The sequence below is a fragment of the Rhizobium sp. 18065 genome (assembly GCF_902706095.1).
Taxonomy (GTDB): domain Bacteria; phylum Pseudomonadota; class Alphaproteobacteria; order Rhizobiales; family Rhizobiaceae; genus Allorhizobium.
The window spans coordinates 226982-391178 of record NZ_CACSJP010000005.1 but is presented as its reverse complement, the minus strand read 5'-3'; the positions used below and the strand labels follow the sequence as shown (position 1 = coordinate 391178).

155 protein-coding genes, 1 tRNA gene, 1 other RNA gene and 2 pseudogenes (1 of these 159 only partly in view) are annotated in these 164197 nt (G+C 60.8%); 69 read left to right on the top strand and 90 right to left on the bottom strand.

The annotated features are described in order from the left end of the window. The 17 genes and pseudogenes from GVK95_RS14985 to GVK95_RS14905 all read right to left on the bottom strand — a co-directional run. Nucleotides 1-968, bottom strand: a 968-nt coding sequence (locus GVK95_RS14985; protein ID WP_159950978.1) for an SPFH domain-containing protein, incomplete at its 3' end; no start/stop codon positions are given. A 190-nt stretch (nt 969-1158) separates the two neighbouring features. Further along, the gene (locus tag GVK95_RS14980; protein WP_159950976.1) at nt 1159-3114 is read right to left on the bottom strand and encodes a methyl-accepting chemotaxis protein; all 1956 of its coding nucleotides are present in this window, start codon (nt 3112-3114) and stop codon (nt 1159-1161) included. 80 nt (nt 3115-3194) lie between these two features. Continuing rightward, the gene (locus tag GVK95_RS14975; RefSeq protein WP_159950974.1) at nt 3195-3803 is read right to left on the bottom strand and encodes a hypothetical protein; all 609 of its coding nucleotides are present in this window, start codon (nt 3801-3803) and stop codon (nt 3195-3197) included. Between the two features lie 431 nt (nt 3804-4234). After that, nucleotides 4235-4768 carry an SRPBCC family protein gene (locus tag GVK95_RS14970; protein WP_159950972.1) on the bottom strand — a complete coding sequence of 178 codons (534 nt, stop codon included), beginning with the start codon at nt 4766-4768 and terminating at the stop codon, nt 4235-4237. 126 nt (nt 4769-4894) lie between these two features. Then, nucleotides 4895-5044: pseudogene (locus tag GVK95_RS14965) on the bottom strand (ATPase); the annotation flags it as partial. Next, on the bottom strand, nt 5041-5415 hold the full coding sequence (locus tag GVK95_RS14960) for a metalloregulator ArsR/SmtB family transcription factor (RefSeq protein ID WP_159950970.1): 375 nt from the start codon (nt 5413-5415) through the stop codon (nt 5041-5043). The pseudogene GVK95_RS14965 and the gene GVK95_RS14960, both read right to left, overlap by 4 nt. A 122-nt stretch (nt 5416-5537) precedes the next feature. After that, complete coding sequence (gene hemH / locus GVK95_RS14955; protein ID WP_159950968.1) at nt 5538-6572, bottom strand: ferrochelatase; 1035 nt, start codon at nt 6570-6572, stop codon at nt 5538-5540. Nucleotides 6573-6695: 123 nt separating this feature from the next. After that, nucleotides 6696-8576, bottom strand: a complete 1881-nt coding sequence (locus GVK95_RS14950) for a 5'-nucleotidase C-terminal domain-containing protein (protein ID WP_159950966.1) — start codon at nt 8574-8576, stop codon at nt 6696-6698. A gap of 258 nt (nt 8577-8834) precedes the next feature. Continuing rightward, complete coding sequence (gene omp10, locus GVK95_RS14945) at nt 8835-9197, bottom strand: outer membrane lipoprotein Omp10 (RefSeq protein WP_007607143.1); 363 nt, start codon at nt 9195-9197, stop codon at nt 8835-8837. A 217-nt stretch (nt 9198-9414) separates the two neighbouring features. Further along, nucleotides 9415-10857 carry a homospermidine synthase gene (locus GVK95_RS14940; protein ID WP_159950964.1) on the bottom strand — a complete coding sequence of 481 codons (1443 nt, stop codon included), beginning with the start codon at nt 10855-10857 and terminating at the stop codon, nt 9415-9417. Nucleotides 10858-10999: 142 nt separating this feature from the next. Further along, nucleotides 11000-11890, bottom strand: coding sequence for a DUF3445 domain-containing protein (locus GVK95_RS14935; protein WP_159950962.1), 891 nt, complete (start codon nt 11888-11890; stop codon nt 11000-11002). A gap of 10 nt (nt 11891-11900) precedes the next feature. Then, nucleotides 11901-12299, bottom strand: coding sequence for a type II toxin-antitoxin system HicB family antitoxin (locus tag GVK95_RS14930; protein WP_159950960.1), 399 nt, complete (start codon nt 12297-12299; stop codon nt 11901-11903). 18 nt (nt 12300-12317) lie between these two features. Beyond that, a complete protein-coding gene (locus GVK95_RS14925) occupies nt 12318-12500 on the bottom strand; it encodes a type II toxin-antitoxin system HicA family toxin (RefSeq protein WP_159950958.1) in 183 nt (60 codons plus the stop codon). Between the two features lie 57 nt (nt 12501-12557). Continuing rightward, entirely contained in the window at nt 12558-12842 is a 285-nt protein-coding gene (locus GVK95_RS14920; RefSeq protein WP_159950956.1) for a YciI family protein, read from the bottom strand. A gap of 8 nt (nt 12843-12850) precedes the next feature. Continuing rightward, nucleotides 12851-13474 carry an aminotransferase class IV family protein gene (locus tag GVK95_RS14915; protein WP_159950954.1) on the bottom strand — a complete coding sequence of 208 codons (624 nt, stop codon included), beginning with the start codon at nt 13472-13474 and terminating at the stop codon, nt 12851-12853. After that, entirely contained in the window at nt 13459-14619 is a 1161-nt protein-coding gene (locus GVK95_RS14910; protein WP_159950952.1) for an aminodeoxychorismate synthase component I, read from the bottom strand. The genes GVK95_RS14915 and GVK95_RS14910 overlap by 16 nt, the downstream gene beginning before the upstream one ends. 20 nt (nt 14620-14639) lie before the next feature. After that, nucleotides 14640-16478 (bottom strand): M3 family oligoendopeptidase, encoded by a 1839-nt coding sequence (locus tag GVK95_RS14905; RefSeq protein ID WP_159951018.1) that lies wholly within the window; start codon nt 16476-16478, stop codon nt 14640-14642. A 295-nt stretch (nt 16479-16773) separates the two neighbouring features. Between GVK95_RS14905 and GVK95_RS14900 the strand changes: the two genes are divergently transcribed. Both GVK95_RS14900 and GVK95_RS14895 read left to right on the top strand, forming a co-directional pair. After that, a complete protein-coding gene (locus tag GVK95_RS14900) occupies nt 16774-18315 on the top strand; it encodes a sigma-54 dependent transcriptional regulator (RefSeq protein WP_159950950.1) in 1542 nt (513 codons plus the stop codon). A gap of 271 nt (nt 18316-18586) precedes the next feature. After that, nucleotides 18587-20395 (top strand): DUF882 domain-containing protein, encoded by a 1809-nt coding sequence (locus tag GVK95_RS14895; RefSeq protein WP_244618777.1) that lies wholly within the window; start codon nt 18587-18589, stop codon nt 20393-20395. Nucleotides 20396-20585: 190 nt separating this feature from the next. Here the strand turns inward: GVK95_RS14895 and GVK95_RS14890 are convergent, their stop codons facing one another. The 3 genes from GVK95_RS14890 to GVK95_RS14880 all read right to left on the bottom strand — a co-directional run bounded on the left by GVK95_RS14890 (nt 20586) and on the right by GVK95_RS14880 (nt 22090). Further along, a complete protein-coding gene (locus GVK95_RS14890) occupies nt 20586-20855 on the bottom strand; it encodes a DUF2312 domain-containing protein (protein ID WP_007607128.1) in 270 nt (89 codons plus the stop codon). A 90-nt stretch (nt 20856-20945) separates the two neighbouring features. Next, nucleotides 20946-21251: a DUF1244 domain-containing protein gene (locus GVK95_RS14885; RefSeq protein ID WP_159950946.1), complete on the bottom strand. Its 306-nt coding sequence runs from the start codon at nt 21249-21251 to the stop codon at nt 20946-20948. After that, nucleotides 21248-22090 carry an N-formylglutamate amidohydrolase gene (locus GVK95_RS14880; protein WP_159950944.1) on the bottom strand — a complete coding sequence of 281 codons (843 nt, stop codon included), beginning with the start codon at nt 22088-22090 and terminating at the stop codon, nt 21248-21250. The genes GVK95_RS14885 and GVK95_RS14880 overlap by 4 nt, the downstream gene beginning before the upstream one ends. 317 nt (nt 22091-22407) lie before the next feature. On the opposite strand from GVK95_RS14880, the pseudogene GVK95_RS14875 reads away from it, so the two are divergent. After that, a pseudogene (locus tag GVK95_RS14875) lies at nt 22408-22782 on the top strand (DUF1036 domain-containing protein); the annotation flags it as partial. Beyond that, nucleotides 22782-24221, top strand: a complete 1440-nt coding sequence (gene pyk / locus GVK95_RS14870; RefSeq protein ID WP_159950942.1) for a pyruvate kinase — start codon at nt 22782-22784, stop codon at nt 24219-24221. The pseudogene GVK95_RS14875 and the gene pyk, both read left to right, overlap by 1 nt. 60 nt (nt 24222-24281) lie before the next feature. Here pyk and GVK95_RS14865 read toward each other — a convergent pair whose 3' ends face one another. The 6 genes from GVK95_RS14865 to GVK95_RS14840 form a co-directional block, all read right to left on the bottom strand. Further along, nucleotides 24282-25328, bottom strand: a complete 1047-nt coding sequence (locus GVK95_RS14865; RefSeq protein ID WP_159950940.1) for an alpha/beta hydrolase — start codon at nt 25326-25328, stop codon at nt 24282-24284. A gap of 87 nt (nt 25329-25415) precedes the next feature. Then, on the bottom strand, nt 25416-26084 hold the full coding sequence (locus tag GVK95_RS14860; protein ID WP_159950938.1) for a hypothetical protein: 669 nt from the start codon (nt 26082-26084) through the stop codon (nt 25416-25418). Between the two features lie 118 nt (nt 26085-26202). Next, a complete protein-coding gene (gene ykgO / locus GVK95_RS14855) occupies nt 26203-26328 on the bottom strand; it encodes a type B 50S ribosomal protein L36 (RefSeq protein WP_007607121.1) in 126 nt (41 codons plus the stop codon). A gap of 178 nt (nt 26329-26506) precedes the next feature. Beyond that, complete coding sequence (locus tag GVK95_RS14850) at nt 26507-27571, bottom strand: 5-(carboxyamino)imidazole ribonucleotide synthase (protein WP_159950936.1); 1065 nt, start codon at nt 27569-27571, stop codon at nt 26507-26509. Then, a complete protein-coding gene (gene purE, locus GVK95_RS14845) occupies nt 27568-28068 on the bottom strand; it encodes a 5-(carboxyamino)imidazole ribonucleotide mutase (RefSeq protein ID WP_159950934.1) in 501 nt (166 codons plus the stop codon). Before purE ends, GVK95_RS14850 begins: the two co-directional genes overlap by 4 nt. Nucleotides 28069-28086: 18 nt before the next feature. Then, complete coding sequence (locus tag GVK95_RS14840; RefSeq protein ID WP_007607114.1) at nt 28087-28290, bottom strand: DUF465 domain-containing protein; 204 nt, start codon at nt 28288-28290, stop codon at nt 28087-28089. 235 nt (nt 28291-28525) lie between these two features. On the opposite strand from GVK95_RS14840, the gene GVK95_RS14835 reads away from it, so the two are divergent. Further along, nucleotides 28526-28702 (top strand): DUF465 domain-containing protein, encoded by a 177-nt coding sequence (locus tag GVK95_RS14835; RefSeq protein WP_007607112.1) that lies wholly within the window; start codon nt 28526-28528, stop codon nt 28700-28702. A gap of 154 nt (nt 28703-28856) precedes the next feature. Here GVK95_RS14835 and GVK95_RS14830 read toward each other — a convergent pair whose 3' ends face one another. Further along, entirely contained in the window at nt 28857-29117 is a 261-nt protein-coding gene (locus GVK95_RS14830; RefSeq protein WP_007607109.1) for a metalloregulator ArsR/SmtB family transcription factor, read from the bottom strand. A 388-nt stretch (nt 29118-29505) separates the two neighbouring features. On the opposite strand from GVK95_RS14830, the gene GVK95_RS14825 reads away from it, so the two are divergent. The 7 genes from GVK95_RS14825 to GVK95_RS14795 all read left to right on the top strand — a co-directional run bounded on the left by GVK95_RS14825 (nt 29506) and on the right by GVK95_RS14795 (nt 37572). Continuing rightward, a complete protein-coding gene (locus GVK95_RS14825) occupies nt 29506-30162 on the top strand; it encodes a thiamine phosphate synthase (protein ID WP_159950932.1) in 657 nt (218 codons plus the stop codon). Between the two features lie 8 nt (nt 30163-30170). Continuing rightward, nucleotides 30171-31391, top strand: coding sequence for a tetratricopeptide repeat protein (locus GVK95_RS14820; protein ID WP_244618776.1), 1221 nt, complete (start codon nt 30171-30173; stop codon nt 31389-31391). 43 nt (nt 31392-31434) lie between these two features. Beyond that, nucleotides 31435-32712 (top strand): DUF4010 domain-containing protein, encoded by a 1278-nt coding sequence (locus GVK95_RS14815; RefSeq protein WP_159950930.1) that lies wholly within the window; start codon nt 31435-31437, stop codon nt 32710-32712. Between the two features lie 142 nt (nt 32713-32854). Next, nucleotides 32855-33655: an inositol monophosphatase family protein gene (locus GVK95_RS14810; protein ID WP_159950928.1), complete on the top strand. Its 801-nt coding sequence runs from the start codon at nt 32855-32857 to the stop codon at nt 33653-33655. A 101-nt stretch (nt 33656-33756) separates the two neighbouring features. After that, on the top strand, nt 33757-34803 hold the full coding sequence (locus tag GVK95_RS14805; RefSeq protein WP_159950926.1) for a flagellar motor protein MotA: 1047 nt from the start codon (nt 33757-33759) through the stop codon (nt 34801-34803). Continuing rightward, on the top strand, nt 34804-35835 hold the full coding sequence (locus GVK95_RS14800; RefSeq protein ID WP_159950924.1) for a peptidoglycan -binding protein: 1032 nt from the start codon (nt 34804-34806) through the stop codon (nt 35833-35835). Between the two features lie 90 nt (nt 35836-35925). Then, entirely contained in the window at nt 35926-37572 is a 1647-nt protein-coding gene (locus GVK95_RS14795) for an FAD-binding dehydrogenase (RefSeq protein ID WP_159950922.1), read from the top strand. Between the two features lie 39 nt (nt 37573-37611). Here the strand turns inward: GVK95_RS14795 and GVK95_RS14790 are convergent, their stop codons facing one another. Both GVK95_RS14790 and GVK95_RS14785 read right to left on the bottom strand, forming a co-directional pair. After that, nucleotides 37612-38589, bottom strand: a complete 978-nt coding sequence (locus GVK95_RS14790) for a tripartite tricarboxylate transporter substrate binding protein (protein WP_200844295.1) — start codon at nt 38587-38589, stop codon at nt 37612-37614. A gap of 233 nt (nt 38590-38822) precedes the next feature. Beyond that, nucleotides 38823-40625: an ABC transporter transmembrane domain-containing protein gene (locus GVK95_RS14785; RefSeq protein WP_159950918.1), complete on the bottom strand. Its 1803-nt coding sequence runs from the start codon at nt 40623-40625 to the stop codon at nt 38823-38825. A gap of 190 nt (nt 40626-40815) precedes the next feature. Here GVK95_RS14785 and rpmE point away from each other — a divergent pair, with 190 nt between their 5' ends. Continuing rightward, nucleotides 40816-41037 (top strand): 50S ribosomal protein L31, encoded by a 222-nt coding sequence (gene rpmE, locus GVK95_RS14780; protein WP_159950916.1) that lies wholly within the window; start codon nt 40816-40818, stop codon nt 41035-41037. Between the two features lie 87 nt (nt 41038-41124). Here the strand turns inward: rpmE and GVK95_RS14775 are convergent, their stop codons facing one another. The 4 genes from GVK95_RS14775 to GVK95_RS14760 form a co-directional block, all read right to left on the bottom strand. Next, entirely contained in the window at nt 41125-42192 is a 1068-nt protein-coding gene (locus GVK95_RS14775; RefSeq protein WP_159950914.1) for a patatin-like phospholipase family protein, read from the bottom strand. Nucleotides 42193-42337: 145 nt separating this feature from the next. Next, entirely contained in the window at nt 42338-42853 is a 516-nt protein-coding gene (locus GVK95_RS14770; protein WP_007607063.1) for a DUF1465 family protein, read from the bottom strand. Between the two features lie 362 nt (nt 42854-43215). Beyond that, complete coding sequence (locus GVK95_RS14765) at nt 43216-43410, bottom strand: DUF1192 domain-containing protein (protein ID WP_159950912.1); 195 nt, start codon at nt 43408-43410, stop codon at nt 43216-43218. Then, nucleotides 43407-44699, bottom strand: a complete 1293-nt coding sequence (locus tag GVK95_RS14760) for an MFS transporter (protein ID WP_159950910.1) — start codon at nt 44697-44699, stop codon at nt 43407-43409. Before GVK95_RS14760 ends, GVK95_RS14765 begins: the two co-directional genes overlap by 4 nt. 176 nt (nt 44700-44875) lie before the next feature. Between GVK95_RS14760 and GVK95_RS25050 the strand changes: the two genes are divergently transcribed. Then, on the top strand, nt 44876-45037 hold the full coding sequence (locus tag GVK95_RS25050; protein ID WP_200844293.1) for a hypothetical protein: 162 nt from the start codon (nt 44876-44878) through the stop codon (nt 45035-45037). Between the two features lie 5 nt (nt 45038-45042). Here GVK95_RS25050 and GVK95_RS14755 read toward each other — a convergent pair whose 3' ends face one another. The 9 genes from GVK95_RS14755 to tkt all read right to left on the bottom strand — a co-directional run bounded on the left by GVK95_RS14755 (nt 45043) and on the right by tkt (nt 56362). After that, entirely contained in the window at nt 45043-45954 is a 912-nt protein-coding gene (locus GVK95_RS14755) for a PhzF family phenazine biosynthesis protein (RefSeq protein ID WP_159950908.1), read from the bottom strand. Between the two features lie 33 nt (nt 45955-45987). Beyond that, entirely contained in the window at nt 45988-46413 is a 426-nt protein-coding gene (locus tag GVK95_RS14750) for a PACE efflux transporter (protein ID WP_159950906.1), read from the bottom strand. A gap of 270 nt (nt 46414-46683) precedes the next feature. Continuing rightward, on the bottom strand, nt 46684-47580 hold the full coding sequence (locus GVK95_RS14745; protein ID WP_159950904.1) for a fructose bisphosphate aldolase: 897 nt from the start codon (nt 47578-47580) through the stop codon (nt 46684-46686). Nucleotides 47581-47877: 297 nt separating this feature from the next. Continuing rightward, nucleotides 47878-49080: a phosphoglycerate kinase gene (locus GVK95_RS14740; protein ID WP_159950902.1), complete on the bottom strand. Its 1203-nt coding sequence runs from the start codon at nt 49078-49080 to the stop codon at nt 47878-47880. Between the two features lie 108 nt (nt 49081-49188). Then, complete coding sequence (locus GVK95_RS14735; protein WP_159950900.1) at nt 49189-51018, bottom strand: potassium/proton antiporter; 1830 nt, start codon at nt 51016-51018, stop codon at nt 49189-49191. 254 nt (nt 51019-51272) lie between these two features. Continuing rightward, nucleotides 51273-51632: a response regulator gene (locus GVK95_RS14730; protein ID WP_244618775.1), complete on the bottom strand. Its 360-nt coding sequence runs from the start codon at nt 51630-51632 to the stop codon at nt 51273-51275. A 20-nt stretch (nt 51633-51652) separates the two neighbouring features. Then, nucleotides 51653-52996 carry a PAS domain-containing sensor histidine kinase gene (locus GVK95_RS14725; RefSeq protein ID WP_210252959.1) on the bottom strand — a complete coding sequence of 448 codons (1344 nt, stop codon included), beginning with the start codon at nt 52994-52996 and terminating at the stop codon, nt 51653-51655. A 297-nt stretch (nt 52997-53293) separates the two neighbouring features. Next, nucleotides 53294-54304 carry a type I glyceraldehyde-3-phosphate dehydrogenase gene (gene gap, locus GVK95_RS14720; protein WP_007608700.1) on the bottom strand — a complete coding sequence of 337 codons (1011 nt, stop codon included), beginning with the start codon at nt 54302-54304 and terminating at the stop codon, nt 53294-53296. A gap of 75 nt (nt 54305-54379) precedes the next feature. Further along, nucleotides 54380-56362, bottom strand: a complete 1983-nt coding sequence (gene tkt, locus GVK95_RS14715) for a transketolase (protein WP_159950894.1) — start codon at nt 56360-56362, stop codon at nt 54380-54382. Between the two features lie 342 nt (nt 56363-56704). On the opposite strand from tkt, the gene GVK95_RS14710 reads away from it, so the two are divergent. The 3 genes from GVK95_RS14710 to ssrS all read left to right on the top strand — a co-directional run bounded on the left by GVK95_RS14710 (nt 56705) and on the right by ssrS (nt 57679). Beyond that, the gene (locus tag GVK95_RS14710; RefSeq protein WP_007608697.1) at nt 56705-56977 is read left to right on the top strand and encodes a DUF4164 domain-containing protein; all 273 of its coding nucleotides are present in this window, start codon (nt 56705-56707) and stop codon (nt 56975-56977) included. 77 nt (nt 56978-57054) lie between these two features. Further along, on the top strand, nt 57055-57441 hold the full coding sequence (locus GVK95_RS14705) for a cell division protein ZapA (RefSeq protein WP_159950892.1): 387 nt from the start codon (nt 57055-57057) through the stop codon (nt 57439-57441). 79 nt (nt 57442-57520) lie between these two features. Further along, nucleotides 57521-57679, top strand: a non-coding RNA gene (gene ssrS / locus GVK95_RS14700) — 6S RNA. A gap of 8 nt (nt 57680-57687) precedes the next feature. On the opposite strand, the gene GVK95_RS14695 is transcribed toward ssrS, so the two are convergent. Beyond that, nucleotides 57688-58995 (bottom strand): cyclopropane-fatty-acyl-phospholipid synthase family protein, encoded by a 1308-nt coding sequence (locus tag GVK95_RS14695; protein ID WP_159950890.1) that lies wholly within the window; start codon nt 58993-58995, stop codon nt 57688-57690. A 165-nt stretch (nt 58996-59160) separates the two neighbouring features. Beyond that, complete coding sequence (locus GVK95_RS14690; protein ID WP_159950888.1) at nt 59161-61203, bottom strand: methyl-accepting chemotaxis protein; 2043 nt, start codon at nt 61201-61203, stop codon at nt 59161-59163. Nucleotides 61204-61387: 184 nt separating this feature from the next. Between GVK95_RS14690 and GVK95_RS14685 the strand changes: the two genes are divergently transcribed. Both GVK95_RS14685 and GVK95_RS14680 read left to right on the top strand, forming a co-directional pair. Next, nucleotides 61388-61969, top strand: a complete 582-nt coding sequence (locus GVK95_RS14685) for a 5-formyltetrahydrofolate cyclo-ligase (RefSeq protein WP_159950886.1) — start codon at nt 61388-61390, stop codon at nt 61967-61969. A gap of 9 nt (nt 61970-61978) precedes the next feature. Continuing rightward, nucleotides 61979-62803: a TIGR00282 family metallophosphoesterase gene (locus GVK95_RS14680; RefSeq protein WP_159950884.1), complete on the top strand. Its 825-nt coding sequence runs from the start codon at nt 61979-61981 to the stop codon at nt 62801-62803. Nucleotides 62804-62839: 36 nt separating this feature from the next. On the opposite strand, the gene GVK95_RS14675 is transcribed toward GVK95_RS14680, so the two are convergent. Next, nucleotides 62840-64189, bottom strand: coding sequence for a methyl-accepting chemotaxis protein (locus GVK95_RS14675; protein WP_159950882.1), 1350 nt, complete (start codon nt 64187-64189; stop codon nt 62840-62842). Nucleotides 64190-64487: 298 nt separating this feature from the next. On the opposite strand from GVK95_RS14675, the gene GVK95_RS14670 reads away from it, so the two are divergent. Continuing rightward, nucleotides 64488-65312: an MBL fold metallo-hydrolase gene (locus GVK95_RS14670; protein ID WP_244618779.1), complete on the top strand. Its 825-nt coding sequence runs from the start codon at nt 64488-64490 to the stop codon at nt 65310-65312. Nucleotides 65313-65328: 16 nt separating this feature from the next. Here GVK95_RS14670 and GVK95_RS14665 read toward each other — a convergent pair whose 3' ends face one another. Further along, nucleotides 65329-65832 (bottom strand): pyridoxamine 5'-phosphate oxidase family protein, encoded by a 504-nt coding sequence (locus GVK95_RS14665; RefSeq protein WP_159950878.1) that lies wholly within the window; start codon nt 65830-65832, stop codon nt 65329-65331. 159 nt (nt 65833-65991) lie between these two features. Between GVK95_RS14665 and GVK95_RS14660 the strand changes: the two genes are divergently transcribed. Then, complete coding sequence (locus GVK95_RS14660) at nt 65992-66738, top strand: YebC/PmpR family DNA-binding transcriptional regulator (protein ID WP_159950876.1); 747 nt, start codon at nt 65992-65994, stop codon at nt 66736-66738. 96 nt (nt 66739-66834) lie between these two features. On the opposite strand, the gene glmM is transcribed toward GVK95_RS14660, so the two are convergent. The 10 genes from glmM to ybgC form a co-directional block, all read right to left on the bottom strand. Continuing rightward, nucleotides 66835-68190, bottom strand: a complete 1356-nt coding sequence (gene glmM, locus GVK95_RS14655; RefSeq protein WP_159950874.1) for a phosphoglucosamine mutase — start codon at nt 68188-68190, stop codon at nt 66835-66837. Nucleotides 68191-68400: 210 nt separating this feature from the next. Beyond that, entirely contained in the window at nt 68401-70332 is a 1932-nt protein-coding gene (ftsH, locus tag GVK95_RS14650; RefSeq protein ID WP_007608683.1) for an ATP-dependent zinc metalloprotease FtsH, read from the bottom strand. Between the two features lie 120 nt (nt 70333-70452). Then, on the bottom strand, nt 70453-71739 hold the full coding sequence (gene tilS, locus GVK95_RS14645; RefSeq protein WP_159950872.1) for a tRNA lysidine(34) synthetase TilS: 1287 nt from the start codon (nt 71737-71739) through the stop codon (nt 70453-70455). Between the two features lie 25 nt (nt 71740-71764). Further along, nucleotides 71765-72751, bottom strand: coding sequence for a tol-pal system protein YbgF (gene ybgF, locus GVK95_RS14640; RefSeq protein ID WP_159950860.1), 987 nt, complete (start codon nt 72749-72751; stop codon nt 71765-71767). Between the two features lie 158 nt (nt 72752-72909). Beyond that, the gene (gene pal / locus GVK95_RS14635; RefSeq protein ID WP_159950858.1) at nt 72910-73449 is read right to left on the bottom strand and encodes a peptidoglycan-associated lipoprotein Pal; all 540 of its coding nucleotides are present in this window, start codon (nt 73447-73449) and stop codon (nt 72910-72912) included. A gap of 153 nt (nt 73450-73602) precedes the next feature. Beyond that, on the bottom strand, nt 73603-74910 hold the full coding sequence (gene tolB, locus GVK95_RS14630; protein ID WP_159950856.1) for a Tol-Pal system beta propeller repeat protein TolB: 1308 nt from the start codon (nt 74908-74910) through the stop codon (nt 73603-73605). A 21-nt stretch (nt 74911-74931) separates the two neighbouring features. Next, nucleotides 74932-75966, bottom strand: coding sequence for a hypothetical protein (locus tag GVK95_RS14625; RefSeq protein WP_159950854.1), 1035 nt, complete (start codon nt 75964-75966; stop codon nt 74932-74934). Nucleotides 75967-75975: 9 nt separating this feature from the next. Then, a complete protein-coding gene (gene tolR / locus GVK95_RS14620; protein ID WP_159950852.1) occupies nt 75976-76425 on the bottom strand; it encodes a protein TolR in 450 nt (149 codons plus the stop codon). A gap of 24 nt (nt 76426-76449) precedes the next feature. After that, nucleotides 76450-77169, bottom strand: a complete 720-nt coding sequence (gene tolQ / locus GVK95_RS14615; RefSeq protein ID WP_159950850.1) for a protein TolQ — start codon at nt 77167-77169, stop codon at nt 76450-76452. A 209-nt stretch (nt 77170-77378) separates the two neighbouring features. Beyond that, nucleotides 77379-77843 (bottom strand): tol-pal system-associated acyl-CoA thioesterase, encoded by a 465-nt coding sequence (ybgC, locus tag GVK95_RS14610; protein ID WP_159951014.1) that lies wholly within the window; start codon nt 77841-77843, stop codon nt 77379-77381. A 138-nt stretch (nt 77844-77981) separates the two neighbouring features. On the opposite strand from ybgC, the gene GVK95_RS14605 reads away from it, so the two are divergent. Genes GVK95_RS14605 through GVK95_RS14595 form a run of 3 tightly spaced genes read left to right on the top strand, consistent with a single transcriptional unit; the run spans nt 77982 to nt 80978 of the window. Continuing rightward, nucleotides 77982-79202, top strand: a complete 1221-nt coding sequence (locus GVK95_RS14605; RefSeq protein ID WP_159950848.1) for an NAD-dependent epimerase/dehydratase family protein — start codon at nt 77982-77984, stop codon at nt 79200-79202. A 16-nt stretch (nt 79203-79218) separates the two neighbouring features. After that, the gene (locus GVK95_RS14600) at nt 79219-80058 is read left to right on the top strand and encodes a glycosyltransferase (RefSeq protein WP_159950846.1); all 840 of its coding nucleotides are present in this window, start codon (nt 79219-79221) and stop codon (nt 80056-80058) included. Continuing rightward, nucleotides 80055-80978: an NAD(P)-dependent oxidoreductase gene (locus GVK95_RS14595; RefSeq protein WP_244618774.1), complete on the top strand. Its 924-nt coding sequence runs from the start codon at nt 80055-80057 to the stop codon at nt 80976-80978. The genes GVK95_RS14600 and GVK95_RS14595 overlap by 4 nt, the downstream gene beginning before the upstream one ends. Nucleotides 80979-81023: 45 nt before the next feature. On the opposite strand, the gene GVK95_RS14590 is transcribed toward GVK95_RS14595, so the two are convergent. From GVK95_RS14590 to ruvC, 10 genes are all read right to left on the bottom strand, one after another. Next, nucleotides 81024-81362, bottom strand: coding sequence for an RcnB family protein (locus GVK95_RS14590; protein ID WP_159950844.1), 339 nt, complete (start codon nt 81360-81362; stop codon nt 81024-81026). Between the two features lie 130 nt (nt 81363-81492). Then, nucleotides 81493-82050, bottom strand: a complete 558-nt coding sequence (locus GVK95_RS14585; RefSeq protein ID WP_159950842.1) for a DinB family protein — start codon at nt 82048-82050, stop codon at nt 81493-81495. Next, nucleotides 82047-82553 (bottom strand): NUDIX hydrolase, encoded by a 507-nt coding sequence (locus tag GVK95_RS14580; RefSeq protein ID WP_159950840.1) that lies wholly within the window; start codon nt 82551-82553, stop codon nt 82047-82049. Before GVK95_RS14580 ends, GVK95_RS14585 begins: the two co-directional genes overlap by 4 nt. A 30-nt stretch (nt 82554-82583) precedes the next feature. After that, nucleotides 82584-83624: a Holliday junction branch migration DNA helicase RuvB gene (gene ruvB / locus GVK95_RS14575; protein WP_159950838.1), complete on the bottom strand. Its 1041-nt coding sequence runs from the start codon at nt 83622-83624 to the stop codon at nt 82584-82586. Further along, entirely contained in the window at nt 83621-84019 is a 399-nt protein-coding gene (locus GVK95_RS14570; RefSeq protein WP_159950836.1) for a type II toxin-antitoxin system VapC family toxin, read from the bottom strand. Before GVK95_RS14570 ends, ruvB begins: the two co-directional genes overlap by 4 nt. Next, a complete protein-coding gene (locus GVK95_RS14565; RefSeq protein WP_159950834.1) occupies nt 84016-84276 on the bottom strand; it encodes a type II toxin-antitoxin system PrlF family antitoxin in 261 nt (86 codons plus the stop codon). Before GVK95_RS14565 ends, GVK95_RS14570 begins: the two co-directional genes overlap by 4 nt. Nucleotides 84277-84330: 54 nt before the next feature. Then, nucleotides 84331-84948 carry a Holliday junction branch migration protein RuvA gene (ruvA, locus tag GVK95_RS14560; RefSeq protein ID WP_159950832.1) on the bottom strand — a complete coding sequence of 206 codons (618 nt, stop codon included), beginning with the start codon at nt 84946-84948 and terminating at the stop codon, nt 84331-84333. Nucleotides 84949-84971: 23 nt separating this feature from the next. Further along, complete coding sequence (locus GVK95_RS14555) at nt 84972-85388, bottom strand: type II toxin-antitoxin system VapC family toxin (RefSeq protein ID WP_159950830.1); 417 nt, start codon at nt 85386-85388, stop codon at nt 84972-84974. A 3-nt stretch (nt 85389-85391) separates the two neighbouring features. Then, entirely contained in the window at nt 85392-85640 is a 249-nt protein-coding gene (locus GVK95_RS14550) for an AbrB/MazE/SpoVT family DNA-binding domain-containing protein (protein ID WP_007608821.1), read from the bottom strand. 55 nt (nt 85641-85695) lie between these two features. Beyond that, entirely contained in the window at nt 85696-86208 is a 513-nt protein-coding gene (gene ruvC, locus GVK95_RS14545; protein ID WP_007608819.1) for a crossover junction endodeoxyribonuclease RuvC, read from the bottom strand. A 153-nt stretch (nt 86209-86361) separates the two neighbouring features. On the opposite strand from ruvC, the gene GVK95_RS14540 reads away from it, so the two are divergent. From GVK95_RS14540 to GVK95_RS14505, 8 genes are all read left to right on the top strand, one after another. Beyond that, entirely contained in the window at nt 86362-87360 is a 999-nt protein-coding gene (locus tag GVK95_RS14540; RefSeq protein ID WP_159950828.1) for an LLM class flavin-dependent oxidoreductase, read from the top strand. A gap of 182 nt (nt 87361-87542) precedes the next feature. After that, nucleotides 87543-89840 carry a methyl-accepting chemotaxis protein gene (locus GVK95_RS14535; protein ID WP_159950826.1) on the top strand — a complete coding sequence of 766 codons (2298 nt, stop codon included), beginning with the start codon at nt 87543-87545 and terminating at the stop codon, nt 89838-89840. A 259-nt stretch (nt 89841-90099) separates the two neighbouring features. Further along, complete coding sequence (locus tag GVK95_RS14530; protein ID WP_159950824.1) at nt 90100-90942, top strand: outer membrane protein; 843 nt, start codon at nt 90100-90102, stop codon at nt 90940-90942. 222 nt (nt 90943-91164) lie between these two features. Next, a complete protein-coding gene (locus tag GVK95_RS14525) occupies nt 91165-92343 on the top strand; it encodes a phosphoserine transaminase (RefSeq protein WP_159950822.1) in 1179 nt (392 codons plus the stop codon). A gap of 83 nt (nt 92344-92426) precedes the next feature. Then, nucleotides 92427-94022 carry a phosphoglycerate dehydrogenase gene (gene serA, locus GVK95_RS14520; RefSeq protein ID WP_159950820.1) on the top strand — a complete coding sequence of 532 codons (1596 nt, stop codon included), beginning with the start codon at nt 92427-92429 and terminating at the stop codon, nt 94020-94022. 222 nt (nt 94023-94244) lie between these two features. Then, nucleotides 94245-95657, top strand: coding sequence for a cytochrome ubiquinol oxidase subunit I (locus GVK95_RS14515; protein WP_159950818.1), 1413 nt, complete (start codon nt 94245-94247; stop codon nt 95655-95657). After that, nucleotides 95647-96651: a cytochrome d ubiquinol oxidase subunit II gene (cydB, locus tag GVK95_RS14510; RefSeq protein WP_159950816.1), complete on the top strand. Its 1005-nt coding sequence runs from the start codon at nt 95647-95649 to the stop codon at nt 96649-96651. The genes GVK95_RS14515 and cydB overlap by 11 nt, the downstream gene beginning before the upstream one ends. Before the next feature lie 237 nt (nt 96652-96888). Then, the gene (locus tag GVK95_RS14505) at nt 96889-97911 is read left to right on the top strand and encodes a Tim44 domain-containing protein (RefSeq protein ID WP_159950814.1); all 1023 of its coding nucleotides are present in this window, start codon (nt 96889-96891) and stop codon (nt 97909-97911) included. 243 nt (nt 97912-98154) lie between these two features. On the opposite strand, the gene GVK95_RS14500 is transcribed toward GVK95_RS14505, so the two are convergent. From GVK95_RS14500 to mnmA, 3 genes are all read right to left on the bottom strand, one after another. After that, on the bottom strand, nt 98155-98739 hold the full coding sequence (locus GVK95_RS14500) for a transglycosylase SLT domain-containing protein (RefSeq protein WP_159950804.1): 585 nt from the start codon (nt 98737-98739) through the stop codon (nt 98155-98157). A 287-nt stretch (nt 98740-99026) separates the two neighbouring features. Continuing rightward, a tRNA-Met gene (locus tag GVK95_RS14495) sits at nt 99027-99103 on the bottom strand. Between the two features lie 134 nt (nt 99104-99237). Continuing rightward, nucleotides 99238-100434 (bottom strand): tRNA 2-thiouridine(34) synthase MnmA, encoded by a 1197-nt coding sequence (gene mnmA, locus GVK95_RS14490; RefSeq protein WP_159950802.1) that lies wholly within the window; start codon nt 100432-100434, stop codon nt 99238-99240. Nucleotides 100435-100635: 201 nt separating this feature from the next. Between mnmA and dgcA the strand changes: the two genes are divergently transcribed. Beyond that, a complete protein-coding gene (dgcA, locus tag GVK95_RS14485; protein ID WP_159950800.1) occupies nt 100636-101619 on the top strand; it encodes an N-acetyl-D-Glu racemase DgcA in 984 nt (327 codons plus the stop codon). A 12-nt stretch (nt 101620-101631) separates the two neighbouring features. On the opposite strand, the gene GVK95_RS14480 is transcribed toward dgcA, so the two are convergent. Next, nucleotides 101632-102321 (bottom strand): hypothetical protein, encoded by a 690-nt coding sequence (locus tag GVK95_RS14480; RefSeq protein WP_159950798.1) that lies wholly within the window; start codon nt 102319-102321, stop codon nt 101632-101634. Nucleotides 102322-102499: 178 nt separating this feature from the next. On the opposite strand from GVK95_RS14480, the gene GVK95_RS14475 reads away from it, so the two are divergent. Next, a complete protein-coding gene (locus tag GVK95_RS14475; RefSeq protein WP_159950796.1) occupies nt 102500-103270 on the top strand; it encodes an HpcH/HpaI aldolase/citrate lyase family protein in 771 nt (256 codons plus the stop codon). Between the two features lie 32 nt (nt 103271-103302). Next, complete coding sequence (locus GVK95_RS14470; RefSeq protein WP_159950794.1) at nt 103303-104295, top strand: Ldh family oxidoreductase; 993 nt, start codon at nt 103303-103305, stop codon at nt 104293-104295. A gap of 28 nt (nt 104296-104323) precedes the next feature. On the opposite strand, the gene GVK95_RS14465 is transcribed toward GVK95_RS14470, so the two are convergent. Continuing rightward, on the bottom strand, nt 104324-105676 hold the full coding sequence (locus GVK95_RS14465) for a sigma-54 dependent transcriptional regulator (protein ID WP_159950792.1): 1353 nt from the start codon (nt 105674-105676) through the stop codon (nt 104324-104326). Further along, nucleotides 105673-107535: an ATP-binding protein gene (locus tag GVK95_RS14460; protein ID WP_244618773.1), complete on the bottom strand. Its 1863-nt coding sequence runs from the start codon at nt 107533-107535 to the stop codon at nt 105673-105675. Before GVK95_RS14460 ends, GVK95_RS14465 begins: the two co-directional genes overlap by 4 nt. A gap of 244 nt (nt 107536-107779) precedes the next feature. On the opposite strand from GVK95_RS14460, the gene GVK95_RS14455 reads away from it, so the two are divergent. Then, nucleotides 107780-109123, top strand: coding sequence for a dicarboxylate/amino acid:cation symporter (locus tag GVK95_RS14455; RefSeq protein ID WP_159950790.1), 1344 nt, complete (start codon nt 107780-107782; stop codon nt 109121-109123). 71 nt (nt 109124-109194) lie between these two features. Here GVK95_RS14455 and GVK95_RS14450 read toward each other — a convergent pair whose 3' ends face one another. Continuing rightward, nucleotides 109195-109503, bottom strand: a complete 309-nt coding sequence (locus GVK95_RS14450) for a ribbon-helix-helix domain-containing protein (RefSeq protein WP_159950788.1) — start codon at nt 109501-109503, stop codon at nt 109195-109197. 220 nt (nt 109504-109723) lie between these two features. Here GVK95_RS14450 and GVK95_RS14445 point away from each other — a divergent pair, with 220 nt between their 5' ends. The 9 genes from GVK95_RS14445 (at nt 109724) to GVK95_RS14405 (ending at nt 118337) form a co-directional block, all read left to right on the top strand. Beyond that, on the top strand, nt 109724-110119 hold the full coding sequence (locus tag GVK95_RS14445; protein WP_159950786.1) for a VOC family protein: 396 nt from the start codon (nt 109724-109726) through the stop codon (nt 110117-110119). 133 nt (nt 110120-110252) lie between these two features. Next, nucleotides 110253-110783, top strand: a complete 531-nt coding sequence (locus GVK95_RS14440) for a gluconate 2-dehydrogenase subunit 3 family protein (protein WP_159950784.1) — start codon at nt 110253-110255, stop codon at nt 110781-110783. A gap of 125 nt (nt 110784-110908) precedes the next feature. Next, complete coding sequence (locus GVK95_RS14435; RefSeq protein WP_159950782.1) at nt 110909-112480, top strand: GMC family oxidoreductase; 1572 nt, start codon at nt 110909-110911, stop codon at nt 112478-112480. 136 nt (nt 112481-112616) lie between these two features. Next, nucleotides 112617-113309 carry a uracil-DNA glycosylase gene (ung, locus tag GVK95_RS14430; RefSeq protein WP_159950780.1) on the top strand — a complete coding sequence of 231 codons (693 nt, stop codon included), beginning with the start codon at nt 112617-112619 and terminating at the stop codon, nt 113307-113309. A 147-nt stretch (nt 113310-113456) separates the two neighbouring features. Next, nucleotides 113457-114743, top strand: a complete 1287-nt coding sequence (locus GVK95_RS14425) for an FAD-dependent oxidoreductase (RefSeq protein WP_159950778.1) — start codon at nt 113457-113459, stop codon at nt 114741-114743. Nucleotides 114744-114872: 129 nt separating this feature from the next. Then, nucleotides 114873-116300 (top strand): aldehyde dehydrogenase family protein, encoded by a 1428-nt coding sequence (locus GVK95_RS14420; protein WP_159950776.1) that lies wholly within the window; start codon nt 114873-114875, stop codon nt 116298-116300. Between the two features lie 39 nt (nt 116301-116339). Continuing rightward, nucleotides 116340-117254, top strand: a complete 915-nt coding sequence (locus GVK95_RS14415; protein WP_159950774.1) for a DMT family transporter — start codon at nt 116340-116342, stop codon at nt 117252-117254. 212 nt (nt 117255-117466) lie between these two features. Continuing rightward, nucleotides 117467-117853: a DUF1236 domain-containing protein gene (locus GVK95_RS14410; RefSeq protein ID WP_244618778.1), complete on the top strand. Its 387-nt coding sequence runs from the start codon at nt 117467-117469 to the stop codon at nt 117851-117853. Nucleotides 117854-117953: 100 nt separating this feature from the next. Then, nucleotides 117954-118337, top strand: a complete 384-nt coding sequence (locus GVK95_RS14405) for a hypothetical protein (protein ID WP_159950770.1) — start codon at nt 117954-117956, stop codon at nt 118335-118337. Between the two features lie 140 nt (nt 118338-118477). On the opposite strand, the gene GVK95_RS14400 is transcribed toward GVK95_RS14405, so the two are convergent. Next, nucleotides 118478-119374, bottom strand: a complete 897-nt coding sequence (locus tag GVK95_RS14400) for a DMT family transporter (protein WP_159950768.1) — start codon at nt 119372-119374, stop codon at nt 118478-118480. 206 nt (nt 119375-119580) lie between these two features. On the opposite strand from GVK95_RS14400, the gene GVK95_RS14395 reads away from it, so the two are divergent. After that, a complete protein-coding gene (locus GVK95_RS14395) occupies nt 119581-120879 on the top strand; it encodes an adenylosuccinate synthase (protein WP_159950766.1) in 1299 nt (432 codons plus the stop codon). Between the two features lie 59 nt (nt 120880-120938). Continuing rightward, nucleotides 120939-123332, top strand: coding sequence for a hypothetical protein (locus GVK95_RS14390; protein ID WP_159950764.1), 2394 nt, complete (start codon nt 120939-120941; stop codon nt 123330-123332). 72 nt (nt 123333-123404) lie between these two features. Here GVK95_RS14390 and rpoH read toward each other — a convergent pair whose 3' ends face one another. Then, entirely contained in the window at nt 123405-124307 is a 903-nt protein-coding gene (gene rpoH, locus GVK95_RS14385; protein ID WP_159950762.1) for an RNA polymerase sigma factor RpoH, read from the bottom strand. 173 nt (nt 124308-124480) lie between these two features. Continuing rightward, entirely contained in the window at nt 124481-125716 is a 1236-nt protein-coding gene (locus GVK95_RS14380; protein WP_159950760.1) for an FAD-binding oxidoreductase, read from the bottom strand. Nucleotides 125717-125929: 213 nt separating this feature from the next. Here GVK95_RS14380 and GVK95_RS14375 point away from each other — a divergent pair, with 213 nt between their 5' ends. After that, nucleotides 125930-126811 (top strand): DMT family transporter, encoded by an 882-nt coding sequence (locus GVK95_RS14375; protein WP_159950758.1) that lies wholly within the window; start codon nt 125930-125932, stop codon nt 126809-126811. Nucleotides 126812-126896: 85 nt separating this feature from the next. Here GVK95_RS14375 and GVK95_RS14370 read toward each other — a convergent pair whose 3' ends face one another. Continuing rightward, nucleotides 126897-127922, bottom strand: coding sequence for an RluA family pseudouridine synthase (locus tag GVK95_RS14370; RefSeq protein ID WP_159950756.1), 1026 nt, complete (start codon nt 127920-127922; stop codon nt 126897-126899). A 185-nt stretch (nt 127923-128107) separates the two neighbouring features. Here GVK95_RS14370 and GVK95_RS14365 point away from each other — a divergent pair, with 185 nt between their 5' ends. Both GVK95_RS14365 and GVK95_RS14360 read left to right on the top strand, forming a co-directional pair. After that, nucleotides 128108-128497, top strand: coding sequence for a hypothetical protein (locus GVK95_RS14365; RefSeq protein WP_159950754.1), 390 nt, complete (start codon nt 128108-128110; stop codon nt 128495-128497). Nucleotides 128498-128503: 6 nt separating this feature from the next. Next, nucleotides 128504-129337 carry an RNA methyltransferase gene (locus GVK95_RS14360; RefSeq protein ID WP_159950752.1) on the top strand — a complete coding sequence of 278 codons (834 nt, stop codon included), beginning with the start codon at nt 128504-128506 and terminating at the stop codon, nt 129335-129337. A gap of 11 nt (nt 129338-129348) precedes the next feature. Here GVK95_RS14360 and GVK95_RS14355 read toward each other — a convergent pair whose 3' ends face one another. Next, a complete protein-coding gene (locus tag GVK95_RS14355; protein WP_159950750.1) occupies nt 129349-130485 on the bottom strand; it encodes a hypothetical protein in 1137 nt (378 codons plus the stop codon). Nucleotides 130486-130684: 199 nt separating this feature from the next. Then, entirely contained in the window at nt 130685-131272 is a 588-nt protein-coding gene (locus GVK95_RS14350; protein ID WP_159950748.1) for an EipA family protein, read from the bottom strand. Between the two features lie 191 nt (nt 131273-131463). Here GVK95_RS14350 and GVK95_RS14345 point away from each other — a divergent pair, with 191 nt between their 5' ends. Next, nucleotides 131464-132105, top strand: a complete 642-nt coding sequence (locus GVK95_RS14345) for a histidine phosphotransferase family protein (protein ID WP_159950746.1) — start codon at nt 131464-131466, stop codon at nt 132103-132105. Nucleotides 132106-132220: 115 nt separating this feature from the next. Further along, entirely contained in the window at nt 132221-132583 is a 363-nt protein-coding gene (locus tag GVK95_RS14340) for a response regulator (protein WP_007606369.1), read from the top strand. Between the two features lie 164 nt (nt 132584-132747). On the opposite strand, the gene ctrA is transcribed toward GVK95_RS14340, so the two are convergent. Further along, nucleotides 132748-133449 carry a cell cycle two-component system response regulator CtrA gene (gene ctrA, locus GVK95_RS14335; protein ID WP_007606371.1) on the bottom strand — a complete coding sequence of 234 codons (702 nt, stop codon included), beginning with the start codon at nt 133447-133449 and terminating at the stop codon, nt 132748-132750. A gap of 439 nt (nt 133450-133888) precedes the next feature. On the opposite strand from ctrA, the gene GVK95_RS14330 reads away from it, so the two are divergent. Next, nucleotides 133889-134239: a hypothetical protein gene (locus GVK95_RS14330; RefSeq protein WP_007606373.1), complete on the top strand. Its 351-nt coding sequence runs from the start codon at nt 133889-133891 to the stop codon at nt 134237-134239. A gap of 120 nt (nt 134240-134359) precedes the next feature. Here the strand turns inward: GVK95_RS14330 and GVK95_RS14325 are convergent, their stop codons facing one another. Next, the gene (locus tag GVK95_RS14325) at nt 134360-134647 is read right to left on the bottom strand and encodes a GNAT family N-acetyltransferase (protein ID WP_159950744.1); all 288 of its coding nucleotides are present in this window, start codon (nt 134645-134647) and stop codon (nt 134360-134362) included. A gap of 106 nt (nt 134648-134753) precedes the next feature. Between GVK95_RS14325 and GVK95_RS14320 the strand changes: the two genes are divergently transcribed. Then, a complete protein-coding gene (locus tag GVK95_RS14320) occupies nt 134754-135233 on the top strand; it encodes a paraquat-inducible protein A (RefSeq protein ID WP_159950742.1) in 480 nt (159 codons plus the stop codon). Nucleotides 135234-135317: 84 nt separating this feature from the next. Here GVK95_RS14320 and GVK95_RS14315 read toward each other — a convergent pair whose 3' ends face one another. Continuing rightward, the gene (locus GVK95_RS14315; protein WP_007606379.1) at nt 135318-135593 is read right to left on the bottom strand and encodes a DUF1153 domain-containing protein; all 276 of its coding nucleotides are present in this window, start codon (nt 135591-135593) and stop codon (nt 135318-135320) included. 494 nt (nt 135594-136087) lie between these two features. Between GVK95_RS14315 and GVK95_RS14310 the strand changes: the two genes are divergently transcribed. Continuing rightward, complete coding sequence (locus tag GVK95_RS14310; RefSeq protein WP_244618772.1) at nt 136088-136729, top strand: LuxR family transcriptional regulator; 642 nt, start codon at nt 136088-136090, stop codon at nt 136727-136729. 76 nt (nt 136730-136805) lie between these two features. Here the strand turns inward: GVK95_RS14310 and GVK95_RS14305 are convergent, their stop codons facing one another. Beyond that, on the bottom strand, nt 136806-137831 hold the full coding sequence (locus GVK95_RS14305; RefSeq protein WP_159950738.1) for a DUF2793 domain-containing protein: 1026 nt from the start codon (nt 137829-137831) through the stop codon (nt 136806-136808). Nucleotides 137832-137970: 139 nt separating this feature from the next. Next, a complete protein-coding gene (cysQ, locus tag GVK95_RS14300; protein ID WP_159950736.1) occupies nt 137971-138777 on the bottom strand; it encodes a 3'(2'),5'-bisphosphate nucleotidase CysQ in 807 nt (268 codons plus the stop codon). Between the two features lie 236 nt (nt 138778-139013). Between cysQ and GVK95_RS14295 the strand changes: the two genes are divergently transcribed. From GVK95_RS14295 to GVK95_RS14240, 12 genes are all read left to right on the top strand, one after another. Then, nucleotides 139014-140267, top strand: coding sequence for a sarcosine oxidase subunit beta family protein (locus GVK95_RS14295; protein WP_159950734.1), 1254 nt, complete (start codon nt 139014-139016; stop codon nt 140265-140267). 9 nt (nt 140268-140276) lie between these two features. Beyond that, entirely contained in the window at nt 140277-140558 is a 282-nt protein-coding gene (locus GVK95_RS14290; protein WP_159950732.1) for a sarcosine oxidase subunit delta, read from the top strand. Beyond that, on the top strand, nt 140555-143509 hold the full coding sequence (locus GVK95_RS14285) for a sarcosine oxidase subunit alpha family protein (protein WP_159950730.1): 2955 nt from the start codon (nt 140555-140557) through the stop codon (nt 143507-143509). Before GVK95_RS14290 ends, GVK95_RS14285 begins: the two co-directional genes overlap by 4 nt. Before the next feature lie 11 nt (nt 143510-143520). Beyond that, a complete protein-coding gene (locus tag GVK95_RS14280) occupies nt 143521-144075 on the top strand; it encodes a sarcosine oxidase subunit gamma family protein (RefSeq protein WP_159950728.1) in 555 nt (184 codons plus the stop codon). A gap of 117 nt (nt 144076-144192) precedes the next feature. Next, nucleotides 144193-145314, top strand: a complete 1122-nt coding sequence (locus tag GVK95_RS14275) for a metallophosphoesterase (protein ID WP_159950726.1) — start codon at nt 144193-144195, stop codon at nt 145312-145314. Between the two features lie 148 nt (nt 145315-145462). Further along, nucleotides 145463-147889 carry an FAD-dependent oxidoreductase gene (locus GVK95_RS14270; protein WP_159950724.1) on the top strand — a complete coding sequence of 809 codons (2427 nt, stop codon included), beginning with the start codon at nt 145463-145465 and terminating at the stop codon, nt 147887-147889. 278 nt (nt 147890-148167) lie between these two features. Then, a complete protein-coding gene (locus tag GVK95_RS14265; protein WP_007606394.1) occupies nt 148168-149070 on the top strand; it encodes a branched-chain amino acid ABC transporter permease in 903 nt (300 codons plus the stop codon). 4 nt (nt 149071-149074) lie between these two features. Beyond that, complete coding sequence (gene livM, locus GVK95_RS14260; RefSeq protein WP_159950722.1) at nt 149075-150466, top strand: high-affinity branched-chain amino acid ABC transporter permease LivM; 1392 nt, start codon at nt 149075-149077, stop codon at nt 150464-150466. Further along, nucleotides 150466-151350, top strand: coding sequence for an ABC transporter ATP-binding protein (locus tag GVK95_RS14255; RefSeq protein ID WP_159950720.1), 885 nt, complete (start codon nt 150466-150468; stop codon nt 151348-151350). The genes livM and GVK95_RS14255 overlap by 1 nt, the downstream gene beginning before the upstream one ends. Further along, nucleotides 151350-152078, top strand: coding sequence for an ABC transporter ATP-binding protein (locus GVK95_RS14250; RefSeq protein ID WP_007606399.1), 729 nt, complete (start codon nt 151350-151352; stop codon nt 152076-152078). Before GVK95_RS14255 ends, GVK95_RS14250 begins: the two co-directional genes overlap by 1 nt. A gap of 18 nt (nt 152079-152096) precedes the next feature. Further along, on the top strand, nt 152097-152450 hold the full coding sequence (locus tag GVK95_RS14245) for a DUF6867 family protein (RefSeq protein WP_159950718.1): 354 nt from the start codon (nt 152097-152099) through the stop codon (nt 152448-152450). Nucleotides 152451-152590: 140 nt separating this feature from the next. After that, nucleotides 152591-153706: a branched-chain amino acid ABC transporter substrate-binding protein gene (locus GVK95_RS14240; protein ID WP_159950716.1), complete on the top strand. Its 1116-nt coding sequence runs from the start codon at nt 152591-152593 to the stop codon at nt 153704-153706. Nucleotides 153707-153815: 109 nt separating this feature from the next. Here the strand turns inward: GVK95_RS14240 and GVK95_RS14235 are convergent, their stop codons facing one another. The 3 genes from GVK95_RS14235 to GVK95_RS14225 all read right to left on the bottom strand — a co-directional run bounded on the left by GVK95_RS14235 (nt 153816) and on the right by GVK95_RS14225 (nt 158363). Further along, nucleotides 153816-154739 carry a response regulator transcription factor gene (locus GVK95_RS14235; protein WP_159950714.1) on the bottom strand — a complete coding sequence of 308 codons (924 nt, stop codon included), beginning with the start codon at nt 154737-154739 and terminating at the stop codon, nt 153816-153818. After that, nucleotides 154732-158115: an ATP-binding protein gene (locus GVK95_RS14230; RefSeq protein ID WP_159950712.1), complete on the bottom strand. Its 3384-nt coding sequence runs from the start codon at nt 158113-158115 to the stop codon at nt 154732-154734. The genes GVK95_RS14235 and GVK95_RS14230 overlap by 8 nt, the downstream gene beginning before the upstream one ends. Nucleotides 158116-158222: 107 nt before the next feature. Beyond that, complete coding sequence (locus GVK95_RS14225) at nt 158223-158363, bottom strand: hypothetical protein (RefSeq protein WP_159950710.1); 141 nt, start codon at nt 158361-158363, stop codon at nt 158223-158225. 144 nt (nt 158364-158507) lie between these two features. Here GVK95_RS14225 and GVK95_RS14220 point away from each other — a divergent pair, with 144 nt between their 5' ends. Next, entirely contained in the window at nt 158508-159140 is a 633-nt protein-coding gene (locus tag GVK95_RS14220) for a TerC family protein (protein ID WP_200844291.1), read from the top strand. A 95-nt stretch (nt 159141-159235) separates the two neighbouring features. Here the strand turns inward: GVK95_RS14220 and GVK95_RS14215 are convergent, their stop codons facing one another. From GVK95_RS14215 to GVK95_RS14205, 3 genes are all read right to left on the bottom strand, one after another. Next, the gene (locus GVK95_RS14215) at nt 159236-161815 is read right to left on the bottom strand and encodes an HWE histidine kinase domain-containing protein (RefSeq protein ID WP_159950706.1); all 2580 of its coding nucleotides are present in this window, start codon (nt 161813-161815) and stop codon (nt 159236-159238) included. Beyond that, the gene (locus GVK95_RS14210; RefSeq protein ID WP_159950704.1) at nt 161763-162329 is read right to left on the bottom strand and encodes a biliverdin-producing heme oxygenase; all 567 of its coding nucleotides are present in this window, start codon (nt 162327-162329) and stop codon (nt 161763-161765) included. The genes GVK95_RS14215 and GVK95_RS14210 overlap by 53 nt, the downstream gene beginning before the upstream one ends. A gap of 82 nt (nt 162330-162411) precedes the next feature. Continuing rightward, entirely contained in the window at nt 162412-163290 is an 879-nt protein-coding gene (locus tag GVK95_RS14205) for an SHOCT domain-containing protein (protein ID WP_159950702.1), read from the bottom strand. A gap of 277 nt (nt 163291-163567) precedes the next feature. Here GVK95_RS14205 and urtA point away from each other — a divergent pair, with 277 nt between their 5' ends. Next, a protein-coding gene (urtA, locus tag GVK95_RS14200) for an urea ABC transporter substrate-binding protein (RefSeq protein WP_159950700.1) crosses the window boundary here: on the top strand, nt 163568-164197 show its beginning. It continues 660 nt past the right edge of the window; the window shows 630 of its 1290 coding nt (coding positions 1-630); it begins with the start codon at nt 163568-163570; its stop codon lies off the right edge, out of view.

Sequence of the window (164197 nt, the reverse complement as noted above, 5' to 3'; positions counted from 1 at the left end):
GGTTGAGCGGGGCGGGCGGGGACCTGCGGAACGGCGGCCCGCGGCTGTTCGCCCAAGACTTCCCTGGCGATGGCGCCAATGCCGCCAAGCGAGCCGATCAGGGCGGAGGCCTCCATTGGCATCAGGACGATCTTGGAGTTTGAAGCGGTGCCGATCGCGGTCATGGCCTCGGTGTATTTCTGGGCAACGAAGTAGTTGATCGCATTGATGTCGCCGGCGGCGATCGCTTCGGACACCATGCGGGTCGCCTTGGCTTCGGCTTCGGCGAGACGCTCACGGGCTTCGGCCTCCCGATAGGCGGCTTCGCGCTGGCCTTCCGCTTCGAGGATCGCTGACTGCTTGGCACCTTCGGCGCGCAGGATCTGGGCGTTGCGGAAACCTTCGGCTTCCAGAACCTGGGCGCGCTTCTCGCGCTCCGCCTTCATCTGCCGGCCCATGGCGTCGACGAGGTCGGCCGGCGGCTGGATGTCCTTGATTTCGACGCGCGTGACCTTGATGCCCCAGGGACGCACGGCGTCGTCGACGACGCGCAACAGCCGGTCGTTGATCACTTCGCGGTTTGACAGCAGTTCATCGAGGTCCATCGAGCCCATGACCGAGCGGATATTGGTCATGGTCAGGTTGAGGATGGCGTTTTCCAGATTGGCGACCTGATAGGCCGCCTCGGCTGCATTCAGCACCTGATAGAAGGCGACGGCATCGGCGGAGACGGACGCATTGTCCCTGGTGATGACCTCCTGGGTCGGCACATCGAGCACCTGTTCCATCACATTCATCTTCGCGCCGATGCGATCAAAGAAGGGGATGATCAGGTTGAGGCCAGGCTCCAGTGTGCGGGTGTAGCGGCCGAACCGTTCGATGGTGTAGCGATAGCCCTGCGGCACGGTCTTGATCCCGGCAAAGAGCACCAGGATGACGAGCACCGCCACGGCAATGACGACGATATCCGGACCGGCAAGATTGAGCATTGTTTCCTCCTCAGACGGCGCGGCGCCGTTTGTGCTGTTGTCCTAACATCGTGAAAGCACTTGCTGATTGCAAGAGGTACGGACCAACGGACGGACTTAGGAGTGACAGAGCGGTGATAAAAGCAGAAGGCGGCGTGATCTGCATCACGCCGCCTTCTGTCATTCGGTGTTTGTTGCCGAAAGGGTCGGCTCAGAATTCTTCCCAATTGTCCTGGGCGACGGCTGCATTGCCATGGCTGCGGGGCATAGGGGCACTGGTTCTGGCCGGCTGCTGTTGTACGGGGCGGGCAGCCGGGCTGCGGGTCGGCTGCGCCATGGCACGGGCCGTTTCGCGCAATCCGGTGGACTGAGCCGAGGCGGTCGCTTCGATGGCGAACTGGGAGATCAGCTCGCGCAGCTTGGCCGCTTCGCCGGCAAGGGCGCCAGAGGCCGCGTTGGATTCCTCGACCATGGCTGCATTCTGCTGGGTGGTCTGGTCCATCGAGTTGACGGCATGGTTGACCTCAGACAGACCGGTCGACTGTTCCTTCGCCGAAATCGCGATGGCATCCATGTGGGTGTTCATTTCGGCAATGAAGCCGCCGATGGTGCGCAGTGCTTCGCCGGTCTTGCGGACCAGGTCGACACCGCTCGACACTTCCGTCGTCGAGTTGTGGATGAGCGCCTTGATTTCCTTTGCCGCATTGGCCGAACGCTGTGCCAGTTCGCGGACTTCCTGGGCGACGACGGCAAAGCCCTTGCCTGCTTCGCCAGCGCGGGCGGCCTCGACGCCAGCATTGAGTGCCAGCAGGTTGGTCTGGAAGGCGATCTCGTCGATCACGCCAATGATGTTGGAGATCTGCTGCGAGCTCTGTTCGATCTTGCGCATGGCGTCTTCGGCATGGGCGACGACCTTGGAGGATTCCGTGGCCGAAGAATTGGCCTGGGTCGCGACGCCGCGGGCTTCTTCCGTGCGCTTGGTCGAGTTGACCACGTTGGCGGTGATTTGTTCCACGGCTGCTGCCGTCTGCTCAAGGGCTGCCGCCTGCTGTTCGGTACGCTTCGACAGATGATCTGTTCCGGATGCGATTTCGCGGGTGCCGGTTTCGATCGTTGCTACACTGTTGGCAATGCCGCCCAGAGTGATGTTCAGCTGGCGCACCGACTGGTTGAAGTCGTGACGCAGGGCTTCGAAGTCCGGTGCAAAGGCTTCGTTCAGCTGGAAGGAGAGTTCGCCGGCGGCAAGGCGCTTCAAGCCTTGGGCAAGGCCGGAGGTCGCGATGCGCAGGCGTTCGGCCGCGTCGGATTCGGCGCGCTCCTGAGCAGCGATGCGGTCCAGTTCGGCCTGCTTGCGGTTCTGCTCGGCTTCGCCTTGCAGGCGGTTGTTGGCGATCGCTGCCTCGCGAAAGACTTGCATGGCCTCGGCCATCTTGCCGATTTCGTCCTTGCCGCCCTTTTCGATGGCGACATTCAGGTCGCCATTGGCAAGACGCGAGGTCGCGTCGGCGAGTTTGCCAAGCGGCCTGGACACCAGCTGGAAGTTCAGCAAGCTCATCAGTCCGGCAACGAGTGCGACGGTGACGGCTGCAAACAGGCTGATCCATTCGACGGCGCCGAGCGCTGCCTTCTGAGCCGCCGAGGCGACGCTGATCTGCTGCTGAACAGAGGCCGTCGCAATGTCGATCTTGCTGTTGAAATCGCCCAGCAGCTTGGTGCCGGAGCCGGTCAGTTCCAGGGCACGGGCAAGTTCGACGGTCATCGGGTCGCGCATCAGGCCTACCTGCCTGTCGACGACGCTAGCGCGCCATTCATCCAGGACGGCGAGTGCTTCCTTGACAGCCGAAAGGTCGGCCGGGGAGTGGGTGTTGAAAAGTGCTTCCAGCTGGGGCTTCCCGGCATCGAGCTTTTTCGTGATGTCGCCATATTCGGCGACAAAATCACGATTGCCTGTGAGAAGAAAGTTCTTCAGGGCAAGGTTTGCCTGTGTCACGTCGTCGATGAAGACGGCTGCTGCGTCTTGCAACTGACCGAGTTCCTGATTGTGTTCGACAAGTACGGTCGCCGTCGTCGAGCGGGTGTAAATCAGGCCGGAGGCGCCGATCGCGATCACGGCCAAAATGCCAAAGGCTGCAAAACCTTTCGCGCTCACGGAGATATTCTTCAGCATGGGTTCGTTCCTGTGAAAAATTGTGCGGCCGTTCGGCAGGATTGACTGCGACTGGCCTCAAGCGTTCATCATAAGGCTGACTAGGTCGCCGGTGACTGGCGGCGCTGCAGTTCGGTCAGATTGATCTCGACGGTCACCGCACCGATCTTGGCCTTGGCCGCATCCGTCAGCGTGAAGCTGACCTGATTGCGCCAGATCTTGGCTTCGTCATCCCATTCCGGCTCATCGATGAAGAGCGCATCATCGGCGACATCATAGGTCTTCTGGAACTTGTCCTCGTCCCCCTGCCAAAAATCGCTGGTGACCGAGCTCTGGCCAACATTCAGGCCATTCTGATCCATGATGAAGATCTCGGCATAGAGGCCGAGCGACCGGCCCTGCATGCGCGCGAGATAGACAGACAAGGGGTTGGACAAGGTGGCTGCGATCAGCGGCTTGTCAGCAGCCTCCTGTTCGGCACGCCACATCTTGTCGAGTTCGTCGATCTTTTCCTGCGCCAGATCACTCTTGGCAGCGTTCTGGGCGCCGACGGAAACCTGGACGATCTCGGTGTCGATCCACTTACGCATCTCTTCGATCACGGCCGGCGTAATCATCTTTTGAACATCAGGTTTTGCCGGCTCGGCAACTGTTGAGGCAGCCGACAGCACCAAGGCTGCAGCGGTCAACGCGGATCTAGAAAATGCCATGATCGTCTCCTTTGTTGGCCTTAAATTTAGGCATCAATATTTAAATGTCAGTTAATATAAGAAATCATCGATACAAAATCTCAATTGAATACAATGTGTTAGACGGTGGTTACTCAAGTTTTACAAATGTTGTCAGTCAACCTTTAAGTGCTTTTGTTGTATTGGATAACTGCGCGGGCAATAGATCAAATCGCTGATATATTAGGCTTTTTCCGATCGTTGGCATTTCTTGGTTGCATAAAAATACAGCGCTCGCTCAGTAAGGATGCGCTTGCGGGTTGCATGAGCAATTTCTTTCCTGCGGCGACAAAAAGGGGCCGCCTCGGCGACCCTTTCTTATCCCGTTAAAATCTGACCTCTGCTGCGGACGGTGACTTTGAAACCTGCACTGCGCCTGTCTCCATTCGCCGTGCAATGCGACGGAGATCCGGTCAGACTGCTATCCGCTGGTCATATTCATCGCGCAGGCGCAGCCAGCCATCCCAGAAGGGCTGGGCTTTCGTGCCATTGATGCGGGCCACCAGAATATCCAGATGCATGTGCCAGCCGGCGCCGACCATCAGCATGTTCTTGCGATCGGAAATACGCTGGTGGACCAGGGTCAGCAGCACATTGGTGCCCCTGGGTTCCAGCGTCATCGTGACACTTCCACAGTCGCCCCAGGTGAAGGTCAATTTTCGGAGCGGTTCCAGTTCGGTGATCCGGCTCTGCATGCTGTGCGTCTCGGAAAAGCCTTCGGGCCGGGTGCCAGGCGGATCGGTCAGTTCATCATTGCGCCATGTCAATTCGAACGGCGCATTGACATTCAGGTCCATGTCGCCCGAGGCCAGCCATTGTCTTCGCAGTTCGCTTCTGGTCAGGTAGTCCCAAACCCGCTCGACCGGGCCGGGCAAAAGACGTTCTATCGTCAAGGTGGCGGCATCGGTGACAACGCCATAGGCGTCGAGAGTTGCTGTTTCGGTCATGTGTCATTCCTCTCTTGTTTATCAGTGCCAGTGGATGTCTGCTTGTCTTCCTGCCGGAGGAGCCGTTCGAGTGTGTCGAGGCGACCGGTCCAGAAGCGTTGGTAGAAGTTCAGCCATTCATGCGCTGTCGCCCGAGGCCAGCCATTGTCTTCGCAGTTCGCTTCTGGTCAGGTAGTCCCAAACCCGCTCGACCGGGCCGGGCAAAAGACGTTCTATCGTCAAGGTGGCGGCATCGGTGACAACGCCATAGGCGTCGAGAGTTGCTGTTTCGGTCATGTGTCATTCCTCTCTTGTTTATCAGTGCCAGTGGATGTCTGCTTGTCTTCCTGCCGGAGGAGCCGTTCGAGTGTGTCGAGGCGACCGGTCCAGAAGCGTTGGTAGAAGTTCAGCCATTCATGCGCTGTCGCCAGCGGTCCCGGATCCAGACGGCAGAGATGGGTCCGTCCGCGTATTTCGCGGCGGATCAGGCCGGCACTTTCGAGAACCTTGATGTGCTTGGAGGCCGCCGCAAGCGACATCTCGTAAGGCTTCGCCAGATCGCTGACCGTGCGTTCGCCATGGGAGAGATCGCGCAGCATCTGCCGCCGCGTCGCATCGCCGAGAGCGTGAAAGACCGAATTCATGTCGTGTGTGTGTTGCTCAACCATATGGTTTAATATCGTCGAAGCGATCTTAATTGTCAACCGTTCGGTTTAATGTTTTCGCGTGTCTGAATACAGAAAGGGCCGCATCGCTGCGGCCCTTCGTTAGTTTGGTCATGCTGCGGATCTCAGATCCAGCCTTGCAATTCGCGACGCACGACATTTTCGATGACGCGCATACCGTCGGCGCTGTCGTTCAGGCAGGGGATATGGGCGAACTTCTCCCCGCCATTGTGGAGAAAATCCTCTCCCGCCTCGACGGCAATCTCTTCCAGCGTCTCGAGGCAATCGGAAACGAAGCCCGGATTGAGCACGGCGATGCGCTTGATGCCATCCTTGGCCAATTTCTCGACAGTCTTGTCGGTATAGGGCTGCAGCCATTCCTCCGGCCCGAAGCGGGACTGGAAGGTGACCGTCAGCTTTTCCTTCGACCAGCCAAGACGGTCACGCAACAGGCGCGTCGTCTTGTAACACTGACAATGATAGGGATCGCCCTTCTTGAAATAGGACATCGGAATGCCGTGATAGGAGGTGAGGACGACTTCCGGCTGCCAGTCGAGCGTTGCCAGATGGGATTCGATCGAGTTTGCCAGGGCATCGATATAGACCGGGTCATCGGCATATTGCGGCACGGTGCGCAGTGCCGGCTGCCAACGCATCTTCAGGAGCGCCTTGAAGGCCTCGTCATTGACGGTGGCGGTGGTGGCGGCTGCATATTGCGGATAGAGCGGATAGACGAGGATCTTCTCGCAACCGGCCTTCTGCATTTCCTCCATCTTTTTCTGGATCGCCGGCTGGCCGTAGCGCATGGCCCAGTCGACATGCACATGCGGGATATCCTTGAAGGCTTCGGCCAGTTTTTCCGCCTGGTTGCGGGTATAGGTGCGCAGATAACTCTCGTCGAGATCGTTGTTCCAGATCGACTTGTATGCCTCGCCGACCTTTTGCGGCCGCTTGTTGAGCACGATGCCGTAGAGGATCGGATACCAGAACAGCCGCGACCACTCGATGACCCGCTTGTCTGTCAGGAATTCTGCCAGATACCGCCGCATAGATTCATAATCGGTGCCGTCCGGCGTGCCGAGATTGACGAGGAGAACGCCGACCTTGCCGAAGTTGACGGGCGGATGGTCGGAGGGCCAATGGGCGGGCAGTGCGGTCATGTTGAAATCCTGATGGTCTGGCTGAACGCCACTACGTCGAAAGTTGTCTCGAGGATCATCTGATAAAAGCAAAAGCCGGCCCGGGAAAGCCCGGGCCGGCTTGTTGTCATGCGTCAAACGGTCTTAGTTGGCTGGCAATTCCAGTTCCTTGCCAACGGCAATCAGGTCCGGGTTCTTCAGTCCATTGGTCTCGGCGATCCTGGTCCACAGCGCGCCGTTGTCATAGGTTGCCTTGGCAATTTTCCACAGGCTGTCGCCAGCAACCACTTTATAGGCCGTTACGGCAGCCGTTGTTGCTGTTTCGACCGCCGCTGCTGCCGGGGTGGCTGCCGGTGTGGCTGCTGCTGTCGGAGCGGTTTCCTCTGCCGGGGCCGTTTCTGCCGGGACGGCTACCGCGGCTGCAACCTCGGTTATGCGGCCGTCGGTATAAGGCTTGTAGGGGCTGTTCTTGGCGATGAAGTCGGCCACGACGCTTTCAAGCCCCGGTCCGAAGTCATAGGCGTTCTGGCCGGCTGTAGCGAAGATCTTGAAGCCGTCGCCGCCTGCGCGCATGTAATTGTTGGTGGCGACGCCATAGACCTTGTTCGGATCAAGCGCGACGAAGGCATCGCCTTCCTTCACCTCGACCGAGACGACGCGGCTGCCGGCCGGCTTCGACTTGTCGAAGGAATATTTCAGGCCCGAGACCTGCGGGAAACGTCCGGCGACTTCTTCGATCTGGCTGAGACCGTTTTCGAGGGCTGCCACGATGTCGGAACCCTTGAGCTGGAAAGACGCCAGCGAGTTCTGGAAGGGCAGAACCGTCAGCACTTCGCCCATGGTGACCGTGCCGGCGTCGATCGAAGCGCGCAGGCCCCCGCCGTTCTGGATGGCAATGGTGATGCCCTGATCTTTCAGACGGTCGACCATGGCGTCGGCAACAAGATTGCCCATGGTGCATTCGGCAGTGCGGCAAACATCGCGGGAGCCGTCGATGATATCGGAGGTCGAGCCGATTTCCTTCAGCTTCAGTTCTTCGATCGGGCCGCCGAGTTCCGCTACCTTGGCGACGAAGCCGGCATCGGGAGTGACCGAGGCATCGAGCAGCTTCGGCGCGCCGGAGGAGGACTTTACGACACCGGCGTCATCGAAGGTGACGGCCAGGTCTCCGAGATATTTCGAATAGGCATAAGCGGTGACGATCGGCACGTCCTTGCCGGACGGGTTTTTGACCAGTGTCGGATAGGGATCCGCGGCCTTCTCGTCGGTCGAGGATAGCAATGTGTGGCTGTGACCGCCGACAATCACGTCGATGCCGTCGACTGCTGCTGCGATCTGCTGATCCTTGACATAGCCGACATGCGACAGCAGCACGATCTTGTTGACGCCGGCCGCCTCAATCTCCTTCACCGCCTCCTTGAGATAGGTGATCTCGTCGGCAAACAGCACGCTGTCGCCCGGTGAAGAGGTTTCGTCGGTATCGGTGGCCAGAACGGAAACCACAGCGACCTTGTCGGCACCGAATTCCTTGATGATGTAGGGCTTGAACTTGTCGGCGATCGGCGTGTCGAGGCCGGCCAGGGTATTGCCGGAGATCATCGGGAACTTCAGCGCATCGATGAACTTGGCCAGTTCTTCGGGACCGTCGTCGAATTCGTGGTTGCCGATCGCCATGGCGTCGAAACCGATGCCGTTCATGAATTCGGCAATCGGCGCGCTCTTGTAGGTCGTATAGAACAGCGAGCCCTGGAACTGGTCGCCGGCATCAAGTGTCAGCACGTTCTTGCCATCGAGTTCGGCGCGGCGGGTATCGATGGCGGTCTTGACGCGCGCGATGCCGCCGAAGCATTCGTTCTTGCCGGCCTCTTCGGCCGAGCATGTCGAATCGAACTTGTTGATCGCTTCGATGCGGGAATGAAGATCGTTGATGTGCAGGATATTAAGTTCGAAATCGGCAAATGCGCCGCCGGCGGATAGTGCAAGTACGGATGCACTCAAAAGGCCGAACCGCAGGTGTCTGAACATCGTTTTCTCTCCTGTTTTTACATCGTCATTCGGTGCAACAACGGCTCTTGATGTCCGCTTCCGCGCCCTGGATGGCCAGATGTTTTCATCAAGTCATGGCAACCGCAAGAGAAAATCACCCATTTGTGTCATGTTATCGAATGGTGAAATAAGAAAGCGGCTGCCGAGGGCAGCCGCTGCATATCATGTCGACAACGTCATCTGGATGACGCGAAAATCAACCGGGCTCCCGGCATCAAGCCCAGACCCCGGCGGGCCTCAAGCCCGGCGCGCGAGCGAGAACTGCGCGCCGCTGTCGGAGGTGCAGTTGAGCTGGTTCGGCGTGACCAGGGCGCAATTGACCTTCTGCTGCGTGTTGCGCACCAAGGAGGTCATGTTGATTTCGACCAGGCGGTCGGACTGCAATGTGTAGCTGCCGGAGGCAAGAACCTGGTTGGTGTCGGTCGTACGGGTGGTGAATGTGCCGCCCTGGAAGGTGGAGACGATGCCGTTCGGATCCGCCCAGGCGCCTTCCACGGTCGGGCCCTGGCTGACGGTCGGCAGCGGGCGCGGGCCGCTGGAATAGCAGGAGGAAAGCGCCATTGCACAGGCCGCGATTGCCACCAGGGACTTGAGTTGCATTCTGGTCTCCCACCGTCTCGGCGGCGTGATAGCGCCGTCCGCTTGTCTAATTGCCTAAAATTTTAAAAACCATGCCGTGAAGCCTTGTCCAAAGCAAGGCCGGGATCCTGTCTGGTCCGGTTTATCCCGCCTGGATGCGGCTTCCTGCAGTTCCTGTCTATGAAAGCAAAAAGCCCGCCGCAAGGGGCGACGGGCTTCCAGCAGGGCTGTTAACGGATCAACGAACCAGAATGTTCCGGAACTGCCACGGATCCTTCTCGTCGAGGTCTTCCGGGAATAGGCCCGGACGGCCTTCAAGCGGGGTCCAATCGGTGTAATGGCCTTCGACCGGGCCGAGATACGGCATCTGCACTTCAAGGCAGCGCTTGTAGTCGATCTCGTCGGCTTCGACGATGCCGGCCTTCGGGTTTTCGAGTGCCCAGACCATGCCGGCGAGCACGGCAGAGGTTACCTGCAGGCCGGTTGCGTTCTGGTACGGCGCGATGCGGCGGGTTTCTTCCAGCGACAGGCGCGAACCATACCAGTAGGCGTTCTTGTCGTGGCCATAGAGCAGCACGCCGAGTTCGTCGACACCGTCAACCAGTTCGTTCTCGTCGAGAACGTGTAGGACCGGCTGCTGCTTGCCGCCATTGCCGAACATCTCGTGCAGCGACAGAACCGCGTCATTGGCCGGGTGGTAGGCGTAATGGCAGGTCGGACGATAGGCGACTTCGCCATCCTTCTCGACGGTGAAGTAGTCGGCGATCGAGATCGATTCGTTGTGGGTGACGAGGAAGCCGTACTGCGGGCCAGGGGTCGGGCACCAGGTGCGAACGCGGGTGTTGGCGCCCGGCTGCTCGAGATAGATGGCCGCCTTGCAGCCCTTCTTGTGCTTCTTGGCGTTCTTCGGCATCCAGTTTTCGTGGGTGCCCCAGCCGAGTTCAGCCGGCTGCAGGCCTTCCGAGATGAAGCCTTCGACCGACCAGGTGTTCCAAAAGACGTTCATCGGCTTCGGGTTCTTGGCGCGCTGGGTGTCGCGTTCGGCAATGTGGATGCCCTTGACGCCGACCTTCTTCATCAGTTTGGCCCAGCCTTCGCGGTCGTTCTGCGCCGGCTCTTCGAACTTGACGCCGAGTTCGTTGGCGACATTGACCAAGGCCTGCTTGACGAACCACGACACCATGCCCGGGTTCGCGCCGCAGGTCGAAACGGCCGTGGTGCCGCCCGGGTTCTTGTTGATTTCGCCGCGAAGGGTTTCGCGCAGCGCGTAGTTGGTGCGCTCCGAGTTCTTCATGTTCTTGTCGAAGTAGAAGCCGAGCCATGGCTCGACGACCGTGTCGATGTAGAGAACGTCGAGCTTGCGGCACATCTTCATCAGATCGAGCGAACCGGTGTCGACCGAGAGGTTGACGCAGAAGCCCTGGCCCTTGCCGGCTTTCAGAAGCGGCTTGAGCAGTTCCTTGTAGTTTTCCTTGGTGACATGCGCCTGGATGTGCTTGACGCCGTGCTTTGCCAGCAGCTCCGCATCGTCGTTGCGCGGGTCGATGACGACCATCCGGCTCTTGTCGAACTTGAAGTGGCGCTCGATCAGCGGCAGCGTGCCACGGCCGATCGAACCAAAGCCGATCATGACGATCGGGCCGGTGATCTCGCCGTAAACCGGATAGGATGTCTCACTCATTTTTGTCTCCTTGCAGGGCGCAGCCTCTTGCTGCGTGCACAATTGGGTCTTTACCGAATGCGCATCGGCAGGGCCGATATTGGCGGCTCTAGATCACAAAATACTGACACAATAAAGAGTATGTCGCAGGCCGCAGTCGAGATCAGGCGGAATTTTTCGCAAAATGCCGATTACGCAGGCAGTCGGCGAGACGAATGCGCTGAATGTCGACGCCTTTGTAGGCTGCCTGTTCGGGTGTCAAGGCATCGAGTTGGTCGGCAAGCGCCTTTGCCAGACGTGCGCCTTCGGCATGGTTTTCGAAGGCAGCAACCGGATCCAGATAGATGCGGATGGTGAAGAGGATCGCGCCGGTTTCGGGCAGTCTGGTCAGCGTCTGGCGCTCGACGCGGATGACGGCCTCATCGGGAGAGGCTGCATCATTGCGGCCGGTTTCGGGATGATGAAGCTTTTGCCGCCAGTTGATCGACCAGTTGAAACGCTCGGCCGGCTGGTCCGGAAGCAGGTTGTCGAAGATGCGGTTGATCAGGGCCGCGTTGCGGGTACCGCCCTGGAAGCCCGGCACATGCGCATGGATTTCCTCCATCGGGCGGTCGAATTTCTCGGCGAGCAACCATGAGGAGGGAAAGGACAGATGGGCGGCGGCGATGAACCAGCCTGTCTCGCGCCGCTTCATGATGATCAGATCGTCCTGGACGAGAAAGCCGGCGCGCATGAGCGGCGGAATGGTCTCATCGTCGAGGTCGATGGTGTGTCCGGCGATGGTGATGGCATCGTCGTCTCGGCGACAGAGTTGCGGGTGCCGGGTTTCCAGATGATCGACGATCAGGCCAAGGCATTCGCGCTGCGCTGGCAGGCTGTCTGCGGTCGCACGAAAAACATCGTCGCGTTGGCCTGCCGCGAGCTTCTGCTTCTCGTCGAGATAGAGCTGGAGCATTCCGTCAGGCTGGATCCAGCGATCGGGATCGAGCGACGAGAGGCCGATGGTGAAGGGACGCGTCGACCCGGCATAGGGCATGTGGGTGAATGTACTCATGGCTTGATACTCACGCCGAACGCTCGATTTCCTTTCGGGCACAACTCGCGATGAAGGCTGAACGCGTCAAGCCGCGTTTCTTCGCCGTGATGTCGATCGCGGCCAGTGTTCCGGCTTCCAACGTGATGTTGGCCCGTACAGTTCGAGTGTCGTCGTCTATCAGGGGCACCCGGATCAAAAATGCGCCGTCCTTCAGCTCGCTGCGCACATCGTCTCTGGCCAGGATATCGGCGTGGGAGGCTGGATCCGGTAGAAGCTCGTCTTGAGCCCAGAGGCGCAGAGCTTCGATCGCATTGGCAACGATGTCATTTTCGTCGTCGGCTGCAGAGAAAACAGACGGAAGATCCGGAAAGCTGATCCCATAGGCGCTTTCAGCATCCTTGTGGACGATGGCGACATAGTGATGCATGACATTCTCCTCGATCGACTAGACCCAGCCTGCCTGCTTGGCAATCGCGCGCGCGGTTCCGAACGGCAGGTCCTTCTTCGGATGCGGAACGATCACTGTCTTTTTGTCCTTGCGCAGCTTGTGATGAGAGCCGGATACCGCAACGAGTTCATAACCTTCGGCTTGGAGTCGCTGGATGATTTTCCGAGAATCCGTCTCCATGGCGCATCCATAATGCGCATATATATGCGCATTCTAGCTGAAAATCAAATGCTGTCGTCAGTCCCGCAAACGCTCGAGCCCGGCTGCGGTACGGGTGACGGCCACTTCGCTGATCTCATATTCCGCGACACCCTCCATCGCAAAGGGATCGGCTGCCACATAAGACTCGATCTGTGTCCTTTCGCCCTTGGCCAGTATGATGCCACCGGTGCGGGGCACCTTGCGGCCGGAGGCGAGGAACATGCCGCTGTCGTAACCGGCATTGACCCAGGCCATGTGCGGCTCCATCAGCCGATCGGCTTCTTCCTGCGGTTTGACATAGGTGAGGGAGAGGATGAACATCGGTTTCCCTAGTCCTCGACCAATTCAGCCGGCATCAGGCCACGCAGCGAATTGCCGACGAACAACTTGCGGTATTTCAGGTCTTCGGGTTTGAGCACTTCGCTTTTCGCCCGGCGCTCACGGATCAGTTCGGCACGCAGTACGCCGGGCAAAAGGCCACTGGCGAGCGGTGGGGTCAGCAGACTGCCGTCGGCCGCCTCGGCGAAGAGATTGGTGATCGTGCCTTCGCACACCTCGCCGCGCTCGTTGAGCAGCAGCACTTCGTCAGCCTCATCTTTGGTGAACTCTGCGCGTGCCGCCTCGTAAGGGTCGCGGCGCGAGGTCTTGTGGCGGAAGAGGGCATCTTCGGAATTCAGCCGTGTCCTGGCAATCCTGAGTTTCCAGACCTTTTCCTCAGGCTCGGCCTCGTAAGGCGTCGTGGTCACCTCCATCTTGCCACGGAAGGACATCACAAGCCGGACCCGCAGCGGATGGTCGGCCGCGACTTCGCTTTTGAGCATGGCGAGCGGGTTTTGTGGCGCGCGAAAGCCGAGTGCGTCGGCAGAACGGGTCAGGCGGCGCAGATGCTGGTCGATGCGAAGAAAACCTTCGACCGGCTGCCAACGCATGGTTTCAATCAGCGAGAAATCCATTCGTTCCCCACGGCAAATCGCGCCTTCAAAAGACATTCGTCATATTCAGCTTCGGCCTTCGAATCGAAGACGATGCCGCCGCCGACATTGAAGACGGCTCTGTTGTCATTGAAAAGGGTCAGCGTGCGGATCGCAACCGAAAAACGCATCGGTCCGGACGGATCGCAATAGCCGATCGCGCCGCAATAGGCATCGCGCGGTCCGGCCTCCAGTTCACGCAGGATGCGCATCGCCCACATTTTCGGCGCGCCGGTGATCGAGCCGCAGGGAAAAAGCGCTTTCAGGATTTCCGGTAGGCCGGTGCCGGGGAGAAGTCTTGCCCGGACATGGCTGACCATCTGGTGCACGGTCGGATAGGTCTCGATCTCGAACAGCTTCGGCACCGTCAGTGTGCCGACTTGCGAAATCACCGAGATGTCGTTGCGCAGCAGATCAACGATCATGCGGTTTTCGGCTTGCGTCTTTTCGTCGCCGAGCATGGCCGCGATGATGGCGTCGTCTTCTTCGGGCGTCGCTCCGCGCGCGGCGGTGCCCTTCATCGGATGCGTTTCGATATAGCCGCCTCGATCGACGGAAAAGAAGAGTTCGGGGGAGCGCGAGAGGATGACCGGGTCGCCGAAATCGATCAGCGCACCATAGTGAACCGGCTGGCGGGCGATCAGCGACCAGAAGGCGGCGCGCGCATCGCCCGACCATGTCGCCGTGATCGGCATGGTCAGGTTGGCCTGATAGCAGTCGCCCTTGCGCAGGTGCTGGTGCAGTCGCTCGAAACGGTCGGTATAGGTCGGCAGGTCCCAGGCTGCGCGCAGATCACTCAGCAGTGGTGCATTGGGAATGGCATGCGGCGCGGACGCCAAGGGATGGTCTTCGGCCTGAGGCGCGTCGAAGACACCTATGGCAAGCAGTGGCGTTTCGCGATTGTCCTCGATGAAGGGCCTGAGTTTATCCTCAAAGACAAAGCCGGCTTCGTAGGAAAGGAATCCTGCCAGCCATTTGCCGTGGCGTCTGGCCTCCTCCAGGCGAGCAAGCGCCGGCAGAACCTCGTCCGCCGTCCGCGCGACGATCAGGTCGCGCGGTTCGGCAAAAACGAGGCTCTCGCCGCGCGGATCATCACGGAAAAGCACGTAAGGGGCATGGTCACCCATCGGGCGTCGGCGTCTCCTGCTCAGGCTGCCTTATCAAGCGCTTCCAGCTCGTCGATCAGGCCCTCTATCATCGACAGACCCTTGGCCCAGAACGACGTGTCGGTGGCGTCGAGACCGAAGGGCGCCAGAAGCTCGGAGTGATGCTTGGTGCCGCCGGCCTTCAAAAGCTCGAAATACTTCTGCTGGAAGCCGTCCTCGGCATTCTGGTAGACGGCATAGAGCGAGTTTACCAGGCAGTCGCCGAAGGCATAGGCATAGACATAGAAGGGCGAGTGGATGAAGTGGGGGATATAGGCCCACCAGGTCTCGTAGCCTTCCGAAATCTTGATCGCCGGGCCAAGGCTTTCCTGCTGAACCGAGAGCCAGAGTTCGCCGATTTTTTCTGCCGTCAGTTCGCCTTCCTTGCGGGCCGCATGGATCTTGCGCTCGAACTGGTAGAAAGCGATCTGGCGCACCACCGTGTTGATCATGTCCTCGACCTTCTGGGCGAGCATGGCCTTGCGCTCTCGGCTGTCGGTCGTCTTGTCGAGCAGGGCGCGGAAGGTCAGCATCTCGCCGAAGACGGAGGCGGTTTCAGCGAGCGTCAGCGGGGTTTGCGACATCATCGCACCCTGTTCGCCGGCGAGAACCTGGTGCACGCCATGGCCAAGTTCATGGGCGAGTGTCATCACGTCGCGCGGCTTGCCGAGATAGTTGAGCAGTACATAGGGGTGGGCCGACGGCACGGTCGGATGGGCAAAGGCGCCGGGTGCCTTGCCGGGACGGGCCGGGGCATCGATCCAGCCGCCGTCGAAGAAACGTCCGGCGATTTCGGCCATTTCCGGCGCAAAACCACCATAGGCCGACAGCACCATGTCTTTGGCCTCGTCCCAGGGAATGAGGCGGTCCGAGGATTCCGGCAGCGGTGCATTGCGGTCCCAGAAATTCATCTGGTCCATGCCGAGCCACCTGGCCTTCATATTGTAATAGCGATGGGACAGGCGCGGATAGGCTTCCTGAACCGCTGCCGCCAGCGCATCGACCACTTCGCGCTCGACACGGTTGGCGAGGTGGCGACTATCGGCGATATCGTCGAAGCCGCGCCAGCGGTCGGAGATTTCCTTGTCCTTGGCCAGCGTGTTGGTAACCAGGACGAAGACGCGGATATTGTCCTTGAAAGTCTTCGACAGGGCTTCAGCGGCTTTGGCACGCCTGGCCGGGTCGGCGTCCTGTAGCATGGTCAGTGTCGGCTCGAGGGGCATTTCCTGATCGTCGACCTTGAAACGCAGCGAGGCGAGCGTCTCGTCGAAAAGACGGTTGAAGGCGGCAGCGCCCGTCTGCGATTTTTCCAGGAACAGTTGTTCAATCCGGTCATCGAGTTGGAACGGCTTATCCTTGCGCAGATCGACGATCCACGGTTTGAAATGGGCGAGCGCCGGGTCGCGGCCGATGGCCGCATCGACAGCTTCGTCATCCAGGCGGTTGAGTTCGAGCGGGAAAAACAGCAGGCGGGCGGAGAGGTCGGTCAGCTTTGCCTGGATGTCGCCGAAGAATTTGCCGTTTTCCGGGTTGATCATGTCGGAATAGTAGGTAAGGCCGGCATAGGAGCCGATGCGGCCGATCAGGTCTTCCAGCGCATCCAGTTCCTGCAGGGCGATGGCGACGCTTTCGGGGCCGACTGTTTCGAGTGCGGTGGCCAGCTTGCCCTTCCATTTCACTTCAAAGGCCAGCGCATCGCTGGCGGCCTTTTCAACGGCACCGAGAAATTCGGGCGCGGCCTGCGAGGAATAGAGATCCTCCAGTTTCCAGGTCGGCAAATCACCAAGGGTCGAGGTCTGCGTCTGGGCCGGCGCTACGGAGCCGGTGGCCGCAGTGCTCATGAGCGGGGCCACGGCGGGGCGTTTGTCGATCATCATGGTGATGTCCTTTCTCTCTCGGTCGCGTGGGAGATGTAGTCAGTCGATGGCCGGACGGCAAGCACCAGAACTGATCCGAGCAGGCATTGAAAGGGTGTGCGTTGACGCGGCCTGCGCCTGTGGATTGTGCCAATACAGGTTAGAGACGGTTAAAATGCGAGCATTTCTTCAAAGAACATGTTCAGTCCTTTCTGGCAGGCTCCCCGCTTGAAACGACCCAGGAGCGCGAACGCGCCAGCATGGATCCGGGGAGCCAGAGTTGACCGCACATATCCTAGTTATCGATGAGGATCCGACGCAGCGTCGGGCATTGAAGTTTGCCATCGAGGCGCAGGGGCATATTGCTCACATGGCCGAGACGCCGCATGCCGGGATTGAAATCCTGCGGCGCAATCGCGATGCGATCAATGTTGTCCTGGTGGATGCCTCGTCCGGCAACGGCTTGCCGGCAGCGCTTCTCTCCACGCTCTCCGACATCAATCCGACCATACCGGCGATCGTCCTGACAGCGGATGGAGCAACCGAAACGGCGCTTGCTGCCGTTCGTGGTGGAGCATTCGACTTTCTGGTCAAGCCTTTTGCGCCCGAGCGCCTGATGGGCGCCGTGCAGGCGGCTTTGAAAATTCATCACAGCAGCCTGCAGGGCAAGGCACCGCGGCGGGCACGCAGCGGTGCGGTCAGCTTTTCGGATGTGGTGTCGGTCAGCGCGGCCATGTCGCGTGTTGTCGAGCTCGGCCGCCGGGCGGCGCAGTCTGCCATCCCCGTGATGCTCGAAGGCGAGGCGGGTGTCGGCAAGGAACTGATCGCGCGCGCCATTCATGCGGCGAGTGATCGCGCCTCCAGACCTTTCGTCCTGATCAATTGCAACGCAGCCGCTCCCAGCCAGATCGAGGAGGCGCTGTTCGGCTCCGAGCGCGGCGTGCCGGTCGAGGGTGACATCGTTCCCGGCAAGATTTCCGATGCGGATGGCGGGTCGCTTTTCATCGAGGAAATCAGCGAGTTGTCGGCGCCGGCGCAAATCAGACTGCTCGAACTCGTGCAGTCCGGTGAACTGGATGGCGGCGCATCGCGCAAATCGCGCAAGGTCAATGTGCGGTTGATCCTGTCGACCAACAAGGATCTGATCGAGGAAGTGAAGGCCGGCCGGTTTCGCGAGGATCTGTACTACCGCCTGAATGTCTTTCCGATCACGATTGCCGCGCTCAGGCGGCGCAAGGAGGACATTCCGCATCTGGTTCGGGCATTTGTCGAGCGCTTCTCGCTCGAGCAGCGACTGGTCAAGACCTTGCAGATCGATTCATCGGCCATTGCACTGCTCACCGCGTTCGACTGGCCGGGCAATACCCGCCAGCTTGAAAACGCGATCTTCCGGGCTGTCGTGCTTGCCGAAAGCAGCGTTCTTGGCGAATCAGATTTTCCGCATATAGCCTCGCAGGTCACCACAACCCGCAGTGCCGGACACAGTCACGACGTTCCGGCGGGGCTGAACGAGCCGACCACGATGGCGCGGGTGCAGGCGGCGCTGGCAGAACGAACGGCCAGTTTTGCGACAGCGCCACAGGCGGTATCTCCGTCGGTTGCCACCGGTGCTCAGGGCAATGTCATCATCAGCACCGATGAAGCCGGGAACGTTCGGAAACTCGCTGAAATTGAAGAGGAATTGATCCGTTTCGCGTTGAAATTCTACCGTGGACAGATGAGCCAGGTGGCACGCAAGCTGGGTATCGGCCGCTCGACGCTTTATCGCAAACTCAAGGATTACGGGATAGACCCGGATGACCCGCAAAAGCACGCGGCCTGATTCCGACTTCGTCCAGTGTTAACTCTGGGGTAAGCTTAATCGCTTACCACATGCTAAGCACTTGTTAGGCAAGCGTTCACTATATATGGATTGCTTGCGGATCTGTGGCAGATTTGCCATGCTAAGACCGCATTTGACATTCATTTGAGTTTGCCTGGGACGTAGTCTTTGGACGGGGATTGCATTGCATACATCGCAGGACATTAGCGCGCCTCATAAGCAAAACGGGCGCTTGGCCCGGATTGCTTGCGCGCATTTCGCGAAGAGGCTCATGCTGCCGCTGTTCGCGATGTTTTTTATCAGTGCGTTTGCGCTTGTTGGCACGGCCCGGACGGCTTCGGCCGAAACCCGGACGCTGAACATCGAATTCGTCCACACGGGCGAAAAAGCGTCGATCACGTTCAAGCGCAATGGCCGCTACGACCCGAAGGGTCTGAAACAACTCAACTACATTCTCCGGGACTGGCGTCGCAACGAGCCGACCAAGATGGATCCACGCCTGTTCGATCTGGTGTGGGAAGTCTACAAGCGCTCCGGCGGCAAGGGTTATATCAAGGCCGTCTCCGGCTATCGCTCGCCGCAGACAAACGCCATGCTGCGGTCACGCTCGAAAGGCGTGGCCAAGGAAAGCCAGCACATGCGCGGCACTGCGATGGACTTCTACATTCCCGGTGTTTCGCTGAAGACGATTCGTGAGAATGGCGTAAAGCTGCAGGCCGGTGGCGTCGGTTATTATCCGAATTCCGGTTCGCCGTTTGTGCATCTGGATGTCGGCGGCGTGCGCGCATGGCCGCGGATGAACCGCCAGGATCTCGTGCGCCTGTTCCCCGATGGCAAGACGGTTCACCTTCCTTCGGATGGCAAGCCGCTGCCGGGCTATCAACAAGCCATGGCCGAGTACAAGAAGCGTCTGGCCTCCGGCAATACGATCCTGATGGCGGAAGCCAAAAGCCCGTCGCGTTCGAAGAACCTGCTTGCCATGCTGTTTGGTGGTGGCGACGAGGACGAGGAAGAAGATGTCAGCGTGCCGGCCGAGCGTCCCGCCGTTGCCACGCAGCCGCAGCGCGAGGAGCCGGCGCCAGCCGTCGTCACCGCCGCCGAACCGGTGATGGTCGCCAGTGCCCTGCCGGGTGTCGAGCAGCCGTCGCTTGCGGCGCTGCCTGTGCCGCAGGCGCGGCCTTCGCTGAAGCAGGCCGACGCAAGTCTTGCCGTTGCGCTTTATCAGCCGCCCCGCAATGCAGCCGAGGATGCGCTCAGCCAGGTCGCCAGCGGCGTGCCGGTTCCGGTCGAGGCGCCAACCAGCGAATTTGCCGATCTGCAGGCCGTCAAGATCCCGATCCCGACATTGCTCGGACCGCGAGGCATGCCTGGCAATGCGGAACAGAGCGCTGCTGCGAATGTGATGACGGCATCTATCGATCCGGCCATGACCGAGGGTGCTGTGCTGGCTGACGGCATGACGGTTCCTGTCCCGTCTGTGCGCCCATCGGTTGCCGAAGCCCTGCTGGCGAGCGCGGACTCGGAGATTGAGGCGGAGGTTGACGAAGTCGAGCAGGCAATCCTGTCTCCGGAAGCAGCGGAAGCGCTGGAGAAGGGCAATGCGCAGCCCGAGATGGCAGCAGCTCCGGTTCCGGCAGCCTATCCGAAGGACATGACAGTGGTGGCCAAGGTCGAGGATGCGCCCGCCGCGCAGCCGCAGCAGCCAGCACGTTATATCGAAGTTGCCTCGATCGACCGCGAAGAAGCAGCCGAACCCGAGACTCAGTTCGGCGACATGTTCGATACGCCGGTCGGCCAGGCCGATGGTGTCGAGGCGGGCCTGCCGACCAAGGGTGGTCGTCCGAGCGAACTTGAGGCCGAGCAGGCACGCATGGCAATGACCGGTGGCGCAAAGCTGACCAAGAGCATGATCACGCAATGGGCGCTGAGCAAGGATACGTTTGCGACGGTGAGCAAGCCGGTCAAGGCGCCGCGCATCGTTGCCCGCTCGCTGAGCGCTCCGGGTGCGGCCATTCCGGTCGGCTTCAAGCAGGGGGCGACTTCGGTCGATCCAAGCCGTTTCGGCCAACCCAAGTCCTAAACAGGTCGCACATTCAGAGACACGAAACCCGCCCTTGTGGCGGGTTTTTCGTTTGTGACCGGGAAAATTGCCGGGCCGCCATAGATCACCTCTATGGCCTTGCCCAAGTCTGCTCCATCTTTGATGCCGGTTGATTGCAGCAACAAAAAACCCGCCACGAGGGCGGGTTTCTGATGTCGGCTGAAAGCGCTTATTCGGCTTCCGGCGGATTTTCGATCATGCCGAGTGCATGCAAATAGGTGTCGAGGATCAGGTCCTCTTCCATGCGTTCCTGGTCGTCCTTCTTGCGAAGGGCGATGACCTTCTTGAGGATCTTGGTGTCGAAGCCCATGGACTTGGCTTCGCCATAGACGTCCTTGATGTCGTCGGCGATGGTCTTCTTTTCTTCTTCGAGACGCTCGATGCGCTCAACAAAGGCGCGGAGCTGGTCGCGGGCGACGCCGTGGGCAGCATCAGACATGGGCAATCTCCTTGGTAGCGGGAATTTTATCGGTGGCGATGAACTGCCGTGAACGAGGCCCCGCGTCAAGTCCCAAAGACGCAGAGTCGATCACTCCTTCGGCCGGTTCTGTTCGAAGGCGGCTTTCTTTTTATCGTCGGCTTCCTGCTGATGCAGTGCCTTCCACTCGTCATAGGGCATGCCATAGACGATCTCGCGGGATTCGTCGCGCGTCAGCGGGGTACCTGCCTCCTTCGCGGCGTCGAGATACCAGTTGGACAGACAGTTGCGGCAGAAGCCGGCGAGGTTCATCAGGTCGATGTTCTGCACATCGGAGCGCTCGCGCAGATGGGCGACGAGGCGGCGAAAGGCAGCCGCTTCGAACTCGATCTGCTGCTGCTGGCTGAGCTTTGTCATGATGCACACTCCTCAAGAGGTGTTTCGGATAAGGGGTCTGCCGAAATCGCCGGATAGGGACCAGTCCGCGAGGCGTGGACCTCATAGCGATGAAGGGCAGGGTCGGCATTCATCCTTGAAAAGATCGGTGCCAGGCGATCGGCCCATGCGAGCACGCCATCCTCGTGGCCGATCAGATCCTGGCGCACTTCCAGCAGGGCATGCGGTATGCCCCGGGTCATACAATGACGATACATCGTGTCGCCCTTGAGTGCACCGTCATAGGGTTCGTTGTTGCCAACCAGGATATCGCCCGGTGCGCTCAGCAAATCGATCAGCGGGCGGACCGCGCGATGATCGGTGTCCCACAGCACGGCTGCATGCCAGGGACGGGCAACGCCCTTCCAGGCCGGGGTGTAGGAATGTAGCGACAGCACGAGCGGCGCCTTGCCGGAGGTTAACGCAACCCTTTCGATCGTCTCTTCGACGGCGCGATGATAGGGCCGGTGAAACGTCTCGATCCGGTGCTGCCATTCGTCGGGCGCAATCGGATGATTGCCCGGGATGATCGCCCCATCGGAGATGCGCATGATGATGGTCGGGTCGTCCTCGCCGCGATTCGGATCGATCAGCAGGCGGGAGTAACGGGACATGACCGCCGGCGCATTCAGGCGGGCGGCCAGCGCACGGGTCAGCGCCTCGATGCCGATGTCATAGGCGATATGGCGCTCGAATGCCGAATCCGGCAGGCCGAGGCGGTCGTAGCGGGGCGGAAGATGATTGGTCGCGTGATCGGCAAGCAGGATCAAGCCGTTGTCATATCGGCCGTCTACAATTTCGAAAGGTGGGAATTCATTCATCAGTTCGAAGCCATCTCATGCTAGATGGGTTTGATCGCATGGGGGAATAGGGAGCGCAAGCTTTCACCTCGGTCACGTTTGTGCCAAGATCGGACATGATGGTTCCAACCCTGACCCGAGGTGGGAATTATAATCGATTAGAGTTGCGTTGACATTCTTGGGTCATCATCGCAAGAAGGCATCCAATGCGCATTTATGGAGTTCCGGCGGCAATCGTGCAGAAGCAACATCGACAGACTTGCGACCGCGCTGCCGCGCGTTTTTTAAAGCCCCTTCTTCTCGTAGGAGCCTTGCTCGCGCCGTTCATGGCCGCAAGTGCTGCCCACGCCGAATTCAGGGTCTGCAATGGGACACAGAATTTGGTCGGCGTTTCCGTTGGATATCGAGCCGAAGAAGGCTGGATTACCGAAGGCTGGTGGCAGGTGCCGGCTGGCACATGCGCCACGTTGATCGAAGGCGAACTGCAGTCGCGCTACTATTATCTCTATGCTGAAGACGCGGCCCGCGGCGGACGATGGGCCGGTGACATCAATATGTGTGTCGCCGAGAACGAGTTCAAGATCGTGGGCGTGAACGACTGCTTTGCGCGCGGCTATCAGCAGATGGGATTCAAAGAATATGACACCGGCCGGCAGGGCAGCTGGATGGTCCAGCTCTCCGATACGTCGGGCACGCAAGAAAGCCAGAACTGATGAAGCGCAACCGCAAAGTAAAGATCCTTGCAACGCTCGGACCAGCCTCTTCCGACGAGGCGATGATCCGGAAACTTCATGAAGCCGGTGCCGATCTTTTCCGTATCAACATGAGCCATTCGAGCCATGAGATGCTGCGGACGCTGATCCAGCGCATTCGCAGTGTCGAAGCCGCCTGCGGCCGTCCGATCGGCATTCTTGCCGACCTTCAGGGTCCGAAGCTGCGCGTCGGCAAATTTGCCGAGACCACGGTCGAGTTGAAGCCGGGCCAGACATTCACGCTCGACAGCAACGAAGCGCCTGGCGACGCGACCCGCGTCTACCTGCCGCATCCGGAAATCATGGAATCGGTCAATGTCGGCGACCGCCTGCTGATCGATGACGGCAAGCTGCACCTCAAGGCCGTCAAGTGCGACGGCAAGACCATCGTCACCGAAGTCGTGTCCGGCACGAAGATTTCCGACCGCAAGGGTGTCAGCCTGCCTGATACCATTCTGGCAACCGGCGTTCTGACCGACAAGGACCGGGCCGACCTGGATGCCGTTCTGGCGACCAATGACGTCGACTGGGTTGCGCTGTCGTTTATCCAGCGGCCGGAAGATCTGGCCGAAGTGCGCAAGATCGCCAAGGGTCGCGTCGGCCTGATGTCGAAGATCGAAAAGCCGCAGGCTATCGAGCGTATCGATGAAATCATCGAGCTCTCCGACGCCCTGATGGTTGCCCGTGGCGACCTTGGCGTGGAAATGCCGCTGGAACGCGTTCCGGGCATCCAGAAGCAGCTGATCCGCGCCTGCCGCCGCGAAGGCAAGCCGGTGGTCGTTGCCACCCAGATGCTCGAATCGATGATCACCGCACCGGTTCCGACCCGCGCCGAAGTCTCGGACGTTGCGACCGCCGTCTTCGAAGGTGCGGACGCCATCATGCTGTCGGCCGAATCGGCTTCCGGCCAGTATCCGGTCGAAGCCGTCGCCACCATGGCGTCGATTGCCCACACGGTCGAGCGCGAGCCGCACTATCCGGGCATCATCTACGCCCAGCGTGCCCAGCCGGAAGCAACAGGCGCCGATGCGATTTCGCTGGCTGCCCGCCAGATCGCCGAGACGCTGAAGCTGACCGCCATCGTCTGTTACACATCGTCGGGCAATACCGGCCTGCGCGCCTCGCGCGAGCGTCCGGAAGTGCCGATCATCGCGCTGTCGCCGGTCATCCAGACGGCGCGCCGCCTGTCGGTGGTCTGGGGCCTGCACTGCGTCGTGGCAAAGGAGCCTTCGGATCTCGACGACATGGTCAACGGCGCCTGCCGCATCGTGGTCGAGGAAGGTTTCGGCAAGCCGGCAGACCGCATCATCATCTCGGCCGGTGTGCCGCTCGGAACGCCGGGCGCAACCAACATGCTGCGCATCGCCTATATCGGCGCTGACGGCCAGTCGGGCATCTGATCGGACTTCACCGCATGACTTGGAAAAGCCGCCTTCTGGCGGCTTTTTTCATGCGATGGGTTACTGCGATGGACTTAGCGCGATGGAGGCTGCAAGCGTCGGCTCCAGGGTCCGCGCCATGGCCTGCAGGTCACGCGGCTTGCCGGCGAGTGTCTCGATCGCCGCAATGACCAGATCGGTTGCGACATAGTCCGGCTTGTGGCCGAGACCCTTGACCCAGACGAGTTCCGATCCGGCGATGTCGCGGGCAAGGCCGCGCGAATGGATCTCCTCCAGCACGATCTCGTCGCTGTCTCCGGTGATGACAACAGTCGGCTTGTCGATCTCTCTGTAGCGCGGTGCAAAGCGCGTCACATAGTCGAGAAGGTTGGCGACGTCCGTGGCATTGGCCTCGAAGGTGGACGGTCTCAGCACCAGCGCAGGGCCGGTGTCGTCTGCATAGGTCTGCGAGCGTGCATTCGGCGCAAAGACATGGCTGGTTGCCGCGTCGAGCCTGGCCATGCCGGCATGCAGCGCCAGCGTGTGGCAAAAGATCGGGCCGATGATCGGCGTCGAGGCAAGATGGTAGTACCAGTCTACGCCGCCGGGCCAGGGATGGGTTGCCGCCGCGAGGAACAGCAGGCCGGCAGTCTTGTCGGGAAACAGCACGCCGAAGCTTGCGGTGATCGCGCCGCCGAAGGAATGGCCGACGATGATCGCCCGGTCGATGCCCTTCAGCTCCATCAGTCTGGCAATGGCGCGCGCCTGGCCGTCGGGAAAGTCATTTTCCGGGCCGCCACGCTCGGAATAGCCATGGCCGGGCCGGTCGACGAACAACATCTCGGCCCGCCCTTCCAGCGGCGCCAGGAAGGCGCCGGCCTGGTCACGCAGGTTGCCGCTTGCGCCGTGGATGAAGACGATCGGCGGCAGGTCGGCATTCGGGCCTGCTGGCACATGCAGCGCGTTGAGCCGGTAGCCGCCGACATCGGTCAATGTGCCGGTGTTCGGGTAGGCCGCTTCGATCGTCCTGGCGCGGATATAGGTCGCGGCAGCGAGGACAAGCAGGAGTGCAGCCAGAAAGACGACGATGGCCAGCACGATCAGGCCTGGTCTGAGGGGAATTGGCAAGGAGATGACAGCTTTCGAATTGGCGGGGCATGTCTTGGAAAGATCGGGCGCTGGCGCCGGCAGTCAAGGCCTGCCGATGATAAAGCCTCAGGTCCGGGTCCCGGCCAGTTCTTCGGAGATCGTGATGACGAATTCCTGCGCCTCGCGGTCGGCCGGATAGATCTCGAGATACCGTTCCCAGGCCTTCAGCGCGGCCTCCTGACTGCCGCGCTCGGAAAGGATGGCGGCAAGACCCGCCAGCGCGCCGAAGTGGCGCGGTTCCAGTTCCAGCACCTTGTTGATGTCGGAGACGGATTTCTTGTAGTTGCCCATGGTGTAGTGGAGCGTTGCACGCTGGTTCCATGCGCCGACAAAATCCGGGTTCAGGGCGATTGCCTGGTCGAGAAAATCGAGGGCGGCGGCGGTCCGCTTTTCGTCGGTCGCCTTCTTCGCCCATTCGAGCAGCAGGTCGGCGGTCGGGCTTTGCGACGTGTTCCACTTGGCCATGACGGAATTGGCCAGCTGCCGGGCAATCTGCGGACTGCGTTCGCGCTTGAGTGCTGCCAGCATGCCGTCGAGATCGCGTGGTTTTTCTGCTGCCTTGAGCGGCACCTGTTCGACCGGCGCCTGCTCGACCGAAGGCTGTTCCGATGGTCTTGTCCCCGGAAACGGTTGATCAGGCACCTGAGCAACCGCAATTCCTGCGATGAGCAGGCTCGGGAGCAGGGCGGGGAGCGTCAGGGCGGTCGAGGTGAGTCGCAACGAAAGAAGGCGCATACCGGGACGATAATCCCTCTGCGCCTTCTTTCAAACTCAAATTTACGAAATCAACACGCCGTCTGTACGGCGGGGTATTCCCACAGGCATGGCGCGCCACGAAGGCTGCGCCGAAACCTCAGCCCTGACGAGCCTTGAAGCGCGGGTTCATCTTGTTGATGATGTAAACACGACCCTTGCGGCGAACCAGACGGTTGTCGCGGTGACGGGCCTTAAGCGCTTTCAGCGAGTTCTTGATCTTCATTTTCCTGGTCCACAACAATTGTCGGGGAATGGTTTATTCGCCCGCTGCCAAAAACAATCAAAAGAGCGCCGCCCGGGCGCATCCCTGAAGAGTTGGCCGCAATTACCGCGACCAGCCCGGTCATGTCAACCTTCAATGCCGGAAATGCGCGCTAGAAGCAGCGAATATTCCCGGAAATTCAGGCTTTAATCGACATTATTTCCGTCACATGCCCCATCTTGCGACCGGGGCGGGCTTCGGTTTTTCCGTAGAGGTGCACAAGGACATTGCTGCGGGCGAGCCATGCCGGCACGGAATCAATGTCGTCACCGATCAGATTCGTCATCACGCAGTCGGAGTGGCGCGACGGATCACCGAGCGGCATGCCGGCCACGGCGCGGATATGCTGCTCGAACTGCGAGACGACGCAGGCGGCCTCTGTCCAGTGGCCGGAATTGTGCACGCGCGGTGCGATCTCGTTGGCGATCAGGCCGCCATCGGCGAGCACGAAGAACTCCATCCCGACAACACCGACATAGTCGAGGCCGTTGAGCAGCCTGGTCGCAGCCTCACGCGCGGCAATCGCCGTTTCTGCCGGGATTGCGGCCGGAAGCGTCGATGTGTGCAGGATGCCGTTGCGGTGGACGTTCTCGGTCGGGTCGTAGGCCCGCACCTCGCCATCGGCACCACGGGCGGCGATGATTGACACTTCGCGAACGAAAGGCACGAAGCTTTCAAGGATCAGCGGAACGGGGCCGAGGGCCGCATAGCCGCCTTCGGCCGTGTCACCCTTGCGGTAAACCTTCTGACCCTTGCCGTCGTAGCCGAAGCGGCGGGTCTTCAAGACGCCTTCGCCGCCGAAATCGGCCAATGCCGCTTCGAGGTCGGTCTGGCTGTCGATGGCGTGAAAGCGTGCCGTCTCGATGCCCGAGGCGTTGAGGAAACGTTTTTCGGTGACGCGGTCCTGGGCAACTTCCAGCGCCTTTGCCGGCGGGTAGACCGGAACGCTTGCAGCCAGCCGTTCGACTGCCGTGACCGGCACGTTTTCGAATTCGTAGGTGACGACGTCGCACAGCTTTGCCAGTTCTGCCAGCGCTTGCGGATCGTCATAGGCGGCGGTGATCTGGGCGTTGGCCACCTGTGCCGCCGGGCTGTCTGCCTGCGGCTCGAGGATGATGGTGCGGTAGTTAAGCCGTGCTGCGGCCATGGCGAGCATGCGGCCAAGCTGGCCGCCGCCGATGATGCCGATCGTGCGAATGGTCATGGAGTTTCGTCCATCGGATAGTCGGCGACAGATCCGGCTTGGCGCTCGATCCAGTCGTCGAGCCGTTCGGTCAGGTCGTCGTCGTGCAGGGCAAGAACGCGGGCCGCAAGCAGCGCGGCGTTGACGGCGCCGGCGCGGCCGATGGCCAGCGTGCCGACGGGAATGCCGGCCGGCATCTGGACGATCGAATAAAGACTGTCGAGGCCGGACATGGTCTTGGACTGCACCGGCACACCGAAAACCGGCAGGGGCGACAGCGAAGCGACCATTCCGGGCAGGTGGGCGGCGCCTCCGGCACCGGCGATGATGATCTTGAAACCTTCATCGCGCGCGCCCTTGGCAAAGGCATACATGCGATCGGGTGTGCGATGGGCAGACACGATGCGGGCTTCATAGTTGACGCCGAGCGCGTCCAGCGTGTCCGCAGCGTTTTTCATCGTCTCCCAGTCGGACTGGCTTCCCATGATGATGGCGACGGGTGGGCACTCAGCTGTCATCGGATTTCCTTTGTGCGGTCAGGCGATGATGTCCGGAATGATCTGATCCTCGATCGAGGTGATCTTGTCCTTGATGGACAATTTCTTCTTTTTCATTCGCTGGATTCTCAGGGCATCGCAACCGGTCGAGATCATCGCATTGATGGCGACGTCATAGTCCTCGTGCTCCTGGCGAAGCCGTGCCAGTGCGAGCCTGACGTCCGCCTGTTCCTGATCGGCCATTGTTTGTTCCCCGATTGCCGCCTCGTGCACTTTCTTTAAGGATGCACGGTAGATTCGCGCAAGCTCCTATCACCAAATACCGGTAACGGGAAGTTATCCTTGTCTGCGTTTTTGCCGCAATGAAATGGGTTCTTTGCCTTCGACAAACCGCATTCTTCGTGTCACATTACGTTCGTAAAGCCTGAAACTCCAGTGGAGAGAGCTGGAAGTAGGCCAATAAGGAAGGACGCATCAAATGACCATGCAGGCTCATCTTGAATCGCTGGAAAAGAAGCACGGTGCTTTGGAGGAAAGGCTCCATACCGCTCTTGCATCCCCCTCCGTCAACGATGAACATATCGCCGAATTGAAGCGTCTTAAGCTGCGTCTTAAGGATGAAATGGAACGCCTGAAGGCCTCCACCCGACACTGACAGGATGTGGCTGCGCCGGCTCCGGATAATCCGGACCCGATGTACTGAGTGAAGCAGCCACCATTTTTCGGCCCCGGAGTTCACATCGACTTCGGGGCTTTTATTTTGTCTGCATCCTGTGGGGAACAAAGGCTCTGCGGTGAACAAGCACGGCTCAGGACCAGAATTGATCGAGCCAGAGGTTCATCCGGTCGAAACCCGGACGGTTGACGCAGTAGATGCGGCGGGTGCCTTCAGCCTTCACGTCGACCAGGCCGCAATCCAAAAGGGCTTTGAGGTGCTGCGAGACGGCCGGGCGGCTGATCGGCAGCGTCTTGGCGAGGTCATTCACGGTCTTCGGCGATCGACGCAGATCCTCCAGGATGTGACGCCTGTTCGGGTCTGCGATAGCCGTGAAAGGATCCGCGTTGGTCATGGGAAAAGGTTATGTCAAAGGCGAATGCGCGGCAAGCGCGAATGTGCGCTGCAGCAGGGCTTTCGGGCGGATGGAGCCGATCAGTGCCAGGATGCTGGTGCGGAGCGGCTTTCTCCTGGGATGAACAGGTGTGCCGCTACATCAATGAGTAGAAACGCGTGCTTTGATCACGCCTTCGGCGGCGGCGCTTGTTTCAGGCTGCGATGCTGGTCCTGGCGACGTCTTCTTGCTGCCAACAGGGGCGATTGTAGCGAGGCGACAGCATAGAAGTTCAGCTCCATGCGCATTGTCCGGTTGATCCTTGCAGGAGAGCGGTCTATCGGATTTCATGAGATACAACGAGGGTGTGTTCCGCAGGTTGCGGAAACACCCGGAAACGGAACCATCGATGACCAAGAAGAAACAAGATCGCTGCCGCCTCGTGCTGATCGTCCCTGATATGGCGGATGCCGCCGAACAGGCCCGTGTTCTCGGCGATGCATTGCGCGGCGGCGATGTCGCTTCCGTGATCATTCCGCAATATGCACTGGACGACGCGACATTCCAGAAACATGCCGAACTGCTGGTTCCGGTGATCCAGGAGGCGGGTGCCGCGGCGCTGATCGTCGACAACAGCCGGGTTGCCGGCCGGGTGAAGGCGGACGGACTGCATATCAGTGGCAATGCAGCGGCTCTGAAGGAGGCCGTCGAGAGCCATACGCCGAAGATGATCGTCGGTGGTGGCAATGCGATGGACCGCCATCATGCGCTGGAGATGGGCGAAGCACAGCCCGACTACATCTTCTTCGGCAAGCTCGATGGCGATATCAAGCCGGAAGCGCATTCGAAGAATACGGCGCTTGGCGAATGGTGGTCGGCAATGATCGCCATTCCCTGCATTGTCATGGGCGGTATTGATCCTTCGTCCGCTGTGGTCGTCGCCGAGAGCGGTTCCGAGTTCGTGGCGCTCGGCAAGGCGGTTTTCGACGATCCGGCAGCGGCTGCGACGATTGTTTCCCAGGTGAATGCCGAACTGGACGAAAAAGCGCCACGGTTTGAAGATTGAACCGCTCCATGCGCCAATCCTTGTTCTTCCATCGTCTGATTCTCGCCGCTTTTACGGGGCTCGCCCTCGCGATGGCGCCTGCTGTTTATGCGCAGGATACAGAGGATGGCCTGGAGATTGGTGACGCGCCGGCAATCCGGCCTGCAGAGCCAGAGGATGCCGGAACGATTGATCGCGGTCAGCGACCAAGCAGCAGCGACGGGGATGCGACGACGCTGGACCGTGCCGATCGTGATGCCAGGCAACCGGAAATCAAATCCGGACGTGAGCAGGGCAAGGATGGCAAGACTGGCAAGGACGGCAACGGCGATCGCGAAGAGGAATTGCAGGGGATCAACATCTATCTGCGCATGGGAACGCCGCTGCCTGATCCGCCGAAGGAAAAGGAATTCTCCGGGGAACCGGACGAGGCTTATGGCGCTTTCCAGCGCGGCCTGTTTCTGACGGCGGTCGACAAGGCGCTGCCGCGTGCGCAACTCGGTGATCCGGCGGCGCAGACATTGCTGGCGGAGATCATGTCGCGCGGGCTTGGCGTCAAGCGAGACCTGAAAGGTGCAAGTTTCTGGTATGGCCAGGCGGCGCAGGGCGGCGAACCCTCGGCAATGTTCAAATATGCCCTACTGTTGATGGAGGGAAAATATGTCCCCCGCGACAAGGCAAAGGCCGACGAATACATGCGCAACGCCGCCGATGCCGGCAATGGCTCGGCGCAGTTCAACTGGGCGCAGATCCTGGTGTCGGACAATCCGGGCGTCCGTGGCCTGACCATGGCCATGCCCTATTACGAAAAGGCGTCCGAGCAGGGCATTGCCGATGCACAATATGCGCTGGCCCAGGTCTATACGGCGCTGAAGGATGTGCCTGAAGAGAAGAAGGCCAAGGCCCGCGACTGGCTTGAGCGGGCGGCAAAGGCCGGTTTCGATACGGCCCAGCTCGATATCGGTATCTGGCTGGTCAATGGCATCAATGGCCCGCGCGATTATGACGAGGGCTTCCGTTGGCTGAGCATTGCCGCCAAGCGCGGCAATGTGGTGGCGCAGAACCGGCTGTCGCATCTTTATATCAATGCACTCGGCACACGGCCGGATCCGGTCGAGGCTGCCAAATGGTATGTGCTGTCGCGTCGTGCCGGCCTGACGGATCCAGCCCTTGAGGACTTCTATCTCGGTCTCAACGAGGAGCAGCAGAAGCAGGCGATCGACGGGGCCAATCGTTTCCGTCGGAGTTGATACGTTTCGATCCGGAATACGACCGCTTTGGGGGAGCGGTGGCATGGACATCTTCGATCTGTTCCAGCGTCTGGGCCTTGCGATCGCCATCGGTGCTGCCGTGGGCGTCGAGCGTCATTGGCGCGAGCGTGATGAGCCTGAGGGCGGACGCACGGCTGGGATCCGGACCTTTACCCTGATCGGAATGACAGGCGGCCTTGCGGGGCTGATAGAGCAGGCCGTTGCGGCGACGCATTTTCCAGGGCTGGTCGTGACCGGTTTCCTGCTCTGCGTCACCGCGATCATCCTGCGCTTCGGCCTGATGGAAGCGCAGGCGCAGAAATCCTTCAGCGCCACGACCGTGATTGCCGCCGTCACGACATTCGGCCTGGGCACGCTCTCGGTCATTGGCGACATGGTGCTGGCGTCCGCCGGCGGTGCGGCCATGGTTGCTGTTCTGGCGAGCCGCGAATTCCTGCACGGGGCGATCCGGCGGTTGAAATGGGAAGAGCTGCGCTCGGCGGTCGTTCTTCTGGCCATGACATTCGTGCTCCTGCCGCTGATCCCGGCTGAGCCAGTGGGACCATTCGGCGGGGTGTCTCCGCGTACTCTGGTGGTGCTGGTCATCGCGCTCGCGTCGATCTCCTATGTCGGCTATGTCGCGGTGCGTCTGCTTGGCCAGGGGCAAGGGGATCTGGCGGCCGGCGCCGTCGGCGGTCTGGTCTCCTCGACAGGAACGACACTTGCCCTTGCACGGCGAAGCGTGAGTGCAGGCTCGTCAGCGGGGCTTGCCGCCGGGGCACTGGTTGCCGGCGCCGTGTCGCTGATCCGCACCATGTTTCTGATGCTGGCGCTATCGCCCTCGCTGGGATGGTCCGTCCTGCCGGGGCTTGTCACTGCTGCGCTGGTCATGGTCCTGGCCGCGCTGTTTTTCGTGCGCTTGCGTGAGCCTGCCGGCGAGGGAGACCTGCCGGCCAATCCGTTCGAAATCGGCGCGGTGATCCGCATGGCGCTGCTGATCACCGCTGTCGCTTTTCTGGCGCGTGCGGCAAGCCAGGTCTTCGGCGATGGCGGGCTTTATCTCGTCTCGGTGCTTTCGGCCTTTGCCGATGTCGATGCGGCCACGGTGACGATTGCCGGCATGGCGGATCGGCTGAGCCCGGCAGTGGCGGTCGAGGCGGTCAGCCTTGCGGTGATTGCCAATATCGCGGCGAAGGTGCTCTATGCCGCGGGCACGGGCAGCCGGAGCTTTGCCGCCAAAGTGGCTGTCGGTTCGCTGCTTGCCGGGTGTGCCGGCTTGGCGGCCCACTGGGCGGTCCACTGGGCTGCGGGGCTGCTGTGAGCCGTGCGCATGGCCGGATGGCGGGTTGCCCCTTGAAATCCGGCAATTTTTGTGGTCTTGAACCGCGCAACCGCTGCCGCGCGCAAGCGCCGCTCTCGTCGCTTGCTTAAAGCGACCACCGAATTTCAAGGATTGTCACCGAATGGCCCGTTCAGCTCTTCTCAACGTCATGGTTCAGTCCGCCATCAAGGCGGGCAAGTCGCTGGCGCGCGATTTCGGCGAAGTGCAGAACCTGCAGGTCTCCGTCAAGGGGCCGGGTGACTTCGTTTCGCAGGCCGATTTTCGCGCCGAGAAGATCGTGCGCGAGGAGCTTTTGAAGGCGCGTCCGACCTATGGTTTCCTCGGCGAGGAAAGCGAAGAGATCAAGGGCACCGATGGCGCGCATCGCTGGATCGTCGATCCGCTTGATGGCGCGACCAACTTCCTGCACGGCATTCCGCAGTTTGCCGTCTCGATCGCGCTGGAGCGCAATGGCGAGATCGTCGCCGGCGTGATCTTCAACCCGGCGACGGACGAACTTTACACGACGGAAAAGGGCGGCGGCGCCTTCCTCAACGATCGCCGCATCCGCGTCGGCGCCCGCAAGGTGCTGTCGGATTGCGTCATCGGTTGCGGCGTGCCGCATCTCGGCCGTCCCCAGCACGGCAAGTTCCTCGTCGAACTGCGCCATGTCATGGGCGAAGTTTCCGGCGTTCGGCGCATGGGGGCTGCTGCCCTCGATCTCGCCTATGTCGCAGCCGGTCGGCTGGATGGGTTCTGGGAAACCGGTCTCAACATCTGGGACGTTGCCGCCGGTGTTCTTCTGATCCGCGAAGCCGGTGGTTTCGTCTCGGACATGAAGGGCACTCAGGATATGTTCGAGACCGGTGCCGTGATCGCCGGCAACGAGTATATTCGCAAAGCCTTGGAAGAAGTGATTAATCGTCCCGTACCGCAGGCATAAAAGCTTTCAAAACGGGGCTGTATGACGCGGCTTTCCGGCTTCAATTCGTCTCATTTTTCTACTAGCCTTCGGGACTGAGATTCCCCGGAGGTTGAGTACACATGGCGAAAGTGAAGCTGGCGGACCTGGAAGTGGGCGAAACCCGAGCAGGGGAATACGGCCAGAAGCTCTCCAGCCCGATGCCTTTCTTCACCACAATGATCATCTTCCTGATCATCGTCGGTTTCATCGCGGCCATTCTGTATCGACAGGCCCACGCGGCCTTCATCACCAATCCGGGGCTGAACGGCCTCATTCTCGGCGTCCTGGCGGTTGGCATCATCCTGGTGTTCAACCATGTGCTGGCGCTTCGCCCGGAAGTGCGCTGGTTCAACTCCTTCCGTGCCGCCGGCAATGATTTCGACCGCGTCGGTCGCGACCCGCGGCTGCTCGCGCCGATGAAATCGCTGATCGGCGGCCGCCGCTCGATGGCGATTTCCAGCACCGCCCTGCGGTCCATTCTCGATTCGATCGGCACGCGCCTGGATGAATCACGCGATACGACACGCTATCTCGTCGGCCTGTTGGTCTTTCTCGGCCTGCTCGGCACCTTCTGGGGTCTGCTGGGCACGATCGCCTCGATCAACGATGTCATCCAGTCGCTGGACCCGTCGTCCGGCGACAGCAATGACGTATTGACCGCGTTGAAGAGCGGCCTGACGGCACCACTCGCCGGCATGGGTACTGCGTTTTCGTCCTCGCTACTTGGCCTGTCCGGCTCGCTGATCCTTGGCTTTCTCGATCTCCAGGCCGGTCGTGCGCAGAACCGCTTCTATACCGAACTGGAAAACTGGCTGTCTTCCGTGACGGACCTCGATTCCGAGCTGGCTGTTGTCTCCGACGGCAGCGGCGCGGTGGCCAGCGAAGATGTGAAGCTGCTGCTTGTCGAGGTCGCAAGGCTCGCCAACCGCGAAGGCGGCGATACGAGCAATAGCGAGCGCTCTGTTGCCGCGATTGCCGGACTGGCCGAGGGTATCCAGGGGCTGGTGAAGAACATGCGCAACGAACAGCAGATGCTGCGTGACTGGATCGAGGCGCAGCAGGAAGACGCCCGCGCCATGCGCAAGACGCTCGACCGGCTGAACGACAAGATCGGCGGGACGAAGTAAATGGCGCTCGGCCGCAACCGGCGCCGGGAGCGCTCCGTCGATTACTGGCCGGGCTTCGTCGATGCCCTGTCGACGCTGCTGCTGGCGATCATGTTTCTGCTCACGGTCTTCGTGCTGGCGCAGTTCATCCTGAGCCGGGAGATTTCCGGCAAGGACGAGGTGCTGAACAGGCTGAACAGCCAGATTGCCGAACTGACCCAGTTGCTGGCGCTCGAAAAGAGCGGCAAGCAGGATCTCGAAGATACGCTGGCCAGCCTGCAGTCGTCGCTCGCATCCTCGGAAAGCGAGCGCACCCGTTTGCAGCAGCTTCTGGAGAGTGGAACCGGATCTGCCGATGCCGCCAATGTGAAAGTCGGCAGGCTGACGCAGGAACTGGACGCGGAAAAGCAGGTCAGCACGCGGGCAATGAGCCAGATCGAGCTGCTCAACCAACAGATCGCCGCATTGCGGGCGCAGATCGCTGCCATCGAGGAGGCGCTACAGGCGTCGGAAGCCAAGGATGCGAATTCCCAGGCGAAAATTTCCGATCTCGGTCGCCGGCTCAATGTCGCTCTTGCCCAGCGGGTTCAGGAGTTGAACCGCTACCGGTCCGACTTCTTCGGCCGGCTGCGGGAAATCCTGTCGGATCGTGAAAACATCCGCATCGTCGGTGACCGTTTCGTCTTCCAGTCGGAGGTGCTTTTCCCGTCCGGCGGCAATGTGCTCAATCCGGCCGGTGAGGTCGAGATGGCCAAATTGGGCACGGCCCTGCTTGATCTGGCGCGGGAGATTCCGCCGGAAATCAACTGGGTGCTGCGTGTCGACGGGCATACCGACAATGTGCCGCTCGCCGGAACGGGGCGCTACGCCGACAACTGGGAGCTTTCGGCTGCACGCGCGATCTCGGTAGTCAAATATCTGATTGCCCAGGGGGTTCCCGCAAACCGTCTGGTCGCAGCAGGTTTTGGGGAAAACCAGCCGATTGCCGAAGGCGACAGTGTCGAGGCCCGATCCCAGAACCGTCGCATCGAGCTGAAACTCACTGAACGGTGAAATTTGGTACTGGAGAGTTCCAGACCCACCTTATTTGAGGATTGTATTACGTGCGCGTAAGCGTAACACTGCATGCTGTTGGAGGACGTCATGCAGCAGTTCGATATTCTGGTCATCGGTGCGGGTCTTGCCGGCCTTGTCGCCGCCACCGAGGCCGTGGAGCGCGGGCTCAAGGTCGGCGTTGTGGATCAGGAGGGGGAGCAGAACCTCGGTGGCCAGGCCTTCTGGTCGCTGGGTGGCCTGTTCTTCATCGATAGTCCCGAGCAGCGGCGGATGGGCATACGCGACAGCTTTGATCTGGCGCGGCAGGACTGGTTCGGTTCGGCCGGGTTCGATCGCACCGAGGATTTCTGGCCACGCCAATGGGCCGAGGCCTATCTGCATTTTGCCGCCGGTGAAAAGCGGAGCTGGCTGAAAGCACAAGGGGTGAGCTGGTTTCCGGTGGTCGGCTGGGCCGAGCGCGGCGGCGCGCTCGCCACGGGGCATGGTAATTCCGTGCCGCGCTTCCATGTGACCTGGGGCACCGGTCCCGGCGTGATCGCCCCCTTCGTGCAGCGCGCAAGGGCTGCGGCAGATGCCGGCAAGCTCACCTTCCTGTTCCGACATCAGGTGGATCGCCTGGTCGTCACCAATGGTGCGGTGACGGGGGCTGCCGGTTCGGTTCTGGCGGGCGACGCGACGCCGAGGGGTGCCTCCAGTTCGCGCAATGTGATCGGTCGTTTCGAGGTGAAGGCCGAGGCAGTGATCGTCGCGTCCGGTGGCATTGGCGGCAACCACGATCTGGTGCGCAAGAGCTGGCCGGTCGAGCGGCTCGGGCCGCCGCCGAAATCGATGGTCGCAGGTGTGCCGGCCCATGTCGACGGACGCATGCTGGGGATCACACAGGCGGCTGGTGGCGAGATCATCAATGGCGACCGGATGTGGCACTATACCGAGGGTCTGCGTAATTGGGATCCGATCTGGCCGAACCATGGGATCCGTATCCTGCCCGGTCCATCGTCGTTCTGGTGCGATGCCGATGGTAACCGGTTTGCAGCGCCTGTCATGCCCGGTTTCGACACACTGGCCACGCTGAAGGCAATTAGGGAACGCGGGGATGAATACTCCTGGTTCATTCTCAACAAGGCGATCATCAAGAAGGAATTTGCACTCTCCGGTTCCGAGCAGAACCCGGACCTGACCGACAAGGACCTGCCGCTTTTGTTGAAGCGGCTCGGCAAGAACCCGCCGGGTCCGGTCCAGTCCTTCATGGACAAGGGGGAAGACTTCGTCGTCCGCGACACGCTGGAGGATCTGATTTCGGCGATGAACGCGGTCAGCGGCGAACATCGCCTGGGCATACATCATGTCCGGACGCAGATCGAGGCGCGCGACCGGGAGATCGACAACAAGTTCAGCAAGGATGCGCAGGTCACGGCCATTCGCGGTGCGCGCAACTATCTCGGCGACAAGCTCATGCGCACCGCCAAGCCGCATCGGCTGCTCGATCCCAAGGCGGGACCGCTGATCGGGGTGCGCCTGCATATCCTGACCCGCAAGACCCTTGGCGGGCTGCATACCGATCTCGACGGCCGGGTTCTGTCGCGCGACAACAAGCCGATTGCCGGGCTCTATGCGGCGGGTGAAGTGTCAGGCTTCGGCGGTGGCGGCATGCATGGCTACAATGCGCTGGAAGGAACTTTCCTCGGCGGCTGCCTGTTCTCCGGACGTGTTGCCGGCAGAGCCGCCGGAGGGTGATCCGGCGGTCTGTTTGTTAAGGGCGTACCGAGATCGCAATCAGTCCATCTGCACGTTGGCGTCACGCACGACCGGTGTCCACTTGGCCATTTCGGCCTTGACGTGGGCAGCGAGTTCCTCGGGGCTCGATGCGACGACCGTTGCGCTGAATTCCTTCATGCGCTCGACGACAGCGGGATCAGCCATGGCGACCTTCGCCGAAGCGTTCAGCCGGTCGACGACGTCCTTGGGCGTGCCTTTCGGGGCAAACAGTGCGTTCCAGGTATAGGTCTCGTAGCCGGGAATGCCAGCCTCGGCCATGGTCGGCACGTCGGGGAAGGATGGCGCCCGTTCGGCCGTGGTTACGGCCAGCGCCCGCAATGTGCCGGCCTTGATATGGCCGGAGGAAGATGGAAGGTTGTCGAACATGATCGGCACCTGGTTGCCGATCACATCGGTCAGGGCAGGGCCGGACCCCTTGTAGGGCACATGCTGCATCTTGACGCCCGCCATGGCGTTGAACAATTCGCCTGACAGATGCAGCGGAGTTCCATTGCCGGACGAGGCATAGCTGTATTTCTCCGGCTCGGCCTTCAACAGGGCGAGCAATTCCTTGACGTCTTTCACCGGCAGTTGCGGGTTGACGACCAGCACATTCGGCACGACGACGAGCAGCGAGACCGGGGCGAAATCGGTTTCGGCATCATACGGCTTGTTCTTCAGGATCAGCGGATTGAGCGCATGGGTGGCGACGGTACCCATCAGGATGGTGTAGCCGTCCGGCTCCGCGCGTGCGACATTTCCAGCGCCGAGACTGCCGCCGGCACCGCCGACATTCTGGACGACGACCTGCTGGCCGAGATCGGCCGACATGCGCTCGGCAATGACCCGTGCGACGACATCGGTCGAGCCGCCAGCGGCAAAGGGCACGACCAGGGTGACAGCGCGCTCGGGGAATTCGGCCTGTGCCGGTCCGACCGACATCACGCCAGCCAGCAGGCTCGCCGCGAGTATGGATTTAACGAATGACATGAACATTCCTCCCGTCATGTTTTGACTATCCGGCGGCCACAGCTCCTCCCGCGCCCGTCCGGATCGGTTTGATTGTCGCGTTCCGGTGAGACCGGACAACGGCAATGCGCTGTGGTTGCAGGACGGGTGCACGTCTTTGACGGGTGATGGGTGGATTTCTGCCCAAACAGGCGCAAACATGGGTGAAAATTCACCCATGTCTGTTCATTGCCTGATCGGCATTGCTCTTGCCCTGGGCGTTATTGCGCCGCGGCGGTGAAATCGCGGCCGCCGGTCTCGAATTGCAGGCGGGCCAGCTTGGCATAGAGGCCGCCTTGCTGGATCAGGCTCTGATGCGTCCCCTGTTCGACGATATGGCCATCGTCGAGCACCAGGATGCGGTCAGCCTTGAGGACGGTCGCCAGGCGATGGGCAATGACGATCGTCGTGCGGTTGCTCATCAGGCCGTCGAGGGCTTTCTGTACAAGTGTCTCGCTTTCGGCATCCAGCGCCGAGGTCGCTTCGTCGAGCAACAGCAGGGGGGCGTCGCGGAGCAGCGCACGGGCAATGGCAATACGCTGGCGCTGGCCGCCGGACAGGGTGATGCCCCGTTCGCCGACCACTGTGTCGAAACCGTTCTCCAGCCGGTTGATGAATTCGCCTGCCTGGGCTGCTTCCGCGGCCGCCTCGACCATCCGGCGGTCGGCGTTTGGCGAACCGAAGGCGATGTTGTCGTGGATCGAGGAGGCGAAGATGGTGACGTCCTGCGGCACGATCGCCGTGCGGGCACGCAAGGCCTGCGGATCAACCGTGCGGATATCGGTGCCGTCGAGATAGACGCTACCTTCGGACGGATCGTAGAAGCGCAGGATCAGCGAAAAGATGGTGCTCTTGCCGGCGCCCGACGGGCCGACGATGGCAACGGTCTCGCCGGGCGCGACGTTGAAGGACAGACCCTTGAGGGCGGACTTCGTGGTGCGGGACGGGTAGGCGAAACGCACGCCGTCGAATGTCACGCGACCTTCGGCCGGCTGCGGCAAGACTGCGGGATGCGCCGGGGCGGCAATGGCCGGATGCTCGGCGAGCAGCTCGGTCAGGCGCTCGGCGGCACCAGAGGCCTGCGAGAGTTCGCCCCAGACTTCCGACAGCGTGCCGAGCGAGCCGCCGGCAATCACCGAATAGAGCAGGAACTGGCCCAACGTGCCGGCAGACATGGTGCCGGCCAATACGCTTTGTGCGCCGAACCACAGCACGGCGACAATGCTGCCGAAGATCAGCGCGATGGCGACGCCGGTCAGAAGCGACCGCGACTTGATCGCGGCGCGGGCCGCTTCATAGGCACTTTCCACCGCCGAGCCATAACGCAGGCGTGCCATTTCCTCGGCATTGAAGGCCTGCAAGGTACGGGCGGAGCCGATCATTTCACCGGCAAAGGTGGAGGCTTCGGCCAAAGTGTCCTGGGCTGTGCGGGAGCGCTTGCGGACGGAGCGGCCAAAGGCAACCAGGGGGAAGACGATGATCGGGATTGCGGCCAGGACCATGATCGACAGGCGCGGGCTGGTGTAGATCATCATGGCGATCGCGCCGAGACAGAGAATCGAATTGCGCAGGGCGAGCGAGGCCGTGGCGCCGACTGCGGATTTCAGCTGAACCGTGTCCGCGGTCAGGCGCGAGACAATTTCACCGGACTGGTTGATGTCGAAGAAGGACGGCGACAGCCGGGTCACATGGGCAAACACGTCGCGACGCAGATCGGCGACGACGCGCTCGCCAATGGTGATGACGAAATAGTAGCGCATGGCGCTGGCAACTGCGAGGACCACGGCCATGACGATCATCATGGCGAAGTATTTGTTGATAAAGCCGCTGTCGGAGGCATTGAAGCCGTGATCGAGCATGCGCCGGATGGCAATCGGCAAGGCAAGCGTGGTGGCTGCGGCAAGGCCGAGGAACAGGATGGCGCCGGCGACCAGTCCGCGATAGCGTTTCAAATAGGGCAAGAGACTGCTGAGCGGCTTCAGAGAGCGGCGTTTCTTGTCGTTGTTTTCGGCTTCCAAGGTCACTCGACATTGCTCCTGACAGTGCTTGCAGGCTTTCGTGCCGTGGCACTTGTTATCCCTGCGCCCTTCATGTATAGGCACGGCATCGAATTGGGAAGCCGTGGCCTGATCGGACTGCGGCTTCATGTATTGAATAGGTCCCGCTGGCGCAATTGCGGCAAATGGACCCTACCGGCACAGCAGGAACAGAGTTATGAAGGCTGACATCCATCCAGAATACCACGTCATCAAAGTCGTCATGACCGATGGCACCGAATATGAAACGCGTTCGACCTGGGGTTCGGCTAACGCTACCATGAACCTCGAAATCGACCCGAAGTCGCATCCGGCATGGACCGGCGGTAACCAGCAGTTGATGGACCGCGGCGGCCGCCTTTCGAAGTTCAACAAGCGTTTCGGCGGCCTCGGCCTCTAATCGCTGCGAACTCCGCAAGATTACAAAAAAAGCCCGGTTTCAGCCGGGCTTTTTTCGTTTCCGCAGATTGGATGCCTCAAGTACCGATCAGATTGCGGCCAGCCGGTCGGCAATCTCCTCGAGGGCGAGGTCGTGCTTTGCCGCGAGCGTCATGCCGAATTCGATCAGGGCCTTGATATTGCCGGGGCTTGCATCGTCGAGTGCGTCATTGACGCCGACGAGTGGCGCGTCCAGCCGGAAATAGTTCAGCGACCCGCGATTGGCCGTGGTGACCACGGTCGCGCCGTCGGTAAATTTCGGCGGAGTGCGGTTCAATAGCTTGTTGAGCTGATAGGACGCGGTACTCGCCTGTCCCTGCATGAAGACGGATATCAGTGGTGTGTCATTGGCCGGATTGATCCAGCCGCCGGCACCCCAGTTTTTCGCCTGCTGATAGGGGATCTTGCGGTTGGCGGATCCTGTTCCGAGCGAAAGGATGATCATCTCCTCGCCATTGTCGCGCCAGCCGAGCTTGCTGCCTTCGACATAGGCGGCCATGGCCGGGTCATTGGCGAAGACACCACCATCGATCATCGGGATTGACGGGACTTCGCCACGGCTTCTTGCGGCAAGATCCTCGACCAGCGCGGGTTCGAAATATGTTGGGGCTGCCGAGGAGCCGCGCACCGCCTGCCAGAAATAGAAGCGCTCATGCTCGGGATCAGCATTGGTCATGAAGACTGCCCGTCGCGTGTGGATGTCGTAGGCGGTGATCAGTACCTTGGTCAAAGCCTGGGCAATCTCCGTCGTCTTGCCGAGCATGTCGATCAGGATCTTTTCCAGCGCCGTCGCGTCATAATGTTCGTCCAGCAGGCCACCGAGATTGGCAAGCTTGCGGAACAGGGACTGGTCGAAGATCGACGGCCCCTTGCTGCGATACAGTTCAAGCAGCATGGCCGCGTTGGCAACCGGCTGATCCGGATGGCGTGGTTTCGGGCAGGTGAGGCCGGCTGCGATGATGGCGCCGGTCGATGTGCCGGCGATCAGGTCGAAGTAACGATAGAGGGGCAGCGTCTTGCCGCGGGCCTTGAGCTTGTCTTCCAGCACGGTCAGGACTGCAGCGGGAACGGCGCCGCGAATACCGCCGCCGTCGATCGAGAGAATGAACTTCGTCATGATGTCCTCCCTTGGATTGCAAGAGAGTGGCACGATTATTTAAGGTTGTAAATATCGGCGCGACAACCCTGATGCACAAGGTTAACAAAAAGCCCGGCCATGCGTGCGCATGCCGGGCTTTATTGTCGAACATATGGGGCGTCGTTCAGCCGGCGTTGAAAGCCGTGCGCAACAGGTTCAGCTGTGCCTGGACGCTGTTTTCGTTGTCCGGCAGGAATTCTTCTTCCTGCGGGCGATAGATTTCGCGGTCGAGCAGGGCGATGCGGTTCTGCAGGCGCAGGGAGCGCTCGACGAGGTCACGGAAGGATTCCGGCAGGTCGAGCCAGCCTGGTGCCGTACGGTCGACATTGAAGCCGTCCAGTCGTACCTTGCTCTTTTCCGACAGAACTTGATCGCGGCTCATCTCGCCATTGTTGACGGCGCGCTGCAGCAGCAGCCACGAAGCCATCTGCATCAGGCGGGTGGTCAGGCGCATGGATTCAGCAGCGTACAGAACGGATGCCTGACGCGGCAGGACCTTTGCGGCGGCGCGGCCAGGACCGTCGAGGTAGGCGGCCGTTTCTTCGACCAGGCCCATGCCCTCGGCATAGGTCGCCTTGAACTGGCTGGATGCCGCTGCGCGACCGGCGAAGCTAACCGTATTCAACCCGAGTTCCGACATGGATGTTTCCCTGTAAAACGCATCACTATTGTACGTAACGGCAGTGGTGCGATCTTGTTCCTGCCGCATTTGGTGAGGCTACGATGCTACCAATACCCCAAATGCGCAAGGCGTTTCTTAAGGAAGGGTTAATTCCCACAATTTTGCGGTTACTTTGCGGCGCAAAGCAAAAAAAGAGCCGCAAACGCGGCTCTCAAGGTAAAACAGGGAGAAAATCAGACCATCGCCGTTAGGTGAAACTGCCTGAATCCAGGAGGACTGGACGAGCTTAGTTTCCATGAAAAGAGTTAACGCCAAGTAAATTCAATCGGGAGAAATGGATCTTTACAGACCATCTCGACGAACAATCGCATATCCGGGTTTTATACTTTCGGTCCGAACAGGGAATCGGCGGCCTTGCGACCTGCTTCCTTGCGTTCGATCTCGCTCGTGATTCGGCCGATTTCCTGCTCCAACAGCGCGATGCGCTGGCGCAATTCGTCAGCCGAGATCGCCGACAGTTCCGCGCCGATCTCGTGTTTCGTCGTGGTCAGACGCGGTTCGTCATCGCGGTTCATGTGCGCACCTCTTCGCCCGCTGCGGGCTCCTGGCCGTCGTGATCGGGCAAAGGCGTGGCGCGTGGATCCAGCGACAGGCTTTCGGCGGTGCCCATGGGCGAGGCGCTGATCGGCAGGTTTGGCATGTTGTCACGATCGGCGGCCGGGATCGCTGCACGCAGGCGACTGCGATAGATCGCGTAGGCCGATAGCGTCAGATGTGCGAATGCAGTGACGGCAAACAGCGCATAGGGTCCCATCAAGGTCATCACCGGACCACCGAGTGTCGGCCCGATGATGGTGCCGATACCAAACAGCAGCAGCAAGCCGCCGGAGACCTTCACAAATTCGTCGGCGCCGGCGAAGTCGTTCGCATGGGCGACGGCGATCGGATAGAGGGCGTTGGCCGCCGCACCATAGATCGCGACAAAGAGGATCATCATGCCGGGGTCAGTCGGACGGAAGATCAGCAGGATCAGGGCGGCAAGCGCTGCCAGCAGCGAAAGGGCCGCCAGCACGTAGCGGCGATCGATGCGGTCGGAGAGCTTGCCGGCCGGGAACTGCATCAAGGCGCCCAGGAAGATGGTGACGGACAGCATGATGGCGATGGTGCCTGCATCTAGGCCGGCACGGGTGCCGAACACTGCGCCGAGCGTGCCATAGGCGCCATTGGCAATGCCGATGAGCAGGATGCCGATGAAGGAGACAGGTGAATTGCGGTAGAGGTTCGGCAGATCGATCTTCACCGATTTCAGCGGCTGCGGGGTTGCGGCCGTCGACATGGTCGTCGGCATGATGGCGAAACAATAGACGATGCCGCAGATCATGAAGAGGATGGTGGTTTCGGGATCGAAGACGCCAACCATCATCTGTCCCCCGACGACGCCGAGCAGCGTGATCGAGATGTAGAGCGAAAAGATCATGCCCCGGCTCTCGTTCGTTGCGCGCTCGTTCAGCCAGCTTTCGACGATCATCGATGTGCCGGCGGTACAAAAGCCGGTGATGGCGCGCAGGAGCACCCACCAATGCGCATCGACCACGATGCCGGTCAACAGCGCGATGACGGCAATCAGCGACACAAAGGTGGAAAAGGCGCGGACATGGCCGACGCGCATGACGAGCTTGGGGGCGGCGAAACAGCCGATGACGAATCCGGTTGCCCAGGACGTGCCGAGCAGGCCGAGCACCTCGTTGGAATAGCCCTCGACGGCGCCGCGGACGGGAAGAAGAAGACCGTGCAATCCGTTTCCAAGGAAGAGGAAGAGCGTGCCCAGAAGGAGGGCCGCAACCGGCAAAAGATTTCGTCTCATGGCAATGTCTTGTCGATTGGGGTTGGCAGGGCTTCCGAGCGGAGCGCGAACTACAACGTCACAGTAAATGCATGTTCCTACTGTTGTCTGAATGGATCAGCGGCTTGCAGAAATTCTTTCTGGAAGGCAAAAGTGACGGCGTTGTGGCCGCATGCGTCGGACACCTGGGAAGAATGATGACCAAAGCCATCTCCGCCTTTTTGATCCTTGCGATGCTCATCCAGGTGATCAAGCCGCTGGGCCTGCCCGGTTTGCGCAGGCGTGGCGATTTCTGGAAACTTGCCGTGGTCGCCTTCGCCATCTGGTCGATCACGCTTCTGGCTCGCGACCTGACCTGACTTGTTCAGAGGCTGATCGTGCCACGCATCACCTCGACCGAGGCGCCCGAAACCGTGACGTCGGAAAAACGCCCGTAGGTGACATTCACCTGAAGCTGGATCAGGCTGCGGCGACCCATCTCGACGCCCTGTTCGACGAGAAGGGGTCTGCTTTCGGGATATGTCACGAGTGTCGTCAGGTAGGCGCCGAGCGCTGCGGAAGCGCTGCCTGTCGCCGGATCCTCGGCGACATTGTCCAGCGGGGCAAACATGCGGGCGCGAACGTGGTTTTCGCCAATCCACGTATAGAGGAAGGTGGCGCAGTCGCAGTGTTCGTCGGCATATGTTTCGCACAAGGCTTTGATCGGCTCGATGCGCGAGGCCGCGCGGGCGAGTGCATCCAGATTGACGACCTCGATCAGGATGAATTTCAGGCCGACAGACGCGAAGGTCGGCAGATGGGACGTGGTGCGGATGTCTTGCGGGTAGAGGCCCAGGCATGGTGCCATCTGCTCGGCCGGAATGCTGGCGCCGATGGTCAACGGGCCGGGTGCACGGATGGTCGTCGTCGCGACACGTCCATGGCCGTCGCGTTGCACGGCGATCTCGACGAGGCCAGCCTTTTCCTCGAAGCGCAACCGGTCGGAAAGCGTATGGCCGAAGATTTCCCCCATGCCGGCCAGGACAAAGGCCGTGCCGACATTCGGGTGGCCGGCAAACGGAACTTCGGTCACCGGCGTGAAGATGCGGACTTCGGCGCTGTTGGCCGGATCCTTGGCCGGCAGGACGAAGGTCGTTTCAGAGTAGCCGAATTCGGTGGCGATCCTCTGCATGTCCTCATCGCTCAATCCCCTCGCATCGGTGATGACCGCCAGCGGATTGCCGGAGAAGCGATGGTCGGTAAAGACATCGACGGTGACGAAGGGGATTTCGCGCATAAGGTGTTCCGGCTTTTGCTGGATCTTCGGGTGTCAGTTCGTTTTCCAGGCCGCGACCGGGAAGATACGGTCGTAGGTCCAGTTGAAGACGAAGGCGTAGACCATGTAAAACAGTGCGAAGGCGACGTCCATCACCAGCGCCTGCCACAGGCTGATGCCGAGATACCAGGCGATGAAGGGCATCAGCACCAGCAGAAGTCCGGCCTCGAAGGCAACGGCGTGCACAACCCGGATGGCGAGCGACTTTTGCGTCGTGCCGACGATGCGCTGCATCAGGTGATCGAAGCCGATATTGTAGAGATAGTTCCACAGCGTCGCGATGGTGGCGCTGCCGATGCCGACGACACCGATATCGGATACCGGCATTGCGAATGCCAAGGCGCCGAGCGGGATGACGAGGGCAAGGCCTACCAGCTCGAAGCTGATGGCGTGGCGGATACGGTCGCTGGTGGTACGCATGGGAAACTCCCGGAAATGATAGCCGGGTCGTCCCGCAATCGTGCCCATGGTGGGGAGGTCGTCCTCGAAGGCTTATATAGGGTGAAGGGGTGGCAGGGGCAAGGGTGAGTGGTTCATTGCGCTGATGCAACTTTGTTTAAGGTGTCGTCTTTGCCACACCGGGGCAAGCCAGGTTGCATCCTCGTGATAGAGGCGGGCATACTGTTTTCGGCTCTCGCCCAATGGAAAAAGGCCCGGCGTTAAGCCGAGCCCTGATCAGGACAGTTGAGGTCAGACCTTGCTCGTGCTCGCGGCGTAGATCCTGTCGATCGTATCTGCAATGCTGGCGTTGAATTCGGCATCGCTCATCGAGACGCGCAGCTTTTCCGTCAAAGCGCGCGAGAAGCTCGCGATCATGTCGTGGTTGTGACTGAGCTTTTCGCAGGCGTCCGCCGTGCTGTAGCCGCCGGACAGAGCAACGACGCGGGCGACCGACTTATGGGCGGCCAGCGGCGCGTAGAAATCGGCAATCGTGGGGATCGTCACCTTCAGCATGACGGTTTCTCCGGCCGGGAGCTTGTCGAGATGGTTGGCGATCTCGTCGCGCAGAATGGCCTCGGCTTCCGTCTTGGTCGGGCTCTTGATCGACACTTCCGGCTCGACGATCGGGACGAGACCCTGGGCGATGATCTGGCGGGCCACTTCGAACTGCTGGGTCACGACGGCCGCGATGCCCGTCTTGTCGGCATTGGCGATCACGGAGCGCATCTTGGTGCCGAAGATCCCTTTTTCGCGGCCGCGGATCAGGAGGCCGTCGAGATCCGGCATCGCCTTCATCATCTGGACGCCGTTTTCCTCGTCGAGGAGACCCTTGTCGATCTTGAGGAAGGGCACGACGCCCCGCTTTTCCCAGAGATGGGTCGGAACTGGCTGACCGTCAGCCTCACCGTCCATGGTCCGCTCGAACAGGATGGCGCCGATGACCTTGTCACCGGTGAAGGCAGGCGCGCGCATGATGCGGACGCGCATCGCATGCATCAGGCGAAACATCTCCTCGTCGCCCCGATAGTCGGATTCGGAGATACCGTAGAGGCTCAACGCTTTGGGTGTCGAACCGCCGCTCTGGTCAAGTGCCGCAATGAAACCCGGCGCCGAGCTGATCTTGTTCAACATCTTTGCGTCCACCATATCGAACTCCTATCCCTGGACATGGCGCCTAGCGCGCTCACGTATGTTCACTGTTTTACGATCAAGCAGCAATGGCTGCTGATCAGTCTCCGGATCGGTTTCTTAGAAACCTTCAGGCGTTTCCAGTCTTTGGAAAACCAAGCTGATACCGGCGATAACAGAACTTCCATGGTGGGAAAATGGTAGCCTAAACTATTGAAACGATTGAAATCATTTCAATCGGTTGAAAATTCAAAGTTTTTTAAATGATACACCGGCGCGACATTCGTTCCATGCCGCGCCAGCAATATTTTGTGCTTACTTCGACGCTGTCAGCACCGCCACGCCGGGCAGTTCCTTGCCTTCCATCCATTCCAGGAAAGCGCCACCGGCGGTGGAGACATAGGAGAAGTCGTCGGCAACGCCAGCATGGTTGAGCGCCGAGACGGTATCGCCGCCGCCGGCGACGGAGACGAGCTTGCCGGCCTTGGTCTGCTCGGCAGCATGTTTTGCCGCCGAAACGGTGGCCGTATCGAAGGGCGTGATCTCAAAGGCGCCGAGCGGACCGTTCCAGACCAGGGTCGCGCCCTTGGAGATCCATTCGTTGATTGCCTCGACCGATTTCGGGCCGACGTCGAGCATCATGGCGTCGGACGGGATGGCGGCGATATCGACGGTCTCGTTTTCGGCATTGGCCTTGAATTCGCGGGCAACAACGCCGTCCACCGGCAGAACGATGGCGCAGCCGGCAGCCTTGGCGGTTTCCATGATCGCACGGGCGGTGTCGGCCAGATCATGCTCGCAGAGCGATTTGCCGACATCGATGCCCTGGGCGGCGATGAAGGTATTGGCCATGCCGCCGCCGATGACCAGCGCATCGACCTTGGTCACCAGATTGGAGAGCAGGTCGATCTTGCTCGAGACCTTGGCGCCGCCGACGATGGCAACAACCGGGCGGGTCGGCTGGCCGAGGCCCTGTTCCAGCGCTTCGAGTTCAGCCTGCATGGTGCGGCCAGCATAGGCCGGCAGGTGATGGGCAAGACCTTCGGTCGACGCATGGGCGCGGTGGGCGGCCGAAAACGCGTCGTTGACATAGATGTCGCCGTTCTTGGCGAGTTCGGCGGTGAATTCCGGCGTGTTCTTTTCCTCGCCCTTGTGGAAACGGGTGTTTTCCAAGAGCAGGATGTCGCCGTTGTTCATCTTGGCGATGGCTGCGGTTGCTGCTTCGCCGACGCAATCGGCTGCGAAAGCCACACGCTGGTCGAGCACTTCCTCGACGGAGGGGGCGATCAGGGACAGCGACTGGTCGGCGACCGGTTCGCCCTTGGGGCGGCCGAAATGGGCAAGAAGGATGACCTTGGCACCCTTTTCCGACAGTTCCTTGATGGTCGGCGCAACGCGCTCGATGCGGGTGGTGTCCGAGACCTTGCCGTCGGTGACGGGTACGTTGAGGTCGACGCGAACAAGCACGCGCTTGCCTGCGATGTCTGTGAGGTCGTCGAGTGTCTTGAAAGCCGGCATGGAATATACCCGTCGTTTTTGCGGTTGAACTGGGTCAATACCAGTCATCACTGGTATGTCGGGCCGGACCTTACACCGCCGGCATGGTGACGCAAGGCGATCAAAAGACTATTTTTCCACCTGGCTTTCGGCGACGCGCGCGGCACGCTTGCGCCGCAGATAATCGCGCAGCGCATGGGCGAGTTCGCGGATATTCAGGAAGATCGGCAGCGTGGTGGCCGGGGCAACGGGCTCCATCGAAACGCCGACGGATGCGATGTGTCCCAGCTCATCGATGTCGCGCACGATCAGCACGATGGTGCCCAGGCGTACCCGGTCGGCATATTCGCCGCGTCCACCAAGGCGCTGGACGATCAGTTCTGCGACAGTCTTGCCGCGCTCGGAATCGCTGACGGAAAGCGGGCCATAGGCATCATCGAGGTTCTGGACCAGCGTTGCCGGCGCGATGGCAAAGGTTCCGAAGAACTCGCCGTCGTCTTCGGCAACCGGCGCTGCCGAAGCAAAGAGGCGGTCGAGCAGTCTGGAATAGGCCGGCACGACGAAGAGATAGACATTGTCGTTCTCGCGCAGGCGGCCGGCATACTGATAGCGCATCGACTTTCCGTCGCGGATGACCAGCGAGGGCATGGCCCAGCGCGGAATGCGCTCGCCGCCCAGGATCGGGCTGCCGGCCACGACGCGGTAGGCGAGCAGCTCGTGATTGGCAGAACCTGGCAGATCCAGTTCGACCTTGTCGATGGCGCCGATGCGCGGCGGGATGATCAGGCCGAGTTTTTTTGCGACCGGCTTGATCGTCCAGCCCTGCACGACCAGCGAGATCATCACGACGATGAAAGCGGTGTTGAAATAGGTATGGCTGTTTTCCAGATGGCCTACGACCGGCACGATGCCGAGCAGGATCGAGACCGCGCCGCGCAAACCGATCCAGGCGATGAAGCCGGTTTCGCGCTGGGTAAAGTCGAAGGGCAGGAGGCAGAGCCAGACGGCAAGCGGCCTGGCGATGAAGACGAGGAACAGGCCGAGCACGATGGCTGGCAGCAGGATGCCGAGGAATTGCGACGGTGTGGCGAGCAGGCCGAGCACGAGGAACATGATGATCTGGGCAAGCCATGTCATGCCATCCTGAAAGCGGCTGATGGAGCTGGTCGCCGGCAATTTGCGCGAACCGGCATAGATGCCGGCGACATAGACGGCAAGGAAACCGCTACCGCCGACGGTGCCGGTGAATGCGAAGATCATCAGGGCGAGCGCCAGCAGGAAGATCGGTGCCAGGCCGCGCTCTACCTGCATGCGCTTGAGCACGAAGACGATGACTGCGCCGCCGACCAACCCGACGACGAGGCCAAGGCCCATCTGCTCGAGGAACAGCAACAGCAGTTCAAGATCGAGCCCACTATAACCGACGCCGCTCGAGATCAGCTCGACAAGCGCGATGGTCAGGAAAATCGCCATCGGGTCGTTGGTGCCGGATTCGACCTCGAGCGTGGAGCGCACCTTGTCGCGGATATTGATGCCGCCGATGCGCAGCAGGAAGAAGACGGCGGCGGCATCGGTCGAGGCCAGGATGGCGCCAAGCAGCAGGCCTTCAAGATAGGTGAGGTCGAGCAGCAAGTGGGCGGCGAGGCCGAACAACAGGGTGGTGACGAGCACACCGATGGTCGCCAGCGTCAGTGCGGGCGATGCTGACAGGCGGAAGGACTGCAGCGATGTCCCATAACCTGAATCGAACAGGATGATGGCCAGCGCGACCGAACCAATCACATAGGCGAGGGAGAAGTTGGAAAACTCGATGCCGAGGCCATCGGTGCCGGCGCCCAGGCCGATCAGCAGGAAGAGGAGAAGCAGCGGCGCGCCGAAGCGGAAGGCGATAAGGCTCGAGAAGGCAGCCAGAAGAACAAGCGCTGTCGCCACCAAGGTGACCGCATAAAATTCGTCCAATCCCTTACCCTCTTGCCGCACATCCGATCATACGCCGCCAAGTGTCCCGCGCCATGCAGAGGCTGTCAAACCCAGGCAGGTTGGCATCGCCCAGTCCCGGGAGACATGTTTTCTAAAAGAACAAACAGGATTGCCGAACGGCAGGAACAGGGATGTCAGGAAATCATGATGAGAGTAGGGCGGCTTTCAAAAAAGATATAGGAAAGAATGCCTTATTCACGCAGGCGCAACAGGTTTTGGCGCTGGACGGTGGTTTAATGCGGCCGGAGATCGAGGTCGGTCAACAAGCGCCCCACGGCGGCTTCGGACAAAGGCTTGGTGAGAAATCGCGCGCCGGATGGAAGCAGGTTCATGTCGGGGCGGTAGCGGCCGGAAACAACGATGATCTTGCAGGCGGGGGCCTGGTCATGGATGCGGTTTGCCAGTTCCAATCCATTCATCGATCCGGGCATGTCGATGTCGGTGAGAAGCGCTGCGATGTACTGGGTGTCCTGAAAGACTGCCATGGCTTCGTCGGCATTGGCTGCATCGATGACATCGAAGCCGGCATCCACCAGGGTATCGACCAGGTCAAGGCGGATCAAACCATCATCTTCGACCACCAGCAAACGCATTTTTTGTGCCTGTGCCACGATCAACTTTCTTGTTGAAATCCGGCCAGTTCCGCCGAAATGATTAAGTTAAAGCCCTCAGGCGCATAGGTAACATCAACCTTGCAATCGGCCGTGCCGTCGAGGCCCGCCCTGATCAGGCGCGTGCCGCTGCTTTCGCTGCCGGGACTGACGACCTGAGGTCCGCCGCTTTCCCTCCAGACAAGTTCGAAGCGGTCTTGATGGGCTCCGGTGACGCCCCATGTCAGCTCGACACGTCCTTCGGGGACCGACAGTGCACCATGTTTCAGCGCATTGGTTGCAAGTTCATGCAGAATGAGCGACAGCGACAACGAAGACCGCGAGCCTATCTTGAGATTGGGACCCGATGTCGAGATCCGCGGTGCGTTGGGATCGTCATGCAAGGCGATCATCTGTGCGACGAGGTCGCCGACCCTGGAAGAGCCGTTGCCCCCCTTGATGATCGCATCATGGGCGTGACTGAGAACGCCGATGCGGTCAGACAGCGTCCTGCGCGCGGTCTGCATGTCGGGCGCGCTGCGCAATGTCTGCGAGGCGATCGCCTGGACCATGGCCAGCTGGTTCTTCAGGCGATGGCCAAGTTCATGCGACAGGAGTTCGCGGTGCTTCTCATCCGCGCGCATCTCGGTAACGTCGAGTGCCTGAACCAGGATACCACCAATTCGGCAGTCAGGGTCATGCATCGGTTGATAGGCAAGATCGATAACGCGGGTCTGCTTTTCTCCGTCCGGTCCGCGATTGAGTTCGATTTCCACGCTCTTGGCCACATAGGGCTTGCCGGTTCGATAGACGCCGTCGAGGATGTCGATATACCCCTGGCTTACGACCTCGGCGACGGCATCTGCCACCGGCTTGCCGATAATGTCGCGATTGCCGATCATCGCGTAGTATTGCTCATTGGCATAGTCGAAGACGTGGTTCTCGCCCGACAGCATGGCAATGCCGCCCTGGCTCAGTTCGAAAACCTGCATGAAGCGTTCGCGGATGGTCTGCTGCTCGCGACGCATGAGGACCTCCGCGGTGATCTCCGCGCAGGCGCAGAACATGCCAAGCACGGTTCCCCACGGATCGCGCACAGGGGTGTAGGAAAACGAGAAATGTGTCTCTTCGGGATAACCCTTGCGGTACATCGTGAACTGGATATCGTCCATCGATGTGCCCTGTCCGGAATAGGCGGCGGTGATGATCGGATCGACCTGGTCCCAGATGTCGAACCATAGATCGCGGAACGGATGGCCGAAGGCGGCGGGATGGCGATTGCCACACATCTGCGCATAGCCGTCATTGTAGAGGGTGATCTGGTCCGGTCCCCAGACGATCAGCATCGGCTGCAGGGAGCCCAGCATTACACTTGTCAGCGTGCGCAGTTCCGACGGCCAGCTTTCATACGGACCCAGTGAAGTCGTGCTCCACTCGAAATTCCGAAACAGTCGTCCGCATTCCCCACCGCCCAAATTCATCGGCATCCCTTAGTCAAATCGCGGACCCCTTGTTTCCGCATATCGACCGCATCAACGCAGTTTTGGCGCAAAGGTTCCGGTGTGGCGGTTTTGTTTCAGGATCCGTTGCGGCCATGCCGTCATACGCACAAGGCGGACTGTTTCCAGCCCGCCTTGGTGATTTCAACGTTGATTGATCGAGGATCAGATGGTCTTGGCGAAGGCCACTGCCGTGTCCGACATGCGGTTGGAGAAGCCCCATTCGTTGTCGTACCAGGTGAGGATGCGGACGAAGTTGCCTTCGAGAACCTTGGTCTGGTCGAGCGCGAAGATCGACGAATGCGAATCGTGATTGAAGTCGCGCGACACCAGCGGCTCGTCGGTATAGCCGAGGATGCCCTTCAGCGCGCCGTTCGAGGCGGCGATGATGGCGTCGTTGACTTCCTGAACCGTGGTGGTCTTCTTGGCGACGAACTTGAAGTCGACGACCGAGACATTCGGTGTCGGCACGCGGATCGAGGTGCCGTCGAGCTTGCCCTTCAGTTCCGGCAGAACCAGGCCGACGGCCTTGGCTGCACCGGTCGAGGTCGGGATCATCGACAGCGCTGCCGCGCGGGCGCGGTAGAGATCCTTGTGCATCGTGTCGAGCGTCGGCTGGTCGCCTGTATAGGAGTGGATCGTGGTCATGAAACCATGATCGATGCCGATGGCTTCGTTCAGGACCTTGACGACCGGCACCAGGCAATTGGTGGTGCAGGACGCGTTGGAGATGACCAGGTGATCCTTGGTCAGCTTGTCGTGGTTGACGCCGAAGACGACGGTCAGGTCAGCGCCGTCAGCCGGAGCCGAAACGATGACGCGCTTTGCGCCAGCCTGGAGATGCAAGGCAGCTTTCTCGCGCGTGGCGAAGATGCCGGTGCATTCCATGGCGATATCGACGCCCATTTCGGCATGCGGCAGAGTTGCCGGATCCTTGATCGCGGTCACCTTGATCGGCTTGCCGCCGCCAACGATGATGGTGTCGCCTTCAACCTTCACGGTCGCCGGGAATTTGCCGTGGATCGAGTCGTAGCGGAGCAGGTGAGCATTGGTCTCGACCGGGCCGAGGTCGTTGATGGCAACGACTTCGATGTCGGTGCGGCCGGATTCGACGATGGCGCGCAGAACGTTACGGCCGATACGGCCAAAGCCGTTGATGGCAACTTTCACAGTCATAGGTGCACTCCTGATTGGATAACGAAGATCAGATGGGGCGGTGAAGGGCGCCTCGCGGCGCCCTTGCGCAATAGGTCAGGCGAGCTTGGCTTCGGCGGCGGAAACAACGGCTTCTGCCGTGATGCCGAAATGCTTGTAGAGATCCTTGGCCGGGCCGGAGGCGCCGAAGGATTTCATGCCGACAAAGGCGCCGTCATTGCCGATGAACGCGTCCCAGCCCTGGCGGATGCCGGCTTCGACCGCGATCTTGACCGGAGCCTTGCCGATGATCGCTTCCTGGTAGTCGGCAGACTGTTCGAAGAACAGCTCGAAGCAGGGAACCGAGACGACGCGGGCGGAAATGCCCTTGGCGGCAAGTGTTGCCTGCGCCTTGATGGCGATTTCGACTTCCGAGCCGGAGGCGAAGATCGAGACCTTGGCGTCGCTGGCCGAGATCAGCTCATAGGCGCCGTAGGCCGAGAGGTTCTTTTCTTCATATACCGTGCGGGCCGGGATCAGGTTCTGGCGGGTCAGCGCCAGGCCCGAAGGACGGTGCTTTTCCTTGAGCGCGATCTGCCAGCATTCCGCGGTTTCGCTCTCGTCGGCCGGGCGGAAGAGAAGCAGGTTCGGAATGGCGCGCAGGGCTGCGAAATGCTCGACCGGCTGGTGGGTCGGGCCATCTTCGCCAACGCCGATGGAATCATGCGTCCAGACATGTACGACGCGGATGCCCATGAGGGCGGCGAGGCGCACCGACGGGCGGCAATAATCGGAGAAGATCAGGAAGCCGCCCGAATAGGGGATCAGGCCGCCATGCAGCGCGATACCGTTCATGGCCGCGGCCGTCGCATGTTCGCGAATGCCCCAGTGCATGTAACGGCCGGAGAAATCGGTCGGGGTGATCGACGTCATCTGGCTGGTCTTGGTGTTGTTCGACGGCGTCAGGTCGGCCGAACCGCCCAGCGTTTCCGGCAGCAGGCCGTTGATCACTTCCAGCGCGTCTTCAGAAGCCTTGCGGGTGGCAACCGTCGGGTTGTTGGCCGCGATCTTCTTCTTGAACGTGTCGATCGTGGTGTCGAAGCTGCCCGGCAGTTCGCCGGCGAAGCGGCGGTTGAACTCGGCGCGCTTTTCGGCGTCAGAACCAGCGAGGCGCTCTTCCCATTCCTTGCGGGCCTTGGTCGAACGCAGGCCGGCGAGACGCCAGGTGTCGAGCACGTCAGCCGGAACGACAAAGGCTTCGGATTCCCAGTTCAGCGACTTGCGGGCGGCGGCGATTTCCTCGGCGCCGAGCGGCGAGCCATGGACCTTGTGCGTGCCCTGCTTGTTCGGTGCGCCGAAGCCGATGATCGTGCGGCAGGCGATGAAGGTCGGACGGTCCGACTTGTGTGCCGCTTCGATCGCGGCTGCGATGGCGTCCTGATCGTGACCGTCGATCTCGATCGTGTTCCAGTGCGCCGACTTCAGGCGGGCGATCTGGTCGGTCGAGTCCGACAGCGATACTGCGCCGTCGATGGTGATCTTGTTGTCGTCCCAGAAGACGATGAGCTTGTTGAGCTTCAGATGGCCGGCAAGCGCGATGGCTTCCTGGCTGATGCCTTCCATAAGGCATCCGTCACCGACCAGCGCATAGGTGAAGTGGCTCTGCAGCTCGGAGCCGAATTCCTGCGACAGCTTGCGTTCGGCGATCGCCATGCCGACGGCATTGGCAATGCCCTGGCCGAGCGGCCCCGTGGTCGTCTCAATGCCCGAGGCATGGCCGTATTCCGGGTGGCCGGCGGTCTTGGAACCGAGCTGGCGGAACTGCTTGATGTCCTCGATCGTCATGTCCTCATATCCGGTTAGATAGAGGAGCGAATAGAGCAGCATCGAGCCATGGCCGGCAGACAGGACGAAGCGATCGCGATCCGGCCAGAGCGGGTTCTTCGGATCGAACTTCAGAAAGCGGCTGAAGAGAACGGTTGCAATATCGGCGGCGCCCATCGGCAGGCCGGGGTGGCCGGAGTTGGCCTTTTCCACTGCATCCATGGCAAGGAAACGGATCGCATTTGCCATCCGCTGATGTTTTTCGGGAGAAATCATGGCTGTTCCGCTTGTTCCGGGGCTGCAAGAAACGGTCGCTAAAGGCGGTCCGTCTGAACGGGGCTGATCCATATCAGGTGCATCGCGCAAGTCAACAAATGCCCCGGCTTCTGGCCTTTTATCGGGCAAGAAAACATGGTTTTGCCTGTTTCGTGTGCGCTGCACTGTCTTGCGTGGCGGACGGGCATAAGAATGCGATCGTCCACAGAATTGGCGGGTTACAGGCGGTGCGGCTTTATTGACGCGTGGCAATCGCGAGGCTTAGTGTTCGCCATCAAAGCACCGGGGTTTGTCGGCCGATTCGGGCCGCCGGAGATAAAAAGCGAAGGCAGGGGCGAAGGAATGCCGACGGGAAATTCGGTCGATGCTGCGCTCGGGGCGCTTCGTCAGGCAATCGCCGGGCTGGAGAGTGCTGTAGATGGTCGCATCGAGGCGCAGCGTGAAAACAGTGAAGTCGAGGGCGAGGTGCGTCGCGTGCATGCCGATCGTTCGCGACTGGCGCAGGAACTTGATCAGTCGGAGTTTCGGGCGAACCGTCTGGAGGAAGTCAATCGCGAGGTGTCGCGGCGGCTTGTGACGGCAATGGAAACCATCCGTGCCGTGCTCGACAACTGAGCAGTCGTTACTTTTTGAAGTTTTGAGCTTTTGCTTTTGTGCGCTTTGCGCAGTGCGTTGAGAGAGTTGGACGGCCAATGGCCCAGGTGACAGTCACGATCGATGGTAAAGCCTATCGCATGGCTTGCGAAGAAGGCCAGGAAGGCCATCTGACCGAGCTTGCGGACCAGTTCGATCGCTATGTCAGCCATTTGAAAAGCCAGTTCGGCGAGATCGGCGACCTGCGCATCACTGTGATGGCCGGAATCATGGTGATGGACGAGCTTGCTGAAATCAAACGGCGGATGTCTGCCATGGAAGGCGATCTCGCCAGCCTGCGCGAAGGCCGCGACAGTGCGGTCAGCGGAGCGAGCCATCGTGAAGAGCAGGTTGTCTCCGCGCTCGGGGAGCTAACCGAGCGGCTGAACGGCATCACCCGCAAGCTGAATGGCCGGCCGGCCGTTGCGGCACGCCAGGACAGCTGAAAGCCACCCTTCATCGAAAAACGCGACTGAATTCCGTTTCGCCTCTGGCGCAGAGCGGTCATTGCGCCTATATCTCTGTTGCGGTCTGCGCCTCTCGACAGGACACACAATCCCTGGGGCCATACTCGATCCAAAGGGAGCTGTCCCTGGCCGGGCCCGTGGGCTCGGACATATGGCGCCCACCTACGTTTGTAGGCACCCAGGATCGTAAACATCCAACGGTTGCCGCGGATCGCACTTTTCCCTTCAAGGACCTGCGGATGACGTGCCTGGGTTTGCCAGCGCGGTAACCAGGCTGAGTTGCGGTTGTTCCGAGCCGAGCCCCAGCGATTTTTCCTTCTCGATGTAAAGCCGCTGCTGGTCGGTGACATAGTCGCGCACGATCGGCGCCGCATCGCGCTTGCGCGACAGTTGCAGGTGGAAGACCATCTGGCTGCCGGTGCGGAATGTCATCTCGGCGCTGATCAGGTAAAACTCCCACATCCGGGCAAACCGCTCGTCATACATGGCGATGACCTTGTCGCGGTTGGCCTCGAAACGTTGACCCCAATGGGCAAGCGTCGTTGCGTAGTGCACGCGCAGCACCTCGATATCGGTGACCCACAGGCTGTTTCGCTCGGTGACCGATACGACTTCCGACAGGGCGGGCGAATAGCCACCGGGAAAGATGTATTTGCGGATCCACGGGCCGGTCATGCCGGGCGGGCTCATGTGGCCGATCGAGTGGATGACGGCGACACCGTCATCGGGCATCAGCGCATTCAGCTTCTTGAAGAACTCGTCATAGTGCTGGACGCCTACATGTTCGAACATGCCGACCGAGACGATGCGATCGAAACGCTCGGTGACATCGCGGTAGTCCTTCAGCTCGAAACGAACGCGGCTCGACAGGCCGGCATCGAGTGCGCGCTGCGTTGCCAGTGCATGCTGTTCCTTCGACAGGGTGACGCCGACGACCTCGACATCTTCAAGGCGGGCCAGATAAAGCGCCAGGTCGCCCCAGCCGCAGCCGATATCGAGAACCTTCATGCCGGGCTTGAGATTCAGTTTGGCGGCCAGCAGCCGCAGCTTGTTGCGCTGGGCCTGCTCCAGCGTCTCGTCCGGCTCGCGGAAATAGGCGCAGGAATAGAGCATGTTGTCATCGAGGAAGAGTTTGTAGAACTCGTTTCCGAGATCATAGTGGTGCGCGACGTTCTGTTGCGCCTCGCCCCGGCGGTTGGATTGCAGCCGCTTGCGGAACGGCATCTTGATCGCGCGCAGGACCTTCTGGATCGGATATTTGCCAAGCGACAGGCGATTGATCGAGAAGATCGTGAGAAAGTCGCGCAATGTCGAGCCTTCCTCGAAGCGCATGGTGCCGTCCATATAGGCCTCACCGGCAACCAGTTCGGCCTTGAAGACGAGGCTGCGATAGAGCGCCGGGTCGGTCAGCCGCATGGTGACCTGCGGACCGGGTTCGCCACCGCCGAAGACGTGGCGTTTTCCTTCTGCATCGATAACGGTGAGTTGGCCCTTGCGGATAAAAGACTTCAGCATATGCGACAGCAGAAACATGCGCACCTCATATCGGCGTTGCCGGTTGTGTGTTCATGGTAGCGCAATTGCGCGCGGTTGCACCCAAAATTACGGGGGGCAGGTTAAATCAAATGAAAACGCCAGCGCAACGAAAGTTGCGCTGGCGTCGATTGTCAGAACCGTTGGTCGACGTTTGGCCCCGGCTCAGAATTCTTCCCAGTTGTCGCTACCGCTGCTGGAGGCTGGCGTGCTCGATCCACCGAAGGCCTTGGCGAGATTGCCGACCATCTTGCGGGCTGGCGATGCCACCGGGCGGGCTGTCGTTTCGACCGGGCGCGGTGTCGCCATCCGGGCAATCGGTGCCGAGGGGCGGTTGGCGGGCGTATAGACTGGCGCGACCGGGCGCGGCGAGGCGGCAAATCCGCGGCCTTCCGCCATGCGGAACTGGCCAATGAGACCTGCCAAGGTCTGGGCACTGTCGGCAAGGCGATGGGTCACGGCCGTGGTCTCCTCGACCATGGCTGCGTTCTTCTGGGTGAACTGGTCCATCTGGTTGACCGAGCTGTTGATCTCGCCGAGTGCCGTGGACTGTTCGCGGGCCGCCAGAGCGATGGCACCGATATGGCTGTTGATATGGGTGACCTGCTGGGAGATCTCGCCCAGTGCCTTGCCGGTCTCGCGCACCAGCGACACACCCCCGGCAACCGCTACGCCCGACTTGGTGATCAGTGCCTTGATGTCCTTGGCCGCATTGGCAGAGCGCTGGGCCAGCTCACGGACTTCCTGAGCGACGACGGCGAAGCCCTTGCCGGCTTCACCGGCACGTGCGGCTTCAACACCGGCATTCAGTGCGAGCAGATTGGTCTGGAAGGCGATCTCGTCGATGACGTTGATGATCTTGGAGATCTCGCTCGACGCCTGCTCGATATGGCCCATGGCATCGACGGCATCGGACACGATCTTGCTGGAGGATTCGGTGCTTGCCTGCGCACGGCGGGCGATTTCGGCGGCTTCGTCTGCCTTGGCGGAGGAGCCGCGAACCGTGGTGGTGATTTCCTCGAGCGCTGCAGAGGTCTCCTCAAGCGAGGCTGCCTGCTGCTCAGTGCGCTTGGACAGGTCGTCGGTGGCCGAGCGCATTTCGGCAGAGCTTGCCTCGATACCGGAGGTCTCGTCACGCAGCTGGCCGAGTGTCGAAGACAGCTTCTCGATCGAGTGGTTGAAGTCGAGGCGAACCTTGTCGAGATCGCCCGGGAACGCTTGGTTGATCCGTACTGTCAGATCGCCGTCGCTGAGCTTGTTCAGACAGCCAGCCAGGACATCGACAGCCTGCTGGACGGCGCGGGTGTCTTCGGCCTTGGCGACTTCGCGTTCAACGCGCTGGCGCTCGCCGTCCGCCGCCGCTTCCGCAGCCTGACGCTCGATCTCGATCTTCTGGATTGCGCTTTCACGGAACACGTCCAGGGACTGGGCCAGTGCGCCGATCTCGTTGCGAAGGTCCTTGTGGGGAACATCCGTGTCGAGTTGTCCGCCGGCCAGCTTGTTGGCCACTGCTGTCAGGCGCGGCAGGGCGCCAACGATCTGGCGGACGAAGAGCGCGATCAGGGCCGCGGCAACGATCAGGACGATCAGAGCCGTGGTGCCGATCGCATAGGCCATTTCGGTCGCCATGCTGTTGATGTCGGCTGAACGAACGCCGGCATAGAGAATGCCGATGACATCGCCGGTCGGGGAGAAGATCGGCTGATAAATCGTGTAGTAAGGGACTTCAAGAATAACGGCTTCGCCGCGATAGACCTGGCCCTTGGTCAGGAAGGGATAGACAGCGCCGGTCTGGCCAAGTGCCGTGCCGACAGCGCGCGTGCCGTCCGGCTTGATGATATTGGTGGTGCGGCGCCAGAAGTCCTTGCTTTCGCCATCCCAGGCAAAGATCGTCGCCGTCTGACCGGTCATGCGGCCGATCGAGTCGATCATGCCGTGATCGGTGAATTCCTTGGGAATGCCTTCGGTGACGATGCGTTCGACATTGCCATCCTTGCCCCAGGTGATCTTGGTGCCGGGCAGGTCACGTTCGACGATCGTCGCGGCCGTGCGCAAGCTGGTGTTCTGGCTGGTAATCGCCTGCTGCTGGATGCGACCTGCAATCCCGTTGGAAATGACCCAGGAGACGACGCCGAGTGCCGCGACCAGGATCATGACTGTCGTCAAGGTGATTGTTTTTGTAATGCCGAAGCGCGAGAAGATCGTCATATGAACCTGGTCCCTTTAGTAACTCCCGGGGGCATTCTAATCGGATCTCGTTAAGCGTTGGTTTGCTTGGGAAATTTTATGCGGTTTTGACGGATTATAATTTAGAACTTTCGATACCCCAAATATGGTGAGGCGGATGGACGCTGGTGAAGATGGACATGGACGTGCACATGGGCAGGCAAGAATGAGCAATCGTGATCTGAAGGCAGTGCTGCGGAGCGAGCGGCTGGGCGAACGTGACCGGATCCCCGCCGAACTCCGGCTCGAATACAGTCTGGCGATGGCCGATCATGCCGGCGACGATATCGCATTTGAACCCGGCACGATCGTTTCCGGATTTTTTCCGATCCGCTCCGAGATCGATATCCGGCCGCTGATGGCGCGGCTGAAGGATCGGGGTGCGCGGCTCTGCGTGCCGGTGGTGCTGGATCGCCAGACGATCGCCTTTCGCGAACTGGTCGCCGGGGCCGAACTGGTCGATACCGGGTTCGGCACACGCGGTCCCGGGCCCGATGCTGCCGTGCTCGATCCCGAAATCCTGCTCGTGCCGCTGTCGGCATTCGACCGTCAAGGCCACCGGATCGGCTACGGCGCCGGGCATTACGACCGCGCAATTGCACGATTACATCAAAAAGGCCTCGATCCACGGCTGATCGGCATTGCATTCGACTGTCAGGAGGTGGCAGAAGTGCCGGCTGAAGCGCATGACGTCCGGCTTGAAGCCATTCTGACCGAAAGCGGCCTCAAAACCTTTTCGGCGCCATAGGACGATACGATGCGACTGCTTTTTCTGGGTGACATGGTTGGCAAGACGGGACGCACTGCAGTCTGGCAGCGCCTGCCCGGTCTGATCTCCGACCTGAAACTCGATTTTGTCATCGTCAACGGCGAGAATGCCGCAGGCGGTTTCGGCATTACCGAAGACATCTATCTGGAGACGATCAATGCCGGGGCCGATGTGGTCACCACGGGCAACCATGTCTGGGACCAGAAGGAGGCGGTGAGCTTCTGCACGCGGCACGACCAGTTCCTGCGGCCGGCCAATTATCCGGCGGGAACGCCTGGCAAGGGCTCCGGGCTGTTTTACGCCCGCAATGGCGCGCGGGTGTTGGTTGCCAACATCATGGGCCGGGTGTTCATGCATCCGGAACTCGACGATCCCTTCAAGTCGGCCGAAACGATCCTTGCGGCGTGCCCGCTGAAGGAACAGGCCGATGTGGTGGTCTTCGACTTCCATGCGGAGGCGACCAGCGAGAAGCAGTGCTTCGGCCATTTCGTCGACGGACGGGCAAGCTTTGTCGTCGGCACCCATACGCATGTGCCGACCGCCGACCACCAGATCCTCAACGGCGGCACGGCCTATATGTCGGATGCCGGCATGTGCGGCGACTACGACTCGTCGCTCGGCATGGAGAAGGAAGAGCCGCTCAACCGCTTCATCTCGAAAATGCCGAAAGGTCGTTTCGAGGCGGCCAGCGGCCCGGCGACGATCTGTGGTGTCGGTGTCGAGATTTCCGACAGCACGGGTCTTGCAGAAAAGATCGCGCCGCTTCGCATCGGGCCTCGCCTCGCAGAGACCATTCCGGATTTCTGGGCCTGAAAAGGCGACCCGCCGCAGAACGGCGGGTCTGATCGACTAGCGCCCCGCGCTTTTGCGTTCCAGGCGCACCAGCTTGTCGAGAACCTGGCCTGATGCGACCTCGACGCACTCGAGTTGCCGCAAGGCACCCGCGACGTCGCCCGAATTGTAGCAGCGCACAGCATCGATCCCATGCTGATGGACGCGACAATGGGGATCCTCAAGGCCGTTGAAGTCGCTGTCGTGAGCGAAGCCCTGGGACTTGGCCGTGTTGTACCATTTTCCAAGCCGGCAACTGTTGTGATCGGCCAGTTCATTGACGTTGAGTTTGCCACGTCCAACGATCATGTTGGCCAGTCGCTTCTTCCAGATGACATGGTCCGACTGGGCCAGCAGCACAACCTTGCCGGGGATGTCTTCCTCGGCGAGTACCTTCAGGCGGCTGTCTATACCTGTCTGGGCGCGCTCCATCGCATCGACAATATGGTTGAGCTGGCGCGTTGCCTGTGTGGCACTCAGGGCCACGGTCGCGATGCCGGTGGCGACACTCGACGATGCTTCCTTCTGCTGGCGAAGGGCAATGGCGATCTGGCCGGCGCTGTCGGCAGAATTCTCGACGTCGCGAAGTGCGCCGCTCAGCGCTTCGTTCAAGGCGGCCAGCGAACGCGTGCCCTCGCTTGCGGAACTGGTGCTCTCGCGCATCGCCTGGATCATGTTGGCTAGGCCAGTATCGAGCTGATAGACGATGTTGGAAATCTCGGTTGTCGCCAGCGCTGTGCGGTCGGACAGCGACTTGACCTCGGAGGCAACCACGGCAAAGCCGCGACCGGCCTCGCCAGCACGCGCGGCTTCGACCGCTGCGTTGATGGCGAGCATGTTGGTCTGGGATGCGATCTTCTTGATGTTGGTGGCGATCGTCGCGATGCTTGCCCCAAGAGACTGGATAGCCGAGACACGCTCGCTCGCCTTGCCGATCGCGCTGGTAATATCCTGCATGGTCTGGCTGCTTCCGCCCACGGCATTGCGGACGGTTGTGCAGGCGCTGCCGGCATTGCGTGCACTCTGCGAAATCTCCTCGCCATGGCGTGCCATTTCCTCGACCGTCGCTGCCATCTCTTCGGCGGCGGCAGCGATGTCCTGGGTACGGTTGTCCACCTGGCGCAAGTCATACAGGAGGTTCGCCGACATGACCGCGGTTTCGTTGAGGTTGACGGAAACCGAGACCACGTCTCTCAATTGATGTAGCGAACGGTCGCGACAGCGGACGATCAGATCGGCAATCGCCGTTGAGAGAGGGTCGCTGCGATCGGGCAGCAAACTGAAATCGTCGGCAAGCGCGGCATTCAGGCAGTCGAGCAGTTCATGTCCATTGTCTTCCAAGGCTTGCGGTATCATCAGCGCCGTCACCGGTAGTCTCCCCATTCTCCTGATTTCGGCAGAGCAAATACCCCTGCCGATACATGGCAACTATTAGGGATGCCAGGTTTAGCATTCGTTAATCATAACGTTGTCGCGGGTACTTTTCAGGCCAGTCTGACGGGGTTCAGTGTTTGTGTCACCGAGCACGTCGATAACGCCATTGTGACGGCGGCTGCGCCGCGGGAAGCTTTACGTGCCAGCGTCGCTGGACCATTCTCGGCTGCAGTAAAGACGGCACGGGAGCGGCATGATGCTGAGACTGGTCTTATCGGCTTTGGCTTTCGCGATGATGGCCACGATGATGGCGTCGGGGGCTGTTGCCCAGGACACGCGACCGCAAGTCAGTCAATGCCAGCTGATCGCCGGAAAACTGCCGGAAGCGACTTTCGCCAGCTTCACACCTCCGGCGGGAAAGTCCGATACAGGCAGTTCCGGACAGCAGCGCGTGCAATTTCAGGAAGATGTGACGATCACCTATCTCGGCCACTCGACGTTCCAGGTCGACACTCCGGGGGGAATTTCCATCGCCACGGATTTCAACGGCTGGCTGCGCAGTCCGCGGCTTCCCGATGTGGTGACGATGAACAAGGCGCATTCGAGCCACTACACCCGCTCGCCGGACCCAGGTATTGCCAATGTCCTGCACGGCTGGAACGATACGGCACCTGGCGAGAAGGCCGAGCACAGGCTGGTGGTCGGCGACGCCTATATCCGCAATGTGCCGACCGACATCCGCAGCTATGACGGGGGATTCGAGCCGAACGGCAATTCTATCTTCATCTTTGAGGTTGCCGGGCTGTGCATCGGTCATCTCGGGCATCTGCATCACGAGTTGACCGATGCGCATTATGCGGAGATCGGCCGGCTGGATATCGTCATGGTGCCGGTCGATGGCGGACTGACCATGGGGGCTGACAGCATGAGCCGGACGATCAAGCGACTGAGGTCCGCCCTGGTCCTGCCGATGCATCGGCGCGGACCGCCGATCGAAACCTTCCTGTCAATGTTCGGAGCCGATTTCGACGCGGAAATTTCCCAGAACCGCGGCGTGACAGTGTCGATGCGGACACTGCCGAAGAAGCCGCTGATCCTGGTGCTGCAAGGCGTCTGAGATCAGGCGTCTGAGATCAGGCGAAGCGGATCTGGCGGTGCACGCCGACATCCGGGGTTTTTTCCGGATTGAGATTGGCCTTGGCAATTTCCCAGCCGAATTTGAGCGTGCTGCCGGTTGATGCCCAAATCTCGCCGTCGTCCAGCGAAAGCGCGATCATCGTCAATGTCGGATCCGTCTTGCCGCCTTCATACCAGGCTGCAACGACGGAGTTCCAGAATTCGTCAATCCTTGCCGGGTCCTTCGTCTCGGTAAGGCGACCGGACAGGCATGCGTGATAGTCGTGTTTCTTGCCGACCACACAGAAGTGACCGCGGCTGCCCGGACGCAGCGCCGTGACAAGTTCGGAATCGGTTTTGGTGAAGAACCAGATGGTGTGGGTCTTGCGATCGACAAAGGGTGCCATCGGCTGCATGTGCATTTCGGAACCGACAAGGCCGAGCATGCCGGCGTGGACGTCCTCAATCTCTTCCCAGAGCTGTTCGGCCGGGGTCTCGCGTGCATCGCTGAAGCTTGCCATATCGTTTTTCCTCTTGATGGGTTCGATACAGGCAACGGATGGGCGGCGGACTTGTTCCGGCTCTGGCTGAACGGATATTAGACTTCATTTTCCTTGAACCGGGCCGGTTTCGCCCTTATAAGGCGGCCATTCCCAACATTAGACCTGATCAGGGGTGCCATGGCTGGCCATTCACAGTTTAAAAACATCATGCACCGCAAGGGCAAACAGGACGGCATTCGTTCGAAGATGTTCTCCAAGCTCGCGCGCGAAATCACGGTTGCGGCCAAGGTCGGCCTTCCCGACCCGACGATGAACGCCGCCCTTCGCCTGGCCGTGCAGAACGCCAAGGCGCAGTCGATGCCGAAGGACAATATCGACCGCGCCATCAAGAAGGCATCGGGCGCCGATGCCGAGACCTATGATGCGATCCGTTACGAAGGTTATGGCCCGGGCGGCACGGCGATCATCGTCGAAGCGCTGACCGACAACCGCAACCGGACCGCCTCCAGCGTGCGCTCGACCTTTACCAAGGCCGGCGGCGCACTGGGCGAAACCGGCTCGGTCTCCTTCTCCTTCGATCATGTCGGCGAACTCACCTACAAGGCGTCTGTCGGTGATGCCGACAAGGTCATGGAAGCGGCCATCGAGGCTGGCGCGGAAGACGTCGTGTCCGATGAAGACGGCCACACCATCTACTGCGCCTTCGAGGACATGAACGAAGTTTCAAAGGCCCTTGAACCGGTTCTCGGCGAAGCCGAAACCGTCAAGGCGATCTGGAGGCCGCAGAACACGGTCCCCGTCGACGAAGACAAGGCCCGGTCGTTGATGAAGCTGATCGATACACTGGAAGACGATGACGACGTGCAGAACGTCTATTCGAATTTCGAGGTGTCGGACGAAGTCATGGCCAAGCTTTCGGCCTGAGCGTCATACGCCATCAAATGAAAAAAGCCCGGTTGCAGATCGCAGCCGGGCTTTTTTGATCCTAAACGGCTGTTCAAGCCGCTATGGCCCGTTCTGTCAGGCCGCTGCACTCTTGACGCTGGCGATCACGTCAACCAAGCCGTTGACGATGCGCTCGACCTGCTCACGGTCGTCACCTTCGGCCATGACGCGGATCAGCGGTTCGGTGCCGGAGGGGCGGATGACGAGACGGCCGGACCGGGCCAATTCGCCCTCCGCATCGGCAATCGCCTGCTTGACGGTCTTGTCTTCCAACGGCTTGCCGCCGGAGAAGCGGACATTGCGCAACAACTGTGGCACCGGCTCGAAGCGATGGCAGATCTCGCTGACGGTCTTGCCGGTGCGCTTGACGCAGGACAGGATCTGCAGGGCGGCTACCAGGCCGTCGCCGGTGGTGCCGAAGTCGGACATGACGAGATGGCCGGATTGCTCGCCGCCGACATTGAAGCCGTGCTGGCGCATGTGCTCGACGACATAGCGGTCGCCGACCTTGGTGCGGGCCAGCGTCAGGCCCTTGTCGCCGAGGAAACGTTCCAGGCCGAGATTGGACATGACGGTGGCGACAATGCCGCCGCCGGTCAGCGTCTGGTCCTCGGCCCAGGATTCGGCGATCACCGCCATCAGCTGGTCGCCGTCGATCACCGTGCCGTTTTCATCGACAATGATGACCCGGTCGGCATCGCCGTCGAGCGCAATGCCGATATCGGCGCGCACTTCATGGACCTTCTTCTGCAGGGCTTCCGGATGGGTCGAGCCGCAGTCGAGATTGATATTGGTGCCGGTCGGTTCGTTGCCGATGGTGATGACTTCCGCACCGAGTTCCCAGAGCGCTGAAGGGGCAACCTTGTAGGCGGCGCCATTGGCGCAATCGATTGCAACGCGCAGACCCTGAAGGGTGACGTCGCGCGGCATGGTGCGCTTGGCAAATTCGATATAGCGGTCATGTACGCCATCTATACGCTTGGCGCGGCCTATTTCGCCGGCGGGGGCGAGCTGGCTGTAGAGGTCTTTTTCCAGCAGCTCCTCGATCTGTGCCTCGATCTCGTCCGACAGCTTGTAGCCGTCAGGGCCAAAAAGCTTGATGCCGTTATCGGCAAACGGATTGTGCGAGGCCGAGATCATCACGCCGAGGTCGCAGCGCAGCGAACGGGTCAGCATGGCGACGGCCGGCGTGGGGATCGGGCCGAGAACGAAGGCGTCGAGACCGGCGGCGGTGAAGCCTGCGACCATGGCGTTTTCCAGCATGTAACCGGAGAGACGCGTATCCTTGCCGATCACGACGCGGTGACGATGGCCGCCGCGGCGGAAAATGGTGCCGGCTGCAATGCCGACGCGCATGGCGAGGTCGGGTGTCATCGGGAAGCGGTTCGACTGTCCGCGAATACCGTCCGTGCCGAAATAACGACGTGTCATATGTCTATCCCTAGATCCAGGTTGGCTGCTCGCCATTCAGCAGTCGTGACGCAATGGGGAGATCGTCATGACTGCGAGTGGCCTGCTCATGCCATAATTCGTGTCGAAGAACACATAAATTAGCGCGAAAATTGATTACATCCCGTTACCAGACGGCAGAAAGGCCACCTCGGCAAGGTGGCCTTTTCAACATTCTCAACGGGTTGAGGCTCAGTGTGGCTGGGGTTCCAGGCCACTTTCCGGCTCGCCGCCCTTGGGCAGGTCCTTCTTGCCGGTCGAGGGAACGGCAGAGCCGCGGGCCGGGCCATCCTCGCCGCTGTCGCGAGTCGGCTTGTGTCCCTTGATCAGCGACTTGATTTCCTCGCCGGACAAGGTCTCGTATTCGAGCAGGCCTTCAGCGATCGCGACGAACTCGTCGTGCTTTTCCGTCAGGATCGTGCGGGCCTGGGTATAGGCCTCGTCGATCAGGCGGCGCACTTCGGTGTCGATCTTCTGGGCAGTCGATTCCGAAACGTTCTTCGATTGCGAAACCGAGTGGCCGAGGAAGACTTCCTGCTGGTTCTCGCCATAAGCAACCTGGCCGAGCACGTCGGAGAAGCCCCACTGGGTGACCATGGCACGGGCAAGCTTGGTGGCCTGCTCGATGTCGGAGGACGCGCCGGAGGTGATGTTCTCCTTGCCGAAGGTCAGTTCTTCGGCCACGCGGCCGCCCATCATGATGCAGAGGCGCGACACCATCCACTTGTAGCTCATCGAATAGCGGTCGCCTTCCGGGAGCTGCATGACCATGCCGAGCGCGCGGCCACGCGGGATGATCGTCGCCTTGTGCAGGGGATCGGCAACCGCGACATGGAGCGCCGTGATGGCGTGGCCGGCTTCATGATAGGCCGTCAGCTTCTTTTCGGCTTCGGTCATGGCGGAGGAGCGACGCTCGGCGCCCATCATGATCTTGTCCTTGGCGTCTTCGAACTCGGCCATGGTGACAACACGCTTGTTGCGGCGTGCGGCCATCAGGGCGGCCTCGTTGACGAGGTTCATCAGATCTGCACCGGAGAAACCGGGCGTGCCGCGGGCGAGAATCTTCAGGTCGACATTCGGGGCCAGCGGAACGTTGCGGGCATGAACCTTGAGGATGCGTTCGCGGCCGACGATATCCGGATTGGGCACGACGACCTGGCGGTCGAAACGGCCCGGACGCAGAAGGGCGGGGTCGAGAACGTCAGGGCGGTTGGTCGCCGCGATCAGGATGACGCCCTCATTCGCCTCGAAGCCGTCCATCTCGACCAGCAACTGGTTCAACGTCTGTTCGCGTTCGTCATTACCGCCACCGAGACCGGCGCCACGATGACGACCGACGGCGTCGATTTCGTCGATGAAGATGATGCAGGGTGCGTTCTTCTTGGCCTGCTCGAACATGTCGCGGACGCGGCTAGCACCGACACCGACGAACATTTCCACGAAGTCGGAACCCGAGATCGTGAAGAAGGGTACATTGGCTTCACCGGCAACCGAGCGGGCGAGCAGCGTCTTGCCCGTGCCGGGAGGGCCGACGAGCAGAACGCCGCGCGGGATCTTGCCGCCGAGACGCTGGAACTTCTGCGGGTCGCGCAGGAATTCGACGATTTCCTCGAGATCCTGCTTGGCTTCGTCTACGCCTGCAACGTCGTCAAACGTCACGCGGCCATGCGCTTCGGTCAGAAGCTTGGCCTTGGACTTGCCAAATCCCATGGCGCCACCGCGGCCACCGCCCTGCATCTGGCGCATGAAGAACAGCCAGACGCCGAGGATCAGCAGCATGGGGAGAAGTGTGCCGATATAGCTGAGGAAGCCCGACGAACCATCCGTTTCCGGACGGGCGACGATCATGACATTCTTCGACTGCAGCTTTTCGAGCAGGTTGTCGTCGATGACCGGTGCATAGGTCTGGAAAGCGGTGCCGTTCTCGGCATAGGTGCCAAGCACGCGATTGCCGGTGACTGTCACGTCACGCACGCGGCCAGAATCCACTTCGCTGAGGAACTGCGAATAGGGTATCTCGCGCGAGCTGGATTGAGACGGCGACGTCTGGAACATGCTGAACAGTGCGATCAGCAAGAGGGCGATGATCGCCCACAGCGCGAAATTCCGAAAATTTGGGTTCATTGAACTCCCCGAACATGTCTTGCGGGAAGGAACCCCGCGATCTTAACCGCTAACATAGGATTGCGCCGGGCCGTTGCCAAGGCAAAGTGGCACCTGTGCATCGTTTTCCGTCAATAACTCTTAAATGGGGCAGGACAAGGTTGGGCCGCGGCCGAGGATCGCGGCGATGCGATCAGCAAGCGCGACATCGAAAGCGGGCAGGAAGCGATCGAAGAGCGGCAGATAGGGACACGATTCGATATCGGTGTCGGGCAAGACCACATGTCCGTCTTCCGTGCGGATTTCCGGGGAAATCCGGGTCATGGCGGCCCTTGCCAGGCCGGGGAGGTCCGGCAAAATGGAGGATACGGCGGCCGGCTCGACGCGCAAGACGCGCGCTGTGTGGTTGCGGAACTCGAAACGTCCGTCCCAGACAATGGTCGCACCTGGGGGGAGGGGGAGCGGCAAAAGACCGCGCTTCTCGCGCAGCATGTAAACGCCGTCCCGGCGCCTGACGACGAGACAACCGGACAGGGTCAGTGATCCACTGTCCCTTTCGGTGGCGGCAAGCCTCATCAGTTTGTCTGTCGCCTGGGCCGCCGGACGATGCGGTTTTCCACCGAGCACTGCGGCAAGCGTTGCCATGCCATGGCGCAGGATTTCCGGCTGGGCGATTAAAGCGGGGGGATCCAGTTTGATGACGCAGCCGCTGATCAACGTTGCATGATGCTCAAGCCAGTCCGCTGTTGCCTGCGACAGGGCCCGGCGGCGCAGGCCAGCCTCGGGATCTACGTTAATGGCGGCGTTGTCCTGGCGCATGCGCACCCGCTCATAGGTCCGGTCAGCATTGCTCGGATCGTCGATCCAGGTCTGTCCGATCCGGCGAAGGCTGTCGCGGATCGCTTCGCGGGTAATGTCGAGGAACGGCCGAAGGATCCAGATACGGCGATCAAACAGTGTGGCTGGCGCCATGCCGGCAAGGCCGAGGTTTTCGTCATTCGCCCGCGACGCCCGCATCGCCACCGTTTCGATCTGGTCATCTCGCGTGTGGCCGGTGACGATAGCGTCCGCGTCGCATTGCCGGGCGATCTCGGCGAGCAATCCGTAGCGTGCCTCGCGGGCGGCGGCGGGAATGCCGGTCTTGGGCTTGTCGGCGACCCAGCGGCGGGTGTGGTGAACAATGTCGAGTTTTGCGCAGAGTGCGGATACCCAGGCGGCTTCGCTTGTCGATGCCGGGCGCAACGCATGATCGACGGTCGCAGCCGCTAGCGTGTGGGGGAAGCCATGGGTTGCGATCGCGCGCTTGAGGGCGATCAGCAAGCCGGTCGAATCGCTGCCGCCGGAAACGGCGATCAGCAGGCGGGAAGGCTTTGAAAGAGATCGGAGAAAACGCCGGGCGGCATCGTCGGGAGATGTGGCGGTCAGCACGGTGGTCGTCCGGGCTGGGCAGACATCAGCAGCTCAGGCGCTTCTGCTCGCTTGCGACTTTCGAGACGACGGCGCGGGACGCCTTCGGGTAGCGCTTGGGCACTTCGCGCAGGGTTGCGCAGGCCGTTTCGGTGTTGTCGAGGGCTGCAAGCGACATGCCGAGCTTGAGCAGCATTTCAGGCGCTTTGGGCGAGCTGCTGTAGGACTGGTGGGCATTCAGGAATGTCTTGGCGGCCTCATTGAAGTTGCCCTGCGAATAGAGCGCCTCACCCAGCCAGAAATTGGCGTCGGCAATCTTCTTGCTGCTCGGGTAGCTGGAAATGAAGTCGCGGAACTCGTTTTCAGCCATGCCATAGTCACCGGAGAGTACATGGGCATAGGCAACCTGATAGATGTCGTTCTCGGAACCCGATGCCGCAGTCTCGCTGACGGCCGGGGCCTGCTGGCTGGCTGGCGCCGTTGAGGTATCGACGCCCGGAAGGGATGCCGAGTTATCGACCGCATTCTGATTGACAGTCGCATCGACGGGTAGGCCGTTAGCGTCGAGATCGATCGAGCCGAGCTGCTGTTCCTGCTGGCCAAGGCCGGAGGTGTCGGCGTTGGCGCCGACATCCGGGGTCTGGGTGATGATTTCGGCAACGGAATCGCTTCCATTGCCGCTATCGACGGGGCGCTCAAGCGAACCGCTTTTCTTGGTGCCGCCGTTTTCGAGATCCTGGAAGCGGAATTCGTTGTCTTCCTGGGCCTTGCGGATGGTTTCCTGCATCTGCAGAAGCTGGAAGCTCATCTCCTCGATGCGGCCATTGAGCGAACGGATCTCTTCCTCAAGCTGCTGGACGCGCACGGACGGATCGCTGGACTGCGCAAGATGAACGCGTGCCTTGGGTTCTTCAGTCCTGATCGCCTTGGGCTGGCCGAGCGTAAAGCCCGGCAGTTGGAAGGCGCTTGCGCTTCCATGGGTCCCGATCAGCGTGGCCGTCGCAAGCAATGCGGCCATCACAAGTTTGTTCATGTTCCTTATCCTGTTTTCGCGATGGGTTGCGCCGAACAGGCGCGCACAGGAGATTTTTCCAATTGCCTGTAAAAAGCAACCAAGTTCGGCCAAAGTAAGGAGAAAAGTAAAGGCGGCCGAGGCCGCCTTTACAATATCGTTGGAGCACTCAGGCTCGATTACATGCCGGCGCCGCCGAGAACGGTGACTGCGCGACGGTTCTGCGACCAGCAGGAGATGTCGTCGCAAACGGCGACCGGACGTTCCTTGCCGTAGGAGATGGTCTTCATGCGCTGAGCCGGGATGCCGCGCGATGCGAGATAGTCGCGGGTCGAGGCGGCACGGCGGGCGCCGAGCGCCAGGTTGTATTCGCGGGTGCCGCGTTCGTCGGCATGGCCTTCGATCGTGATGGCATATTGCGGATACTTGGCCAGCCACTGAGCCTGACGGTCCAGCGTCTGCTGGGCATCGGCGCGGACGGAGGTCGAGTCGGTGTCGAAGAAGATGCGGTCGCCGACGTTGACGGTGAAGTCCTGGGTCGAGCCCGGGGTCGAGGCACCGGCGCCGTTTGCACCGAGGCCGAGATCGCCGGCGCTGTTGGGCAGGTTCTTCTTGTTGGCGCAGCCCGCCAGAGCCAGGGTCATCGCCAGAGCGACGATGGCCGGGTTGGTTGCGAGTTGCTGCAGGCGGCTCTTCGCCGGGGAATGAATGCGGCTCATCGCCGGTCTCCTTGAATTCTCTGTTAGGGTTGCCGGACGATAACCAATCTAGGTTAACCGGCTTCCAATAATCGTGGTTAACAAACCGTTTAATATGGCCCGTAAAGCACCGGATCGCGGCGCTTTACGGCAGGAAGGAGGCGCAAATGCGCCCTATTCGAGCAGCGGCGACCAGGCCGGGTCGGAGCCGAATGCCGGGGTCTTGACCTGCTGTTCGTTATAGCCCGACAGATCGATCGAATAGAGAGCCGGGCCGCCGGCGCCGGAATTCTGACGGAAGAACATCAGGACGCGGCCGTTCGGGGCCCAGGTCGGGCCTTCGTTGTGGAAGCCGGTGGTGAGGATGCGCTCGCCCGAGCCGTCGGTCTTCATCACGCCGATCGAGAACTTGCCGCCCGATTGCTTGGTGAAGGCGATCAGGTCGCCGCGCGGCGACCATACCGGGGTGGAGTAGGAGCCATCACCGAACGAGATGCGCTGCTGGCCGGAGCCATCGGCGTTCATCACGTAGAGCTGCTGGCGGCCACCACGGTCGCTTTCAAAGGCGATACGGGCGCCATCGGGCGAATAGGACGGCGATGTATCGATGGCGGCCGTCGAGGTCAGGCGGGTCGTGGTGCGCGAGCGCAGGTCCATCGTGTAGATGTTGGCATTGCCGTCCTGCTGCAGGCTCATGATGACGCGCTGGCCATCCGGCGAGAAGCGCGGCGAAAACGTCATGCCGGGGAAGTTGCCGACCACTTCGCGCTGGCCTGTCTCCAACTGGAGCAGATAGACGCGCGGCTGATCGCCCTCGAACGACATATAGGTTACTTCCTGACGGCTCGGCGAGAAGCGCGGGGTCAGGACGATATCCTTGGAGCCGGTCAGCATGCGAACGTTCTCGCCGTCCTGGTCCATGATCGCCAACTGGCGCTTGCGGTCGGTCTTCGGGCCGCTTTCGGAAACGAAGACGACACGGGTGTCGAAATAGCCCTTTTCACCTGTGATGCGCTCATAGATCGCGTCGGCGATGATATGGGCAACACGGCGCCAGTTTTCCGGCTGGGTGAAGAACTGCTGGCCAGTCATCTGCTGGCCGGCAAAGGTGTCCCACAGGCGGAATTCAGCGCGCAGGCGGCCGTCTGGCTCCTTGCTGATCCGGCCTACGACGAGCGCCTCGGCATTGATGACCTTCCAGTCCTCGAAGCGCGGCGGCTGGTCGGGGTTGGAGATCTTCTCGATGAAGGCGGCACGGCCGACCGGGGCAAACAGACCGGAGCGCTTCAGGTCGGCTTCGACCACGGCGGCGATCTTGGCGCCGATACCATCGGTTGAGACGAAATCGGTGATCGCGATCGGCAGCGGCGAGACATTGCCGCGATTGATGTTGATTTCGACGGCGGCGTTCGCCGGGGCGGCGATGGCGCCTGCCATGCTGGCGACAACCATCAGAAGACGGAGGAGGTGGAATTTTTTCATTCTATCCAAGCCTTTCAGCTCTTACATCAGTTCGCTGGGGTCGAAATTGACGATGACTTCGGACCAGGCGTCAAATTTGTCCCTGGGCAGATTGGTGAAGGGGGCGGACTTGCGCACGGCGCGAACGGCGCCGCTCATCAGAACGCGTTGGGCTGTTTCGGAACCGCCGGTCGCGGTTGCTTCCGGATTGCCAACCAGGTTGCCGTCCTGGTCCAGCTCGAATCGCACCTGGATACGGACATCCTGGGCGTCGGCCATGCCAGGCGTGATCAGCCAGTTGTTCTGGATCGCGCCACGCAGCGCATCCATCTCGCTCTGGCTGAGCTTCGAGCCGCCGGTATTGGTCTTGCCGCCGAGCGCTGCCTTTTCGGTCGAGCGCTTGGCGCCACCACCGGCAGCATCGGTTTTGTTCAGCAGCGCTGCCACTTCGTCGGCATTGAAGTCGCTTTCCATCTGCGGCTTCGACTTCGCCGTCTCCTGGGCCTTAGTGTCCTTCTTGGCCTCGGTCTTCGGTGGTGGCTTCTTTTCTACAGGCTTTGCGGTTTCAACCTTGGGACGCGATGGCGGGACCGGTGCCTGATCCGGCAATGGGATCTCTTCGGCCTTGGCTTCTTCCGGCGGGGCTTCCTCGGCCGGCTTTTCTTCCGGCTGCGGTGGCGGGGCGGTTTCTTCCTTCACCACTTCCTTGACCTCGTTGGGCTTGGTGTCCTCAACGGGGGCGGGGGTCTCTACCTTTTCAGGCGCGGCGGCCACTTCCTGTTCGACAGGGCGCTGCGACGGGGTCGGCGGTGATTTCAGGTCGACCTTGTTGTCGCCGAGATTTTCCGCAGGTTCCGCGATCGGCGGCTTCTTGGTCGGCACGGGCGCTGATTTCTCGGCGAGCGGTGCCTTCTTGTCGCCCTGCTGGATCTGGGTGAATTCCTCGATCGGCACGATGTCGACCGGGAGCGACTCCATGTTCATCACCTCGAGTTTTTCGGGCGAGCCAAGGGTCACCAGCGCTGCGGCGAGCGCCAGTCCGTGCAGAAACGTGGATGTGAAGAGGCTGCCCTTCATGACGTCCGATCAGTTCTGCTGTTCCTGCAGGGTCACAAGACCGATATTGGTGAAGCCGGCCGTCGAGATCCGCGCCATGACCTGCATGACGGTGCCGTAGGCGGCCGTCGTGTCAGCACGCACAAAGATACGTTCCTTGTAGCCGGTCTTGGCAATCGCCTCGAGCTTCGGCACGACTTCCTCGATCGGGATCACCGATTCCTGCAGATAGATTTCGCCCTTGCCATTGACCGAAACGGTAATGGGCTGGGTGTCGGTGTTCATCGCCTGTGCCTGGGTCTGCGGCAGGTCGATCGGCACGCCGACGGTCATCATCGGGGCGGCAACCATGAAAATGATCAAGAGCACGAGCATGACGTCGACCATCGGCGTGACGTTGATCTCGCTGACCAGTGCGCGCTTGTTGCCGCGGCGTCCGCGACGGCCACCGCCGCCTCCTGATCCGACTGACATACCCATGATGCGTCTCCGTTCGTCGATTTCTTACTGTGCGGCCTGGCGTGGCTGCAGCTTTTCGTCGATCTGGCGCGACAGGATGGCGGAGAATTCGTCGGCAAAACCTTCCATGCGGGCGGTGAGCTTGCCGGCTTCTCCGGAGAACTTGTTGTAGGCGATGACTGCCGGGATAGCGGCGACAAGGCCGATTGCCGTTGCCAGAAGTGCCTCGGCGATACCGGGAGCGACGACTGCAAGGCTGGTGTTCTTCGAACCGGCTATCGCCTGGAACGAGGTCATGATGCCGATGACGGTGCCGAAAAGGCCGATAAACGGCGCGGCAGATCCAATGGTGGCGAGCGAGGAGAGGCGGCCTTCGAGCGTTTCGCTTTCGCGGGCCATAGTCACGTCCATGGCGCGGTCGATACGCATCTGCAGGCCGATCGGCGAACGGGCGCCGCGCTCGAAACTCTTCTTCCATTCGCGCATGGCAGCAACGAACATCGCGGCAAGGCCGGTGTTGTTGCGCTCGGCAAGCGTGCGGTAGAGTTCTTCCAGCGACTGGCCGGACCAGAAGACCTGTTCGAACTGGTCGAACTGGCGGCGGGCGCGGGCATAGCTCAGATATTTGTCGATGACGATCGCCCAGGTCCAGACCGATGCCGCAATCAGGCCGAGCATGACCAGCTTGACGATCAGGCCTGCCTGCATGAACAGAGCCCAGATGCTCACGTCATGGGCTGCTGCTGCCATTCCAACTTGTTCCATCGCCTTCAAATCCCCGAAATCCAAACGCCCGGCGGTTGACCGGGCGGTGAAAAAGCCGTGCTAGTGGAAGTTTGCGGTCGCCATCGCTGAACGCCTTACCCGCTTCAAGCTCCCAGATTGCCTTCTGGGCGCGAAATTTGGTCAAACGAAGGCGTGCGATGCACAAATATTCCGTGCCAGAGTAAGACATCATTATGGTTAAGAAGGCGTTACTTCGGGGTGTCCCGGACGTCTTCGCCAAGGAACTGGCGGGCCAGTTCTTCCGGCATACGACGTGGCCGGCCGTTGCGATTGACGACGGCGATGACAACCTTTGCGGCTATCAGCAACTGCTCGTCGCGGCGTATTTCCTGCTCCAGGATCATCTTTGCACCGCCTGCCTTGATGGTGCTTGTCACGACCGTCAGCACGTCGTCCATGCGGGCCGGAGCCTTGAAGTCGATCTCCATGCGGTGAACGACAAAGACCAGTCCTTCCTCGTCCACGCCGATCAGGGCGCTCTGCTCAACGCCGAGGCAGCGCAGGTAATCGGTCCGTCCGCGCTCGAGGAAATGCAGATAGCGGGCGTGGTAGACGAGGCCGGAGAAGTCGGTGTCTTCATAGTAGACGCGCTGGGTCAGCTGATGGCCGTTGTCCACCAAATCGCCACTGATCGAAATTGCCTGTGTGGTCATGGGCTTAGTCGTCATGGGTTTGCTCCTGGATTCGATAACTTGGACCGTTGGTGGAACACGGCTGTCTACCGGTCATTGTAGTGCTGTCACAATGGAGCCCTATCAAGAGGCTGGGCTGAACCTTGAAGGAGATCCATCATGAAAATTGCGGTCATGGGCGGAGACGGGTTTGTCGGCTGGCCTACTGCGCTTCATTTGTCCGATGCGGGCCACGATGTCCATATCCTCGATAATCTGTCGCGCCGCTGGATCGATACCGAGCTTGGCGTTCAGTCCCTGACGCCGATGGACAGCATTCAGGAACGGACCCGCATCTGGCATGCCGAGACCGGCCGTCGCATTCATTTCCATCTGATCGATCTGGCCCGCGACTACGACCTGCTGAAGACATGGCTTAACGAACACCGCCCGGATGCGATCATTCATTTTGCCGAGCAGCGCGCTGCGCCCTATTCGATGAAAAGCGACCGGCACAAGAACTACACGGTGAACAACAATGTATCGGCGACGCATAATCTGCTGAACGCGCTGGTGGAGATCGGGCTGGATGCCCATCTGGTGCATCTCGGCACGATGGGCGTCTATGGTTATTCAACCGTCGGTGCTGCCATCCCCGAGGGCTATCTTCCGGTGGGCATCGAGACTGTCGACGGCGATATTGCCAGCCAGGAAATCCTCTATCCGGCCAATCCCGGCTCGATCTATCACATGACCAAATGCCTCGATCAGCTGCTGTTCCAGTTCTATGCGAAGAATGACGGCTTGCGGGTGACCGACCTGCATCAGGGTATTGTCTGGGGTACCCACACGGCGCAGACGCGCCTGCATCCGCAGCTGGTCAACCGCTTCGACTATGACGGCGACTACGGCACCGTGCTCAACCGCTTCCTGATCCAGGCCGCAATCGACTATCCGCTGACCGTTCATGGCACCGGCGGGCAGACGCGCGCCTTCATCCATATCCAGGATTCGGTCCGTTGCATCGAGATCGCGCTCAATAATCCGCCGGCCCGCGGAGCAAGGGTCGAGATCTTCAACCAGATGACAGAGACGCACCGGGTGCGCGATCTGGCGCAGATGATCTCGAACATAACCGGTGCCGACATTGCCTGGTTGCCAAACCCGCGCAAGGAAGCGCCGGAGAACGACCTGATCGTGCGCAATGAAAAATTCCGCGGTCTCGGCCTTGCACCGACAACTTTGGAAAACGGGCTGCTTTCGGAGATTGTCGACGTGGCGAAGAAGTTCGCCTATCGTGTCGACCGGTCAAGGGTGCCGGCTGTCTCGGCATGGACCCGGGACATTGCCCGGACGCTCAATCGCGATCCCGAAGGCAAGATGCTCAAGTCGGTTTCTTGAAACAGCAGGACATGCAGTGGGCGACGCTCTGGTACCCGCTCTGGCGCGGCAGGCTTTTGTGACACTGGTGACCAATGGCGACTACGCCACGGGAGCGCTGGCGCTGGCGCGTTCGATCCAGCGGACAAAAACATCCGCCGACATCATCGTGCTGCATACGGAACCTGTGGATGAGACGGATCTGGCGCCGCTGGCCGACATGGGCTGCCGGCTGGTGGAGGTCGATCCGCTACCGCTGTCGGATGCCTTCAATGCCCGGCACGGGCGTGGCGCCGTACATCAGGCCGCTCCCTTCACAAAAGGGCGCAAGCCGGCTTTTCATTCGCCGCTCGACAATTTCTGCAAGCTGCGGCTCTGGGAACTGACAGAATACGAGACCTGTGTCTTCATCGACGCCGATGCACTGGTCCTGCGCAATATCGACAAGCTGTTTCACTATCCGGAGTTTTCCGCGGCGCCGAATGTCTATGAGAGCCTGTCCGATTTCCACCGGCTCAATTCCGGCGTCTTCGTGGCAAAACCCTCACGCGAGACCTTTGCCAGGATGCTGGCGCGTCTCGACAGGCTCGAAGCGTTCTGGTCGCGCACGGACCAGACCTTTCTGCAGACCTTTTTTCCCGATTGGCACGGCCTGCCGGTGACGATGAACATGCTGCAATATGTGTGGTTCAACATGCCAGAACTCTGGGACTGGCGGCAGATCGGCGTGCTGCACTACCAGTATGAAAAGCCATGGGAGGCCAATCATCCGAAGGCGGGTCAACTGAAGCCGCTGATCGACCTCTGGCAGGCGTTTTTTCGCGGCGACGACATTCCCGACATCGACAGTCTGCCGGGTCCGCCGGGGGGCGAATGATGACAGCACCTGTGACAGTACCTGTGAGGGAGACTGTGCTGGTTACGGGCGGGCGCGGTTTTGTCGGGCGGCCCCTCGTCAACGGGCTGATCGAGGCGGGGTACGGTGTGATCGTCGCCGGCCGCAGCGAACCGCCGCCGGACTGGTTCTCCGGTCCTGTTGCATTCCGCCCGATGATGCTGGACCCCCACCGCCGCGAGCATGGCCTGTTTGTGGGCGTCAGCCACGTCGTTCATGCCGCGTTTGACCATGTGCCCGGACACTACAGGGGTGGAGAAGGCGAGGATCCGGATGGATTCTGGCGGCGCAATGTCGAGGGTAGCCGGCGACTGTTCGAGGATGCACGGGCGGCAGGTGTTGTGCGTGTCGTGTTCCTGTCAAGCCGCGCCGTCTATGACGGGCTGCCGGTCGAGGCGCCATTGCGCGAAATGCAGGTGGAAATACCTGCCTCTCTGTATGGACGGTCCAAACTGGCAGTGGAGCAGGCGCTTGCCGATCTGTCTGTCGACGGTTTCGCTGGTACCAGCCTGCGGTTGACAGGCGTCTATGACGGGCTGATGCCGAACAAGTGGCAGGTCTTGATCGAGGACTATCTGGCAGGCAGGGTCATCAAGCCGAGAGCAAGCACAGAGGTCCATTCACGCGATGTATCGCAAGCCATCAGGCTGATGCTCGATACGCCGGAACATCTGGTCGCGGGGCAGGTCTTCAATGTGTCGGATCTGGTCGTCGATCGGGCAGATCTGCTGAGGATTGTCGGTCAGGCTCTCGCTCTATCACATGAGTTGCCGGAAAGGGCCGAGCCAGGAAGGATCGGCATCATGGCGACCGCCAAGATCAGCGCATTGGGCTGGCGTCCCGGCGGGCGGGCTTTGCTGGAAGAGACCCTGCAGCGGATTGCCGTTCATTATTGGATGTGAGAGGCGAGCCCTTCCTGCCGTGATGACAGGAGGGCCGCCCGGGGGTTATCGTGCGGCAATGATGCCGGCAATCAGGCCGGAGGCGACGCTGATCAGGACGTAGTCGTTGTCGACCTTGACCCAGCGCTGGTCGCGACCCGGCTGGCGCAGGCCATAGCGCTTGTAGTCGCGGATAGCCGCGCGTCTCTGCCAGTCGTTCATGCGCTCGCCTTTTCTCCAGCGCTTCTTGATCACCACCTTCTTGTGGATTTCCGTCTTGTGGATCTCTTTGGTGACCCGGTGTTGCCCTGGGGCGCGATCGTCATGGCGGTAGGACTGCTGGGCCTGAGCCATGGGGGCTGCCAACATAACCGTGGCGATCGTGATGAGAATTGCTTTCTTCATAACTTGCTTCCTCGTTGTTGATGCCAGCGAGGTTTAATGCCTGTGGGATGAATGAAAAATGAATAAAATCATATGCTTGGTTACGGTTTGGTAATGTCGAGCTCGGGATAGGGGCGAAAGCCCCTGCATATCATAGCATCACGTCGTCTTCGCTGAGGCCAAGGGCTTTCAGCGCATCCAGACGGTTGTCGGCGTCGTCGCCAACGATGAATTCATCGAGTTGCGGTGGCTTGACGCTGGTGCCGGCGAGCATGGCATGCGCCTGCCCACGATGGTGGGTCTGGTGCTGGAACAGGTGGCTGAGCACATCGTCCATGCGGTCGTGCTGGACACGGCTGCCGCGGTGGATCGCAATGACGCGGCTCAGTTCGACAGGACCCAGCGTGGTGCAAAGGTCTATCAGCCGCCGGTCGACGTCAAGCTGCGCGCCGTAGAGTGTGGACGGATCGCCGAACGGCTCCTCGTTTTCCCAGGCTTTCGGACCGAGCGTGCCGCCTTCGAGCGCGTCGACATAGAACCAGTCGACAATCAGGATGTGGTTCAGGGTTGCCTTCAACGATGGAAAGAAACTGATGCGCGGGCTTTCGAATTCGCCGGGTTGCAGTCCGGCGAGGGGGGCATGCAGCCGCCAGTTGGCCATGGCATTGTTGAGGGCGAGTTTGCGAAAGACGCGGGCAGGGTCGGTCATTTGGTGTCCAGATCTCCATCATGCCAGACGATGTGCTGCGGGTGCTCCGGTAGTGTTTCAATCTGTTCCGCAATGAAATAGGGCGGAATGTCCAGTTCGGTCAGTCCGGCTCTCGTCGCCTCGGCCCATCTGAATTCCAGGTCGCTTGAGCCGTCACGGACGCGGTGGATGATGTCCGTCGGATGGAAAGGGAAGCTGTCGGGCAGTTGCATGCGATAATACATGCCAAATTCATGACAGTCCCGGCCTTCGTAAAAGAAGAAATTCTCGACGGTCCAGAGCAGGGGACCAACCGTTGCCACCACGCCGAGTTCTTCCATCATCTCGCGAACGAGGGTTTGCTGCGAGGTCTCCCCGATCTCGGCGCGGCCACCGGGAAAGGTCCAGAAGGCCTCGTGGGTGGCGCGGTGTACCAGGACAAAACCATCGCGAAATGCCAACCCGGCAATGCGCATCTGGAACAGGCGCCCGTTCTTCTTCTTGATGCGGATGCGGTTGTCCATCAGGCCCTCCGTGGGAATGGCGGCGCGCGTCTATTCGTCTTCGAGGGTCAGGCGGAATTGGGCTGCCTCGAGGTCCTTCGGTGGCTGCATGCCGAGATGTTTCCAGGCATTGGCGGTCAGGACGCGGCCGCGCGGTGTGCGCTGGATGAAACCCTGCTGGATCATGTAGGGCTCGATGATGTCCTCGATCGCGTCTCTGGGCTCGGAAAGGCCGGCGGCGATTGTCTCGATGCCGACCGGGCCGCCGCCGAAATTCACAGCGATCATGTTGAGGTAACGCTTGTCGAGTTGATCAAGGCCCATATTGTCGACGAGCAGGCGGGTCAAGGCCTCGTCGGCGATTTCGCGGGTCACGGCCTCGGCACGGGCGACTTCGGCAAAGTCGCGCACGCGGCGCAAAAGGCGGCCGGCGATACGCGGCGTACCGCGGGCGCGGCGGGCGATTTCGCGGGCGCCGTCATCGGTCATGCCGAGCCCCATGAGCCTTGCACCACGGCGGACGATCAGTTCCAGTTCCTCGACGGTATAGAAGGCAAGGCGGACGGGAATGCCGAAACGGTCGCGCAGCGGCGTGGTCAGCAGTCCGAGGCGGGTGGTGGCGGCGACAAGCGTGAACTTCGACAGGTCGATCTTCACCGAGCGGGCGGCCGGGCCTTCGCCGATGATCAGGTCGAGCTGGAAGTCCTCCATCGCCGGATAGAGGATTTCCTCGACCGCGGGGCTCAGGCGATGGATTTCATCGATGAACAGAACGTCGCGCTCTTCGAGATTGGTGAGAAGGGCGGCAAGGTCGCCGGCCTTGGCGATGACAGGACCGGAGGTCGAGCGAAAATTGACGCCGAGTTCCTTGGCCATGATCTGGGCCAGCGTCGTCTTGCCGAGGCCGGGCGGGCCGACGAAGAGCACATGATCGAGCGCCTCGCCGCGGTTCTTCGCCGCCTCGATGAAGATCTTGAGGTTGGCCCGGGCTTCCGCCTGGCCGGTGAATTCATCGAGCGACTGCGGGCGAAGCGCCGTGTCGATGTCTTCGCCGCGTTTTTCCGGGGCCAGGATGGGGTTGTTTGTGGTCATGCGAGAAGTTCCATTCCGGGCACGCGGTCGGCGGCGCGTTTGTCGAAGGTCATCGTGATTCGGCAACCGAGTTCGCGGTTCTTGTGCGCAATGAAAATGTCTGCGAACTCCTCTTCACTCCGCTCCATTTCATCCAGTGCCAGCTCAATCACGTTCTCGTCCTCCAGCACCAGATTGTCGGAATCCAGAAATCCGGAGAGAATGCTCTTGAGTTCTTCTCTTGACATTTTTGCATGTCGGCGGGCCGTCCAGATGAACTCCAGCAGGACAGCGCTGTTGACGAAACCCGGATCTTCTGGCGTGAGGCCACCGATCAGCGAAATCGCCTGTCTCGATTGTGTCTCGTCATCCTGAAGCGTCAGTCGAAGCAAGATGTTGGTGTCGAGACCGATCATTCGCTTCGGGTCACATGTTCGACAACGGCATCGCCGATGGCCTCGTCGATTTCCGCAAGGGTCAAGGCAGGCGCGCCTGGGCGATGAAGGATGCCGGCCAGATCGATCAACCGCTTATTCTTTGCCTTTATCACGACGTCGCCGTTCCTGACGACATAGCGGATTCTGTCACCCGGTTTCAGCTTCAGAAGCTCTCTGATCTCTTGTGGGACTGTCGTTTGCCCCTTGGAGGTCATGGTTCCATAAAACACGCTCATCAGGATCTCCTTACAATTTCAGAATAGTAAGGAATTTGCTGTTTTGCAAGGAAATCACCGCGACAATTCCTTCAAGCCCAGCCGGATCAGCTTGGCGCTGTCGGTGTCCTCGCCGCCATTCTTCAATGCCGCAGCCACGGCATTGGCCGCCTGGTCGCGGGAATAGCCGAGATTGGTCAGCGCCGAGACCGCGTCGGCCACCGGTGCAGATGCCACGCCTTCGCCAAGTTCTTGCTTCAGGCCGATATTGGCGGCGGCTTCGCCGGCAAAGGCGGGTGCCTTGTTTTTCAGTTCGGTGACGATGCGCACGGCAACTTTCGGGCCGACGCCCGGCGCGCGCGACACCGATGTCTTGTCCTGCAAGGCAATGGCATTGGCCAGTTCGCCCGGCGTCAGGGTGGAGAGCACGGCCAGTGCCACCTTGGCGCCGACGCCCTGAACGGACTGCAGCAGATTGAACCACTCGCGTTCTAGCGCGCTCATGAAGCCGAAGAGCTTCAACTGGTCTTCGCGGACATAGGTTTCGATGAACAGGACCACGGCCTCGCCGGGCGAGCCGAGCCGCCCCAGGGTGCGCGACGAGCAATGGGCGACGTAGCAGACGCCGTGCACGTCGACGAGCACATGGTCGTCGCCGATTTCATCAATGGTGCCTTTGAGTTTGCCGATCATGAATTGTGTCCGCGCAATGCTGATTAAAGGGGATGGGTTTCGGGCGAGATGAGAGGCAGCAAGGGAAAGTAGCCGCTATATCTGGCGGGATCGCGGCTGAGTAGCCGATAGCCCTTCACCATGGCATGCGCGCCGATGTAGAAGTCGGGAAGCGGTGACCGTCGTTCGCCACCGGACCGGCGATACTGCAGGAACGCATGCCCGGCCGCAAAAGCAGCCTCCCATGGGAGTTCCTCGCGAGCAAACAGCCCAGGTGAAAGTGCGGCGTCGAGGTCGTCTTGCCTTGCATAGCCGGCAGCCATCTCGGCATAGATCAATGGATTGACCAGCAGAGATCCTTGCGCTTTCGCGGCAAGCAATTGCATGGTGGACCAGTCTGTAAAGGCACTCGGTGTATGGAAGACGTCAATCAGGACGTTCGTATCGACAAGGGTTTGCATCGATCAATCTCGCAACAGCCGGTAAAATTCGTCGCCGCTGAGCTCGCCGAGGGACATGGATCCCTGATGTCGTCGCAAGTGCTGCAAGAGTTCTCGTGCTTCGCGCTGGCTGGCGTCCACAGAAGGCTCGATCAGGCGCAACACGGCTTCGTCGCCGCGAAGCTCGAATTCGACCTCGCTGCCAGCCTGAATACCCAGATTGGACCGAACATTTTTAGGAATGGTAACCTGGCCTTTTTCAGTGACGCGCATTGTAATACCTCTGCGGTATTACTTAAAGCTGCGCCGAGAACAAGTCAAGAACAAATCAGGCGTTGGCCAGGACCTTGCGCATGCGTTCGCCGCCGCGATTGTGGGCGTGGCAGATGGCGATGGCCAGCGCATCGGCGGCGTCATTGCCCTTGAATTCTGCCTTGGGCATCAGGATTTTCAGCATCATGTGGATCTGTTTCTTGTCGCCGTGACCGACCCCGATGACCGCCTTCTTGACGGCGTTGGGGGCGTATTCTGCAACCGGCAGGCCGGCTCGGGCGGGGACGAGCATGGCGATGCCGCGGGCCTGCCCGAGCTTCAGGGTCGCCACCGCATCCTTGTTGACGAAGGTCTGCTCGACGGCCGCCTCGTGCGGCTGATAGGCATGCACGACTTCGGCCAGGCCGTCATGCAACTGGCACAGACGCGAGGCAAGATCCATGTCGCCATCGGAGGTCACCGTGCCGGAGGCGACGAAGCGCAATGAATTTCCAAGCGTCTCGATGACACCCCAACCACAGCGGCGGAGGCCCGGGTCAATGCCGATGATGCGAATCGTGCTGGTCATGAGAAACCCTAGTTCGAATGGCCGCATCTGTGCCAGTGAAATGTGAACAAAACAAAAACATCGTGGTTTGTTGTGTTTTATCATGATCCAGCCTTGGGGCGCGCAGCGATCGTGCCTACATTGGTTGGACAGCGTCAACTCAGGACATACGGCATGATCCCTTTCTCCATTCTCGACCTTTCGCCAATCGCGGAAGGCCATTCTGTTTCCGAGGCGCTTGATGCGTCGCGCCAGATGGCCCAGGCGGCCGAGGCCAATGGATATCTGCGGTTCTGGCTTGCCGAGCATCATGGCATGCCGGGTATTGCCAGTGCTGCGACTTCGATCGTGATCGCCCATGTCGGCGCCGCCACCAAGACGATCCGCATCGGCTCCGGTGGCATCATGCTGCCGAACCATTCGCCCTTGGTGATTGCCGAACAGTTCGGCACCCTGGAAGCGCTGTTTCCCGGCCGCGTCGATCTCGGCCTTGGTCGCGCACCCGGCACCGACATGCGCACGGCGCGGGCGCTGCGCCGCAATCTTGAGGCGGGCACCGAAAGTTTCCCGCATGATATCATCGAGTTGCAGCGATTGCTGGGGGAGCCGGCAGAAGAACATGACTTGCTCGCCGTTCCGGGCATGCGCAGCCATGTACCGTTGTGGATCCTGGGTTCGAGCCTCTATAGCGCGCATCTCGCAGCGGCCCTGGGGCTTCCTTATGCCTTTGCCTCGCATTTTGCGCCCGACCAGTTGATCGATGCGGTTCACATCTACCGCGAGCGCTTCCAGCCCTCGGCATCGTTGCAGAAACCCTATGTGATTGCCGGGGTTATGGGGGCCATCGCAGAGAACGATGAAACGGCCCAGTATCTATTCACCTCGGCGCAGCAGCAGTTCGTAAACCTGCGGCGCAACATCCGTCGGCCATTTCCGCGACCGATGACGATGGAGGGGTACTGGACCGATATGGAGCAGATTACAGTCGAGCATACCTTGCGTTATGCGATTGTCGGATCGCCCAAGACGGCGCGTGCCAAACTCGATGATTTCCTCTCCGAAGTCGGTCCTGACGAATTGATCATATCGATGCCGATCCATGACATTGCGGCGCGGTTGCGGTCGGTCAAACTGTTTGCCGAGGTGCGCAACAGCATATTTCAAGCGGCCTAGCGGCTTTATCGTCAAAAAGCCCATTTCTGCACCAGCGTTTTAACGCCGGATTAAAAATTCGAAGTGAATGCTGCCAGCAACAGAGGAGAGGTCCATCGCCGCCGGCGATGCGATCGTTTTTTTCTCTAGAGAGATGCAGCAGCCACCTTTGCGTGTTTGCGGCATGTCCAATGGGATCAACCATGGCTGCTCGTTTCAATTCGTTGTCGTTCAAAGTTATTGCCATCTTTCTCGTCCTGACGTTTGTCACCATCGCCTTGTTGAATGTCTTTGCCTATCGGACGTCGAACAGCGTCTTCCAGGCGCAGACCGAAAGCGCGATGGCGAGCACATTGACCTTCCGGGGCGACATGCTGGTGCAGCAGCTGAACGAGTTGCAGAACCAGGCAGCGTCGATCGCCAAGATCGAGACGCTGCAACAATCGCTGACCGGGTTGAAGAGCGGCTGGAACACGATCACCAAGAACTCCGGAGATGCCAAGGCTGAACTGCAGCGCGTGTTCGTGACGGAAAACCCCAACCCGGCCGCAGAGCGCGAAAAGCTGCTGAAGCCGGAAGGTCCGAGTGGCTTCTACTATTCGACGCATGAAACGACGCAGGCGCAGGTCGGCGGCTATCTGGCGCAGACCAGCTTCGACGACATGCTGATTGCCGATCAGAACGGCAATATCGTCTACACCTACCAGAAGGGGCCGGCCTTTGCCGAAAATGCCACGAAGGGCGCTTTGGCCGAAAGTGGCCTCGGCAAAGCATATGCGCGCAGCGTCGAAGCGGCCGCCAAGGCCGTGGACGATGTCGCCGCCGTCAGCTTTTCCGGTTTGAGCGTCGGTGCCGATGCCGCTTCGCCGGACATCTACTTCGCCGTTCCGATCGTCAAGCTGGGTGCCTACAAGGGCTCGATCCTGTTTGCCGTGAAGGCCGATGCGCTGGTCAACCTCCTGAGCAAGGGCATCGCCGCCGGCAGCAGCCAGCAGGCCTCGATCCTGTCTTCGGATGGTGCCGGCATCGGCCTGTCTGCCTCTGGTCAGCTGATCGACATCAAGGCTGACTTTACGGCAGCATCCGAGGGCATCACGGTCCAGGCGATCGATCGTGCGGATGGCGCGGCGCAGGCCTATGGCCGCAAGGTGTCGTTCGGGGGGCAGGAGTTCATCGTGACGGAAAGCGTGACCCTGGCTGAAATCGATGCGGGTTCGCTTAAGATCGCAACCATCCTGACGATCACGGGACTTGCGGCATTGGTGCTACTCGCCATTGCCACCGGTGTCCTGACCAACCGGTTGTTTGCCCCGCTCAAGCGGCTTGCCGCATTCACCGGTGCCGTTGCCGATGGCAAGATCGATGAGCCGGTTGCAAACCAGGACCGTGGTGACGAAATCGGCAGTATGGCGCGTGCGCTGGAACGGTTCCGCCAGGGACTGATCGAACAGCAGCGGCAGTCTGCCGAGCGCCGCGAGGAGCGTGAACGCGTCGATCAGGAACGTCGCCAGCGCATGGCGGAGCGCGACAGCGAGGCGCAATCGCTGCAGGCCGTCGTGCAGACGCTGGACGAGAGCCTCGACCGGCTTGCCGGCGGCGATCTTGCCTTCCAGATCGAGCAGCGTTTCCCGGCCGAGCTGGAAAGCCTCAGAAGCAATTTCAACAAGGCAATCCTGACCCTGAGCAATACGCTCAGCGGCATTGGCGGCAATTCGGTTGCGGTGCGCGAAGGTTCGCAGGAAATGCGTTCCGGCGCCGATCAGCTGGCTGAACGCACCGAGCGCCAGGCCGTGGCGATTTCCCAGGCGGCCAGCGCGATCAAGGACATTACCGGTGCGGTGAAAGTGCAGATTTCCCGCGCAGAAGATGCCAACAAGATCGCCCGTGCGGCGAAGGACGATACCGAGACTTCGGGCACGATCATGCGCGAGACAATCGCGGCGATGGAGGCAATCCAGGGCTCGTCGCAGGAGATCAACAAGATCATCTCGGTGATCGACGAAATCGCGTTCCAGACCAATCTTCTGGCGCTGAATGCCGGTGTCGAGGCAGCGCGTGCCGGTGAAAGCGGCAAGGGCTTTGCCGTCGTCGCGCAGGAAGTGCGCGAACTGGCGCAGCGCTCGTCGAATGCCGCCAAGCAGATCGCCAGCCTGCTGGCCAAGTCGACGACGGAAGTCGATCAGGGCGTGAAACTGGTCGAGCGGGCAGGGGCAGCGCTCGACGGCATCGGATCGCATGTTCTGGCGATCAACGGCCGGATCAGCGAGATCATGGAATCGACCCGTGAAGAGGCCCAGACGCTCGGTGATATCAACGGTTCGGTGAACCAGCTCGATGTCATGACCCAGCAGAATGCGGCGATGGTCGAGGAAACGACGGCCGCCATTCACAAACTTGCCAGTGAGGCAACCGAGATGGACCAGCGCCTCGGTCAGTTCACCCTTGGCCACGCGTCTCATCACGATGCTGACGTATCGCAGGGGTATCGACGCGCCGGCTAAGGCCGTTCGCAACAGGACAATCGGTCATGCAGGATGCGGGCGGGACTTTTCTCGCCCGCTTTATTGTTGTCTGCGCCGAAAGCAAAACGGAGATTGCAAAGAACATATCGAAACTTCGTGGTAAACAGATTGCAAAGGGGCAAGGTTAACAACCGTAGTTAAGCCGAACTTAACTTTTCCAATCCATTATCCATCCGAGATCAGGTTGTCGGCGTGTGCTGGCCTGATGCACAAAGCTGGATTTTTGGAGTATCCCGCCATGAAGATGACCTTTTTCGCCGTTGCTGCGGCCACATTGCTGGCAAGCTCGGCAGCCTATTCCGCAGATGTTTTTCAGCCGGAACCGCAGCCGATCATGGATGCACCGGAAGTCGCCGTTGCCGAAGCCTCCGGCTGGTACCTGCGTGGCGATCTCGGCTACAGCTTCAACCGGCTGCGTGGCGCCGAATTCTACCAGGGCTCCAACGCCACCGTGTCGGAATTCGACGATATCGACCTGAAGGACAGCTTCACGATCGGCGCCGGTATCGGCTACCAGGTCAACAGCTACCTGCGTACCGATCTGACCTTCGACTACATGAACAAGTCCGATTTCCGTGGTTCGACGTCTGGCGGCGGCGCCGGTTTCGGTGCCTGCGTCACGGCTTGTACCTCTGAAGACCTGTCGGCGCTTCGCGCCTACACGCTGATGGCCAATGCCTATATCGATCTCGGCAACTACGCCTATTTCACGCCTTATGTCGGCGCCGGTATGGGTGGATCCTACGTCCGCTGGGATAATCTCAACAACACGTCCTGCGCCGACGATGGCAGCGGTTGCGACGACACCGTCGAGCATGGCGGCCGTGGCAGCTGGCGCTTTGCCTACCAGCTGATGGCCGGTGCCTCGATCGACGTGACCTGCAACGTCAAGGCCGATGTCGGCTATCGCTTCCGCCACACGCTCGGCGGCGCGATGTTCGGCTACGAACAGAACGGTGGCCCGGGCTCGGACGACGGCTTCTACAGCCACGAACTGCATGCCGGTGCCCGCTACATGTTTGGCGGTTGCGCCCAGCCGGTGGCCTTCGAGCCGCCCCCGCAGGAAATCGTCTACAAGTAAGCATCTCCAGCACCGAAATCTGAAGGCCGCCTCCGGGCGGTCTTTTTTCGTTGTGGTGATGGGTGAGCGCGTTGTGACGGGCTCTGTTGGTGATCCGGTCACGACGAAAAATTTATCGTAAGCGACATTCACCGTCTTGACGGCGTCCCCGCTTGAGGATAGTTCCGACGGCGGGACACCTCTCCCCAACGAGAGGCCATATACCTGGAAGGGTAGTTTGACATGGTTGATATCGCCGCGCCGGCATTGCGCCCGGCAAATTCGCATTTTTCTTCTGGCCCTTGCTCGAAGCGTCCCGGTTGGTCGCTCGATGCGCTGTCCGATGCCCCGCTCGGTCGTTCGCACCGCGCCAAGGTTGGCAAGGACAAGCTGAAGCTGGCCATCGACCTTACCCGTGAAATTCTCAATGTACCTGCGGACTACCGCATCGGCATCGTGCCGGCCTCCGATACGGGTGCCGTTGAAATGGCCATGTGGTCGCTGCTGGGCGAACGTGGCGTCGACATGCTGTCCTGGGAAAGCTTCGGCGCCGGCTGGGTCACCGACGTGGTCAAGCAGCTCAAGCTTGCCGATGTGCGCAAGTTCAATGCCGACTACGGCCTGCTGCCCGATCTTTCCGCTGTCGACTTCGACCGCGACGTGGTGTTCACCTGGAACGGCACGACGTCTGGTGTCCGCGTTCCCAACGCCGATTTCATCCCGGTCGACCGCAAGGGCCTGACGATCTGCGACGCGACCTCGGCCGCTTTTGCGCAGGACATGGACTTCTCCAAGCTCGACGTCACCACCTTCTCCTGGCAGAAGGTTCTGGGCGGCGAGGGCGGCCATGGCATGATCATCCTGTCGCCGCGTGCCGTCGAGCGCCTTACTTCCTACGTTCCGGCCTGGCCGCTGCCGAAGATCTTCCGCATGACCTCGGGCGGCAAGCTGATCGAAGGCATCTTCACCGGCGAAACGATCAACACGCCGTCGATGCTCTGCGTCGAGGACTATATCGATGCGCTGAAGTGGTCGAAGTCGCTGGGTGGCCTTCAGGCGCTGATCGCGCGTGCCGACGCCAATGCCAAGGTGATCTTCGACTTCGTCGCGGCCAACGGCTGGATCGCCAATCTGGCACAGGTGGATGCCACCCGCTCCAACACGTCGGTCTGCCTGACGATTGCCGATCCGGATGTGCTGGCGCTCGACGCCGACGCCCAGGCCGCGTTTGCCAAGGGCATGGTGACGCTGCTCGACAAGCAGGGTATCGCGTTCGACATCGGTGCTTACCGTGATGCGCCAGCGGGCCTGCGCATCTGGGCCGGTGCAACCATCGAAACTTCCGACATGGAAGCCCTGATGCCGTGGCTGACCTGGGCCTACCAGACCCAGAAGGCGACGCTTTCCAAGGCTGCGGCCTGAACCAATTCCGGCTCCGCCCTATCGGCGGAGCCACTGCATCCCATCATTTTTTCTGAAACGAACTCTTTCAAGGAGGCCTCGTCATGGCACCTCGCGTTCTCGTATCCGATGAACTGTCGGAAACCGCCGTCCAGATCTTCCGCGACCGCGGCGTCGAAGTCGATTTCCAGCCGCAACTCGGCAAGGACAAGGACAAGCTGGCCGAAATCATCGGCAACTACGATGGCCTTGCTATCCGCTCCGCCACCAAGGCGACGGAGAAGCTGATCGCTGCTGCGACCAATCTCAAGGTCATCGGCCGCGCCGGCATCGGCGTCGACAATGTCGATATCCCGGCGGCTTCGCGTCGCGGCATCATCGTGATGAACACGCCCTTCGGCAACTCGATCACCACGGCCGAACATGCCATTGCCCTGATGTTTGCCGTTGCCCGCCAGCTGCCGCAGGCCGATGCCTCGACCCAGGCCGGCAAGTGGGAAAAGTCGAAATTCATGGGTGTCGAAATTACCGGCAAGATGCTCGGTGTCATCGGTGCCGGCAATATCGGCGGTATCGTCTGCAAGAAGGCGATCGGCCTTGGCATGCATGTTCTGGCCTATGACCCCTTCCTGTCGAACGAGCGCGCCCGCGAAATGGGCGTCACCAAGGTCGAACTCGACGAGCTGCTGGCCAAGGCGGACTTCATCACCCTGCATGTGCCGATGACCGACAAGACGCGCGGCATTCTCGGCCGTGAAAACCTCGCCAAGACCAAGCCCGGCGTGCGCATCATCAACTGCGCCCGTGGCGGCCTGGTCGATGAGGCAGCGCTCGCCGAAGCGATCAAGTCCGGCCATGTCGCCGGTGCAGGTTTCGACGTTTTCGAGGTGGAGCCTGCCAAGGAAAGCCCGCTGTTTGGCCTGCCTAACGTCGTCTGCACGCCGCATCTCGGCGCGTCGACCACGGAAGCGCAGGAAAATGTCGCCTTGCAGGTCGCCGAGCAGATGTCGGACTATCTGGTCAAGGGTGCGGTCTCGAACGCGATCAACATGCCGTCGATCACAGCCGAGGAAGCGCCGCTGCTGAAGCCGTTCATCCGGCTTGCCGACGTGCTCGGCTCGTTTGCCGGCCAGATGACCGAAAACCCGATCAAGGAAATCGAGATCCTCTATGACGGCGTGACCTCCGGCATGAACACCAAGGCGCTGACATCGGCACTGCTTGCCGGTCTCATCCGCCCGCAGGTGGCCGACGTCAACATGGTCTCGGCCCCGATCATGATCAAGGAAAAGGGCGTCATCGTCTCCGAGGTCAAGCGTGACAAGACGGGCGTGTATGACGGCTACATCAAGCTGACGGTAACGACAGAAAAGCAGTCCCGCTCGATCGCCGGCACCGTCTTCTCCGACGGCAAGCCGCGCTTCATCCAGATCAAGGGCATCAACATGGATGCCGATGTCGGCGCCAACATGATCTACATTTCGAACACCGACGTTCCCGGCATGATCGGCTTCATGGGTACCACGCTCGGCAATGCCAAGGTCAATATCGCCAACTTCCAGCTTGGCCGCGACCAGGAAGGCGGCGATGCGATCGCGCTGCTTTATGTCGATGGCCCGGTCGAACAGGCGGTCCTGGACCAGTTGACGGCAAACCCTGCCATCAAGCAGGCGAAACCGCTGGTGTTCAACATCGACTGAGCGGCTCGGTTAATCGAAGTCTTCCAACGGCGCGGGGTCAAACCCGCGCCGATTGCGTTTCCGCTGCTGTCGTCAGGCAATCCATTACATAAAGAAAACTATATGCGTTGAACTGACGCATGGCGGGTTGTCGCATTGAACCTGTGATGCAAGGGTATATTTGACTTCTATCATCCCGCGGGGACCATTTTCCCCGTCCAGGAACGAAGGACGCAATAGACCATGTTTGAGAACTTCGATGCCCAAATCCTGGCGCGCGCGCAATTCGCGTTCACGGTTTCCTTCCACATCATCTTTCCTGCCTTTTCCATCGGCCTTGCCAGCTATCTCGCTGTACTCGAAGGTCTCTATCTGTGGAAAAAAGACAAGGTCTATCTCGAGCTCTTCGATTTCTGGAAGACGATCTTTGCGGTCGCCTTCGGCATGGGTGTCGTGTCCGGCATCGTGATGTCCTACCAGTTCGGCACGAACTGGAGCGTGTTTTCCGACAAGGCGGGTCCGGTCATCGGACCTCTGATGGGTTACGAGGTTCTGACGGCCTTCTTCCTCGAAGCGGGTTTCCTCGGGGTTATGCTGTTCGGACGACAGAAGGTCGGGCCGGGGCTGCATTTCTTTGCAACCCTGATGGTCGCCTTCGGCACGCTGATCTCGGCCACATGGATCCTCTCGGTCAATTCCTGGATGCAGACGCCCACCGGCTTTGCGATCAACGATGTCGGTCAGTTCGTGCCGGTCGACTGGTGGAAGATTGTCTTCAATCCATCCTTTCCCTATCGCCTGACGCATATGGTCATCGCCGCCTACCTGACCACTGCCTTCGTCGTTGGCGCAGTCGGTGCCTGGCATCTGCTGAGGCGCACCGCGCCGCGCCGTGCGGGCGTGATGTTTTCCATGGCGATGTGGATGGCGGCGATCGTGGCGCCGATCCAGATCATGGCCGGTGACGCGCATGGCCTGAACACGCTGGAACACCAGCCGGTCAAGGTCATGGCGATGGAAGGCCATTTCGAAAGCCATCCGGACGGTGCGCCGCTGATCCTGTTCGGCATTCCCAACACGGCGGAAAAGCGGATCGACTATGCGATCCAGATCCCCAAACTGTCGAGCCTGATCCTGAAGCATGACCTCGATGCGCCGCTTGATGGCCTCGACACCGTCCCCGACGACAAGGAGCCGCCGGTCGCAATCGTCTTCTGGTCTTTCCGCGTCATGGTCGGTATCGGCTTCGCGATGCTCGGTGTGGGCCTTTTCAGCCTGTACTGTCGCTGGCGCGGGACCCTTCACGAGAACCGCTGGATGCATCGGGTGGCGTTGCTGATGGGACCTTCCGGCTTCGTCGCCGTATTGGCCGGCTGGATCACCACCGAGGTTGGGCGTCAGCCTTATACGGTCTACGGCCACCTGCTGACGGCGGATTCCATCTCGCCGATCGCAGCCCCGGCAGTTGCCGCTTCGCTGATCGCCTTCGTCATTGTCTATTTCATCGTCTTCGGGGCAGGGACCTTCTACATTCTCAGGCTGATGGCTCGCCTGCCGCGCGATCCGATGCCGGATCTCGACGATGGTCCTATCCGAACCTCCGGCATCACACCAGCGGCACAGACCGGTCATCATGGAGGCAAACATGGCCATTGATCTTCCCTTCATCTGGGCCGGCATCATCGCCTTTGCCGTGCTTGCCTATGTCATCCTTGACGGCTTCGACCTCGGCGTCGGCATCCTGTTTCCGTTCTTCCCCGAGAAGCACGACAAGGATCTGATGATGAATTCGGTGGCGCCCGTGTGGGACGGCAACGAGACCTGGCTGGTGCTGGGCGGCGGGGGGCTGCTTGCCGTCTTTCCGCTCGCCTATGCGACGATCCTGCCTGCGCTCTACGCGCCGCTGATCATCATGCTGCTTGGCCTGATCTTCCGCGGCGTCGCCTTCGAATATCGCTGGCGTACCAACCGGGCCGAATATCTGTGGAACTGGGCCTTTACCGGCGGTTCGATCGTTGCAGCCTTTTCCCAAGGTGTGGCACTCGGAGCGCTGGTGCAGGGCATTCCGGTCACCGACCGGGCCTATTCGGGCGGCTGGTGGGATTGGCTCACCCCGTTTTCGCTGGCGACCGGCGTTGCGCTGGTGATCGGATATGGCCTGCTCGGGGCGACCTGGCTGGTGTTGAAAACCGAAGGCCATCTGGCAGAGAGAAGCCGGGGCTTTGCGTTCAAACTGGCGTTCGCCACGGTTGGCGCCATGGGCGTCTTCAGTCTCTGGACGCCGTTTCTCGAGCCGCTCTATCTCGACCGCTGGTTCGGATTTCCGACGATGATCTTTTCCGTCATCGTGCCGCTGCTCGTGCTGGGGTGCCTCTACCTGATCATTTCCGGGCTGAAGCAGGGGCGGGATGTGCAGCCTTTTCTGGCGTCGCTCGGTCTCTTTGTGCTCGGCTATGTCGGCATCGGGATCAGCTTCTATCCCTATATCGTGCCGACGTCTCTGACGATCTGGGAGGCTGCGGCACCGGATGAAAGCCTTGCCTTCCTGTTGGTCGGGGCCGTGGTGCTGGTGCCGATGATCCTCTGCTACACGGCTTATGCGTATTGGGTTTTCCGGGGCAAGCTCAATCCGGATGAGGGTTATCACTGATGCAGAAGGGCACGATGACATCGCGACTTCTGTGGTTCGTCGGGCTCTGGCTCGCCGGCGTCGTGAGCATCACGATTGTCGGTGGCATCATCAAGATCTGGCTGGGTGCCTGACGAGCTGACATTGTTTTGATTGGAAATATGACCGCCCGGCCTTCAAAAGAGGCTGGGCGATCTCCATATGTTAGCCCAAGGGCGTAAAAGCCTTCAGAATCATAACAAAGGGGTAGGAAACGCGATGCGGCGTTACGGTAAGATTTTTGCATCTCTCGCACTTGGTTTGATGGTCACGCTGATGGCCGTCGATTTCGCCGAGGCGAGACGGGCAAGTGGTGGCTTCGGCAGTCGCGGAACGCGCACGTTCAGCGCGCCCTCAGCCACGCGCACGGCGCCGACAACGGCAGCTCCGATCGAGCGTACCATGACGCCGCGCACCAATGCGACGCAGCCGGGTGCGAGCCAGACCGCAGCGCAGACCCGCAATGGCCAGCGTCCCGGCCTGTTCGGCGGTCTTGCCGGTGGTCTGATGGGCGGTCTGCTGATGGGCGGCCTGTTCGGCATGCTGATGGGCTCGGGCTTCGGCGGTGGCTTCGGTTTCCTCGGCCTGCTGTTGCAGGGTGTGTTGATCTTCTTCCTGATCCGCTTTGCCATGCGCATGTTCGCCAACCGCCAGCCGTCCTATTCGGGTGGCCCGAATGGTGGCAATAGCGCCGGCTTCGGTGGCATGGCGCGCAATGATGCGCGCGGGGAGCAGGGACCGTCGAGCGGTTCGTCGTTCCAGATCCCGCGCATCGGTGGTGGATCGGTTGCGCCTGCTTCGGTTGCAAAGCCGGGCCAGACCGACGAGATCGGCATTGCCCAGAAAGATCTCGAATATTTCGAGACGCTGCTGCAGCAGATGCAGGCGGGTTATGCACGCGAGGATTACAGCGCGCTTCGCCGGATCACCACGCCGGAAGCCATGTCCTATCTCGCCGAGGAACTCAGCGAAAATGCCACCAAGGGTGTCAAGAACGAGGTGCGCGACGTGCATCTGGTGCAGGGCGATGTGTCTGAATCCTGGCGCGAGGGCGATGTCGATTATGCGACGGTCGCCATGCGTTATGAGAGCATCGACTATGTCGTCGATCGCCAGAGCGGCAAGCTGATCAATGGCGACGACCACAACCCGTCGGAATCGACCGAGATCTGGACCTTCGTCCGCCGCCCCGGTGCGGATTGGCAAATCTCGGCCATTCAGGCTGTTGCGCAGTACGAATAAGCGTTCAGCTATCGGTGCAGAATGAGAAGAGGCAGGGCACCGGCGCCCTGCCTCTTTTGTTTTGCGCTGTTATCAGATTGCTGGGCTTTGTCCGGTCGTGCGGTCTCCCCCTCATCCCCCTGCCGGGACCCTCTTCCCGCAGGCGGGGAGAAGAAATGCGCCACAGCGTTGTCATCCCCTCGTCCCGCTTGCGGGGAGAGGGCAGGGTGAGGGGCCTTCCCTATAGAGTAAGATGGCTGCACCTCAGTCCGGGCACTGCTTCAGCTGTGACGCATAGGTATAGGTGATGCTGGTGAAGCGCTTGGCGCCGTTTAGGGCTTCCGGGCGGTTCTTGTAGGCGCCGCGCAGATATCCAGCCTGGCCGGAATGATAGGCGAGATAGAGCTTGTAGGGGTCGTTCAGCGGGATGCCGGTCTTCGACGCACTCTCGCGGTGATACCAGCCGATGAACTGCATGGCATCGCCGAAATCGGTGCGGCGGGCGCCCCAGCGGCCGGTTTCGCGCTGGTAGCGCTCCCAGGTGCCGTCGAGTGCCTGCGAATAGCCGTAGGCGCTCGACTGGCGTTTCCACGGGATGAAGCCGAGGAGCTTCTTGCGTGGCGGTCGCGCCGTCGCGCGGAAACTCGATTCCGTATAGATCGTCGCCATCAGGATCGGCACCGGAACGCCATATTCCCGCTCGGCCTTTTGCGCGGCACTGCGCCAGTTGTTGAACAGCCCGTCGCGCTGCTCGAAGATCGCGCAGGCATTGCGAGTCTGGCTCGGGGGCTTGGCACAGGCCGACAGCATCAGCATGACGCCAATGGCGGAAACAACAGCGGTACGCATAACTAAACCTCGCTTCGTCAGGCTCAGTTTATTACCTAAAATTTAACGAAAGGTTTTCTTAACACACTGGATCTCACATCACCGGAAATGGTGATGGCGGATAGCCGTTTGTGCGGCCATGATCGTGGCTTGGCGGGTGCGCAGACTTGCGTGCGTGTGGTGAAATGTCAGCTCCTGACGCGCCGCGCCAGCCGGGAAGCTTGGCGCATTTGCAAAGTGCATACACTTCGTCGATGGCCGCGAACCGGATCGCACCGTTGATCTTGCTAATTTGTATTTGAGAAATTTGGTAGCGGGAGGCGGACTTGAACCGCCGACCTTGGGGTTATGAATCCCACGCTCTAACCACCTGAGCTATCCCGCCACACATTCGGATCATTGGCTTTTGCGGCCCGCCGTCCGAAGCGTTGGGCGGCTTATAAGGCGTTGCTCTGACCAAAGTCAAGCGCAGTGAAAGCAAAAAGAACTCTGCTTTCACTGCCTTTTTCTTTCCCGGCCTTAAGCCGCGACCGGGCTTGCCAAAAGTGCCTTCAGCGCGGCATCCGCGCTTTCCGAGCGGGCCGAGCGCTCGATGAAGCCGCCGCCATAGACGCGGGCATCGGGTCCGGGGGCGGAATAGAGCACGCAGGCCTGGCCGGGGGCGACGCCGGCTTCGCCGATCTCCAGATCGACATAGACGCCGGTTGCGTCTGCATGCAGGACCGCCGGTGTCGGCGGGCGAGTGGACCGGACCTTGGCGAAGCAGGCAAAACCGCTCGCCGCTTCTTCCTCAAGGGTGAAGTCGCCAAGCCAGTTGATGTCGCGCAGATAGACGCGATGCGTCTCCAGCGCTTCCTTCGGGCCGACGATGACGCGGCGCGAGCGGGCGTCGAGATAGACGACATAAAGTGGATCGCCGGTGGCAACGCCCAGGCCCTTTCGCTGGCCGATGGTGTAATGCAGGATGCCTTCGTGCTGACCAAGCACCCGGCCATCCAGATGCACGATGTCGCCGGCCAAAGCCGCATTCGGCTTCAGCTTGTTGATGATATCGGCATATTTGCCCTGCGGTACAAAACAGATGTCCTGGCTGTCAGCCTTCTTGGCGACGACGAGGCCCATGTCTTCGGCGAGCGCCCGGGTCTCCGCCTTGGACAGATGGCCAAGCGGAAAGCGCAGGTAGTCGATCTGTTCTTGGGTGGTGGCAAACAGGAAGTAGCTCTGGTCGCGCTCGTTGTCGATCGGGCGGAATAAGGCACGATGGTTCGGGTCGTTGGCCAAGGGCACCGACTTGGAGCGGATATAGTGGCCGGTTGCCAGCGCGTCGGCACCGAGTTCTCGTGCCGTCGCCAGGAGATCGGCAAACTTGACGGTCTGGTTACAGGCAACGCAGGGGATCGGCGTTTCGCCGGCGACATAGCTTTCCATGAACGGGTTGATCACCGTGTCGCGGAAACGCTGTTCGTAGTCGAGCACGTAATGGGGAATGCCGAGCGTTTCGCAGACGCGGCGCGCATCGTCGATATCCTGGCCGGCGCAACAGGAGCCGGCGCGATGAACGGCGGCGCCATGATCGTAGAGCTGCAGCGTGATGCCGAGCACGTCATAGCCCTGGCGTTTCAGGATGCCGGCCACGACGGAGGAGTCGACGCCGCCCGACATGGCGACGACAACGCGCGTATCTTCCGGTCTCTTGTCAAAATCCAGCGTGTTCACGGGCTTCGTCTCTGTGCGTTCGAAAGACCGTTTGTCACCGCAACTCTGCGGGATCAGGGCATATTCCAAAGGGGGTAAGCCCATTTGCCGATACCGGTCCGATTGTTGAGGGATATAGAAAGGAATGCCCCTTCATGCAAGAGCGCTGATTCGCACAAAGCCTTGCAGCAAGGGCGAAAGCGCCGAGGAGACCATAGCACCATGTCCGTCATGCTCACCGTTAACCCCGAGATCTTTCCGATTGCCGGTGCCTTCACCATCTCGCGTGGGTCGCGGACCGAAGCCAGGGTGGTGACGGTGACGCTCACCGATGGTCCGTATATCGGACGCGGGGAATGCGTGCCCTATGCGCGCTATGGTGAGACGGTCGAGGGTGTGGTCGAGGCGGTAGCAGCGCTGTCGGAAGAGATTGCCGATGGGCTCGATCGCATCGGATTGCAGTCGCGGCTGGAACCCGGAGCGGCCCGCAACGCACTCGATTGCGCATTCTGGGATCTCGAGGCCAAGCGGGCGGGCCGGGCCGTCTGGCAACTGGCGGGTCTTGGCGAACCGATGGCTCTGCAGACCACCTATACACTGTCGCTCGGATCGCCGGCCAGCATGCGGGTAGCGGCCGAGCGCGAGGCGGGCAGGCCGCTTTTGAAGGTCAAGCTGGGTGGCGAGGGCGATATCGAGCGGATCGAAGCCGTTCGTGCAGGCGCGCCGCGTTCGGCGATCATCGTCGATGCCAACGAGGGCTGGACGCTGGATCAATACAAGGCGCTGGCGCCGGTGTTGCTGAAGCTTGGCGTGACGCTGGTCGAGCAGCCGTTTCCGGCCGGTGCCGACGATGCGCTGTTCGGGCTGGAACGGGTGCTGCCCGTCTGCGCCGACGAGAGCTGCCATGATCGCCATTCGCTGGATGCGCTGAAAGGCAAATATGATGCGGTCAACATCAAACTCGACAAGACCGGTGGCCTGACCGAGGCGCTTTTGATGCGCGATGCAGCGGTGGTCTCCGGTTTCGAAATCATGATCGGCTGCATGGTCGGCACTTCGCTTGCGATGGCGCCCGCCTTCCTGGTGGGGCAGGGGGCGGCTTTCGTCGATCTCGACGGGCCGTTGCTGCTGGCGAAGGATCGCGATGCGGCGATTGTCTACGACGGCTCGACGATGCAGGTGCCGCCGACCGAGCTGTGGGGGTAATGCACCGCAGCCTCAGCGCCTGGCTGTCGCGGCACCGTTGACTGCAAGCCAGATCATGTGTTTTGCCCCGCCACCCTTGCGGCTGGCGCGGGTCGGGACTTCCTCCGCAGCGAGGCCTATATCGCGGAGGCGTTTGGTAAAGCGGGGATCGGGACCGGACGACCAGACGGCGAGCACGCCGTTCTTGCGCAAGGCGGCCTTGGAGGCGCGCAGGCCGTCGAAATCATAGAGGCTGTCGTTCTCTTCGCGGGTCAGGCCGTCCGGGCCATTGTCGACGTCGAGCATGATGGCATCAAACGTGTCGCGCGACTTCGCGATCAGGGCTCCGACATCGCCGACATGAATGGTGACGCGCGGATCATCGAGGCTGCCCTTATAGATTTCCGCCATCGGGCCGCGTGCCCATTCAACGACGCCCGGCACCAGTTCGGCAACCGTGACCTTCGCATCTTCAGGCAGGATGGCAAGCGCCGCGCGCAGGGTGAAGCCCATGCCAAGGCCGCCGATCAGGATATGCGGACGCGTGTGGCCCGCGATGCGTTCGAAGGCGAGGGTGGCGAGCGCCTCTTCGGAGCCACTGAGGCGGCTGTTCATCAGCTCGTTGGTGCCAAGCATGATGGAGAATTCGGTGCCGCGCTGTTTCAGGCGCAGTTCACTGCCGCCGGGAATTGCGGCCGTGTCGAGCTGGATCCAGGGAAGCATGGCAGACCTCGTGGCGGAATGATGCGCTCCCGTACCATGTGGCCGGACCAGGGTTCAACCGAAAGGCTGCTGCTTGCGTACCGATACGTGACGATTGGGCCTTGCGGTGGTCGGCTGCTGCGGCGCATCCTATCGATCCCCCGTTCGTTCCAAGCCTGAGCCGTGCAGGAGAATGCCGATGCCCGCCCCGAAGAACAGCTTCAAGACCGCACTCCTCGAAAATGACGAGGTCCTTGTCGGGCTCTGGGTGGCACTGGCCAGTCCGCATGTGGCGGAAGTCTGTGCAGGGGCAGGTTTCGACTGGATCCTGATCGACGGCGAGCATGGCCCGAATGATATTCCGCTGATCGCGGCGCAACTCGCAGCCGTTGCTCGCCATCCGGCCCATCCGGTCGTGCGGCTTCCGGTCGGCGAGACCTGGCTGATCAAGCAGGCGCTCGACATCGGTGCGCAGACGCTGATGATCCCGATGGTCGAGACGGCGGAACAGGCCGAGCAACTGGTCAGGGCGCTGCGTTATCCGCCCGAGGGTGTGCGTGGCATGGGCGCGAGCCTGGGGCGTGCCTCCGATTTCGGGCGCATTGCCGACTATGCCGAGACCGCCAATGCCGAAATATGTCTCATCGCCCAGATCGAAAGTCGCCTCGGTATCGAGAATGCGGATTCCATCCTTGCCAAGCCGGGCGTGGATGCCGTGCTGATCGGCCCGGCCGACCTTGCGGCCGACATGGGCTATCGCGGCCATGCCACGCATCCGGCGGTGATGGCGGCCGTCGAAACGCTGATCGGCAAGATCGTCGCGGCGGGCAAGCCGGCTGGCATCATGTCCGGCGATGCTGCCATGCTCGCCATGGCCCGCAAGGCCGGTATCCGGTTCTTCGCCCAGGCAACCGATGTCGGCTTGCTCGCCAAGGCAGCCGCCACGCTTGCCGATGCCATGCGCGGCTGATCCTTCTCCCAAGATCGTCAAATGGATTTTCAATGAAGCTTTCTCTTGATGCCGCGCAGTCCCTTGTGGTCGGCGCCCTCACGCGCTCCGGCGTGGATGCCGACAATGCCGCATCGGTCGCCCGCGCACTGGTCAGTGCCGAGGCCGCCGGCCAGGGCGGCCACGGGCTGCGGCGCGTGCCGGCCTATTCGGCGCAGGCCAAGGCCGGCAAGGTCGATGGGCGCGTTGCACCGCGTGCGGTCAGGCCGCGCCCGTCCGTACTTGCGATCGATGCGATGAATGGGTTTGCCTATCCGGCGCTGGATCTGGCGGTGGCCGAGTTGCCGGCGATCGCCAAGGCACAGGGCATTGCGATTGCCTCGATCTATCGTTCGCATCATGCCGGCGTGATGGGGCTGACGGTCGAGCGGTTTGCCGAACAGGGGCTGGCCGCGATGATGTTTGCCAATGCACCGGCGTCGATCGCTCCCTGGGGCGGCAAGAAAGCGCTGTATGGCACCAATCCGATCGCGTTTTCGGTGCCGATCGCTGGCGGCGATCCGATCACCGTCGATCTGGCGATTTCCAAGGTGGCGCGCGGCAAGATCATGGCGGCGCGGCAAAAGGGCGAGGCCATTCCCGACGATTGGGCATTCGACCTCGACGGCAATCCGACCACCGATGCGGAAGTTGCGATGACCGGCATGATGGCACCGCTCGGCGGTGCCAAAGGTGCGGCACTGGCGATGATGGTGGAGATCCTGTCGGCCGGCATTACCGGGGCGAACTATGCCTTCGAGGCCTCGTCGCTGTTTGACGACAAGGGGCCACCGGTGGCGCTCGGCCAGACGATCATCGCCATCGATGCCACCGCGACCGGCGGTTCCGGCGTGTTCGACCGGCTGGCATTGCTGGCCGACGAGATCGGCGCACAGGAGGGCGTGCGCATTCCCGGCCGTCGCGGACAGGGCCTGTCGCGCACAGCCGGTGCCGAGGGCATCGAGATCGAGGACGATGTGATCGCGGCAATCGAAGCTATCGCTTGAGTTTTGCTGTCCAGACCAGCGTGCGACATCAGTCCGGATCGGTGTAGTCGTTGCGGTTGATGCCATGGCGCTGCAGCTTGTCGTAGAAGGTCTTGCGCGGGATGCCGAGGGCGTCCAGCGTCCTTCGCACATCGCCATCGTTGTCGCGCAAAGCCTGGCGGATCAGATTGCCTTCGTGATGCTCGATGCGTTCCGGCAGGCTGAGGCCTTCAGTTGCGCCCGATGGTTCCAATATTGCCTGCGGCGGCGGCGTGATGCCGAGCACGATGCGTTCGGCATAGTGGGCAAGCTCTCGGACATTGCCGGGCCAGGCGTGGGTGTCGAGGTGGCGGGCGATGTCGCCGGTCAGGGCCGGCACATCGCGCTTGAAGCGTTCGGCGGCGCGGGCGGTGAAATGCGAAAACAAAAGCGGAATGTCGGCGCGGCGTTCCCGGAGCGGCGGGATAGAGACGGTGACGACGTTGAGCCGGTAATAGAGATCCTCGCGAAAATCGCCCCGTTCGGCCGGATTGCCGAGGTCGACCTTGGCGGCGGCCACGACACGCAGATCGACCGGTCGCACCTCGTTGATGCCAAGGGGTGTGACTTCGCGCATTTCCAGGACGCGCAGCATCTTGACCTGGGTTGCCGGCGGCATGCTTTCTATTTCGTCGAGAAACAGCGTGCCGCCGCTTGCATGTTCGATACGGCCGATGCGTTTCTTCTGGGCACCGGTAAAGGCGCCTGCCTCATGGCCGAAGAATTCGCTCTCGATCACGGTTTCCGGCAGAGCGCCGCAGTTGAGCGCGACGAAATTGCCGCGGTTGCGCCGGCTCCAGCGGTGCAGGAGCGTGGCGACGACCTCCTTGCCGCTGCCGGTCTCGCCGGCGACCAGCACGTCGATATCGGTGTCGGCGATCTGGCGCAGTGTCTGGCGTAGATGTTCCATGGCCGGCGTCTGGCCGATCAGCGGCAGGTCGTCCTGGCTTGCCTCGGCTGCCTTGCGCAGCCTGCGGTTCTCGATCACCAGCCGGCGCATGTCCGCGGCGCGGCTGACACTCTGTACGAGGCGGTCGGCGGCAAACGGCTTGGCGATGAAATCATAGGCGCCGTTCTGCATGGCCCGCACTGCCATGTCTATGTCGCCATGGCCGGTGATCAACAGGACCGGCAATTCCGGATCGAGTGCCTTGATCCGGGAGAACAGTTCCAGGCCATCCATGCCGGCCATGCGGATGTCGCTGACGACGACGGCATCGAGGTCGGGTGAAAGCAGGGCGAAAGCCTGGCTTGCAGACGGAACGTCGCGGACGGTGAAACCGGCAAGCTCCAGCGTCTGGCGGGTCGCGTGCCGCAGAGCCGTATCGTCGTCGACGAGGATGATGTTCGTGCCTTTGTTCATCGGCCGACACGCTTCAGGGTGACGGTGAAGGTGGTTCCGGCAGGCGTGCTGTCGACGCCGATGCGGCCTGCGTAGTCGCTGACAATGTCCTTGCAGATGACAAGACCCAGACCGAGGCCGCTGTCCTTGGAGGTGTTGAACGGGGTGAACAGGTTTTCCAGGACCGCCGGCGGGATGCCCGGTCCGTTGTCGGCGATGTCAATCGCCACCTCGTCAGTGCCTGCGGGGGCAAGGCTGACGACGATGCGACCGTCGGCGCGGCCATCCACGGCTTCCAGCGCATTCTGCAGCAGGTTGATCAGCACCTGTTCCAAGCGGATGCGGTTGGCCGAGACAGTGACGCCTTCGGGGATCATCTGCACCTTCAGCATGTCGAGGCTGCCGGCGAAGCGGCTGCGCAAGAGCAGCAGCGCGCCGTCCACGGCGGTTTTCAAGGCGACGGGTTCGGCGGCGGCACGGCCTTTCCGGGCGAAGCCGCGCAACTCGTTGGTGATGGCGCCGATGCGGTCGGTCAATGCGCTGATGGAGTTCAGGTTTTCTGATGCCGGCGCGGTTTCTCCCCGGGAGAGATACGTGTTTGCATTGTCGGCATAGGCGCGGATTGTTGCGACCGGCTGGTTGATCTCATGGGCAACACCGGCGGCCACCTGACCGAGGATGGCCAGCCGGTTGGCCTGAACGAGTTCATGCTGGACGGTCTGCAAACGTGTCTCCGTCGAGCGATGCTCGCCGATTTCGGTCTGGAGATGGTCGCGGGCGATCGTCAGCTCGCTTGTCCGGGCGGCGACCTTGCGTTCCAGATCGTTGCGGGCGGCACGCTCGGCTTCCTGGCGGCGCATTGCCCTGTCTCGACGATAGAGCAGGATGGCTGCCAGCGCGATCAGCGGGAGAACAACCACGAGCGCGGCGAGCCGCGCCTGCCAGATACCCGCAGTCATGACATCTGCGGCAGGCGCGAAGACATGCATCTTCCACGGCGTGCCCGGCACATCCAGGGTCACGGACATATGCGGCTGTTGCGGCATGCCGTCGCCCGGCTCGGTCGACACCATGTGGTGACCATCGAGATCCAGCAATTGCCAGACTGGCAGCGCCTCCAGCGACGCCTCGCCAAATTGCAGACTTGCGCGCACGGCAATCCGTTCCTGCGGGGGGATGTCATCCGTGCTGAGGAAGCGCCATTCCGGCCGGCTGGTGATCAGCACGATGCCGTGGTTGTCGGTGACGAAGGTTGACCTGCCGGTCTTGCCCCAGTCGCGCTCCAGGACATCGAACTCGACCTTGACGACGACGATGCCAACAGTGGCGCCGCTTTCATCGCCAACGCGTTGCGACAGATAGAGGCCGGGCCGCTTGCTGACATTGCCCAGGGCATATTGCTCGGCGCGCCCCAGAGCCATGCCACGCGTAAAATATTCGCGGAAATTATAATCATTGCCAACAAAACTGTCGGGCTCTTGCCAGTTGCTGGCCGCGATCGCGATGCCATCGCGACCGACGACATAGATGACCGCAGTTTTCGTGCCGAGAACCAGCGCTTCGAGTTTCCTGTTCAGGCCTGCAACGGCTTCGGCCGTCGGGTTGGCCAGCGCGTCGCTGACCTGCATGTCTGCAGCCAGTACCAGCGGCAGCGCGCGGGGGCGTTCGAGCGTTGCCTGCAGGAGTGCCCGTTTCAGTTCTGCGTCATCGGTTACATCCTCGGCGAGGCTTGCCACCGCACTGCGCAGGCCAGCGTCGCCGGCGAAGAACAGGCTGCCCGCGAGTGCAACTAGCGACAGCAGCAGGAAGGCCAGCCAGACTGCTCGGCTGTTGACGGAGGCTGCTGGCACATCCGGTGACGATGGCGTGGTTGAGGTCATGTCGAATTGTGCGTCAATCCGCACGTTTTGCCAAGTGTCGTGTGCGGGTATCCGCACGACTTGAGTTAATCGAATCTGAAAATTGAATTTTTACTCAACGATATCAGTATATTGGTCGCGTCTGTCGCAAGTGGCACATGCCTTGCTGATGTAAGTGGAACGGGGTTCGCCCCGTGTTTCACTCACTATCGCAGTGCCCGGGAGGCCGGAACGTGTTCCGACAGGGGCGACAACGGAGGACAGCATGCAGATCGAAGCCATGGGCCATGCGCCCCAGGGCAAGCAGCCCTTTTACAAACATCTCTATGTCCAGGTTCTGGCGGCCATCGTAGCCGGTATCCTGCTCGGCCATTTCTATCCGGAAATCGGCACGCAGTTGAAGCCGCTCGGCGATGCCTTCATCAAGCTGGTCAAGATGATCATCGCGCCGGTGATCTTCCTGACGGTCGCGACCGGCATTGCCGGCATGTCGGACATGAAGAAGGTCGGCCGCGTCGCCGGCAAGGCGATGCTATATTTCCTGACCTTCTCGACACTGGCGCTGGTCGTCGGCCTGATCGTCGCCAATGTCGTGCAGCCAGGCGCCGGCATGCATATCGATCCTGCATCGCTGGATGCAGCCGCCGTCGCGACCTATACCGCCAAGGCGCATGATTCGACGATCATCGGCTTCCTGATGAACATCATCCCGACAACGATCGTCGGCGCGTTTGCCGATGGCGATATCCTGCAGGTGCTGTTCTTCTCGATCCTGTTCGGCATTTCGCTGGCCCTGGTCGGCGAGCGTGGCAAGCCGGTCACCGACTTCCTGCATGCCGTCATTGCCCCGATCTTCAAGCTGGTTGCAATCCTGATGAAGGCAGCGCCGATCGGTGCCTTCGGTGCGATGTCGTTCACCATCGGCAAGTATGGCATTGCCTCGGTGACCAATCTCGCCATGCTGATCGGCACCTTCTATCTGACCTCGTTCCTGTTCGTGGTCGTGGTGCTCGGCGCGGTGGCGAAGTACAACGGCTTCTCGATCTTTGCGCTCATTCGCTACATCAAGGAAGAACTGCTGCTGGTGCTCGGCACTTCGTCTTCGGAAGCCGCCTTGCCGGGCCTGATGAACAAGATGGAAAAGGCCGGCTGCAAGCGCTCGGTCGTCGGTCTGGTCATACCGACCGGCTATTCCTTCAATCTCGACGGCACCAATATCTACATGACGCTGGCCGCGCTGTTCATCGCCCAGGCGACGGACATTCATCTGCCGCTCGGTGACCAGATCCTGCTTCTGGCCGTTGCCATGCTGAGCTCGAAGGGCGCTGCCGGTATCACCGGCGCTGGCTTCATCACGCTGGCGGCAACCCTGTCCGTCGTTCCTTCCGTGCCGGTTGCCGGTATGGCGCTGATCCTCGGCATCGATCGTTTCATGTCGGAATGCCGGGCACTGACCAACTTCATCGGCAATGCGGTCGCGACCGTGGTTGTCGCCCGCTGGGAAGGCGAACTCGACGAGAGTCTCTTCCATGCAGCGCTCGGCGGCAAGGTGCTCGAGGAAGAGGCCGCGCAGCCGGTGTTGCAGCCGCAGTTGCAGGCAGCAGAGTAATATTCGGCACCGACCCAAGACGGTTTGCCGAAATCAAGGCGCGGTCCGGTTCTCCGGGCCGCGCTTTTTTCTTATTCGGCCGCGATGATGTGAAACTGCGGTGGGCTTTCCGGATGTTGCGCCTTGCCCATCAGATAGATCAGACAGCTCGTGCGCAGCAGGGAGGCGAAATTGCTGACCTGCCCGTTGATGTCCAGCGCCTCGTCGTAAAGTGTCGACAGGAAACGCGACGTCGACAGCGACTGGCCGGCGGCAATCTCATCGATGAGATCCCAGAAGGCCGCTTCGATCTGGATGCTGGTCGAATGGCCGCCAATGCGCACCGATCGGTTGACGGCGCGATAGCGGGCGGGATCCTGTCCGGCGAAAACCTCACACATGCCTATTTCCTCCATCGTTTCTTGTTTTGACGCATAGTATGCGACCGGCGCGCACGGGGGTCAATTTCGATCTTTCTCATAAGTGCTTGTCAGATCGGTGCGGAATTCTGCTCGGCAACCGGTAAAATCGGCGATGCGGTAATGGGCTGCTACCCGCACCGGGCTTCCCGGTAGCACACTCTGAACATTGCATGATTTGGTGCAGATGCAGGAGTTTGACTTGGCCAAGATGATCCATTCGATGGTGCGTGTGCTCGACGAGGCACGGTCCGTTGAGTTCTACCAGAAAGCCTTTGGGCTTTTGGTCGCCGAAAGGCTGGATTTCGACACTTTCACGCTGATCTATCTCAGCAATGACGAGAGCGAATTCGAGCTGGAGCTGACGGTCAACAAGGGCCGCACAGACGCTTACAATCTGGGCGATGGCTACGGTCACCTTGCCGTTTCGGTCAGCGATCTCGAGAGCGAGCATCAGCGATTTGCCGATCTCGGGCTCAATCCGGGAAAGATCGTCGATTTCAACCGCAATGGCGCGCTGCTGGCCCGCTTCTTCTTTGCGACCGATCCCGACGGCTACAAGATCGAGGTCTTGCAGCGTCACGGCCGGTACAAATGACGGCCAAGTCCGGCTGGGTTGGAGGACCAAGCCGGGCACCGTTTCGACAGCGGGTCGCGCGGTTGCCGCGCCGCCCGATGCAGGCCGGAGGAACCGCCTGCCAATAACCACAGGACTTTGGGAGGAGACTGACGTGGTAACAGTGTATGAAAAGACGAAAGGCATGTCGCGCCGCGAGCTTTTGAAGCGCGGCAGCATAGGTGCGGCGCTGGTGATCAGCGGGACAGCGGTAATCAGCCCGCACAATGCCTGGGGGCTGGAGAGCACGGCGCTTACGCCGGACAGCATGGCGACGCTGATCCAGCTTGCCCGCGACATCTATCCACATGATCAACTTGCCGATCGCTTCTATGCGATTGCCGTGAAGGGGCAGGACCAGCGCGCCGGCAAGGACGAAGCCCACAAGAAACTGATCGAGACCGGCATTGCCGATCTCGACAAGCGGGCGGGCGTAACTGGCTATCGCGGCCTGGGCTGGGAAGACGATCGCGTCGCCATTCTGCGCGATATCGAGACAACGCCCTTCTTCCAGGCGATCCGCGGCGATCTCGTGGTCAGCCTGTATAACCAGAAGGAACTCTGGCCGATCTTCGGCTACGAGGGCGAGTCCTATTCCAAGGGCGGTTATATCGCGCGCGGTTTCGACGATATCGAGTGGCTCTGAAGACCGCTTACGCGGCAGAAAACAGCATTGCAAACAGCAGCGCCGCCCGAGGAGGCCCATCGCGGATGGGATGGGAGTGGCGCCGCAGTCTCGACATGCCGAATTGACATTTCTGGGAGGAAATCATGGCAGCGCCTTACGATCTCAACGACGACAGCGTGGTCGTCATCATTGGTTCGGGTGCGGGCGGTGGAACGCTCGGCAACGAACTCGCCCAGAAGGGCATTGACGTCGTCATTCTCGAAGCCGGCAGCCGGATCGAATACGAAGACTTCATCAATGACGAATGGGAGAGCTTTTCCCAGCTCGCCTGGCTCGACAACCGCACCACCGGCGGTGGCTGGCGGGTGGCCAAGGATTTCCCCAACCTGCCGGCCTGGATCGTCAAGGCTGTCGGCGGTACCACCACCCATTGGGCCGGGGCATCTCTGCGCATCCAGGAACACGAGTTCAAGACGCTGACCAACTACGGCAAGGTGGAAGGGGCGAACCTTCTCGACTGGCCGATCACGCTGGCCGATCTCGAACCGTATTATGCCAAGGCCGAGGACAAGATGGGCGTGACCCGGACCAACGGCATCGAGGGCCTGCCGGGCAACAGCAACTTCAAGATCCTCAAGGCCGGCGCCGACAAGCTGGGCTACAAGGAATGTCACACCGGCAACATGGCGATCAATTCGGCCGATCGCGACGACCGGATGAGCTGTCAGCAGACAGGCTTCTGCTTCCAGGGGTGCAAATGGGGCGCCAAATGGTCGACGCTTTACACTGAAATCCCCAAGGGCGAGGCAACCGGCAAGCTCGAGGTCCGGCCGAATGCGCATGTCGTCAAGATCGAACATGATGCCACCGGCAAGGTGACCGCCGTGGTCTATGCCGATAAGGACGGCAAGCTGCACAGCCAGAAGGCGCGGATCATCTGTCTGGCCGGCAATTCCATCGAGAGCCCTCGGCTGCTGTTGAATTCGGCATCGTCGATGTTCCCCGATGGTCTTGCCAATTCGTCCGGCCAGGTCGGAAAGAACTACATGCGCCACACGACCGGCTCGGTTTATGGCGTGTTCGAAAAGCCGGTACATTTCTACCGCGGCACGACCATGGCCGGCATCATTCGCGACGAAGCCAAGCATGATCCGTCGCGCGGCTTCGTGGGCGGATATGAACTGGAGACGCTGGCGCTCGGCATTCCGTTCATGGCGGCCTTCCTCGACCCCGGCGGCTGGGGCCGCTCCTTTGCCTCGGCGATGGACCAGTATGCCAATATGGCGGGTCTCTGGATCGTCGGCGAGGACATGCCGCAGGAGCAGAATGCGGTGAAGCTGCATGGCGACATCAAGGACAAATACGGGATGCCGATCCCGGATGTCTGGTTCACCGACCATCCGAACGACGAGGCGATGCGCAATCACGCCTACAAGCAGGGCATGGCGATCTACGAGGCGGTCGGGGCGACCCGTACCTTCCCGACACCACCTTACCCCTCGACCCACAATCTGGGAACGAACCGGATGAGCGAGAAGGCGCAGGATGGTGTGGTCAACAAGTTCGGCCGCAGCCACGATATCAACAACCTGTTCATCTCGGACGGCAGCCAGTTCACCACCGGTGCGGCTGAGAACCCGACATTGACCATCGTTTCCCTGGCCATCCGGCAGGCGGATCACATCGCCTCCGAAATGGCAGCAGGCTCGATCTAACCTCCCCCCGTCAGTGCGGAGGGGCGGCCCGCGCGCCGCCCCTTCAACTTGTCGCTGACATATCTTGTGCATGCTTGACAGACAGAGCCGGCGTCCTTCAATCAAGGCGATTGTAACGGCACGGGCAGGGTCTCCTATGACTGAATCGGACGTCAAACTGGACGAGAGCTGGAAACGCGTGCTGTCGCCGCAATTCTCAAGTCCTTACATGCAGGCGCTGAAGACCTTCCTTGTCGACGAGCGGGCCCAGGGCAAACACATCTTCCCGAAGGGCCCGGAATATTTTCGCGCGCTCGATCTGACGCCGCTCGATCAGGTTCGCGTGGTGATCCTCGGTCAGGATCCCTACCATGGTGCAGGCCAGGCGCATGGCCTGTGCTTCAGCGTCCGGCCGGATGTGCGCATTCCGCCGTCGCTGGTCAATATCTACAAGGAACTGAAAACCGATCTCGACATTCCGCCGGCGCGGCACGGCTTTCTCGAAAGCTGGGCAGGACAAGGCGTTCTGCTGCTCAACAGCGTGCTGACGGTCGAGGAGGCACGGGCTGCCTCGCATCAGGGCAAGGGCTGGGAGCAGTTTACCGATGCTGTCATTCGCGCGGTCAACGACGACTGCGAACATGTCGTCTTCATGCTATGGGGCGCCTATGCGCAGAAGAAGGCGGCATTTGTCGATCGCAACCGGCATCTGGTGCTGAAGGCGCCGCATCCGTCGCCGCTGTCGGCGCATAACGGTTTCTTCGGCTCACGGCATTTCTCGCAGGCCAATGCCTATTTGGCTGAGCATGACCGGAAGCCGATCGACTGGTGCTTGCCGGACCAGACGTAGTCTTCACTCGATCAAATTGGTACCACGGCTCGTTGCTGTTCCAGCGATGGAACAATGGTAACGACGCTGTCTGGTGATTGTTGATTTTCGTCATTTTCCAGTTCAATTTACTTTTGTTTTCAGCTGTCGATTTTCAGGGCATATTTCATGATAGAGGAGCCGGCCAACCTGTCCGTCTGGCGCAAGCCCGAAGCTATTTCCGGTGATTTCGGATCTGTCGCGGCACAGGCAACGGTCGATCTTGTCGTTGTCGGCGCGGGCATCCAGGGGCTGTCTGCTGCGCTTCACGCGGCGCGGCGCGGACTGTCGGTTCAGGTGATCGAAGCGGCCAGTCTGGGCGAGGGTGCCTCTGGCCTGAATGGCGGGCAGGTGATCCCGGGTCTGAAGTTTGACCCGGAAGCGCTGGTCGCAATGCTTGGGCGTGAACGCGGCGCGCGACTGACCGAGTTTTCGGCTGGTACGGCCGATGCCCTCTTCGACCTGATCTCGGATGAGAAGCTTGATGTGCCCCACTGTCGCACGGGCTGGATCCAGGCGGCCCATACCGAGACGGCAATGGCAGCGGTTGCCCAACGCAATCGGCAATGGCGGGCACACGGCGCCGACGTGACCCTGCTCAATGACGCGGAAGTCGCCTTGCTCACCGGGGCCAAAGGCTACAGGGGCGGCTGGCTGGACCGCAGGGCCGGCACGATCGATCCGCTTGCCTTCGTCTTCGAACTGGCGCGGCTTGCCGTAGACCAGGGCGTTGGTATTGTCTGCAATCAGCGGGCGACGAGCCTGCGGCGCGATGACGGCGGTTGGCGGATCACGATGGCCGGCGACCGCGAGGTTCGTGCAACCAAGGTTCTGGTTGCGACCAATGCCTATTCCGATGCGCTGGTTCCCGGGCTGGCGCAAAGCCTCGTCTGGCTGCATTCTTTCCAGATCGCCACGGCGCCTCTGCCGGCAAGCCTTGACGACATCATCCTGCCACACGGGCAGGCGGTGTCCGATAGCCGCCGCATCCTCGTCTATTTTCGCAAGAGCCCCGACAACCGGCTTGTGCTCGGCGGGCGGGGTCCGATGCGGGCGCCGGCAGGCCCGCAGGACTGGCAGCATCTCGAGCGGGCATTGACGCGTCTCTATCAGGTGCTTGAGGGGCATCCGATCGAGCGCCGCTGGTTCGGCCGTGTCGCGATGACCGTCGATTCTCTGCCGCACCTGCATGAGCCAGAGCCGGGATTGCTGATGGTTGCCGGCTGTCAGGGGCGCGGTGTCGGGCTGATGGCCGCCCTTGGTGCGCCGCTTGCCGACTATATCGCCAGCGGTGATCCGAGCCTGTTGCCGCTGCCGGTTTCGCCGATCCGTCCGATCCCGCTGCATCGGTTCCGGCGCGTCGGCGTGGCCGCCAGGATCGCCTGGTCTCGGATGCTCGACGGGATGGAGCGATAGCCCGTTTTCCGATCAGGAATTGCCGATCTGGTGGAACAGGACAGCTTGCGGAGCGTGATGGCTTGGACAATAGTGCAGGCCCGCCTGCCATGTCCTGCCATGACCTGAAATGTCCCCTCCGGAGTGCCCATGTCCAATCACTTGAAGTTCTATATTGACGGCGCTTGGGTGGACCCGGCGGTTCCAGCTTTGCTGGACGTGATCGATCCTTCGACGGAGGAGGCGTTCACGCAGATTTCCGTCGGCAGCAAGACCGATGTCGATCGGGCTGTAGCGGCAGCGAAATCGGCCTTCCAGAGCTTTGCTGTGACGGACCGTGCAGAGCGGCTGGCACTGCTCAAGCGCATCCTGGAGATCTACAACGAACGCTACGAGGATATTGCTGCCGCTGTCAGTCGCGAGATGGGCGCGCCGCTTTCGTTTGCGCGCGAAAGCCAGGCCTGGGCCGGACGGGCGCATCTGGAGGCGACGATCACCGCCTTCGAACGCTTCGAGTTTTCCGAAAAACGCGGCTCGACCATGGTGGTGAAGGAGCCAATCGGCGTCTGCGCGCTGATCACGCCATGGAACTGGCCGCTCAACCAGATCGTCTGCAAGGTGGCGCCGGCGATTGCCGCTGGCTGCACCGTGGTGCTGAAGCCATCGGAAATCGCGCCGATATCGGGCATTATCTTTGCCGAGGTCATGGATGCCGCCGGCACACCGAAGGGCGTGTTCAACATGGTCAACGGCAATGGCCCGGATGTCGGCCAGGTCATGGCCGGCCATCCGGATGTGGACATGGTGTCGTTTACCGGCTCGACCCGGGCCGGAATCATCGTTGCCAAGACCGCGGCAGACACGGTCAAGCGCGTGGCGCAGGAGCTTGGCGGCAAGTCGGCCAATATCATCCTGCCGGATGCGGATCTCGAGACGGCTGTGCGCAAGGGCGTCGAAGGCTGCTTCGGCAATTCCGGCCAGTCCTGCGATGCGCCGACACGCATGCTGGTGCCGGCCGACCGGCATGACGAGGCGCTGCTGTTTGCCCGCGATGCAGCCGAGACATTCATCGTCGGCGATCCGCAGGCCGAGGATACGGTTCTGGGACCGGTGGTCAGCGAGACGCAATTCAACAAGATCCAGCGGCTGATCGAAGTGGGCATAGAGGAAGGCGCGCTGCTGGTCACGGGTGGTCCCGGTCGCCCGGAAAACCTCAATCGTGGCTACTATGTGCGCCCGACGATCTTTGGCCATGTGTCGCCCGACATGACGATTGCGCGCGAGGAAATCTTCGGACCGGTGCTGTCGATCCTGCCTTACGAGACGGAAGAGCAGGCGATCGCGATTGCCAATGACACGGTCTACGGTCTGGCTGCCTATGTCCAGTCCGGCGATATCGAACATGCGCGAAAGGTTGCGGCCCGGATGCGGGCGGGCTCGGTGTATCTGAACTATCCCGAGTGGGACACGTTTGCGCCTTTCGGAGGCTACAAGCAGTCGGGCAACGGGCGGGAATATGCCGATTGGGCTATCCATGATTTCCTGGAAATCAAGGGTATCGTCGGCTGGGATGGCTGAGATGGCGCTTGCGTCTGCGCGCTTGCCTGCAGCTCTGCCATGACGCTCGATGATCAGCGTCACTACCGACTTGGCGTCCTGTTCGGGGCAATTTCCGCCCTGGCCTGGTCATCATCCGGCCTGTTTATCCGCCACATCACCACCGACCTGATGACCATGCTGTTCTGGCGTGGTCTGTTTTCAGGCACGTGCGTGTTTCTGTTCTTCATCTATCTGGAGCGCGGTCGGGTGCCGGGCATCCTGCGCCGCATGGGCTGGCCGAGCCTGCTGGCGACAGTCTTTTCGGCAGCCAGCATGATCTCCGGCATCGGTTCGATGTATTACACGTCGATTGCCGATGCGATGGTGATCTATGCGACGGTGCCGTTTGTCACCGCAGCAATTGCCTTTGTTTTCATCGGAGAGCGACCCGGTCGTTCGACGCTGATCGCCAGCGGTGTGGCCATGGTCGGCGTACTGGTGATGCTCACCGACGGCCACGGAGACGGTCTTGGCGGTGGCAGTGGAAGCGGACTGTTCGGCAAACTGCTGGCGGTCGTGATGACGCTTTCTGTTGGTGCGATGGCCACTGTCATGCGCAAGCATCGCGATGTTCCGATGCTGCCAGCGATGGCTGGATCGGCCTGGCTTTGCTCCTTCGTCACGTTCTGGTTTGCCGCGCCGCTGGCAGTCTCCGCGCCGGACCTGCAGCTGATCGTGATCTTTGCCATTGTACAAAACGCGATGGGCCTGATTTTATATACCGCCTCGACGCGGCGACTGCCGGCGGCGGATGCCAGCCTCCTGACGGCGCTCGAAGTGCCGCTGACGCCACTGTGGGTCTGGCTCGTGCTCAACGAGGTACCGTCTCAGGCAACGCTGATCGGCGGTCCGATCGTGCTGGCGGCGCTGTTTGGCCATATCCTCTACGAAGTTCGACGCAACCGGGCCGTACCGGTGGTGCCGGCGCCCTGACATCAAGGGCGGCTCGCGGCCTGAAACTGAATATCCTCCCCTTTGTTGAGGTGGTTCTCGTATTTCTGATGCGCAAATTTCGGCGTGGCGGATGTGTTGCAGATTTGCACATCTATAAAATTCGGCGAGCCAGCATGTGGAACAAACTCCAGCTCCAGATGTTCTAGCGTCCATGGTAATCAAACGGAAAGGATGAAGCCATGAAGACGAAGATGCTTGCTCTTGGAGCTATCGTACTTGGCTCTATTGTGTCGCCTGTGCTCGCTCAGGAAGGCACTATGACCGGCGCTGCCGGTGGCGCCGTCACCGGTGCGATCGTCGGCGGCCCGGTCGGTGCAGCCGTTGGTGGCGTGGTCGGCGCGATCGCCGGGACCGCTATCGATCCGCCGCCGCCGACCGTCGTCACCTATGTTCGCCAGCAGCCGGTTCCGGTTGAGCCCGTTGTCGTCGAGCAGAGGATCGCTGTTGGTCAGCCATTGCCTCAGCAGGTCGTGCTGACGCCGATCCCGGAAGATCCGACCTACGCCTATGCTTACGTCAACAACCAGCGTGTGATCGTTGACCCCGAGACCTATGTGGTCGTCGGCGTGGTGCAGTAAGTCAGCACCGAACACAAAGTTCCCGCCCACGTTTAGATCTCTAGCCGAGGCTTGTCGCGCATCTGGCGGGACGAGCCTCGCTTTCCAAGGAGGAAAACCCATGCAGGACCAACGTCCAAACGTCACCCCGCCACACGTCACGCAGACCCCGCCAAACATCACCCAGAATGCTGGCATGAGCGGAACCGCAGTCGCCATTGCGGCGCTTCTTGTCGTCGTCATCGCGGCCGGTGCTTTCATGCTGTTCGGCGGTTCCGCAGCCGAACGCGAGACCACGACGATGCCAGCGACGGAAAGCTCGGCGCCGGCAGCTACGCCGCCCGCGACAACGCCGCCGCCGGCTGCCAGCACCGAGGCCCCGACCCCTCCGGCGGCTACTGATGCGGCTCCGGCTGCACCTGCCGAGCCGGCTCCGGCCCCTGTGGTGCCAGACCCGGCAACGCCGGCCCCGAGCGGTGGTGCAACGGCTCCGACCACGCCGTAAGCTGAAAACAGACGAGCCGGCCGCAATGGCCGGCTCGTTTTATCGCGTTCTTGGTTTTGCCCTGCCGATCGACCAGAATTCAGGATCGATCAGGCAGTGTGGCTGATGACGAAAGGATCGTATCCGGAGTTGGTCGCTGTCTAAACGACCTTCGCCGGTTTGCCCCATTCGGCAATTGCGATGCCGCCGAGCACCAGCGCCAGGGCGATGATGTGGAAGAGTTCGAGCGTTTCGCCGAGCAGGCTGATCGACAGGAGCGTGCCGAACACCGGGACGAGATTGATGAACAGACCGGCGCGGTTGGCGCCTATGCCTTCGACGCCCTTGATGTAGAGAATCTGCGAGATCAGCGACGGAAAGACAGCGCAGTACAGAATGATCAGCCAACCACGGGTGTCGGGCAGGATCATCTCGCCATTGCCGGCTTCCCAATAGAGCAGCGGCAGGCAGGTGAGGGCGGCGGCAAGGGCTGGCCCTGCCATCAGGCTCTTCCAGTGCACGGCCGGCTTCCAGCGCAGTGCGATCGTGTAGACGGCATAGCTCAGGCCGGCAAACAGCATGATCAGGTCGCCGTAATTCAATGACAGCGTCAGTAGGGTTTGCAGGTTGCCGTGCGAGGCAGTCAGGGCCGCGCCGATAAAACTGATGAGGAAGCCGAGGATCTGCACCTTGGAAACCGGGATGCGGAAGATCAGGAAATTGATGACGAAGATCAGCACCGGGATGGCGCCCTGCTCGATCGCGCCGTTGACGGCGCTGGTGTATTTCAGAGCGGTATAGAGAAAGCCGTTGAAAGCAGCGTAACCGACTGCGCCATAGGCCACGAGCAGCATCCAGTTGGCCTTGAGGACCGGCCAGTCCTTGCGGATTTGCGGCACGGAGATCGAGATGATCAGGCCTGCGGCCAGAGCCCAGCGTCCGAAGCTCAGCACCATCGGGCTGACATGGCCGAGCGCGAGCTTGCCTGCTACCGTATTGCCACCCCATAGCAGGGTGGTGATGACCAGATATACATAACAGCGAATGGACAGAGGCATCATAATTCCCGGCACAACCACGCCTTGACGAAGCTGCCTGCTCGGCAGTTGCAGCGCGAATGGTGTCGGAAATAGGGGAGGGCTGCCTCTTTGTCACGCAAAAAGCCAAATCACGCGTCAATACGGGTCGATTTCCGAAAAACAACACAGTATAGATGCGCGGGTTTGGGTAGAGCGCAGCGTTGCGCGATAGACAGGATTACGAAATGACGAATGTCGTGGTGATTGGTTCGCAGTGGGGTGACGAGGGCAAGGGCAAGATCGTTGACTGGCTCTCGGAGCGCGCCGATATCGTCGTGCGCTTCCAGGGCGGACACAATGCCGGCCATACGCTCGTCATCGACGGCGTCTCCTACAAGCTGTCGCTTCTGCCGTCGGGCGTCGTGCGTCCGGGCAAGAAGGCGGTGATCGGCAATGGCGTGGTCGTCGATCCGCATGCGCTGATCGCGGAAATCGGCCGCCTGAAGGAGCAGGGCGTCGAAGTGACGCCGGACAATCTGCGAATCGCCGAGAATGCAACCCTGATCCTGTCGCTGCATCGCGAACTGGACGGCATGCGCGAAGATGCTGCCTCCAACAGCGGCACCAAGATCGGCACCACCCGTCGCGGTATCGGTCCGGCCTATGAAGACAAGGTCGGTCGTCGTGCCATCCGCGTGATGGATCTCGCCGATCTGGACGCACTGGAAGGCAAGGTCGAGCGCATTTTGACCCACCACAATGCTTTGCGTCGCGGCTTCAGCGTGGCCGAAGTCGAGCACAAGACGATTATGGAAGAGCTGACCTCGATCGCCGATCGCGTCTTGCCTTTCATGGATTCGGTCTGGGTTCTGCTCGACAAGGAGCGCCGCAAGGGGTCGCGCATCCTGTTCGAAGGTGCCCAGGGTTCGCTGCTCGACATCGACCACGGCACGTATCCGTTCGTTACTTCGTCGAACACGGTTGCCGGTCAGGCTGCTGCCGGTTCGGGCATGGGCCCAGGTTCGCTCGGCTATATCCTCGGCATCACCAAGGCTTACACGACCCGCGTTGGCGAAGGGCCGTTCCCGACCGAGTTGCATGACGAGATTGGCCAGTTCCTCGGCGAGAAAGGCCATGAATTCGGCACGGTCACGGGCCGCAAGCGCCGTTGCGGCTGGTTTGATGCTGCGCTGGTGCGACAGTCGGTCGCCACCAATGGAATCACCGGCATCGCGCTGACGAAACTCGATGTGCTCGACGGGCTGGAAGAGCTGAAAATCTGCGTTGGCTACAAGCTGGACGGTCAGGAAATCGACTATCTGCCGGCAGCCCAGGCAGCGCAAGCTCGTGTCGAGCCGATCTACATCACCCTTGAAGGCTGGAAGGAATCGACCGTCGGCGCCCGCAAATGGGCGGATCTACCGGCTCAGGCGATCAAATACGTTCGCCAGGTCGAGGAGCTGATCGGTGCGCCGGTGGCTTTGCTGTCGACGAGCCCAGAACGCGACGACACCATACTTGTGACAGACCCTTTCGAGGATTAATAAGATTCTGTTAGTGTTTTGCTGGTCCACCCCGGATCGGCGATCAAGAGAAAGTGCTGATGGCTGACTTTATCGCAGTGATTCGACGGGCCGTTGACGGCCTGTCGAACAATACTCCGGAGATGCGCGCGAAGGTCTATGAGAAGGCCCGCGCAGCCGTGGTCCGGCAGCTCGAGAACATGTCGCCGCGTCCTCCGGAGCAAATGCTGCAACGCCAGCTCTCCAAGCTGGATGCCGCGATTCTTGAGGTGGAAGCGGAGCATGCCGAGGCCTTGCCTGCGGCCGATGAGGCTTTGCCCGATCCGGTCCTGGACACTGCCATCGCGGCCGAACATCCTGCGTGGAGCCAGGACGAACCGGAAGCCGAGGCTTCTGTGGAAACCGATGCCGCAGCCGGGTATCACGAGCCGGACGCTGTTGCGGACGACGCGACGGAGGCAGAGCCGACGGCGCCGTCCGCCAGTGGCGATGACTGGGCCGATGCGCATATGGCGGATGAGCGGCCTTTGGAGCCGGTTGAGACGCCGGTGGTCGAGGTCGCCGACGCTGATGAAGCGGAGCCGTATTCTGCGCCGCAAGTCTGGGAAGAGCCGGCTTACGCCGCCGCCGAAGAGCCGCATGCCGAGATCGTCGAGGCGCCGGACTATTATGCCCCGGCTGTTGACGACGAGCCGTTTGCCTCCGAGCCGGAGCAGGAACCGGTCCCAGAGCCGGTCTTAGAACCGGCCCAGGAGCCCGAGCACCACTACGAGACGCCTGTTGCCGGAGAGTCCGACGCACCCGAAGTTGTCGTGGACGAACCGCGCGCATGGCGTTCGACCGACGAGTCCGCGTCGCTGATCTGGGATGAGGAAAGCCACGAGACGCCTGCCGTGGCTGCTGCGACATATGAGAATGACGACGTGGCGCGCGCGCCTGTGGTCGATGCTGTCGATGACTGGCTTGCCGATCGCAATCCCGCATTGAGCCAGCCGGTCATTCCGCCAGCCAGCTGGGATCTTGCAGATGCCGGTGTGGAACGCCCGGCATTTGATCCGCATGAACTGCCCGAAGTCGCGGCAGAGCCTTCGGCGATTTCGTTTGCCCCGGCCAGCGGCTTTCCGGCCTACGATCCGGAAAGAACCGAAACCACTGCAGTGGCCAGCGATCCGCACGACATCCTGCTTGGCGACGCTGCTTATGCTTCCGAGTCTGTCCCTGCCCATCCGGCAAAGGCTGAGAGCGAAGATTTCAGCCAGTGGTTCAACGACACGGCAGGCGACCTGAGCAAGGTTCCGCCGACATCTGTCGAAGCGGCTGCCGTCCTGCCTGCAGCCGGTGAGTGGGACGACCAGCTGTCGACTTTCTCGACGCATGCCGAAGGCGAAGCGGTTGAACCTTCGGGCGAACCGGATGCCTATGGCGCCTACCGGCTCGAGCCGAAGAAGCCGCGCAATTTCGCGCCGCTGATCTTCGGTGTTCTGGGTGCGGTGCTTGTGGTTGGTGGCGGCTTTGCGGCCTGGACCTATCGCGACGAGATGGGGGCGATGGTCTCCAGCCTGACAGGCTCTTCCGCATCGACCACGGATACTGCTGCCACAACGCCCGTTGTCAGCGATCCCGCGACGACGCCTGCTGCCACCACCGAGCAGCCGGCGACAACAACGCCACCGCCTGCTGCCACGACCGAAGACGGTGCGGCCGTTGGTCAGAAATTCACCCAGAGGCTGCTTGCCGACGGCACCGAGACCGATGCCGGCGCAGGTGCTACCGTTGCCGCCGATGCTCCGGCCGAAGGTCGGTCGGTCTCTGCGCAGACTCTCGCTTCGACGGTAGAGCCGGGTGATGCTCCGCCATCGACCGCGCCTGCGCCGACGCAGAACCCGCCGGCAGTCGGCAGTCCGGCTACAGCCGTGTCGGGTGACAAGGCTTTCCTCTACGAGGAGAAGCTGGGTCAGACGTCACCGGTTGCCGTGCCCGGAACCATTTCCTGGTCGGCTGTGCGCGAAACCGGCGAAGACGGAAAGCCCAATCCGCAGATCCAGGGCCGTATCAATGTGCCGGAACGCGGCATGTCGGCACTGGTGACGATCAAGCGCAACGCCGACAGTTCGTTGCCGGCAAGCCATATCATCGAGGTTGTGTTCTCGGTGCCGCCGGATTTCGAAGGCGGTGCAATCGAGAACCTGCAGCGCATCGCGATGAAGCGGACCGAGCAGGATCGCGGCGATCCGCTGGTCGCGGTTTCGGCCAAGGTCACGGACGACACCTATCTGGTGGCGCTGAACGATTTCGAGGATGTGGTGAAGCGCAATCTCGACCTGCTCGCGACCCGCGGCTGGATCGACATTCCGGTCATCTACCGCAATGGACGACGGGCGCTGCTGACCCTCGACAAGGGCACGGATGGCGCTGCGGTGTTTACCCAGGTGATGAAGGAATGGGCGGCGCTCGCTGCCCCCGCCGGGAACTAAACGACCTGTCATTCAGGCAAAATAAAACCGGGTGTGGCGACACACCCGGTTTTTTGTTGCGGATTTTTGGCCTCAGGCTTCGACGACGCGCAGGGCCTTGGCACGTTCCAGAGCATCCTTCTGAACGGCTTCCTGGACCTTTTCAAAGGCACGGACCTCAATCTGGCGGACGCGTTCGCGGCTGATGTCGAATTCCGACGACAGTTCTTCCAGCGTGACCGGATCTTCAGCCAGGCGGCGGGCCTCGAAGATGCGGCGTTCCCGCTCGTTGAGAACGCTCATGGCGCGCGCCAGCATGCGGCGGCGGGTGTCGAGTTCGTCCTGTTCGATCAGGACGGCTTCCTGGCTTTCGTGGTCGTCGACGAGCCAATCCTGCCACTGGCCGCTTTCGCCTTCGCTCGCCCGCAAGGGTGCGTTCAGCGATGCGTCGCCCGACAGGCGGCGGTTCATCGAGATGACTTCTTCCTCGGAGACCTTGAGCTTGGTGGCGATTTCCGTCACCTGGTCCGGCTTCAGGTCGCCTTCCTCGATCGCCTGGATCTTGCCCTTGAGGCGACGCAGGTTGAAGAACAGACGCTTCTGGTTGGCGGTCGTGCCCATCTTGACCAGCGACCACGAGCGCAGGATGTATTCCTGGATCGAGGCCTTGATCCACCACATGGCGTAAGTGGCAAGGCGGAAGCCGCGTTCCGGGTCGAATTTCTTCACGGCCTGCATCAGGCCGACATTGCCTTCCGACACGACTTCGCCGATCGGCAGGCCATAGCCACGATAGCCCATGGCGATCTTCGCCACGAGGCGAAGATGGCTGGTCACCATACGATGTGCGGCGTCGCGGTCGCCATGCTCAGCGTAACGTTTCGCGAGCATGTACTCTTCCTGCGGTTCCAGCATCGGGAACTTGCGGATTTCATCCAGATAACGGTTCAGACCGGCTTCGCCGGCTGTAATACTGGGCAAACTACTACGGGCCATAAAGCACCCCCTTCTTGCGCTGGGCTCCCATAACGGCGAACCCCATCTCCGTGGATCTGTCTCTTCCCCACAGAAATCCAGCTAACAAATAAGTATGGCAAAACCGCGTTTCAAGCGTCTTGTTCCATCACGAGAACGTGACGCGGTCGCTCATGTTTTCAGGCAGCAAAATGTCAGTCCGGATAGCGGAACAGGTCCTCGTCGGCATCTTTTTTTCCGCCTATCCGGTTGGCCAGCATCTCGGCGGCGATCGTCGAGAAGGTTATGCCATTGCCACCGAAACCCATGACGGCATGGACGTGCTCGGTGCCGGGCAGGCGATCGATGATCGGCAGGCCGGTCGTGGTCGTGCCGAAGGGAGCACACCAGCCATAGGCGGGTTTACCGATGTCGATGCCGACCATGTCGCGCAGTTTTTCCGTGATGCGGGCAAATTTCTGCTTTGCCTTTACCGGATCCTGATGGGCGAGAGGATCGATTTCATCTTCTCCGCCGGCGATGATCCGACCGTCCGGGGTCGAGCGGAAGTAGAGGTACGGATCTGAGCCTTCCCAGACGAGAAAGTCCTTCAGCCATCCGGGGCGGGGTGTATTGGGTTGCGAGGCGATGGCCCAGGTCGAGATGACCTTGTGGGATTTGCTCTCCAACTGGGTCAGATATTCGTAGCCAGTACAGGCAATCAGGTCGGTCGTGGTCAGCAATTCGCCTTCGCTGGTTGCCACAACCACGCCGTCGCGTGTTTCCTTGTAGTCGGTGATCGTCAGCGGCGAGACGATCTCCACACCGCGACTGACGGCGACCTGCAACAGGCCAGCCGTCAACTGTGCCGGATTGGCGGATGCCGAACAGTTGGAGACGATGGCGGCCGTGCGTTCGATGCCGAAGCGCTCGGCCAGTGCCGCGCCATTCAGATACTCGGCATCGAGGCCGATGTCGTTGCGCATCTCGGCTTCGTGCTTCACAGCGCGCAGGCCATAGGTGTCGCCTGACACATAGAGGGTCTTGCGTGCCTCGAAGCTGCAGTCCAGCTGCAATTCGTCGACCAGAGCGGACAGGCGGGCCACCGATGCCGCGGAGCGCTGCCAAGCACGGGCGGCTTTCTTGTCACCGATCATCTGCGACAGTTCACTCAAGGGCGTGTCGATTTCGTGCTGGATCATCGCCGTGCTTGCCATTGTGCTGCCCCGGACGGGATCGCGCCGATCGACAATCAGGATGCGCAGCTTGCGCCGCGAAAGCGCCTCGGCCATCAAGGCGCCGCTGATGCCGGCCCCGATGATGATCGCATCATAGTCTTTGCTGCTGACCTTGCCGGCAGTGGTGACGGATATGTTCGGCGTGGCGCTCCAGAACGGTCGGGCGCTGCGTAAATCGCGCGATCTGTTGATCGTCTTGCCACGGTCACTCATGCGGGGTCCCCTTGTCGAGGCAGCATAAGGGCTGCCTCTGTTCCTCCCGACAACGCGTTCGTGGCAAGGGTGTTTCGTCAGCATTGCGAAAATTCTGGCGACATGCCGGATTTCAACACCATGCTGTCTCCGCCAGTGGGCTTTCCTGTTGCCAGAGCGGTGTCAGTAGCGTTGTGCTAGATCACAATTATCGTCGAATCCCGGAGGTCCCGTGTGACATTGTCTTCCTATGCGCAGGGGCTGCTTGCGGTGACGATTGCGACCGTTGCGCTGAGCACGGCGGGCCTGATGACGCGTCTTGTTGCGATCGATGGGCCGACACTTCTGTTCCTGCGCGGCGCGATCGCCAGCGTCTTCCTGCTCGTCTGTGTTCTGGTAACTGCCAGGGGCCGTGTGTTTAACGATTTTGCCCGGCTTGGCTGGTCGGGCCTGATGATCTGCGCGACGTCGGCCGCTTGCGCCATGCTGTTCATCGGCGCGCTCTACACGACATCGGTGGCGCATGTCGCGATCATCTTTGCCACGTGCCCGTTCGTCTCGGCCGGCCTCGCCTTCGTCATTCTGGGCGAGCGCCCGAGCCGGTCGGCACTTGTCGCCAGTGGCGTGGCTCTGGCTGGTGTCGTGCTGATGATCGGCAGTGGCGAGGAGGGGGCGCTGGAAGGCGATGCGCTGGCTTTCGCCATGACGTTCATGGTGGCGTTGTGGACCGTGCTGGTCCGGCGTCATCCCGACAAGCCGGCATTGCCGAGCACCATTGTCTCCTGTCTGATGAGCGCGGCGGTGGCGCTGCCATTGGCCAGCCCGCTTGCCGTGTCGTCGCATGACCTGCTGGTCGTGCTGGTCTTCGGGGTGTTTGCCTTTTCGCTCGGCTTCCTGCTGCTCACCATCGGTTCGCGTTATCTGCCGCCGGTAGAATCGGCGCTGATCGGAGCGCTGGATGCGCCGCTTGCACCTTTTTGGGTCTGGCTGTTCGTCGGCGATACGCTGGCCGATACGACGCTTGTCGGTGGCGCGATCGTGCTGGCGGCGGTATGCATTCACATACTGTCGGCCAGGTGGACTGCGGCAGGCTCCGTCGTGACCGCCGATACCTGATCGGCGCTGCGACGGGAAACCGGTTGCGATCACCCGCCAATGACGAGACGGTGCCGCCGACAGTTATTCCCTGTCGCGTCGGCGATCACATAGCCTGCATGGCGTCGATCACGGTTTGCAGGTCGTCGGGAATAGGGGCCTCGAAATGCATGGTCTCGCCGGTGCTTGGGTGTTCGAAGGCGAGCAGATAGGCATGCAGAGCCTGGCGGTGGAAGCCGTTGACGATCGCCTTGGCGGCGTCGGGCAGCAGGTTGACCTTGGTCTTGAAGGCCATGCCGTAATCCTGGTCACCGATCAGCGGATGGCCGATATGGGCCATATGCACGCGGATCTGGTGGGTGCGTCCGGTTTCGAGCCGGCATTCGACCAGTGAGGCGAGGCAGGTCGCGTCCGGCTTCTCACCATACCGCTCGATCACCGTATAGTGGGTGATCGCCTCGCGCGCATCGTCGGTGTCTTCCTTCTTCACCGTGCGTTTGGTGCGGTCGCCAGCCCGGCCAAGGGGCGCGTCGATCGTGCCGGTCAGCGTGCGTGGGCGACCCCAGACGATCGCCCTATAGGCGCGCTCGAGCGGGCCGGTCCGGCCATGGTCGGCAAACTGGTCGGCCAGATGGCGGTGGGCGAGGTCGTTCTTGGCGACGACCATGACGCCGGACGTGTCCTTGTCGAGACGATGGACGATGCCGGGACGCTTGACGCCGCCGATGCCCGACAGGCTGTCGCCGCAATGATAGATCAGCGCGTTGACCAGCGTGCCGGTCCAGTTGCCGGCGCCGGGATGCACGACGAGGCCGGGCGGCTTGGCGATGACGATCAGGTCGGCGTCTTCATACAGCACGTCGAGCGGGATGTTCTCGCCCTTGGGTTCCGGATCTTCGGGTTCGGGCAGTTCGATCGTCAGGGTGTCGCCGGGCTTGATCTTGCGCTTCGGCTCGGTCACGGCCTGGCCATTGATCTTGATCGCGCCCTGCTCGATCAGTGCCTTTACCCGGTTGCGGGAAAACTCACCCTCCAACTGTGCTGTCAGCCACGCATCGAGCCTGCCTTCGGCGTCTTCGCCGGCAATCAGCTCTTTCATTGGCGCGGCTGCTTCGTTAAAGGGGTCGTTCATAATGTCATCCCGTGTGAGAACACCCGGCGGTGCGGCAGGTGTCTGGTGCCATTTGGCACAGGTTTTCACCTTCCACAATCGACAGCCACAGCGCTTGGCTGATTTTCCCTGAATGGTTCGCATCAGGGAAGGTGCCTGTTTGACTGCGAACCGCACTGTTAGCCTCAAGGAAAAAGACTGCTGCCATGTCTCATGTCGATCACGAAAACCAGGACGAAAAGCCACTGGATCCGGTCATGGATGGCGTCAGGCGCAAGATGATCAAGCTACAACTGATCTCCGGCGGTATCATGGCGGTGATGTTCATGGCCGTGCTGGTGGCGATCGCCTACAAGCTGACCCGCAGTGACGGAAAGCAGCCGGTTGCCGCGCAGACGACCCCGTTCCTGGTGCCGTCCGACCAGCCATTGGTGCTGACCGCAAACCTGCCTGCCGGTTTCAAGGTGATGTCGACCTCGCTGTCTGGCAACCAGATCCTGATTTACGGCGAAACCGCTTCTGCGGAACGCAAGGCACTGGTTCTCGACCTTTCTGTCGGGCGCGTCATTGCCGAAATCACGCTTGCCGGAAACTGAGCTTTGATGCCCGCACCCCATCTGATCGAGATCACCGATCCGGCCGATCCGCGGATTGCCGAATTCTCGTCGATCAGGGAGCGGGATCTGACCGGCCGCCACGGCCGGTTCATTGCCGAAGGCACCGTTGTGCTGTCGATGCTGGCGAAAGCGCATCAGGCGGGCCATGGTGTGCGGGCTGAAAAGATCCTGCTGCTGAAAAACCGGGTGGAGGGCGTTTCCGCTCTTTTGGCCAAGTTTGCCGCCGATGTTCCGGTCTATGTCGCGGAGGGGAGTGTCCTCGACGCGATTGCCGGATTCCACCTGCACCGTGGCGTTCTGGCGGTCGGCCGCCGCCATGAGCCGCCTGAGCTTGCAGCACACGTGGAGGCGCTGCCGGAGCATGCGCTGGTGCTTGTCGGCTGTGGCATCTCCAACCACGACAATATCGGCTCGCTGTTTCGCAACGCTGCGGGCTTTACCGCCGATGCCGTGCTGCTGGACGAGACCTGCTGCGATCCGCTCTATCGCAAGGCGCTGCGCGTTTCTGTCGGTTCGGTGCTGACGACGCCCTATAGCCGGCAGGGTTCGGCGGAGACCTTGCTTGGCACGCTTGCCGACGCCGGGTTCGAGATCTGGGCCTTGTCACCGGCGGGGACCGTCGAGATCGGCGATATCCGGCCGGGTCAGAGGGTGGCGCTGGTCATGGGCACTGAAGGCGAGGGCCTGCCGGCGTCTATCCTCGCCCGCTTCCAGTCAGCCCGCATTGCGCAGGCGCCGGGCCTCGACAGCCTGAATGTCGGTACCGCGAGCGGGATTGCACTCTACCACCTTTCCCGAGCGATGGGCAGGCTTTGCTGAGTGTCTGAACGTCACTCAGCCGGGGAAGGCTGGCTCGTCTGGCTGCGGGAAAGCTTCGGGTCCATGGCAATGACCCGGTCGACGAGGCTTTTCTGCACGCCAGGCTTCTGCGCCTGAGCCAGCAGGTCGGAGATCGGCGAAGCCGCCCCCTCTGTCGCCGCGGTCAGGACGATCATCTTGGCGGCAATGTCGCTCAATTCCTCGCGCAAGGCATTGTCGTCGGTTGTCGCCTTGGCACGCAGCAGCCGGTCGGTCAGGGCGGCCTGGCGGGCGCGGATCTCTTCGGCAAGGCGCTCGGGATCGACCGGTGCAACTGCTGGCAGGGCGTCGTCTTCGGTCATGTCGAGATCCTTGAAGTCGGGGATCGGAAGATCGGCCTGCTTCAGGGCGCGAAATGCGGTACGAAGCTGAGCGTTTGCCGTCTTCAGTTTGATTTTAAATTCGGCAGCTTCGCGCGTGCGGCGTTCCAGCGACGTTTCGAGATCGGCGCGATCGGCCATCTTGCGAGACAGGTGATCGTCGAGCCGGAGTGCCTTGTGCTCCTCCTGGGTGAGGCGGATTTCGGCATCCCTTGCACGCTTTACCAGCAGCTTGTTCTCGCGGCGCAGTTCTTCGCGCTCGTCGCGCATCGATTGGACGCGGGTCTTGAGCACGTCGATCTCGGTGTCGCGGCTGATGGCCTCGATACGCATGCTGTCGACGTCGGACATGATGCGACCGATACGGCGTGCCAGATCCTCAAGCTCAAGGTCTTTCGCCGCGCTGGCGATTTCGGCGCGCTTCAAGGTTTCCCTGACCGTCGAAGCGTCCACCTCCGAGCGGCGCAGCCGGGAGCGCAGGTCGGCCGCCTCCGTGCTCATCTCGTTGATCTGGCCCTTGTGTTCCTGATTGTCGGCAACCAGACGGCTTGCCTCGCTGGCAAGCGTCTCGTTCGACAAGGTCAGTGACAGGGACTTTTCCCGCTCGCGGGTGAGTTCATGCATGGTGCGGGCATTTTCGGCGGCGTAGAGGGCTCGAACCATGTCCTTCTGGGCGCGGATCTCCTGCGGGCTGAGCGGCATGGTCGCCTTCAGCCTGTTCTCCGTGTAGAGAACGACGCGTTGATGGATCGCGGGTGCAAGCAGCATCACCAGAAGCGCTGCTGCCATAAATCCCAATCCGAAAAGCAGGGCATATTCAATCACGGTGGCGCGCCATTTCAGCGTTCAGGCATATGTTAGAAGATATTTAACCACGGCCATCCGCCCTCGACAAGCCTCGGAGGCTCGCGTCAGGATCAGATTGCGTCGTTATGGCTAACGACATCAAAGTGAGCTTGTGCGAGCCTGAGTATGGAAATGTCCGAGGTCAGAAAGGGTTCCAGGTCGGGGCGCGGGTCAGCTTCAGATAGCCGACATTGATGCCCAGTCGGGCGCCGATGCCCGTGCGGATCGGGACGAGGACAACGTCACGGCTCTTCAGGACCGTCATGCCGACGCCGGCGACGACGTAGGCCGAACCACTGACACCGCCGTAGCGGGCATAGAGCGTGTCGACCGATGGCAGGTCGTAGACCAGCATCATCGTGCGCGTTCCGTTGCCGCCGTAATCGATGCCGAGCGAGGGGCCTTGCCAGAAGACCTCGTGCTGGCCGACATTCTTGGTGTAGAGCATGCCCTCGCCATAGGTGAGGCCGGCGATCAGTGCGCCGGACCCTTCCTGGCCGAGGATGTAGCCATTCGGCAGGCCGTGTGTTTCGAAGGCCTGTTCGATGACCTTGGCAAGGGCGCCGCTGGTTTCACCGAAGAAGCCGTGGCCGGCATCGACCACTTCCTGGATTGAATATTCGCCTGCGGCTTCGGCTGGACGCATGGTCGTGACAAAGCCCGCGATGGCCATGGCGGCGGCGATCATGAGACGCGCGGCCGAAAGATGACGGGTTGGCAAAAGACGCATGGGGCCTCCTAGATGCGAAGCCGATGGATTCGGCCTCTCCGATGGGGGTAATCGAACTTACCGAGGATCGTCTTAATAATCGGTTTACCAAATATGGTGTCATTATGACCATATGGTATCCGACCGGTTCGCAACCCGTGCCAGACACGACTGCGCTCTGTATCGTCGGTTCAAATCTTCTGGAGAGACCGATGGCGAAAAATATCAACCTCACCCTCGCAGGCCCCGATCTGGCGGCGCTGCTGTGCAGCCGTGTGTGCCACGACGTGATTTCGCCGGTCGGTGCGATCAACAACGGCCTGGAACTGCTCGACGAGGGGGGCGCGGATGCCGATGCGATGGACCTGATCCGGACCAGCGCACTGAATGCATCGGTCCGGTTGAAGTTTGCCCGGCTTGCCTTTGGCGCTTCCGGTTCCGTCGGCGCCTCGATCGATACGGGTGAAGCGGAAAAGGCGGCGAAGGATTTCGCGCTCGCCGAAAAGAAGACTGAAGTCACCTGGAGCGGACCGCGCGCGATCATCGCGAAGAACCGCGTCAAGCTTCTGATGAACCTGTTCCTGGTCGCCTACGGTGCGATTCCGCGCGGCGGTTCGCTCGATATCTCGCTGGAGAACCCGGAAACGGATGCCAAGTTCAAGATTGTCGCCAAAGGCCGCATGCTGCGCGTGCCGCCGAAATTCGCCGAGATTTTGACCGGCGCGCTGGAAGAGGCGGTCGATGCCCATACGATCCAGCCTTACTACACCATCCTTTTGGCCGACGAATGCGGCATGGAGCTGAAATTCATCCCGAGCGAGGGCGAGATTGCCTTTACAGCCGAGGTCATCTGACATCGTCCCGTTTCGAGACGAAGTTGTATTCCCATCGGTAACATTTCCTTAGTTGAACTCGGATAGGCTTATCGGGATTAATCGTTGTCTCCTGGCGGAGACAGAGGAGTTTACCATGCAGCGTTTGATGATCGCAGATGGCTCCGACATTGTGCGCAAGGTCGGCAAGAAGATCCTGTCTGAGCTCGGTTTCGATATATCCGAAGCCGGATCCGGCCGCGAGGCATTGGCTCGTTGCGAGCGCGAACTGCCGCATATCATCATCGTCGATGCCGGCATGGACGATGCTCTCGACCTGATCACCAATCTGCGCGCCCTGCCTGACGGCAAGGCAGTCAAGATCTACTACTGCGTCGTCGAGGCAGACCTGAAGACGATGATGGCGGGCAAGCGCGCAGGCGCCAACGAGTTCCTGCTGAAGCCGTTCGATCGCAAGATCCTGACGGATACGTTCGGCGGCAAGGCGATCGCTGCCTGAAGGCACTGATCCATGATTTCAAGGAGAAGGGCGGGCCATTGGCGCCGCCCTTTTTGCATGATTTTTTCAGCGCCTATTCCCGCGGGCAACCGTCGACCCATTTCTGGACACAAAAAAAGCCCGCGTCGTTGAACGCGGGCCTTGTGTCTGGACCTTGATCGAAATCAGGCCGTTTCTGAGTATTCGGCGCCGTCCGGCTCGCGCAGCACGTAGCCGCGGCCCCAGACCGTTTCGATGTAGTTCGCACCGCCGGCCGCATTCGCGAGCTTCTTGCGCAGCTTGCAGATGAAGACGTCGATAATCTTCAGTTCCGGTTCGTCCATGCCGCCGTAAAGGTGGTTCAGGAACATTTCCTTGGTCAGTGTCGTGCCCTTGCGCAGCGAGAGCAGTTCGAGCATCTGGTATTCTTTGCCGGTCAGATGAACGCGCTGGCCACCAACTTCAACGGTCTTGGCGTCGAGGTTGACGATCAGTTCGCCGGTGATGATGATCGACTGGGCATGGCCCTTCGAGCGGCGGACAATGGCATGAATACGGGCAACGAGTTCGTCCTTGTGGAACGGCTTCGTCATGTAATCGTCAGCGCCAAAACCGAGACCGCGCACCTTGTCTTCGATGCCTGCCATACCGGACAGGATCAGGATAGGTGTCTTAACCTTCGACAGGCGCAGAGTGCGAAGCACTTCGTAGCCGGACATGTCGGGGAGATTGAGGTCGAGCAGAATGATGTCGTAGTCGTAGAGTTTGCCCAGGTCGACGCCTTCTTCGCCCAGGTCGGTGGTATAGACGTTGAAGCTCTCGGACTTCAGCATCAATTCGATGCTCTGAGCCGTAGCGCTGTCGTCTTCAATGAGTAGAACCCGCATATTTATCCCCTTTACCGCCGCCGAAAGGTCGAGTTGGCCCCCTACGCGATACGGATCCAGTCGTTGCCTGATTTGAAGGCTGCCACCAAATGGTTAACAAATTCTGATTCCCTCTGGCAAGGTGTAACGAATTTATTAAGCAAAGAAAGCAGTCTCCTGATTTTTCATGTGTTTCGGTCATCGCCACACTTGAATCAGAGCAACAGGAAATTCCCGTAACCGATTCATTTGACTCATCATTGTCATCAGCCGTTTTGAGGCCCTGGCATTTACTGACCCTTAAGTGATCGGGCTTATCATTAACGATGCCCGTAAACGAAAGGTTACCAGCGGTAGCTTTTTGTTAACGTCGCGGACTTTTTTTGGACGAATCGTTTGCATGCGGGTGTGTTGAGTAAGCAAGTGTGGCGGGGGGTCTCGCATCACGGGAGTATTGCGTATGAAGTCGCGTGAGAGCCTGGTACGCCTGAAAGGTTTTCAGGTTACCGAAAAGCGTCGGCAATTGCAGCAGTTGCAGTCAATGATGGCGGAGTTCGAAAGGATGGCGAAAGAGCTTGAGGCTCAGATCGGCATCGAGGAGAAAAAGTCCGGCATTACCGACCCTAACCATTTTGCCTATCCCACCTTTGCCAAGGCAGCTCGCCAGCGCGCGGACAACCTTCAGGTCTCTATCCGGGAACTGAAAGTCCAGCAGGAAGCGGCCGATTTGGCGTTGGAAGAAGCCGAGGCAGAATATGCCAAGGCTTCGGCTCTTGAAGAGCGGGACAGCCAGATGCGGGTCAGAGCCTGAACATCGTGTCTGCAATGTTCAAATAGACGGGCGCAGTTTGCACTGCGTCCGTCACTTTGGCTCATCGACTTGAGTCTATCGCCCCCAAGCGCATGAGGCGATCGGGGCAGGGCCGCCGGTTTATCCGTTGAGCACATCACGCCATTCGGGATGGCGATCCATCTGGGCATGGAAAAAGGGGCAGAGCGGAATGATTTTCCAGCCGCCCTTGCGCGCTTCCTCCACAGCATAGAGTGCAAGAGCCTGACCGGCACCGGTTCCCCGCATCGCATCGGGGACTTCCGTGTGGTCGATGATGATCAAGGTCGGCGAGGCGCGCGAAAATGTCATTATCGCCGGGTCGGCGATGCCGTCCACCTTGCCGAGATAGCGTCCGCCCGATCCGGTCTGCTCAAAAGTGATGTTCATCAATACCTCCGTTGCCCCGTTGATGGTTCCTGAATAGCATCGGCCCGGCTCAGGCGACAATTGCCGGTCTGGCACACGCAGCGTTCACATTTGGCGGAGGTTCTGTTTGTTGATCTGGTTGAAGGCCTTGCTGCTGATTCTGGCGCCGGCATTCCTGGCGCTGGGGATCTGCCTGCCGCTGATGCGTTTTGAAAGTTTCTATGTTTTTTCTGAAGAGCCGTCGTTGCTGTCGGTCATCGGCTCGCTCTGGCACGGCGGAGACGGACTGCTTGCGGTCATCGTCGGGCTGGTCTCGGTGGTGTTTCCGTCCGTCAAGCTGCTGGGGCTGGCGGCGGAACATCTGAATGCGGCCGAACGTCGGCAGGGCGGATGGATCGGGACGCTCGTTCCAATCCTGTCGCGCTGGTCGATGATGGATGTGCTTCTGGTGGCGCTGGTGATTTTTGCCGCCAAGACGACGGGGCTGGTGCAGGCTTTTTCCCAGCCGGGGCTGTGGTTCTATGCCGGATCGGTTGTGCTTGCCGCCATTCTGCATCGTTTGCCTGCCGGCGGAACGCTGTGCGAACCCATGCCGCAAAAAGGGTAAAACCGGCAGGGCGAGCCGTGCCGGTTTTCCGATGGGGTCTGTTTCAAAACTGTTTTGCGCTGCTGACTTGCCGCGCCCAATATCTCAGTGGCGATATTGCTGAATTCTGGTTGTCCGCAGGCCCGGGAGACCATGGTCGGAAATGGAGGACTGCCAGGAGAGGAATTCCTCGACTGTCAGAGTGTAACGTTCGCAGGCTTCTTCCAGGCTCAACAGGCCACCGCGAACAGCGGCGACAACCTCGGCCTTACGACGGATCACCCAACGGCGCGTATTGGCCGGAGGTAGATCGGCAATCGTCAGCGGGCTGCCATCGGGACCGATGACATATTTCACTCGGGGGCGGATCATTTCGGTCATTGGACTCTCTATACATACTCAAGACCACACACCCGCATCCTAGAGCCGAGGCTTTAAAATTTGCCTAAGCACGTTGTAAGCATTTGATAATAATTTTTGCCGTTCGCAACGGCCTGTTTTGCTGATTCTGCCTGACCTTGCGTAAACTTGCGGCAATTGCATAGGAGTTATGCGATTGCCCCTCTACTCGGGCGCAACCATTCATGGCATTACACCCGAGAAATCTCTGGTTCCTCTGGATTTGACAAGGCCGGGCGGCAAAGCTGCCCGGTTGATGGTCGTTTTTCAGTCGCCGCAAGATCGGCAACAGGCCCAGCGGATACATGTCCCTGCATGGGATGCATTCTAGTTCACATGCTTTCAATTCCCGACTGGGTGCATACCCTGTCGAAAGGAGCTTTATGTTCAGGCCGACTGATTTGACACGTCGTCACGAGACAGACGAAGATGTATTCCCTTTGGATGCGTTCGTATCCGGACAGTGGGCCGGCAAATTGCTGGCATTGGCACGCGAGCATGGTTTTCGCCACTGCCTGCTGGCGAGTTTCCCCAAGGGTGATCGGCCGGAGTTCGCTGCCAATCTTCTGGTGACGAATTGGCCGCAGCCGGTGCGCGAGGCTTATGAAGCGGCCGAGATTTTTGCCGGAAGCCTGCTGGTGGTGCGCCTCAAGCAGACCATCATGCCGGTGTTTTCCACCGAAAACCTGTTCGTCGGCCAGGCTCCGACAGAGCAGCGTGCCAAGTTGCTTGCGCTTTTTGACCAGCATGGACTGGGCGGCAGCCTTGCCTTCAGCCTGCACGATCGGCATCTGGCGCAGTATGTTCTGGTATTTTCCGGACGGCTGGAGCAACCTGATCGCGCCGAGCTGGCGATCATGCAGTTTGCGGCGATGGAAATGCTTGACCTTGGCGCTGACGAACTTGTGCCTCGTTATGGCCCGCGGGAAAAGCTTTCGGCCCGCGAGATCGAATGCCTGCGCTGGTCGGCTGCGGGCAAGAGCAGCGACGAGATCGCCATCATTCTCGATATTTCAACCCATACCGTGGTCAGCTATCTGAAGAGCGCCATGCGCAAGCTCGAGGCAGTCAACCGCATGCAGGCGGTTGCGCGAGCCTGTCGTTTCCGCTTGCTCTGAATCCGCCCCGCGTCGCATGTGGGTCACGCAAGACGCCGCTCGCACGCGGCGTCTTTTTTATGGGGTTGGCCTTATCCTATAGCAGCATCACATTGAGTTCAGTCCTGCTATAGCCGAAGATATATTCTGTCGTGCTGTTGTGAAGCAGGGTGATGGCATCACCGCTGTCCAGCCATGCGAGCGTGACGACCGTCGAGGTTCCGGCACCGCCGGCGTGGTGGGCGAGATCTTCTCCGCCATTGCGTCGCAACGCGACCGAGTGGTTGCCGCTGCTAGTGGCAGTCACTGTCAGCGCCAGCAGGTAGAATCCCGTCGCCGGGACCAGAAGCGGCTTGCCGAAGCCGGACGCGAGGGGTGGGCCAAGTGTGACATCACCGCCGGACAGATGCAGCAGGTCGAAGCCGGTGGCCGTGCCGCTGGCCGGTGTGAAGGTCGCCGTTGTCAGGGCCGCGCGTGCCAGCGGTCGCTGATCGTGGCGAACGTAGCCTTCCGGAGAAATGCCGATTGCCTGGCGCCAGCCGGTCACGTCGCTGTTCACCTTGATCGAGAAGCGATCTTCGCCTGCCAGGCCCATTTCCGCGCAGCCTTGCCAGTTGGACTGGAAGAGCAGGCTTGCCGTATCGGCAGTCGATTGTTTGTTGACGGTTAGACGGTGGCTGTCACCGGCGTGATTGAACAGGCTCGCGGGCGAGGCGATCGCCAGTCGGTTGGAGCTGTCCGGTGTCGCGGCGATACCAAGCCGATCGAAAATTGCCGTCGATGGCAGGGGAGGGGCGACCCATTCCGCCCCGTCGAAGACTGCCGGGCGCTGTGCGCTGGCGATAACGCTGCGCCAGCCGATGCGTGGTGTGATGAAGACCCATGCGCCATCCTGATAGAGCGCGAGGTGACCTTCGCGACCGATCCAGGCGCCACTGGTCGTGGCAGGCAGCCAATAGACCTCGCCCTCGGATGGGGCAGAGGGAGGTTCCGTCGCTTCGCTTTGGATGACCAGTTGTACCAGGGCATCCAGACGCTGCAGGGCTTCGTTATGCGTGACGTGTTTCTGGGCCTGGGCAGGAAGGATGAAAGGCAGGTCGAGATTGCTGGTGGTATCGGACATCGGCGTCTCCGTTTCTCTGTGCCTGCATCCGGCGTGATGACGGAGTGTGGCGGGGGAAAAGGAGAAGTGTGCGCCGGATTTTATCGAGGGGGATGAAGTCGCTCTGATTTTGTTGAAATCATGGGTTTTTTCAGAAAACTCATCCCCGCTGAGGCGGGCTTGCCCAGGCGATGAAGTCGGGATTGGCGAAATCTGTCTCGTGAATTCGGTTGCGCTTGCCATAGACGAGCGGCTGGTGATCGGTCGTCAGCGTGATGCCCCCGGCCGCTCTCAGGACTGCGTCTCCTGCGGCCGTGTCCCATTCCATCGTGCGGCCGAAGCGCGGGTAGAGATCGGCCTCGCCCTCGGCCAGAAGACAGAATTTCAGCGACGAACCCACGGTGCGGCGCTCAGGAATGCCGTTGTCTCGGATATAGGCTTCCGTCGCCTCGCTGTTGTGCGAGCGGCTGACCAGGGCGCAGGCCTTGGGATGGGTCGGGCGTCCACGGATTGCAGACCGCGCCGTCACCTGGAAATGCTCGTCGATCGTCAGCTTTTCCGCCCTGTTGCCGAAGCCGAGATAGGCGATGCCCAGTGCCGGTGCATAGACCATGCCGATGGTCGGCACACCTTGTTCGACGAGGGCGATGTTGACGGTGAAGTCGTCATGGCCGGCGATGAATTCACGGGTGCCGTCGAGCGGATCGACCAGCAGGAAGCGCTCACCTTTGGTTGCGGGCACGTCGCCTGCGGCAACGGCTTCTTCGGCCACGACGGGCAGATGCGGCAGATGGGCGATCAGGTCCGCCAGGATCAGGCTTTCGGCGGCCTCGTCAGCCTCGGTCACCGGTGTGCTGTCGCCCTTGAGGCGGATATCAGGCCCGGCCCGATAAATATCGAGAATGATTCGGCCGGCGCCAAGGGCTGCCTGCTCGAAAATCCGCGCGATCGCTGCGTCGTCGGCCACTGGTCCGTTCCTCTGTCGTCCATCCGTGATTTCACGTTCGCACGGTTTGTGTAAAGTGATCTTTCACCATATGCGCAGGAGATTGCCCGGACATTGCGGCATCGTTGCGCGTGTCCATGCTGCACCGCCGTGGAACAAAGCGCGGCATGTCTCAAACAAAACAATTTTCGTCCTGATTGCGCTTGCTCTTTGTGACGCCTATGCGAATGTGCGGCGATATTTTCAGAGGATGGTTGATGCGTTATTCGGCCCTTTCAATCTTTCGACAGGCTCTTTCCGGCAATCGCAACTGGGCGCCAATGTGGCGTGAGCCGGAGCCCAAGCCGCATTATGACGTGATCATCGTCGGCGGCGGCGGCCATGGCCTGGCGACAGCCTATTATCTCGCCAAGGAATTTGGCATCACCAATGTCGCGGTTCTGGAAAAGAGCTATCTCGGGTCGGGCAATGTCGGACGCAATACGACGATCATCCGCTCGAACTACCTGCTCGAAGCCAATGAACCATTCTACGAGTTCTCGATGAAGCTGTGGGAGGGGCTGGAGCAGGACCTCAACTACAATGCGATGATCTCCCAGCGCGGTATCGTCAATCTGTTCCACACCGATGGCCAGCGCGATGCCTATGCGCGGCGCGGCAATGCGATGATGATGCACGGGGTAGCCGCCGAACTGCTCGACCGCGAGCAGGTGCGCAAGATGATGCCCTATCTCAACTACGATCATGCACGCTTCCCGATCCTCGGCGGTCTGCTGCAGAAACGCGGCGGCACGGCGCGCCATGATGCCGTTGCCTGGGGTTATGGCCGTGGTGCCGACAGTCGCGGCGTCGACCTGATCCAGAACTGCGAAGTCACCGGCATCCGCCGCGACGAGGCGGGCAATGTGCAAGGCGTCGAGACCAGCCGCGGTTTCATTGGCTGCAACAAGCTGGCGCTGGCAACGGCCGGCCATACGTCGGTGACCGGCAAGATGGCCGGGCTGGAGCTGCCGATCGAGACGCATGTGCTGCAGGCCTTTGTGTCGGAAGGCATCAAACCGGTGATCGACAATGTCATCACCTATGGCGCCGGCCATTTCTACATCTCGCAGTCCGACAAGGGCGGCTTGGTCTTCGGTGCCGATATCGACTATTATTCCTCCTATGCCCAGCGCGGCAATCTGGCGACGGTCGAGCATACGATCGAAGAAGGCGTTTCGCTGATTCCCGGGCTTTCGCGCGTCAGGGTCCTGCGCTCCTGGGGCGGGGTGATGGACATGTCGATGGACGGTTCGCCGATCATCGACAGGACGCCGATCGACAATCTCTATCTGAACTGCGGTTGGTGCTATGGCGGCTTCAAGGCGACGCCGGCCTCGGGCTTCTGTTTCGCCCATCTGATCGCCAAGAACGAAGCCCATCCCGTTGCCCGTCTGCTCCGGCTCGACCGCTTCAAGCGCGGTTTTGCCGTGGATGAAGGCGGCAAGGGTCCGCAACCGAATTTGCATTGAGATACGATCATGGCCAGCCTCATCACTTGCCCGCACTGCGGGATCCGTCCGAAGGAAGAATTCTCGATCCGTGGCGATGCCAGCCCGGTGCGTCCGGTGGCCACTGCCTCCGACGATGCCTGGTATGTCTATGTGTTCGTCCGCGATAATTCGAAGGGCCGCATCATCGAGCATTGGCATCACTCAGCCGGATGTCGTCGCTGGCTGGTGGTCGAGCGCGACAATGCCGCAAGCCACGAGGTCTATAGCGTGACCGATGCCAGTGTGCATGCCAAAGGAGCCGCCCGATGACCGGTTCGCGTCTGTCTTCCGGCGGTCTCGTCAATCGTGGCCGCAGCCTGTCCTTCACCTTCGACGGCCAGACGATGAAAGGCTTCGAGGGCGATACGCTGGCTTCGGCACTGATCGCCAATGACCAACTGCTGGTCGGCCGTTCGTTCAAGTATCATCGTCCGCGCGGCATCGTCACAGCCGGCTCTTCGGAGCCGAACGCGCTGGTCAAGATCGGAACCGGTGGCCGGGCCGAGCCGAACACGCGGGCGACCGTTGCCGAACTCTACCAGGGCATGGAGGCGAAGAGCCAGAACCGCTGGCCGTCGCTGAAATACGATGTCGGTTCGGTGAACGGCCTGCTGTCGCCATTCCTGAGCGCCGGCTTCTATTACAAGACCTTCATGTGGCCGAAGCCGTTCTGGGAAAAGGTCTATGAGCCGATCATCCGCCGCGCGGCCGGGCTCGGCAGCACGCCGTTCGAGGTGGACCCCGATCGCTACGAGAAGGCATGGGCGCATTGCGACCTGCTGGTGATCGGTGCCGGCCCGACCGGCTTGATGGCAGCACGGGCTGCGGCTCGCGCCGGCATGCGCGTCATTCTCGCCGACGAGAGTTTCCGGTTTGGCGGTTCGCTGCTCAACGAGCACGTCTGGGTCGGCGGCATGGCCGCTGCCGATTTTGCCCAGAGTGTCGTCGACGAGCTGAAGGGCCTGTCGAATGTGACGTTGATGGCGCGTACCACCGTGTTCGGCTGGTATGATGACAATCTCTTCGGTGCCATCGAAAAGGTGCAGAAGCATGTGGCGCTGCCGTCGTCCGATCTGCCGGTCGAGCGGGTCTGGCGTATCGTGGCCAAACGGGCGATCCTGGCATCCGGTGCCGAGGAACGGCCGCTGGTGTTCGGCGGCAATGACAAACCGGGGGTGATGACCTCGGGCGCGGTCCGTACCTATCTCAATCGTTATGGCGTGACGCCCGGCCGCGAAGTGGCGATCTTCACCAATGGCGGTGCGGGTTACCGGACCGCTGCGGATCTGATTACTGCCGGCGTCGGCGTTTCTGCGATCATCGATGGCCGCGTCCAGTCGGGCGATGAAGCGCCGACGGGTGTTCGGGTCATTCGCGGCGGGGCCGTGGTCGATACCAAGGGCTCGCAGCGCATTGCCGGTCTGATCGTCGAGCGGTCCGGCCATCAGGAAGAGATTGCCTGCGATGCGCTGGCGATGAGCGGCGGTTATAGCCCGATCGTGCATCTGGCCTGCCAGCGCGGGGAAAAGCCGGTGTGGTCCGATGAACATCAGGCGTTCCTGGCGCCGGATGTCGGCGGCGGGCTTCGGCTTGCCGGTTCGGCGGCGGGCATTGCGTCGCTCACCGCTTGCCTGCGCGATGGTGCCGAAAAGGCGCATGATGCGATCGGCGATCTCGGCCGGCTGGTGGGGCTTGTCGAGGTGCCGGAAGTCGAGGGCGAATTCGACGCTGAGTTCTCGCCGCTCTGGTATGTGCCGGGCGCCAAGGGCAAGGCCTTTGTCGACTTCCAGAACGACGTGCATGTGAAAGACCTGAGCCTTGCCCAGCGCGAGGCGATGGGCCATGTCGAGCACACCAAGCGTTACACCACGGGCGGCATGGCAACCGACCAGGGCAAGCTCGGCAATATCAACACAATCGGTATCATGGCCGGGATGCGCGGCGTGTCGCCGGCCGAGATCGGCACGACGACCTTCCGGCCGTTCTACACGCCGGTGTCGTTCGGCGCGATGGCCGGCACCAGCCGTGCCGAACATTCGCGGCCGATCCGCACGTCGCCATTGCATGGCTGGGCGAAGAAGCAGGGTGCTGTCTTTGTCGAGTCCGGCCTGTGGTATCGTTCCTCCTGGTTCCCGCGTGACGGGGAGAAAACCTGGCGCGAGGCAGTCGACCGCGAAGTGCTGAACGTGCGCGCCAATGCCGGTCTCTGCGATGTGTCGACGCTCGGCAAGATCGAGGTGTTCGGCAAGGATGCGGCGGAATTCCTCAACCGGCTCTATTCCAATGCCTTCCTCAAACTTCCCGTCGGCAAGGCGCGATATGGCCTGATGCTGCGCGAGGACGGGATGATCTATGACGACGGCACGACCAGCCGGCTGTCGGACGAGCATTTTTTCGTCACCACCACCACCGCCTATGCCGGCGAGGTGATGACGCATATGGAGTTCTGCGCCCAGGCGCTGTGGCCGGATCTCGACGTGCGCTTCGTGTCTTCATCCGACGAATGGGCGCAGATGGCAATTGCCGGCCCCAAGGCCCGCATCATCCTCGAGCAGATCGTCGATCACGACATTTCTAACGAAGCCTTCCCGTTCCTGTCGGCGCGCGAAGTGCTGCTGAAGGGCGGCCTCAAGGCGCGTCTGTTCCGCATCTCGTTTTCCGGCGAACTCGCGTTCGAACTTGCCGTGCCGGCCAACTCCGGCGAGGCGGTTGCCGATGCGATCATGGCGGCGGGCAAGCCACATGGCATCTGCGCCTATGGTGTCGAGGCGCTGAACGTGCTGCGGATCGAGAAGGGCCATGTCACCCATAGCGAGATCGATGGCGCGACGACGCCGGACGATCTGGGGCTCGGTCGCATGTTTTCGACCCAGAAACCGGACTTCATCGGCAAGCGCCTGTCGAGCCGCTTTGGCCTGACAGCGGCGGACCGTCCGCAACTCGTCGGTCTGCGGCCGATCGAGAAGGAAGAGATCAAGGCTGGTGCGCATATCCTGAAGGAGGGTGCAGATCCCTCGATGCGCAATGATCAGGGCTATGTCACCTCGGTCTGCTATTCACCGTCGCTTGGGTCCTATATCGGGCTTGCACTGCTGAAATCAGGTCGCGAGCGGATCGGCGAGAAGATCGTCGTCTGGGATGCCCTGCGTCGTAGCGAAACGGTGGCAGAGGTGTGCAATCCGGTGTTCTACGATCCCGATAACAAGAAACTTCACCTGTAAGGAGCAGCGCCATGCCCATGACCTATGCCAGCCGGCACGTGCTCGAGGATCATATCGCCGGCTTCGAGGCGACACCCAATCCACACCATATGTCGATTGTCCGGGCGCCGACGGTTTTCTCCGTTCTGGTGCATGAAGGGCATCAAGCCGATATCGACGAAGCGCTGAGCAATATGGAGGACGTTTCGGTGCGCTTTGCCGGACCGAATGAATGGCTGCTGGTCAGCGAAGAGGTGTCGGGCGATGCTCTGGCCCGCCAGTTGAGCGATCTCGGTTCGACCAGGGTGTCGTTTGTCGAGCAGAGCGATGGTCGTGTGGTGCTGAGGATCAGCGGTCCGCGGGTCCGCTCGATCCTGGCAAAATGCGTGGCCGTTGATCTGCATGCCGATGTCTTCGAGATCGGCCAGTCTGCCAATGTGCTGTTCTGCCATGTCGCGGCAAACCTTACGCGCACCGGTGCCGACAGTTTCGAGATCGTTGTCATGCGCAGTTTTGCCGGCTTCGTGTTCGACGAGGTCTGCGAGATGGGCCGCGAATTTGCGATGACGGCGGGATTTGCCCAGTAAGACCGCGAACGATGGAACATCCACGTCTCCGTGGTTCATAGGCGCATCCTCGATGCGGGTGATCCATACGTCCAGTCCCTGCGTAACGGAGAGGAAAGTCATACTAAAAGGCATTTGATGTTTCATGTCATATTCGGGCTGCCATGGCTGGTGGTTGTCGTCCGCTTCATTCAGCCTTTGCCGTGGATATGGAGCGTCAAGCTGCCGCTTGCAGTTCTGCTGCTGATGGCGTCGCAATACCATTTCTTCAGCCGCCTTTCGTCCGGGTCGGTTTTCTCTCCCGAATTTCCGCGATACATCGTGATCGGGTTCAATCTTGTCTTCGGTGCGATCCTGTTGCTGGCCGTCTTGCAACTTCTGCTGGACGCGGTCTCGCTGCTAGTCCTAGTGACGAAGGGCTCGTTTCCGATCGTGCCGGTCGGTGTGCGATACACCATGGGCATCGCGGCCATTGCGCTGTCGGTCCTCGGTGTCAGTCAGGCCATCGTTGTCCCGAAGGTCAAGGACATGGAAATCGCCATTCCCGGTCTGCCGGCCCAGTTTGACGGCTATCGTCTCGTGCAACTGACCGATCTCCATATCAGCCGGCTTTTCCCGGCTGCATGGACGGAAGCGGTGGTGTCGCAAACGAATGCGCTCAATGCGGACCTGATCGTGATCACCGGTGATCTGATCGACGGAAGCGTCGAGCATCGGCGCAACGATGTCGCAGCGCTTGCCGGACTGCAGGCGCCGGATGGGGTTTATACCATCCCGGGAAACCACGAATACTTCTTCGGTGTCGATACCTGGATGCGACATTTCGAAGGCCAGAACATGCGCATCCTGTCAAACAGCCATGCGGTTCTTGCGCGCGATGGGGCCGAACTGGTTCTGGCGGGGGTCACCGACCTGTCGGCGGCGGGAACAGGCTCGCCCGCTCCGGACCTGTCTGCGGCCTTGCGCGGCGCTCCTGCCAATGTGCCGGTCGTGCTGCTCGATCATCAGCCGATGCAGGCGGCAAAAGCCGCCGGTTCCGGCGTGGCGCTCCAGCTTTCCGGGCACACGCATGGCGGCATGATCGCCGGTCTGGACCGGGTGGTTGGCGCGGCGAACAATGGTTTCGTGTCGGGTCTCTACCAGGTCGGGGGCATGCAGCTCTACGTCAACAATGGCACAGGGTTGTGGCCCGGTTTTGCCATGCGGCTGGGAACGACGGCCGAACTCACCCACATCACGCTTCGGCGCGCGGTCCCTTGAGAACCGGCCGTGGCCTTACTCCGGCCGCGGCGTTATCCGGATAATTTCTTTGTCTTGCGCGACATGTTTCGTCGCAGCATGGGCTTCCGACTTTTCCCGCGCCGCTCTAGCTTCGGACAACAGCCTGTCCGCGCCAAAGGAGCGTTTTATGAAAAGCCATGCAAGGGTCGTCGTCATCGGTGGTGGTGTCGTCGGGTGCTCGGTCCTCTACCATCTGACCAAGTTCGGCTGGACCGATGTCGTGCTTCTGGAGCGCTCGGAACTGACCTCCGGCTCGACCTGGCATGCAGCCGGCGGCATCCATACGATCAACGGCGATCCGAACGTTGGCAAGCTGCAGAAATACACGGTCGAGCTCTACAAGGAGATCGAGGAATATTCCGGCCAGGACATCGGTATGCATATGACCTCTGGCCTGATGCTGGCGGCGACCACGGAACGCTTCGACTGGATGAAGTCGCTGCTGGCCAAGGGCAAATATGCCAATGGCGACGCGCGGTTGATCTCGGCCGAGGAAGCCTATGAGATGATGCCGCTGCTCGATCCGAAGCAGTTTGTCGGTGCGGTCTTCGATCCGCATGAAGGTCATCTCGACCCCTATGGCACGACGCATGCCTATGCCAAGTCGGCGAAGAAGAACGGCGCCGAGATCTATCTGCACACCAAGGTCGAGGATCTGGTGCAGCTGGAAGACGGCACCTGGCGGGTGATCACCGACAAGGGCGAGATCCGCGCCGAACATGTGGTCAATGCCGCCGGCCTTTGGGCGCGCGAAGTCGGGCGCATGGTCGGTCTCGAGTTGCCGGTGCTCGCCATGGAGCATATGTATCTGATCACCGAGGACATGCCGGAGGTGGTCGAGTTCAACAAGACGTCGGGCAAGGAACTGATGCACTGCGTCGACTTCGACGGCGAGATCTACATTCGCCAGGAGCGCAACGGCATGCTGATGGGCACCTATGAAAAGGATTGCCGCCCTTGGTCGCCGATCGAGACGCCCTGGACCTTCGGCCATGAGCTGCTGGCGGAAGACCTTGAGCGCATCACCAACGAGCTGGAAGTCGGCTTCCGGCATTTCCCGGCCTTCAACAATGCCGGCATCAAGAAGATCATCAACGGACCCTTCACCTTCTCGCCGGACGGCAATCCGCTGGTTGGTCCGGTGCGCGGCATGACCAATTTCTGGTCGGCCTGTGCCGTCATGGCCGGGTTCTCCCAGGGCGGGGGCGTCGGTCTGGCGCTGGCCAACTGGATCATCGAGGGCGATCCGGGCTTCGACGTGTTTGCCATGGATGTCTGCCGCTACGGCGACTATGCGACGCTCGGCTATACCAATGCCAAGGTGCGCGAGAATTATTCCCGCCGCTTCTCGATCCGTTATCCGAACGAGGAACTGCCGGGCGCACGGCCGCTGCTGACCTCGCCGATCTACGACAAGCTGAAGGCGGCCGGTGCCGTGTTCGGCGCGTCCTATGGCCTGGAAACGCCGCTGTGGTTTGCCCCTGCCGGCGTCGAGGACAAGTTCTCCTGGCGCCGTTCGACCGATTTCGATGCCGTTGGCCGCGAGGCAAAGGCCGTGCGCGACAGCGTCGGCCTGATGGAGACCTCGGGCTTTGCCAAATATACGGTGAGCGGGGAGGGTGCGCGCGACTGGCTCGACCATGTGCTCGCCTCGAAGATCCCGGCGATCGGGCGCATGGCGCTTGCGCCGATGCTCAACGCGGCCGGCAAGCTGATCGGCGATTTCACAGTTGCCAATCTCGACGACGACGAATTCCTGGTGATCGGTTCGGGTATCGCCGAGGATTATCACATGCGCTGGTTCGAGCAGCATCTGCCGGATGATGGCTCGGTCGAGCTCAGCCCATTGAACCTGGGTCTGCTTGGCCTGTCGATTGCCGGTCCGAAGGCACGCGACGTGTTGGCCAAGCTGACGCATCTCGACGTCTCGGACGAGGCCTTTGCCTTCATGGACATTCGTGAAATGGATCTCGGCATGGCGCCGGCCATCGTCGGGCGGGTCAGCTATACCGGTGATCTCGGCTATGAAATCTGGATGCGGCCGGAATATCAGCGCTATATCTTCGATCTGCTGATGGACGCCGGTGCCGAATTCGGTATCTCGCTGTTTGGCCTGCGGGCGCTGAATGCGCTTCGGTTGGAGAAAAGCTTCGGCAGTTGGTCGCGCGAGTATCGCCCGCTCTACGGGCCGCTGGAAGCCGGTCTCGGCCGGTTCGTGGCCTTGAAGAAGGAGGCGAACTTCATCGGCAAGACGGCGGCGATCGAAGAAAAGCTTTCTGGCGGCACGCTGCGTTTGCGCACTTTCATCGTCAGCGCCGAGGATGCCGACGTGATCGGCGACGAGCCGATTTCGTTCAATGGCGAAGTGAGAGGCTGGGTCACGTCCGGCGGCTATGCGCATCCGAGTGGCGTCTCGGTTGCCATCGGTTATGTGCCGAAGGACATCGCAGATGAAATCGACGGTTGGGGAATCGAAATCCTGGGTGAGGTTCTCCCTGCACGTCTGCAGGCGCAGCCGCTTTTTGACGCAAATGGGTCGCGAATGAGAAACTGAACCTTTTTCCACAAAGATGGGCTTGCATTAGTGAATGCACAGGCAAGGCAGGTCGCTCTCGGGCGGCCTGCTGTTTTCATGGGCTTTTTCTGCTGTTTTTTTGAGTTTGCTGGTTTTATCCGCGCCAGATGGTGGGATGTCGGTAACATTTTGCCGCCGTTTTGCCTTTTTGGCTTCACATTTTCGGACAAAGCGATATGGAATCTCCCGACACCTAGAACCCGCAAGGGATCAACAAAAATGAGACGCACCACCAAGGCGCGTCCGGGGGATAATATATGGAGTACTTTATCCAGCAGCTCATCAACGGGCTGACTCTTGGATCCATCTATGGCCTTGTGGCTATCGGCTATACGATGGTCTACGGTATCATCGGCATGATCAACTTCGCCCATGGTGATATCTTCATGCTCGGCGGCTTCGCCGCTCTCATCGTCTTCCTCATTCTGACAACCTTCTTCGCCGGTATCCCGGTCGCGCTTGCGCTGCTGATCATGCTGATCGTCGCGATGGTGATGACGAGCTTGTGGAACTGGACGATCGAGCGGGTTGCCTATCGTCCGCTGCGAGGCTCGTTCCGCCTGGCGCCGCTGATCACCGCGATCGGCATGTCGATCGCCCTGTCGAACTTCATCCAGGTGGCGCAGGGACCGCGCAACAAGCCGATCCCGCCGCTGATCAGCGACGTGCTGCATATCGGTGCGGTCACGGTCTCTCTGAAGCAGGCGATCATCGTGATGATCACCAGCGTCCTGCTCTTCGCATTCTGGTACATCGTCAACAAGACGCCGCTTGGCCGCGCCCAGCGCGCCACCGAACAGGATCGCAAGATGGCGGCGCTGCTCGGCGTGGATGTCGACAAGACGATTTCCATCACCTTCGTCATGGGTGCAGCGCTGGCCGCCGTCGCGGGCACGATGTACCTGATGTATTACGGTGTTGCCTCGTTCAACGATGGCTTCGTTCCGGGCGTGAAGGCTTTCACGGCAGCTGTTCTCGGTGGTATCGGCTCTCTGCCGGGCGCTGTTCTCGGCGGTCTGCTGATCGGCCTTATCGAGTCGCTCTGGTCGGCTTACTTCAGCATTGCCTACAAGGATGTCGCCACGTTCGGTCTCCTGGCATTCGTGCTGATCTTCAAGCCCACCGGCATCCTCGGCCGGCCGGAAGTCGAGAAGGTTTGATCCCATGACAACTTCTGTAAATGAAACTGGTGCCGCTTCGTCCGGCACGATGGCGCGCGCGCTGAAGGAGGGCCTGTTCGCCGGTCTTCTGTCGCTCGGCCTGTTCAGCCTGTTCATCGGCATCAAGACCGATCAGAACATTTCCAACCAGTTGATCTGGTATCCGCGCTGGGGCCTGCTGGCGATCTTTGTGATCATCGCAGCCGTCGGCCGGTTTGCCATGGTGGCCTTCGTGCAGCCGTGGAATGCCGCCCGCAAGGCGAACAAGGCTGCAGCACCCGCCACTGATCTCGATGCCCAGCCGTCCTTCTTCAAGACGCATTTCCTGAAGATCGCCCTGGTGGCGCTCATTCTCTATCCGCCGGTTATCGTCGCCTTGACCGGTGTTCAGGGCTCGCTGAAATATGTCGACAATTTCGGCATCCAGATCCTGATCTACGTCATGCTGGCCTGGGGCCTGAACATCGTCGTCGGTCTCGCCGGTCTGCTCGACCTTGGTTATGTCGCCTTCTATGCGGTGGGTGCCTATACCTACGCATTGCTGTCGCAGAACTTCGGCCTGTCCTTCTGGATCCTCCTGCCGCTGTCGGGCATTCTGGCGGCGTTCTGGGGTATCATGCTCGGCTTTCCCGTTCTGAGGCTTCGCGGCGACTATCTGGCCATCGTGACGCTGGCATTCGGTGAAATCATCCGTCTGGTGCTGATCAACTGGACCGATGTCACCAAGGGCACGTTCGGCATTTCCAGCATTCCGAAGGCAACGCTTTTCGGCATGCCTTTCGATGCGTCGCCGGGCGGTTTTGCCAAGACATTCGGCCTGCCGATGTCGTCCGCCTACTACAAGATCTACCTGTTCTACGTGATCCTGCTTTTGTGCGGCATCACGGCCTACGTCACCATCAAGCTGCGTCGCATGCCGATCGGCCGAGCCTGGGAAGCGCTTCGTGAAGACGAAATCGCCTGCCGCTCGCTCGGTATCAACACGGTGACGACCAAGCTGACGGCGTTCTCGATCGGTGCAATGTTCGGCGGCTTTGCCGGTTCGTTCTTTGCCGCGCGCCAGGGCTTCGTCTCGCCGGAAAGCTTCGTCTTCCTCGAATCGGCTGTTATCCTTGCCATCGTCGTGCTTGGCGGCATGGGCTCGCTGACCGGTATCGCCATTGCTGCGATCGTGATGATCGGCGGCACGGAGGCACTGCGTGAAATGGAGTTCCTGAAGCATGTCTTTGGACCTGACTTCACCCCGGAACTCTACCGCATGCTTCTGTTCGGCCTGGCAATGGTCGTGGTCATGCTGTTCAAGCCTCGTGGCTTTGTCGGCAGCAGAGAACCGACAGCCTTCCTCAAGGAGCGCAAGGCCGTCTCGGGCAGCTTTACCAAGGAAGGTCACGGCTGATGACTTCCGGAACTGAAACGATGAACAAAGACACCATCCTGAAAGTCGAGCATCTGTCGATGCGCTTTGGCGGCCTGATGGCCATCAATGACTTCTCCTTTGAAGCCAAGCGCGGTGAGATCACCGCGCTGATCGGACCAAACGGTGCGGGCAAGACCACCGTGTTCAACTGCATCACCGGTTTCTACAAGCCGACGATGGGGATGATCACGCTCAACCAGAGGGACGGCAGCCAGTATCTGCTGGAGCGCCTTCCGGATTTCGAGATCCCCAAGAAGGCCAAGGTCGCCCGAACCTTCCAGAACATCCGACTGTTTTCGGGTCTGACGGTTCTGGAAAACCTTCTGGTCGCTCAGCACAATGCGCTGATGAAGGCTTCCGGCTATACGGTTCTCGGACTGCTCGGCCTGCCGGCCTACAAGAGGGCAGCAGATGCGGCCATCGACAAGGCGCGCTACTGGCTGGAAAAGGCCGATCTGGTCGATCGTGCCGATGACCCGGCCGGCGACTTGCCTTACGGCGCCCAGCGCCGTCTGGAAATCTGCCGCGCCATGTGCACGGGACCTGAGCTTCTTTGCCTCGATGAACCGGCTGCCGGTCTCAATCCGAAGGAATCGCTGACGCTCAACGCTCTGCTGCGCAGCATCAGTGCAGAGGGCACGTCTCTACTCCTGATCGAGCACGACATGTCCGTGGTCATGGAGATTTCCGACCACGTCGTCGTTCTGGAATACGGCAAGAAGATTTCCGACGGTACGCCGGATCATGTGAAGAACGACCCGAAGGTGATCGCCGCCTATCTGGGTGTCGAGGATGAAGAATTGGAAGAAGCAATTTCCGAAGTGGAAGCTGTTGCCGAAGAAGTGTCGGGGGAGAAGAACTGATGTCCTCCGAAGCACTTCTCAAAGTACAAGGCGTCGAAACCTATTACGGCAACATCCGGGCGCTTGGCGGTGTCGATGTCGAAGTCAAGCAGGGTGAGATAGTCGCGCTGATCGGCGCCAATGGCGCCGGCAAGTCGACACTGATGATGACGATCTGCGGCAGCCCGCAAGCGCGTGCCGGCCAGATCATCTTCGACGGGGAGGATATCACCAAGCTGCCGACGCATCTGATCGCGCGTCGCCGCATCGCGCAGTCGCCGGAAGGTCGCCGGATCTTTCCGCGCATGACCGTCATGGAAAACCTCCAGATGGGTGCCGGCCTCGACAACCTGAAATATTTCAGCGAGGACGTGGAGAAGATCTTCACCATGTTCCCGCGCCTGAAGGAACGCCATGCCCAGCGTGGCGGAACATTGTCGGGTGGCGAGCAGCAGATGCTCTCCATCGGCCGTGCGCTGATGTCGCGTCCGAAACTGCTGCTTCTCGACGAGCCCTCGCTTGGTCTGGCACCTCTGATCGTCAAGGGGATCTTCGAGGCGATAAAGAAGCTTAACAAGGAAGAAGGTCTGACCGTCTTCCTCGTCGAGCAGAATGCATTTGCCGCACTGAAGCTGTCCGACCGTGCCTATGTCATGGTCAACGGCAAGGTGACGATGAGCGGCAGCGGGAAAGAGTTGTTGGCGGACCCGCAGGTCCGGGCGGCTTATCTCGAAGGCGGCCATCACTGAGCGCGCGGAGGAACTGACATGCAAGGATTGTTTTTCGAGACGGATACCGGTGTGCGCACTGTGTTGCGCTTCCTCGTTCTGCTGATCGGCTTCTGGACCGCATGGCGGACCGGAAAGGCCGTGGCAGAGGGCTGGGAAGGCTATGCAAGGGTGTTCATCTATGTCCTCGGACTTGGCGTGGTGATGCGCTTCCTGCACTTCTCTCTGTTTGCCGGACCCTTCATCAGCCCCTTCTACTACGTCATCGACGTGGTGCTTCTGCTGGTTTTTGCGGTGGCTGGATTCCAGTCGCGCAGGACGACCCAGATGGTCGATAACTACTACTGGCTATACGACAGAACTTCCTACTTCTCGTGGAAGAACAAAGATTGACAAGTTGTTGTTTTCTGTCCCAGATTGGCGGCAGAGGCGATGGCCCCTAATAAAGAGTGGAACCGTTTTCCGGCGCAGTGTCAGCGGGTGTTGCGCAGGGTTTTATAACCAAACCCGCATAAAAACTTGGGAGTTACAATATGAAGAAGTCTCTTCTCTCGGCAGTTGCCCTGTCGGCGATGGTCGCCTTCAGCGGCAACGCTTGGGCTGACATCCTCGTCGGCGTCGGCGGCCCGCTGACAGGTCCGAACGCGGCTTTCGGCGCTCAGCTCCAGAAGGGTGCTGAACAGGCTGCTGCAGACATCAACGCTGCAGGCGGTATCAACGGCGAGCAGATCAAGATCGTTCTCGGCGACGACGTTTCCGACCCGAAGCAGGGCATCTCGGTTGCCAACAAGTTCGTTGCTGACGGCGTGAAGTTCGTGGTCGGCCACTTCAACTCGGGCGTTTCCATCCCGGCGTCTGAAGTCTATGCCGAAAACGGCATCCTCGAAATCACCCCAGCTGCTACCAACCCGGTCTTCACCGAGCGCGGCCTGTGGAACACCTTCCGCACCTGCGGCCGTGACGACCAGCAGGGCGCCGTTGCCGGTGCTTACCTTGCTGAGAAGTTCAAGGACGCCAAGATCGCTGTCGTTCATGACAAGACCCCGTACGGTCAGGGCCTTGCTGATGAAACCAAGAAGGCGATGAACGCTGCCGGCCTGACGGAAGTCATGTACGAAGGCGTCACCACCGGTGACAAGGACTTCTCGGCCCTCATCGCCAAGATGAAGGAAGCCGGCGTCTCCATCATCTATTGGGGTGGTCTGCATACCGAAGCTGGTCTGATCATCCGTCAGGCTGCTGACCAGGGCCTGAAGGCTACGCTGGTATCGGGCGACGGTATCGTTTCGAACGAACTGGCTTCGATCGCTGGCGACGCTGTCGAAGGCACGCTCAACACCTTCGGTCCTGACCCGACACTGAACCCGGCCAACAAGGAACTCGTCGAAAAGTTCAAGGCTGCCGGCTTCAATCCTGAAGCTTACACGCTCTATTCCTACGCTGCGCTGCAGACCATCGCTGCCGCCGCCAAGGCTGCCGGTTCCAACGACGCTGAAGCCGTTGCCACCGCAATGAAGGAAAAGGGTCCGTTCCCGACCGCTCTCGGCGACATGTCCTTCGACGAAAAGGGCGACCCGAAGATCCCGGGCTACATCATGTACGAATGGAAGAAGGGTGCCGACGGCAACTTCACCTACGTTCCGCAATAATTCGATCTTTGATCGGAAAACGGAAAACCCGGCCTCGCGCCGGGTTTTCTGCGTTTGGAGGCGGTCGTCGCAGGATGTACTTGCAAGACGTTGAATACGAAGAGGATGCTCAGCCTTCGTGCAGGACCTGTGCGGCGCGCACGGCGGCGGAGGCCCGGTTCTCGACGCCGAGCTTGGAATAGATCTGCTCGAGATGTTTGTTGACGGTGCGCGACGACAGGCCAAGTATTTCGCCGATATCGCGGTTGGCCTTGCCCTTGGCGATCCACAGCAGCACTTCGCTTTCGCGGTGGGTGAGGCCGAAGCGCTGGCGCAGCAGTTCGTCCTCGCTCTGGCGGTTGGCCGAGGTGATGCGGAAGAGATATTCGTCGGCGCCGATCGTGCCGAGGAAGGAAAGCTGCAGGGAAACGCCCGAGGCGCTGGCAAAGGGGAAGGTGCCCTCGCTCGTCGTTCCGCCGCTGGCGCGGCGGTGGGAAAGCCAGGTGGCGGTGGCGCTTGCCACTTCGTTGATGCCATCGGCGGTGCCGGTGGCGCTTTCGATCAGCCGGCTCGCTTGCGGTGTCGTCCAGTGCACCTGGCCATCGCCTCGCACGGCGAGCAGATGCCGACCGGCGGCATCGAGGGCGACGCGGGCGCTCTGGGCTGAGCGGGCATTCGACAGATGCACGCGGATGCGGGCGCGCAATTCGTCGATATTGATCGGCTTGGTCAGATAGTCGACGCCGCCGCTTTCCAGCGCGTTGACCACATGCTCGGTCTCGGTGAGGCCGGTCATGAAGATCACCGGAACCTGGGCCACGACCGGATCGGCCTTCAGGCTGCGGCAGGTCTCGAAACCGTCCATGCCGGGCATGACGGCGTCGAGCAGGATGAGGTCCGGGCTGATGCGGTTGACGATCGAGAGTGCGGCATGGCCGGAGGTGGCGATCAGCACGGAAAAGCCGGATGCCTCCAGCGCCTCGGTCAGGAAGCCGAGCGCATCGGGGCTGTCATCGACGAGCAGAACGATATCGCGTCTGCTGGCTTCAACCATGGATCGGCTCCTTGCCGGTTACAAACGAAGTCAGATAGCCGCGCAAGCCAGCCAGATCGAATACCTGCAGGTAAGCGCGGGCACCGTCGACAAAGGCGGCATGGGTGGTCGCGCCGGATAGTTCGGCAAGCTTTGCTTCTATCCCGCGCACATAGCCGATTTCGCAGAGTTGGATCAACTCGTCCAGATGGGTGTCTCCGGGGGAGGTGGGTTTGAGCGCTGGAACCGCCGGCAGAAGCAGGCGCGGATCGTCGGCATAGATCCATTCAAGGCCAAGGAACATGGCAAGCTTGTCGCGCAGGCGCTTGATGTCGACGGGCTTGGCAATGGCATCGTCATGGCCTTCGCCACCGGCAGCCGGGGCATCGCCGATATTGGCCGAGAGCATCAGGATGGGTGCCTTCTGGCCGGCATCGCGCAATTTTTCGACCAGTTGCCAGCCATTCATGCCGGGCATCGAGATGTCGACCAGGAAGAGATCTGGCCGCACGCCTTCGATCAGGGTGAGGCATTCCGGGCCACCGGCTGCCGTCAGCACAACGAAATCGAGCGGGGCCAGAACCTCGCGCATCAGTTCGCGGTGATCTTCATTGTCATCGACTACGACGATCGTGCGTCGCGGGCCGGTATAGGAGGCGATCTTGCGTTCGGGGGCAGGGGCGGTGTTTGGCCTGTCGATCGCCGACAGCATCAGCCGGACCTTGAAGATCGAGCCCTTGTCGCGCTCGCTGGTCACGGCAATCTCGCCGCCGAGCGTATTGGTCAGCAGCTTGGTGATGGTCAGGCCGAGACCGAGGCCGGGCTGCGGCCGGATATTGTCGGCCTCGCCACGCTGGAAGGGCTCGTAGATCCGGTTGAGATCTTTTTCGGCAATGCCGCGGCCGGTATCGGTGACGGTGAAGGTTGCCACCTGGCTGCGATAGGTGACCTCGAAGCGGACGATACCCTCGTCGGTGAACTTGATGGCGTTGGACAGGAGGTTGACGAGGATCTGCCGGATCCGGCGCTCGTCGGTGCGCACATAAAGCGGCAGGTTCTGCGAGCGCTGGTGCTCGAAGACCAGTCCCTTGGCGGCGGCCTGGGGGGCGAACATGTCGATCAGCTGATCGAGGAAATCCTGGATATTGACCTCGTTGGAGAAGACCTGCAGACGGCCAGCTTCGATCTTGGAAATGTCCAGCAACCCGTCGATCAGGCCCGAGAGGTGGTCTGCAGAGCGGCGGATGACCTTGATCGCAGACTGGCGCGGCACGGGGATGGTCTCGTCGCGCTCGAGGATCTGGGCATAACCGAGCACGGCATTGAGCGGCGTGCGTAATTCGTGGGAGAGGCCGACGACATAGCGGCTTTTGGCGCGGTTGGCGGCTTCGGCGGTTTCCTTGGCGTTCTGCAGGGCTGCATCGGTCTTGCGGTGGGCGGCGATCTCCTTCAGCAACAGCGTATTCTGGCGCGAGGATTCCTCTTCGGCGACCACCCGGCTGTCATGGGCGAGCACATAGAACCAGGAGGCGCTGCCGGCGATGATGGCGAAGATGAAGAAGACCACCAGAACGGTGCGATCGACTACGGTTGCCATTTCCGGCGTGGCGACATTCACCTGATGGGCGATGAAGGCGAGGATTGCGCCAATCAGCGAGATCGATATGAGCGAGGTCAGGGCATAGCGGCCGAGCCGAGTGGAAAACCGCTGCAGCAGGACCTCGGGCAGGAAGGTGCGGGCGACGGCCGCAGCCTGGGCATTGATCCTGGCGTTCGGCTTGCACATGTCATGACAGCGGCTGTCGAGCGTGCAACACAGCGAACAGATCGGCGCGGCATAGGCGGGGCACCAGGCCATGTCTTCCGGCTCGAACGGATGTTCGCAGATCGAGCAGGTGATGCCGGTCAGGTTCTTCCAGCTCTGGCGCGGCTTGCGGGCCAGGTAGAACTTGCCGTCACTCCACCAGGCGATCAGCGGAGAGATGACGAAGGCGATCAACGTCACGAATGTGGAGAGCGAGGCGAGCAATGCGCCGAATGCGCCGAAATGGGCGGCAAGTGCGACGGTTGCCGACAGGAGCATGGTGCCGCAACCGACCGGATTGATGTCGTAGAGATGGGCGCGCTTGAATTCGATGCCGGGCGGCGACAGGCCGAGGCGCTTGTTGATGAACAGATCGGCCGAGATGGCGCAGAGCCAGCTCATGGCGATGATCGAGAAGATGCCGAGCGTTTCCTCCAGCAGTTCGTAGATGCCGAGTTCCATCAGGAGCAGGGCGATGGCCACGTTGAAGACCAGCCAGACGACGCGGCCGGGATGGCTGTGGGTCAGGCGGGAGAAGAAATTCGACCAGGCCAGCGAGCCGGCATAGGCATTCATCACGTTGATCTTCAGCTGCGAGATGACCACGAAACCGGCCATCAGCAACATGGCGGCGGTTTCATTGGGGATCATGTAGCCGAAGGCGGCGAGATACATCTGCGACGGGTCGGCGGCTTCCCCGACCGGTACGCCGGTGGCGAGCGTCAGGACGGCGAGGAAGGAGCCGGCGAGAAGCTTGGGCACGCCGAGTACGACCCAGCCGGAGCCGGCGAGGAAGATGGCGATCTTGTGGTGCAGCTTGCGTGCACCTTCCGGCGGCAGGAAGCGGAGGAAGTCTACCTGTTCGCCGATCTGCGGCATCAGCGCCAGGATGACGGCGGAGGCGGCACCGAATTCGACCAGATCAAAAGGTGCGGTCTGGCCCATGCCGGCATTGGAATGGTTGACGCCGGCAAAGGCACGCCAGAGGTCGATCTTTTCCCAGTCGAGAAAGGCGATGAAAATGAACGGCAGGATGTTGAGTACGATCCAGATCGGCTGGGTGATCAGCTGGAATTTAGAGATCAGCCTGATGCCATAGGTGACCAGTGGCAAAACGACGACGGCGGAAATGATGTAGCCAAGCCAGAGCGGCACGCCAAAGGCCAGTTGTAGCGCTCCGGTCATGATCGATGCCTCGATGGCAAAGAGCATGAAGGTGAAGCTGGCATAGATCAGCGAGGTGATGGTCGAGCCGATATAGCCGAAGCCGGCGCCGCGGGTGAGCAGGTCGATATCAACGCCGTGGCGGATTGCATAGCGGCTGATCGGCACGCCGACGAGCAGCATCAGGATGGCGGCGACGACAATGGCGAAAAAGGCGTTGGTGGTGCCATAGGCGAGCGTGATCGTGCCTCCGATGGCCTCCAGTGCCAGGAAGGAAATGGCGCCGATCGCGGTCTGCGAAATCCGGCTGGAGGAGAATTGCCGTGCGCTCTTTGCGGTGAACCGCAGCGCGTAGTCTTCCAGCGTCTGGTTGGCGACCCAGCGATTGTATTCGCGGCGGACGGGAATGATGCGTTGGCGTGCTGGCATGCCTAAATTCTAGCGCCTTTTGTGCGGTGGCTGTCGTTTGGGCATTTTCACGGGAATGGCCGGAATAGCAAGGGCGGTTCGCAGGCGCTCCGGAGCAAAGCCATGTTTCACGGCTTGATGAGGCCGCCCTGATAATCCAGCTGATAGGCGAGCCGGTCGTTGACCAGGATGAGCTCGATGCCGCGGAAACTGCGACACAAACAGAACAAAGCGAAACGCGCGGCGTGTTTCAAGATGTCGATGCGCATATGCAGGTCGGCAGCAGTGGAAATCGTCTCGGAACCATTGTGAAGTGTGAAGAAGCAGCCCGCCGTTGGCATTTTCGATCTTTCATTCACGCGGCCATGCTGTATGGGATGACGCCATCAGGAACGTGGGGACGAACCAAACTCATGACGGAAATCTTTACCGCCGCAGGTCTTGCGGCATTGTTCCAGGTCATCGCAATCGATCTGGTATTGGCGGGCGACAATGCCATCGTCATCGGCCTGGCTGCTGCCGGCCTGCCGACACATCTGCGCAACAAAGCGATCCTCGTCGGCATCATTGCGGCGACCGTCATGCGCATCGGCTTTGCACTGGGAACGGCTTACCTGCTGAACATTGTCGGCCTGCAATTGCTCGGTGGCGTGCTGCTCGCCTGGGTTTGCTGGAAGATGTGGGTTGAGCTTCGCGCCGCAGCCCATCAGCCGCATCACGAAGGCGAAACGGACGATGTCGAGCTGAAAACCGACAAGACTTTCCTTCAGGCTGCGATCCAGATCGTCGTAGCCGACGTGTCAATGTCGCTCGACAACGTATTGGCTGTCGCAGGTGCTGCCAAGGAACATACCTCGGTCCTGGTGATCGGCCTTGTTTTGTCGATCGCATTGATGGGTCTTGCGGCGAACCTCGTGGCCAAGCTGCTGCACAAGCACCGCTGGATTGCCTATGTCGGCCTCGGCGTCATCGTCTATGTCACCATCACGATGGTCTATCATGGCCTGGTCGAAGTCTGGCCTCACATCTCCGGTTACCTGGTGTAAGGCCGGTCTGCCGCCAGTCACCGACTGAGGCGCTTTGATGCCGGGTCCCGCAAGGAGCCCGGCATTTTTGCGGTCCAGCACCGGCAATACTGCCATCAGTTCCGGTCGTTGCCCAGCCGCGCGGCGAGGGCCGCCACCAGTGCAAGGCTATCGTACGGTTTGCGCACGACGGGCACGTCGGAAAAGTTTTCCGGAACGATGGAGCGGTCATCATAGCCTGTGGCAAAGACGAAGGGGATGTTGCGCCGTGCCAGTTCCTCTGCAACCGGCACGGACGTGTCGCGGCCGAGATTGATATCGAGAATGGCGATCCCGGGGGTGAAGCTCTTCAGTCGATTGAGGGCATCGGCGCTGGAGCTTGCGGTCACGACATTGTTCAAGCCGGCATCGGCCAGCATCATTTCGGCGTCCATGGCGATCAGGACCTGATCCTCGACGAGAAGGATGTGCAGGGATGGTTCGAGCACCGGCGCGGCGCTGGCGGGTATCGAGTGCACCATATGGCTGTCCATCTGCGGTTCCACTTCTTCCCACGATAGAAAACGCCCCGGCAGGCGGAATTCGGCAAACAGGCCGCTTGAGCGATAGTCGACACGGCTGCTGCCGCCCAGGTCATACGGAATGCTGCGCTCGATCAAGGCCGTGCCAAAACCCTTGCGGCTCGGCATGCCGACGGTCGGGCCGCCATCCTCGTCCCAGGTGATCAGGCAGTCACCGTTTTCCTCGCTCTGCCACTGGACGGCAAGGCTGCCGCCGGGTGTGGACAGGGCGCCATATTTGGCGGCATTGGTGCAAAGTTCATGAATGACCAGCGCCGCGACAGCATGGGCTCTGGCATCCAGCGTCACCGATGGCCCAAGCAGTGAAAATTTGGTGTTGCCCGCGCGATAGGGCAGCAGTTCCGTTTCCAGCAAATTGCTGAGACCGCCACCACCGCCGCCACGCGTCAACTGGTCATGAGCGTGGGAGAGCGCGTGAATGCGGCCGCGCAGGGAGCCGATATAATCCTCGATCGGGCGCGCATCCTTCGTTGGGGCTACGATCAAGGATTTGATCACGGCAAGAATGTTCTTCACCCGATGGTTCAGTTCCTCGTTGAGCATACGCTGGCGGATATCGGCCTTGCTGCGCTCTTCCGCCATCATCTCGCTGTGACGGAGCACAATTTCGACGGTCGCCAAGCGCAGGGCTTCGGCGATCTCGATGTCGGATTCGCTCCAGGGCTCTGCCTGGCGATGGACGGTTTCCTTCCAGATGGCGAAGCTCTTTCGCGGCGTCAGTCGATCGCCAAGTGGACCGGTTTCGTATGATTTTTCCGGATTTCCGGCCCAGTTCAGCGTCTGCAGACGTTCCTTGCGAAAAAAGAAAAGATAGTCACGCGGGATCTGCGATAGTGGGATGGCCATCAGGCCGGAGACATCCTCGAAATAGTTTTCCGCGTCTGGAAACACCTCGGACAGCATGTGGTTTGCCCAGATCCTGCCGTCGGCAACCTCGCCGACAAAATGCGCCAAAACCGCTTCCACGCCGGCTGGCGGTGTTGTCCCTACAGAGGTCCGTCGCCCGTTCATCCACAATCCGACGCCATCGCAGTCGAGCAGCGATTGAAAGGCCGGCAGCGCGCCGGCAAACAGCGCATCGACGTCGGAGTAGTGCGATGCCGTCTGGAGGAAATGATCGAGCGAGCGCCGCGTCTCGTTGGCAATGTCGAGCTTGCGCTTCTGTTTCAGAGCGAGAAGATGCAGCGAGAAGAACTCGCCGAACATTTCCGCTGCGATACGCTCGGACATGCTGAGAGTTTTCGGCGCATAATGATGGCAGGCGATCAGGCCCCACAGCGTGCCATTGGTGATGATGGAAATCGACATCGACGCGCCGACACCCATGTTGCGCAGATACTCGCAGTGAATTGGCGAGACGCTGCGCAAATGGGCAAATGAAAGATCGAGCGGCATGCCGGCTTTGTCCAGCTCCGGAACCAGCGGCACCCGGGCGCCGCTGGCATCCGAGATCACCCGGATAGGATTCTGCATGTAAAGCGCGCGCGCCTGGCGGGGGATGTCGCTCGCCGGGAAATACTGTCCGAGGAAAGTCTCGAGATCGTGGCGCTTGGCTTCGCTGACGACCTTGCCGGAGCCATCCGCCTCGAAGCGGTAGATCATCACCCGGTCATAACCAAGAACCGCCTGAACCAGACGGGCCGAGGCGCCGATCAGCGCGTCGATATCGGTGATGTCCTTGACGCGACCGATCATCTCGCGCGCAAGCTGAAGCGGCTGCGTGCGACGCAGCGATGGCTCGAACTCGACGATTGCGCCGCCATCCTGGCGATGCACGGCGATGTCGAAATGCGCATCGTTCGGCATGCGCATATGGGCAAGCACAGCCGGGCGGCTGGCCTCGGGTGCTGCGGCGATGGCGTTGCGCAGGTCATGGGTGACTTCGGCCCCGAGCAGATCGAGAATGTGGCGACCGTTCAGGTCACCATCGAGATGCAGCATGGCGCCGGCATTGGCGGAATGGCGCAGAACCTTCGAAAGCTCGCGGTCGCAGTGCAACAGAAACCCGTGGGGCTGGATGCTGCCAGGGATATGAATGGGTTCACGATCGCAGTTGGAGAGGTCAACGGAGTGAGCTGCGGGCATCAAGAGTACTTTCGAACGCGTTGCGGGCATAGTCGAAGGCGGTATTTGCCCATGCCACAGCGGCTTGTTCGTCATATACCCACACTTTCTCCATACGATCGGAGAACGCGCGCCAGCTGGAAAAGTTCCGTGCCTGATGAAAAAGATGTCGGGCGCCGAAATCAGCGGAATAGCCGATGTGTTCGGCACGTTTTGCCAGCACTCTTGCACCGAGAGCCGAGCCTTCGAGGACGTAGAGAAGTCCGATCATGCCGTTGCCGGGCGGCGGTATGAAGGGTTCCAGGTCCGTGGGTGCATCAATGGCAAGGTCGGCAATATCATCGGCGATCTCCGTGCCATAGACACCCGGTCGCCATTCGCCCAGCTCTTCCGGCATGCTCTTGTTTTGTAGCCATGCCTCGACCGGCAGTCGGAAGCGCGCCATGCCGTGCAGATAACGCGCATAGGCTTGTGGCGTGTCGAAATCACCGATCAACGCGTCGAGCGCCTGATGGGCTACGGCGGTCTGGGTCTTCAGGCCAAGCCGCCTTGGGGGGAGATCCATGATCTGCCTTTCGCTCTTTGTGTCGTATTCCAGCTTACGCGATTGGCGGATGACACGTTATGCGTGGCCGTCGCTTTTCCAGTTAGAGGCGGCCGAGAAGGTCTGCCTTCTTGGCGGAAAACTCCTCGTCAGTCAAAATGCCTTTGCCATGCAGCACGGCCAGCCGTTCGATCTTGGCGAAAATATCATCCTCCGCTTCCGTGGAGGCACGGGCCTCAGCCATCGGCGCGCTTGCGGGCGGGGCAGCCGATGGCTGCTCCGGCCAGTGCATGGCTTCGGCGCGCGCCGGAGCAGTGCCTGAGTGCCGCGAAACGGGCGGCGGTTCTGCCGTCACCACTGGCGCAGCCAGCGTTTGCGGCGGGACAACAGCCAAGTCAGCCACACGCACCAACCCGTATTGCGAGGTGAAAGTCAGGGATTGGTCGCCGCTCTGCTGTTGCGAGAAGCCGCCGATGTGATGGTCGCCGGTGTCGTAAATCGTCTGCTGTCCGGCAAGGTCGATGACCAACCTGCGGCTCTGTGGGAAGAAGGCATAACGCAGATTGTTCTGGCTGCCGACCGAGGCGGGATGACCAAGCTCGGCCGGCCATCCGCCGGACGACATCGAGGTGCCGCCGGAGACGAACAGGCTGACGCTGCCGCCACCCTGCTGCTGCGACTGCCCCTGATAGGACGTCGGCATCGGGCCGAGCATGTCCTGGCTGCGGATCAGGCCGGACAGTTCCTGGCACAGCCAGTCGACCTTGGCCTTCAGGCCATTGTTGAACATGTCGCCAACCATGGTCATGCCGCCCAGCGACCACTGACCCATGCCGCCGAGTTCGGGATGGTTGAACTGGGCCTGGGTGCCACCGCCTGCGGCAACCGCCATCAGCATATGGGTTGCGGCGTCAAGGCTGATGCCGTGACGGCTGGCCACTTCGGTGAGAATTCGACGGCCATCTTCGCTTAACGGTCGCATGCGCCACCTCCCGCAGTGCAAAAGGACCGGAAAGGGCCAATGCCCCACCGTCTTTGCAGAGGAGCCCTAGCACAGGACCGGGCTGCAGGACAGCGTCTCAATCAAAGCGGTGGAAGGCCAGGTTTTTTAAGCCGGTGGGCATCTTGTTCCGCGTTTCCCCCCTGGCATACGTCAAACGACGTATACGGTTTTGCGGCGCAGCATCGGATAGTCCCCTCCAGCAACGGTTAACGATCATTAACCGACCGGTTGCGAACAAGAAGAGGGGTTCACGACAATGAATTTGAAGATGAAGCTCACAGGCGCCCTGATGGGCACCATGCTGTCGACGACAGCCTTCCACGGCGCCTTTGCGCAGGAAGACACGATCAAGATTGGTGTTCTGCACTCCCTGTCCGGCACCATGGCAATTTCCGAGACGACGCTCAAGGATGCCATGCTGATGCTCGTCGAAGAGCAGAACAAGAAGGGTGGCGTTCTCGGCAAGAAGATCGAAGCCGTCGTTGTCGACCCGGCTTCGGACTGGCCGCTGTTTGCCGAAAAGGCGCGTCAGCTGATTTCCCAGGACAAGGTCGCCGCGGTATTCGGTTGCTGGACCTCGTCGTCGCGCAAGTCGGTTCTGCCGGTTTTCGAAGAGCTCAACTCGCTGCTGTTCTACCCGGTTCAGTACGAAGGTGAAGAATCTTCGCGCAACATCTTCTACACGGGTGCCGCTCCGAACCAGCAGGCTATCCCGGCTGTCGATTATCTGGAGAAGGAAGAAGGCGTCGAGCGTTGGGTGCTGGCCGGCACTGACTATGTCTATCCGCAGACGACCAACAAGATCCTGAAGGCCTACCTGATGTCGAAGGGCGTCAAGGAAGAGGACATCATGATCAACTACACGCCGTTCGGTCATTCCGACTGG

Coding starts and splice junctions, on each gene's coding strand:
- GVK95_RS14980 (WP_159950976.1), bottom strand. CDS start 3,114: ATGCTGAAGAATATCTCCGTGAGCGCGAAAGGTTTTGCAGCCTTTGGC.
- GVK95_RS14975 (WP_159950974.1), bottom strand. CDS start 3,803: ATGGCATTTTCTAGATCCGCGTTGACCGCTGCAGCCTTGGTGCTGTCG.
- GVK95_RS14970 (WP_159950972.1), bottom strand. CDS start 4,768: ATGACCGAAACAGCAACTCTCGACGCCTATGGCGTTGTCACCGATGCC.
- GVK95_RS14960 (WP_159950970.1), bottom strand. CDS start 5,415: ATGGTTGAGCAACACACACACGACATGAATTCGGTCTTTCACGCTCTC.
- hemH (WP_159950968.1), bottom strand. CDS start 6,572: ATGACCGCACTGCCCGCCCATTGGCCCTCCGACCATCCGCCCGTCAAC.
- GVK95_RS14950 (WP_159950966.1), bottom strand. CDS start 8,576: ATGTTCAGACACCTGCGGTTCGGCCTTTTGAGTGCATCCGTACTTGCA.
- omp10 (WP_007607143.1), bottom strand. CDS start 9,197: ATGCAACTCAAGTCCCTGGTGGCAATCGCGGCCTGTGCAATGGCGCTT.
- GVK95_RS14940 (WP_159950964.1), bottom strand. CDS start 10,857: ATGAGTGAGACATCCTATCCGGTTTACGGCGAGATCACCGGCCCGATC.
- GVK95_RS14935 (WP_159950962.1), bottom strand. CDS start 11,890: ATGAGTACATTCACCCACATGCCCTATGCCGGGTCGACGCGTCCCTTC.
- GVK95_RS14930 (WP_159950960.1), bottom strand. CDS start 12,299: ATGCATCACTATGTCGCCATCGTCCACAAGGATGCTGAAAGCGCCTAT.
- GVK95_RS14925 (WP_159950958.1), bottom strand. CDS start 12,500: ATGGAGACGGATTCTCGGAAAATCATCCAGCGACTCCAAGCCGAAGGT.
- GVK95_RS14920 (WP_159950956.1), bottom strand. CDS start 12,842: ATGTTCATCCTCTCCCTCACCTATGTCAAACCGCAGGAAGAAGCCGAT.
- GVK95_RS14915 (WP_159950954.1), bottom strand. CDS start 13,474: ATGGATTTCTCGCTGATTGAAACCATGCGTTGGCAGCCGGTCGAAGGT.
- GVK95_RS14910 (WP_159950952.1), bottom strand. CDS start 14,619: ATGGGTGACCATGCCCCTTACGTGCTTTTCCGTGATGATCCGCGCGGC.
- GVK95_RS14905 (WP_159951018.1), bottom strand. CDS start 16,478: ATGAGCACTGCGGCCACCGGCTCCGTAGCGCCGGCCCAGACGCAGACC.
- GVK95_RS14895 (WP_244618777.1), top strand. CDS start 18,587: ATGCTGCCGCTGTTCGCGATGTTTTTTATCAGTGCGTTTGCGCTTGTT.
- GVK95_RS14890 (WP_007607128.1), bottom strand. CDS start 20,855: ATGTCTGATGCTGCCCACGGCGTCGCCCGCGACCAGCTCCGCGCCTTT.
- GVK95_RS14885 (WP_159950946.1), bottom strand. CDS start 21,251: ATGACAAAGCTCAGCCAGCAGCAGCAGATCGAGTTCGAAGCGGCTGCC.
- GVK95_RS14880 (WP_159950944.1), bottom strand. CDS start 22,090: ATGAATGAATTCCCACCTTTCGAAATTGTAGACGGCCGATATGACAAC.
- pyk (WP_159950942.1), top strand. CDS start 22,782: ATGAAGCGCAACCGCAAAGTAAAGATCCTTGCAACGCTCGGACCAGCC.
- GVK95_RS14860 (WP_159950938.1), bottom strand. CDS start 26,084: ATGCGCCTTCTTTCGTTGCGACTCACCTCGACCGCCCTGACGCTCCCC.
- ykgO (WP_007607121.1), bottom strand. CDS start 26,328: ATGAAGATCAAGAACTCGCTGAAAGCGCTTAAGGCCCGTCACCGCGAC.
- GVK95_RS14850 (WP_159950936.1), bottom strand. CDS start 27,571: ATGACCATTCGCACGATCGGCATCATCGGCGGCGGCCAGCTTGGCCGC.
- purE (WP_159950934.1), bottom strand. CDS start 28,068: ATGACAGCTGAGTGCCCACCCGTCGCCATCATCATGGGAAGCCAGTCC.
- GVK95_RS14840 (WP_007607114.1), bottom strand. CDS start 28,290: ATGGCCGATCAGGAACAGGCGGACGTCAGGCTCGCACTGGCACGGCTT.
- GVK95_RS14835 (WP_007607112.1), top strand. CDS start 28,526: ATGACCATGCAGGCTCATCTTGAATCGCTGGAAAAGAAGCACGGTGCT.
- GVK95_RS14830 (WP_007607109.1), bottom strand. CDS start 29,117: ATGACCAACGCGGATCCTTTCACGGCTATCGCAGACCCGAACAGGCGT.
- GVK95_RS14825 (WP_159950932.1), top strand. CDS start 29,506: ATGACCAAGAAGAAACAAGATCGCTGCCGCCTCGTGCTGATCGTCCCT.
- GVK95_RS14820 (WP_244618776.1), top strand. CDS start 30,171: ATGCGCCAATCCTTGTTCTTCCATCGTCTGATTCTCGCCGCTTTTACG.
- GVK95_RS14815 (WP_159950930.1), top strand. CDS start 31,435: ATGGACATCTTCGATCTGTTCCAGCGTCTGGGCCTTGCGATCGCCATC.
- GVK95_RS14810 (WP_159950928.1), top strand. CDS start 32,855: ATGGCCCGTTCAGCTCTTCTCAACGTCATGGTTCAGTCCGCCATCAAG.
- GVK95_RS14805 (WP_159950926.1), top strand. CDS start 33,757: ATGGCGAAAGTGAAGCTGGCGGACCTGGAAGTGGGCGAAACCCGAGCA.
- GVK95_RS14800 (WP_159950924.1), top strand. CDS start 34,804: ATGGCGCTCGGCCGCAACCGGCGCCGGGAGCGCTCCGTCGATTACTGG.
- GVK95_RS14795 (WP_159950922.1), top strand. CDS start 35,926: ATGCAGCAGTTCGATATTCTGGTCATCGGTGCGGGTCTTGCCGGCCTT.
- GVK95_RS14790 (WP_200844295.1), bottom strand. CDS start 38,589: ATGTTCATGTCATTCGTTAAATCCATACTCGCGGCGAGCCTGCTGGCT.
- rpmE (WP_159950916.1), top strand. CDS start 40,816: ATGAAGGCTGACATCCATCCAGAATACCACGTCATCAAAGTCGTCATG.
- GVK95_RS14775 (WP_159950914.1), bottom strand. CDS start 42,192: ATGACGAAGTTCATTCTCTCGATCGACGGCGGCGGTATTCGCGGCGCC.
- GVK95_RS14770 (WP_007607063.1), bottom strand. CDS start 42,853: ATGTCGGAACTCGGGTTGAATACGGTTAGCTTCGCCGGTCGCGCAGCG.
- GVK95_RS14765 (WP_159950912.1), bottom strand. CDS start 43,410: ATGAACCGCGATGACGAACCGCGTCTGACCACGACGAAACACGAGATC.
- GVK95_RS14760 (WP_159950910.1), bottom strand. CDS start 44,699: ATGAGACGAAATCTTTTGCCGGTTGCGGCCCTCCTTCTGGGCACGCTC.
- GVK95_RS25050 (WP_200844293.1), top strand. CDS start 44,876: ATGACCAAAGCCATCTCCGCCTTTTTGATCCTTGCGATGCTCATCCAG.
- GVK95_RS14755 (WP_159950908.1), bottom strand. CDS start 45,954: ATGCGCGAAATCCCCTTCGTCACCGTCGATGTCTTTACCGACCATCGC.
- GVK95_RS14750 (WP_159950906.1), bottom strand. CDS start 46,413: ATGCGTACCACCAGCGACCGTATCCGCCACGCCATCAGCTTCGAGCTG.
- GVK95_RS14745 (WP_159950904.1), bottom strand. CDS start 47,580: ATGGTGGACGCAAAGATGTTGAACAAGATCAGCTCGGCGCCGGGTTTC.
- GVK95_RS14740 (WP_159950902.1), bottom strand. CDS start 49,080: ATGCCGGCTTTCAAGACACTCGACGACCTCACAGACATCGCAGGCAAG.
- GVK95_RS14730 (WP_244618775.1), bottom strand. CDS start 51,632: ATGCGTTTGCTGGTGGTCGAAGATGATGGTTTGATCCGCCTTGACCTG.
- GVK95_RS14725 (WP_210252959.1), bottom strand. CDS start 52,996: ATGCTGGGCTCCCTGCAGCCGATGCTGATCGTCTGGGGACCGGACCAG.
- gap (WP_007608700.1), bottom strand. CDS start 54,304: ATGACTGTGAAAGTTGCCATCAACGGCTTTGGCCGTATCGGCCGTAAC.
- tkt (WP_159950894.1), bottom strand. CDS start 56,362: ATGATTTCTCCCGAAAAACATCAGCGGATGGCAAATGCGATCCGTTTC.
- GVK95_RS14710 (WP_007608697.1), top strand. CDS start 56,705: ATGCCGACGGGAAATTCGGTCGATGCTGCGCTCGGGGCGCTTCGTCAG.
- GVK95_RS14705 (WP_159950892.1), top strand. CDS start 57,055: ATGGCCCAGGTGACAGTCACGATCGATGGTAAAGCCTATCGCATGGCT.
- GVK95_RS14695 (WP_159950890.1), bottom strand. CDS start 58,995: ATGTTTCTGCTGTCGCATATGCTGAAGTCTTTTATCCGCAAGGGCCAA.
- GVK95_RS14690 (WP_159950888.1), bottom strand. CDS start 61,203: ATGACGATCTTCTCGCGCTTCGGCATTACAAAAACAATCACCTTGACG.
- GVK95_RS14685 (WP_159950886.1), top strand. CDS start 61,388: ATGAGCAATCGTGATCTGAAGGCAGTGCTGCGGAGCGAGCGGCTGGGC.
- GVK95_RS14680 (WP_159950884.1), top strand. CDS start 61,979: ATGCGACTGCTTTTTCTGGGTGACATGGTTGGCAAGACGGGACGCACT.
- GVK95_RS14670 (WP_244618779.1), top strand. CDS start 64,488: ATGATGGCCACGATGATGGCGTCGGGGGCTGTTGCCCAGGACACGCGA.
- GVK95_RS14665 (WP_159950878.1), bottom strand. CDS start 65,832: ATGGCAAGCTTCAGCGATGCACGCGAGACCCCGGCCGAACAGCTCTGG.
- GVK95_RS14660 (WP_159950876.1), top strand. CDS start 65,992: ATGGCTGGCCATTCACAGTTTAAAAACATCATGCACCGCAAGGGCAAA.
- glmM (WP_159950874.1), bottom strand. CDS start 68,190: ATGACACGTCGTTATTTCGGCACGGACGGTATTCGCGGACAGTCGAAC.
- ftsH (WP_007608683.1), bottom strand. CDS start 70,332: ATGAACCCAAATTTTCGGAATTTCGCGCTGTGGGCGATCATCGCCCTC.
- ybgF (WP_159950860.1), bottom strand. CDS start 72,751: ATGAACAAACTTGTGATGGCCGCATTGCTTGCGACGGCCACGCTGATC.
- pal (WP_159950858.1), bottom strand. CDS start 73,449: ATGAGCCGCATTCATTCCCCGGCGAAGAGCCGCCTGCAGCAACTCGCA.
- tolB (WP_159950856.1), bottom strand. CDS start 74,910: ATGAAAAAATTCCACCTCCTCCGTCTTCTGATGGTTGTCGCCAGCATG.
- GVK95_RS14625 (WP_159950854.1), bottom strand. CDS start 75,966: ATGAAGGGCAGCCTCTTCACATCCACGTTTCTGCACGGACTGGCGCTC.
- tolR (WP_159950852.1), bottom strand. CDS start 76,425: ATGGGTATGTCAGTCGGATCAGGAGGCGGCGGTGGCCGTCGCGGACGC.
- tolQ (WP_159950850.1), bottom strand. CDS start 77,169: ATGGAACAAGTTGGAATGGCAGCAGCAGCCCATGACGTGAGCATCTGG.
- ybgC (WP_159951014.1), bottom strand. CDS start 77,843: ATGACCACACAGGCAATTTCGATCAGTGGCGATTTGGTGGACAACGGC.
- GVK95_RS14605 (WP_159950848.1), top strand. CDS start 77,982: ATGAAAATTGCGGTCATGGGCGGAGACGGGTTTGTCGGCTGGCCTACT.
- GVK95_RS14595 (WP_244618774.1), top strand. CDS start 80,055: ATGATGACAGCACCTGTGACAGTACCTGTGAGGGAGACTGTGCTGGTT.
- GVK95_RS14590 (WP_159950844.1), bottom strand. CDS start 81,362: ATGAAGAAAGCAATTCTCATCACGATCGCCACGGTTATGTTGGCAGCC.
- GVK95_RS14585 (WP_159950842.1), bottom strand. CDS start 82,050: ATGACCGACCCTGCCCGCGTCTTTCGCAAACTCGCCCTCAACAATGCC.
- GVK95_RS14580 (WP_159950840.1), bottom strand. CDS start 82,553: ATGGACAACCGCATCCGCATCAAGAAGAAGAACGGGCGCCTGTTCCAG.
- ruvB (WP_159950838.1), bottom strand. CDS start 83,624: ATGACCACAAACAACCCCATCCTGGCCCCGGAAAAACGCGGCGAAGAC.
- GVK95_RS14570 (WP_159950836.1), bottom strand. CDS start 84,019: ATGATCGGTCTCGACACCAACATCTTGCTTCGACTGACGCTTCAGGAT.
- GVK95_RS14565 (WP_159950834.1), bottom strand. CDS start 84,276: ATGAGCGTGTTTTATGGAACCATGACCTCCAAGGGGCAAACGACAGTC.
- ruvA (WP_159950832.1), bottom strand. CDS start 84,948: ATGATCGGCAAACTCAAAGGCACCATTGATGAAATCGGCGACGACCAT.
- GVK95_RS14555 (WP_159950830.1), bottom strand. CDS start 85,388: ATGCAAACCCTTGTCGATACGAACGTCCTGATTGACGTCTTCCATACA.
- GVK95_RS14550 (WP_007608821.1), bottom strand. CDS start 85,640: ATGCGCGTCACTGAAAAAGGCCAGGTTACCATTCCTAAAAATGTTCGG.
- ruvC (WP_007608819.1), bottom strand. CDS start 86,208: ATGACCAGCACGATTCGCATCATCGGCATTGACCCGGGCCTCCGCCGC.
- GVK95_RS14540 (WP_159950828.1), top strand. CDS start 86,362: ATGATCCCTTTCTCCATTCTCGACCTTTCGCCAATCGCGGAAGGCCAT.
- GVK95_RS14535 (WP_159950826.1), top strand. CDS start 87,543: ATGGCTGCTCGTTTCAATTCGTTGTCGTTCAAAGTTATTGCCATCTTT.
- GVK95_RS14530 (WP_159950824.1), top strand. CDS start 90,100: ATGAAGATGACCTTTTTCGCCGTTGCTGCGGCCACATTGCTGGCAAGC.
- GVK95_RS14525 (WP_159950822.1), top strand. CDS start 91,165: ATGGTTGATATCGCCGCGCCGGCATTGCGCCCGGCAAATTCGCATTTT.
- serA (WP_159950820.1), top strand. CDS start 92,427: ATGGCACCTCGCGTTCTCGTATCCGATGAACTGTCGGAAACCGCCGTC.
- GVK95_RS14515 (WP_159950818.1), top strand. CDS start 94,245: ATGTTTGAGAACTTCGATGCCCAAATCCTGGCGCGCGCGCAATTCGCG.
- cydB (WP_159950816.1), top strand. CDS start 95,647: ATGGCCATTGATCTTCCCTTCATCTGGGCCGGCATCATCGCCTTTGCC.
- GVK95_RS14505 (WP_159950814.1), top strand. CDS start 96,889: ATGCGGCGTTACGGTAAGATTTTTGCATCTCTCGCACTTGGTTTGATG.
- GVK95_RS14500 (WP_159950804.1), bottom strand. CDS start 98,739: ATGCGTACCGCTGTTGTTTCCGCCATTGGCGTCATGCTGATGCTGTCG.
- dgcA (WP_159950800.1), top strand. CDS start 100,636: ATGTCCGTCATGCTCACCGTTAACCCCGAGATCTTTCCGATTGCCGGT.
- GVK95_RS14480 (WP_159950798.1), bottom strand. CDS start 102,321: ATGCTTCCCTGGATCCAGCTCGACACGGCCGCAATTCCCGGCGGCAGT.
- GVK95_RS14475 (WP_159950796.1), top strand. CDS start 102,500: ATGCCCGCCCCGAAGAACAGCTTCAAGACCGCACTCCTCGAAAATGAC.
- GVK95_RS14470 (WP_159950794.1), top strand. CDS start 103,303: ATGAAGCTTTCTCTTGATGCCGCGCAGTCCCTTGTGGTCGGCGCCCTC.
- GVK95_RS14465 (WP_159950792.1), bottom strand. CDS start 105,676: ATGAACAAAGGCACGAACATCATCCTCGTCGACGACGATACGGCTCTG.
- GVK95_RS14460 (WP_244618773.1), bottom strand. CDS start 107,535: ATGACCTCAACCACGCCATCGTCACCGGATGTGCCAGCAGCCTCCGTC.
- GVK95_RS14455 (WP_159950790.1), top strand. CDS start 107,780: ATGCAGATCGAAGCCATGGGCCATGCGCCCCAGGGCAAGCAGCCCTTT.
- GVK95_RS14450 (WP_159950788.1), bottom strand. CDS start 109,503: ATGTGTGAGGTTTTCGCCGGACAGGATCCCGCCCGCTATCGCGCCGTC.
- GVK95_RS14435 (WP_159950782.1), top strand. CDS start 110,909: ATGGCAGCGCCTTACGATCTCAACGACGACAGCGTGGTCGTCATCATT.
- ung (WP_159950780.1), top strand. CDS start 112,617: ATGACTGAATCGGACGTCAAACTGGACGAGAGCTGGAAACGCGTGCTG.
- GVK95_RS14425 (WP_159950778.1), top strand. CDS start 113,457: ATGATAGAGGAGCCGGCCAACCTGTCCGTCTGGCGCAAGCCCGAAGCT.
- GVK95_RS14420 (WP_159950776.1), top strand. CDS start 114,873: ATGTCCAATCACTTGAAGTTCTATATTGACGGCGCTTGGGTGGACCCG.
- GVK95_RS14415 (WP_159950774.1), top strand. CDS start 116,340: ATGACGCTCGATGATCAGCGTCACTACCGACTTGGCGTCCTGTTCGGG.
- GVK95_RS14410 (WP_244618778.1), top strand. CDS start 117,467: ATGCTTGCTCTTGGAGCTATCGTACTTGGCTCTATTGTGTCGCCTGTG.
- GVK95_RS14405 (WP_159950770.1), top strand. CDS start 117,954: ATGCAGGACCAACGTCCAAACGTCACCCCGCCACACGTCACGCAGACC.
- GVK95_RS14400 (WP_159950768.1), bottom strand. CDS start 119,374: ATGCCTCTGTCCATTCGCTGTTATGTATATCTGGTCATCACCACCCTG.
- GVK95_RS14395 (WP_159950766.1), top strand. CDS start 119,581: ATGACGAATGTCGTGGTGATTGGTTCGCAGTGGGGTGACGAGGGCAAG.
- GVK95_RS14390 (WP_159950764.1), top strand. CDS start 120,939: ATGGCTGACTTTATCGCAGTGATTCGACGGGCCGTTGACGGCCTGTCG.
- rpoH (WP_159950762.1), bottom strand. CDS start 124,307: ATGGCCCGTAGTAGTTTGCCCAGTATTACAGCCGGCGAAGCCGGTCTG.
- GVK95_RS14380 (WP_159950760.1), bottom strand. CDS start 125,716: ATGAGTGACCGTGGCAAGACGATCAACAGATCGCGCGATTTACGCAGC.
- GVK95_RS14370 (WP_159950756.1), bottom strand. CDS start 127,922: ATGAACGACCCCTTTAACGAAGCAGCCGCGCCAATGAAAGAGCTGATT.
- GVK95_RS14365 (WP_159950754.1), top strand. CDS start 128,108: ATGTCTCATGTCGATCACGAAAACCAGGACGAAAAGCCACTGGATCCG.
- GVK95_RS14360 (WP_159950752.1), top strand. CDS start 128,504: ATGCCCGCACCCCATCTGATCGAGATCACCGATCCGGCCGATCCGCGG.
- GVK95_RS14355 (WP_159950750.1), bottom strand. CDS start 130,485: ATGGCAGCAGCGCTTCTGGTGATGCTGCTTGCACCCGCGATCCATCAA.
- GVK95_RS14350 (WP_159950748.1), bottom strand. CDS start 131,272: ATGCGTCTTTTGCCAACCCGTCATCTTTCGGCCGCGCGTCTCATGATC.
- GVK95_RS14345 (WP_159950746.1), top strand. CDS start 131,464: ATGGCGAAAAATATCAACCTCACCCTCGCAGGCCCCGATCTGGCGGCG.
- GVK95_RS14340 (WP_007606369.1), top strand. CDS start 132,221: ATGCAGCGTTTGATGATCGCAGATGGCTCCGACATTGTGCGCAAGGTC.
- ctrA (WP_007606371.1), bottom strand. CDS start 133,449: ATGCGGGTTCTACTCATTGAAGACGACAGCGCTACGGCTCAGAGCATC.
- GVK95_RS14330 (WP_007606373.1), top strand. CDS start 133,889: ATGAAGTCGCGTGAGAGCCTGGTACGCCTGAAAGGTTTTCAGGTTACC.
- GVK95_RS14325 (WP_159950744.1), bottom strand. CDS start 134,647: ATGAACATCACTTTTGAGCAGACCGGATCGGGCGGACGCTATCTCGGC.
- GVK95_RS14315 (WP_007606379.1), bottom strand. CDS start 135,593: ATGACCGAAATGATCCGCCCCCGAGTGAAATATGTCATCGGTCCCGAT.
- GVK95_RS14305 (WP_159950738.1), bottom strand. CDS start 137,831: ATGTCCGATACCACCAGCAATCTCGACCTGCCTTTCATCCTTCCTGCC.
- GVK95_RS14295 (WP_159950734.1), top strand. CDS start 139,014: ATGCGTTATTCGGCCCTTTCAATCTTTCGACAGGCTCTTTCCGGCAAT.
- GVK95_RS14290 (WP_159950732.1), top strand. CDS start 140,277: ATGGCCAGCCTCATCACTTGCCCGCACTGCGGGATCCGTCCGAAGGAA.
- GVK95_RS14285 (WP_159950730.1), top strand. CDS start 140,555: ATGACCGGTTCGCGTCTGTCTTCCGGCGGTCTCGTCAATCGTGGCCGC.
- GVK95_RS14280 (WP_159950728.1), top strand. CDS start 143,521: ATGCCCATGACCTATGCCAGCCGGCACGTGCTCGAGGATCATATCGCC.
- GVK95_RS14275 (WP_159950726.1), top strand. CDS start 144,193: ATGTTTCATGTCATATTCGGGCTGCCATGGCTGGTGGTTGTCGTCCGC.
- GVK95_RS14270 (WP_159950724.1), top strand. CDS start 145,463: ATGAAAAGCCATGCAAGGGTCGTCGTCATCGGTGGTGGTGTCGTCGGG.
- GVK95_RS14265 (WP_007606394.1), top strand. CDS start 148,168: ATGGAGTACTTTATCCAGCAGCTCATCAACGGGCTGACTCTTGGATCC.
- livM (WP_159950722.1), top strand. CDS start 149,075: ATGACAACTTCTGTAAATGAAACTGGTGCCGCTTCGTCCGGCACGATG.
- GVK95_RS14255 (WP_159950720.1), top strand. CDS start 150,466: ATGACTTCCGGAACTGAAACGATGAACAAAGACACCATCCTGAAAGTC.
- GVK95_RS14250 (WP_007606399.1), top strand. CDS start 151,350: ATGTCCTCCGAAGCACTTCTCAAAGTACAAGGCGTCGAAACCTATTAC.
- GVK95_RS14245 (WP_159950718.1), top strand. CDS start 152,097: ATGCAAGGATTGTTTTTCGAGACGGATACCGGTGTGCGCACTGTGTTG.
- GVK95_RS14240 (WP_159950716.1), top strand. CDS start 152,591: ATGAAGAAGTCTCTTCTCTCGGCAGTTGCCCTGTCGGCGATGGTCGCC.
- GVK95_RS14235 (WP_159950714.1), bottom strand. CDS start 154,739: ATGGTTGAAGCCAGCAGACGCGATATCGTTCTGCTCGTCGATGACAGC.
- GVK95_RS14230 (WP_159950712.1), bottom strand. CDS start 158,115: ATGCCAGCACGCCAACGCATCATTCCCGTCCGCCGCGAATACAATCGC.
- GVK95_RS14225 (WP_159950710.1), bottom strand. CDS start 158,363: ATGCGCATCGACATCTTGAAACACGCCGCGCGTTTCGCTTTGTTCTGT.
- GVK95_RS14220 (WP_200844291.1), top strand. CDS start 158,508: ATGACGGAAATCTTTACCGCCGCAGGTCTTGCGGCATTGTTCCAGGTC.
- GVK95_RS14215 (WP_159950706.1), bottom strand. CDS start 161,815: ATGCCCGCAACGCGTTCGAAAGTACTCTTGATGCCCGCAGCTCACTCC.
- GVK95_RS14210 (WP_159950704.1), bottom strand. CDS start 162,329: ATGGATCTCCCCCCAAGGCGGCTTGGCCTGAAGACCCAGACCGCCGTA.
- GVK95_RS14205 (WP_159950702.1), bottom strand. CDS start 163,290: ATGCGACCGTTAAGCGAAGATGGCCGTCGAATTCTCACCGAAGTGGCC.